Raw genomic sequence first — 164084 nt, forward strand, 5'->3', positions numbered from 1 at the left:
CTGATGCGGACGAGGCGGTGGACGCCGCTCTCGGTCTTGGCATAGCCATAGGCGTTCTCGCCCTTGATGAGAAATGTCGCGGACTTGATGCCCGCCTGGTCGCCCGCCTGGTAATCGACCAGATCGACCTTGTAGCCCCGCCGTTCGGCCCAGCGGCGATACATGCGGGACAGGATTTCGGCCCAGTCCTGGCTTTCGGTGCCGCCCGCGCCGGCATGGATTTCCAGATAGGTATCGCTGGCGTCCGCCTCGCCCGAGAGCAGCGCCCTGATCTTGTCCTCGTCGGCCCGGTCGGCCAGCGCCCTGAGCGCAGCGATCGCCTCGCCGACCATGTCCTCATCGCCTTCAGCTTCAGCCATTTCGATCAGTTCGGCATTGTCGGACTTTTCCGCCTCGATCGCGCGGGTCGCTCCAATGGCGCTGTCGAGCCGGGTGCGTTCGCGCATCACCTCCTGCGCCAGCTTCGCATTGTCCCACAGCGTCGGATCCTCGACGCGGGCGTTCAGCTCGTCAAGCCGCCGCAGCGCGCGATCCCAGTCCAGCGACTGGCGCAGCAGGCTGAGCGCGGCGTCGATTCGATCGATATATTGCAGCGCTTCGGCACGCATGGGGACTCTCCGGGCAGGTGCATGGCGTCGAAACGCATCAAGCGCCCGCCCCTATCCGAGGGCAGCGGTTTTGGGAAGGTTCATTCCAGCGCCACAACCAGCAGCAGATCAGTAAATCCCGCCCTGCCCTTCCAGGAAGTCGCTGTCTGTGCGGGCGCGGGTGGCGCCGGCGGCGCGTTTTTCGGCGACCTTGGCCTGCGCCTCTGCCTCCTCCTTGCGGATCGTGCGGCGCGGTTCGGATTCGGGCTTGAACGCTTCCCAGATCACGGCCGCCTTCGGCTCGTCGGTGGGCCATGCGCCATAGACGCGCTTGCCAGACCGGCGGTCGATCGGGACCATGCGAATGCCCGCTGGCGCGATGAACGGCGTCTTGGGCATGGTTTCCAGGATGGGACCGAGCGCCGCTTTCCAGATCGGCGCGGCGATACGCCCGCCCTGCGCCCAGCCACCCAGACTGCGCGGCTGGTCATAGCCGATATACACCCCGCCCACGAGATCGGGCGTGCCGCCAACGAACCAGACATTGGTCGGGCCATTGGTGGTGCCGGTCTTGCCGAACAGCGGCCGCTTGAGATCCGCCAGCACCGTCGCGGTGCCGCGCTGGATCACGCCCTCGGCGATATGCACGACCTGATAGGCGGTCATGGGGTTCATGACCTGCTTGCCCTCGAACCCGAAGCGCGGCATCGGCTTGCCGTCCCAGTTGGGCATGTTGCAGCCGTCGCACGGCCGCCAACGTTCGGGCCAGATCACCTTCCCGCGCCGGTCCTGCACATAGTCCATCACCTTGGGCGTGAGCTGCTGGCCGTGATTGACCAGCATCGCATAGGCGTTGACCATGCGTTCCACCGTGGTTTCGCCCGCACCGAGCGCGAAGGACAAATAGGGCTGATAATCGCCGATCCCCATCGCCTTGATGGTGCGCACGACCCGCTCCATGCCCGTCTGGCTGGCGGCGCGCACGGTCATGAGGTTGCGCGACTGCTCAACGCCCCAGCGCATCGTCTGCGGCCCGGCGCTACCGCCGGAGAAATTGCGGAAACATTTCTGGCCGAGGCTCGCGGTCTGGTAGACGCACAGTGGCCCGTCGACGATGATCGAGGCGGGCGTCATGCCATAATCCAGCGCTGCGGCGTAGACGAAGGGCTTGATCGTCGACCCCGGCTGGCGCAGCGCCTGCGTGGCCCGGTTATAGGAGGACAGGCCGGAATCGAAGCCGCCCTGCATCGCCCGCACGCGACCCGAATGGGTTTCCTCGACCATCATGCCGCCCGACACTTCCGGCACGTTGCGCAACGCCCAGGTCGCACCGTCGCGGGCGACCAGGATCAGGTCGCCTGTCTTGAGGGCGGAGAAGGCGGGCACGCCCATCTTGCGATAGCCCAGTTGCGCAGCGGCGGCGGGAAGCACGCCGGTCGAACCATCGGAAAAGCCGATCTGCGCCTCCGACGAAGTCCGGCCCAGCACCGCCGCGACCTGCCAGCCGGCATAGTCGACGCCGACATAGCTCGCCGCCAGTTCGCGTTCCCAGCCATTGGCAATGTTGATACGTCCGACCGGACCCGACCAGCCATGCCCCGCGTCGAAGCGCAACAGGCCGTTGCGCAGCGCGGTCGCCGCGCTGTCCTGAATCACCGGATCATAGGGGCTGCGGACCCACAGGCCGCCAGCATAGACGCTGTTGGGACCATCCGCCGCCTTCTCGCCGAACCGTTCGATCAGTCGGCGACGCACATCCTCCATATAATAGCCACCGGCGCGCGCATCGAAGCTGGAGCCATGCGCCGCGACCGTGCCAAGCGGTTCGGCGCGCGCCGCGTCGCGCTGCGCCGCCGTGATCCACCCATTGACGAACATCTCGCCCAGCGCCCAGTTGCGCCGGTCGAGCGCGCGTTCATGGCCGGTGGTGCTTTCCGGCCGGTAATTGGCCGGCCCCTTGGGCAGGATGGCGAGATACGCCATTTCATGCAGTTTGAGGTCGGCGACATCCTTGTCGAAATAGGCGCGCGCCGCCGCCTGCACGCCATAGGCGTTGCGGCCGAGGAATATCTGGTTGAGATAGAGTTCGAGGATCTGCTGCTTCGACAGCACGCCTTCCATGCGGTAGGCGAGGATCATCTCCTTGACCTTGCGCGTGGGCGAATATTCATCGCCGATCAGCAGATTTTTGGCGACCTGCTGCGTGATGGTGGAGCCGCCCCGCGCCCGCTGACCCGAACCCAGCTTGCGCGCATAATCGAACACCGCCCCGAAAAAGCCGGGAATATCGACGCCATGATGTTCGAAGAAGGTCTTGTCCTCCGCCGCCAGATAGGATCGGATCAAGAGCGGCGGATAATCGCTATATTGCAGCTGCACGCGCCGTTCGCGGGCATAGCTGTGCACCGGCTCGCCGTTAATGTCGCGCACGATGGTCGGCAGCGGCGGCTCATATTCCAGCAGGGTGGCAGCATCGGGCAGGCCCCGCGCGAAGATCAGCCAGAACAGCGTGAGCGCAATAAGAAAACCGCCCGCCAGCACCGAAACCCAGCGGAACCAGCGCCTCGTCCATAAGCCGCGCAACTGGTCCATCGCGCCGCCGGCGTCGCGTTGAAGACGGTACGCAAAGGAGCGCGCGGGTTCGGGTCGAGCCTCATCCATATGAGCGCAGGCTCTAGGCAGAAAAACGGATGAACGCCAGCGGGTAATCCGCCCCGTTTCACCGCATCAGCCGCCCGCCTGATCGCCCCGCATCACCAGCTTGCGGGCAAAGTGCACCTCGATGGCGCGGGCCACACCGCGCGCAATCCTGCCCTGTCCCTCGCGGGAAGACAGGAAGGCAGCGTCGTCGCCATTGCTGATATAGCCGGTCTCGAACAGCACGGACGGCGTATCCGGCGCCTTGAGCACCATCAGCGACGCAAAACGGTGATAGGCGTCGCGGAACGGAACATAGGGCGACGCCTCACGCTGAAGCAGGCGCGCGAAACTGGCCGAGATATTCATCGATTCGCGTTGGGTGAGATCGATCAGGATCGAGGACACATCGCCCGACTGCCCGCCCAGATTGACGCCATTGATGATGTCGGCCTTGTTTTCGCGCGCGGCCAGACGGGCCGCTTCCCGGTCGGAGGCTGTTTCGGACAGGGTGTAGACGGTCGCGCCATGGGCCTCGTCATTCTCCGCCGAATCGGCATGGATGGAGATAAAGAGATCGGCATTGAGCTTGCGGGCGATGCCATAGCGTTCCTGAAGCACCAGGAAGCGGTCATCGTCGCGGGTCAGCGCCACGCGCACGCGCCCGGATTTGAGAAGCTGGTCGCGGATCGCATGGGCGATCGCCAGCGTCACATCCTTTTCGCGCTTGCCATTTTCCCGGTTGATGGCGCCCGGATCGTGACCGCCATGGCCGGCATCGATCACTACCAGCGGGCGCGCGCCATCACGTGGCCCTTCGACGGCTGGCAGCGCCAGGCTGCGAGATGCGGCTGGAATCGGCACGGTGATGCTGTGCATGCGCCGGGGGGGGCGCGCCATCATTGCCGTGGGCGCGTCGATGACGGCGCGCCCCTTGCCCAGCGCGGCGCGGAAGCCAGTGTCCGAAACGCCTTGTAGCGAGAAGGTGAGTGACCGGCCGTCCGCCGCGAATTGCGGATTGCTCATGACGGCGGGCGTTACGAGATCGAGCACGACGCGCGCGGTCTCGCCGTTCAATTGCCCCTGCCGTACCGCGGACACTGTGCCGCCGCCCCCGGCAAAGCCGTTGGCGCCGATGCGCGCGCCGGAAATATCGAGCGCCAGCCGATGCGGCTCGTTCAGCAGGAACGCGGACGCGCCCTGAACATCGTCGTCGAAGCGCAGCGTCACCAGGTCTCCGCGCACGTCGACGCCAGCGATCCCGCCCGCACTGCCGGGCGCGGCCATGAAGATCGAACTTGCCAGGGCAAGGCTTTGAAGCATGCGCCGTTTGTGCAACGCAGCGGTGTCGGCCGTCCAGCCAAATGTCATGACGTTCACCCGTCCAGCGCATCCCCACGCTGAATTCGGGATTAAGCATCAGCTCTTGTGGCTCCGTAAAATGAAAGGGTTAACAGCGATTTCAGCACAAATGACCGGCGGACGGGCCTGCATCACAATATGTGACAATATTTCCAGCGCCCGTTGCCCCTCTCGTCTTTGACTGCTACCCATTCCCATCCCCGAAAGGTCCGCCCCTATGCTGGCGAGCCTTCAGGGGGGTTTCACGAATGTATCGGCGGGCAAAACGCTCCGACAATCCGGTGCATGAACAGGTTGACGCTGCATGAGGCATGATTTCCATTCCCCGCTGAACCCGATCCCGGGCGATGCGGCGTGGATGGACCGGTTCGGCACATTGCCCGGCCCTGCCCGCGCAGCAGACGCGAACATCATCCTTCAAACCCGGACGACCCCGCAACACGCGCTTTTAACAGCGCGCACGCGGCCGTCCCTTCACTATCGCGCGACGGCCCGGCTCACAGCCTGCGGCCGCCGACGCCGGAGACTATTATATGACAATGCGTATGCTGATCGATGCGCGCCACCGGGAAGAAACCCGGGTCGCGGTCGTCAAAGGTAACCGGATCGAGGAATTTGATTTCGAATCGGCCGAGCACAAGCAGCTCAAGGGGAATATCTATCTGGCCAAGGTGACGCGGGTCGAACCCTCGTTGCAGGCGGCTTTCGTGGATTATGGTGGCAATCGCCATGGGTTCCTGGCGTTCAGCGAAATCCACCCGGACTATTACCAGATCCCGCGCGAGGACCGCGAAGCGCTGCTGCGCGAAGAGCGCGCACATGCCGAGGAAGAGGCCGCACTGCGCGCCGATTTCGACGATGAGGATGATGAGGATGGCGAAGGCAGCGTCGAAACCGTCGAAGCATCGCATCATCACGATGATGAGGACGAGGCCGGCGATGACGACGCTCGCAGCGACGAGTCCGGCGAGGGCGAGGCTGTAGCCGAAAATGCGGCTGAAGGCGGCGCCGAACAGCGCGGTCGAGGCCGTGGTCGCGGTCGCGGCGGCGATGACGCCGCTGATGAACTGCGCCGCAAGCGCATGGCGCTGCGCCGTCGCTACAAGATTCAGGACGTCATCAAGCGCCGCCAGGTGCTGCTGGTGCAGGTCGTCAAGGAAGAGCGCGGCAACAAGGGCGCGGCGCTGACCAGCTATCTGAGCCTCGCCGGCCGCTACTGCGTGCTGATGCCCAACACGTCGCATGGCGGCGGCATTTCGCGCAAGATCAGCAACGCCGCCGACCGCAAGCGGTTGAAGTCGATCATCGCCGAAATGGCGCTGCCGTCCTCGATGGGCTGCATCGTGCGCACCGCCGGGCTTCAGCGCACCAAGCCCGAAATCAAGCGCGACTTCGACTATCTCGCCCGCCTGTGGGACGAGATTCGCGAAAAGACGCTGAAATCGGCCGCGCCCGCGCTGATCCACAATGACAGCGACCTCATCAAGCGTGCGATCCGCGATATTTATAATAAGGATATCGAGGAAGTCATCGTCGAGGGCGAGGATGGCTATCGCGCCGCCAAGGACTTTATGCGCCTGCTGATGCCGAGCCATGCACGGCGGGTAAAGCAATATGCCGACGCGGTATCGCTGTTCCAGCGCGCCAGTGTCGAGGATCAGCTCGCGGCGATGTATAATCCCGTCGTCCAGCTCAAATCGGGCGGCTATCTCGTCATCAACCCCACCGAGGCGCTGGTGTCGATCGACATCAACTCGGGGCGCTCGACCCGCGAGCATGGCATCGAACAGACCGCCGTCGCCACCAATCTGGAGGCCGCGCGCGAAATCGCCCGCCAGTTGCGGCTGCGCGATATGGCTGGCCTCGTCGTCATCGACTTCATCGACATGGAGGTGAACTCCAACATCCGCAAGGTCGAGAAGGCGATGAAGGAGGCGCTCAAGGACGATCGCGCCCGCATCCAGGTCGGCCGTATTTCCGGCTTCGGCCTCATGGAAATGAGCCGCCAGCGTCTGCGCACCGGCGTGCTGGAAGCTTCCACCCGCCAGTGCCCCCATTGCGAGGGCACCGGCCTCGTCCGCACCGCATCGTCGGCGGGCCTGGGCGCGCTGCGCATGCTGGAGGAAGAGGCGGCGCGCGGTCGCGGCAGTGTCATCACCCTGCGCGCGAGCCAGGAAGCGGCCTTCTACGTGCTCAACAACAAGCGTCGTGAGCTGGACGAGATCGAGCAGCGCTATGGCGTGAGCATCGTCGTGCTGCCCGATGGCGAGATCGAGGGGGCGCGCATGTCCGTCGACGCCAGCGGGCCGCGCCCCGAGCGCGTCGTGACCTATGCGCCGTTGCCGCAGGAGGAAGAGGACGAACTCGACCTCATCGAAGAGGAAGAAGAGGAAGAGGCCGAGGAGGAGACCGAGCCGGCCAAGCGGCAAGAAAGCCGCGAACGCGGGGATCAGGACGATCAGGATGGTGGCCGCCGCCGCCGCCGCCGTCGCCGTCGCCGTGGCGGACAGCGCGAGGATGGACGCGAATGCAGTGAGACTGAGGGCGACGAAACCATCGCCGAGGAAGCCGAGAGCGACAGCGGTGATCAAGATGCCGAGCAAGAGCCACGCGAAGCCAGCGCCGACGGGGAAGACGCCGGTCGTCGTCGCGGACGTCGCGGACGTCGTGGTGGTCGTCGCCGGCGCGAGGGTGGCGAAGCGGGTGTCGAAGGCGATACCGCGAGCGAGACCGTCGATGCGGATACCGCCAGCGAGCCGGTTGTTGAGACCGTCGCAGAAGAATCCGAGCCTGCTGCCGTAGAAACGGCCGCCGCCGAAGACGCGCCCAAAACTCGCCGCCGCCCCCGTGCCCGCAAGGTCAAGGACGCGGAAGCCGTAGCGGCTCCAGAAGCGGTTGAAGCGGCGGAGGCCCCCGTTGCGGAGGTCGCCGAGAAGCCGAAGCGGACCCGCCGCAAGAAAGCGGCTCCGAGCGAGGCCGAAGGCACTGAAGCGCCGGTCGTGGATGTCGATGCGCAGCCTGCTGTCGAAGCGGACGCACCCGCCAAGCCCAAACGGACGCGCCGTAAAAAGCCGGTTGCGAGCGATACCGAGGCGACCGATGTCGCAGCGCAAGTAAGCGAGCCGGTGGTCGTTGCGAAGGCAGCGGAGCGGGCGCAAGACCCCGCATCGGCCACCACGCCGGAAGCCGCAGAGACCATCGTGGCCCCCGTGTCTGACGAGGATGCGTCCGAGGAAGATGACGGTACGCCGCGCCGTGGCTGGTGGCAGCGGACGTTCGGCCAGTAAGCATGACGAAGCGCCGCCGCCCTCCCGGTCCAAACCGGATGGCGGCGGCGCTGCGCTTTTGTGAGGCTCGCCTTCACCGTCCATTCAGGCCAGCAGGGGCATCAGCCCGGCCCTATGGGACGTCCACGAATTTCTCCCCGCGACGCATGACCGGCCGGCTCCTTCGCTCTCTCGCGATCCTGCTGGCCTCGTTCGCGCTGATCGCGCGCCCGGCGGCGGCGCAAAGCGTCCTGCGCGACGCCGAAACCGAATCCTTCATGAAAGACATGTCGGCGCCGCTGGTGAAGGCGGCAGCCATGGAGCCGCGCAATGTCGAGGTGCTGGTCCTCAATGCGCCCGATATCAACGCCTTCGTCGCGGGTGGTCAATATGTCTGGGTGCATAGCGGCCTGATCGCGGCGGCTGACAATGCTAACCAGCTTCAGGGCGTGGTGGCGCATGAACTGGGCCATATCGAGGGCGGGCATGTCATCCGCAACGACGGCGCCAAGGAAGCGACCGGCATCACCCTGCTCAGTCTCGTGCTGGGCGCGGCGGCGATCGCAGCGGGCGGCGCGGAAGCAGGCATGGGCCTGTTGGGCCTGGGCCAGCAGGCGGCGATGAGCAAATATCTCGCTTTCTCCCGCGCACAGGAAAGCTCCGCAGATCTCGCCGGCGCGCGCTATCTCAGCAAGGCCGGGATCACGGGCAAAGGTAGCCTGGACTTCTTCAAGAAGCTGCAAAATCAGGAATATCGCCTCGCCATCCCCCAGAATGACAGTTATGGCCGCACCCATCCGCTGTCGGGCGAGCGCATCAACGTTTTGCGCGAAGTATACACCGTCGATCCGGCCTGGAACAAAGCGCCGGACGCGGCGCTGGAGGCGAGGTTCGAGCGGATCAAGGCGAAGCTGATCGGCTATGTCTCCGAGCCGCAGCAGACGCTGATCAAATATCCCGAAAATGACCAATCGGTCCCGGCCCATTATGCCAGGGCCTATGCGTGGCACAAAAGCGCCTATCCGCAAAAAGCGCTGGACGAAGCGAATGCGCTGCTCGCGGCCGTGCCACACGACCCTTATTTTCTGGAACTCAAAGGCCAGATATTGCTCGAAAGCGGCAAGCCCGCCGAAGCGATTGCCCCCCTGCGCGAAGCGGTGAAGGAAACCAATCAGCCGCTGATCGCCACTTTGCTGGGCCACGCCCTGATTGCGACCGAGGACGACAGGAACTTCGCCGAGGCCGAACAGGTGCTGCGCAACGCCGTCGCGCGCGACCGGGAAAATCCCTTCGCCTGGTATCAATTGGGCGTGGTCTATGAGCGGCGCGGCGACATTCCGCGCGCGGCGCTGGCCACGGCGGAACGCTATGCGATGACCGGCGAGCATCAGATGGCGCTGCGCAGCGCCGACGCGGCGATGCAGGGATTGAAGCCCGGTACGATCGATTATCTGCGCGCGCAGGATATCGCGATGGTGTCGCGCGCCGCCGTCGAACAGAAGCGGAAGAAGAAATGACCGACCTGCCTCCGCCCCGCTTCCGCGCGGCCCTTTCCAACAGGATGATCCAGATGACCCTTGGCGCTTTCGCCGTCCTCGCCGCAGCCGCCGGCACAGCCTTGCTCGCCCAGGGTCCCGCCAGCGTCGGGGGAACCGATCGCGCGGCGATCGAAACGATCGTGCATGATTATATCCTGGCGCATCCCGAAATCATCCCGCAAGCAATCGAGAAATTGCAGGCGAAGCGGACGGCCGGAACGGTCGACGCCAATCGCAGCGCCATCGAGACCCCCTATGCCGGTGCGTGGGAGGGTGCGGCGAAGGGTGACGTCACGGTCGTCGAATTTTTCGACTATGCCTGCGGCTATTGCCGGGCGTCGCTGCCTGATCTTGCGCGGCTGGTGGGCGAGGACAAGGGCGTCAGGATTGTCTACCGCGAACTCCCCATCCTGTCGGACGACAGCACACTGGCGGCGAAAGTGTCGCTGCTGGTGGCCGAAAAGGGCCAGTATATGCCCTATCATCGCGCGCTTTACGCCGCCGGAAAGGTCACGCGCGACTCCATATTGGCCGCCGCCGCGAGCGTCGGAATCGACAGGAAAAGCGCGGAGGCGGCAATGGCGTCAAGTAAATATGACGCCGAGATCCAGTCCAACATCGCGCTGGCCCAGAAACTCGCGGCGAGCGGCACCCCGACCTTCGTCGTCGGCGATCAGGTGCTGAACGGCGCGGTCGGCTATGATGCGTTGAAAGCGGCGGTGGGGGCGGCACGGGCGAAGTAATTCCTGGCCGGACACCCGGCTCGGCCATTGACTTGGAACCCGCCTTTGCCTATCGGACGCCCCCTGACATGCGGTCGCCTTTACCGGCGGCCCTTTTTCGTCACGCCCGATTCACCTATTTTTGCCTTTGAGGAATGAACGATGAAGCGCACTTTTCAGCCGAGCAATCTGGTTCGGAAGCGCCGTCACGGTTTCCGCGCCCGTATGGAGACGCCCGGCGGCCGCAACATCATCCGCGCCCGTCGCGCACGCGGCCGCAAGAGCCTGAGCGCCTGAACCAGCCAGCGACGGAACCCGCGCTCGCCCGCATGGCGAAGCGCGCGGACTTCCTCGCGGCGAATCGCGGGTGGCGTGCACCGATGCCGGGCTTCGTCCTGCTGGTGCGTCCCCGCGGTGATGGAGATCCGGCGATGCGCTATGGCATCACGGTGACAAAGAAGATCGGCGGCGCCGTCATCCGCAATCGGATGAAGCGCCGCTTTCGCGTTCTGGCGCGCGAACTGCTGCCCTTGCACGGCGTTGCCGGGGCGGACCATGTGCTGATCGGCCGCGCGGGCGGGATCGAACGCGATTTCGCGCAGTTGCAGGGCGAGCTGGAAAAGGCGCTGCGCAAACTGGGCAAAGCGCCGTCATGATCGGCCGCATCCTCATCCTGATCGCGCGGGGCTGGCAGATCGGCCCGTCTCGCCTTCTCCCCCCCACCTGCCGCTATGCCCCGTCCTGTTCCGAATATGCGATCCAGGCGGTTCGCAAATATGGTGCGATCAAGGGTAGCTGGCTGGGGTTCAAGCGGCTAATGCGATGCCACCCGTGGGGCGGTTCGGGCTATGACCCGGTTCCCTGACTGATTTTTTCCGATGACGGCGGAGCCGAAGCGTGGACGACAAGAAGAATATCATATTGGCGGTGATCCTGACTGCGGCGATCCTGTTCGGATGGCCGTATATCGCCAATCATTTCTTCCCCGCCGCCAATCCGCCCGCCACGAAGATCGAAGGCGGCAAGACGACGCCCGTCGCCAGCCCGGCCGCTGACCCCGCCGCCGATTCGGTGGTCGCGGTCCGCGATCGCGCCGTCGTGCTGAAGGAAAGCCCGCGCGTGCCGATTCGCACGCCCCGCCTGATCGGCTCGATCAGCCTCAAGGGCGCGCGCATCGACGATATCGTGCTGCCGACCTATGGCGAGACGATCGCCAAGGATTCGCCGGCGATCCGCCTGTTCAGTCCCGGCGGGACGAAGGACGCCTATTTCGCCGGCTTCGGCTGGCAGGGCACCGGGCTGACGGCCCCGACCAAGGATACGCTGTGGACCGCGCAGGGCAGCGCGCTGACGCCGACGACCCCTGTGACGCTCAGCTGGAATAATGGCGCAGGCCAGCTTTTCCAGATTCGCCTGACCGTCGATCAGAATTACCTGATCACCGCCGAACAGAAAGTGTCGAACAGCGGCAAGGGCGTCGTGGGCGTTCAGCCCTATGGCCTTATCAGCCGCGCCGGCCATTCGAAGGACCTGTCCACCTGGACGATCCACACCGGCCCGATGGGCGTGTTCAACGGCGCTGCGAATTACGATATCAATTTCGACAATCTCGACGGCAAGGAGCCGGGCACATTCGCCCGGATATTCGGCACCAAGGCAGTGGCCGGTCCCAATTCCTTCACCTCCAACGGCGGCTGGGTCGGCTTCACCGACAAATATTGGCTCGCCGCGCTGGTGCCCGATCAGAAGGCCCCGATCTCCGGCCAGTTCCGCAAGGGCGCCGGATCGCAATATCAGGCTGACATCGCGCTGAACCCGGTGATGCTCGCGCCGGGCAAGGCGATCACCCAGACGACGCGGCTGTTTGTGGGCGCCAAGGAAGTCAAGACGCTGCAAGCCTATGAGCGGGCGGGCATTCCGCTGTTCGACCGGGCGATCGACTGGGGCTGGTTCTATTGGTTCGAACAGCCGATCTTCGCGCTGCTCCACTGGCTGTTCGAAACGCTCGGCAATTTCGGCGTCGCGATCATCTGCCTGACCTTCGTTGTCCGGGCGCTGATGTATCCGGTCGCGCAGCGCCAGTTCGCCAGCATGGCGGCGATGCGCGCGGTGCAGCCGAAGATGAAGGCGCTGCAAGAAAAGTACAAGGACGACAAGCCGCAGCTGCAACAGAAAATGATGGAGCTGTATAAGCAGGAAAAGGTCAATCCGCTGGCCGGATGCCTGCCGATCTTCATCCAGATTCCGATCTTCTTCGCGCTCTACAAGGTGTTGCAGCTGACGATCGAAATGCGGCATCAGCCGTTCGTGCTGTGGATTAAGGATCTGTCCGCGCCCGATCCGCTGCACATCCTCAATCTGTTCGGCCTGCTGCCGTTCCAGCCACCCGCGTTCCTCGCGATCGGCGTGCTGGCGCTCCTCCTCGGCATCAGCATGTATTTCCAGTTCAAGCTGAATCCCGCGCAGATGGACCCGATGCAGCAGCAGGTATTCTCGATCATGCCGTGGATGATGATGTTCATCATGGCTCCGTTCGCGGCGGGCCTGCTGGTCTACTGGATCACCAACAACTGCCTGTCGATGGCGCAGCAATGGTGGCTGTATCGTAAGCATCCGGTGCTGAGCACGGCGGCCGCAAAGTAGCATCGACGTCGAACCGAACGGATGGAATGTGGACGATATCGATAAAACCGACCTGATCGAGGATGCGCGCAAGCTCTTTTCCGGGCCGATCGCCTTCCTCAAATCGGCACCGACGCTCGAATTTCTGCCTGACATGGCGGTCAACGAGGTTGCCTTCGCGGGCCGCTCCAATGTCGGCAAATCGTCGCTGCTGAACGCGCTGACCAACCGCAACGGCCTTGCCCGTACCTCCAACACGCCGGGGCGGACGCAGGAGCTGAATTTCTTCGATGTGGGCGATCCGCTTCGCTTTCGCCTCGTCGATATGCCGGGCTATGGCTATGCCAAGGCGCCCAAGGATATCGTCCGCAAGTGGAAGTTCCTGGTGAACGACTATCTGCGCGGGCGCGCGGCACTCAAGCGCGCGCTCGTGCTGATCGACAGCCGCCATGGCATCAAGGATGTCGATAACGACATGCTCGACATGCTGGATGGCGCGGCGGTCAGCTATCGCATCGTGCTGACCAAGGCGGACAAGATCAAGGCGGCGGAACTGGCCGCCGTGCATCAGGCGACCGCCGATGCCATCCGCAAGCGCCCTGCGGCGCATCCAGACATCATCGCCACGTCGAGCGAAAAGGGCCTGGGTATCCCCGAGTTGCGCGCGGCGGTGCTGGAAAGCGTGACGCTGGGCTAGGTGGCAATGCGGCCGCCCACCGGGTCCGCGCCCCACTCCCGCGCGCGCAGGATCGCGCGGGGCGTGCTGAGCGCCGCTTACGCGATCGCCGGCGTCGCGCATCTGACCCGGCCCGGCGGGTTCGTCGCGATCACGCCGCACTGGGTGCCGATGCCGGAGACGGTGGTGGCGCTGACCGGCGCCGCCGAACTGGCCGGAGCGGCGGGGTTGCTGGTCCCGCGTTTGCGGGTTCCAGCGGGCATCGGCCTCGCCCTCTATGCGCTGTGCGTATGGCCCGCGAACATCAACCATGCCGTCAACGACATTGCGCTGGGCGGCGCACATCTGGGCTGGTGGTATCATGGCCCCCGGCTGGCCTTGCAGCCGGTCATCATCTGGTGGGCGCTATGGGCGAGCGGCGCGACCGACTGGCCGTGGCGCAAGCGCTGAGGCGCGCGCCCCGGCTTGTCTTTCCGTGCTGGCCGCCTACTGTGCGCGACCTTCGCAAGGCGCATGGCAGGAGAGCGCGATGACCCGGCATATCCCATGGATTCTCATCGGCCTGCTCGGCGTTGCGGCCCTTGCGGTGGTGGCGCTGTCGCGGGGCGAGGCGGTCAATGCGCTGTGGATCGTCGTCGCCGCCATCGCCACCTTCCTCGTCGCCTACCGCTATTATGCGCTGTTCATCGCGCGCAAGGTCATGGCGCTCGATCCGGCGCGGCCTACCCCGGCGATCCGGCGCGCCGACGGGCTGGACTATGTTGCGACCGACCGCACGGTGCTGTTCGGCCATCATTTCGCGGCGATCGCGGGTGCGGGTCCGCTGGTTGGCCCGGTGCTGGCGGCGCAGATGGGCTATCTGCCCGGTACGCTGTGGATCATTCTGGGCGTGGCGCTGGCGGGGGCGGTGCAGGATTTCATGATCCTGTTCATTTCCATGCGCCGCGACGGCAAGTCGCTGGGCGAACTTATCCGCATCGAAATGGGCCAGATCGCCGGCACCATCGCCCTGTTCGGCGCCTTCATGATCATGGTCATCATTCTTGCGGTGCTGGCGCTGATCGTCGTCAAGGCGCTGGCGGAAAGCCCGTGGGGCATGTTCACGGTCGCCGCCACCGTGCCGCTCGCGCTGCTGATGGGCGTTTATACCCGCTGGATCAGGCCGGGGCGGATCGGTGAAGTCTCGCTGCTGGGCCTGATCGGCCTGATCGCGGCCATCGTCTATGGCCAGGCAATCGCCGCCTCGCCGCTGTGGGGACCGGCCTTCACCTTTACGCCGGTGCAGCTTTGCTGGATATTGATCGGCTATGGCGCGGTGGCTTCGGTGCTGCCGGTGTGGCTGCTGCTCGCGCCGCGCGACTATCTGTCGACCTTCCTCAAGATCGGCGCGATCGGCGCGCTGGCAATCGGCATCGTCATCATGGCGCCGCCGCTGAAAATGCACGCCGTCACCCAATTCGCGGGCGGCGGCGGGCCAGCCTGGTCCGGCGGGCTTTTTCCTTTCCTGTTCATTACGATTGCCTGCGGAGCGGTGTCGGGCTTCCATGCGCTGATCGCCAGCGGCACAACACCCAAGCTGATCGCGAGCGAAGCCCACGCGCCGATCATCGGCTATGGCGCGATGCTGATGGAAGCGTTCGTGGCGATCATGGCGCTCGTCGGCGCCTCGATCCTCGATCCCGGCATTTATTTCACGATGAACAGCCCGGCGGCGATCATCGGCACCGACGCGGCCAGCGCGTCGGCGGCGGTGACGGCGATGGGCTTCCCGATCACCCCCGACCTCATTACCCAGACAGCCCGCGATGTCGGCGAACATAGCATCATCAGCCGCGCGGGCGGCGCGCCGACGCTGGCGGTGGCGATGGCGGAAATCTTCTCCCACGTCTTTGGCGGCCCGGCGATGAAGGCGTTCTGGTATCATTTCGCGATCCTGTTCGAAGCGCTGTTCATCCTGACCGCCGTCGATGCGGGGACGCGCGCCGGGCGCTTCATGCTACAGGATCTGATCGCGCTGGCGGTCCCCGCCTTCAAGGATTCGACCAGTCCCCTCCCCGGCATCGGCGCCACGGCGCTGACCGTCGCCGCCTGGGGTTTCTTTCTCTATCAGGGCGTCACCGATCCGCTGGGCGGGGTGAATACGCTGTGGCCGGTGTTCGGCATTTCCAACCAGATGCTCGCCGCGATCGCGCTGATGCTCGCCACCGCCGTCCTGTTCCGCATGAAGCGCGATCGCTATGCCTGGGTCACGATGGTGCCGACCGCCTGGCTGCTGCTGTGCACGATTACCGCCGGGCTGCTCAAGCTGTTCTCGGCGGACGTCAAGGTCGGTTTCCTCGCCCATGCGGCGAAGTTCAGCGCGGCGGCGGATGCGGGGACTGTGCTGGCGCCTGCCAAGTCGATGGCGGAAATGCGCCAGATCATCTTCAACGACCGGATCGATGCGGCGCTGTGCGCGATCTTCCTGTGCGTCGTCCTGGCGGTGCTGTTCTTCACCATCCGCACCTGCCTCGCCGCGCGCCGCAACCCCGCGCCGACAGCGCACGAAATCCCGGGGCAGATGGTCCCGGCGGCATGAGCGGCTTCCTAGCCACCCTGCGCCAGACCGCGCGGCTGATGGTCGGCCTGCCGGATTATGACGCCTATCTGCGGCATATGCGGGATCATCATCCCGGCCAGCCGGCGATGGACCGGACGCAATATTTCCGGGATCGGCAGGAGGCGCGCTACGGCGGGAAGAATGGCGGGCGCTGCTGCTAACCCGACTGGCTGGTCCGCGCCGCGTTGAATCCCGCGACCATGCCCGCCGCGATCGACAGGGCGATTTCCGCCGCGCCCACCGCGCCGATGTGAAGGCCCGCCGGCCCGTCAATGCGCGCGAGATCGTCAGGTCCCCAGCCGAGCGCCGTAAGCCGTTCGAGCCGGGCCGCATGGCTCCTGCGCGATCCTAGCGCCGCGATATAGCCGGTGTGCGCGCGCAGCGCGGCGTCGAGCGCGGGATCGTCGATCTTGATGTCATGGCTGAGCGTGACGACGGCGGTCGATTCGCCCGGCCGCCGCGCCGCCACCGCTTCGTCGGGCCAGCGATCGTCCAGCACCACGCCGGGGAAACGCTCCTGCGTCAGAAAGCGTCCGCGCGGGTCGATCACCACCGGCGTCACGCCGATCGCCAGCGCAAGGGGCGCAAGCGACTGCGCGATCTGCACCGCGCCGATGATAAGCAGTTGTCGGGGTGGATCATAGCGGTTCTGGAACGCGCCCGGCGTCACGCCTTCGCGCGTCAGCCCGCTATCGAGGTCGGTCGAAAGTGTGACCGCCCGCCCCTGCGCGGCCCCCGCCATGACGGCGTCGAACAGCGGAGCGGCGAACCCCGCCTCTCCGACTGGCTGGACGAGCACCGAAATCTCGCCGCCACAGGGCAGCCCTACGGCCCATGCCTCTCCATCGGCCACGCCATAGCTCGCCAGATGAGCGGACCGTCCGGCAATCACCTCCGCCGCACGCTGGAGGATGTCCGATTCGACGCAGCCGCCCGAAATGCTGCCTTCGAACCGGCCATCCTCATGGACGATCATATGGCTGCCACGCGGCCGGGGCGCCGATCCCCAGGTGGAGATCACTGTCGCCAGCGCCAGCCGGGCGCCGCGCCACTCCAGTCCCTTGGCGATCACGCCATCATGATGGTTCACGGGTCTGGAGCCTCCTTCATCCTTCCCAGATAGGGGGACGCGCGCCGTCCACAAGTCAGATCAGCCGCCGCCCCGTCCATACGACGCGACCGACAATGAGGACGAAAGCCGGATCGATATCGGTCCAGTTCGGATAATGTGGATTGTCGCTCAATATGCTGAAGCGATCGCGCCGTGGTCCCATGGCGACCCGCTTCACCATCAGCACGCCGTCGAGCCGCAGCACATAGACGCCGTCGCGCAGCCTTTCCGCGTCATCCTCATGATCGACCATGATTTCGTCGCCGTCGCTGAGCGTGGGCGCCATCGATTCGCCGTCGACCCGGATGATCGACACCCGCTGCGGCTTGACGCCCAGGCCTCGCAGCCATTGCGCATCGAACGCCATCACCCCCGCCGCCCGCTCATCCTCGTCCAGCGAGCCGGGACCGGCGGAAGCCCCCAGCGCCAGCCGGGGCACGGCCACGACCATGGGCGCGCCACGAGCGTGTCGCGGCGACGCGAGGGATGGTGAGGGCGCACCGAGCACCGCTTCCTCCACGCCGAAATAGCGGGCGAGGATGCGCCGGTCGGCCTCATCCAGTTTCCGGGGCGTCCCGCGCTTGATGAACTGCTGGATATAGGCGGGGTTACGCCCGAGCAGGCGCGAGAGGTCGGCATAATTTTCGCCCCGCTCGGCGATCAGCCGCTCCAGCGCGGCACGCGTGTCAAAAGGCTCTTGAACCATAAAGCATCCATAATGATAGGAATTTTCCTAGACAAGTAGGAAATAGGCTTAGAGATAGGAATAAGCCTATCGAATCGCATCGGGCGGATCGACGGAATGAGGAGACAAGGGCGAATGCTGTTGCGAACGATCGAAAAATTTCTGCGTGACACCGGGATCGCGGCGACGCGCTTCGGCCGTGAATGCGTGCGGGACCCGCGCCTGGTCTTCGACCTGCGCCAGGGACGGGAGCCGGGAGAACGCGTGAAAAGGCGTGTAGAACATTTCATGAACACATATCGCAGGAGCGCAGGGCAATGACAAGCATCGATCATCCCCGAACCACCACCAACTTGATCGAAAAGGGAGCAAATGCGGGCGGAACGCGCGACCCCTTGCCGCGCCTGCTGACACAACTGACCGAGCGGGTCGGCGATCCGACCCTGATCCTGCGAGCGACGAGCCGTCCATGGGCCAGCGCCCTGTTCCAGGGCCGCCGTCACATCGTCACGATGCAGATCGGCGGCGATGACGCCCCGGCCCGGCAGGCACGATTCGCCGACGGGCTGGCAGAGGCCCAATGGTCGTTACCGCGCCATTTCGTCGCCGATATCGTGATCGACGACCTCGCGCCCGCGCCCGAAGGCGGGCTTTGGATGGAATTATCCATCCTCACCATCGAGGATTGGTGAATTAGCGCCCGCGCGCCGTCATGGTGCGCAGGGTGCCGAGCGCCGCACGCAGCGCTTCGTCGATATCCACCTCCACCGTGTCCCGCACGGGCACGGCCGACGCAACCGGCAAGTCGGCCAGCACGGCGCCCGCAGGCCTTGCGGCGGCGATCGTCTGGCGGCGCAGGGACAGGCCCCGTTCCAGCCGCGCAGTCAATTCGGCGATGCTAGGCTCCTGCGACGGCTGGGGCGGCACGATATCCGGTTCGGATGAAATCGCCTGTTGCGCCGCCGGTGCGAAGGCAGGCTCGGCAGGAACCACTACCTCCTCGTCATGACCAGGAACCGCACTCGCCATTCCCGAAGCGATGGCGGGGCGCGGCGCGTCGTCCGGCTTGACCGAAATGAGCGACGCAAAGCGCGGGTGCGTTACGACCTCATCGGGCAGCGGCGGGGGAGCGACGGGCATGTCCAGCCCGGCGTCCGGCACGATCGGGTCTCTTTTCGGCTCCGCCTTGACCACCAACGCGCGATGCCCCGGCTCGGTGCGGGCGAATATGTCCAGACCGACAAAATCGCGGCTGGCGTAGATGGGTTCGCGGGCCGGCGCATCGGGATGCGCATCGGCGCGCCGCAGAACGGGCACTTCCCTTAAAACCGGCGATCCCCTGCGACTGCGGGCGAGGGCAGTCAGTCTCGACAGTGCAAAAGCCATTTTCCATGCTCCCTGGACGCCTGTTTTGCGTCCTCTTCCATAATATCCCGGCCGCGCGGCCGGCTGATCGCGGCGCAGCGCCGCGATTGTTCCCATCGTCATCAACGCCGCGAACGCCGCCACCAGCAGCCGCGCCGTCAGCCCGAGCGGCGGCGCCGCGCTCGGCACCACTTCGGTCACACCGCTGGACGCGACCAGCATTTCGACCAGCCCGACCGGCGTGGACAGGATAACCAGCGCCGCGCCGACACCGCCCAGCGCCGCTATGGTCCAGTCCCTGCCCTGTCGCCTCGATCCGCTCACGTCATCGAACTCTTTCAGGCTGCCCGCGCCGCCTGACCATGGTCTAGCAACCGTTGGTAAACAGGTTCGTAACGTAAAATGTTCGATGACCAGTTCCGCTCCCGCTCCACGAAGAGCCGGGCGACGGCGCGGCGGGCGTCCCACCCGCTGCGATCGGCGAACAGGCCGCTTAGGGCAGTCGCGATCGCGGCGGGGTCGTCGGCCTTAAACAGCGTGCCGGTGACGCCGTCCTCGATCAGCTCGCGATGCCCGCCGACGTCGGACGCCGCGACCAGCCGGCCCTGCGCCATCGCCTCCAGCGGCTTGAGCGGCGTCACCAGATCAGTGAGTCGCATCGTCTTGCGCGGATAGGCCAGGATATCGACCTGCGCATAATAATGTTCGACCTGATCGTGCGGCACCCGCCCGACAAAGACGATATGGTCGGCGAAGGGCGAGGCGGTGGCCTGCGCCCGCAGCGCCGTCTCCATCGGCCCGCCGCCCAGCAGCAGCAGCTTGGCCTTGGGTCGCGCCCGCACGAGTCGCGGCATGGCGGCGATCAGGTCGTCCAGCCCCTCATAATCGTAGAAGCTGCCGATGAAGCCGACGACATCCGCCCCTTCAAGGCCCAGCTTCGCCGTCAGGACGGGATCGCGCGGCACCGGCGTGCCGAACTGGTCGAGATCGACGCCGTTGGGCGACACGATGATCTTGCCCGCATCGACGCCGCGCGCGACCAGATCGCCGCGCAGCCCTTCGCAGATGACCGCGACCGCGTCGGCGGCGCGCACCGCATGGGTTTCGAGCTGCCGGGTCAGCCAGTAGCGCGGGCTTCCTTCCGTCCCGGTGCCGTTGCCGACCGCCGCATCCTCCCAGAAGGCGCGAATTTCGTAGATCAGGGGGATGCCATGTCTGCGTGCGACTCGCTGCGCGGCGATCGCGTTGAGCACCGGCGAATGCGCATGGATAATATCGGGTCGCCACTGCCGCACCAGCGCGTCGATCGCATCGGCATGGGCGGCGATGTCGCGCCACTCGCGCAACAAGGCGTTGCCGGTTGCCGGCGCGCCGGGAGTGCGATGGAAATGGAGACCATCGACGACCTCCTCCATCGACCCGGACGCCGAGTGCCTGTGGCCCGTCAGCCCGCGAACATCCCAGCCTCTCGCCAGTTGCGCCCGCAGGATCGCGCGGGTGCGGAAAGTATAGCCGCTGTGCATCGGCAGGCTGTGGTCCAGCACATGAAGAATGCGTGTCATAGCGTCTATCATGTGCCGAAAAAGGTTTAACGGCCCGTCAACTCTGAATGGATAGAAGGGCTTATGGGCACGTCGCCCGTGACATCAAAGCGCCGTGGACCATGATCGACACCTTCACCCTGCTCCTTAGCCATGGCGTTATCCTGCTTGCCGCCTGGCGGCTGCTGCCGCGGGCCGATCTCGACCGGGATATCGAGCCGGAGGCGGAAGTCGCGGAAAGGGCGGCGGGCGATGCGTGACCTGTTCTTCATCGCCTTTCTGGGCCTTTTCTTTCTCATGGGATTCCGGCGGCCGTTCCTGCTGATCGCGGTCTATGCCTATATCGACATCGTGTCGCCCCAGCGGCTGTCCTACTTCCTGCTCAACAGCATCCCAATCTCGCTGATCGCCTTCGTCCTCGCGGTGGGGGCCTGGATCGCGGTGGACGACAAGAAGGACTGCCGATTCTCCGCGCGGCAAGTGCTGCTGCTGCTGCTGCTCGCCTGGTGCGGCTATACGACCGCGACGGCCGATTTCCCCATCAATGCGCTCACCAAATGGGCGTGGGTGTGGAAGGCGATCATCTTCGCCGTGTTCCTGCCGATCACGCTGCGCACCCGTCTGCGAATCGAGGCGCTCACCCTGTTCATGGTGCTGTGCGCCAGTACGATCATCATCAATGGCGGCATGAAGACCGCGCTGTCGGGCGGCGGCTATGGCGTGCTCAACCTGATGGTCGAAAATAACAGCGGGCTTTACGAAGGCAGCATCATTTCCTGCGTCGCCATCTCGCTGATCCCGCTGATCCTGTGGCTCGCCAAATATGGCACGATCTTTCCCCCGGACTGGAAAGTGCGCGGCTTTGCCTATGCGCTCTGCCTCGCATGCCTGCTGATGCCGATCGGCACGGAAGCGCGCACCGGCCTCATCTGCATCGTCATCCTGGCGGGGCTGATGCTGATGCGGTCGAAACGCCGCTTCGTCTATGGTCCGCTGATGGCGTTCGCCGCGCTGGCGTCGATCCCCTTCCTCCCCGCCAGCTTTACCCAGCGCATGTCGACGATCGAGAATCATCAGGGCGACGAAAGCGCGTCGACGCGGGTCGCGGTGTGGATGTGGACGCTGGACTATGTGAAGAAACACCCGGCTGGCGGCGGCTTCGACAATTATCTCCAGAACAGCTTCACCTATTTCGCGCAGAGCGAAGTCACCGACAGCGGCGGCAAGCGGATCGAGCGGCGGACCGTCACCGATCACGGCCGCGCCTATCACAGCGCCTATTTCGAGATGCTTGGCGAGCAGGGCTATGTCGGCTTCTTCATCTGGGCGCTGATCCACGGCATCTGCTTCATCCGCACCGAATCGGTGCGCCGCGCCTATCGCAAGCGCGACGGACCCGGCGAAGCGTGGGTCGCGCCCTTCGCTCTGGCTCTGCAACAGGGGCACATCGTCTATATGATCGGGTCGCTGTTCGTCGGCATCGCCTATCAGCCGTTCATCTTCATGATGCTGTCGCTCCAGATCGGACTGGACACCTATATCAGCCGTCGAGCGAAGCAGGCGGCGGCGCGCCCGATGATTGCGCCGCCTGCCAGCGCCACCAGCCCTACGGCGTGACCATCACGCCGCGACCGGAGCGGCTTCCGTCACCGCCTTGCGGAACGCCGCGACGAAGGCGGGGATGTCGCCGGGCTTGCGGCTGGTGATGAGGTTGCCGTCCACGACCACTTCCTGATCCACCACCTGTGCGCCGGCATTGGTGAGATCGGTGCGCACCGAAGGCCATGCGGTGACGGTGCGGCCCGCGACGACACCCGCCTCGACCAGCAGCCACGGCCCATGGCAGATCGCCGCGACCGGCTTGCCCGACTGCACGAAATCGCGAACGATCTTCACGGCGGTGTCGTTGGTGCGCAAGGTATCTGGATTGGCGACCCCGCCGGGCAGGATCAGCCCGTCATATTCTTCGATCTTTACATCATCGAGCAGGATGTCGGGGGTGATGGTCGCGCCCTTCTCGTCATGGCGCATCCCCTGGATCGGGTTGCGGCCCGGCGAGGCAAGCGTCACCGTCGCGCGCGCGCCGATCAGCTCCGCGCGCGGATCGAGCAGTTCGGATTCCTCGAACCCGTCCGTGGCGATGATGAGGATGCGGGACTTGTCGATGGCGGTCATGAATTATCTCCTTGGACAATGGTCATTGCCGCCATCAACGGCCCGCCCCGCATCGGGTTGCGGAACGAAGCGACGAACGACGGGTTCAAAGGGACAAGAGAAAGCCCGCACCGCCCATGGCCCCATCGACCCTCTATCATTGCGACGACAGCGGCCCCGGCATCCGGCGCAAAGCGCTGAAACGGGGCTGGGCCTATTATGACGATGAGGGCGCGCGGATCACCGACCGCGACGAGATCGACCGTCTGGACGCCATCGGCATGCCGCCTGCCTATGGCGACTGCTGGTTCTGCCCCTCACCCCACGGCCATATTCAGGCGACGGGCTATGACGCGCGCGGGCGCAAGCAATATCGCTATCATACCGGCTTCCGGGCAGCGCGCGAGGACGAGAAATATGCCGGCTGCGCGGCGTTTGGGCGGGCGCTGCCGAAATTGCGCGCCCGGATCGAGGCGGATCTTTCCAGCCGTGGCCTGCGCAAGGAGCGGACGCTCGCCGCCGTCGTCCGCCTGCTCGATCTGGCGAAGGTGCGGGTGGGCAACGAACAATATGCCGCCGCCAACAAGAGCTTCGGCGCAACCACATTGCGCCGCCGTCATGCCGATCTGAAAGGCCAGAAGCTGCGCCTGCGCTACCGCGCCAAGTCGGGCAAGCAGCATGATCTCACCCTGACCGACCGGCATCTGCTGAAATTCGTGCGTGCGGTGCAGGATCTGCCGGGCCAGCATCTGTTCCAATATATCGATGAGGCCGGAGAGGCGCGGCCAATCTCTTCCGGCGACGTCAACGCCTATATCGCGCAGGCGATGGGCGGCCCGTTCACCGCCAAGCATTTTCGCACCTGGGGGGCGTCGGCCATCGCCTTCGAAACACTGGCGGCCGGGCCGGTCTCGCTCAAGGAGATGATCGCTCCGGTCGCGCAGGCGCTGGGCAATACGCCGGCGATCAGCCGGAAAAGCTATATCCACCCCATTCTGATCGACCTGTGCCAGCATGATCAGGACGCATGGCGCGCGGGGCTTCGCTTGCCCCGCCAGACGCGCTATCTGTCACGCGCCGAACGCGGCCTGATCGCCCTGCTGGATGCGCAGGCGGCAGCGCTGCCTCTGGCCGCGTAATTATTGAAGGACCGGCATGGCTGTCAGGCAAGACTCCCTAACGACTCCGCTCGACGCCCCGAATCTGCACCAGATGGCGCAGATGACGTCGGCGTGGCTTTCGCTCCACTGGCTTCAGATCGTGATCGCGGTGGGTGCGGGGGTCCTCATTTATCTCGCGCTCGCCGCGCTGCGTCAGTTCGGCAAGCGATTGCGGGGCAAGCCCGGCGATTCGCTAGGACTGGCGGTCGTTGCGGGCCGCACCTTCGCCCGAACGACGCATTTCTTCATGGTGATGGTCGCCGCCCGGCTGGTGGCCGGCTACGCCAATCCGCCCCCAGCTTTGACCAAAACCATCATATTCCTGTTCACCATCGCCGCCGTGTTCCAGGTGGCGATCTGGCTGCGCGAGATCATCCTGGGCCTGATCGAGCGACGCACGGTCGAGGATGGCCATGGCGAAACGCTGGCGAACGCCATGTCGCTGATCCGCGTGCTGGTGACGGTGGCGCTGTTCGCCATCGCGATCATCGTCGTGCTCGACAATCTGGGCGTCAACGTCACGGGTCTGGTCGCGGGCCTTGGCATCGGCGGTATCGCGATCGGTCTCGCGGCGCAGGGCATTTTCTCCGATCTGTTCGCGGCGCTTTCCATCATTTTCGACAAGCCGTTCCGGCGCGGCGAGATGATTACCTATGACCAGACCACAGCGCGGGTCGAACGCATCGGCCTCAAAAGCACCCGGCTTCGCGCTGCCAGCGGGGAAAAGAAGGTTATTTCCAACGCACAACTGCTACAAAAGGAAATCACCAGCCTCCAGACGCTGACGCAGCGGCGCATCACCTATGCGATCGGCATCATCTACCAGACGCCGGAGGACAAGGCCGACGCCATCCCCACCATGTTGCAGCAGATCGTGGAGGCCGAGGGGCTGATCTTCGTCAATGCGGGCATCGTGCAATTCGGCGCCAGTTCGCTCGACTATCAACTGAATTTCGATGTGCCCGATCCCGACCATCATGATTATTTCGTGATGCGCCACCGGATCGGCATCGCCATCTGGAAGCGGTTCAACGCCGAAGGAATCGAATTCGCCTATCCGACGCAAACCAGCTTTACCGCCGCGCCCGACGGCAAGATGATCCTGCCCTATCCCGATCATCACTGACCGGGGCGACCTGTCGCATTTCCGAGTCCGCCCGTCCCGGCGCGATTGCCAGCGGTGCGATGCCGTCCGAAGCGCTGATCCTCATAGAAAAGGGTCGTGACATGCGGATCGCAAGGTTGTGGATGATCGGATTGGCTTTGGCCGGCAGCGCGAGCGGCGCCGCCCATGCCGAAGGTTTGGGGGCGGAGGCCAATTATGGCCGAGCGGACGGCCACTGGGGTGCCGAGATTGGCGCGGGCTATGCGCTGGGCTTCGGCGGCTTCAGCCTGACGCCGGGCGCGGGCGTTTATCTGCGCGATGGCGGCCAGCGGATTTATGGCCGGGTCGAGGCCAGCTACACCATCCCGCTGTCAGCGACGATCGGCGTGGGCGCGCGCACCAGCGGCGATGCCGTCCGTCCCTATGCGACCCTCGCCATGCCGCTTCTCCCCAAAGTCCGGGCCAAGGCTAATGCCGGACCGCATTATTATACGGTCGGCCTGACGCTCGGCTATTGAGCCGGGGGCCGCCCGGTGCCCCACAGCATTCCGGGGTACAAAAAGCCGCGTTCCATCACCAGTCCCCCCTCCCGGTCGCGCGCCAGCAGCAACGCGCCGTCGAGGTCGATCCAGTCCGCCCCCTGCGCCACGAGCGCGGCGGGCGCGATGCCGAGCGACGTGCCAAGCATGCAGCCGACCATGATGCGAAAGCCCCGTTCGCGCCCCGCACGCGCCAGCGCCAGCGCCTCGGTCAGCCCGCCGGCCTTGTCCAGCTTGATATTGATCGCGTCGAAATCCCCCAGCCTGTCGAGATCAGCCCGCGAATGACAGCTTTCATCGGCGCACAGCGGCAAGGGCGACCGGACCCCTGCCAGCCTTTCCTCGCGCCCATGCAGGATCGGCTGTTCGACCATCTCCACGCCCAGTTTGGCGAGCGCGCACGCTTCGGCCGCGATATCGCGGTCGTGCCAGCTTTCATTGGCATCGACGATCAGGCGCACGTCCGGCGCACCGGCCCGCACCGCCGCGATTCGCGCACCGTCCCCCTCGCCCGTCAGCTTGCATTTGAGCAGGCCGAAGCCTCGCACGGCGGCGGCACGGGCATCCGCCTGCATCCGGTCCGGCTCGCCCAGACTGATCGTGAAGGCGGTGGCGAGCGCCTCGGGCCCTGGCAACCCCGCAAGCTCCCACACCGGCGCGCCCGCCTGCTGCGCCTCCAAATCCCACAGCGCGCAATCGAGCGCATTGCGCGCCGCTCCGCGCGGCATATGCTGCAACAGGGCATCGCGGTCGAGCGGCCCGCCATAGCCGCGGATGGCCGCAGCGCACGCCTCCGCCGTCTCCCCTTCATAATAGATCGCCGTGCCTTCGCCCCGACCGACACGCACGCCATCGCCGACGGTGCAGACGACGACATCCACCTCCGTCTTGGCGCCCCGGCTGATGATGAAGGCTCCAGCGACGGGCCAGCGTTCGACGGTGGCGGAAAGAATGCGGTTCATCGGTTCCCCAGGGGTGCGGACAATTCGGTCTGCTGGTTCGTAGGCGGAAATCCTGCCCCGCGCCTAGCCCTCATTCCGATTGAGCCTTGCCGAGCCGCCTGCTAAGCGCGCCGCCATGGCCAGAGCGGAAATGCCCTCCCCCGCCGATACCGCGCGCGCGCCGATCGGCAGTCTGTCGATGCTGTGGCATTTCGCCCGCCGCTATCCGGCACGCATCGTCGGCGCGCTGCTGGCGCTGATCGTCTCGTCGGCGGCGACGCTCGCAATCCCGAGCGGGTTCAAACTGGTCATCGATCGCGGCTTCACGGGCGGCGGCGATATCAGCCGATGGTTCGAATATCTGTTCCTGATTGTGCTGATATTGGCGATCGCGACGGCGCTACGCTTTTATTTCGTATCCTGGCTGGGCGAGCGGGTCGTCGCCGACATCCGGTCCGCCACCCAGGCCAATCTGCTGCGGCAGGCGCCCGTTTTCTTCGAGGAAAATCGTCCGTCCGAAATCGCGTCGCGCATGACATCCGACACCGCGATCATCGATCAGGTCGTGGGATCGACCGTGTCGGTCGCGCTGCGCAATCTGGTGACGGGGATTGGCGGCCTCCTCTATCTGTTCGCGCTTGCGCCCAAGCTGGCGGGATTGCTGGTGCTCGGCATTCCCGTCATCGTGCTGGCGATGGTGGGGCTGGGGCGGCGTGTGCGCGTCCTGTCGCGCGCCAGTCAGGATCGCCTCGCCGATGTCGGCAGCGTCACCGCCGAAGTGCTCGGCGCGATGAAGATCGTACAGGCGTTCGGCCAGGAATCGCGCGAGGCGGCGCGGTTCGACGCCACCGTCGACCGGGGCTTCGCCACCGCGCGAAAACGCATCCTGCTGCGCTCGGTCATGACGGCGGTGGTCATCGCGCTGGTGTTCGGATCGATCACGGCGGTCATGTGGCAGGGCGCGGTCGACGTCGCGGCCGGACGGCTTTCGGGCGGCAGCATCGCGGCGTTCGTACTGACGGGCGGGCTGGTCGCGGGCGCCTTTGGATCGCTATCGGAAACCTGGGGCGATCTGTTGCGCGGTGCGGGCGCGGCCAGCCGCCTTCACGAATTGATGACCAGCGCACCACAAATCAGCGCGCCCGACCACCCCACGCCCATCCCCGACACCGGCCGCGCCGCCCGGCTCCGCTTCGACGATGTCGTCTTTCACTATCCGACCCGCCCCGATCATGCGGCGCTCAACGGCCTCACGCTGGATGTCGCACCAGGCGAAACCGTCGCGGTGATCGGGCCGTCCGGTGCGGGCAAATCGACGCTGATCCAGCTCGCCCAGCGCTTTTACGATCCGCAAAGCGGCGTCGTCAGCCTGAATGGCGTTCCGTTGCCGCAGGCCGACCCGACCCAGATCCGGGCGCTCATGGCGATGGTGCCGCAGGACAGCGTGATGTTCGCCGCGTCGGCGCGCGACAATCTGCGCTACGGCAAATGGGATGCCAGCGACGAGGAAATTTGGGCGGCGGCAAGAGCGGCCAATGCCGAGGCGTTCCTCCGTGCGCTGCCGCAGGGGCTGGACAGTCCGCTCGGCGAAGGCGGCGCGCGGCTTTCGGGCGGACAGCGCCAGCGCGTGTCGATCGCGCGGGCGCTGCTGCGCGATGCGCCGATCCTGCTGCTGGACGAAGCGACATCGGCGCTCGACGCGGAATCCGAACAACTGGTCAAGGACGCGCTCGACCGGCTGATGGAGGGCCGCACCACGATCGTCATCGCGCATCGGCTGGCCACGATCCGCGCCGCCGACCGCATCGTCGTTCTTGATAATGGACACATCGTCGAGCAGGGCACTCATGCGACCCTGATCGCCAAACAGGGCCTTTATGCCCGGCTCGCCGCGCTTCAGTTTCAGGATACCGTCACAGCCTGACGTACTATGACGATGGTCCAGTGCGAACGGGGTAAGACGCCGTTCGCCGACGCCGCTCTCGTCCTGAGCAGCCGCCGATGCGGGCGGACGGGAGCCGTTGGGCGGGGGCGGCCAGCCTTCGCGAACGCTTCTCCACCCTTGGAAGGACTGCGACCGGCGCAGGATGGCGGCCCATCGTTCGCGGGCGGACGGAATAATCAGTCTTGTCGGGTCACACCGGGTTCGCTGACTCTCACGATATGGTCGAGGATGGCGGGATGCAGCGGCTGTTCGAAAGCACAACCTGACTCATGGGCACGGGTCCACAGCACGCGGGCCCGCCGTCCCTCGAAGCCGGGAAGCATGATCCACAGTTCCGCACCGACTGCCAATTTCAGGAAGCTCTGGAGACGGAAGCCACTGACGGACATGTCCGCGACCCGGCTGGTGAACCAGGTTTCGCCCGGGCGCCGAACCTTGACGCCGATCAGCAAGCTGCGGCGCTCCGCCAGCCTGTTCTGACGATCCAATTTTGTTTGCCGTTCCGAAGTCATGGCCCGATTTCACATCATGTGCCTCCCTCCTGCGCCTGGAAGCGTAAGAAAGGGTTAAGGGGCGATATTTCGGTGAAGGCGCACAAGGGCAAAGGCGCACAAAAAAGGGGCCGCTTGGGCGGCCCCTTCAAAGAACGGAAGTTCCACAAGGTTGACTATCCTGCGCGCGAGCGGCGACCAATCGTCGCAGCCCCCGCCCGGAAGCCGTCAGCCCTCAGAAATTGCCATATTGCTCATTACCGACGAAACCCAGCTTGGTCACGCCAGCACGCTTGATCTCGGCCAACACCTCGTCAACCGTCACATAACGGGTCTGGGCGTTGGGCTGGAACTGCAATTCCGGCTCGACCGGCAGACGCAGCGACTGGGCGAGATACTGACGCAGGGTCAGCAGATCGATCGGCGCTCCGTTCCAGGTGATGATGCCGCCCGCGTCGATCGCAACCTTGTTCTTGATCGGATCGATCGTCGTCGGTGTCGATGGCGCGTTTTGCGGCAGATCGATCTTGACCGCGTGGGTCTGGATCGGGATCGTGATGATGAACATGATGAGAAGAACGAGCATGACGTCGATCAACGGCGTCGTGTTCATCTCCACCATCGGCTCGCCATCTTCTCTTCCGGCACTCATAGCCATGGGCGATACTCCTTAAAAACGCTTACAGGCGCTGGGTGTTCGTGCCCGGTTCGGGCTCGGAAATGAAGCCCACCTTGGGGAAACCGGCGCGCTGCATCGTGTAGATCGTCCCGCCGATGCACCGGTAGGGAACGTTGATGTCGCCGCGAATATGCACTTCGGGCAGATCGTCGATCGTCAGATTGGCGACGCCGCCTGCTTTCTTGATATCCGCTTCGAGCTTCGCGACCGCACGGTCGAGAAGTTCGCTGGAATTCACCTGGGTCAGGTTCCAGTAGACCGCGCAACGACCATCGGCAGCGGTCGTTATCGAGAGGGACACATTTTCCGGCTTCGTCGTGGTCGGCTCGAAGGCGACCTTGGGAAGCTTCAACTGAACCGTCTGGACGACGACCGGAATCGCGATGAGAAAGATGATGAGCAACACCAGCATGACGTCGACGAGCGGCGTCGTATTGATGTCGGACATCGGCTTGTCGTCACCGCCGTCGGAGCCAACACTCATTGCCATTTATAAAATCCTAACATCCGTATCGATGGCGCCTTATGTCGCGACGCCCGCGGCCGGGAAGATAGCGGACGATCACAGCCGTCCGTCCGCCATCTTCTCGGCGTCTGCAATCAGGCCTTGGTCGGAGCGGCGGCCGGCTTGGCTGCCACTGCGGGAGCGGCGGCGACCGAAGGCTTGACCGCACCGTTCGACACCAGGAACGCGAGCAGATCGACGGTGAAGCCGTTAAGCTGTTCGGCGATCGACTTGTTGCGGCGCTGGAGGAAGTTGTAGGCGAGCACCGCAGGAACGGCCACGGCCAGACCCAGGGCGGTCATGATGAGCGCTTCACCGACCGGACCGGCGACCGCGTCGATCGACGCCTGACCGGCAGCGCCGATCTTGATGAGCGCGCGGTAGATACCGATAACCGTACCGAACAGACCAATGAACGGCGAGGTCGAACCAACGGTCGCGAGGAAGGCGAGACCGCCGCCCAGGCTGGAATTGATCGAAGCTTCCGAACGGGCCAGCGAACCATGCAGCCAGTCATGCGCTTCGACCGGATCGGTCAGCTTGCCATGTTCTTCCTGCGCCTTGATACCGTCATCGACGATCTGCTTATAGGCCGAGTTCTTCTCAAGCTTGGCGGTGGCTTCCTTGAGCGAGGCCGAGCGCCAGAAGGTGGCGCGCACCTTCTTGCCCTGGTTGATCACCTTCTGCTGTTCGATCAGCTTGGTGAACAGAATGTAGAAAGTGCCGACCGACATGATCACCAGAATGCCGAAAACGGTCTGCGCGATGAGGCCGCCCTGTTCCAGAGCTTCCTTGAGGCCATAGGGGTTGGCCGCCTTTGGGGCGGCAGCGGCTGCGAGATACATCAACATGTGCAAGACTTCCCTCTAAATAGATCAACAAAAGGGGAAGGCCGCGCGGCGCGCCAGCCTTCCCGTCAAGATTATTCCGGCAGTCGCCATGTGATGCGACCATTATACGTGTCCGACATAGGACCACCACCAGCGGCGGTTGCGGCCTTGAAGCGCGCACGCTTGGGCAGCAGGCGGCAGGTTGCCTCGTCAAGGTCCGGAGACCCGGTAGACGAAGTGACCGTGCAGCTCGTGACCCTGCCATCGGGACCGATTTCCAGACGGAAACCGGCGGTGCCCGAACGCTCTTCACGCTGCGCACGGCTCGGATAGTCCGCATCGCTGAGCCAGCTGCCCGGCGCGCTACGCGGAGCCGCGCGGCTTGCGGGCACAGCCGGAGGCGGCGGAGGAGGCGGTGGCGGCGCCGGCGACGGAATGAAAACCGGCGGCGGCTTGGGCACCGACTGGACCACAGGCGCCTGCACGGCCGTCTGCACGATCGGCGGGGGAGACACGACCGGCGGCGGCTCGACCTGCTTGTCTGGCGGCGGCGGTGGTGGCGGCTCGTCTGGTGGCGGCGGCTCTTCCTTGACGTCGATCACGTTCAGCTGTTCTGCCGCCTTTTTGACATATTTCATGCCAAGGCCGGTCACGAAGGCATAGCCCAGAACAGCGTGAATCAGGGCGACGATGACGATCGAGACGGTACGACTCGATCCTTGCGAGTGGTCAGCATAGGCCATTCGGCAACGACACTCCTTAACTCATCTATCTGTTGTTGTACAAATTTAGCCAAAAATGACCCAAGCTGCCCGGGACATGCCCGACCATCTTTGGCCACTATCCGTCAGTTTCCTACCGGCGAACTCCTATCGCGGCATATCGCGGCACGCAAACGCTTTATCGAACTTTGCATTTGCCATACCTATTTCATGCATGAATGACTTGCCTGTGACATCCTCGCCACGGCTCGTATTAATAGGACGAAAGCGACGATGAAATCCACCATCCTGTTGCCCGCGTTGCGGACGCTATGCCTCATTTCAGCCCTAAATCCTGCGGTTTCCCTAACATTCGCAACGGTCGCGACCGCTGCCACTGCGGCTGCGCCCGCGCCCGCGCCACTCAGCTATGCGGACATAGTCGACCTCGCCGACGCGGCCCCGCTGGTCATTCAGGTGCGCATTTTCAACATGATAGCTTTGCCCCCCGCGCAGGCCGCAAATGTCGCTCCGGGCTATCGGCGCTACTATATCGAGGCGCAGGTAGCGGGACTGATTCGCGGGGATGGTGGCATCAGCCCTACGGTGCGCTATCTGTATGACGCTCCGCTTGACGCGCGCGGCAAGCCCCCCAAGCTCAAAAAGGCGGCGGTCATCCTGTTTGCCCGGCCCGGCGAGAGGCCGGGGGAAATCCAGCTTACCGCGCGCGATGCGCAACTGGCCGCCACGCCGAGCGAAGTGAGCCGGGTCCGGGCGATCCTGTCCGATCTCATGGCGCCGGGCGCCCCGCCCCGCATCCTGGGTCTGGGCGACGCATTCCACGTCGCGGGCACCGTGGCCGGTGAGGGCGAGACCCAGATTTTCCTGCGCACCGAAAATGGCCAGCCCGTGTCGCTGTCGATTATCCGGCGGCCGGGGCAGGATACGCGCTGGGCCGTGGCGCTGGGCGAGATTGTGGACGAAGCGGCGCGCCCGCCGGAACGCGGCAGCCTGCTATGGTATCGCTTGGCCTGCGGACTGCCTGCGGAATTGCCGTCCCGGTCGGTGCGCACCCTGGCGACGCCCGATGCGGAAGCGGCGCGGGCCGATTATCAGATAGTGATCCAGGCGCTGGGCCGTTGTGATCGGACCCGAGCGGCCAGCTAATCGTCGCCATTCATCGGCCGCTTTTGCTTGGACAGCGGCGTATCGGCGGCTATCAGCGCGGCTTCGATCACACCCCAGCCTCTATATTCAAGCCCAAGGACCCGGCACGCTATGACCAATCTGCACCGCCATGCACCGCTGCGCGTCGCGCTCGTCGGCCTGGGGACGGTGGGCGGCGGCGTCATTCGCCTGCTCCAGACCAACGGTGATCTGATTGCGCGACGGGCAGGCTGCCCGATCCAGATCGTCGCCATTTCCGCGCGCGACCGCAACAAGGATCGCGGCGTCGATCTGTCCCCCTTCGAATGGGTCGATGATATGACGACGCTGGCGGCGCGCGACGATATCGATGTGATCGTCGAACTGATCGGCGGGGCGGACGGCCCGGCGCTGACGCTTGCCCGCCAGTGCCTGAGTGCCGGAAAACCGTTCGTCACCGCCAACAAGGCAATGCTCGCGCATCATGGCCTCGATCTCGCCGCGCTGGCGGAGAAGGCGGGCATCGCGCTCAAGTTCGAGGCGGCGGTGGCGGGGGGCATCCCGGTCATCAAGGGCATGCGCGAAGGCGCGGCCGCAAACGAGATCGGTCGCGTCTATGGCATCCTCAACGGCACCTGCAACTACATCCTGACCACGATGGAGAAAGAGGGCCGGGCCTTCGACGACGTGCTGAAGGAAGCGCAGGATCTGGGCTATGCCGAGGCCGATCCAAGCTTCGACATCGATGGCGTCGATGCCGCGCATAAACTCTCGATCCTCGCGTCGCTCGCGTTCGGGACCGAAATCGACTTCGCCCATGTCGCGACCACCGGCATCCGCCATGTGATCGCCGCCGACATCGCCGAAGCGGCGGCGCTCGGCTATCGCATCCGCCTCGTCGGCATGGCCGAAAACGGACCGGACGGGTTGTTCCAGCGTGTCCATCCGATGCTGGTGCCGACCGATCATCCGCTCGCCCATGTCGACGGATCGCTCAACGCGGTCGTCGCGGAGGGCAATTTCGTCGGCCGGCTGTTCTTCCAGGGGCGCGGAGCCGGGGATGGCCCGACAGCATCGGCGGTCGTCGCCGACCTGATCGACGTCGCACGCGACGAATATGGCGACGCGTTCGCCATGCCGGTCGCCGCGCTGCTGCCCCAGCCGCCCGCCGATGCCGGCCACCGCACGGGCCGCGCCTATCTGCGCTTCAAGGTACAGGATCGGCCCGGCGTTCTGGCCGAAATCGCCGCCGCCACCCGCGATGCGGGCGTGTCGATCGAAAGCATGATCCAGCGCGGCGCGAATCAGGCCGATGGCGTGCTGGTGGCGATCGTGACCCATGCGGGCGAGGAACGCTGGGTGCGCGATACGCTGCAACGGCTGGCGGGATCGGACAGCCTGCTCCAGACGCCCATGGTGATGCATATTCTCGATTGAGTCACCCGCCAGCTCGACACTATGGCTCGACAGCGGCGGGACAAAATTCTATCCGCCGGCACGATAAGAATTAAGAATAAAGCAGAGGAATGCACATGGAACAGTCCGGCTCGGTTCTCGATCGCGTGTTGGTTCTCGAAATGGTGCGAGTGACGGAGGCGGCGGCGATCGCGGCGGCGAAACTCGTCGGCCGGGGCGATGAAAAGGCGGCGGACGCCGCAGCCGTCGAAGCCATGCGCCTCGCCTTCAACGATCTGTATATGGACGGCACCGTCGTCATCGGCGAGGGCGAGCGCGATGAAGCGCCGATGCTGTATATCGGCGAAAAGGTCGGCAATGCGATCGGCACCGGCCCGCGCATCGACATTGCGCTCGATCCGCTGGAAGGCACCACGATCACGGCCAAGGCCGGTCCCAATGCGCTGGCGGTACTGGCCATCGCCGAGGAAGGCGGGCTGCTGAACGCGCCCGACGTCTATATGGACAAGATCGCGGTGGGACCAGGCTATCCCGACGGCATTATCGACCTCAATCGATCGGTCTCAGACAATGTCGCCGCCGTCGCCGCCGCCAAGGGGGTGGAGCCCGCCGATCTCATCGTGTGCGTGCTCGACCGGCCGCGCCACGAAAAGCTGATCGCGCAGTTGCGGGCGATCGGCTGCGGCATCATGCTGATCCCCGATGGCGATGTCGCCGGGGTCATCGCGACGACCGATCCCGAAACGACGATCGACATCTATATGGGGTCAGGCGGCGCGCCCGAAGGCGTGCTGGCCTGCGCGGCGCTGCGCTGTGTCGGCGGACAGTTCAAGGGACGCCTGCTGTTTCGCAACGAAGACGAAAAGGGGCGCGCCCGCAAATGGGGCATCACCGACTTCGACAAAATCTATGATTTGAAGGAGCTGGCGAAAGGCGACTGCATCTTCGCCGCGACCGGCGTGACCGATGGATCATTGCTCGCGGGGGTCAAGCGACTGCCGGGCGGTCGGCTGACAACCCAAAGCGTGGTCATGCGCGCCAGCACCGGCACCGTGCGCTGGGTAAAGGGCGAACATCGGGTGGATCACAAGGGACTGTGAGCGCCGGTTTGGCCCGGAGTCCAATTCCTTCACGGTGAAGAAGCGTCAGCGCCCGGCGCGATGATTGAGGTCATGGCCGAGCGCCAGGATGGCGACGCCCAATACGGTATAGACGCTTTCCTGAAAACCATGATCCATGGTGAGCGCTCCCGCCATGATACCCAGCCCCAGCGACCCGATCGCGGCGGGCATCATGAAGCCATGCGCCACCGCACCATGACCCAGCGCCACCGCACCGAGCAGGATCGCGAGCACCAGCCCGGTTTCATGGAATAGCGGGTTTTCAAAGATTCCGCCCGCCGACGCCAGCAGCCCCAGCAGCACCGCCGTCGCGAAACAATGGGCGACGCACAGGCCCGACACCGCCATGGCGATCCGGTCGATCCGGCCGTTAAGGAGGATGTGGCGAAGGCTGAGCGTCATCGTGACGGCTACATAGTCTGGCGCACCGAAAGTTACAATATATCATTCATCGAATTCGACCATTCTTTCGCTCAGGCGGCGAGGCGCAGGCAGTTCCGGCCGCTATGCTTGGCCCGGTACAGGGCCTTGTCAGCGGCTTCGAGCATGGCCGCACCCGTCGATACGCCCTCCAGCGCGACCAGGCCCGCGCTGAATGTCACCGTGACGACTCGGCCGCCGCCAATCTCCACCGGATTGGCAGCGAGCATGGCGCGTAACCGCTCGCAAAGGCGACTTGCGCGATCAATGTCCGCATGACGCAGCAGGATCGCGAATTCTTCGCCTCCCAGCCGACCGATCCTGTCCTTGCCGCGCACACCGGGTCGCAGCCGTTCGACGAAAGCGCGCAACACCTCGTCGCCGGCCGCATGGCCGTAACGATCGTTGATGATCTTGAAATGATCGATGTCGATCAGCAGCAGACAGGATCGTGCGCCACGTCCCACCGCTCGGATTTCCTTGTCAAGCTCACCCAGGAAAGCCCGCCGACTATCCGCCCCGGTCAGCGCGTCGCAATCGGCCACATGCTGCAATTCTTCCTGCAACGCCTTGTGCCGTGAGATATCGCGCACCGTACCGACAACGCCGGCGGGCGTGCCGCGATCATCGAGGATCGCTCGCATCACCATCTCGCACCATTGCCCCCCCGCCTTCGCCGACATCAGCGAGCGAAATTCCACCTTGTGGACATCATGACCATGAGTCAGCGCACGCCGGTGAGTCGCAACGACGACCGCCCGGTCCTGGGGGCTGACAAGGTCGAGCGCCAGCCTGCCGATCAGCTTGCCCGGCGACACGCCGATCTGGTCAGCGACCGACGGCGAAACATAGTGGACCACCCCGTCCGTGCCGAGATTGAAGACGACATCGCCGCTATGTTCGGCGAGAATACGAAACCGCTCCTCGCTTTGGCGCAACATTTGGAACAGCCGTCGGCGTCCGTTGAGTTCGGCGGAAACCGGCACCGACAGCAGGAAGGTGAAAGCGAGATAGAGCTGAAAAAACTGGATATGTTCACCCGGAAGGCCGGGAAGCCAGGAAATTGGGCCGATGCCAGCCATGGTGGCCGATCCGCCGATAAAGGCGAGGATCACGATCGACGCGGCCGATCCCAGATGGCCAATGCGGAAGGCGATGATGACGAGCGGCAGCACCGGCGCGAACAGCAGGGGATAGCGCGCCATATAAAAGACCCACCATGTCATGAGCGCGAACAGGCTAAGCCAGCCGGCCGTCTCGGCCTTGGTCCAGACGGAAGTCTCCCGCATCCATCGACGGCCATCACCCTGCAACAGCATCGTGAGGATCGGAGTGCAGGTAAGCCCCCCCAGGACATGACCGGCATACCATTGCAGCCAGGCACCGGCAAAAGAAACGGGCGTCAGCGAGGAAGCGATGAGGGCGGCAGCCACAGCGCAGATGACATTGGCGACCAGACTAAGCGCGACAATGAATATGACGAGCAGGCGAAGCGACCCCGTGGCGCTAGCGCTCCCCTTTGCGGCGAATCGACGGCAAATCAGGGCGACTATGAGGGCTTCGGCGATGTTGACGAACGTCATGGGAACGGCTGCGACCGGCCCCATGCCGAACAGGGCGGTCGCAGCAGTGCTCGCGATCGCGCAGAACAAGATCGTCCGCGGCCAAGTGGCTGAACGCGAAATCATGAGTTGCGCCATCAGCAGCGCGTTTGCGCCCCAGATGAACGCCAGCCCCCCTTCATAACGGGACACAGAAAGCGCCAGGGCTGCCGCGACAAAATAGAGCAGGCCGATCAGGGCCGGCGCCAGCCAGGGTCGGGAATGACGAAGGGCGGTCCGTTGCATGATCTGCCGGACGATAGGCGCCTATCGTTAAAATATACTCTCGACCCTTTTCGTCATTACTCGGGATGAATAGTGCCCAGCACTTTCCGCCAGCCGATGAGCCGCTGGCTGCGTATGTCGGGCGTCATCGTCGAGTCGAAGGTCGCCGCTGGCGAACGCATGGCGCCGGCCGCGCGCAAGGACGGGAAAAGGCCCGCGCCCACGGCCGAGAGCATCGCCGCGCCCAGCGCCGTGGTCTCCACATCGGCGGGACGTTCGACTTCGATGCCGAGCATGTCGGCCAGATCCTGCGCGATCCAGTCATTGGCGCTCATCCCGCCGTCAATTCGCAGCCTGTCCCATGGCGCGCCGTCGGATGCGAACGCACCGGCGAGATCATGGACCTGATGCGAGATCGACTCGAGCGCCGCGCGCACGATATGGGCGCGGGTCGTGCCTTGGGTCAGGCCCGATATCATGCCGGTGGCGTCCGGACGCCAGTGAGGCGCGCCCAGCCCGGCCAGTGCTGGCAACAGGAATGCCCCACCATTATCGGAAACCGATCGGGCAAGGGCCTCGCTGTCCGATGCCCGGGCGATCAGGCCCAGCCCGTCGCGCAGCCACTGAATCAGGCTGCCGGCGGTAAAGATCGATCCTTCGAGCGCATAGGCACGCTCGTCCCCCAGCCGGTACAGCAAGGTTCCGAGCAACCGATGCGCGGAAACCGGCACGACCGCACCCATATTGGCAAGGATGAAGGCGCCGGTGCCAAGCGTTGCCTTGGCCGATCCGGGATCCAGGCAGGCCTGACCGATCGTCGCCGCCTGCTGGTCGCCCGCCAGACCGCAAATGGAAATCCGCCCGCCGAACAGGTCGGGCAGAGTCGCGCCGAACGTCCCCACATTGTCGATGATTTCCGGCAAGGCGGAGGGGGGCACGCCGAACAGGTCGCACAGGGCCGCATCCCAATCCGCGCCATCGAGCCGCATCAACTGGGTCCGGCTGGCGTTGGTGGCGTCGCTGACATGGCAGCCGCCGGTCAGCTTCCACATCAGCCAGCTTTCGATCGTGCCGAACGCCAGCCGCGCCCCCGCATCGCGGACAGCCGGGACATGATCGATCAGCCAGCGCATCTTGGTGGCCGAAAAATAGGGATCGACGACGAGGCCGGTCGCGCGTTGCAGCATCGGTTCATGCCCCGCCGCGCGCAACTCTGCGCAGCGATCCGCCGTGCGGCGATCCTGCCAGACGATCGCGCGCGCCAGCGGTTCGCCGGTCGCCTTGTCCCAGGCGACGATCGTCTCGCGCTGGTTGGTAATGCCGATGGCGGCGATCCGGTCGGCGCCCCCTGCCCGCGCGACCATCTGGCGCGCGCAGCCGAGCGTCCGCTCCCAGATTTCGGCCGCGTCCTGTTCGACCCAGCCGAGCCGGGGATAATAGCGGGTCAACTCCGCCTGCGCGGTCGCCACCCGTTCGCCGTCCGGCGTATAGAGCATCGCGCGGGTCGAGGTCGTGCCCTCGTCCAGCACGAGCAGATAAGGAAGGCTCATGACCGCGCCTCCAGCCAGCCATCCAGCCGGACCACTTGCGCCCTGTCAAAGCGCAGGCCGAGCTTGGTGCGCCGCCAGAGAATGTCCTCGCTCGTCCGCGCCCACTCTCGCCTCATCAGATAGTCCAGTTCCGCTTCCGTCAGGCCATGGCCGAAATCTTCGCCCAGCTTGGCGAGACTCTCCGCACCGCCGAGCCAGAGTCGCGCGCAGGTGCCATAGGAGCGTGCAATCCGATCGATCGTAAACGGATCGAGAAACGGATAGTCGGCGGAAAGACTGGCGGTAAGGGCAGGCAGGCCGGTCATCGGGAAATCGCCGCCGGGCAGCGGCGCATCCGCCGTCCAGTCCTGTCCCGCGAGGCCGGGCATATGCCGCGTCAGCCGCGCCATCGCATCGGCGGCGAGATGGCGATAGGTGGTGATCTTGCCGCCGAAAATATTGAGCAGCGGCGGCTCTCCCGCCTCCCCGTCCAGTTCGAGCGCATAGCCGCGCGTCGCCGCCTCCGGCCTGGTCGAGCCATCGTCGATCAGCGGCCGCACGCCCGCATGGGACCAGACCACATCGTCCGGCGAGATAGCGCGGTCGAAGAATCGATTCGCATTCTCGCACAGATAGGCGATCTCTTCGGCGCTGGCGGTGACATGATCGAGGCTGCCCTGATGATCACAATCCGTCGTCCCGATCAGCGTGAAATCCCCTTCATAGGGCAGCGCGAAGATGATCCGGTCATCGGGCAGTTGCAACATATAGCCGAAGCCATGGTCGAACAGGCGCGGCACGACGATATGCGCGCCGCGCACCAGCCGCATCGCGCGATCCGGCGGCCGATGCGCGCGTTCGAGCAGCGCGAGGACGGACGGTCCGCTCGCATTCACGACCGCGCGGGCGCGGAAGCGGCTTGTCGCACCGTCCGGAGAGCGGGTTTCGACCGACCAGAAGCCGCCCGTCCGCTCCAGGCCGATCACTTCCGTGCGGGTGCAAATGGTCGCACCCCGGTCCGCCGCGTCGCGTGCGTTGAGGATGACCAGCCGGGCATCGTCCACCCACCCGTCGGAATAAAGATAGGCCGGGCCGAAGCCGGACTGGAGCGGCGCACCTGCGGGGTGGCGCGACAGGTCGATCGACTGCGTCGGCGGCAGCGCGCGACGGCCGCCGATATGATCGTAGATAAACAGCCCCAGACGCAGCAACCATCGCGGGCGCAGTCCGGCGACCCATGGCAGGACGAAGCGCATCGGGTGGATGATGTGCGGCGCGATCAGCCACAGCCGCTCCCGCTCCGACAGCGCCTCGCGCACCAGCCCGAACGCGCGATGCTCCAGATAGCGCAGTCCGCCATGGATGAGCTTGGTCGATGCCGACGAAGTGCCCTGCGCCAGATCGCCACGCTCCAGCAGCAGAACCGAGGCGCCGCGCCCCGCCGCATCGCGCGCGACGCCACAACCATTCACGCCGCCGCCGATCACGGCAATGTCGTAGATATGCTGGTCCGCCGCATCCGTCATCGACGCGATGCTAGAACATCAGGCGGCCGATTGGGAACCCGCGAATGCGACTTGCCGGGGATAGCGGACGGGGTCGAATGGCAGGAGCAATGCGAAAGGCGCGTCTACGCCTTTTCGAGCGTGCATTGGAGGGGATGCTGATTCTGCCGGGCGAAATCCATCACCTGATTGACCTTGGTCTCGGCGACTTCGTAGCTGAAGATACCGCACACGCCCACGCCGCGCTGGTGCACATGCAGCATCACGCGGGTCGCTTCCTCCATGTTCATGCGGAAGAAGGACTGGAGCACATGGACGACGAACTCCATCGGGGTATAGTCGTCGTTGAGCATGAGCACTTTGTAAAGCGACGGCTTTTTCGTGCGTGTGCGGGTCCGCGTGGCGATGCCGACGCCGGGTGCGCCGCCTTCGCCCCGATCGTCCTGATCCTTGTCCGCCATGAGTGCGGGGCGTGCCGATAGTGAGCCGTTACTGTCCATGATGGACGAGAATATGGCGATTTGCCTGCCCGTGGCAAGGGGTGAGAATGGAGCCGCCATCGCGACGGGACGAAAAGAAACCCGCCTTCCGATGTGGAAGGCGGGTTTCCCTTTATCTTCTATGTCGCGTCGCTCAGGCGGCGAGCGACTTGACCTTGTCGGTGACGATGGTCACGCGCGCCGTCAGCGGCTGGGCGATGTCGCCGGCCAGCTTCAGGAAGGCTTCGCTGTTCTTGGCGGCTTCCTTGGTGAAATCGTCGAAGCTGCTCGAAATCAGCTGGCTGTGCAGCTGGAAGAATTCGGTCGGGGTCTTGACCGTCGAATAGCTCTTGAACGAGGCAGTCGCCTTTTCGAAGCTCTTGCGGCTGTAGTCGACCGCATCCTGGCCCAGCGTCTCGACGCCCTTGGCGGCGATCTTGCCGGATTCGACCAGCGCCTCGACATTGCCCTTGGCCAGATCGCTGATTTCCTCGATCGCCTTGGTCGACTTTTCGACGCCGACCTTCGCCTTTTCGTTCAGACCGGCATACACGGTCTCAAGCTTGGCCTTGGCGTCTTCGGCGAATTTCTTGCCGGTTTCGATCACGTCGTTCATCATCGTGGTTCCTTCTGAAATGGGCAGTGGCTCGGACTGGGTGGCTGCGGGTTGCGCGGTCGAGATGATCGGCGCTTCCGGTTCGGGTGCGGCATCCACCGCTGTGGTTGAGGCAATGGCTGCGACCGGCTCGGGTGCAGCGGCAATCGCGGCAACCGGCGTGACAGGCTCGGCCTGAGCCACCGGAGCGGGCTTCGGCGCGGCGGGCTTGGGTGCGACCGGCTTGATCGGCGTCACCTTAAGCGAGGCTGCCTTGACAGGTTGGGCACCAATGGCTGCTTCCGCCGCCTTAAGCGCTTCACTGGCCGACAAGGTCGTGGCGACGGCCTTCGGCTTTGGTCCCGGCTTTGCAGATGTCGTTTTTGGGGGTACCGCCACAACCAAACTCCTTTTGCTGCATTGCACAATATGCCTCTTGCCTGGACTTTGCAAGGATTATTGTGCACTGCAACAAAAGTGTAGCGCGCAACCGGCCGCACCCGTGGCGCGGCTCGTCGCAAAGCACGCTTTTGCGCGCTTTTAGCGGCTTTTCACATAACGGCCCGGCGCGTCCTCGATCGCCTTGAGCGCCCCCCGACCGGGCTTGCGCGCCCCCGTGGCCGATACGGTCGAGTCGCCCAACCCGCGAATCCACTGCGCCCAGTCGGGCCACCAGCTGCCCTTTGTCTCCACCGCATTCTCGATAAATGCATCCAGCGAGGGCTGCTCCGCATCGCAGGTCCAATATTGATATTTACCAGCCGCCGGCGGGTTGATGACCCCGGCAATATGGCCCGAACCGGCCAGCAGGAAGCGCACAGGCCCGGAAAGCTGCTCTGTCAACTTCCATACGCTCGGCAGCGGAGCGATATGATCTTCCCGCCCCGCCTGCACATAAGACGGGGTTTCGATGCGGTGGAGGTCGATCGGCGTCCCGTCCACCGACAGGGCGTCGGGAACCACGAGCTGGTTGTCGCGATACAGCTGGTTCAGATAGTCGCGGTGCCAGCGCGCCGGCAGGTTGGTTGTGTCGCCATTCCAGTGCAGCAGGTCGAAGGGCGGATACTCCTCCCCCAACAGATAATTATTGACGACATAGTTCCAGATGAGGTCGCGCCCGCGCAGCAGATTGAAGGTCGCGGCCATATAGCGGCCGTCGAGATAGCCCCCGGCGGATAACTGCTCCAGCAGCGCCATATGCTCATCGTCGATGAACAGGGTCAGGTCGCCAGCTTCGGTGAAATCCACCTGCGCGGTGAAGAAGGTCGCGCTCGCCACCTTGTCCGCCTCGCCCCGCGCCGCCAGCAGCGCGAGCGCCGCCGCCAGCGTGGTGCCGCCCACGCAATAGCCGATGGTGTGCACGCTCGGCACCCCCAGAAGCGCGCGCACCGTATCGATCGCGTCGATCTGGCCGCGCAGGATATAATCGTCCCACACCAGATCCTTCATCGATGCGTCGGCCGATTTCCACGACACCAGAAACACGCTGATACCCTGATCCACCGCCCATTTGACGAAGCTTTTTTCCGGGCTGAGATCGAGGATATAGAAGCGGTTGATCCACGGCGGGAAAATGACGAGCGGGGTTTCCAGCACCTTGGCCGTCGTCGGCGCATAATGGATCAGCTGATAAAGCGGCGTTTCCCTGATGACCTTGCCCGGCGTCGCGGCAATGTTGCGGCCCAGTTCGAACGCATCGCCATCGGTGTGGGTCAGCTGGCCCTTTTGCAAATCGGCCATCATATGTTTGAGGCCGTTGACGAGATTCTCGCCGCCCGTCTGGATCGTCCGTTCAACGACCTGCGGGTTGGTCAGCGCGAAATTGCTCGGGGAAAGCGCGTCGATCAGGCCGCCGGTCGCGAATCGCAGCTTCGCCTTTTGCTTGGGATCGACGCCGTCGACCGAATCGGCGAGGCGCAGAAGATAGTCGGACAGCAGCAGATAGCTCTGGCGAATCATGTCGTAAAAGGGATTGGCCGTCCATGCCGGGTCGGCAAAGCGCCGGTCGCGCGTCGCTGCCGGGCTGCCGGGTGGAGGCGGTTGCGACTGGTCGCGGAACAGGCCGCCCGAATCAAGGAACCGTTGCCACAGCGCCAGCCCTTCATCGAAAAAGCCGGTCTGAATGCGGGCCACGGCCTCCGGATCGAACGGCAGGACCCGGCCCGAAGCGCCGGCCGCCTGCTCCAGCATCAATTGTTGCGCGCGTCCGATCACGTCGGTCCATTGCTGCATCTGTTCCAGCGTAGGCAGATGCGGTTCGCTCGCCTGCATATTTTCCGTGGCCATTTCCTACTCCCCGGCCTTGCCCCAAAGCGCCGCTTTCGCTGGCGTGGCCACCGCGCCCGGTATATAGCCGGGCAGCGTCGCCGCAAAAGTGCGCCGCTCACTATCCTCCACGGAGCGCCTTCAGGAAAGCCTTATAATGTCCGAAGAATTCTATCGCATCAAACGCCTGCCTCCCTATGTCATCGCCGAAGTCAACGGCATGCGGGCCGCGGCGCGCGCGGCGGGTGAGGACATTATCGATCTGGGCATGGGCAATCCTGATCTGCCGCCGCCGCCGCACGTCATCGCCAAGCTGATCGAAGTCGCATCCAAGCCCGACGCCCATGGCTATTCCCAGTCGAAGGGGATTCCGGGGCTGCGCAAGGCCCAGGCCAATTATTATGGCCGCCGCTTCGGCGTCGACATCGACCCGGAGAATGAAGTGGTCGTGACGATGGGATCGAAGGAGGGGCTTGCGAGTCTCGCCACCGCGATCACCGCGCCGGGCGACGTCGTGCTGGCTCCCAATCCCAGCTATCCGATTCACACGTTCGGCTTCATCATCGCCGGCGCGACCATCCGGTCGGTGCCGACGACGCCCGACGAGCATTATTTCCGCTCGCTGGACCGCGCGATGGCTTTCACCGTGCCACGCCCGTCGATCTTGGTCGTCAACTATCCGTCCAATCCGACCGCCGAAACCGTCGACCTCGCCTTCTACGAACGGCTGGTCGCCTGGGCGAAGGAGAATAGCGTCTGGATCTTGAGCGACCTTGCTTATTCCGAGCTATATTATGACGGCAACCCGACCCCCTCCATCCTGCAGGTGCCGGGCGCGAAGGATGTCGCGGTGGAGTTCACCTCGCTCAGCAAGACCTATTCGATGGCCGGCTGGCGCATCGGTTTCGCGGTCGGCAACCGGAAGCTGATCGCGGCGATGACGCGGGTGAAATCCTATCTCGATTACGGCGCGTTCACGCCGATTCAGGCGGCGGCCTGCGCGGCGCTCAACGGGCCGCAGGATATCGTGCAGAAGAACCGCGAACTCTATCACAAGCGCCGCGACGTAATGGTGGAAAGCTTCGCGCGGGCAGGCTGGGAAATCCCCGCCCCGCGCGCGTCGATGTTCGCCTGGGCGCCGCTGCCGCCTGCGCTCAAGGAAATGGGGAGTCTGGAATTTTCCAAGCAATTGCTGACCCATGCCAAGGTCGCCGTCGCGCCGGGCGTCGGCTATGGCGAGGATGGCGAAGGCTATGTCCGCATCGCCATGGTGGAAAATGAGCAGCGATTGAGACAAGCTGCAAGAAACGTGAAGAAATATCTCCAGTCGATGGGCGTCAACACCCCCGCCAAGGGCGCGGCCTGACGATGGGGTTGCCGGGGCGGGACTGAGGGTCGGGCGATGAACGCCGCCATGAACGCCCTGCCGCAAATGTCGCAGGTCGCGCAGACGATCCAGCTCGCGCTCGCGCCGGTGTTCCTGCTTGCGGGCATCGGCGCGTTCCTCAACGTCTGCACCGGGCGGCTGGCGCGCGTAATCGACCGGGCGCGCAAGGTGGAGGCGCTGGTGCTGTCGACCCGCGGGCGCGAGCATGATCGGCTGGTCAGCGAGATCCGCGTGCTCGACCGGCGGATGAGCGTCGTCAACAGCGCGATCTTCCTGTCGGTGGCGTCCGCCTGCGCCGTTTGCCTCGTCGTCATCCTGCTGTTCGCGGGCAATCTGTTCGGCGCGCATCTCGGCACCCCGGTCGCGATCCTGTTCAGCCTGGCGATGATATTGCAGGCTGGCGCTTTCGGCACCTTCATTCAGGAAATCCGCCTCGCCTCGCGCACGATCCATATTCGCAACGAAGTGCTGTACCACAAGGTCGAGGATGAGGCGGAGGCGCTGCCATGACCAAATTCACCGTCAACGACCGCCCGGTCCATTACCGCATGGACCCGGACACGCCGCTGTTGTGGGCATTGCGCGACGCATCCAACCTGACCGGCACAAAATATGGCTGCGGCACCGGCGATTGCGGCGCATGCACCGTCGATATCGATGGCGAGGCGATCCGGTCCTGCCAGATCAGCATCGGCAAGACCGAAGGGCGATTCGTCACCACGATCGAAGCGCTGTCGCCCGATCGCGGCCATCCGCTGCAACAGGCGTTCATTGCCGACAATGTCTCGCAATGCGGCTATTGCATCCCCGGCATGCTGATGGCCGCGTCTGTCCTGCTGCGCCATAATGTTGATCCGAGCGACGCGGATATCGATGCGGCGATCACCAACATCTGCCGCTGCGGCATCTATCCCCGCCTGCGCGGCGCGATCCGGCGGGCGGGCCGGATCATGCGCGGCGAGGAACAGGTGACGGGCGCGCCGCCCCCCGGAATCACGCCGGAAGATGCCGCCCGCGCCGTCCCGGCCCTGTCCCGCAGCAACGCAAAGCTTTCTGATCGCTGACGGAAGAATTCAGCATCGCGACATCAGTGTGGGCGTAGTAGCAGTTCATCAGGGGCCTCACGCCCCTTAAATGGAAGGCACTACAATGTTGAGGAGCTTCATTCTGGCGGGCCTGATGACGGCCACTGCGGTCGGCAGCGTCGCCCCGGCTTATGCACAATGGCGCGTGGACAACCGTTCGCAGCAGCGCCCCGATCAGGCGCAAGGCGATGGCGGCGCACGGCAGGAAGGCCGCCGTCAATGGCAGGATAATCGCCAGGCCCAGCCGCAGCCGCAGCCGCGCCCCCAGGCGCAGGTTCAGCCGCAGCCCCAGCCTCAGCCCCGTAATGAGGGTGACATGCGTCGCGGTGGTGGCGGCGGCCTCATGTCGCAGGACCGTCGCGAAGGACAGTGGCAGCAGCGCGCCGATCGCCCGGTGGATCAGGACCGCCGCCAGCCTCCGGTCGCTGCGGCCAATGATGACCGCTATCGGCGTGACAGTAGCGGCAACGGGCGGCAGGACTGGCGCAATGATGGTCGCGACAGCGATCGGCGCGACTGGCGCAATGACCCGCGCGCCGACAATCGCCGGTCTGACGATAACCGCCGCTGGAATGACCGGCGCGACTATGATGGGCGCGGCACGGCCTGGACCAAGGACAACCGCCGCTTCGATGATCGTACCCGCTGGGCCGATCAGCGCCGCTGGAACAACAACTGGCGTCAGGACCGGCGCTATGACTGGTCCAGCTATCGCGCGCGCTATGGCGACCGCTTCCGCGTAGGCCGCTATTATGCCCCGCGTGGCTGGAGCTATGGCTATCGCCCGGTCACGGTTGGATTCTTCCTGTCGAGCCTGCTCTATTCGAATAATTACTGGCTGGACGATCCCTACAGCTATCGTTTGCCGCCTGCTTATGGGGCGATGCGCTGGGTCCGCTATTATGACGATGCGCTGCTGGTCGACACGCGCGACGGCTATGTCGTCGATGTGATCCGCGACTTTTTCTGGTGAGCGTTTAACCAGAGTCGATCTTCCTGAACTGGCCTTCAGGAACACTGGACCCGGAACCCGCAAAGGTTCCGGGTTCTTTTCATTTGCACCGGCGGCGGAGACGATGGCAGGGAGGCAGCATGAGCGCGATCATCGATGACGGAGACGTGGCGTCGCCCGCACGCGCGCTGATCGGCGCGGCGGTGCGCCGGAAGCTGGATCGCAATCCGATGGTGAGCCGAATCGATGCGCCGGGGCTGGAAATCTACAGCCGCCAAGACTTCCTCAGCGCGGATGAATGCAGCGGCCTGCGCACCCTGATCGACACCGACGCCCAGCCTTCGAGCTTGTTTTCAGGCAGCGCCAATGCCGACTATCGCACCAGCCATAGTTGTCATCTCGACGCCCGGCATCCGCTGGTGACGGCGGTGAGCGACCGCATCAGCGCGCTGACCGGGCTTCCGCGTGAAAATGGCGAGACGCTCCAGGGCCAGCGTTATCATCCAGGGCAGGAGTATAAGGCACATTGCGACACGTTCCCGGTGACGGCGCATTATTGGCCGGCGATGCTGGCCTCCGGCGGACAGCGTTGCTGGACCGCGATGATCTATCTTTCGTCGGTGTCGGCCGGGGGTGAAACCCATTTCCCTTTGTGCGAATTCATGGTGCCCCCGCGCGAGGGCATGATCCTGATCTGGAACAATCTCGATTCCGATGGCGTGCCCAACGCGCAAAGCCTGCATGCCGCCCGCCCGGTCGAAAGCGGCAGCAAATATGTCGTCACCAAATGGTTTCGCGAACGCCCCTGGGCGGCCTGACCGAAGCACCGCCCTCCCCGGCGACGGTTACACATTGCGACATAAATGACTGGTTCCTGACGATGCCATTCCCGGCGGGTTCAGGGGCGACAGTCCATATCTCTCCTCGTGGCGATGGAACCCTCCTTCCCTGAAATGGGTTTTCAGGAACCCGTTCCAACCACGCATTGTGGGAGAAGAGACATGCGTAAGATCATATTATTCGGCCTGATGGCGGCGGCGGCGATTCCCAATATCGCATCGGCGCAGACGGCGGGCGAGTTGCGGCACGACCGCCGTGATATCCGGCAGGAGCAGCGCGAACTGCGCGATGCGCAGCGCCATGGCGACCAGCGCGACATTCGCGAGCAGCGTCGCGACGTGCGCGAAGCCCGGCAGGAATATCGCGAGGACTGGCGCGATTATCGCCGGAGCCACCGCGACGTCTATCGCGGCGGGAACTGGCGCGCCCCGTTCCGCTATTCGGCCTGGAGCGTCGGATCGCAGCTTCGTCCGCGCTACTACAGCTCGCGCTACTATATCAGCGACCCGGCCCGCTATCGCCTGTCGCGTCCAGCCCACAATCTGCGTTGGGTGAGGCATTATAATGACGTGCTGCTGGTGAATGTGCGCACCGGCCGCGTGCTGGAAGTCAACCGCGGCTTCTTCTGGTAAGAATGCCCCGTATCAAGGAAGCGGCCCCGACGATTCGGGGCCGTTTTCTGTTTATGGGCGTGTCATGTAGCCGCGCCGGCCGTTTCCGGCCAGGCGCGGCCGATGACGAGCGCCAGACCCGTCACCAGTCCGAAAGGGGGGTGGACCGGAGCGGTGAACGTGTACGCGGGGTGAATGTTCCGTTAGGCAAATGTTCAGGCGGCGGCGAGCGCTTCCGCGATCAGCCGACGGGTATTTTCGACGCCATAGAGCGCGATGAAACTGCCCATGCGCGGTCCCTGGTCCGCCCCCAGCAGCGTCTGGTACAGCGTCTTGAACCAGTCGCGCAGTTCGGCAAAGCCAAAGGCTTCATCCTTGCCGATGGCGTAGACGATGTTCTGGATATCCTCTGCCGAAGGGTTGGCGGGGAGCGCGGCGAGTTCCGCATCCAGCTTGCCCAGCGCGGCCGCCTCATGCGGTTCCGGCGCGCGGCGGTGCAGAGTCGGCGCGACGAAATCGCGGTGATAGGCGAGCGCATGGCCGATCAACGCGGCGAGTTCAGGATAGGTCGCGGCGTCCGCATCGGCGACATAGTTACGCAGATAACCCCAGACCTGATCGGGCGTCGCATCGCCCATCACGCCGACAAGGTTGAGCAGCAGGCCGAACGTCACCGGCAGCTTGCCCGTGGGCAGATCGCCGTCATGGATATGATGGACGGGATTGCCGAGCCGCTGCTCGATCGCCTGCCCCGCATAATTGCCGCGAAACTGCCAATATTCGTCCACCGCACGCGGGATCACCCCCATATGCAGTTGCTTGGCCTTTTTCGGCTCGCGAAAGGCGTAGAAAGCGAGGCTTTCCTGTGGCCCATAGGTCAACCACTGGTCGAGACTGAGACCATTGCCCTTGGACTTGGAGATTTTCTCGCCTTTTTCGTCGAGGAACATCTCATAATTGAAACCTTCGGGCGGGCGCGCGCCCAGCGCCCGGCAGATGCGCGAGCTTTGCGTGACCGAATCGATCAGGTCCTTGCCCGCCATCTCATAATCGACGCCGAGCGCGACCCAGCGCATCGCCCAGTCGACCTTCCATTGCAGCTTGGCTCCGCCCGACAGGATCGATTGTTCGACGGTCTCGCCTTCATCCTCGAAGCGGATCAGGCCCGCCTCGGCATCCACCACCGTCACCGGCACCTGAAGCACGATGCCGCTTTTCGGGCTGATCGGCAGCACCGGCGAATAGGTCGCCTGCCGTTCCTTGCGCAACGTCGGCAGCATGATGTCCATAATGTCCTGATAATGGCGCAGGACATTCTTGAGCGCATCGTCAAACGCGCCCGAACGATAACGGTCGGTCGCCGACACGAATTCATAGTCGAAGCCGAAGCGGTCGAGAAAATCGCGCAGCATCGCATTGTTATGATGGGCGAAACTCTCATGCGTTTCGAACGGATCGGGCACCTGCGTCAGCGGCTTGCCCAGATGCGCCGCCAGCATATCCTTGTTGGGGACATTGTCCGGCACCTTGCGCAGCCCGTCCATATCATCGCTGAACGCGATCAGGCGCGTGGGCACATCCGACAGCGCATGATAGGCATTGCGCACCATCGTCGTGCGCAACACTTCGTTGAACGTGCCGATATGCGGCAGGCCAGACGGGCCATAGCCGGTCTCGAACAGCACATAGCCTTTATCCGGTGCACCCGCCGGATAGCGCTTGAGCAGCTTGCGCGCTTCCTCATAGGGCCAGGCCTTGGCGGAAGCGGCGGCGGAACGGAGCATGTCGGAAACAGTCATGGGCAGCCGATAACCCCGACAGCCAAGAAATGAAACGCTCTTTGAGAGCAAATCTACGTTAAGAATCGTTCGCATCTTTAGCATTCATTAACCCTGCGCATCGATAATGGACGATAGTGGAGGGCCTATGCAGATCATTCGCAGCCGCGAACGCATCATCGTCGATATTCCGATTGTGATCACGACCGTGCTTGACAGCATGGAAGGCACCATCGTCGATCTGAGTGAAGGTGGCGCCCAGGTAGTGGGATGCAGCGTGCCGCCCAAGACGCCATGCCAGCTCGATTTCGGCGGTCATGTCGTCTTTGGCACCGTGCGCTGGTCAGAGATTGACCGCATGGGCATTCGCTTTCCCTATGAGTTGCATGACGGCCCGCTGTTCGAGCAACTGGAGATCGCCCGCGCCGCAATGCGCGCTTCGGTCGGTCTCCAGTCGCGAATCGTGCGGCCACTGCCCGGCATCGTGTCCCAGGGAGGCTTCGGGCGGCGTTCCGTCTGAACCGTCGCCCTCGCGGGCAATTTCGGGTTTCCCTTTTGTTCCCGCTGGCTTAAGCCCGCCCGGTGATCGATCCCGCTTATCTGCCCGCCCTGCACGCCAGCCATGGCGGCATCTGGCTGCGCGAAGAGGGCCGCACCCATGCGCTGGCCAAGGGGCAGGCGATCGCGCGCGCCGCCGAGACGCCGACCTTGCTGCTCAATGCCCCGCTGACGGGCCAGCGGCTCGGTTATCCTGATCTGAACGGTCTCGATCTGCTGGAGCTGTGGGCGTTCGTCCACCCGGCCCGCTTCCTCGTGCCCACCCCCAAGGGACTGGCCGAAGCGCTGGACCTCGTCCGCCCGGTCGGCGAGGGCGATATCCCCGCGCTGTTGCAGGCCGCGACGGCGGCGTTGCTGGCGCGCCTCGAATCACCCGACTGGACCGAACGCGAGGGCGGATGGACCGCCGCGCAATCCTTGCATCGCCTGCGCTGGCCGTGGGCGCCGCTGGTCGGTCCGCGAATCGCCCGGCCCCGCGAGGCGGAACGCTGGCTGTTTTCGAAACTGCCCGAATGGGATGAATCAGCGCCCCGCCCCGCCCCGCGATCGATCGCACTGGCGGAGGAGGCTGTCCTCGCCCGGCTCGATGCGCTCACCGGGCAGGGTGCGGAGGCCCGGCCCGGCCAGCGCGCCTATGCCGCCGCCGCGATGGCGCCGTTCCGCCCGCGCGCGCATCGCGATCAGCCCAACATGCTGCTGGCGGAGGCCGGGACCGGGATCGGCAAGACCCTGGGCTATCTCGCGCCTGCCTCGCTCTGGGCGCGTGAGGCACAGGGGACGATATGGGTTTCGACCTATACCAAGGCGCTGCAACGCCAGCTCGACCGGGAATCGCTGCGCCTTTTCCCTGACGCATCGACCGCGGCCAGGCGCGTGGTGGTGCGCAAGGGGCGGGAAAATTATCTCTGCCTGCTCAATCTGGAAGATGCGCTGCAGGGCGGTTTTTCCGGCCGCGCCGCCATATTGGCGCAACTGGTGGCGCGCTGGGCGGCCTTCTCCAAGGATGGCGACATGGTCGGCGGCGACCTGCCCGGCTGGCTGCCCACCCTGTTCCGCCGCAACGGATCGACCGCGCTGACCGACCGGCGTGGCGAGTGTATCTATGCCGGCTGCCCGCATTACCGCAAATGCTTCATCGAACGCTCGGCGCGCGCGTCGGCCGATGCCGACATCGTCATCGCCAATCATGCGCTGGTGATGATCAACGCCGCGCGCGGCCGCGAAACCGGGCAGCGGCCGCAGCGCATCATCTTCGACGAAGGCCATCATCTGTTCGATGCCGCCGATTCGACCTTTTCCATGGCCTTGTCGGGGCAGGAGGCGATCGAGCTGCGCCGCTGGATCATCGGACCCGAAGGCAATGCGCGCGGACGCCGCCGGGGCCTTGCCGCACGCCTGTCCGACCTCGCCAGCTATGACGAGGAGGGCGGCGAGGCGATCCGCGCGGCGGGAGACGCAGCGCAGGCATTGCCGGCGGACGAGTGGCTCAAGCGCGTCGTCGCCGACGAACCCTATGGCCCGATCGAGCGCCTGCTCGGCGCCGTGCGCGGCACCGTCTATGCGCGGGCCGCGGATAGCGGCGAAGCGGATGCGGGCTACGGGCTGGAGACCGAACTGGCGCAGCCCGATGGCGCACTGGTGGAGGCCGCGCAGGAGGCGGCGCAGGCGCTCGATGCGCTGCTACGCCCGCTGGCGCGGCTCGCCAAACGGCTGGAAGCCGTGATCGAGGATGCGCCGGACTGGCTCGACGGCGCGGCGCGCGCACGGATCGAAGGGGCGATCGCCTCGCTCGGCTGGCGGCGCGACCTGATCGCCGCCTGGCTGGCGCTGCTCGCGCGGATTGGCGGGCCTGCCGACCCCGATTTCATCGACTGGATGACGGTCGACCGGGCCGAAGGGCGCGAATATGATATCGGCCTTCATCGTCACTGGCTCGATCCCACCCGCCCGCTCGCCGAAACCGTGCTCAAGCCCGCCCATGGCGTGCTCGTCACCTCCGCGACGCTCAAGGGCGGCGGCGACTGGACCAACGCGGAGGAACGCAGCGGCGCAACCCACCTGCCCCATGGCGCGGAGCGGTTCGAAGCCGCCAGCCCGTTCGATTATGCCGCCAGCGCCGAAGTGCTGATCGTGACCGATATCAAGCGGGGCGATATCGCCGCGCTATCGGGCGCCTATGCGCGGCTGATCGAGGCAGCGGGCGGCGGCACGCTCGGCCTGTTCACCGCCATCCGGCGGCTGCGCGCGGTCCATGCCCGCATCGCCGACCGGCTGGCGCAGGGCGGCCTGCCGCTCTACGCCCAGCATGTCGATCCCATTGACACCGGCACATTGGTCGACATTTTCCGCGACGATCCCCGCGCCTCGCTGATGGGGACGGACGCGCTGCGCGACGGGGTCGATGTGCCCGGCGATTCGCTGCGGCTGGTGGTGATGGAAGGGGTGCCGTGGCCCAAGCCCACCGTGCTGCATGCCGCGCGTCGGCTCGCGGGCGGCGGGGCGGCCTATGACGACCGGCTGATCCGCGCGCGGCTGGCGCAGGCCTTTGGCCGTCTGATCCGCCGCGCCGAGGATCAGGGGCGATTCGTCATTCTGTCGGCGGCGATGCCCAGCCGGCTTCTGTCCGCCTTTCCGCCCGGCACCCCGGTCCGCCGCCTGACCCTCGACAAAGCGATCATCGCCGTCAGCGCGCATTCGCGCATCGACCGTCTTGGCGAAGACATGTCCTTCGTGCATCAGGGATTGCGATCCCCCGCCCCCGATCTGGAGCAATGATGAAAAGGCTGACCCTGTTGCGCCATGCGAAATCGGACTGGGACGATCCGGTGGCGCGTGACTTCGACCGACCGCTCAACCAGCGGGGGGAAAAGGCCGCGCTGCGGATCGGTCAGTTCGCGCGCGCGCAGAAGATGCGCTTCGATTTCGCCGTCGCCTCGCCCGCCGTCCGCGTCGTCCAGACGCTCGATCATTTCTTCGTCGGCTATGGCGAAATTCTCCAGCCCCGCTGGGACCGCCGCATCTATCTTGCGTCCGTACCGACACTGATGGATATCGTCCGCGACCTGCCCGACACCGCCGACCACATCTTCCTCGCCGGGCATAATCCGGGGCTTGAAGAACTGGTACTCAACCTCGTGCCCGATGACGGCCTCAGCCAGTTGCGCGATGATGTGGAGGTCAAATTCCCGACCGCGAGCCTCGCGGTGCTGGACCTCGCGATCGATCGCTGGGCGGACGCGGCCGAAAATTGCGCGGCGCTGATCGGTTTCACCCGGCCCCGGGATCTCGACCCCGCGCTCGGACCGGACACGCACTGATCCCGTGGCGACGCCGACCCCCATTTTGTGGCGGCACGCCGATGAAGAGGATGCCGCCGCGCTCGCGCTGCTGGGCGGCGCCACCTTTCTGGCCAGCTTTGCCCACGATCATCCGGGCGCTGCCCTGCTCGCCCATATCCGCGATGCGCATGGCGAGGATTATTACCGGGCGAAGCTCGCCCACCCCGACTGCACCGTCCTGATTGGGGAAACGCCGCTCGGCGCGCCGGTGGGCTATGCGCTGATTACGCCGCCCGACCTTCCTGTGGCGACGAGCCAGGGCCGTGACCTTGAGCTGAAGCGAATCTATCTGCTGTCCGGCTGGCAGGGCGGTGGCAATGGCGATGCGGTGATGGATCTGGTGATCGCCAACGCGATGGCGCGGCGCGCCGACCGGCTGCTGCTGGCGGTCTATCCGCAAAATGATCGGGCGCGCCGATTCTACGCCCGCCATGGCTTCGATCAGATTGGCGAGATGACATTCATGGTCGGGGATGTGCCGTTCCGCGACCTCATCTACGCCCGCGCGCTTTAATCCCCGATCGCCGCAGCCAGCGCCGCGCGAATGGCCACGAGCCGCGCGAGAACATCCCTTTCCGCCGATGGCTCGGGGTCCGGCCCATCAGAAGTAAAGCCATCGGCCAGCGCCTTTTGCGCGCCGCGAACGGTAAAACCCTCGACATTGAGCAGCCGGTTGATGCGACGCACGAGGGCGACGTCATCGGGCCGATAATAGCGCCGGTTGCCCGCGCGCTGGAGCGGGCGCAGCGCCGGGAAGCGGGTTTCCCAATAGCGCAGGATATGCTGCGGCACGGCGAGTTCGGCGGCCAGCTCGCTGATGGTTAGAAATGCACCCTCTGCCTTTTCCATGACACTGATGTTGCACCCACAGATGCATAAAGGCAACTATGGCAAATCAATGTAAAGGCTGGAAAACAGGTCTCAGTCGCCGGCGACGCGCTCCCGCATCGTCTGGCTGGCGCGGAAGGTCAGGACGCGGCGCGGCTCGATCGGCACCTCGATACCGGTTTTGGGGTTGCGCCCCATGCGCTGCGTCTTGTCGCGCAGGACAAACGTGCCGAAACTGGAGATTTTCACATTCTCGCCCCGCGCCAAGGCGGAGCACATATGGTCCAGAATCGATTCGACCAGCGAAGCAGCCTCCGCCCGCGACAAACCGACATTGCGATTGACGCTTTCGGCCAGATCGGCCCGAGTCAGGGTTCCACCACCGGTCATGAGTCCCCACCTTTTTCGCGGTGCGATCACTGCAATAAGTGATCCGACGATGAATGTGCGGCATCTGCGTCGATTCGGCAAGGATCGTTACAGATGGCGATGCATTATTTTGTTGCAGCGCGACGAAGCGTGGCGGCAACGCGCCGGTTCATACCCGCAGAACACATGCGCCCCAGGTAAAGCCTCCACCCATGGCTTCGAGCACGAGGAGATGGCCCGGTTGCACCCGCCCATCCCGCACCGCAGCATCGAGCGCAAGCGGTACGGACGCGGCGGACGTGTTCGCATGCCGGTCCACGGTCATGACCACCCGGTCGGGCGACAGCTTGAGTTTGCGCGCCGTGGCGTCCAAAATGCGCGCATTGGCCTGATGCGGGATCAACCAGTCGATCTGCGACGGGTCCAGCCCCGCCAGCGCCATCGCTTCGGTCAGGACCGACGCCAGATTGACGACGGCATGGCGGAAAACCTCCTGCCCCTTCATCCGCAGCTTGCCGACGGTGCCGGTAGTCGACGGTCCGCCATCGACATAGAGTAGCTGGTTATGACGGCCATCGGCGTGCAGCTTGGCCGCGAGAATACCCCGCGCGCCATCCTCGCTCTCTTCCGCGCCCAGCACGACCGCACCCGCGCCGTCGCCGAATAGCACGCAGGTCGTGCGATCCTCCCAGTCGAGGATGCGGCTGAACGTCTCCGCGCCGATCACCAGCGCGCGATTCGCCGCGCCCGACCGGATCATGCTGTCGGCGACCGTCATGGCGTAGAGAAAGCCCGAACAGACGGCGGCGACATCGAAGGCGACGCCATCGGTGATGCCCAGCGCCGACTGGACGATGGTGGCGCTGGCGGGAAAGGTCTGGTCCGGGGTGGCGGTGGCCAGAATGATGAGGTCGATGGCGCTCGCCTCCAGCCCCGCCGCATCCAGCGCGGCCCGTGCGGCGCCGGTTGCCAGACTAGCCGTGGTCTCGCCCTCGCCCGCGATGTAGCGATTGCGGATGCCGGTGCGCTCGACGATCCATTCGTCGGTGGTATCGACCGTCAACGCCAGTTCGGCATTGCTGACGGCGCGCGCAGGCAGCGCCGAGCCGGTGCCCAGAAGAACGGAACGGCGGATCACTTGACGGGCATCTCCAGACGCGACGCGGCGACCGGGGACGCCTCGATATTGGCGACGTCGGCGGCGATGCGGCGAGTAATATCTTCTTCCAGCAGGCGCGCAGCGACATGCACGGCGTTGGCCACGCCCTTCGCGTCGGCATTGCCATGGCTTTTCACCACGACGCCGTTGAGGCCCAGAAACACCGCGCCATTATGATTATTGGGGTCGAGATGATGTTTGAGCAGGTGCATGGCCGGCTTGGAGATCAGGAAGCCGATCTTCGATCGCACCGAACTGGTGAACGCCTTGCGCAACAGATCGGTGACGAAGCGGGCCGTCCCCTCCGCCGTCTTGAGCGCGACATTGCCGGAAAAACCGTCGCACACGATCACATCGACATCGCCGCGGCCGATCTTGTCGCCTTCGGTAAAGCCTTCGAACGACAGCGGCAGGCCGGTCGCGGCGCGCAACACGGCGGCGGCGTCGCGGATTTCCTCCGTGCCCTTCATGTCTTCCGTGCCAATATTCATCAGCCGGACGCGCGGCCTTTCGAGGTCGCAGGCGATTCGCGCATAGGCCGCGCCCATCACCGCGAACTGCACCAGATTGCGCGCATCGCATTCGGTGTTCGCGCCCAGATCGAGCATGATGACATCATTGTTGCCCAGTGTAGGCAGCATCGCCGCAAGCGCGGGCCGATCGATACCCGGCATGGTGCGCAGCGCCACCTTGGCCATCGCCATGAGAGCGCCGGTATTGCCGGCGGACACGGCGGCACCCGCCTCCCCCGCTTTTACCGCGGCGATCGCCATGCTCATCGAGCTGGTCTTTTTGCGGATCGCCACGCTGGGTTTGTCGGTGGGTTCGACGACGCTATCGGCGTGGAATACTTCCGACGCCGCGCGCAAATTGGGGTGGCTTTCCAGCGCCGCCCTGATCCGCGCCTCGTCCCCGAACAGCGAAAAACGCAGTCCTTCATGACGGTGACGGGCGAGCGCAACGCCCGCCATCATGACGCGCACGCCTTCATCCCCGCCCATCGCGTCGATTGCGATTCGCGGCTGGCTGGACACGTCAGGTCACCTTTATGACGAGAGGAACGCCTTACGCGCCGACGGCGACGATTTCGCGACCGTTATAATGGCCACAGGCGCCGCACAGATTATGCGGGCGCTTGAGTTCGCCGCAGTTCGAGCATTCGTTGAACGCCTCGACCTTCAGCGAATCATGGCTGCGACGCATGCCACGCTTGGAGGGGGAAGTTTTCCTTTTGGGGACAGCCATGTCGGCACCTGTTTCCGTGAGCTAAATCTGGTTATGCGAACGGCCGGATCCGAATGGAAAGCTGACGGCGCTAGGGCCGCAGACCCATGCGGCCCGGATGATCGCGAAGCCATGCGCCTATAGCGTTTTTTGAGGTCGGTGCAAGTGCTTCCTTGCCGCCCCGCCTGCGGCCCCTATGATGCACGGCACGGGAAGCAGAGTAAAAATGCGAGGGGAAAATCATGCTGTTGCCGATCACACTCACAATGGCCGCCGCGTGCGCACTCATCAACCTGTGGCTGGCGGCTCGCTGCACCCGGTTGCGCATGGCGACCAAGACGCTCCATGGCGATGGCGGCCATTCGCAGCTGGCGCAACGCATGCGCGCGCACGCCAATTTCACCGAATATACGCCGATGATCCTGATCCTGTTCGCGCTGGTCGAAATGGCCAGAGGCGCGTCGATCGGCCTTTGGGCGGCGGCTGCCGTCTATGTCGCGGCGCGGCTCGCACACGGCGCCGGCATGGATCGTGACGAGCCGAATATTCTGCGCGCGACCGGCGTGACGCTGACCTGGCTGATCCTGCTGGGTCTCGCGATCTTCGCGCTCATCATCGCCTATGGCGCGACCCATGCCGTCCCCGCGCCACCGGCGCTGGCCGCGCGGGTATGACCGTCAGCGGAACACCGCATCCCCCACGAAGCTGTTCGTCCGCCGCTCATGGCCGAAATTGCTCATCGGACCATGGCCGGGGACGAAAGCGGTCGCGTCGCCCAGCGGCCAAAGCTTGCTGGTGATCGAATCGACCAGTTGCTGGTGATTGCCGCGCGGAAAATCGGTGCGGCCGATCGACCCTTGAAACAGCACGTCGCCGACGATCGCCAACTGGCTCGGACCATGGTGAAAGACGACATGACCGGGCGTATGGCCGGGGCAATGGATGACGTCGAGCGTCAGATCGCCGACCGTGACCTGATCGCCGTCGACGAGCCAGCGATCCGGCTCGAATGTTTCGCCGACCAGCCCGAAACTGTTGCCCGAAGCGCCCAGCTGCTCGATCCAGAAGCGGTCCCCTTCATGCGGTCCCTCGACCGGCACGCCCAGTTCCCGCGCCAATATGCCCGTCTGGCCGCAATGATCGATATGGCCGTGGGTGACGAGCAGCTTTTCGATGGTGACGCCATGTTGCGCGGCCGCCGCCTTCAAACGCGGCAGGTCTCCGCCCGGATCGACAAACGCCCCCCGGTTGGTGGCGGTGCACCAGAGCAGGGTGCAATTCTGCTCGAACGGGGTGACAGGCACGATAGCGGCTTTGAGCGGGGGCATGGTCATGCAGCGGATGTGGCGAAGCTGTGCGCCGGGCGCAAGGGCCTCCTGCCCTACTCCACCCCTTCCAGCACCAGCGGGTCGGCGAGGCTGATGCCGTCCAGCACCTTCGCCGTTTCGTCGCGGACGCGCAGCATGACGCGGTGGAGGCGGCATTCGCTCTCCGGCAGGCAGTTGGTGCAGGTTTCATGCGCGAAGCGGCTGGCGCAGGGCGTGAGCGCGAGCGATCCGCGCGTCAGCCGCACGATATCGCCATAGCTGATATCGACCGGCGCCAACGCCAGCCAGTAGCCGCCATCGCGCCCGCGCTGGGTCGCCACCAATCCCTCGCGCGCCATTTCGGAGAGGATGACGGTGAGGAATTTGGCCGGGACATTCTGCCGCGTCGCGATCTCGCTCAGGGGCACTGGTCCCTGGCGGTAGCGGTCGGCGAGGTGCTGGAGGGCACGGATGGCGTAACGGGTCTTCTGCGAAAGCATGATCCCGTTATTCGCCGCGCGGACCTGTTTGGCAAGCCGGTGAAATCGTCTCGCGCACCGCTTTATAGGGCGGGCTTCTCCAGCGCAGCCCGCGCCTGCACCGGAAAGTCGCTGAATATCGCGTCCACGCCGGTCGCGGCGATGGCGCGGACATAGGTTGCGAAATCGCCCTGGCCGCGTTCATCGTCGGGGCGCTGATAGGATGCGGGCAGAAAGCTGTTTTCCATCCGCAACGTCCAGACATGGACCACAAGCCCGGCATCATGCGCCTGTCCCACCAGCGCGGTCGCGCCCTCAGGGGCAAGCACCTGCGCCACGGACGGGCCGATCCCGTCGGCATAGGAAGCGATGGCCTTCAGACCCTCGATCGTCAGCATGTCGGCATAGCTGGTTCCGGGCATGTCCGCCGGGCTGCCATCCGGCTCGACTAGCTGGATCAGCCGCAGGCGGGAAACCGCGCGCAACGCTTTCAAATTACCGACCTCGAACGACTGGATGAAAACCGGATCGGCCTCGGTCACATAGCCATATTTGGTCAGCAGATCGAGCAGCGCCGCCTGATGCGGCAGGCCGATGCCCGCGAAATAGCTCGGATGCTTGGTTTCGGGATAGATGCCGATGCGGCGTCCCGCCTCCGCTTCCTTGGCGCGGACGAGCTGCAATATCTCCTCGAAAGTCGGGATCGGATAGAGTCCGTCGAAACGCTTGTTGGCTGGCCGCATATCCGGCAGCCGCTCACGGGCGCGCAGGGTGCGCAGCTCGGCAAGGGTGAAATCCTCGGTGAACCAGCCCGTCACGGGCTTGCCGTCGATCGTCTTGGTCGTCGCGCGATCGGCGAACTCGGGATGGGCGGCGACGTCCGTGGTGCCGCCGATTTCATTTTCATGCCGCGCGACCAGCACGCCGTCCCTGGTCAGGACAAGGTCCGGTTCAATATAATCCGCGCCCTCGTCGATCGCGCGTTCATAGGCGGCGAGCGTATGTTCGGGCCGCTCGCCGCTGGCGCCGCGATGGGCGATGATGAACGGCTCGGCGAGCGCGGGTGTCATGGTCAGCAGACCGAAGAGAAGAAAGCAGAAGCGGAGCAGGCCGCTCACGCCTTCACCCCTTGCAGCGCGGTTTCATAGGTCGTCGCCTTGAACCCGATGATCGTCTCGCGGCCGGTATCGAGAATCGGCCGCTTGATCATCGACGGATTGGTGATCATCAGCAGGATCGCCTTGTCGGCGTCGATATGCGCGCGGTCGCCGGCATCCAGCGCCTTGAAGGTCGTGCCCGATCGGTTGAGGATGGATTCCCAGCCATGTTCCATGACCCAGTCTTCCAGCTTGGCCTTGTCCACGCCCGACACCTTATAGTCGTGGAAATTATAGCTCACCCGCTCATTATCGAGCCAGTTGCGCGCCTTCTTGATCGAATCGCAATTTTTGATGCCGTACATGGTAATCATGGGATTCAACCTCTGAAGGCGGTGACTTCGATCTCGATCTTCATCTCGGGCTTGATGAGGCCCACGACGACGCAACTGGCGGCGGGGCGGAGTTCGCCAAACGTCGCGGCGGTCGCTTCGCCCAGATCGTCCCAATAAGCGGGATCGGTGATATAATAAGTGACGCGCACGACATCGGCAAAGGAAAAGCCGGCATCGGCAAGCGCCTTGCCGATCACCTTGAGCGCGTTGCGCCCCTGCTCCACCACGCTTTCGGGCATGGTCTTGGTGTCGGGATCGGTGCCGGTAGTGCCGGCGACGAAGCACCAGTCGCCCTGAACGACGGCGCGGGAATAGCCGACCTGCGCCTCGAACGGCGAGCCGGAGGAAATAAGCTGGCGGGACATGGAGAATCCTTGTTGCAGTGCGAAAGAGGATCGGGCGCGCTCTTGCGCTCTCGCACCGCGCCTGTCCAGTGGTTTCGGCCGTCTTTGGACAAGGCGGGAACGCCTCCCGCCACCGGCCGTTGAGTCGCCATAGCCCCAGGAGACGCCAGATGGACCGCCCGACCGACCGCCCCTTGCCCGACTTTGACGAAGATAATGCCGAACAGGATGAGCGCGGCAGCCAGGCCCATGACGTCGCCGACGATGCGCGGCTGCGCCGCACCGATCTGTCGGAGGACAGCGAGAAAGGCGGTCGCGCCAATCCCGCGCAGATCATCCCCGACGATGTACCCGATCTGGTCGACAAGATGAACGAAATGAACCGTTCCGGCCGGATTGACAATGGCGCCTTTTCCGGCGAACCGCAGATGGACGATGAGGAGGATGCGCTTGGCGAGACCGAGGATTGAGGGCGCGATCCTTCTCCAACATCGATCCCGCCATCGCGGCTGATCGGCGGATAGGCGACCCGTCCGTTCCGGCGAAGAGTCGGACCGGGTTTAACGGGCTGTTTGCCAGCGGCGCGCTAAGCCGTCCCCCATGGCTCGCCCCTCTCCCTTTCGTCGCCGCCGCTCGCGTAGCCTTACCGGACGCTCTCTTATTTACGCCATCACGCTGGGTCTGATGATCGGCTGGTATGCGCCGCATTGGTATGCCGACCCGCCGTGGAAGCTGGTCGGGTCCTTGCCAGGCCCCGCCGTCGCGCCCGCTTCCCCGGCCGACTCGCTCTCCGCCCGCTTCGGTTTTTGTCATAGCGGCGGCGGCGTCAATTGCGTGGTCGATGGCGACACATTCTGGTTCGGCGGTGAAAAATACCGGATCGCCGATATCGACACGCCCGAAACCCATGGGCCACGCTGCGCCTCTGAAGGTGCGCTCGGCACGCGAGCGACAAGCCGGTTGCAGGACCTGTTGAACGCAGGCCCCTTCACACTGAAAAGCGGCGACCGCGACATCGACCGCTACGGCCGCACACTCCGCGTGGTGACACGCGATGGCGCATCGATTGGCAGCATGCTGGTGGCCGAAGGATTGGCGCGCTCATGGGACGGCGGGCGGCATCCCTGGTGTTAAGGCGGGAGCGAAATACGCACCCGCCTCCCCGATTCACCGGCAGTTGAGGCTGCCGCGGTCGATCTCACGGCCCAGCAGCGCACCCGCGCCGCCGCCGATCAATATGCCCGCCGTGTTGGAACGGCCGCGATCGATCTGGCTGCCGAGCAGTCCGCCCAGTGCAGCGCCGACGATCAGGCCGGTCGTGCCATCGGAACGGCGGCAATAATAGCGGTCGTCATAGCCGCGATAGATGCGGGTCGAACGATCGACGCGGATCGGCGCGTAGCCGTCGCGATAGTAGCGATCGGGCCGGTAATAGCGGCCATAGCGCGGATCGGGCCGGTTATAATCATAACGATAGACGACCGCCCCGGGCCGGCGATACTGGTCCTGGCCGCGCCGGTCGTCGCGCCAGTCGCCCCTGCGGTCATCGCGCCGATCGCTCCAGCGATTGTCGCGCCGATCATCCCTGCGGTCCGCCCGCCGGTCATTGCGGTCGTCGCGGCGATCGTCGCGCTTGTCACGATGGCCATTATGGCGGCCATTATCATGATCGCCCCGCACCTGCCACGCCGGGCCGGGCTGGGCTAAGCCGGGGGTTGCGGCAAGGCCGGTCAGGCTCATCGCGCCCAGTGACAACGCGGTGATCGCGCCCTTGATAGAAAATCGCATCGGTCCTGCTCCTTCTTATGGCAACACTGGACCGTAAAACCCTGTGGCTGAACAAATGTTGCATGAACGCAATAAAACAGACCGTTCATCGCAGAGACGGGGGCGCAGCGCCGCGTCGTCGTTACAGGGCGTTGGCGATATCCTGCCGCTGCTGCGGCGTGAGGTTGTCGGCGGCAGCGGCGTTATCGCCCTGCCCGCTCTTGTCGTCGGCGACACCCACGAACTGAATCGCGGTCAGGCAGACGAGTATTGCCCACAAGATCGCCAGCCAGCGACTGGTGAAGAGCGATCGAAGGCGGACGCCGAACAACATGGATGGGAGGATAATGCGGCGGGGTTAAGGAAGGGTGGCGGTCAGGCCGCCGTCTTGCGCGCCCGGGTCTGATCGCCCCGGCCGGCGAGCAAACCGGCGATGGAAATATCCTCGTCGATTTCATCCCAATGCAGCCCTGACCGGCTGAGTTCGACATGGGCGCGCTGCTCCCCCGTCGCGTGCAGCAGACGCGGAAACCATGCGAGGGGAATGCCCAGCGTGCGACCGTCATCCAGATCGACCCAGAAACTATCGTCATCGAAACGGACGGCGAGGGGTTCAGGAGAAAGACTCATTCCAGGCGCTTTCTATCTCACGGCGTCGCTCTTCATAAAGTGGAAGCTTAGATCATATCAAGGTTAATTTAAGAAACTATTTATAATCACTTCTCCAAAATCCCAGGCATAATTTCCTTTAACTTCGCCCTATTATTTGTCGCCCCTCTGATTGAGCAGGATTTATATGATACATCAATTACTAGAAGAATATCTTTGGAAGATGATATAGAGGATTTATAATATAAACGATGCTCTAGACCATCTAAATTTTCATCAGTTTCTACCAGCGCGAATGAAGTTGTTTCTTCCCATACTTTTTTACAAGCTCGAATTTGACCCATCAAACTAATGTACCGCTCACTCCACGTATCATCCGATTTAAGCGTGAAGCTAATCGCAAACTTTCCCATACCTGTTCTCCTAGTTTAACAGTATGACGGAACAAATTGGAAACGTAAAGGGATCAAATCAAGAAATTACTCCGCAGCGATCCCCGCTGCCTTGAACATGTCGGGGTCCACATCATCGGCATTGGCCGGCTCACTGCGCGTCTTTCTCCGATCGAAGGCGTCCCATACCTCGTTCCACTGACCGCGGGTTGCGCCCTTGCTATATTCGGTTGCGCGGGTTTCGAAGAAATTGGCGTGCTCCACGCCGTTCAGCAGCGGGGCGAGCCAGGGCAGCGGATGCTCGTCGATCATATAGATGGGCTTGAGGCCCAGTTGTCCCAGCCGCCAGTCGGCGATGTAGCGGACATATTTCTTGATGTCCTTGGGCGTCATGCCCGGCACCGGCCCCATTTCGAAGACGAGATCGACGAACGCGTCCTCGATCCGCACCGTCTTGTGGCACATGTCCAGAATGTCGTCCTTGACCGCCGGAGTCAGGCACTGGCGTTCGGCGCAGAAGGCGTGGAACAGCTTGATGATGCCCTCGCAATGCAGCGTCTCGTCGCGCACCGACCAGGTGACGATCTGGCCCATGCCCTTCATCTTGTTGAAGCGCGGGAAGTTCATCAGCATCGCGAAGGAGGCGAACAGCTGCAACCCTTCGGTAAAGCCGCCGAACATCGCGAGCGTGCGCGCGATATCCTCGTCCGTATCGACGCCGAACTGTTGCAGATAGTCGTGCTTGTCGCGCATCTCCTTATATTGGAGGAAGGCGCTATATTCGCTTTCGGGCATGCCGATCGTGTCGAGCAAATGACTGTAGGCGGCGATATGGACCGTTTCCATGTTGCTGAACGCGGTCAGCATCATCTTGACCTCGGTCGGCTTGAACACGCGGCCATATTTTTCATGGTAGCAATCCTGCACCTCGACATCCGCCTGGGTGAAGAAGCGGAAAATCTGCGTCAGCAGGTTGCGCTCATGATCGGACAGCTTCTGCGCCCAGTCGCGGCAATCCTCGCCCAACGGCACTTCCTCGGGCAGCCAGTGCAACTGCTGCTGACGCTTCCAATATTCATAGGCCCAGGGATATTCGAACGGCTTGTAGACCTTGGAGGCTTGGAGAAGGGGCATTTGGGTTACTCCGCGAAACTTGCTCTTTCCCTCTCCTATCGGGAGAGGGAGGGACCCGCGCCGTCAGGCGCGGGAGGGTGAGGGTGGAAGGCGCGCCGCGATGACCGTTACGACACCATCGATAGTATCCATGACTTCATGGTTCCAGAAACGCAGGACATGATAACCCTGCGCTTCGAAATAACGGGTGCGGATAGCGTCCTGCTCGACACTGTCCGCATGGGTGGCGCCATCGATCTCAACAATCAGCTTGGCGCCAAAGCATAGAAAATCCGCAACATAGGTTCCGCGCGACACCTGACGACGCCATTTGATACCAGGCAAGGTCTCGCGCAGGGCACGCCACAAATGCGTTTCAGCATCCGTGGCATTACGACGAAGGGCGCGCGCCTTATCAACCGAGCCTGAGGGAAGGTCGCGATAGTTGCGCATCGACCTCACCCTTCCGCCGCTACACGGCTCCCTCCCTCTCCTGACAGGAGAGGGCGTTATGGTTTCACTGACAGGCCAGACACTCGTCATAGTCGGTGCTCCCGCCAGCCAGTTCGAATTTGGGCGCGTCGATCGTGTTGTCCGCCTCCACGCCACCGGCGAAACCGGCGCGCTGCACGCTCTTCGAGCGCAGATAATAAAGCGACTTGATGCCCAGTTCCCACGCGCGGAAATGGAGCATGAGCAGGTCCCATTTCTCCACATCGGCCGGGATGAACAGGTTGAGCGACTGCGCCTGATCGATGAAGGGCGTGCGGTCGGCGGCCAGTTCGAGCAGCCAGCGCTGGTCGATCTCGAAGCTGGTCTTGAACGTGTCCTTTTCTTCCTGGCTCAGAAAGTCGAGATGCTGGACCGACCCGCCATTTTCGAGGATCGAATTCCATACATTGGTCGAATCCTTCGCCTTTTCGACCAGCAGCTTTTCGAGATAGGGGTTCTTGATCGAAAAACTGCCCGACAGCGTCTTGTGGGTATAGATATTCGCCGGAATCGGCTCGATACAGGCCGATGTGCCGCCGCAGATGATGCTGATCGACGCGGTCGGCGCGATCGCCATCTTGCAGGAAAAGCGCTCCATCACGCCCATGTCGGCGGCGTCGGGGCATGGGCCGCGCTCGACCGCGAGTTGCATCGAGGCTTCGTCGACCTGCGCCTTGATATGTTTGAACATGCGCAGGTTCCACGACTTGGCCATGGCCCCTTCGAACGGGATGCCCCGCGCCTGGAGGAAGCTGTGAAAGCCCATGACGCCCAGCCCGACCGAGCGTTCGCGGCTGGCGGCATATTTGGCGCGCGCCATTTCGGGGGGGGCGCGGTCGATATAATCCTGCAGCACATTGTCGAGGAAGCGCATGATATCCTCGGCGAAAAGCTTGTCGTCTTTCCACTCGTCCCAGGTTTCCAGATTCATGGACGACAGGCAGCAGACCGCCGTGCGATCCTGCCCCAGATGGTCGCGCCCGGTCGGCAGGGTGATTTCCGAACAGAGGTTGGATGTCGATACCTTCAGCCCCAGATCGCGATGATGTTTGGGCATCATGCGATTCACCGTGTCGCTGAACACGATATAGGGTTCGCCGGTGGCGAGCCGCGTTTCAACGAGCTTCTGGAACAGCGCGCGGGCGTCGACCTTGCCGCGCTCCGAACCGTCCTTGGGGCTGCGCAGGATGAATTCCGCGCCGCTGCGCACCGCTTCCATGAACTCGTCGGTCAGCAGCACGCCATGATGCAGATTCAGCGCCTTGCGGTTGAAATCGCCGCTGGGCTTGCGGATTTCGAGGAACTCCTCAATCTCCGGATGCGAAATGTCGAGATAGCAGGCCGCCGATCCGCGCCGCAGCGATCCCTGGCTGATCGCCAGCGTCAAGCTGTCCATCACCCGCACGAACGGGATGATGCCGCTGGTCTTGCCGTTGAGACCAACCGGCTCGCCGATGCCGCGCACGCTGCCCCAATAGGTGCCGATGCCGCCGCCGCGCGACGCCAGCCAGACATTCTCGTTCCAGGTGTTGACGATCCCCTCCAGACTGTCGTCCACGCTGTTGAGATAGCAGCTGATCGGCAGGCCGCGTCCGGTGCCGCCATTGGACAGGACCGGGGTGGCGGGCATGAACCACAGGCGCGAGATATAGTCGTAGACGCGCTGGGCATGGCCAGCGTCGTCGGCATAGGCCGCCGCGACGCGGGCGAACAGATCCTGATAGGATTCGCCGGGCAGCAGATAGCGGTCGTTGAGCGTGTCCTTGCCGAATTCGGTCAGCAAGGCGTCACGCGACGCATCGGTCACGACGGCAAAGCGCCGCTCCTGCACGGCGGATGAGGACAGAACGGGCGAGGACGGCGCAGACGCCACCGGCTTGCCCGTCTTTTCGGCCGGAATCGCTTCCATCAAATCTTCCATCATGGTCGCCACGTCGCCTGCACCCTGTTCGCTGTCTCGAAAATCCATATCCGCCCCCGAATGTTCCTGTTCCGTTCGATTCGGTCAAGTCCGTCCGGGGCGAACCACGGACAATAGCATGATACCCAATGTCACGGCAGGATAATGGGACCAACCGACCAGATCGGCGGGATGAAAATCCCGGCTCGCCTTTCTTGTCAGGCGGCGACCGATCACAAGCTGTTGGGTGACCCCTGTTACCCCGATACAAGGGATAGTGCCACAGCGCCCCACACGATCAAGAGGGTAAATGACAGTTCAGGGACTCGCTTCGCCGCTGATCCGATTCCTTTTGTCGTCGCCGGCTCAGGGTGCAACGCAGCGACGCGCGGAGTTTGTAGGTGCCTGCAAATCGCAAGGCACAAATCGCTTTGGAAAAATAAATTTGCCTTGCCACGCAATTGCGTCGCGATGAAAAATCCGCCGCCTGCCCATGACGGCCAGCGGCGCATATTGACGGGAAAGACCGGACCCATGCTCCTCTATTATCACCCGCTATCATCCTATTGCTGGAAGGTGCTGATCGCACTGTATGAGAATGCGACGCCCTTCACGCCCAGGATGATGGAGCAGCCGGACGTGGCGCAGGAATGGATGGCGCTGTGGCCGATCGGCAAATTCCCGATCCTGATGGATGGCGACCGGCTGGTGGCAGAGGCCAGCATCATCATCGAATATCTCGGGCAGGCCGCGCCCGGCCCGTTCCGGCCGATTCCCGCCGATCCGGCCCTGGCGCTCGAAGCGCGGCTGATGGACCGACTGTTCGACAATTATGTGATGGGACCGATGCAGGCGGCGGTCGCCGACCGGATCAGGCCGGAAGGCGTCGCCCGAGACCCCTATGCCGTGGAGCAGGCGACGGCCCTGCTCGCCAAAGCCTATGACCTGATCGAGCAACAGATCGCGGGGCGCCAATGGGCGGCGGGGGCGGATTTCAGCCTGGCCGATTGCGCGGCGGCACCGGCGCTATTCTATGCCGACCATGTCCTGCCCTTCCGCGACAGCCATCCCAACCTCAACGCCTATATCGCCCGGCTGGAAGCGCGGCCCAGTTTCGCGCGGGTGCTGGAAGAAAAGCAGCCCTGGTTCCATCATTTCCCTTTTGCCGACGCCAGGGGTTCGCCGTAAACCGCCTCAACCGCGCCACGCCCTCATCGCCTTGTCATAGTGGGCGCGGGCGGTGTCGCGGGCACGCTCCAGCTCTTCTTTTTCGGCGTCGATCCTCCGCTCCAGCGCCTGCCGCTCGCGGCGGAGCGCGGCTTCCCGATCGGCGAGCGCGCGACGCTCCGCCTCGTGATCGCGCTCCGCGGCGCTGAGCGCATCCTCGGCGGCATCGAGCGCGGCGCGATCCGGCCGGGGCTTTGGTTTGGGCTTTGGCCCGGCCGCAGCCTGCGGGAGCTTGCGCGCCTTGTCGGCCTTGGGCGACGGCTTATCCTCGGGCAGGGCCGCGATATGATCGGCCATGCTGCCGCGCACCCGCCTGATGACCGAGCCGGGGCTGGCGAGCGGCTCGGTCATCAGCGCTTCGTCGGTGACTTCCTCCGCGACGCCGCGCGCGAACAGGTCGGCGTCCGCGCCCCATGCCGCGAGCGCCGCCTTGCGGCTGGGGGCGGCGACATAGGCGTCGTGAAAGCCGATCGCCGAACGGAACACTTTGAGCTTGCGCGCCATGAGCGACCAACGCCCCGCCGGTGCTTAGGTTCGACGGGCGTTCGGGACTGGACTCAAAGCGTCATTTTCCTATAGCCGGTCGCAAACGCATCCGCAGCAAAGGCGGAGCCAGCCAGCAAGGACCAGGGTCAATGACGCTCATCAAGGAAGCCGATCTCATCGAGAGCGTCGCCGACGCGCTCCAGTTCATCAGCTACTATCATCCGATGGATTATATCCGCGCGCTCGGCGAAGCCTATGAGGCGGAACAGTCGCCCGCCGCCAAGGATGCGATCGCGCAAATCCTGACCAACAGCCGCATGTGCGCGGAGGGGCATCGCCCGATCTGCCAGGATACCGGCATCGTCAACGTGTTCGTCAAATGGGGCATGGACTGCCGGCTCGACGTGACGACCCGCTCGCTCCAGCAGATCGTCGATGAAGGGGTGCGCCGCGCCTATCTGCACCCGGAAAACAAGCTGCGCGCGTCGGTGCTGGCCGATCCCGCCTTCACCCGCCGCAATACGAAGGACAACACGCCTTCGGTCCTGCATGTCGAAATGGTGCCGGGCAACAGGGTGACGGTGGACGTCGCGGCCAAGGGCGGCGGCAGCGAGAATAAGTCCAAGTTCAAGATGATGAACCCCAGCGATTCGATCGTCGACTGGGTGCTCGAAATGATCCCGCAAATGGGCGCGGGCTGGTGCCCGCCCGGTATGCTCGGCATCGGCATCGGCGGCACGGCGGAACATTGCGTTCACCTCGCCAAAAAGGCGCTGATGGAGCCGATCGACATGGGACCGCTGAAAGCACGCGGGCCGCAGAACGATATCGAGGCGCTGCGCATCGAGATTTTCGACAAGGTCAATGCGCTCGGCATCGGCGCGCAGGGGCTGGGCGGACTGTCCACCATCCTCGACGTCAAGATCATGGACGCGCCCTGCCATGCGGCGGGCAAGCCGGTCGCGATGATCCCCAATTGCGCCGCCACCCGCCACGCCCATTTCACGCTGGACGGTTCAGGCCCCGCCTATCTCGAACAGCCCAACCTGGCCGAATGGCCCGACGTCAACTGGACGCCGGACAAGGCGGCGATCCGCGTCGATCTCGATGCGCTGACGCCCGAGGTGGTGCAAAGCTGGAAGCATGGCGACCGGCTGCTGCTCAACGGCAAGATGCTCACCGGCCGCGACGCCGCCCATGCCCGGATCAAGGCGATGCTGGAAGCGGGCGAGGAACTGCCGGTCGAGTTCAGGGGCCGCGTCATCTATTATGTAGGTCCCGTCGATCCGGTCGGCGAGGAAATCGTCGGCCCGGCCGGTCCCACCACGGCGACGCGCATGGACAAGTTCACGCGCATGATGCTGGAACAGGGGCTGCTCGCGATGGTCGGCAAGGCCGAGCGCGGTCCGATGGCGATCGAGGCGATCCGCGATCACAAGAGCGCCTATCTGATGGCGGTTGGCGGCGCGGCCTATCTGGTGGCCAAGGCGATCAAGGGATCGACCATCGTCGGCTTCCATGACCTTGGCATGGAGGCGATCTACGAATTCGAAGTGCAGGACATGCCCGTCACCGTCGCCGTCGACAGCGAAGGGCAGAGCGTCCACCATCTCGCGCCTTTGGTCTGGCAGGAAAAGATCAAGCGCGAAAAGCTGCTCGAAAAGGCCTGACGAGGGAGCGAGGCGGAATGTCCGACAAAATTCTGGTCTTTTACGGCTCCTATCGGGCCGACCGGATGGGCATCCGCCTCGCCCGCTACATCGTCGCGCAGTTGCAGGCGCGCGGGGCTGATGCCGAACTGATCGACGCGCGGGCGGTGGGCCTGCCGATGCTCGACCGCATGTTCAAGGAATATGCGCCGGGCGATGCGCCGCCCGCAATGGCGGAACTGGCGGGCAAGATCCGCGCCGCCGACGCCTTCCTCTTCGTCACCGGCGAATATAATTGGGGCATGCAGCCCGGTCTCAAGAACCTGACCGACCATTTTCTGGAAGAGTGGTTCTGGCGGCCCGCCGCGATCGCCAGCTATTCCGCCGGGCGGCTGGGTGGCGCGCGGGCCAACTCGGCCTGGCATGCGACGCTGGCCGAAATGGGCATGGTCGTGATTTCGAGCACGCTGACGGTCGGGTCGATCGGCCAGAGCCTCGATGCGGACGCGCAGCCGCTGGGCGACGGCGGCAAGGCGCTGGAACGCAGCTTCCCCCGCTTCGCCGATGATCTCGACTGGTGGACGGAGGCGACGAAAGCGCAACGGGCACGCCGCGCGCCGCCCTACTGACAGTCGCGTCATTCGCCCCGGTCTTTCTCCCCAAGCGCAGGAACGGGGGGTGATCTACGCCATGAACAATCATGCTGATCCATGTTGGATCGCGCAACCGGCATACGCGTCAGCGGTTTTCGCACAGACCTGCCGGAGTAGTGCCATGTCGTTTACCCAGCTCGATCCGCCATTGCCTGTCCACGTCGTTGACAAGGGCGATGGCTATGCTTTGGCCGTCATCGACTATGGTCAGGAACATAATCTGATCTGGGTGACAGGCATTTCGGCAACGGGCGAAATCTGGTGTGCCCCCAATCCGCAGGTCCGGTTGCAATCCAACTGGACCATGGGACGGCCACGACACGATATCGGTTCTCGCACCCGGTGTGAACCGCGCGATCACGCGGTCGCCGGGAATCCCGCCACATCCTGACGTGACAGTGGCCAATCGGTCGCTATAGGCCCAGCATGATTACTTCCCCGATCTGGCTGCCCGCCACGCTGATGGCCGGGGCGACGCAGGCGTGGCGCACCGCGCTCCAGCGCCGCGTCAGCCAGAGCCTGTCGCTCAACGCTGCCGGGTTGGTGCGCTATCTCTACGGCCTGCCCTTCGCGCTGCTGCTGCTCGCCGGCTATCAGAGTCTCGTGCCCGGCCCGTTTCCGCCGCTGGGACATCTGTTCCTGCTCTTCTGCGCTGCGGGCGGCATCGCGCAGATCATCGCCACCAACCTGCTCATTCTGGCGTTCAGCCACCGCAATTTCGTCGTCGGCACCGCCTATTCCAAGACCGAAGCGGTGCAGGGCGCGATCCTCTCATTCCTGCTGATGGGCGAGACGTTGAGCGCGCTTAGCTGGACCGGCATCGGCTGCGGTGTGGCGGGCGTCATGCTGCTGTCGACGGGCGGCAAGCGGATGGGGCCGCTCGATTTCCTGCGTGCGCTGGGCCAGCCGGCGGCGCTGACCGGCATTGCCTCGGGCTTTTTCTTCGCGCTGACCGCCATCGGCATCCGCCGCGCGACGCAGCAGGTCGGCGGCGGCGATCCCATCCATGCCGCGCTGATCGTGCTATGCGTCACGGTCGCGCTGCAATCGCTGATGCAGGGCGGCTGGCTCTTGTGGCGCGAGCCGGGCGAGATGCAGCGCGTGTTCACAAGCTGGCGCGTGTCGGGTCAGGTCGGACTGCTGTCCGCCTGCGGATCGGCCTGCTGGTTTACAGGCTTTGCCACCGCGCCGGTCGCGCTGGTGCGGATCGTCGGCCAGATCGAGGTCGCCTTCACCCTCGCCTTCGGGCATTTTTACCTGGGCGAGCGCATGGCGCGCAGCGAGATGACGGGATTGCTGCTGGTGGCGACGGGCGTGGCGCTGGCGCTCGCCGGCGCGCTGTGACGCTTGCCCGCCGCGTCACCGCTTCCTATGGCTGAGCGATGATTCAAGCGATACGATGGTTGAAACGGCTGGGCGCGGCGTTGCTTTGGAGTGTGGTGGCGCTCTGCCTCGCCATCACCATCATCCCGCCCTTCCTCGACCGCATCTATTATGACGGGCCAGCGGGCCGCCATTATGACGGCGCGCATTTCTTCAACCCCGATGGCGAGATCAGTTTCGCCGGGCCGCCGGGGACCAGCCGGCAGAGTTTCGTCACGCGCTGGCTGCTGGGCAGCGACGATCGTCCCGCCTGGCCCGATGCGGTCGCGGTCAAACCGGCGCGCCCCGCCCCCTTCGCCGCGCCGCGCGGCATGGTCGCCACCTGGGTCGGCCATGCGACCGTGCTGGTGCAGGCGGCGGGGATCAACATCCTGACCGATCCGATCTGGTCGGATTATGCCAGCCCCCTGCCCCCGCTTGGTCCCAGGCGCGTCGCGCAACCGGGCATCCGCTTGCAGGATCTGCCGAAGATCGACCTGATCCTCATCAGCCATAATCATTACGACCATCTCGACATCCCCACGCTGAAAAAGCTGTGGGTGCGCGACCGGCCCAAGATCGTCACCAGCCTCGGCAATGACACACTGCTGCGGGCGAACGGCATTCCGGCGACCGCGCTCGACTGGGGCCGGTCGGTGAGCGGGGCGCAGCTCAACGGCCTCGCCCCCGACGCCGTCATCCAGTGCGAAAATTACGAACATTGCCCCGATTATCGCGTCCATGTGACCCGCGCCCATCATTGGGGCAGCCGCTGGGGCACGGACCGGAACCGGGCGCTCTGGTCGAGCTTTTTCGTGCATACGCGGGCGGGCAATATCTTCTTCGCGGGTGACACCGGGGCGGGCGACATGGCCTGGCCGGGGGAAGCGGCGCGGCTGGGACCGATCCGGCTGGCGCTGATCCCGATCGGCGCGTTCCGCTTCTGGCCGGGCCAAATGGAATCGGACTCTCATATCGGACCGGAGCGCGCGGTGCAGGTGTTCGAGCGGCTCGGCGCATCGACCGCGATCCCGATCCACTGGGGCACCTTCCGCCTGTCCTACGAGAAATGGGACACGCCGCCACGCATGCTGGAACAATATCTGCGCTGCGCCGGCATCGAGAGGAAGCGCTTCGCTCCGCTGCGAATCGGCCAGACGATCATGGTGCCGGGCTATTCGGAGGTTCCACGCGGCGAGCGGCGGTGCGATCACCGGGCGATTGATGCGCTGGAATAGGGTGATGGTAGGCTGCTTTGGGTGTATTTCAGACTAGCCGCTTTCGGCAGCAATTGGCATGAAAGCGGCCATTGCAATGAGGAGCGCGGGATGCCCATCGACAAGATCGCGCTGTTTGAAACTACGAAGGCTCTTTGGCCAGAAATCGTAAGGGTATCGGACAACCCGAACGCAACAAATGAGATATATCGAGCCAACGAGAATGCGTTTTCGCAGGACGACAACTAGCGGCAACTCGCCCTTTGGTCCTTTCATCAGGCGCTGGCGGATCGGGAAAAGCAAGCTTTGGCCACAGGCCTGCTGCTTCACCCCCACGAGATCGACTTTAATGAGTTTGATATGTGGATGCGGGCGAACCTAAACGGCCACGACTGCTGGTCGGACGAACGATCAAAATACGAAAGTAGCTGATTGGCCGACGCTCTGCCGCCTCGCTGAACGAACGTACGCAATCGGGAAACACGATGGTGTTCGGGAACGGCTAGCACCGCTCGCCCCCCGCCCTCAACTCACCGGCGCCCTCCGCCTGTAACTCAACGCCTCGGCGATATGCACGCGCCCCACCTCTTCCGCCCCGGCGAGATCGGCAATCGTACGCGCGACCCTTAGCACCCGCGTGTAACCCCGCGCCGACAGCTTCATCGCGGCGGCGGCCTGCGCCAGTAACTGCCGTCCCGCCTCGTCGGGACCGGCGAAGGTCTCCAGCGCCTCGCCATCCACCTCCGCATTGGTGCGAACCCGCGTCCCGGCGTAGCGGCCGGTCTGGACCGCGCGCGCGGCGGCGACGCGGTCGGCGACCTCGGCCGACCCTTCGGGCGGCGGCGGCAGGATGAGGTCGGCGGCGCTGACCGCCTGCACCTCGACATGCAGGTCGATGCGGTCGAGCAGAGGTCCCGATACCTTGGCCTGATAATCGGCGGCGCAGCGCGGCGCGCGCGAGCAGGCCAGCGCGGGATCGCCCAGATGGCCGCAGCGGCACGGATTCATCGCCGCGATCAGCTGCACGCGCGCGGGGAAAGTGACATGCGCATTGGCGCGCGCCACCGTGACCTCGCCGGTCTCCAGCGGCTGGCGCAGCGAATCCAGCACCGCGCGCTGAAATTCGGGCAATTCGTCGAGGAACAGCACGCCCAGATGCGCCATGCTGACCTCGCCCGGCCGCGCCTTGAGGCCGCCGCCGACCAGCGCCGCCATCGACGCGCTGTGATGGGGATTGCGGAACGGCCGCGCGCGGCTGATCCGCCCGCCCTGCAACGTCCCGGCGACGCTCGCCACCATCGAGCTTTCGAGCGCCTCGGTCGGCGTCATCTCCGGCAAAATTCCCGGCAGGCAGCTCGCCATCAGCGATTTGCCCGCGCCCGGCGGCCCGACCATCAGCAGATTATGCCCGCCCGCCGCCGCGATCTCCAGCGCGCGCTTGGCGCTCTCCTGCCCCTTGACCTGTTTCAAATCGGCGGTGCGCACCGCCGCCTCGACAGGTCCCGGTTGCGGCGGGGAGAGCGCGGCCGTGCCCTTGAAATGATTGAGCAGGCTGAGCAGATCGGGCGCGGCGACCACCTCCACCTGCCCCGCCCATGCCGCTTCCGCTCCCTGCGCGGCGGGGCAGACGAGGCCCAGTTCCGCTTCCCCGGCATGGAGCGCGGCCAGCAAGACGCCGGGCGTCGGCGCGGTCCGCCCGTCCAGCCCCAGTTCGCCGACGACGACATAGCCCGCGAGCGTTTCGGCATCGATCACGCCCATCGCGCCCAGCAGCGCGAGCGCGATCGGCAGGTCGAAATGCGACCCTTCCTTGGGCAGATCGGCGGGGGACAGGTTGATCGTGATCCGCTTGGGCGGCAGCGACAGGCCGATCGCGGCGATGGCGTTGCGCACCCAATATGTGGCGGTTGTAGAGAAATTCCTAACACAATCGTGACAGGATGTTGGGATGCCCCAAACAGCAATAATATATGCCCGTTTCTCAACCGCAGAGCAAAGCAAGGGCTACTCGTTAGAACGGCAAGTCGAGTATGGGCGGGAATACGCCCACAAACAAGGCTGGGTCGCAGAAGCCACTATCAAGGATGAAGGTAAGAGCGCCTTCCACGCGAAGAACCGCGCAGAAGGGGCGGCCTTGTTCCAATTCGAGGCAGAAACTCGCCAAGGCGTCCACAAAGGCAAGGTGCTGATTGTCGAAAACATCGACCGCCTTTCCCGTCAGGGCGCGAAGGCTGCTGCTCAGCTTGTTTGGGCGCTCAACGAGAATGGCGTTGATGTAGCCACTTGGCAGGACAATCAGATTTATCGTGCCGATGGAAACGGCGACATGCTGGAATTATTCAGCATCATAATCAAAGCCCAACTGGCCTACCAAGAGAGCAAAAATAAATCGCAAAAGACTGCTGCCAACTGGAAGAAGCGGCATGAGATGATCGCAAACGGCGATTATTCCTTGGCAAAAAGTCGCCCTCCTCTTTGGCTCAATCTCGTAGATAACGAATTTGGAGTGAACCAAGACAGGGCTGATCTCATCAATCGCATGTTTGATATGTTCATTGATGGCTTTGGATATCAGCGCATTGCCAAGCAATTAAATGACGAAGGCGTTCCAGCCTTCAAAACAACCGTCAACAATACAAATGGATGGTACGGCTTAACAGTGGACCGTTTCTTGAGAAACAGGGCCGTTATTGGGGAGTATGTCACCAGCGAAGGTGAAACACTCGCAACGGATTTTTACCCGCTCATTGTGCCTGTGGAAAAATTCAACCGTGCCCAAGCGATTGTAGGTTCGCGCATCAGGCGCAGCACGGGCGGCAGCTTGGAAACACGGTCCCGCAACTTGTTTCGTGGCATTGCCACTTGCCATAAATGCAAAGGCTACATGGGTTTTGAAGGGAAATATGGTGATAAAAAGCATCGTAGAAAGGATGGCGGAATTAGCATCTATAAAATGCTGCCGCAGCAATATCTCAAATGCGACAATGCCCGCCGAAAGCACCTTTGCGATAACACATATCCTTATCGCTACACTGAAATGGAGAAAACGCTTCTCGACCACATTCTGCATTTCACCCTCGATGACGAAGAGCAGCCCAATGAGGCATTAGAAAAACTGAAAGAGACTCATGCCTCATTAGGGCGTCAAGTTGCCGTCGATCAGCAGAAAATGGACAATCTTTTAGAGGCTATTTCCAACGGTGGCGGCGGCGCATTCGTTGCCAAGGTCAACGAATTGGAAGAAAGCATAAAAGCGGCTCAGGAACGTATTGAGCAGATGAAGCACGACATAGCGCAAGAGGAAGCCAAACCGCGCAAAACGGACGATCAGGAGGCATTGCGATTGCTAATGGATCGGCTCAGCAGCGAAAATAAGGACGAGCGCATTTACGCTCGGACGAAAACCAACACTTTGCTCAAACAGATTGTTGATGGCTTGATCCTGATGGAGAACGGCGAATTTTCCTTATGGATTGACAGCGAAATCACATACCATTGGGATAAGGACGGTAACATTATTGGCGGACAGATGCTTTAATTGTCATGCTCATATCGTGCGCTTTCCAGCCCGACGAAGGCAAATTGCCCCTGCCCAGCAGTCTGACAGCAGCGCCCGCGTTCCCTGTACTCAGCAGCTCTGACAGGGCATTCCCACTATTAGTGAGAAAGGACGGGCATTAAAAAGCTATCCGCTCTCAGCATCATTATACCGTGGCCTTCGCTGCCCAAGGCTTGAAGGCGGCACGGTTACGGGCATCACTGAGTTGTGGGTCCAGTTCTCCCGCGTTGATGGCTTGGATTATCGACGCGATTATGTCGGGCAAGCCATTCAGGCCATCGACCTCGATCGCGTTCATGCCCTTGGAAAATTCGAGCGCCTTGGGACCATAGAGGATTTGGAAGAACATTTTGCCGCTGGCGTCGGTGAACCAGCCCTTGCGAATCTTGGTCGAGGTGTCGATGTCCTCGACAGTAACCCTCCTGGTCATATGGAATGGGACACCTGCGATCTCGGCTTCGGCGAGCGTCTTCTGTTCAGCGAGATAGGCCAACACCTTAGCCCGAAATTCAAGTTCGGAGCCGCTGGGATATCCGCGAGCAACGGTGGCAAGTTTCAGGGTCTTGAGGATCGACATGGAAACAACAATTCCTGCTCTTAGCTGCCCAAGGAGAAGCCACCGTTCAGGTCTGCCCGTTAGGATGCCTGCTACACATATTAAAACGTGAACCCTGCTCCTATCCGGGTAGAACCCGGATTGCGCTTTGCATAAGGAGAAACCCTATTAATCGGGGGTGATGATAAACTGGCGCAATCTCTCGAACGGGCAATATGGCAGGACCTTGTTGTGGCTTGCCCTGATGTTCGTGTCCTATGGCATCGCATTTCTCATATTGCATCGGTTTGCCGCCTATTGGGGCAGGAACTCAGCCTTTAGCCTGTGGTTTCCTGCGGCTGGACTGCGCTTTGCCTTCCTGTGGTATTTTCCTCCCCGACTGAGTGGCTGGGTGGTTGCCACCGAATTGGTCGTGCAAATTCTGACGGGTGTGGTTGCTGGGCCGATGGCATGGCTGACGGCGTTGACCAGCATGGGATCGGCTATTGCCTATGTCGTTACGATCCTCATCGTGAAAACCTATTTTTCTCGCGGGAATAGTAGCCTCACCACCTTTCCGATGCCGGTTGGTTTCGCCATGCTGCTGTGCCCGTTGGTTGGTGCCGTACTTGCCTTGCCATGGGCGATATTTGGCCAAGTGAACAATATTATATACCCAGACTGGCAACAGATCATTGTACCGATCGGAACATACTGGATCGGGGATTTGCTTGGCATATTGGTAGTCGCGCCACCTCTGTTGTGGCTTGCTGACACAGACAGACCCCGTTTCCGCCTACCCTCTGGAATATGGGAGGCCGTCCTTGTCATGGCGGCGGGGAGCATGGTTTCCACCCTCGTCTGGCTTTCAACCAACTCGGTTCATATTGAGCCGCTGTTGCTCTGTGCCATTTGGGTCGCCCTGAGATTGGGCCGAATGGCTGCATGGACGATCAGCGCGATCGTCACCCTGATGGTGCTGCTGTTGATCGATGCCCCCATGTCGCTGGAACAACGCGCCAATCTGCATCTGCTTGCGGCGTCATTGGCCATCGCCAGCTATTTGGTTGGCAGTTATTCCGACGCGGAAACGCAAATGCGCCATGCCCTGCTCCGCAAGGATAGGTTGCTGTTGCGCGCCGACCGCCTCAAGACATTGCGCGCCATGTCCGTGGCGGTTATTCATGACATCAGCCAACCACTATCGACCCTGAGCATCGAAGCTCGACATATGGCGCAATTGGCTGTGGCCGACAGCCCTGATCGCAACGAGTTGACGGCGACAAGCGCATTGATCGACCGCAAGGTCACTCATCTTGCCGACATGGTCCGCCATATGCGCCAATTCGGTAGCGACAGGGCCGATCTACCGGTCCCCATTGCCGTGCCGCTATTGCTGGCCGATGTCGTTATGCTGATGAAGGCGGAGGCAAAGGCTGCACAGGTCGGTTTATCCGTTGCAGACGTTTCAGCATTTCCGATATCTGGGCGCGAAGTGGAATTGCAACAGGCACTGGTCAATCTGGTTCGTAACGCCATAGCGGCGACGCCGGGCGGGACGGTCACGCTCGATGCGCAGCAGAGGGACGATGTGCTGCATCTCAATGTCTGCGATGATGGGAAAGCGATAACGCAGGAAAGAGGCATGGGGCTGGGTCTGATTATTGCCCGCACTATCGCGGAAGCGCATGGCGGCTGGATAAACAGCGAAAACCTTGATCGAGCGGGGTCATGCTACACGCTCGTCCTGCCTCTGCTGGACGCACGTGATGCGTAGAGATGATGGAGTCGTCTGCATCGTGGACGACGACGCCGATCTTGGCGCCTCACTGGCCCGCCTGTTGCAACGACATGGATATAGCGCGCGGTCTTTCACCGACCCCGCAATATTTCTTTCGATGCATGGAAACAGCGAGCCATCCTGTATCATCACCGACATCATGATGGGGGCGATCGGCGGTTTCGATCTCGCGCGTCAACTACGCACAAACCATAGTGCCGCCGCAATCATCTTCATGACCGCTTGGCCAAAAACCAGCGATGCGGTGGATGCCATACGCGACTTAGGCGGACTGGATTATCTGGAAAAACCGCTGGATACGGAGCGTTTGCTTCACGCCGTCAGTGAAGGTCTGACGTGGAGCAGGAGCCGCCATTCTGCCTTGGCTCGCATCGGCCATCTTTCGCCGCGTGAAAGGCAAGTGTTCGACTTGATGGTACGCGGGAAAAGCAACAAGATGATCGCAATGGCATTGAGTGTGTCGGTTAAAACCGTCGAAGATCATCGCGCGGCTGTCTTGAAAAAGACAGGTGCAGGTACGATTGCCGACGTTATTGATATCGCTGGGAATATTGAGGGCGCGACGAAAAGGCACGTTCATCCATCTTCCAATGACCGCTGAGATAGGCAGTTCAAAGAAGACAGGTGTCCGACGAAGGCAATTTACCCCTGCCCAGCAGCCGAACAGTAGCGCGTACTTTCCCCCGCGCTTAGAAGCTCTGACAGCACTTTCCCACTAATTGACATACGGCGGCGGTAGCGCTTGATCGCATGGCCTCAAACGGAGGCATCAATGCGGCAAAATTTGCGGGATTGTTCGGGGAAACTGCTGGGATGGCGGCAGAAGGTGGGGCGACAGATCAGGGGCTATGCTGTTGATGGATCGCCAGCGGGTTGGTTCGATCCCGCGATAAATGCCACCTATGATCGCAACGGCTGCCGTGTTGGCATCGGCGATATGCTTGCCTCACTAATAGTGGGAAGCCATTAGTTCCGGTTGAGGCCAATCCCTCGGCTCTGGAGCTTCCGCTTCCATAGTTGTTCAGTCTGGACGATTTCATCGGTGCTGGCAGCCGACCCTGACACCTCAAGAATCGTAACTTGATAATCGCTGGGCTCGGCGCTCTTGAGGCCAATGTTCCCACCATGCCCATCAGAAGCGTAATTCTGCCAACGAGATATGAAGCCGCCGACGCGGCTGGTTGCAGACCCAACATACCACTCCCGCGTCCGCTCAGACGTTAGCAAATATATCCCGCGCGCAGCGGCAAGGGCTTCGATCCAACCACGGGGCAAAGTGGGCACATCCGAAATGTTGGCGATGAAATGGGTGAAGCCCGGAAATGCTTCTTCCCGAAACTCGCGCGTCAATTCGACAACGGGTTTTGCTTGCTTGTCTGGACGCTGAATCCAGCTACGCGCCCCAGCACCCCATTCGATCCAAAGGCGACCGACATACTCCTCCAAAATCGGAAGTAGCTGGATTTCGTAGCGGTCAAGCTGCTGATCGATCAATTCGATGCCAGGCCGATCATAAAGCGGGTCAATCCATTCATTAGCTGAGGGGCCAGCGAGTTCTGCTGAATAAACTCCCGTGAAAAGTGTACCCCCGCTCGGCGGCACGACGAATGAAGCCCAATAGGGGCTGCGAAGCTTCGCGCCGTTGGGTTGAGTCTGGACGGATTGATATTCATCAAAGGCACTCCGTCTATCGCGCCAAAGCAGATAGGGAGTCCGCCCGTTTGGAGCTTTGGTCTGATGGCGCAACAATCGGATTTCGGAAAGTTCAAACCCGGCTTTTGCAAGAAGGTCGTTGAACGTCAGCATATCTGCCCTTCTGCCTCTACAATCGCCATCCCTAAAAGCACAAACGGCGGCGGACCGAAAGGTCATGCCGCCAGCTTGGACGTGGAGTCACTAATAGTGGACGGCAACTAGGGCGGATGCGCGATCCGCCCTATGCAATCAAGTGCATCAGGCCGCAGCCTGCTTGGCCTTACGCTGGACCTTGCGGTCGGCGTTTGCGGCTTTCGCCTGCACGTCGAGTTCGCCAGCATTGATGGCCTCAATGATCCACACGATGAGGCTGGGCAGTTCCGCAAGGTTCTCGACTTCCACGGCATTCATGCCCTTCGTCAATTCCAACGGCTTGCTGCCATAGCGAATCTGGAAGAACATCTTGCCATGAGCATCAGTGAACCAGCCCTTGCGGACATGGCGCGGCGCATCAACGCGGATATTCTCGCCCTCAGCGTTCTTGCGCGTAACTTTCTTGGTCGCGACAAAGGACGTTCCAGTGATTTCCGCTTCCGCGAGCGCCTTCTGTTCATTGAGATAGCTGACCAGCTTGCCGCGCAGCATCTGCTCAGGCGTCAAGGGCGCATTGCGGGTGGCGGCGGTCAGCTTGAGGGTCTTGAGGATCGACATTTTCCATTGCTCCTTGGCCGTTATGGTCAAGGTCAGTCGATGGCATCGGCATTCAGACGGTCGATCAGAAAGAGGCAGAATTCTGCTAAAATGTGAATCGAGGATGGAACGCGTGTTTCGCTCTACCGCGATAAAATCGTTGCGATACCCGAACGTGATGCCTACATATTTTTCAATGGGGAAGGCATCGCGCATATTCTACGCCGTTTTGGGGCTCGTGTTCACGGCCGCTATATGTATTATAGCTTATTTTTCTATATATAGCCTTTTGACTGCGGCCCCCTCTAAGGGTCAAGTTGCAGTTGACTTTAATTCCATCCTTACGGTTCTCCTTACAACGGTCAGCGTTATATTCACCGTCTGCGCTATCGTTTTGGCCGTTTTAGGAATATTTGGTTTTCAGAATCTTAAGCGGGATGCGGGGCGATTCGCTGAAACTCAAGCGCTGGCTGAAATAGCGAAGGCATTTGGCCCTGCGGGCAGCGGAACAATTTGCATTGAGCAAGCCATGCAGGACGAGAACGGCCATCATCGTCAATATATAGAGAAAAGAATTCGATCTGAAGTAATATCGCTGCTTCCTTTGATAGCTGATCGGATAAATTCCGATGCCCTCCGATTGTCTATTGATGATCCCACGGATGAAGGCGATGTAGACTGATGGATCTGAAAATATCATCCAGCGATCCAGCCGTTAGCTTATGGCTTCGTGCCGACGAAGCCGATTTGAAGAAAATATGGGATCTATTTGAGATGAATCCCGTGCCAGTTGGTCAAGTGGCTGATCGGCTCGGCATAGAGGTTCTAAGTGTAACGTTGCCCACTGAAATTTCTGGCCTAATACGTCGAAACGAGCATGGGGTTTTCGAAATCCATGTGAACAACACGGATGCAGCCGTTCGGCAGAGATTCACCGTTTGCCATGAGATCGCCCATTATCTTCTCCATCGACCATTGATCGATGGCGAAGGAATCACTGACAACATTCTATATAGATCGAAGCTTTCAAATAAGCAGGAAGCCGAAGCTAATAAATTGGGCGCTGCCATATTGCTTCCGTGGCAAAAAATATTGCAGTGGCACGAAGAGAAATATGGAACTCCTCCGGATAAGGGAAATATTGAGGAAATTGCTTCGCAGTTTCGTGCGTCGAGTCTTGCCGTCGGTTTTAGGCTAGGCATTTAAAATGACCGAATTCACAAAGCGCTATTATCCGACCATTTGCATCCGACGCGCAGAGATGAAGGCAATGGAAAAATTGCCTGAAACTGAAAAAGCGAAAATGCTTCCGGTTGTCTTGCTTGCTCCATGGCTTAATTCGATTGAATTTGAAAACACTTTTCGAATTATCGAAAAGAGTGTTGGCAATGGCCCAATCATTGTCGATTTGGATAGGAGTTTTGCCAGCGAATCAACTTTGCCATCGCGTAAATATTTTCGTGAGTTGTTAGACCCCGCTACCGGACCCGGCCAGTGGATTAAATTAATCGAGAGCCATAAAAACTATATACCATGTATACAGTTCACGGGAGTTGACCAAGATTTGATTCTTAAGCAGATTGATTTTGCTAATGGATTAAATCGAGGTTTTGCGATTAGGATTGAATTGCAGAAATCACAAAACATAGACGATTTGGTATCCATTGCTTCGAACAATGTCGATCAAGACTTCTTGATAATTCTTGACTATGGATATGTTAAGATAAATGATGTTACGGAATTTAATGTTTCTAATATAATTGATAAATTTTTGTCAGTGTCTAATAATTTTAAATTTGTCGTCACTGGAGCGAGTTTTCCAAACTCATTTTCAGAGTACGATGATTTCTCTGAAAGTCCGTCAATATATTCTAGGCTGATATATAATAATCTTGCTCGTAAATATGGCAACTATAATTTCTTTTACGGTGATTGGGCTAGCACGAAGCCAAGAACTTATGATGGGGGAGGTAGTAAACCTCTTCCTAGAATCGATTTTCCTACATCGAGTAGATGGATAATTGCTCGTTCTAAAGAAAATGAGTGGGATTTTCAGACAGCCTCGGAGAAAATCACAAGACTTCCTGAATGGCGTAGTAGGCCTATGGTGTGGGGAACGGGGATGATCGAGAAATCCGCAAAAGGATTGCCAGGTGGTATTTCCACGGGACCGCAGGCAATCGCCGCGAGAATTAATATCCATCTTTATCTTCAGAATAACTTTGGAAACCCAACGCCCGCCACGGGGCCTGTTGGAAAATGGATTGATCCCATTTAAGGCTGCTAGGATCGAGGTTGTTGAGGAGTTGGCACTATTTCTATCGCATAACTCCTCCTAATTTTGTGTAGTCATCAGTCGGTAGACGGATTGCCTATGGCATCCAAGCGCGCCAGCAATCGCGCCGACGGACATGCCCTGAGCGGCCATTTCCTTGACTCGCTGAGCATCAATGCCAGCCCTGCGCCCCTTATAGACGCCGTTGGCTTTCGCCTTTGCGATTCCCGCCCGCTGCCGCTCCCTCCTGATGTCATTTTCGAATTCCGCAACCGCGCCCAAGATTGCCAGCGTGAGCTTCCCCGTGCTGCTGCTGGTGTCGATGCTTTGGTGGACGCACTGGAATGCAACGCCCTTGCGGCTGAGTTCGTCCAGTAGCTGGAACAGGTCAGTCAGCGAACGGGCGAAACGGTCGAGCCTGCTGACCACGATGGTATCGCCCTCGCGGACGAACTGGAGCATTTCCATAAGTCCAGCACGTGCTCTGCTGGTGCCGCTGGCCTGATCCTGAAATATGCGGTCGCAACCGTGAGCGCCCAATTCGTCCATTTGGACATCGAGGCTCTGGTCCGTGGTGCTGACACGCGCATAACCGACGATCATGTTTGCTCCTGTCACTTTTGGGTTTGGAGCCTGACCATCTGATGTCATTTTTGTTGGAAATCGACCTGAATGTGACAGGCGCCGCGCGGAATGCGACTGTCACGACAGGGACTACCTGAATGCGGCATCATGCGGCACTCACTAGTAGTGAGTTTGCCGCCGCCTTTTTGGCCGCGCGATGTTTCCTGACCCGTTCAGCGTTGGTCATCGCCCGCACAGCTTTGGGGCGACCAACTTTGCCAGCCACCCAATCCAGTCCCGTGTTGAGTTTGCTGACTGCTGCCCCAGCGAACTTGCCCCCAATCCATTCCGCGCTGGCCTTGCTGGGCACGATGATGGTGACGGGCGCGATGGCATTGGGATCGCGTAGTGAGCAACGCATGATGGCCTGATATTCTGACTGGTAACAGATCACCGTGCGGATTTGCTGGTCAGTCAGACCAAGCATTCCCAGAAACTTCGCGCTGGCATGGTTGTGGACGAGCGCGATGGTGCTGGCAGCGGCGTGGCAGTTGATGAAATGTGGTTCGTTGAGGCCGTGGCTGACGGCGGGCAGACGGTCATTACGATCGAACATCAGCATGTCTGCAGACTTGTTCGCGACCCATAAGAAGCGTTGCCCAACGAAGAAGCGCTGGATGTAGTCGCCTACCTCTTCAAGCAGGATCATGCCTGTATCTTCATTCTCGGTCTGCGAACGCCAAATCGACCATTCTCGCTCGAACAGATAATGGACAGTCAGGCGGTCGCCGTTCTGATGTTCGTGGTAGCGCAGCCCCTTGCTCAGCAACGGATGCGGCAAAAAGTCGATGTCGCTGCGGATGCCCCACAGCGCGAATAATTCCGTTTCCAGCGCGTTGGCACCCATCAGGGTGACAGAATTGAAGTCCGCCACAAACTCAGGCCCAAGGATCGAGAAGAAATTGATTTCCCCTTCGCGCTTGGTTCTATCCAGCAAGGCCTGATAGCAGGCCGTTTCCACCATGACAGTGCGGCTGGCGTCGAGCAGATGGTTGGAGATGGGGGTGAAGCGTTCCAGCAGTTCATCCTTGCTCTCATTGCGAAACAGGGTTTCCATTGCGCCGCGATGGCCTGCTGCGACCTTCACTGCGCTGATGCCACGGCCAAGGTCTTCCAGTTCGATATGGTCGGTTAGATGCGCGTGAGTCTTGACGATCTTGAGAGCCAGACACTCGAACACAGACGGAATTTCGTCGACGAATACGTCCCAATGCGCGCGGTGCGCTGGTGGCAGGCGTTTGAGGGCTTCGTGGCTGATAAGCAGCACCTGCCCCTTGCCCTTGTCCGCACTGGCCATATGCGCCTCGATCCTTGGGGTCACGGCATCGCCGTTGCGGCTGGAACAGATGGATTTGACCGACAAGAGCGGATTGGCGCGGCGCAAATTTGCGGCGGTCTGGCGGATTAAATGTTTGGTTGGCTGCGCGATCAGGATTTTGCGATTCTCGCTGGCCACCAATTTAGCGGCAAGCTGTTCGAGTTGGTATGTTTTGCCCGATCCCGCAGGCGCAGAAACGTAGTGAATTCGCGTTTTCATTCGATAGTGTTCTCCTTTTCCCAAATTAAGTATGCCTTTGTCCAAGCATAATTCCCGCTATTGGTCCGTTTTTCGTGTTAAAATGAGCGACGGCGAGAACACGATTTGGACAAATGCGGGATGCCGCCGCTCATATCTATTTATCTATGGGATTTATTAAATTGCGAAACATCGATGTAACGCGGCGCCAGATTCCATGTAACTTTTATTATCTTAGAGATAGCTTTCGTTACAACAAAGTATTGAGAAGAAACCCAAAAACGACGCGAAGCGGCGTATCCAACACATGCGAGCGAAGCGATGCAGGTTGGATAGGCCAGCGGCGTCAGTTTTTATGGCGTTGCGATGGGCGCAGCCAGAGCAAGGCCATTTTCATCATGGACATATCCCCCACCAAGCCCTGCGGCCTTGGCGTGGGATAGCAATTGGCCGCACGGCCCGCATTTGACAGCTTCGCCGCCAAATCCATGCCTGCTGCGGCCATTGCGGCTTTCTTGATCTGGCTGAAGGGATCTCAATCGAAGGCCGCAGCGCGGCGGGAAGATTGGCGCAGCCTTCCCATGCTGGTGCCGTGTTACAAGGGCAGGCCGCACATCACCCCACTAGTAGTGGCCGATTATGGGGATTTCTAAGCTCTATGGATCGGGCCAAAGCGCTTACGATATATGAAGGGGTAATCGACAGGCCGTGCGTGTTCGCATTTGGCGTAGCTGGGGAAGATGCCCCTTGCTGCGTTTTCCGCGATCATATGGCCACGACTCAAGGCACGGCTGGTTAGCTCTTTGAGCGCAGTCCGACCTTCGGCGTTTTCAGCACTTGGCGTTGCTGACGGGTCCAATGAGCGATGCTGCACGCTCAGCCCTGCCGTGGCCCCAACTTGCCACAAGGTCATTTTGGGATTTGCCGACTTCACGTGCAGGCACTTTAGGTATCGCAACACGCTGGCATAATGCAGCTTTGTCGATCTCGACAGCTTGAACGGCGCATCGCCTGTCATTGTGTCCGCTCCGCTTTCAGCCTCGCGTTTACTAAGGTCGTCGATCATCGCAGAAACCTGCGTCATGATCTGCGCCTTGGGCAAACCAATGGGAATGGACGCGATGATTGACGTTGGCTGAATTTGATCCAGCCACTCCTCATTCAAAAAATCCCTGACGCTGCTCCGTATGCGCGCAAGACGATCATCCTCGTCATAATGCCTGATGGCCCCCAGGCGCGTTACTCTCGGCCTATCTGCTGATACGCCGAATTGCGGGATCGCCACGGATCGCCACCAACGGGTGATGGACATGAACCTCACGTCCCCAAAGGCGTCATATACCTTCAGCACATCGTCGAAATCGGCGGGCAGATCGCCACCGCCAAACGATACCCCAGTCCTGAAATAGCGCGCCCGCTCGTAGCTTGGACTTGCCCTGAGATACCAACCCCATAGCTGATACCACTTTGCCTCCTCGCTGAGGATTGACAGGTGTTTTTCTGACATATTTTGTTGGCTTATTTGTCCAAAATGATCCTGACATTCACCTATCAGGACAACCCTGACGTATCAACTCCTCACGACGCCGCATTGTGCCGCGTCGATGAAGGAGAACACCGAATGTCTGATATTAGTGAGTTGCTACTCGTGAAGCGCTTTGATGCTGATCGCGGGTGGTTCGATTTTGAAGTTGAGAAGCAGGACGATGGCTCTGAGGTCCACTATGCTGCCAAGCGTTTTGGGCTTCTCCGTGATGACGTTTCCACTGGCATGAGTCAGTTGCCCGCCGAGCGCATTCTGGAACTAATTGCTGCCTTCAAGCAGAAGTCCCTTGTCGCCGATAACGAGGCGCAGACGAAGCTCAGAGTCGCTGGTCGCCAAATCCTCTACCAGCAGCTTGCGGAAGCCTATGCCTTTGGCCTTGCCTGCTTTTCGTCGATCTACAATCGCGAACATTTGACGACCGTTTTGTCGCAGCACGATCTGGGCAAGCAGGCGAAGGCTCTCACATCGACCGGCAGTTATAACAAATGGAATGCCATCACGGCGCTGCTCTACGGGCGTTGGGTCAATACCGACACTAACGCCCCCATCGCCGATGGCCAGCATGAAAGCATTGCCAATCGCGCATACCGGCGTGATCGTTCTGCCGAGAAATATGGCTGCGTCCTTGCCGTTCTGGAAGGCAGTAAGGTTAGAGTGCCTGACGTGGTTGATTTCATTACCACGGCAAAATTCAAATCCAAAGAGGACGGCAAGGTTTATGGCGGGATTCTGGCGCTAGAAATGCACTACAGGCAATGGGCCGCCAAGCAGGCGGCGCAGCGAGCCAAAAAGCCTACGCCACGACAAATTGCACGGCGTCAACAGGATCGCGCCAATGCTGTCACCAAGGCGGAAAACCCCGCCAACGACGATGTGTTTGAATTTGCCAAGCCCGCCCAACTGCCAGAAGCTGTTGAGTTCGGTCGCATCACCTTCAAGGTGGTTGGCGAAAAGCTGTTCGTTGTCGGTGTGGATGGCTGGGAACAGGCCAAATACGATGAGTTTGTCGTTGCGAAGGGCAGGAAAATTCTAGCCCGCGAAGCTGAAATTCAGGCTGGAATCGATGCCAAGCGGGAAGAAGTGAAGGAGAGCGCAGGCGCAGTGTTGGTCAATCTGCGCTATGATGAGGAGTTCTCCGATTTGCTGGCAGATGGGGCCGATGTTGAGGAGGTGACCGCCGCCTTCAAAGCGACCGTGGCTGACATGAAGGCAAAGCGACTGCAAAAGCAAACTGAGCATCTTGAGCAGTTTGCCGATCCAATCCCCGACTAACTACTGAACGCAACCTGCCACCGCGCCAGTGTGGCAGCACATATAGCCCATGGAGACGCATATGCGTTCCAGCGACGGCCTTTGAAACGCTCTCACGGCTCGCCGTGGGGGCGTTTTCGTTTGCCCGCTCACTATTAGTGAACCGCCCCATCATCTGGAATTGTCTACATAGTAAATTTCTGTGCTTACACGGCATCGACCATCGTACTGGATGGATATACGTGGGTAGAATGGGAGTCTGCCTTACAGGCGGTCGCCTCAGTTGCAGGCAGATGAAACCGATTCTCAATGATTTTCATCGACGTAGGCATTCTCGCATGGAGATGCCTAGATGTCCGCTCAATCAGAATGCCTATCACCGTATGAATTTGGGACGGCGATCCTGACGGTTGCCCAGAACAGCTTGGATGGGCGCGCCAGCTATACCGATCTTTGGGTTCATCTGCACGGGGAAGCGCCAACCTACGCATCGTTCTTCCGTAAGTTTTCCCGTCCATTCAGCCAACTTGGCCGGGTCTGTGTGGAACTCAAGCTGCCATATATTGGCGCACTGATTGTCGCCAAGCGTTCACGTAAGCCATCAAAGGCTGCGGTCGACAATATGGCTGACTTCATCAAAGCCCATGGCATCGCCACAGGGCGTAACGCGCGCGAATATCTGGACGAGCAGGCGAAATTGGCGGCAGCGCTTACCATCGAAGATTTGACCAAGGCATTCAGGCAGGCCGCTCTCTGACGGCCCCTCAGGAATTTATTCCTTACGATCTGGCAGCGGCGCGATGTACGAAGTTTGGCGAGTGCGCTCCGCCTCCTTCCGGCGCTTCTGGTGATCTTTCACGGATTGAAGCGCCTGCTTCGCTAACTCGACCTGACGCTTTTTCGCGGCCACTATGGATTGTGCAGGCGTCAAGGGTTTCTTGGGCTTGCGCGGCTTCTTTGGTTTGGTCGTTGCAAATTCGTAGAATCTCATGCCGTATTTATGCACGGCCACATTATGGATGAGGCGCGGGGGAGATCATGGGGCGGCGATCACAACAGGGCTTTTTAATAGAGCTTGCCATCGTAGGGGCGCTTGGCGCAGGCATCTGGATGGAGAAACACACCAGCTTTTCTGGCCTGTTCATCATCGTTCCAGCTTTGGCCGTTTTGGTGCCGCTGTTCTTTTGGAACTATATGCGTCCCTATGGGCGTCGTAAAAAATGGCGGCCGCGCTCGAACGGTTGGCCTCCTAAGAAAGAACGCACTTTCCCAGCATGGCAGATCTACAGCTTTGCCGCATTGCTGACCGTGGCTACCTTTTGTGTGGTGTTTTTCTGGCCCACCAGTCAGCCCAGCGAGGCGGCGGCTCTTTCATCTACTGGCCGCTTTACCTGTAACGTTAGCAGCATCACCGACGGCGATACCTTGCGATGCGTTGACGGCACGAGGATCAGGCTTCACGCGGTTGCTGCTCGTGAAAGCGATGAAACCTGTAAGGTTGGTCATCCTTGCCCGTCAGCATCGGGCGCTTCCGCTACGTCCAAACTGACTGAGCTTGCCTCTGGCCAAATCCTACAATGTGAGCAGACGGGCACCAGCTATAACCGCGTGACTGCCGTTTGCTGGAACAAGGCAAACACGGAAATCAACTGTGCGATGGTTCAAAGCGGCACCACTGTCATATGGCCCAAGTTCAACCAGCAACGGGCGATCTGCGAATGAAGATGATGAGACGCCTCCTGTTTTGGACTGAGGTTATCGTCGTTGCGGGGCTAACGCTTTTGGGCTCCGTCCAAATGCTACTGTCGCTTGGCCGCTTGCTTTGGAATGCTCTTTGAAACCGCAGATTTCTGCGGATTTTTATGCTATACAACTACCACACCTTGCACCCGTTCACGGCTTTCGGCCACCGCCTTGTCCGGCAGCCCTACGAGGATGAAATTGGGCAGGCCCGGCACCAGCTGGCACTGGACCTCGACGCGGCGCGCCTCCAGCCCGAGATAGGCCACCGTCGATACCGTCGAAACCAAACGCCCCGTCCTTCCCCCTGAAACCTCGCCGCCGTCAGTCGTCCTGGTCCGCCCGCTCCTTGTCGGTGGGCAATCCCTTGAACCCCTGCGCGACGACATACCATTCGACGCTGCCCTTGCGGCTGGCGGGGGGCTTGGCATGTTTGATCGTGGTGAAATGCTTTTTGAGCACGGTCAGCAATTCGCCATCGGTGCCGCCCGCGAACACTTTGGCGACGAAGGTGCCGCCCTTGCTCAGATTTTCCACCGCGAACCACACCGCCGCCTCGACCAGCCCCATGGTGCGCAGATGGTCGGTCGCGGCATGCCCCACCGTATTGGCCGCCATGTCGGAAATGATGAGGTCCGGCGCCATACCCAGCGCCTCGCGCAGCCGGTCGGGCGCGGCGTCGTCCATGAAGTCCATCTCGAACAGGGTGACGCCGGGGATCGGATCGGTCGGCAGCAGGTCGATGCCCACGACCGCCGCCTTGGGCGCGAGTTTGCGCACCACCTGCGCCCAGCCGCCCGGCGCGACGCCCAGATCGATCACGGCGCGGCTGCCCTTTACGAAATGGAACTTCTCGTCCAGCTCGATGAGCTTGAACGCGGCGCGGCTGCGCCACCCTTCGGCCTTGGCCTTGCGCACATAGGGATCGTTCAATTGCCGTTCGAGCCAACGGGTCGATTGCGCGGTGCGCCCCTTCGCCGTCTTGACCCGAACCTTGCCGACGCCCGCACCCCTCATGACTTGCCCCCGTCGCGGTCCATCAGGCCGCGCAATATGCCTTCTCTGATGCCCCGATCGGCGACGCCCAGCCGCTCGGCGGGCCAGATATCCATGATCGATTCCAGGATCGCGCAGCCCGCCACCACCAGATCGGCGCGTTCGGTGCCGATGCAGGGCAGCTTCTGCCGCTCGGCCAGCGTCATGCCCGCCAACCGGGTCGAGATCGATCGCATGGAGGCGGACGGCACGATCAGCCCGTCGATCGCCTGCCGGTCATAGCGCGGCAATTCCAGATGCAGGCTGGCGAGCGTCGTCACCGTGCCCGATGTGCCGAGCAGCCGCCGCCCCTCCGCTTCACGCGGCAACCGCCGGGCGAGCGGGGCGAAGGCGTCGGCCACGCGCGCGCGCATCCGGCCATAGGCGGCGGCCCGCTCGTCCGCGTCGCCATGATCGAACAATTCGCTTTCGGTCAGCGAGACCACGCCCCAGGGCGCGCTGACCCAATCGACGATGCGCGGCGCGGCGTCACCGCTCGCATCGACCAGCACCAGTTCGGTCGATCCCCCGCCAATGTCGAAGATCAGCGCGGGGCCGTCGCCCGGCTCCAGCAGCGCATGACAGCCCAGCACCGCCAGCCGTGCCTCTTCCTGCGCCGAGATGATGTCGAGCGCGATGCCCGTCTCTCGATAGACCCGGTCAATGAAATCCGCGCCATTGGACGCGCGGCGGCAGGCTTCGGTCGCCACCGAGCGCGCGAGCGTCACATGGCGGCGCTTGAGCTTGTCGGCGCACACGGCGAGCGCGGCGATGGCGCGATCGATCGCCGCGTCGCTGATCCGCCCCGTCGCCGCCAGCCCTTCGCCCAGCCGCACGATGCGCGAAAAGGCGTCGACGACGATAAAGCCGTCAACCGATGGCTTGGCGATCAGCAAGCGGCAATTATTGGTGCCAAGGTCGATGGCCGCATAGGCGCGCCGGCCGCGCTGATGGGACGGAAGACCCCGCGCTATTGGCGGGGGAGGAATGGCCGCAGCCTTGCTCCCATTGCCGGGGCCGGTCGGGGCACGCTTCCCCGAAAAACCCCCGGCGGGACCGGAACCCTGCGGCGATGGGCGGCTATAGTGCGCCAAGGCCGAATCTCGCTTCATGCTCGCCGGGCCGAAAGGCGCCGGAACTTGAGAGAGAGAGTAGGCGGCTGCGTGGCAAAGCGCAAGGCGGGTGGGGGAAAGGGCTGGTGCCGATGCGCGCGAGGCGCATCCAGAAAAATCTACAGCGGCAGCAGCGCCGCGACGATCCAGCGTTCTTCGGCCCGCAACACGCCCCAGGCGCGCGCGGCGGCGCGGCTGTCCATCGCCTCGACGCCAAAGCCGCGTGCTTCCAGGTCGCGCACGAAAGCCCGCGGCGGCTGTTGCAGGCCAGCGCCCGTGCCGAGCAACAGAAATTCCGGAACCGGATCGCCCTCCAGCAGGTCGCCCAGCGCATCCGCCGTCAGTGCGGCGATTGCTGGCGCATCATCCCACGCCAGCGCGCGCGTCGGGCTGAGCAGCAGGCCCGCCGGAAACACATCGTCCTTCACCCGGAAGCCGCGCCCGGCAAAGCCGGTGACGATCGGTCCTTGCCCGCTCTCGTCGCGGCGCAGCTCGATGCCGGCGCGGCGCGGTTCGGGCGGCCTATCGCTCAGGGTTGCGCTCCGTCGCGCGGCCCCATCCGCTCGGCCTGCGCCGCGATCCCCTTGGGGGCTTTACGTTCGGCCATGCCGGGCTTGAGGCCCAGCGAGATCAGCAGCGAGGACGAGACATAGACCGACGAATAGGTGCCGACGACGATGCCCAGCATCATCGCCGCGGTGAAGCCGCGCAGCACATGGCCGCCGAACAGCAGCAGCGCGCCCAGCGCCAGCATGATCGTGACCGAGGTCATCACCGTGCGCGGCAGCGTTTCATTGACCGACAGGTCGATCAGCGCCTTCATGTCCATCTTGCGATATTTGCGCATATTTTCGCGGATGCGGTCGTCGATCACCATCTTGTCGTTGATCGAATAGCCCACGATCGTCAGGACGGCAGCGACGATATTGAGGTCGAATTCCAGTTGCGTGATAGCGAAGAAACCGAGCGTCATCAGGACGTCATGCATGATCGCGACGAAGGTCGAGACGCCGAACTGCCATTCGTAGCGGAACCAGGAAAAGACCGCGATGCCGATCACCGCCAGCATCACCGCCAGCACGCCGTTGCGGATCAGCTCGCCCGAAACCTTGCCCGACACCGTGTCGTAGCGGGAAAAGACGACGCCGGGGAAGCGCGCGGTCATCGCCTTGCGGGTTTTTTCCACCACCGCATTGGCCGCGCCCGCGCCGCCCTGTTCGGGCAGCGGCAGGCGGATCTGCACGGTCTGGGGATCGCCGAACTGCTGGAGCGAGCTTTCGCCGACACGCAGGCTGGCGATCGTGTCGCGCACCTTGTCGGTTTCCACCGCCTGCGGGAATTTCGCCTCGATCATCAGGCCGCCGACGAAATCGACGCCCAGATTAAGCCCGCGATAGGCGGTCGCGCCGACCGCGAGCACGGTCAGCAGCGCCGTCAGCGCGAACGCCCAGTGGCGGATCGCGACGAAGCCGATATTGGTATTGTCGGGGACGAGTTTTAAGAGTTTCATGGGTCTGTCCTCCCGCCCCTATTAAATGGTGATGTCCGTCGGCCGGGTGCGGCGCACCCAGTTCGCGACGACCATGCGGGTGAAGGTGACGGCGGTGAACACGCTGGTCGCGATGCCAATCAGCAGCACGATGGCAAAGCCCTTGACCGGGCCGGAGCCGAGCGCGAGCATGATGCCGCCGGCGATGGCGTGGGTCACGTTCGCCTCGAAAATGGTGCGGCTTGCTTCCTTATAGCCGAACTCGATCGCCTGCACGACATTCCGCCCGCGCCGCCGCTCCTCGCGGATGCGTTCGTAGATCAGCACGTTGGCGTCGACCGCCGTGCCGATGGTCAGTACGAAACCGGCGATGCCCGGCAGCGTCAGCGTCGCGCCCAAAATGCCCATCACGCCCAGGATGACAGCCACGTTGATGGCGACCGCCATGTTCGCATACATGCCGAAACGGCCATAGCTCATGAACATGAACAGGGCGACGGCGGCGACCGCGATGATCGACGCGATCAGACCCGCCCGGATCGAGTCCGCGCCCAGCCCCGGCCCGACGGTCCGCTCCTCCACCACGGTCAGCGCGACCGGCAGATTGCCCGATCGCAGTGCGATGGCGAGCTGGTTGGCGGTTTCGACGGTGAAATTACCGGAGATCGTCGCGGAGCCGCCCAGAATCGGTTCGTTGATATTGGGCGCGGACAGGACTTCATTGTCGAGGATGATCGCGAACGGCCGGTTGACGTTCTGCGACGTCACCTCGCCGAATTTGCGCCCGCCGGCGCCGCTGAAGCGGATCGTGATATTGGGCTGGTTGGTCTGATGGTCATAGGTCTGCTGCGCGTCGGTCAGGTCCTCGCCCGACACCATCACCTGCCGCCGGACCGCGATCTTGGGCACGCCGGACGGATTGCCGGGATACGACAGCACTTCGCTGCCCACCGGCGCGCGGCCCTGCGCCACTTCGGCCGGATTTGCGGTATAATCGACCAGCTTGAATTCGAGCTTGGCGGTCTTGCCGAGCAGGTCTTTCAGCGCCTTGGGGTCCTGCAACCCCGGCACCTGCACGACGATGCGATTGTCGCCCTGCTGCTGGATATTGGGTTCGCGCGTGCCCAGTTCATCGGTGCGCTTGCGGATGACTTCGGTCGCGACCTTCATCGCGCTCTTGATCGCATTGTCGATGCCGGCAGGCGTCGGCGTGATGACGATTGTGGAGCTGTTGACCACCTCCACATTGAAGTCGCGCTGCCCGGTCAGCCCCGCGCCCTGCGTCAGCGGGCGGATGCGTTCCACCGCCGCGTCGACCTGCGCCGGGTTGCGGACCATGAAGCTCAATTTGCCGTCGCGGCTGGAGATGTCGCCGATTGCGATGCGCGGGTCGCCCCGGCGCAATTCGGTGCGGACCTGCTCCTCCATATTGGCGAGGCGCTGCCTGGCGACATCCTGCGTGCTGGCTTCGAGCAGCAAATGGCTGCCGCCCGACAGGTCAAGGCCCAGATTGACGCGGGTCTGCATGAAGCCGGGCAACTGGCTCACCACCCGGTCGGGCAGGAAACTCGGCACCGCGCACAATATGCCGATCACCAGCGGCAGCAGGATCGCAAAGACCGCCGAGCGCGAAAAGTTCAGCATCGATGCGCTCAGTCGTTCGCGGGCTTGGCGGCCATCGGGTCGATGACGTCGGACAGGGTCGATTTGACCGCTTTCACCTTCATGCCGGGCGCCAGCTCGATATCGACATAGGTCTCGTCGACCCGCGCGACCTTGCCGACCAGCCCGCCGCCGGTGACGACGTTGTCGCCTTTCTTCACCGCGTCGATCTTCGCCTTGTGCGCCTTCATCCGCTTCTGCTGGGGACGCAGGAGCAGCAGGTAAAACACCGCGAAGATCAGCACCAGCGGCAGCATCTGCATCACGACGGAAGCGCCGGACGCCTGCCCGCCTGCGGTCTGGGCAAAGGCTGGGGTAATGAACATGGCTGGGACTTTCATTTGACTACTGGCATTTGACTACTGGCATCGGGCTGTCTGGTCCGCCGCAGGCCATCGGGAACGGCTGCGGATCAAGGGCGCGCGGCTAACACAGATGAGGGCGCGGGGGCAACATGATTAAGGACGGGCGGCCTTCGCAGCGGACCTGAGCAAAAGCCGCGCCTAATGGCTTGCAACTTGAAACACAGCGCTCTAAGAGCCGCCGCTCGGTCGGGACGTAGCGCAGCCTGGTAGCGCATCACACTGGGGGTGTGGGGGTCGGAGGTTCGAATCCTCTCGTCCCGACCAAAAAAGTTATTATTTACAGTAGCTTACCCGCCCCCTGCGGGCATCTTGCAAGCCATTCAGCAGCGCCATCTAACATATATCTAACAGCGCCGCTGAATCGTCATGGCGGTGGGTTACGAAACCCGCTCATAGCCCGTCGCAGCCAGCACTTCGCCGGGATCAGGCTCGCCTTCGAGCGCGACATAGACGTAGTGCTTGCCATCCTCATTCGAAGTAGAAACCTCCGGCGTGCCGAGCTTGTCGATACCGGGCAGCATGAAGAACCCTTTTGCGGTCTCTTGTGCCTCATGCTCGTGAGCGAAGGCTTTGCGATATAGATGCTTCAAGACGTGACTCCATATTGCGGCAGGTGAGTCTCTCATATCATAGCAGCACCCCACACCGCGAGGTGCAGGGTGCTGGCAGCGTCAGGCGGTGGCAAAGGGAAACCTGCCCCGCTGCTGGCCCCGATGTTGTGAAGGGCGAGGGGTCGGTGGCCTTAACCCTCATCGCAGGCGTCAAATTGGAACCGCCTGCAACCTCGTCATCTGAATCTGTCTTCGTCTCCCCTGCATCCCTGAGCGCCGCTGCACAGGCGCAGGCGAAGCACATCCTCTGAGAAGAATGGACGACGGCACTTGAGACAGCGGTGCCAGCCTACCTTCCTGACCACGCGGTATGGATAGTCCGCGTCCTTCACCGGCTCCCGGCGCAAGCATCCGTCGAAAGGCCAAGGCTCCGGCTCGATGATGCCGATGGCGAATGCTTGCCCGCGCATACGGAGCGGCACATGGGGGCCGGGTGGAGGCGGCGGTATTGGTGGCTTGGGTGCTGGGGGCGGTGCGGGCTGAGTCTGCTGGTGCCGCCACGCTACCAGCCACGCGGGATCACCGTCAGCGAGCATATGCCAGCATCCATACGCCACCGGCTTCCCACGAGCGCAGATCATCGAGCACATGGAGGAATTGCCGGTCCAGCTTGCCCCCCACGACTTCCGCATACGCCGCGTCGGCGAACGCCTCGAACGAACCGCACATGATGACGATAGGAGAAGGGAGCGGTTTGCGTCCCTTCTCTATCTTCGCCACGCGGCGCTGGAGGGCGCGGAGCGACATTGTGGTCAGCCCTTGCTGTCGAGCACGTTCAGGACACCTCGCAAGTCGATCACGCTGCCGTGTTCGTGCGGCCTCGCGATCAGCGCCTTGCTCATTTCAATGTCGCTGGCGACCTGCCCCGCCTCAAGCGAAAGCTGGTCGTCCGTCACGCCGAAATGGCGTTGGACGATGCGGTCGGCATACTGGGCGGGCATCCCATACTTCTCTGCCCGCTTGAGCTGCGAGGCAGGAACATCGGCCTTGCCCTCGGGAACAGTATTGTCAGTCATGATTGAATCACCTTCAGTTGAGTGAGAATGTCGTGGGCGTCGGCGCGGACATGCCATTCGTCGCAGTCCCGCATGACCTCACACATGCTGCTGACCACAATGGAGCGCAGTTCGCCCCGCTGCTGATCGTTCATGGCGGCGATGAAATCGCGGTATGGCGTCCACCGCTGGGAGCTGCGCAGAATGTCGTTATGGTTGAGCGGGACGACATAGATGCGGTGCGCCATCTGGTCCGCGATGCCGACCGCCCAATCCACCATTGCCTGATAGTGGGTGATGGGCAGAAGGCGCAGGCTGCGACCCTGCACTGTTCCGGGCGTGTCGCCCTCGCCGAACAAGATCACCTGCACCATGATGTCATCGGGTTCCGGTGCCTCGGTGATGACGCGGTTTCTGGCTGTGGTTATCGTCGTCATAGGGTGCCCCCATGTGTCAATCGTCGGGGTCCGGTCGGTCGCATCGCCGACCCTCGCAACCGAAATACAAATAATTCCAATTTAGCGAGGGGCATCGGCGGCGGCCTCCAAGGCTTCGATCCGGGCCTCAAGGGTCTCCTGCATCCGCACGTCGCCGAGGCGGGCGATGCTGTCACAGATGAGGCGTCCGACATCGGCCGCCAGTTTTCCTTCACTGACGGCTTGCAGCACGGCAGCGACTTGGACGCTGATGGGCGCGGACGCATCGAAATCGAAAGCCACTTTCTCGGCCTGGCTCTTCACGCTCGGAAGCACCTTCGCCAGAACGATGCTCGCAGCGTTCACATCCCCTTCGAGGGCGCGACCCACCAGCATTTGCACGATGCCCTTTATCTCATCCAATGCCGCTTGTGTGGCGAGCAGCCGTTTGTCAGGCACGCCTGCGGGTCGTCCGGCAGGATTCGGACTAGGTCCGCCAGCGATCCAGTTCGGATTGCCGGGGCCGCGAGGCTCAGTTGCGGGGAGCGGAGGCGCGGGCTTCCAATCCGTGTTGCCCCAAGGGGGCGTGACAGCGTTCATCGAACTACCTTGATTTGATTAGAACAAGCGCCTCAGACGGGGACGGCGAAGCGTTCTTTTGACGCTTTTACGCGAGCGCGTATCTCGGCGGCCCTCCACGTCCGAACCAGAACACGGCGACCCTGCCGGTCCTCCTGATACTCCTGATGGACACCGACCGCGTTCTGGACTTCGGTCCTGAGGATGGCGTAGTTGCGGTTCAGCATGTCAGCCGCCGCCTTCATGGCGCGCACCTTCTTGGCTTCGATGGGGTTCTGGGAATTTTGCCAGTCCCTCAAAAATTCCGCGTGCAATTCGGGGTCCAGCCCGGACAGGTAGCTGGGCGCCCCCAGAATACTCGATGCCGTGAGTTCGTCGCCCGCCTCAATTGCCTTGCGCAGCGCGTTCATCTTTGGACCCATTTCCATACCCGCGAAGTGCTGGCGGATCTCCGTCGCCATGTTCCGAGACGCTTTGCTCTCGACAGGGGCGTAAAGCTCCCGCTCCATCGTGGTCACATTGTTGTTCAAGGCGTCAATCGCCCGTCCCCAAATGCCGTCCACCCGGTTCATCACCTTGATGGCGTGGTCGTCCACGGCGACGAGTTGCTCAAAGTCATTGAGCGTCGGGTTCAGCTTCGCGCCTTCCTTGGCATTGTGGATGGACTGCAACGCCTTGAAGGCTTCGCTCACAGCCGTCTCGGCCTGTCCAAGCAAAGGGCGCGTCTCGTCATCGTAATCAGGGATGACACCGGCGATGCCGGGATGAAGAGTTGGCGAAATACGGGTATCAGTTTCATCGGCCATTTTATCGAACTCCCATGCCGGATACGGCTAGACATTGGCTACAGGCTAGGGAGGCCAGTGAAAGTCATGCAAGCGAAAAATATGCTATAACAATTACTTAGTTCAGTTCAGGCGTAACTGACCGTGACATGACGTATGTGTGGGTCGGCAATGTGCGTATGCGGGCGGGCCGCTGTAAGCCGCGCACAGCGCAGGCCGGGGTTGCCTTCACCCTAGCGAGGGCAGGCGTGCTTTCGTGCCCCAGCGCGGCGGCTGGCGGCCCTGCATGTGGTGACCACGCAAGCAACCTGTGCCACAATCGAGCGATGATACAACTTCAGCCAATCATTGACCGCATACGGACCTTAGTTGAGCAGGACACCGACGCGAGTGTAACCTATGCTGCTCTTGAAGCCCGATTGGCCTTGGAGAAGGTCTGCTACGATCGGCTCCGGCAGCGCCATGACTATATCTCGCACGCCGACCTTAAAGCGTGGACACCGCGCCATGTGGTTAAGAGGGTCATGGAAGAGGTAGACGAGAACCTCGGTCTGACGATGACCCTCTCGATGAGCCGAACCCCCGCTAGAGATGACGTGAAGCCAGAGGATGAAGATTACGTCGAGATTGGAACCGAGATTGGATTCAAACCTCAGCGTATTGCAGGGTTGTGGCAGGCTCTTTCAAATCTGGCGTTGCACGTTCGCGTGCCCGAACACAAAAATGACCACATACCCGACTATGGAGATAAAGCTCAAACACGGGCAAAAGTTGATGCTGTGGTTGCAGAATTGGAGCGCCTAGCCAAAGGCACGATGACCTTTTCCGGTCTGGGCGAAGAGGTATTCTTTAACTGCGCTTGTGGTCAAAAGAATAAGCGGCGCGCCGGGTTGCTGAAGCACGGGCAATCGGTGTCATGCTACAGCGAAAATTGCAGTCGCGGTTATAAGGTGGCGATTGAGGATGACGGCAGCTTCACGTTCGAACTAGATTCGGTAGAAATTCCATGTGCCGCGTGCGGCAAATCAACGCTCGCTCCTCGGAACGAATTGTTGAAAATGAACTACGAGCAGCCAAAGATCGTGAAGTGCATAAAGTGCGGGCACGAAAACCGCATTCAATGGATACTCGCCCGCGCAGACCTTCCGTCAACAACACCATCAGCGACGAAGTTGGAACCATAACCACAGGCAGGCACGCGCGAGCGCGCATGTAGGGAAACCCCGCAAGGTGGGGAATGTGGTGAAGTGGGGGCAGTGGTGCAAAGTGAGGAGTTGCTAGCACTTTCCCCAGTTTCCCCACCTTACTGCACTGCCCCCACTTTCCCCACCCTACTCACTCTTTGGCAGCGGCAACCACCTTCGGTCGGCACATCCAAGTGCCTTTGACGTTCTCCCTCTCCATGTGGTCACCGCTATGCTTGTCCCACCAGCTTGCCGAGACGACCTTCTCCTGCAAGGCGACCTGTTTCACCGTGCTGACGGGTAGCCAGTCGTGGTTAGGATACATCAGGTAGAACGCTTGGAACCACATGGCGAACTGAGGCTCATATTGGCTCTTTGGTCCGCGTGACTTGCCAACCGTGCTATTCGGGGTGAGCGCCGCGTCTAGCTGGTCCCATGCCGGTTTCGTGGCATAGATCGGCTTGCCGTTCCTGTGGTCATTGCCAACCTCGACCCGCTCCGTATGGAAGCGCCATGCCCCACCGGGGTGTTCGGGCAAGTTCACCTTCACCTGCATGAACACCTTGGCGTGCGGGTCTGGCTCCTCGTCCTCAGTGCGCGGCTGCTCAATCACGGCGCACAGGGAGCGACAGGTCTGGGCGAACGCGGCAGACCCGAGGACACGGTGCAGCATCGCGCGGTTCGTGTCCTTGGCAAAGTGCGTGACACAGACAATGGCGATGTTGTGCGTCTGGGCGAGGATCAGCCACGGTTCCAATACCGTGCGAAGCTGACCCGCGTCATTGAGGTCCACTTTGCGCAGCTTCTGTCCCGGCAAATAGCTGGTGACGGGGTCGATAACGAGCATGGCGAACGGGTCGCCCATGTCGCGCGCCTCAGCCAACCCCTTGCTCACCGCCTCCAAGTCGTCCTGCATAGAGAAGGTATTGCGCTTACCCTCCTGCATAACGCCCTGAATCTCGACAACATTGGCAAGGTTGGCACCACATGCGACGAGCCTCGGCACCGTCATTTCCTCAATGCTGTCCTCGCTACCCAGCCACAGCACCCGTTCAGGCTTCCGCCATGCGTTGGGGCAGTCGTATTCACCCGGCCACGGCGCACCTGTGGTCACACGCGCAGTAACGTCCGCGAACACGGTGGACTTGCCCGCGCCCGTTTCGCCCGCCAACAGAGTTATATATCCCTTCGGAATCCACCCGGTCCACAGCCACTCGATAGCGTGCATCTGCACTGCGCCCAGCGAGCGAAAGACGAGGTGGCGAGGAGCGTCGGACCCGTCAGGGGGAAGCCCGCGCCGCATTCGCTCACGCTTTGTCTTCGCCTCTTCAGCACGCGCATGTTGCTCCATCAATTTCACACGGCTCTGTTCAAAGTCCGCCTTCTCTTTCCAGTTGAGATGGAAACCAAGCTCAGGGTCATGGCCCTGCCCGTTCTCCGCACGCGCACGCGCCGCTTCCCAGTGGCCTTGGGCCGCTTTCACGTCAGGGGGCACCTCAGCAAGGAAATCTGCGCTGTAGCTAATACCATCGACGGTCTTATCAGACATGGCGCGCCTCCATCGTCGGGGTAGTAGTCAATCTGCGCCCATCGCCATCCGCATCCGGCGAATTTTTACGCGGCGCGCAATTTGCCCGCAAATGTTCGGGGCATGTCGATGTTTGCGACCTCTCGTGGAGATCGGGTATGTTGGTGCTGTTCACGATGATACTCCGGGGGCAGGGCCACCACCCTGCCCCTGTTTATGAGGAGGGTCAGGCGGCCTGCTCGCTGGTGCTGTATCGGGCGCCAGCAGCCAGCCATGCGAGGACGTCGCGCTCGGCGTAACGTATGATGCGGGAACCGGGCGGGCTGAAATGGCGCAGGGGGACGCCGCGCGTGCGGTAGCCCTCCAGCGTGTCCACCGACAGCGCCAGCACCTCGGCCGTCTCTTTGGGATCAAGGGGACGCCCCTTGGGGACGTAATTGAACAATTCGCAGAGCTGTTCAAAGGTCATTTGGCTCATGGTTCGACTCCATGCGCTGCAACCTAGCGCCGGGGTGAACACTCCACTGTGGAGCCGATAAGGATTAATGAGGTAGTTACACTAAGCTGCTCGCAGTTAGTCTTGCAAGCACTTATTTTCGCTGACTAAACACATGCTGCGCTCGGTGTGTCATCGAGATACAATCGTCAAAATTTTTTTCTTCTCAAGAGCAACAGGGCGATATTGGCTCATCACCCCGTCTTGACCGATTTTGCCCGAATAGTTCGATTTGACCGACCGCCCCCGGCCTCTCGGCTAGGGGGCGGCTGGGGCACGAAGCCGGGGTGCCACCCTCCCTACCCCGGCGGCGCTGCGCGAAAGGGGCTGTGCGCGGCGGCACGCGGCCCCAGCGGTGCGTCACGCGCGGAGGCTCACCACATTTGCGCCGCTCGCCTTCGCTGCCTGCTGTTCAATCCAGTCGGATATTTGCTGGGTAAATGGCAGCAGATACTGAAGCTTCTGGGTGCGGGCATAGTGTTTCAGCGTGACCGACTGCGGCACATGGTTAGTGAGTAATTCCAGCTTGTAGAGGTCGATGTCCAGCGTTGCCGCGCCTGTCGATACGAACGTGCGCCGCAAATCATGCGCCGAGATAGGCTGGTCGATCAGCTTGGCAATTCGTTCCAGCGGGGCGCGCGTGTCGGTGACGAAACCTCCCTTGGCACGCGACGGGAAGCAATAGGGGCTGGCGTCCTTGTCGTCGTCCTTGGGCTTCCGTGCCCGGAGCAGGTCAACCGCCAACGACGACAACGGGAGCCAAACCGGATTGCCGTTCTTTGTATTGGGCAGGTGGAACCATGCTTCATCGAGATTGACGTTGGACCACTCAAGGCTTGCGCCCTCTGACCTGCGGCATCCGGTGAGCATCAAAAAGCGCACAAGGTCTATACCAGCAAGGGCGTCCTGATTCTTCGGATGCGCCCGCATTTCCGTGAGCAGGTTCCAAGCTGCGCCGATATGCTTCTCGTCAATGTCGCGGGTGCGCGCCTTGAAGCCGGGCCAGTCACCTTTCATCGCGGCGACGGGGTTGTGGGTGATGAGCGGCGTCCCATCTGCACGCTTATAGCGGCGCATGGCGAAGTTAATGAGGATGGACAGCGTGGTCATAGCGATCTGAGCCTGACCGGGGGCGGGCTTACCCCGCAGACCTTTCGTCGCCAACTCGGTATAGCGTTTCCGAATGTCCGCCTCGGTGATGCTGGCGATGGGCTTGTCCTTCCACGCTGCAAACACCTGCTCAACGTGGCGGTCCTTCTCCACAATGGTCGTGTCCCGCAACATGCCGGGGCGACCATGCAGATACTCGGTCGCCACCTCACGCAATGTTACCTTGGCAGCGGCGTCCTCCTTCTGGGCATCGCGGGGGTCAATCCCCTCGCGCATCTGCTGTAATACCTTCTGCGCCTTCTTCCGCGCGGTGTCCTCGGTATAGGTGCCGTAGTTACCGATGGTGAACTGGACCTGTTTCCCCTTCACGCGCCCCATGACCATGAACACCCGCTTGCCCGTCGAGGTGACGCGCATCCCGTAGCCAGCGACCGCATCATCCCAGTGCATCTCATAGGCAGCGACAGGCGGCTTCACCTTGTCTATGAACGCCTTCGTTAGCTTCACCATGACAAACTCCGTCTAACAAATTTCTAACACGCAAATACGTGCTACGACGTCCTGCCACGAGCGCACAAGTAGTTCTATTTTTCTGCTTAATGAGCATTTACAGGCATCTACGTGCAACTACCGGCAACTAAGGAATTACCTGTCCCATACTGGGGGTGTGGGGGTCGGAGGTTCGAATCCTCTCGTCCCGACCAAGTTTTTCGGAAAAAGCGGCCGTCCGGGGGACGGATGCCCGAAAAACTCCTAAGCGCGAGCGCGGGAGGCGACATTCAACAGCGATGATTTGATAGGCGGCGAAGGCTGTCCGTTTGTGTATGCGTGCCCGGCATGGGCAGACCGTAAGCTGCGACGTTGAATCGCCCCACTCACTGCAGCAACCAACGCCCGACGGCACAGGGTGCTGGCGGCGTCAGGGCGCAGAATCCAGCGGAGAATTTGCTGGCAGAATCGACGGGTCCGCAAGCGATGCCACATCAATCGGGTATGTGGCCCATGCTTCCTGATCGCGCTCGGGCGGCTTCCAAAAATACACGACCCATCGATCTCCAACCTTAGGCAAGGGTTGCCCGTCATCACAAGCCGCCGATCCCCATCCGCGAACGAATTTCACGGTTCTGGCAGAGTATGCACCTTTTATGACTCGACCAATTTTTGCTGTTGCAGACCAAGGATGGGAATCGCTCAATGCGGGACTTGTATATTCCGCGCTCTCAATAGTCACAAAAGCAACGGCCGAAATTGCTCCTTTCCGGTAGCCGTCCGCAATACGTTGCTCGGGAGGTCTATATACGCGACACGCATAGGCAGGCGCCGCAAATATCAACGCGGCCAGAACCGCCACCAAATTCCATTTGGCGATACGCATTTGTCATGAATACGCACCGCTATTGTAGTGCGCAACAGATCCTTGACCGGGATTGCCGACGGTCGCGTTTGCGCCGTGCTGCCAGCCGCGCGTGCCCCCTGTCAGCGAGGCATGCAGCGCCTCTCAACCGCGGGGGCTGCGAAAACCTCCGTCATGCCTTACAGGTTCCAGCGCCCTGCTCTCCGCCCCAGCCGCTCGCCCGCTCAATCCCCAAGCTAAAGAGTCATGCCAAGCGCGATAGGCAAGGACCTCGGTTTCTTCGCGTCTTTGCAAGGCGCCTCTTTGTCATTTCCCGCTGTCCTACAACAAACCATATAGGATAACTGATTCGCCTTCGACGCATAGAGGAGGCAATCATGGATATCGCGATACTGATCGATGAGGTTATCGCGCGGGAGGGGGGCTATAGCCGCCATCCGGCCGACCGGGGCGGGGCGACCAATTGGGGGATCACCGAAGCCGTGGCGCGAGCCAATGGCTATGCGGGCGACATGCGCGACTTGCCGCGCGCCACCGCCGTCGCGATCTATCAGCGGCTTTATTGGGGCCAGCCGGGCTATGCCTTCGTCGCGGAAACATGCCCGAAGATCGCGGCGGATCTGTTCGATACGGCGGTCAATATGGGCGCGGGCACGGCCACCGGCTTCCTGCAGCGCGCGCTCAATGCACTCAACCGCAACCAGCAGGATTATCCCGATATCAAGGTCGATCGCAGCATCGGCGCCAGGACACTGGCCGCGCTCACGGCCTTCATCGCGCTGCGCGGCAAGGGCGGCGAGAAGGTGCTGCTGACCGCGATCGAATCGCTGCAAGGCGAACGCTATATCGCCCTCGCCGAAAGCCGACCAGCCAATGAGGCGTTTCTCTATGGCTGGCTGGCGAACCGGATCGGTTAGGAGAGGCAGGCATGGCCACATCGCCCGACATCGGTGAAGCCCCGCCGGACGCCTGGAGCGCCCGCGCCCGGCCCGCCTTTCTCTACCTCATGTACGCGCTGCTGCTCTGGTCGGTGCCGATGGGCCTGATCGCGGGGGTGCGCCCGGACGTCGCGGCGGCGATCACGGCGGGCATGCGCGCTTATCTCAACGCCCTGCCCGAACCGCTCTACGCCCTGTTCGGCACCGGCTACCTCGGCTACACCGCCGCCCATGCCTGGGGAAAAGCCAAAGGCGTGGAGCGATAGGATGCCTTTCCGGAGGTTTTCAGAACCTCCGGTCGGCATGGCTGAAAAAGGACGGCTGGAACTGGGTGGAAAATTCGGACGGTCTGGAACCGACCACAATGGGCGCTCCGCCAGATCATCCTCATTCTTGAAACCGGCCATTCTTTCGGGCGGCACGTCGGACGCCGAATGATGAAATCTGATGGTAAGCGGACGGGCAGCTTTGCCTAGCTCCGAAGATCGTCGTGCGATACATCTATGCGAACTGGGAGGGCATGATGGGTCTTTTGCGGCGCTGGTTCGGTAAAAAGTATATTCCTTCGTCGGAAAGACCCGATGACACAGGGGCGCAGCTTCCGTTAACCTGCAGCCAGAATTCGGCATTTACACCACCACCAGCACCATAGTCGTTTATGATTTAGGAGCGCTGAAGCACCGGCTTGATGACGATGTGGATTGGTGGGCCGATCCGGCGGAAGAGTTAGTCGAAATAAGCCGTCGAAACCTGATGATCGTAGGCCTCGGAGGTGACGGATTTTATGATCTGGACATCGTCAATGAGGACGGTTTTCCTCGACGGTATTCGCTGTCTTTTCCCAGTGGTCGCGTATTCATAGGGCCGGGAGAAATGCTGACGGGCGGAGGAGATGAACCAGCCCCCCAATATGGCGGCATGTTTTTCGACTTCGAGCCCGGCGATTATACCGTCGGCATAGAACGGATAGATGAGCGCCTGCGGATCAGCATCACCCGCGCCATCGCGTTCGAGAATATGGTGATGGAGCCAATCCGCATCTGATGTCCGCTTGTCGGCGATTGTTGCCGAATGATTTTTAACGCGCAGCGTCAGCTATTGCCGGTTATCTCTCCAAAAGATGACAGTCCGCTTTCCACCCAAAGCCGCCCCACTGCGTAACCTATCCCCCGCTCACAACCCACAAACATGAGAGGGGCCGCCGGGCATGACGCCCGACGGCCCATCATGTGCATGGTCAGCGGCCGGAAGTGCCGCCCAGGGGAAACGTTACTCGCGCTATCTGCCGAACAGGGCAGGCCGTCCGCGAAAGGCGGAAAAGACGGCTGATCACCCATATTCGGAAAATCGACGCATCAAGGCGTCGCTCAGCGGCGCGTTCCCCGATTGGACTTGACCGACCCCATTGCTGAACCATGAGACATCGGATCACCTCCTTTCGCTATGTTGAAGCCCGTATGGCCGGCTTCGGGTGCGTCCTCTGACGGCCACGAGATGGAATGTGAATCAGACGAGCAGCATCTTCAAGCCTTGTATTATTCTTTTTTCGAATCATACTACTGCCTCCGCGATCGGGTGCGTCGCACGCTCCCGTCGCTCCTAGCCGCGGCAATCCTCGATCACCCGAGACACCTCGCCCCAGGCGGGCAGGTACAGCGGCTCCAGCCCGGCGACCTCCACCATGAACCGGCCCCGGCTATAGGCGATCTGGTCGAGCATCGCGTCGTTCGTTGCACGAATGGCGACCGTCGCTGCCCCCGTAGCCGGCGAGACCGGCCAGCTCACCGCGCCGGTGCTGGTGCGCACGGTCATCGCCCCCTGCCCGACGCCTGCCCGCTCGAACCGCATCCGCCCAGCGGCCCGGTCGCAGCGGATCGAAAAGCGGGTATCGCCCGCTGTCGGGCCAAACAGCGCGACCGATCCCGCGCCGTCCGCCCGATAGGTCCAGTTGCCCGGCGTCGCCGGTCGATACTGCCATTCGGTCGCGACCGGCGCCGGCGAAGGCGCGGCAACCGCTGGCGCAGGGCGATGCGGCGCGGGCCGGGACGCGGATGGCGATGAAGGCGCAGGCCGGGAAGGCCGCGGGGTCGGCCCGACGCAGGAGGTCAGCGACACCAGCAAGGGCGCGGCGAGCATCATCGGCAGGGCAAGGGACGAAAAACGCATATCGCTCCATGCCCGAGCCGGGAGCGGCGCTCAATCGGAAAAGCCACGCGCCCTGCCCGCGCGTCGCCCAGCCGGGGCGCGCCAGCGTCAGGCTCCTCACCCCCATGTTGCAGAAATATGAATGCGCCGTCATAAGGCTCCATGACCAAGCCACTCGAACGCCACGTCAATCCTTTGTCCCGGATCCAGCAGAATGTGCTGGCCCGTTCCGAACGGCGGCTGCTGAACTGGCTCTGCGCGCGCATGCCGCAATGGGTGACGCCCGATCTGCTCACCTCACTCGGCATGGTCGGCGCGGTCGCCATTTTCGCCGGCTATGCCGCGAGCGTCTTTTCGGTGGGCTGGCTGCTGCTTGCACTCGCGGGCTATGCGATCCAGTGGTTCGGCGATTCGATGGATGGCAGCCTGGCGCGCTATCGCCAGATCGAACGCCCCTCCTACGGTTATTTCATCGACCATAGTTGCGACGGCCTCGCCACGCTGCTGATCCTGGCGGGCATGGGGATCAGCCCGTTCGTGCGCATGGACGTCGCGCTGATCGCGCTCGCGGGCTATCTGCTGCTGTCGGTGCACGCCTTTCTGTCGGCTCGCGTGCTGGGCGAGCTTAAACTCTCCTATCTCGCCGCCGGGCCGACCGAGTTGCGCCTGATGCTGATCGGACTGACCATCATGATGATGGCGCTCGGCTCCTCGCCCGGCCTGTTCGGCAGGATATCGGGCTTCGACGTGTTCGTGGGCACGGTGGGCGGCGTGCTGATCCTGCTGTTCATCATGCAGACGGCGGTGACGGGGCGGCGGCTGGCCCTGCGCGGCGGCTAAAGCGCTGAACTTGCGCGCTGGACTTGCGCGCCCGACTGACCTAGCGGCTGGAGGCAGTCCCAACCCGGCCGCGGCGTAACATCCACGGCCCCGTCGCGAGTAGGCAGTCCATGGCGCGCACCACCCTCACCCGTTTCCTGATCGAACAGCAGCGCCTGGCGAACGCGCTGCCCGCCGAATTGCGGCTGCTGATCGAAACGGTCGCCCGCGCGTGCAAGACGATCAGCCATTCGGTCAGCAAGGGTGCGCTCGGCGAAGTGCTGGGCAGCCTCGACAGCGAGAATGTGCAGGGCGAAGTCCAGAAGAAGCTGGACGTGATCGCCAATGAACTGCTGCTCGAAGCCAATGAATGGGGCGGCCATCTCGCGGCGATGGCGTCGGAGGAGATGGACACGCTCTATCGCATCCCCAACCGCTATCCCAAGGGCGAATATCTGCTGCTGTTCGATCCGATCGACGGGTCGAGCAATATCGACGTCGATCTCTCGGTCGGCACCATCTTCTCGGTGCTGCGCGCGCCCGAAGCGGTGTCCGGGCGCGACGTGACCGAGGAGGATTTCCTCCAGTCGGGCCGGCATCAGGTGGCGGCAGGCTATGCGATCTACGGGCCGCAAAGCCTGCTGGTGCTGACCGTGGGCACCGGCGTTTATGAATTCACGCTCGACCGCGAAGTCGGCTCCTGGGTGCTGACCGACAGCGATATGAAGATGCCGCAGGGCAAGTGCGAATTCGCGATCAACATGTCGAACCGCCGCCAATGGTCGCCCGGCGTCACTCGCTATATCGACGAGCGGGTCGAGGGCGCGACGGGACCATGCGGCAAGGATTTCAACATGCGCTGGACCGCGTCGATGGTGGCGGACGTGCACCGCATCCTCAAGCGCGGCGGCATCTTCATGTATCCCGCCGATCATCGCGAGGCGAACAAGGCCAAGCTGCGCCTGATGTATGAGGCCAATCCGATGAGCTTCCTGATCGAGCAGGCGGGCGGCGCGGCGACCGACGGATTCGGCCCGATCATGGACATCGCGCCTACCGGCCTGCACCAGCGCGTCGGCGTGGTGCTGGGCGACTGCGCCGAAGTGGCGATGGTGACCGCTTATGGGCTGGAGACGGCAGCGCAACCGGCGTGAGAGCCAGTCCGGAGATGCGGAAAAGTGCGGGTCAGAAATAAAAGTGGGGGAGAGCGCCGCCCTTGGCGCGCTCATCCCCCGCTTGCTTCGTCCGGCCATGCCGGTCTTACCGGCGGCCCCCTCTCCCAAGGATTATTCTATATGGCGCCGGACGGCAGCAGGCATTCCGTAGCGGAAGCCGGGGATAAAAAAAAGGGCCGATCCGTAGACCAGCCCTGAAAAGTTTAGGAGAGGATGCCTGAAAGGCACCGCCCTTCTGTCCGAGACAGCCCCTTGCTGCAAATGCGAAGGGCGGAATGGCGATTGCAGGAATCGCAATCGTCGCGGACCGCGCCGGATCGGGCGCCGTTCGCGACGGTCGCGATTGACAGTTTCGGGCCGAATCGCTAATGGCCGGTCCTCCCGACACGCTGGCAAGCGGCAGTGCCTTCGCACTGGCCGTCTTTTTTGCGTCCGGGACCATATGAAATCGGTCGCTCTGGTCCATCGGACTGGCGGCCCTGACGCTTTGAGATGGGGCGGCGCCAACCGCCCTGTGGAGCAGGAGAACATTACCCATGGCACGTATTGCGGGTGTTAACATCCCGACCAACAAGCGCGTAATCATTGCGCTCACCTACATTCACGGCATCGGCCGCAAGACCGCCGTCGGCATCGCCGACAAGCTGGGCATCGACCACAGCCGCCGCGTTCAGGACCTGTCGGACGCCGAAGTCCTGCAAATCCGCGAGACGATCGACGCCGGCCTCACCGTCGAGGGTGATCTTCGCCGCGAAACCGCGATGAACATCAAGCGCCTGATGGATCTGGCCTGCTATCGCGGCCTGCGCCATCGCAAAGGGCTGCCGGTTCGCGGTCAGCGCACGCACACCAATGCGCGCACCCGCAAGGGCAAAGCCAAGGCGATCGCCGGCAAGAAGAAATAAGTAAGGCGTCCGGGAAACAGTCCGGGGGACTGTTTTCAGCCTTACTCCGCCGGAGGCAGCCCTCCTTGGGCACAGCCTAGGCTTAGCAGATTTTGTAGGAAGAGCAGAAAAATGGCACGCGAACCCCAGCGCATTAAACGGCGCGAGCGCAAGAACATTTCGGCCGGCGTGGCCCATGTCAACGCCAGCTTCAACAACACCATGATCACCATCACCGATGCCCAGGGCAATGCGATCAGCTGGTCCTCGGCCGGCATGATGGGCTTCAAGGGCAGCCGCAAGTCGACCCCTTACGCCGCGCAGGTCTGTGCGGAAGACGCCGGTCGCAAGGCCGCCGAACATGGCGTGCGCACGCTGGAAGTCGAAGTCAAAGGCCCCGGTTCGGGTCGTGAATCGGCTCTCCGCGCGCTTCAGGCTGTGGGCTTCCACATCACCTCGATCCGCGACGTGACGCCGATCCCGCATAACGGCGTCCGTCCGTCCAAGCGCCGCCGCGTCTAAAAACCGGCTGGCACTGTCGGCAGGCGGCGGACGCGCCGCCTGTCACCCATCTGCATCGGCCGTAACGTCCTGTTGGGTCCAGGGCATAAGCGTTCGGCCACATCCCCAGGGGAATTACATGACTGTCAACTTGAAGAACTGGCAGGAACTGAAGAAGCCGGGCGTGCTCGACATCAAGTCGACCGGCGATGGCAAGCGCAAGGCGACGTTCGTCGCCGAACCGCTCGAGCGCGGCTTCGGCCTGACGCTCGGCAATGCGTTGCGCCGGGTTCTTCTGTCCTCGCTCCAGGGCGCGGCGGTCACCTCGATCAAGATCGAGAATGTGCTGCACGAATTTTCGTCGCTGGCCGGCGTCCGTGAGGATGTGACCGACATCGTCCTCAACATCAAGCAGGTCGCGCTGCGGATGGAAGGCGATGGTCCCAAGCGGCTCCAGCTTTCCGCCACCGGCCCCGCCGAAGTCAAGGCGGGCGACATCGCCGTCGTCGGTGACATCGAAGTGATGAACCCCGATCTGGTGATCTGTCACCTCGATCAGGGCGCGACGCTGAACATGGAACTGACCGCCGATGTCGGCAAGGGCTATGTCCCCGCTGTCGCCAACCGTCCGGCCGATGCACCGATCGGCCTGATCCCGATCGACGCGCTCTATTCGCCGGTCCGTCAGGTCGCCTACAAGGTCGACAATACCCGCGTCGGCCAGGAACTGGACTATGACAAGCTGTCGCTGACCGTCGAGACCGACGGCACCGTGACGCCCGAGGACGCCGTCGCTTATGCCGCGCGCATCCTTCAGGACCAGCTCCAGCTGTTCGTGCACTTCGAAGACGCGCTGCCCAGCGCCGCGCCCTCGTCGGCCGGTCATGCGGTCGCCCCGTCGTCGGAAGGCGAAAGCGACACCAACACGATCAACCGCTACCTGCTCAAGAAGGTGGACGAGCTGGAACTGTCGGTCCGCAGCGCCAACTGCCTCAAGAACGACAACATCATCTATATCGGCGATCTGGTCCAGAAGACCGAAGCCGAGATGCTGCGCACCCCCAATTTCGGCCGCAAGTCGCTGAACGAAATCAAGGAAGTGCTGTCGTCCATGGGTCTGCGCCTTGGCATGGACATCCCCGGCTGGCCGCCGGAAAATATCGAGGAAATGGCCAAGAAGCTCGAACAGGAGCTGCTGGGCTGATCCCGCTTTCCCTCGCCGGGCCAACCGGCGGGGGAGCAGGATCGCCTCCGCTGGATTTTTTCCCAGCGACGGTGTGAACTTCGCCTGTTTTTTGGGCAAGGGCCAGTTTTTTGGCCAAAGGGTTGGGCGGCGGCCCTGATCGCCGCCGGGTCTGGGCTACCTCATACGGGTCCTTAACGAACGAAGGAATGGAACATGCGTCATAAAGTCGGACATCGTAAGCTTCAGCGCTCCAGCGGTCATCGTACCGCCCTGCTGCGCAATCTCGCCGCCTCGCTCATCAAGCATGAGCAGATCCTCACCGGCACGGCGAAGGCGAAGGAACTGCGTCCCTATGTCGAAAAGCTGATAACGCTCGCGAAGAAGGGTGGCCTGTCCAACCGTCGCCTGGCGCACAGCCGCTTGCAGGACGACACGCAGCTGACCAAGCTGTTCGAAGTGCTGGCCGAGCGCTACAAGGGCCGTGAAGGCGGCTATACCCGCGTCATCAAGGCCGGTTTCCGCGCCTCCGACGCCGCACCGATCGCGATCATCGAACTGGTCGACCGTGACGTTTCGGCCAAGGGTCAGGACAGCGGCCCGCTCCAGAATGCCGACGAGGACGAATTCGAAGCGGCATAAGATCGCGGGCTTCGGGGCCACTCGCCCCGAAGCGGAGACTTTACCGACAGGCCGCGGCTTTCTATGAGCCGCGGCCTGTCGTCGTTTTATAAAGCGAGTTGCCTCAAGAGGATGCCGGCCCTTCGCCGCCTTGCCCTGCCGCTGTCCCTGCTGATGGCGCAGCCCGCCCTCGCCGCACCGCCGCCCGCTACGGCAGCGCCAGCACCGCTGCACTATCCCGCCGCCGGGCGACTGGACATCGTCGAGGATCATTTCGGCGTGAAGGTCGCCGATCCCTATCGCTGGCTCGAAAACGACCTGCGCACCGATCCGGCGGTCAGCGAATGGGTCGCCCGCGAAAACGCCCTCACCCGCAAGTATATCGACGCCCTGCCCGGCCGCGACGCGCTCAAGGCACGGATGCGGGCGCTGTTCGCCCACGGCCGCTTCACCCTGCCGCGCAAGGCGGGCAACCGCTATTTCTACGGCTATAATAGCGGCCTACAAAACCAGACGCCGCTCTATCTGCGCGAGGGGCTGAACGGCCCGCAGCGCCTGCTGATCGACCCCAATGGCTGGGACAGGCAAGGCGCGGCGGCGTTGGCGGAATGGGCGCCCTCCCCCGATGGCCGCTTCCTGCTCTACGCGGTGCAGGAGGCGGGCAGCGACTGGCGCTCGCTGCGCATCCTCGACGTCGACAGCGGCAGGACGCTGGACGATCGCATCGACTGGGTGAAATTCTCGAACCTTACCTGGCACGGTCGGGGCGAAGGCTTCTTCTATTCGCGGTTCCCCGAGCCTCCGTCGGGCGAAGCCTTCCGGTCGGCAAGCCAGAATCAGAGCCTGTGGTATCACCGGCTCGGCACGGCGCAGGCGCAGGATCAGCTCGTCTATGCGACGCCCGACCGCCCCACGCTCGGCCATAACGCCGAAGTGACCCGCGATGGCCGCTGGCTGGTCGTGAGTTCGGGCGAGGGCACCGACCCGCGCCGGGAATTGCATATCGCCGCACTCGACGGCGGCCCGATCAAGCTGCGGCCTCTGGTCCGGGGCCTCGACAATGACTGGCGGCTGATCGGCAGCGTCGGTTCGACGCTCTATTTCATCACCGACAAGGACGCCCCCCGAATGCGCGTCGTCGCGCTGGACGCCGCGCGCGCCCGCCGAGGCAAGCGCCAGATCGTCGCCGAGAGCGCCGACCCGCTCGCCGGCGGATCGCTGGTGGGCAATCGCCTGATCCTAGCCTATGCCGGCGACGCCGCGACCGTCGCGGAACTGACCGAACTGGATGGTCGCAAGGTCGGCGATGTGCCGCTGCCCGGTCTTGGCACGGCGGCGGGTTTCGGCGGCCGTGCCGGCGACGCGGAGACATTTTTCAGCTTCTCGGGCTTCACCATGCCGCCCACCATCTATCGTTTCGATACGGCGACCCTGCAAACCGCAATCTTCGCGCAACCCGACATGCCGTTCGATCCCGAGGATTTCGGCGTCGAGCAACTGAGCTATCCGTCGAAGGACGGCACGCTCATCCCGATGACGATCATCCGCAAGAAAGCACTCGCGCAGAGCGGCAAGCCAGCCCCCACCATCCTCTACGGCTATGGCGGGTTCAATATCTCGCTGACGCCGGGCTATTCCGCGCCCCGGCTCGCATGGCTGGAACAGGGCGGCGTCTATGCGATCGCCAATCTGCGCGGCGGCGGCGAGTTCGGCAAGGCGTGGCACGATGCCGGGCGGCGCGCCAACAAGCAGAATGTGTTCGACGATTTCATCGCGGCGGGCGAATATCTCAAGGCCAGGGGCTATACCACGCCCGATGGCCTCGCGATCGAGGGGCGCTCCAATGGCGGGCTGCTGGTCGGTGCGGTGGTGAACCAGCGGCCCGACCTGTTCGCCGCCGCGCTGCCGGCGGTCGGCGTCATGGACATGCTGCGCTTCGATCGGTTCACGGCGGGCCGTTACTGGCTGGATGATTATGGATCGCCGGGCAACCCGCAGGACTTCCCCCTGCTCTACGGCTACTCCCCCTATCACAATATCCTGTCCGGCCGCGACTATCCCGCGATCCTCGTCACGACCGGCGATACCGATGATCGGGTGGTGCCCGCGCACAGCTTCAAATATGCCGCCGCGCTCCAGGCAGCCGCGATAGGCGGCAAGCCGCATTTGCTGCGCGTGGAAACGCAGGTCGGTCATGGATCGGGCAAGCCGGTCGACAAGCTGATCGACGAATATGCCGACAGCTATGCGTTCCTGGCTTACTTCACGGGCCTTAAACTCGACGCGCGGCCGCGATAGCGTTCAGCATCTCGAAAGTCGGAAGCCTGTATTGCTCCCCAATCACAGGAGGAACTGGCATGAAGATGGCGCGCCGGATGACAGGATCGATGCTTGCCCTGACGCTGCTGACGGGCGGCATCGCCCCGGCGCAGGCCCGGCCCTACCCCCATGGCCCCGACCGCTGGCGTCATCATCATGACGGGTTCGGCTTTGGCGACGCGGTAGGCGTGGCGGCGCTCGTTGGCGCGGTGGCGATCGTCGCGTCGTCCATGTCAAAGGACAAGCGGGCGGCGCAGCCATCGATCTATGACGACGCGCGCCCCGATGATGGCCCGGACATCGCCCCGGATGACGGCGCACCCAACGCCTCCGACGACCGGATAAGCGACGCCTGCGCGGTCGCCGCGCGGGAAGAGGCCGAAGCACAGGCCGCCGGCTATGCCGAAATCCGGCGGATGGACGCGCCGCGCGCGACCGATGCGGGCTATGACATCGACGGTGAGGTCGAAACCCGCGCCAGCTTTCGCGACACCGGCGGATCAACGCGCCGCTTCACCTGCTCGATGCGGGATGGCCGCGTGGCGCAGGTTTATCTGAGCCGCGATGTCGTGATGCGCTGAACGGGCGTACTTGCGCCGGCAGGCCACGGACCCTACGCCGCATCCATGCCCACCGCTCTTGCCCGCCCCAGGGCTGCGATCCTCTTCATCCTGATAACGGCGATGCTCGACGTCATGTCTATGGGCATCACCATTCCGGTGCTGCCCCGCCTGATCGAAACCTTGTCTGGCTCCAGCAGCGCGGCGGGGCTGTGGAACGGGCTGTTCGTCGCGCTGTGGGCGGGCATGCAGTTTCTCTGCTCGCCGGTCATCGGATCTTTGTCCGACCGATTCGGACGGCGCCCCGTGATCCTGATCTCGGTCGCGGGACTGGCGCTCGATTTCGTGCTGATGGCGCTCGCGCCCAATCTGTGGTGGCTGGCGGTGGGGCGGCTGCTGGCGGGGCTGACATCGTCCAGCTTCACATCGACCTTCGCCTATATGGCCGACATCACCGCGCCCGAAGATCGCGCACGCGGCTATGGCCTGATCGGCGCGGCGTTCAGCGGCGGGTTCGTCGCCGGACCGCTGATCGGCGGGCTGCTGGGGGAAATATCGCCGCGCGCGCCGTTCTGGGCAGCGGCGGCCCTGTCGGGTCTCGCCTTTCTGTACGGCCTGATCGTGCTGCCCGAATCGCTCGCAGCGGACAAGCGGATGGCGTTCAGCTGGTCGCGCGCCAACCCGTTTGGCGCATTGCGGCTGTTGCGGTCACACCCGGAGCTTTCCAGCCTCGCGCTGGTGAACTTCCTCCTTTATTTCGCGCATCATCTCTTCTCGGCCGTGTTCGTTCTGTATGCTGGCGATCGCTATGGCTGGGGCGCCTGGCAGGTCGGCGCCCTGCTGGCGTTGGTCGGACTGCTCGACATGGGTGTCCAGGGCCTGCTGACCGGGCGAGCGGTTAAGCGGTTCGGCGATCGCAAAACGATGGTGACGGGCCTTTGTGCGGGCGCGGTCGGCATTCTCGCCATGGGGCTGGCGTCGACGGGCTGGCTGTTCGTCGCGGCGATGCTGCCCAACGCGCTCTGGGGCCTCGCCATGCCCACCATCCAGTCGCTGATGACCCGGCGGGTTTCGGAATCGGAGCAGGGCCAGCTTCAGGGGGCGAACAACAGCGTCGGAGCGATCGCCGGGATCGTCTCGCCGCTCTTCTTCGGCGCGGTCTATTCATTATCGGCGGGCACGAACCCGGCCCTCCCCTTCATCGGCTCCGCGTTCGTGATCGCGGCGGCGGTGCTGGCCGTGGCGGCTTGGCTGGGCTGGCTGGCGGGGCGCGGTCAGGCCGAATGACCGAAACTGCGGAATAGCCAGTCAGGCCAGCCGGCCTTCGGCTCGCCGGCCCTTTCGGCGGCGACGAACAGATATTGTCCCAGCGTGTCGGCGCGCCGCCGGGAGATCAGCCGGAACAAGAACCGCGCCATCGCGTACGCAAAGCGCGAACCGGCGCGCGAATCCTTTACGTTCGCGGTAAAGCCCCGCGTCACGGCAAAGCCGCAATGCCCCAGCAACCCGGCCACCTCATCCAGCGTATATTCCCGGTTATGTCGGCCATAGGGGCCGTAGCCTGAATAGCGGTCATGCACATTGTCCCCGCGGAACAGCCGCAGCAGATTGCGCGCGGATGCGACATTAGGCGTCGTGAGTACAAGCCCCCCCCCCGGCTTGAGCACGCGATGAATCTCCCGCAAGGCCGGCAGCGGATCATGGGTCAGATGCTCCAGCACCTCGCAGAAAAGCACCAGATCGAAATGGCCATCCGGATAGGGAAAGCGACCATCCTCGACATTGAAATGATCGTAGGACAGGGTGTGGCCGCCATCGTCCACGCCCCGCCGGCTATCATAGCGAATATGATCTTCGCCCTGCGCCTGGGGCACCCCGAAATAATTGGTGAGAGTGAGCGACAGGTCGGTGAACTCGCGCAGCAGCACGGTGGTGAAATAGGGACCAGCACCGATCTCCAGGCAACGGCCCTTCACATCCTGACATAGCTGGAGCGTATAGACGAAACGCCGCCAGTCCCGCGCCAGATACCCCTCTAACTCGGCGCCTTCCTGCCCCTCCTGCCGTACCGACCGCATCAGCGCGAGCAGGCTGTCTGGTGTTTCCCCCGGCGGTACACTCAAAGTCGGACAGGCTATGGCCATCCTGCTGAAATCAGTGTGGCCTGTGATAACGGCAGGCACGGTGTGGCGCGTCACGATACTCCCCTCTCACTCCCCTTTTAGGTGACAAAAGGAAGGTCAGGCCAGCGCAAATGCGCGCCGCTCCAACTGGACATACGCCGGTCAGGCGACTAACCGGACGCGAATCCCTGTCCCTGCCACGAAAAGGCGATTCCCCATGACGCTGCCCCTTCAGGATTCCATCCTTATCGTGGATTTCGGCAGTCAGGTGACGCAACTCATCGCCCGGCGGGTGCGCGAGGCGGGCGTCTATTCCGAAATCGCGCCGTTCAACAGCGCCGCCGAAGCCTTCGACCGGCTCAAGCCCAAGGGCATCATCCTGTCGGGCGGGCCTTCGTCGGTCATGTGGGAAGACAGCCCCCGCGCGCCCAAGGCTTTCTTCGACGCGGGCATTCCGATCCTGGGCATCTGTTATGGTCAGCAGACGATGATGCAGCAACTGGGCGGCAACGTGGAAGGCGGAGAGACGGGCGAATTCGGCCGCGCCTTCGTCGAGGTCAAAAAGGCCTGCGCCCTGTTCGATGGCCTCTGGTCGGAAGGCGAGCGCCATCAGGTCTGGATGAGCCATGGCGACAAGGTGACCAGCCTCGCGCCCGGCTTCGAAGTCGTCGCAACCAGCGAGGGCGCCCCCTTCGCGATCACCGCTAACGAGGAAAAGCGCTTCTACGCCACCCAATTCCATCCCGAGGTCGTGCACACGCCCGACGGCGGCAAGCTGCTCGCCAATTTCGTGCGCCATGTCTGCGGCCTTGCCGGTGACTGGACGATGGCGGAGTTTCGCGCGACCAAGATCGCCGACATCCGCGCGCAGGTGGGGGAAGGCCGGGTCATTTGCGGCCTGTCCGGCGGCGTCGACAGCGCGGTCGCGGCGGTCCTCATCCATGAGGCGATCGGCGACCAGTTGACCTGCGTTTTCGTCGATCACGGCCTGATGCGGCTGGGCGAAGCCGAACAGGTCGTGAGCCTGTTCCGTGAACATTATGGCATCAAGCTGGTCCATGTGAATGCCGAAGAACGCTTTCTGGGCGGGCTTTCGGGTCTCACCGACCCGGAAAAGAAGCGCAAGTTCATCGGCGGCGAGTTCATCGCCGTGTTCGAGGAGGAAGCCGCGAAGATCGGCGGCGCGGATTTCCTGGCGCAGGGCACGCTCTACCCCGACGTGATCGAAAGCGTGAGCTTCACCGGCGGCCCTTCGGTGACGATCAAGTCGCACCATAATGTCGGCGGCCTGCCCGACCGTATGAATATGAAGCTGGTCGAACCGCTGCGCGAACTGTTCAAGGACGAGGTGCGCGTGCTGGGCCGTGAACTGGGCCTGCCCGACATCTTCGTCGGCCGCCACCCCTTCCCCGGCCCCGGCCTCGCCATCCGCATCCCCGGCGAGGTGACCAAGGAGCGTTGCGATATCCTGCGCAAGGCCGACGCGGTCTATCTGGAGGAAATCCGCAGCGCCGGCCTATATGACGCGATCTGGCAGGCGTTCGCGGTGCTGCTCCCGGTGCGCACCGTGGGCGTGATGGGCGATCTGCGCACCTATGACAGCGTCTGCGCGCTGCGCGCCGTCACCTCGACCGACGGCATGACCGCCGACATCTACCCCTTCGACGCCGCCTTCCTCAGCCGCGTCGCAACCCGCATCATCAACGAGGTCAAGGGCATCAACCGCGTGGTCTACGACTATACGTCGAAGCCCCCCGGCACGATCGAATGGGAATAAAGCAAAACAGGCCAGCGCATACTCGATAGGGCGGCGGTGGGACCGATCACGGCGGCGAACGGACGAACCGCTCCGCTACTCTGCCAAAAAGCGTGATTGCTTGCGATTTCCGGCTTTGCGCGCGTCGGCCATGATGGTTAAAAGACGCCGCATGGCCGTTTCAGACCAGCTCCCCCTTCCGGCGACCGGATGCTTTGTCGCCGCCGTCCATCATTTCCCGCTGCGTATCTATTTCGAGGATACGGACGCGGGCGGGATCGTCTATCACGCCAATTATCTGCGCTATATGGAACGGGCGCGGTCGGACATGTTGCGGATCGCCGGGATCGGCCAGCGCGCCACGCTCGAAAGCGGCGAAGGTGTTTATGCGGTGATCGACCTCAAGATCGCCTATCGTCGTCCCGCGCGGCTCGATGATGACCTGATGGTTGTCAGCCGCATAACCGATGTGACCGCCGCAACCTGTTCCATTCATCAGGCGGTCATGCGCGGGGAAGAATATCTCACCGTCGGCGATGTTTCCGTCGCCTATCTCTCGCCTCAGGGCCGGCCCAAGCGCCAGCCGCGTCCCTGGATCGACATATTCACTCGCCTGTCCAGAGGGGAAGATTTCCACCCATGAGCCTGTCCATGCCCGACGTGACCGCCGCCGCAGGCGCAGCGGCCAGCGCCGCCACCATCTCGCCGCTCGCCTTGTTTCTTCAGGCCGACATCGTCGTGAAGATCGTGATGGTCGGCCTGCTGCTGGCCAGCATCTGGACCTGGGCGATCATCCTGGGCTTCAGCTTCACCCTGCGCCGCGCCGCCAAGCACAGCCAGTCGTTCGAGCAGGATTTCTGGAAGGCCGAAGATATCGACCGCTTCTACGAAAGCCGGGGCAAGACCGAATTTCCGAGCGCCAAGGTGATGGCTGCGGGCGTTACCGAATGGCGGCGGTCGACCGCGCAGAAGGTGATCGATCGGGACGGCACGCGCGACCGGCTGTCGACCGCCTTGTCGAGCGCGATCGCGGCGGAGGTGGACCGCCTGTCCGATCGCCTCAACATATTGGCAACGGTCGGATCGGTCGCCCCCTTCGTCGGGCTGTTCGGCACGGTATGGGGCATCATGCGCGCCTTCACCGCCATCGCCGCGCAGCAGAATAGCAGCCTCGCGGTGGTCGCGCCCGGCATTGCCGAGGCTTTGTTCGCGACCGCGATCGGGCTTTTCGCTGCGATCCCGGCGGTCATCGCCTACAACCGCTTCAGCCATGGCATCAACCGGCTCGAATCGCGGCTGACGCGCTTTGCCGACGGCTTCTACGCCACGCTGAGCCGCGAACTGGAGGGTCAGCGGTGATCCCGCCGCTTACCGATGCGCGAGGAGCGCGCTGATGGCGATGGCAGGGCCTCCCTCCAGCCGGCGCGGGCGCGGCCGCGCGCCCATGGCCGACATCAATGTGACGCCGCTGGTCGATGTCATGCTGGTGCTGCTGATCATCTTCATGGTCACGGCCCCGCTGCTGGTGACGGGCGTGCCGGTCAACCTGCCCGAAACGCGGGCCAAGGGGCTGGACGCCGATCAAAAGCCGATCGTGGTGTCGATCGACCGCGACGGCGGTACCTATATCGACGAGGCGGCGGTCAGCGATGCAGACCTGCCCGACCGCCTGGCCGAAATCGCGTCGGCCAATGCGGGCAAGTCCGAACCGCAGCAGATATTCCTGCGCGCCGACACCGCGCTGGATTATGGCCGGGTCATGCGCGTCATGGGCGAACTCAACCGCGCCGGCCTAAACAAGGTGGCGCTGGTGAGCACTGGCGCGCAGGATAGCGTCAGCGGCAGTTCAGAATAGGGTTTTTAGGTCGTTGGGCATGGATCGCGCGGAAAAGATCGGCCTGGGGGTCGCGACGGCAGGGCATGTCCTGCTGTTCGGCCTGCTGTCGGCCGGGTTCCTGGCGACGTCCAAGCCGCTGAAGCTCAATTCCCCGCCGATGGACGTCAGCCTGGTCGATGAGGTCGCGCTGAAATCCGCTGCCCCGCTGGTGTCGAACGAACCTCCACCGCCGAGTATCGCGCCGGAAAAGGGGCCGACGCAAGACGCGAAGCCCGAGCCGGAACCTGAACCCGCGCCGACGCCCGTGCCGCCCAAGCCCGTTCCACCAAAGCCCAAGCCGTTGCCGCCGGAAAAGCCCGCGACCAGGCCAGCGCCGCAGCCCAAACCCGCGCCGCCGAAGAAGGACGTGCCCAAAGCCGCGCCCAAGCCGAAGGCCGCGCCCGCGAAAGCCAAGCCCGCAGCGGAGAAACCGAAGGCGGCCGCCGTGCCCGCTGCGGCAAGCAAGACGCCCGCCAAATCCAAAACCAATGCGCCCGCGCGCGCATCCGGCGCCGGCAAGGCGGACAAGCCCAAAGGCTCGCTGCTGGGCAAGGATTTTCTCAAGGGCATCGACACCAACAGCGACGCCCCCCGCAAGCCCGCACCACCCCCGGCCGCCGAAATGGGACCGCAGCAGAAGGCGGCGCTGGACGCGGAAATACGCCGGCAGCTCAAGCCCCATTGGAAAGCCCCCACTGGCGCGGACGCGGATTCCCTGCGCACCATATTGCGGGTCCAGCTCGATCGAAACGGAGAGCTAGTCGGTTCGCCTCAGGTGATCGACCAGACAGGTATCACGCCCAGCAACAAATCCCAGGCCAGCCTGCACGCCGAACAGGCGATCAGGGCAGTCAAGCTGGCATCGCCCTTCAAACTGCCACCGCAATTTTATGAGCAGTGGAAAGATCTCAAACTCGGTTTTGACAGAAGGCTCTCGCAATGAACGTCATGAAGAGAATGTCCCTGCTGATCGCGGGCGCGCTGCTCGGCATCGTCCAGCCGGCGATCGCACAGCTCGCCGTGGATGTGACCGACGACAGCGCGAGCGACAAGCTCAAGATCGCGGTGCCGCCCCTGCCCGCTCAACAGGATGTGGACACGCCCGCCGGCTCTGCGAACGAGCTTGGCCGCAAGATCGCCGAGGTTATTTCCTCTGATCTCAAAGGTTCCGGCCTGTTCGAACCATCGGGACCCGGCGGCCTGCCTGCGATCGGTTTCAGCGAAGTCACCTTCCCCCAGTTCGACAAATGGGGCGCGTATCAGGCGCTGGTGCAGGGCTTCGTGCGCACCACAGGCGGCGAGGCGGATATTACCGTCGGCTGCTATCTCTATGACGTTGCGCTCAAGCAGGAACTGACGCGGCAGGGCTATGTCGTCGCCCCGCGCGACTGGCGGCGCGCCGCGCATAAATGCGCCGACGCCATCTATGCCCGCCTCTCGGGGGAAAGCCCCTTCTTCGACAGCCGCATCGCCTATATCGCCGAAAGCGGTCCCAAGGGCGCCCGCGTCAAGCGACTGGCGATCATGGATTCGGACGGCGCGAACCACCGCTTCATTACCAATGGCCAGTCGATCGCGCTGACGCCGCGCTTCTCGCCCGATTACAAATCGATCGTCTATGTGAGCTACCTCGCCAACCGGGTGCGCATCTTCGTCTACGACATCGGCACCGGCAAGCAGCGGCTCGTCACCGAAAGCAGCAACGCGACCTTCGCGCCGCGCTGGTCTCCGGACGGACGCAACATCCTGTTTTCGATGGCGATCGCAGGCAATACCGACATTTATCGCGTGTCAGCACAAGGCGGTTCGCCGGTGCGGCTGACCACCTCGCCCGGCATCGATGTCGGCGGCAGCTATTCGCCGGACGGCTCCAAAATCGTGTTCGAAAGCGATCGGTCGGGCGGCCAGCAGCTTTATGTGATGAACGCGGACGGCTCCAGCCAGCAGCGGATCAGTCATGGCGGCGGGCGCTATGCGACGCCGGAATGGAGTCCGCGCGGCGACCTCATTGCCTTCACCAAGATTTCGGGCGATTTCAAGATCGCGGTCATGACGCCAGGCGGCGATAATGAGCGCATCCTGACCAATGGCTGGCAGGATGAGCAGCCCAGCTGGTCGCCCAATGGCCGCGTGCTGCAATTCTTCCGCACCTCGCCGGGCCGCGAAGGCAACAGCCAGGTGTGGCAGGTCGACCTGACCGGGGTGAACGAACGCCGCATTCCCACCCCGTTGAGCGGGTCTGACCCGGCATGGGGACCGTTGCTGCCCTGATATTTCGTGCAGAAACGTGGAACCCAATCGTCTTGACAGCGTAACGAACTTCACGAACCATGGCTTGTCGTTCGGGGGAGAGGCAGCACGAACATCCAAGGAGACGTCGATGAAAATTTCCCGCACCATCATGATGGCCACCGCCATCATCGCGCTGGCCGCCTGTGCCAAGAAGCCGCCCGCCGAACTGCCGCCGGCTCCGGGCGACACGAGCGCCGGATCATCCACATCGACTGGTCCGGGCGGCCCGGTGAAGGGCAGCCAGGAGGATTTCGTCGCGTCCGTGTCTTCCGACCGGATTTTCTTCGATACCGATCAATATGATGTCGATGCGCAGGACCAGGCGACCTTGCAAAGCCAGGCTGGCTGGCTGCGGCAGAACCCGGCGGTGCGCGTCACGATAGAGGGTCACGCGGACGAACGCGGCACGCGCGACTATAATATCGCGCTGGGCGAGCGGCGTGCGAATGCGGCCAAAAATTATCTCGCCTCGGTCGGCATCGATCCAAGCCGCATTTCGACCGTCAGCTATGGCAAGGAGCGTCCCGCCGCGCTGGGTTCCGACCCGGCGGCATGGGCGCAAAATCGTCGGGCGGTGACCGTTACCGTCCAATATTGATGATGGGGTGAGTGGACTGCCGCAGTTTCGGCAGTCCGCGCCGGAGGCCGTTGTCCATCAAGGTGGACGGCGGCCTTTTCCATTCCTATATACCGATCGGTATGGAACAAATCGCCCCCCCTGCATCGCGCGGCCGCCCGCGGGAATTCGACCCTGACGAGGCGCTTTCGGCAGCGCTCCAGATCTTCTGGCGGCGCGGCTATGAAGGCGCGTCGATGGCGGAACTGACCGAGGCGATGGGTATCACCAAACCCAGCCTCTATGCCTGTTTCGGCAATAAGGAAGCGCTGTTTCGCAAGGCGCTCGATCTTTATGAGCGCGAGAAGCTTTGTTATATCGGCAAGGCGCTGGAGGCGCCGACCGCGCGTGCGGTGGTCGAACGGCTGCTGCGCGGCGCGCTCGCGATCCAGACCGGCGACAGCCAGCCTCTCGGTTGCATGGGCGTCATTTCCACTGTCGCTTGCGGTGGCGAGAATGATTCGATCCGCCAGCATGTGATTGCGCGACGCGCTTCGTCCGACGCCGCCATCGTCGCCCGCTTCGTGCGCGCGCGGGACGAAGGCGATCTGCCTGCCCATGTCGATCCCGCCGCGGCGGCGTCCTACCTCTCGGCGATCGTGCAGGGCATGGCCGTGCAGGCCAGTGCAGGCGTGCCCCGCGACGCGCTCGAACGGCTGATCGAGACCACCCTTGCCATGTGGCCCAGCGCATGAAATGCGATAAATATACCGCCCGGTAATTAAATCGGTTGACCGGGCACCTCAGTCATTTATATACCATCCGGTATTGATTGAAGATCGACGCCAGCGGCTCCCGCCACGGCGTTTGCCGAAGGGGATGGATATGGCTTTTCTCGATTTCGCCCAGCCTGCCGCCGGACCGCAGCTATCGGTCGGCTGCGCGGCGCAGTCCGCCCGCGCGCCGATTGACGCCATCGGCTTTGATACAGTCGAATGGAAAGTCATCGGTCTCGCCCGGCATGACGGCATGCGGTCGCTGCGGGAAGCGGGACGCTGGCACAGACTAAGCACATGGATCTTCGGCCATCGCCCGGACCCCCGCCTCGCCAGCCCCCGTCTGGAAGCGCTCCGCCGGCTGGCGGTCGAAGCCTGGCACAAGGGCTATGCCGTGTCCCTCCTTGGCCTGGCGGAATTCCGCAAGGCGGGCTTTTCGAAGGCGCAGCTTGAACTCCTGCTCGCCACGATCAGCGCGGGCCGCCACCGGCTCGCCAAAGGCCATCTGCGTTAAATATCGGGGTCAGACCGCCCTTCCTGCCCGCTCAACCGTCCCGAAAATCGCCATGGCGCGTGTAAATTATCCGCGCCAACGCTGAATGAAGCGCCTATGGGCGGGGCGGGGATATCGCCGACGGGCGGACAGAGGGACGGCGTAGCATGAGTGCGCAGGCGGGCGTTGTAGCGGGTCATGGGCATGGCCCGCAGGAAAAGCTGCCGATGCTGGCGCTGGGTGCGCTTGGCGTCGTGTTCGGCGATATCGGCACGTCGCCCCTGTATGCGCTCAAGGAAAGCTTCGTCGGCCATCACCCACTGACCGTCGATCAGGCGCATATTTACGGCGTGCTGTCCCTGATCTTCTGGACCATGACGCTGATCGTCACGGTCAAATATGTGTTCATAATCCTGCGCGCGGACAATGACGGCGAAGGCGGCAGCATGGCGCTGCTGGCGCTGATTTCCCGCAGGCTTGGCGAGACTCGCTGGACGCCGGTGGTGGCAATGCTGGGCGTGCTCGCAACCGCGCTCTTCTATGGCGACGCGATCATCACCCCCGCCATTTCCGTGCTGTCGGCGGTCGAGGGGCTGACCATCGTCAATCCGGGCATGGCCGACTGGGTGCTGCCCATCGTCATCGCGATCCTGATCGGCCTGTTCCTCATTCAGAAATTCGGCACGGCGAAGGTCGGCGCGCTGTTCGGGCCGGTCATGGTCGTCTACTTCATCGTGCTCGCGGTGCTGGGCATCGCCAATATCCTGCCCCATCCCGAAATCGTCATGGTCATCAATCCGTGGTGGGCGGTGAACTTCTTCCTGCTCGACCCGAAACTGGCGTTTCTGGCGCTCGGATCGGTGGTGCTGGCCGTCACCGGCGCCGAAGCGCTCTACGCCGATATGGGCCATTTCGGGCGCAAGGCAATCAGCATCGCCTGGATCTACGCGGCTTTCCCCTGCCTGATGCTCAACTATATGGGCCAGGCCGCACTGCTGCTCGACCAGCCCGGCGCGGCGGAAAACCCCTTCTTCCTGCTCGCCCCGGACTGGGCGCGGCTGCCGCTGGTGATCCTTGCCACGCTGGCGACGATCATCGCGAGTCAGGCGGTCATTTCGGGCGCCTTTTCGGTGACGCAGCAGGCGGTGCAGCTCGGCTTTCTTCCCCGGCTGCGGATCTTGCACACCAGCGCATCGGCTGCCGGGCAAATCTATGTCCCGGTCGTCAACTGGGCGCTGCTCGTCTTCGTCATCATGCTCGTGCTGGGCTTTGGCAATAGCAGCAATCTGGCCGCCGCCTATGGCATCGCGGTGACGGGGACGATGGTCATCACCGCCTGCATGCTCGGGATCCTGGCGTTCAGCGTCTGGCGCTGGAACCCGTTGCTCGCGGGTCTCGCCACCGGCGCCTTCATTCTCATCGACGGTGTATACTTCGCCTCCAACGTCACCAAAATTCCCGATGGCGGCTGGTTTCCCCTGCTGGTCGCGGCCATCGTTTTCGTGGCGCTGACGACCTGGTCCACCGGACGCAGGCTGGTGCGCCGCCATTTGCAGGAAGGCGCGATCGCCCTCGATCTGTTCATCGCATCGACCGCCCATTCGATCAAGCGCGTGCCGGGCACCGCGATCTTCCTGTCATCCACGACCGACGGGGTCCCACCGGCGCTGCTGCATAATGTGAAGCACAACAAGATCCTGCACGAACGCAATATCATCCTGACCGTACGGACCGAACGCGTGCCGCTATTGCCGCTCGACGGGCGGATCGAACATAGCGAACATGAGCACGGCTTTCACCGGCTGACCTTGCGGCACGGCTTCATGGAGGAGGTCGACATCCCCGCCGCGCTCAAGACGGTGCGCGAATGCGGCGGGCCGATCACTGTTGTGGAGACGAGCTATTTCCTCAGCCGCCAGACCCTGATCCCCTCATCACGTCCGGGGATGGCGATCTGGCGTGAAAAGTTGTTCGCCTGGATGGTGCGCAATGCGGAAAGTCCGATGGACTTCTTCAAGCTGCCTACCAACCGCGTGGTGGAGCTGGGATCGCAGCTCGAAATATAGGCGCGCTGGCGGATGGCAGGATGTTAATGTGACGGTCATGCCCCGGACGGCGCGGCCGCGATAGACGTCGACCATGCGCAAGAGAAGCAAGATCATCCTGTCCATCCTGCTGCCCGTGGCGGCGCTGGTGGGTTTCGCCGCTTACCTCGGCTATTTCGGCGGCCCTGTCTTTGTCGACATGCCCGCCACGGCGCGTCCGACGAAAGCCAGAGCCGGGCTGGCGGCGGTCGTCCTGTCGGGCGACATGGGCATTCGCATGGGCATGGGGCCACGCGTGGCGGCAAGGCTGACGGCGGATGGCATTCCCGTCGTCGGCGTCAATTCCCTCACCTATTTCCGGCAGCAGCGCTCCCCGGCGGACGTGATCGCGCTGGTCAGTGCGGCGGCCCGTCGCGCGCTCGCCTTCGGCCATGCCCGCCGCGTCGTCCTGATCGGGCAATCGTTCGGCGCGGACATGCTGCATGTCGGACTGACCGGCATGCCCGCCGATTTGCGCGCACGCGTGGCCATGGTGGCGCTGGTGGTGCCGACCGACACCATCCTCTATCGAACCTCGCCTTCGGAACTGCTCGACTTGGCGAAACCCGACGCCGCCGCCCTTGTTACGGGGCGAAAGCTGACCTGGGTGCCCGTCACCTGCATCCAGGGGGTGGAAGAGACCAACAGCCTGTGCCCGATGCTGACCCAGCCCAATGTCCGTCGCGTGGCGCTGCCCGGCGGCCATCCGATGCATGGCGATACCGACGCCGTCCATGCCGCGATCGCCAGAGCCATCGACGCGGCGAACATTACAGGACGTTAGGAAAGCGCCCATCTGCGCGTCATCCGTAAAGGCGCAGTCGGGCACGCGGCGATAAGCGGCAGGAGGGATGGAGCATGGCAGGCAGGGAAGCGATCAGGGCATGGATGCTGCTATTGCCTGCTCTGACGATGATGGCGGGAGCCGCATGCGCCGGGGACGTCCAGCAGGGCGATGACGCACCGACCGGCCATTGGATCAATCCGCGCCGCACGGTGCAGGTCGCGACCGGCAATTGCCGTGGCAATCTGTGCGGATGGGTGATCTGGGCCAGTCCCGAAGCGATCGCCGATGCGCAGGATGCCGGCGTCAAAGACCTGCTCGGCACGGAATTGCTGCGCAGCTATCACAGCACCGGCAAGGGACGCTGGCAGGGGGAAGTTTATGTTCCCGACATGGGGCGGACATTTTCTTCCACCATGGTGCAACTGGATGCGAACCGGCTGAAGATCAGCGGCTGCATATTGGGCGGCTGGCTGTGCAAGTCACAAATCTGGCAACGCAGCTGATCCCGGCGGATCGGTGACGAGGCGTGTCAGACCGATACGCCATGAGATAAGGGAGGATTTTTCACTGTGCGGGATTTTTTGGGCGCGTATCGGACGCCATTGTCCGTCGCGCTGGTCGCGGCGCTGGCGGCGCTCGGCCTTGTTGCGCTCTATCACCTGTTGCATGCCGTCCGCCCGCACGAAATCACCGCGGCGCTCGCCGCCCTGCCCTCGTCCCGCATCGCGCTCGCCATCCTCTTCACGGCGGGCAGCTATGTCACGCTCACCTTTTACGACGTTCTCGCCCTGCGCGCGATCGGCCGCCCCCTGCCCTATCGCACCGCCGCGCTCGCCTCCTTCACCAGCTATACGCTCAGCCATAATCTGGGCCTGTCACTCCTGACCGGCGGATCGGCCCGTTATCGGGTCTACAGCGCGGCGGGTCTCTCCATGGGTGACATCGCCCGTGTGGTGGCGATCGCCAGCTTCACCTTCTGGGGCGGCGTGCTGACGCTTGCGGGTCTGATGCTCGCCCTACGGCCGCAGCGGGTCGCCATTGACGGTCTTGGCCTTGGCGCGAGTGCGATGCAAGCGATCGGCATCGTCCTGCTGATCGCCATCGCCGGGCTGCTGCTCTGGTCCGGGCGGCGGGGGCGAACGCTTGCTCTGGGCCGCTGGGCCTTGCCATTGCCGGGCATCGGTCTCGCACTGGCGCAGATCGCCGTGGCTGCGACCGATCTCGCCTTTGCAAGCGCGGCGCTGTTCATCCTCGTGCCCGGTGTGGACGGGGCATTATGGCCGTTCTTCTTCATCGGCTACACGATCGCCATCATCGCCGTCCTGATCTCGCATGTGCCAGGCGGCATCGGCGTGTTCGAAGCGGTCATCCTCGCGGCGCTGCCCACCGCCAGCAGCCCGGCGCTGGTCGCCGCCCTGCTCGTCTATCGCCTGCTCTATTATATCGCGCCTCTGTTGCTGGCGATAGCCATAGTCGCGGTTCAGGAAGGACGGCGGTGGCGCAAGCCGGTGCATGGCGCCGTGCGCAATCTTCAGCTCGTCGCCGCCAGCCTTGCCCCGGTGATGCTGTCGGCGCTGGTGTTCGTGGGCGGATGCATCCTGCTGGTGTCGGGGTCGTTGCCCGCCGAACCGCAGCGGACCGCCACCCTCATCGACCTGTTGCCGCTCCCGTTCATCGAAGCGTCGCATATGGCGGCCAGCCTTTCGGGCGCGGCCCTGCTGATCCTGTCATCTGGCCTGTATCGCAGGCTCGACGGCGCTTTCTGGCTGACGCGGCTGCTCCTGCTGGCGGGGGCGGGCTTTTCGCTGCTCAAGGGCCTGGATTATGAAGAGGCGGTGGCCATGCTCGCGATAGCGGGCCTGTTGCAATGGACGCGCCCGGCCTTTTACCGCCGGACCCAGCTGACCGCCGAAGCGCTGAGCGCGGGATGGCTGGCGACCGTGGCGGTTGCGGTATGCCTGTCGGTGTGGATCGGTTTCTTCGCCTACAAGCATGTCGATTATCAGGATGATCTGTGGTGGCGCTTCGCCGTGCGGGGCGACGCCTCCCGCTTCCTGCGCGCCAGTTTCGGCGTCGCGGTGTTCTTCGTCGGCCTCGCGGCGTTTCGGATGCTGCGCCCCGCCCGCATTCGTCCCCCGGTCGGCAGCGCCGGCACCCTGCCCGATCCCCGCGCGCTGGCGCTGTCGAGCCGCACGGAAGCGAATCTCGCCTTCACCGGCGACAAGCGGTTTTTGACCTCGGCGTCCGGCCGATGTTTCGTCATGTACCAGATTCAGGGCCATAGCTGGATCGTCATGGGCGATCCGGTCGGCGCGCAGGAGGAATGGAGCGACCTGCTGTGGCAATTGCGCGAGCAGGCCGATGCGGCGCAGGGCCGCCTGCTGCTCTACCAGATCAGCGCCGATGCCCTTCCGCTCGCGATCGAGCTTGGGTTGCAGATCGTGAAATATGGCGAAGAGGCGCTGGTCGATCTCAACGGCTTCTGCATCGAAGGACCAGCGGCCAGGGCGCTGCGCTATGCAGAGCGGCGGGCCGCGCGGGAAGGCGCAACATTCGAGATCGTGCCAGCCGCGCGGATGCCGGAGATGATCGATACGCTCGGCGGTATTTCGGACCGCTGGCTCCAAAACAAGGGCCATCGCGAAAAGGGTTTCAGCGTCGGCCGGTTCGACCCCGACTATGTCGCCCGATTTGATTGCGCGATCGTCCGGCAGGGGGAGCGCGTCGTAGCCTTCGCCAATATCTGGACGACAGCCGACAGGCAAGAACTGTCGGTCGACCTGATGCGGCATGACGACGACATGCCCTATGGCACCATGGATTTCCTGTTCATCAACCTGATGCTCTGGGGCCGGGCGCAGGGCTATGCCCGGTTCAGCCTGGGATTAGCCCCTTTGTCGGGACTGGAGGCGCGCCGACTGGCGCCGCTATGGGCGAAGCTTGGCGCGCTGCTCTATCGCCATGGCGAGGCGCTGTACGGCTTTGAAGGACTGCGCGCCTATAAGGATAAATATGCCCCGGTCTGGGAGCCGCGCTTCGTCGCCGGGCCGCAGGGCCTGTCGCTGGGGCGCGCGCTGATCGATCTTCAGGCGCTGATCGCGGCACGAAAATCATGATGAGCACCCTTGTCAGAAAGGTTTTGCTACTCGTGGCGTCGCTGACGCCGGCCCTGCTTACGGGCAGCGCCCCGGCGCAGAATCGGGGCTTCGCGGCGGGCGAACGCACGGCCTCCTATCGCTTCGCGCCGCTGGGCGAGATCGCTGTCTATCGGCCCGTGGGCGAGCCGCGCGGGGTCGTCCTTCTGCTGTCCGATCATGACGGGTGGACCCGGCCGATGGTACGGATGGGGGAAGAGCTGGCTCGCCACGACCTGCTCGTCGCGGGCGTCTCCACCCCCGCCTTGCAGCGCGCGATGGAGCAGGCGAAGCGGCGCTGCGCCAATCCGGACTATCCGCTGAGCGACCTCAGCCGCGACCTTCAGCATGCCATGCGCGTCACTCGCTATACCAAGCCGCTGCTGATGGGCGTTGGCGCCGGCGCGGCGCTTGCCTATGCCGGGATCGCGCAATGGCCCAATGGCGGGCTTCAGGCGGCGCTTTCGATCAATCCGGTCGCTTCGCTGGACAGCGCCAAGCCGTGGTGCGCGGCGTCCGGCTTCACCGCCTGGCGCATATCACCCCACAGCCACCGTCCGGCATGGAAATTCGGTCCCAGCCGCCGCGTGACCGTTCCGTGGGTCGTGATTCAGCAAGAGCCGGCAGCGACGATCGACAGCGGCGCGCTGTTGCGGTTCGTATCCCTCGTGCCGCACGCAAGCCTGATCCGCCTGCCGGACAGTGGGGCGACGGAGGGAGGCGCCGCCCATCTGCGCGCGCGCGCCGTTGCCGCGATAACGGCGTTGCTACCACCGCGCTTGCCACATGAAGCATCGGGCGGGATGGCCATTCCGGACATGCCGTTGACCATCGTCCCCGCCGCCGGGACCGCGCGATCCGGCCATGAAGCGAACCGCATGGCCATTCTCTATTCGGGCGATGGCGGCTGGGTAGGGATCGACCGCGATCTCACGGCCCAGATCGCCGCTGCCGGCATTCCTGTCGTCGGCGTCGACAGTCTCTCCTATTTCTGGACCGCCCGTTCACCAAAGGGCGCGGGCCGCGATCTTGCGCAGCTGATCCGTGCATTCGGCCAACGCTGGAACAAGCCCAGGATAATATTGATAGGCTATAGTTTCGGCGCCGATGCCCTGCCGCATATGATCGCCGCGCTCGACCCGGAAACCCGGTCGCGCATCGACAGCGTCTCACTGCTGGGTCTTGGCGCCAGAGCGCAATTCCAGTTCCATATGGCCTCATGGCTGGATTTCGATTCGTCCGACTCGCTGCCGACGCTCCCCGCCATTGCCCGGCTGCGCGGACTGACGCTCCGTTGCGTGCGGGGCGATCTGGAGAAGGACAGCGCCTGCCCGTCGATCCCGCCCTGGTTGGCGCAACAATATGTCGTGCCGGGCGGCCATCATTTCGGACGTAATGCGCCTCTCTTGGCGCACATCGTGCTGGGTGAGCGACGTCCGGGCCGAGTGGCTCGTTAGTGCCGGGCGACCGCATCCGGCGCGCAGACCAGCAATTTTCCCTTGCCCCGCCAGCGTTCCCATGCACAAAGCTTGCCAATTGCCGTCCGCGTGACCGGACGGGTGGAACTTCAACCGCGCCGGCGCGCGCGGCCGTAAGGACGGACGGATGGACGATCTGACACTTCAGGACAGGCCCACGGCAAGGCCGCTTACCCCGCATGAAGTGGGCGAGGGGCTGTCGGTCATCTCGATCGCGAAAAGCTATGACAAGCGCGCGGTGCTGACCGATGTGTCGCTGACCGTGGGCAAGGGCGAGGTCGTCGGGCTGCTCGGTCCCAATGGCGCGGGCAAGACGACCTGCTTCTATTCGGTCATGGGCCTGGTTCGTCCTGATCATGGCCGAATCATTCTCGACGGGCAGGATATTACCGGCCTGCCCATGTATCGTCGCGCCATTTTGGGCCTTGGCTATCTGCCGCAGGAAACCTCGATCTTCCGGGGCTTGACGGTATCGCAGAATATCAGCGCGGTGCTGGAACTGGCGGAGCCGGACAAGGACGCACGCGAGGCCCGGCTCGAACAGTTGCTGGACGAGTTCGGCCTTGCCCGGCTGCGCGATTCGGCGGCGATGGCGCTGTCGGGCGGCGAGCGGCGGCGGTGCGAAATTGCCCGCGCGCTGGCGGCGAACCCGTCGATCGTGCTGCTGGACGAGCCGTTCGCAGGCATCGACCCGCTGTCGATCGCCGATATCCGCGACCTTGTGAAGCAGCTCAAGACGCGCGGCATCGGCGTGCTCATCACCGATCATAATGTGCGCGAGACGCTTGAAATCGTCGACCGCGCCTGCATCATCTATAGCGGCCAGGTGCTGTTCGCGGGCAGCCCCACCGAACTGGTCGCCAATGCCGACGTCCGGCGGCTGTATCTGGGCGAGAATTTCTCGCTGTGATATGAGTCCAGGCGATCTTTGATGGCGCTCGGTCCCCGCCTCGATCTGCGGCAGAGCCAGTCGCTCGTCATGACGCCGCAATTGCAGCAGGCGATCCGCCTGCTCGCGCTCAGCAACCTGGAGATCGAAAGCTTCGTAGCGGGCGAACTGGAAAAAAACCCGCTGCTGGATTCCGCAGGCCCGGCTGACGACAGACTTCAAGCTGGCACTAGCGAAAACGACATGGATCGCCCCGCTTTGTCGGCCGAGACGGCGGACACGGCCTCCCTGATGGCGCAGGGGCTGGGCGAAAAAGATGCGCCGCTCGACGTCGATCATGCCACCGAAACCTTTATCGACGATGGTCCCGCCGACCGCGCATCGGGCGGCGGAGCAGGATCGCTGGACGCGCTGGCGGGTGGTGGCGAAGCGCCCGATTTCGACAGTTTCGCCAATCCCGAACCCGGCCTGCACGAACATTTGATGGATCAGGCGCGGGCGCAGTTGCGCGGCATGCCGCTGGTGATAGCGGGGCAGTTGATCGGCCAGATTGACGCGGCGGGCTATCTGGAGGCCAATCTGCTGGAGACAGCACACGGGCTTGGCGTGGCTCTGAGCGAAGTCGAGCGGGTGTTGAGCGTCGTCCAGAGCTTCGATCCCACCGGCGTCGGCGCGCGATCGCTGGCCGAATGCCTCGCCTTGCAGGCGATCGAGGCGGATCGCCACGATCCCTGCATCCAGCGGCTGCTCGCCAATCTCGATCTTCTCGCGAAGGGCGCGCTCCCTCAGTTGCGGCGCATTTGCGGTGTCGATGAAGAGGATCTGACCGACATGATCCGCGAGTTGCGCAGCTACGATCCCAAGCCCGGCCTGCGCTATTCCGACGACCGCATAGCCCCGGTCACGCCAGATCTGTTCGTCACGCCGACCCGCGACGGCTGGGCGATAGAGGTCAATAATGCGACCCTGCCCCGGCTGCTCGTCAATCGCGACTATTATGTCGAACTGGCGGGCGGCGCGCATGACCGCAATGCCAAGCTATGGCTTGCTGAATGCCTCGCCAGCGCGAACTGGCTGGTGAAGGCGCTCGACCAGCGGCAGAAGACGATCATCAAGGTCGCGAGCGAGATCGTGCGATGCCAGGAGGATTTCTTCCGCAAGGGCGTCGCGCATCTCAAGCCGCTGACGCTCAAGACGGTGGCCGACGCGATCGAAATGCATGAATCCACGGTGAGCCGGGTCACGTCCAACAAATATCTGTCCTGTCCGCGCGGCCTGTTCGAACTCAAATATTTCTTCACCAGCGGCATCGCGGCGGCGGACGGGGAAGGCTCGGTCTCGGCCGAGGCGGTCAAAAGCCATATCAAGGCATTGATCGCGGCGGAGGAGCCACAGGCTATCCTCTCCGACGACGCGCTGGTCGATCTGCTGCGCGGCAAGGGCATGGACCTCGCCCGGCGCACGGTCGCCAAATATCGCGAAGCGCTGGGGATCGGATCGTCGGTGCAGCGGCGACGGCAAAAGGCGCTGCGCGGCAAAGCAGCCTGACGATGCCGAACATTCGGCACTCCGCGAATAATGGCGTGCTATTATCGGACATGCGCGCAGTGATCGAAGGCAAGAGAACAACATAGACGAATTTACAACGGCCATGAAACATTGCATGAGTAGGCCACGCCCTAATATAAAGGTCCCCTTTCATGGCAGATAACGAACAGCCTGACGTCGCGACGCTTACCGTTCAGCTCCTGAGCGCCTATCTCGCCAATAACACGGTCGCGCATACCGATATCGCCGATCTTGTTCGCACTACCAAAGCCGCGCTGATAGAAGAAAAGGCCAGCGTACCTGCGCAGGCCGAAGCTCCTGTCCATACACCGGCGGTGTCGGCGCGCAAAAGCCTTGCCGCGTCCGGCCACATCTTGAGTCTGATCGATGGCAAAGCTTATAAGACGCTCAAGCGCCATCTTTCGAAACATGGCCTGACGCCCGACAGCTATCGCGAGCGCTATAATCTGCCCGCCACCTATCCCATGGTTGCGCCCGATTTCGCCGCCGAACGCCGCGCCATCGCCAAGAAAATCGGTCTCGGGCGGCGACCGGCGGCCGCAGTTACTGCAAGCGACGCGCCGGCCAAGCCCGCCAGCAAGACTTCCGCGAAAAAGGCCAAGGCCGCTCCGGCGAGTCCTCGTCCCGCCGCTGAAGCCAAGGCCGGCACCGGGGACCGGAAAAGCGCCGAAACGCTCAAGCTGTTCCCAGCGAATACACCGACGGCCAAACCCGTAAAGGCGAAAGCCGCCCCCCGAAAGTCGCCGGGCAAGGTGGCGAAGCCATCCGCTACCCCTGCTGCAAACACGGTCGATACCGCGACCAAAGCCTGATGCAGGGAATGGGTGACAGGCGCTAAAGGAAGAAGCGCCCTTCGATGATGGTGCGACAGCCGCCGGTCAGCACCACCCGGTCGCCGGCGAGCGTACAGCCAATTCGGCCGCCCCGCGACGAAGCCTGAACCGCGCTGATCGCGCTCTTGCCCAGCCGCTCCGCCCAAAAGGGCGCGAGCAGGCCATGGGCAGAGCCGGTCACCGGATCTTCATCGATGCCGCCGCCCGGCACGAACACGCGGGAGAGGATATCGCTATCCTCTCCAGGCGCGGTCGCGATCAGCATCAGATCGCCATGCGCCCTGAGCGCCACAAAGTCGGGGGTCAAGGCGCGCACCGCCGCCGCGTCGGGATAACAGAACAAGCTATAGCCACCATCGCGCCAGAAAGATGCGGTCGGATGGCCGCCCAGCGCCTGCGCCAATTCGGGCAGGTCGCGCGGCGTCATCGTCCAGGCGGGCAACGAGAGGGCGTAGCCTGCCCCGGCCCGTTCGACGGTCAATATTCCAGCATGCCTCGTGCGGAAACGGATCCTGTCGCCGGTGAGCAATATATGGCCGCTGGCGAGGGTCGCGTGGCCGCACAGCTTGACCTCCACGGCGGGCGTGAACCAGCGCAGCGCATAATCGGCATCCGGGTCATCGGGCGTCGCGACGAGGAAGGCCGTTTCGGGCAGGTTGTTTTCCGCCGCGATCGCTTGCAGCGTGACATCGTCCAGCCAGGCGGTCAACGGCATCACCGCCGCCGGATTGCCGGTGAACGGCGCGTCGGCGAAGGCGTCGACCTGATGAAAGGGCAGGCTGGACATGATCGCGGCTTTCCTCTGCTGTGGAAGGCCCGGTTAAGGGGTCAGCGCAGCGCCGGACAGGTCCGCTGGGTTCATAGTGGCGCTCGCCACGCGGGCGCTGACATGGAAAGGGCCGGCCATGTCGCCATGGTCGGCCCGGATCGCGGCGTTGGAGGACGTTTTGACCGCCAGCCTATCCTCATGAGGATGATGGCGCTCCCCTGCTTTCGCTCTGCCGCATAGCCCTTCGTGAGGACATGAGGAGATGCTAATCCTGTTTCCCGTCCCTGTCGTGCGGCATTTACGTCACCGGGCGGAAATGCGGCGCGGTTCGCCGCATCCCATTATCCCCGATCGCCACATTGCGCGCGATGGAGCAGTTTCTGGTCGGCCAGGACGAGCGCCACCATGGCCTCGACCACGGGCACGCCGCGAATGCCGACGCAGGGGTCGTGACGCCCCTTGGTGATAATCTCCGTCGCTTCCCCGTCGCGTGTGACCGTCTCGACCGGGATCAGGATCGAACTGGTCGGCTTGAAGGCGACGCGCACCACCACCGGCTGCCCTGTCGAGATGCCGCCCGCGATGCCGCCGGCATGGTTGGCTAGAAAGACCGGACCGTCATTGCCACCGTCACCGCGCGGCCGCATCGGATCGGCATTCTGCTCGCCACGCAGCGCGGCGGCGGCGAAACCGTCGCCGATCTCGACGCCCTTCACCGCATTGATGCTCATGCAGGCCGCCGCCAGCTCGCTGTCCAGCTTGGCATAGAGTGGCGCGCCCCAGCCTGCAGGTACGCCGGTAGCGACGCATTCGACCACCGCGCCGAGCGAGGAACCGTCGCGCCGCGCATCATCGACCAGCTTTTCCCAGCGTTTCGCCGCCTCCGGGTCGGGGCAGAAAAAGGGATTGCGGCCGATCTCCGCCGCGTCGAACCGCGCCGGGTCGATCGCGTCGCCGCCGATGGCGCTGACCCAGGCGAGAATTTCGACTTCGGGGATCACGGCCCGCGCCACCACTCCGGCGGCGACCCGGCTCGCGGTCTCGCGCGCGGAGGACCGGCCGCCGCCGCGATAGTCGCGAAAGCCGTATTTGGCGTCATAGGCATAATCGGCATGGCCGGGGCGGTAAGCCTTGGCGACGTCCGAATAATCCTTCGATCGCTGGTCGGTATTTTCGATCATCAGGCTGATCGGCGTGCCGGTCGTCCGTCCCTCGAACACGCCTGACAGGATGCGCACCTCATCCGCTTCGCGCCGCTGGGTCGTGAATTTGGATGTGCCGGGCTTGCGCTTGTCGAGCAGCGGCTGGATGTCGGCCTCGCTCAGCGCCAGTCCGGGCGGGCAGCCATCCACCACCGCGCCGATGGCCGGCCCATGGCTTTCGCCCCAGGTGGTGAAGCGAAAGACGCGGCCAAATGTGTTGAAGCTCATTTTTCGAGCGCGATGTCGGGTGCGTCCTCGGCCTTCATGCCGATGACATTATAGCCCGCGTCGACATGATGGACTTCGCCCGTCACGCCCGACGACAGGCCGGACAACAGGTAGAGGGCAGCGCCGCCGACATCCTCGATCGTGACGTTGCGCCGCAGCGGCGAATTCAGCTCGTTCCATTTGAGGATATAGCGGAAATCGCCGATGCCGCTGGCCGCGAGCGTCTTGATCGGTCCGGCGGAGATGGCGTTGACGCGGATATTTTCCGGTCCCAGGTCCATCGCCAGATATTTGACCGATGTTTCCAGCGCCGCCTTGGCCACGCCCATGACGTTATAATGGGGAATGACCTTTTCCGCGCCATAATAGCTCAGCGTCAGGATGCTGCCGCCATCGGGCATCAGCGCGCGCGCGCGCTTCGTTACCGCGACGAAGCTGAATGCCGAAATATTCATCGTCATCAGGAAATTTTCGAGACTGGTGTCGACATATTTGCCGCGCAGCTCATTCTTGTCGGAAAAGCCGATCGCATGAACCACGAAGTCGAGCCTGCCCCAGCGCGCCTCGATCTCGGCGAAGGCCGCGTCCAGCTTGTCCATGTCCGACACGTCGCAATCGATCAGGAAATCGGAACCGACCTGCTCTGCCAGCGGCCGCACGCGCTTGGCCAGCGCCTCGCCCTGATACGAAAAGGCAAGTTCGGCTCCCTGCGCATGCAGCGCCTTGGAAATACCCCATGCCAGCGACTTGTCATTGGCGAGGCCCATGATGAGCCCGCGCTTTCCTGCCATCAAGCCGTTCATTCCCTGGTTCCATTCCCTTTGTCCAGCGTCGCTTCTGCCTGTTCCTCTTCGGGAAATTCCGCCAGCGCCGCATTGAGTTCCGCGCCAATTACCACGCCAAGCCCCACGAGAAAGAAAAAAATCAGCGTAATCATGACACCGGCCAGACTGCCATAGGTCCGGTCATAGCCACCAAGCAGCGAAAGCGTGACGGGCAGCAGCAAGGTGACGCCATACCACCACAGGGCAGTCGCGATCGCGCCGGGCCATTTGTTGAAGCGCGGATCGCGATAGGCGCTGGGCGTCAGCGAGGCGAACAGCGAGTAAAGGGCGACGCACAGGATCGCCATCGGCACCATCTTCGTCAGCGTCACGATGCGGATCGCGTCATCCGCGAAAGGGAACAGGCTGTGGACGAGCTGATCGATGCCCGTCAGCATCACCTGCATCGAAAAGGCGAACATGACCGCGAGCACGCTGACCAGCGTGATGCCGATCGCGGTCAGGCGGTAGTGCCAGAAAGGGCGGGTGCTTTTCGTCCCGTAGGCGCGGCGTAATATGTCGCGGATCGTTTCAATGAGGCTACCCACGGTCCACAGGCCGACGAGGCCGCCGAACCACAACAACGGCCCGGTGCGGGCGTGCAGCACATCCTCGATCGGCTGGCGCACCACATCCGCCACGCCACGCGGCACGGTGGCGAGGAAGGCGCCGACCGCCGCCAGCCCATCCTCCGACCGGCCGAAGATGCTGGCCACGGCGGCGGCGACGATGAAGAAGGGGAACAGCGTCATCAGCGACAGATAGGCGAGGTTCCCGGCGTGGATGAACCCGTCATTATAGGTGCCCACGGCGACCCGTTTCATGATCTCGAAAGCGTAAGAACCGGGACGAATGCGGTCCATCTGGCGGTTGAACTTGTAGCGCGCTTCTCCGGTCAGTCGCTGGCGTCGCGATTCGGGGGATTGGGGCGAAGGTCGTGGCATCCGCCCCTAACGCCCTATACGCCCAGATGGGCGCGCACGGCGCGGCTGTCGCTCCACCCCGCCACCAGCGCCTGAATCGCCGGATCGTCGGCGGCGACATCGACCAGCAGGGTGACGAGCTGGTCGCCGCGCTCCCCATCCTTGCCGGTAAAGCCGCGCCCGCGCAGACGCAGCGTCTTACCCGGACCCGCGCCGGCCGGCACGCCCAGCATGACCGGGCCATCGACGGTCGGCACCTTGACCTTGCCTCCCTTCACCGCCTCATCCAGCGTGATCGGCAGATCGAGCAGGACATTGTCGCCATCGCGCCGGAAAAAGGCGTGCGGCTTGACGTCGATCGTCACGATCGCATCGCCTGCGCCACCCGGCCCCGCCTGCCCCTTGCCCGACAGGCGCATCTGCGTCCCCGTCTCGACCCCGGCGGGCAGCTTCAGGTCGATCGTCTTGCCGTCCTGCAAGGTGATGCGCTGGGGCGCGAGCGTCGCCGCGTCCACGAACTGCACCGCCAGCCGATAGGCGACGTTCGCGCCCTTGGGCGGTGGCGCGCCGCGCCCGAAACCGCCGCCGGGCGCGCGCCGGCCACCGCCGAACAGCCCTTCGAAAATATCGCCGAAGTCGCCGCCTTCGTTGAATTCGAACCCGCCGGGCTGACCGCCGCCACCGGGCCGTCCCCGGAAACCGCCGCCCGGACCGCCACCGCCAAAGCCGAACGGCGCGGCCGGATTGCCGTCGCCGTCGATCTCGCCCCGGTCGAACCGGGCGCGCTTGTCCTTGTCGGACAGCAGGTCATAGGCGTTCGTCACCAGCGAAAAGCGTTCGGACGCCTTGGGATTATCCTTGTTGCGATCGGGGTGCAGTTCCTTGGCGAGCTTGCGATAGGCCGATTTGATCTCGGCCTCGCTCGCGCCGCGCGCGACGCCCAATGTGGAATAGGGATCAGCCATCGGCCGGGATTCATCCTTGGTGACAGGGTTGTTGCGAAACTGCGCCCTATGTGGCGAAAAGGCCGCGATGCTTCAAGCGGAACAGTCGCTTATCGACACGCGCTACCCCCGCGCCTAAGCCTTTGCCATGACCGATCCCATCGCCCTTTTCGAAGAATGGTACGCGCAGGCGCGCGAGACCGAGATCAACGACAGCAACGCCATGGCGCTGGCCACCGCCGACGCGCGCGGTCATCCTTCGGTGCGCATGGTGCTGTTGAAGGGCCATGGGCCGGACGGCTTTATATTCTACACCAATTTCGAGGGACGCAAAGCGAACGAACTGCTTGAAAATCCGCATGCGGCGCTGCTGTTTCACTGGAAGTCGCTGCGCCGTCAGATCCGCATCGAAGGGGCGGTGGAACCTGTGGATGATGCCGCCGCCGACGCCTATTTCGCGACCCGTAGCCGGGACAGCCAGCTCGGCGCATGGGCATCGGACCAGTCGCGGCCGCTGGCTTCGCGGGAGGTGTTCCTGACCCGTTTCGAACAGGCCGAAGCCCAATTCGCGGGCGCCCCCGTGCCCCGCCCGCCCTATTGGTCCGGCTTTCGCGTGACGCCCGAGCGCATCGAATTTTGGCAGGATCGCGAGCACCGGCTGCATGAACGGCGGCTGTTCGAACGGGCCGGGCCGGACTGGCGCGAGGGGCTGCTATACCCCTGACGCACATGCTTTCCTGATCGGCGCGGCGCGGACTGGCCCCGCTCGTTCGTCTAGGCTCATGAGAAGCGGCGCATCCGATTGCGGGTGGGTCGGGCGCCTGTTAGGGTTCGACGCCTGACGGGACGGCATTGGGGCGCGCGCATCGGCGCGCCGGGTGAAGGGGCGTGCATGCGTAACAGACTGACGGCCTATATCCTGACCGGCATGGTCCTGGGCGTGCTGGTAGGATTTGCGGCGAATGTCTGGATCGGCGGCGATGCGGCCACGGCCAAGACCGTCGCCGGATATTTCCATCTGCTCGCCGACATCTTCCTGCACCTCATCAAGATGATTATCGCGCCGCTCGTCTTTTCCACGCTGGTGGCAGGCATCGCCCATATGGGGGATAGCGCCGCGCTTGGGCGGATCGGCGGGCGGGCGCTCGCCTGGTTCATCATCGCCAGCCTGATTTCGTTGACCCTGGGCCTCATCTTCGTCAATTTCTTCGCACCCGGCGAAGGGCTGAACCTCGTGCGCAGCGGCGCGGAGTCCGGGGTCAATACCGAAGCACTCAATTTCAGCGACTTCATCCTCCACGTCTTTCCGACCTCGATGGTCGGCGCGATGGCGGAAAATTCCATCCTCCAGATCGTCGTTTTCTCGCTGTTCGTCGGCGTCGCGCTGACCGCGATCGGCGACAAGGGCAAGCCGATCGTCGCCGTGATCGAGGCGATGGTCGAGCTGATGCTGCAAGTCACCGGCTATGTCATGCGCGTCGCGCCCTTCGCGGTGTTCGGCGCGCTGGCTTCGGTGGTCACGACCGAAGGGCTTGGCGTGCTCAAGACCTTCGGCGAGCTGGTCGGCGAATTTTATATCGCCCTGTTCGCCTTGTGGCTGCTGCTGGTGGCCGCAGGATCGATCTTCCTTGGCAAACGGATGGTCAAGCTGCTCAAATATGTGCGCGAACCGATCCTGATCGCCTTCTCCACCGCCTCTTCGGAAGCCGCCTATCCCAAGATGCTGGAGCAGCTCGACCGCTTCGGCGTGCCGCGCCGCATCTACAGCTTCGTGCTGCCGCTGGGCTACAGCTTCAATCTCGACGGGTCGATGATGTATTCGACCTTCGCGACGATCTTCATCGCGCAGGCCTATAATATCCATCTGCCGATCGCGACCCAGATCACCATCCTGCTGGTCCTGATGGTGACGAGCAAGGGCATCGCCGCAGTCCCGCGTGCCTCGCTGGTGGTAGTCGCCGCTACGCTCGGCCAGTTCGACCTGCCGGTCGAGGGGGTCGCCTTCATCCTCGCGGTCGATCATTTCATGGACATGGGCCGCACCGCCACCAATGTGCTGGGCAACGCCATCGCGACATCGGTCATCACCAAATGGGAAGGCATGCTGGAGGTCGAAGAGCCAGCCGACACCCCCCATCCCAAGGCCCCGGCGCATACGGCGGCGGGCGGCCGCGCGGGGCTGGAACTGGCATCGGACATGGTGGACGGCGACCGGAAGGGTTGAAGGCCGGGGCCGGAGCCGGAAACGGCGGATTTTCGCGGAAGTTCACACTCTGGCGGGTACGCGCGGGCGCACGCACGGGCGCGCGAGGCTGGTGGGTCCGGTTATTTGCGGGTTCAAAAACCGGGGCAGATTAGCCGGACGGGATCGCAATAGGACAGGATGAAGCGAGGACCGGAGGCGCAATAGGATGTTTTCCGGCGGGGCTGTAGTCGCAGGGCCACGCCTTGGGGCGCAGCTGGACTGGGAAGCGGACGGATAGCTATGATCATTTGTTGCCATTGGAGGCGACGATCCTACGTGCTGATAGCGGACATTGCGAAATCATAGGAGCTATGTAGCTTGGACACATGAAATCGCGAAATAGTCTGGCAAAGCGTGATGCCCTTTGGATGCGGTATTGGTCCATTAAGGATGAGCATGGGTGTGGCTTATACGAACCCATTTTATGGCACTTGGCATTAGGCAAAGATTTCTCTGCTATGGTCACTTTGGCCGATACCTTCCGCAAGGAAGGACGAATATCTGATCCGTTCAGCCGAGCGGGCCTCTACTATCGAGCGCATAAGGGCGGCTATGAATATGCCGCTCAACATCTCGCCATGGATGCATTCAATCGAGGCAACCTTGCATCCTATAGATATTGGCTGCGACGAGCAGCCCCATTTGATCCTGACCATCTAAAGGAACTCAAACGGTTTGAAACTCGGCTTCCTCATCAAACCGCTCGTGAACGAGGGCGGGGCCGCCCTTACCGGAAATATGATTGAGCGGTTCCCGAAAGCCGCCAGTCCGCTTTCGGCCTTAGCCGCCCATAGTCCCAGCTATCGCAGCTTCGCGATCGACAGCCCGTCCGCCTTCGCCCGCAGCTTCACCGACTCCTCGCTGCGGGTCAGGGCCTTGGCAATGGCTTTGAGGGCCATGCCTTTTTTCGACAGCGTATGCAGCTTCTGGACCTCATCCTGGGTCCAGGGCTGTTTGTGCCGTTCGAAGCGATCGCCCGCCATTGCCCCAAGCCTCCCGATCAGTCCGCGAAGGGATCGCGCACCAGGATCGTGTCCTCGCGCTCGGGGCTGGTGGATACGAGCGTCACCGGGCAGCCGATCAGCTCCTCGATCCGGCGAATATATTTGATCGCCTGCGCGGGAAGTTCGGCCCAGCTACGCGCACCCGCCGTCGTGTCCTGCCAGCCTTCGATATCCTCGTAGATCGGCTCCGCCTTCGCCTGATCCTGCGCATGGGCGGGGAGATAGTCGAACGTCTGTTCGCCGATCCGGTAGCCAACGCAGATCTTCAGCGTCTCGAACCCGTCCAGAACATCGAGCTTGGTCAGCGCGATGCCGGTGACGCCCGATACCGCGATCGACTGGCGCACCAGCACGGCGTCGAACCAGCCGCAGCGGCGCTTGCGCCCGGTGACGGTGCCGAACTCATGGCCACGCTCGCCCAGCCGCTGGCCGGTTTCGTCCTCCAGTTCGGTGGGGAAGGGACCGGAGCCGACGCGGGTGGTGTAGGCCTTGACGATGGCGAGCACGAAGCCCGCGCCCGAGGGGCCAAGCCCGGTGCCGCTCGCCGCCGTGCCCGCCACGGTGTTGGACGAGGTCACGAAGGGATAGGTGCCATGGTCGATGTCGAGCAGCGTGCCCTGCGCGCCTTCGAACAGGATGCGCTTGCCGTCCGCCTTGGCGCGGTTGAGCGTCAGCCAGACCGGCTTGACGAAGGGCAGGATAAAGTCGGCGATCGCGGTCAGTTCCGCCATCAGCGCGTCGCGATCGATCGGCGGCTCATTGAACCCGGCACGAAGAGCGTCGTGATGCGCGGTCAGCCGGTCGAGCTGCGGTCCCAAATCATCGAGATGCGCGAGGTCGCACACCCGGATCGCGCGACGGCCGACCTTGTCCTCATAAGCCGGGCCGATGCCGCGCCGGGTCGTGCCGATCTTGCCCGCACCCGACGCATCTTCGCGCAGTCCGTCGAGGTCGCGGTGGAACGGCAGGATCAGCGGGCAGGTTTCGGCGATCTGGAGATTGTCCGGGGTGATCGTCACGCCCTGCCCGGTCAGCTTGGCGACCTCTTCCCTGAAATGCCAGGGGTCGAGCACCACGCCATTGCCGATGACAGACAGCGTGCCGCGCACGATGCCCGACGGCAGCAGCGACAGCTTATAGACCTTTTCGCCGACGACCAGCGTGTGCCCGGCATTATGGCCGCCCTGAAAGCGGGCGACGACATCGGCGCGCTCCGACAGCCAGTCGACGATCTTGCCCTTGCCCTCATCGCCCCACTGGGCGCCGATTACGGTGACATTTGCCATGGATATACGACTCCGCCCTGCCAGAGCGAGTCCTGGCCGCCCTTCGACAGGACTCGGCGACCGGACTTGAATCGGGTGGATGCCCCTTGGGCCATCCTGTGCGGGGCGCGCGTTAACCCCGCACGGGCGGCCAGTCAAGGCGCATGAGTCACCGCCCGGCCTTTCCACGCGACCGCGCGGACGCTACGAAAATACATGGCCAAGGCAGAACAGATCGACATTGCTTTGCGGATCATCATCGAACAGCCGGTGGCGGGGGTGATGCACAGCCTTCAGGCGAAAGACGAAGGACCGCTTGATCCCAAAATCTCACAGGCTGGCGAGCCGCTGACGTTCGATGTGCCGATCCGCGTTGCGCCCGGCCCCAAATTCTTCGGCGACCAGATCCGCCGCGAGGGTCCGGTGCGACGCTTCATCTATATCCGGGTTGGCCAGCTTGCGGGCGATCCGGCGTCCCCCTGGTCCCGGCGGATGAAGATCGACATTCACGATATGGACACCGGCCTGTTGGCGCAGGCCACGACCCAGCAGCGCGCGATCGAAATCATCGTGAATGGCACGGGGAAGGACGGAACGCCCGTCTGCGCCACGATACCGCCTGTCCGTCGCCAGCTGGCGAGGGATCAATAGGCGCGCGGTTCCACGCCATCGAGCCAGTGCGAGCAGCGCAGCGACGCGCCGTCCTCGTCAGCCCCGAGCGCCGCGACCGTGTGCCAGCCTTCCGCGCGCAACGCGGCGGCGCGCGCCGGGTCGGCCCCGACGGGCAGGAACAGGCGGCGGGGCGAATCGCTGCCGAAGCCCGCGTCGATCAGCGGATCGGGATAGAGCGAGAAGCCGACCGCAGGCTCGTCGGCGCCTTGGCCATGCGCGATCGCATAGCTGCCGCCCCGGCCGATCTCCCCGATGAAGCCTTCCGCGAAGATCGAGAAGCCGAACCAGTTCTGATATTCGAACCCATGGCGCTCGGTCGGATCGAGCGTCAGGTTGATGTCCCAGCCGATCGGTTTGGCGATCGCGCGCAAACCGGCGATGCGGCTGTCGATCGCGCCGCCGAGCGACCTGTTCAGCGCCTCCAGCCGCTCCATCGCGGCATGAAACGGGCCGGTCGCCTCGATCAGCGGCAGATAGGCGGCAGCCGCCGGTGAAATCGCCACCAGCGCGCCGGCATCCTTGGCGTCCAGTTCACCGCGGACCGCCTCGATTTCATCGACATCCAGCGGCAGCGGCCCGGCGGCCAGCGCGTCGATCAGGTCGGGCAGGGTGAAGTCGATGGTGATGCCGGTGACGCCCGCCGCCTGCAACGCCTCGATCGCGACATTGACGATCTCGACTGCGGCGGCGACCCCGTCCGATCCGATCAGTTCCGCGCCAAGCTGGAGCTTCTCGCGCTCAGGGCGCAACTGGTTCGCCTTCAGGCGGATCACCGGCCCTGCGTAGGAGAGGCGCAACGGACGCGCCACGCCGGACAGCCGCGTCGCGGCGATGCGGCCGACCTGCGCGGTCATGTCCGGCCGCAGCGCGAGGCTGCGCTGCGATACGGGATCGACGACGCGCAGCAAATCCTGCGCGCGCGCAGATTTGAGGCGGCCGACCAGCGTCTCCTCAAACTCCGCGAGCGGCGGCATGACCCGTTCATAGCCATGCGCCGCCACGGTATCGAGCACGCGCCGCGTCAGCCGCGCGGAGGCTTCGGCCTGCGGCGGCAGGCGGTCGGAAAGCCCTTCGGGCAGGAGGCCGGGGGGGAAGCTGGTCATGGCTGGCCCTTTAACGAGTTTGGCGGATTAGGCCAGCCCCCGGCTCCCCGTGGTTTCAGGCGAAGCGCAGCAGCTTGACCTGCTTCACGCCGGTCAGTTCGCAGATTTTCAGCCGCAGTTCCTCCGTCACCGCGCCGTCGACCGACAGCAGCAGCACCGCCTCGCCGCCCTGATTGCGGCGGCCAAGGTGGAAGGTGCCGATATTGACGCCCGCCTCGCCCAGCGTGGTGCCGACGCGACCGATGAAGCCGGGCGCGTCCTGGTTGACGATATAGAGCATCGTACCGGCGAGATCGGCCTCGACCTTGATGCCGAACAGTTCGACGAGGCGTGGGGACGCATGGCCGAACAGCGTTCCCGCGACCGACTTGTCGCCATTTTCGGTGGTGACGGTAACGCGCACCAGCGTCTGGTAATCGCCTTCCCGATCATGGCGCACTTCGCGCACGTCGAGACCGCGCTCCTTCGCGAGGAAGGGCGCATTGACCATGTTCACCGTGTCCGAATAGACGCGCATCAGCCCGGCGAGAACGGCTGCGGTGATCGGCTTCTGGTTGAGTTCGGCGGCATGGCCCTCGACCTCGACCGCGATGCCGGTGATCTGGTCGCCCTCAAGCTGGCCCACCAGCGAACCCAGCCGTTCGGCGAGCGCCATATAGGGTTTGAGCTTGGGTGCTTCCTCGGCGGAAAGCGACGGCACGTTCAGCGCATTGGTGATGCCGCCGTCGAGCAGGTAGTCGGAAAGCTGGTCAGCCACCTGAAGCGCGACATTGACCTGCGCCTCATCGGTCGAAGCGCCCAGATGCGGCGTGCAGATGAAGTTCGGCGTGCCGAACAGCGGCGATTCCTTCGCCGGTTCCTTGACGAACACATCGAGCGCCGCGCCCGCGACCTGGCCCGAATCGAGCGCCTCCTTGAGCGCCACTTCGTCGATCAGGCCGCCGCGCGCACAGTTGACGATGCGCACGCCCTTCTTGGTCTTGGCGAGGTTTTCGCGGCTCAATATGTTGCGGGTCTGGTCGGTCAACGGCGTGTGCAGGGTGATGAAGTCGGCCTTTGCCAGCAGCGTGTCGAGATCGGCCTTCTCCACGCCCATTTCCACGGCGCGCTCGGGCGTCAGGAACGGATCGAAGGCGACCACCTTCATCTTCAGGCCCAGCGCGCGGCTGGCGACGATCGAACCGATATTGCCCGCGCCGATCAGGCCCAGCGTCTTGCCGGTGACTTCCACGCCCATGAAGCGGTTCTTTTCCCACTTGCCAAGCTGGGTCGAGGCGTCGGCCTCCGGCAACTGGCGGGCAAGCGCGAACATCAGGGCGATGGCATGTTCGGCGGTGGTGATCGAGTTGCCGAACGGGGTGTTCATCACGATCACGCCTTTGGCGGAGGCATAGGGGATGTCGACATTGTCGACGCCGATGCCCGCGCGGCCGATGACCTTGAGGTTGGTCGCGGCGTCGAGAATCTCCTTCGTCACCTTGGTCGAGGAGCGGATGGCGAGGCCGTCATACTGGCCGATGATCGCTTTCAGCTCTTCAGGCGTCTTGCCGGTGATTTCGTCGACCTCGACGCCCCGCTCGCGGAAGATCGCGGCGGCGCGGGGGTCCATCTGGTCGCTGATAAGTACCTTGGGCATTGTCGATTCCTTGATTGGCTCGTCATCCGCGAAGGCGGGGATCCATCTTCCGACGTCACAAAGCAGAACGGGGCCGGAGATGGATTCCCGCTTTGGCGGGAATGACGGGGATTATGAGAGTTAGGCAGCCTTCACGGTCGCATAGGCCCAGTCGAGCCACGGTCCCAGCGCCTCGATATCGGCGGTGTCGACGGTCGCGCCACACCAGATACGCAGGCCAGCGGGGGCATCGCGATAGCCGGCGATGTCGAGCGCCGCACCCTCTTTCTCCAGCAGGGCAGCGAAGCTCTTGATAAACGTTTCGTCGGCGCCCGCGACCGTCAGGCAGACGCTCGTTTTCGAGCGCGAGGCCGCATCGGTGGCGAGATGGCCAAGCCAGTCGCGCTCCGCCACGATCTTATCGAGCGCGGCCGCATTGGCGTCGCTGCGCGCGATCAGGCCCGCCGCGCCGCCGATCGACTTGCCCCATTCGAGCGCGAAGATCGCATCCTCGACCGCCAGCATCGACGGGGTATTGATCGTCTCGCCCTTGAACACGCCCTCGGCGAGTTTGCCCTTCGACACGAGGCGGAACACCTTGGGCAGCGGCCAGGCGGGGGTGTAGCTTTCCAGCCGCTCGACCGCGCGCGGGCCGAGGATCAGCACGCCGTGGCCGCCCTCACCGCCCAGCACCTTCTGCCAGGAGAAGGTGGCGACGTCGATCTTTGCCCAGTCGATCGGATAGGCGAACACCGCGCTGGTCGCGTCGGCAAAGGTCAGGCCCGCGCGGTCCGCCGGAATCCAGTCGGCGTTGGGCACGCGCACGCCGCTGGTGGTGCCGTTCCAGGTGAACAGAACGTCCGTCGAAAAATCGACGGTCGAAAGGTCGGGCAACTGGCCATAATCGGCCTTGATGACGGTGGGGTCGAGCTTGAGCTGCTTGGCGGCGTCCGTCACCCAGCCTTCGCCGAAGCTTTCCCAGGCGATCGTGGTGACCGGGCGCGCGCCCAGCATCGTCCACATCGCCATTTCGAACGCGCCGGTATCCGAACCGGGCACAATGCCGATGCGGTGGGTGTCGGGCAGGTTCAGCAACTCGCGCATCAGGTCGATGCTGTAGGCAAGACGAGTCTTGCCGATCTTGGAACGATGCGAGCGGCCAAGCGAATCGGTGGCGAGCGCGGCGGCGCTCCAGCCGGGGGGCTTGGCGCAGGGACCGGAAGAAAAGAAGGGGCGCGCCGGCAGGGTTGCGGGCTTGGACGCAGGCGCAATGGTGGCGCCGGCTTGGGTAATATCAGTCATGTACTGCTTCTCCTTACAGAGAGCTGCGCGGCGTTGGGACCGCGTGGCCCGCTCGCCGCCCTAAAGATTTCGCTTTATCTGTCAAGTGCGGCCCGGAATGCGACGAGCCGAACAGGCTGTTAACCTTCCGCCAAAGGATGCGGCGCTAATCTGGCGCACATGGCGGAACGGGCGGTTAACAGACCGAATTGGCGCGACATCGCGCGACGAGCCACGCTGGCGGCAACGATCGCGCTGGCGGCGTGCAGCGGCGATCTGGTGCCGCGCGGCCGGGTCGCGACGCCGACCCGAACCACGCCCGCGCGGCCGCAACCTTCCGCGCAGCAGGCGTTCGATCTCAATCAATGTCATGCCCGGCTGGCCAGCGTGGCAGTGGCCTTCACCCCCCTGCCCGATCGCAATTTCGGCAATGGGTGCAGCGCCTATGGCGCGGTCAAATTGCTCGATATCGGCGTGCCCGCGACCAATTTAGGGGCAATGACCTGTAGCCTTGCCGCCAATTTCGCCGCCTGGGCGCGCTATGGCGCGGAGCCGGCTGCGCGCGCGATATTGGGGGCTGAAATCGTGCGGATCGAAACCTTCGGCACCTATAATTGTCGGCCGATCGCGGGCAGCGCGAAACTGTCCGAACATGCGCATAGCAACGCAGTCGATGTGTCCGCTTTCGTGCTGGACGACGGACGGCGAATCACCGTCGAACAGGGATGGAATGGCGACAGCCGCACCCGCCAGTTCCTGACGGTGGTGCGCGCCAGCGCCTGCAAGCGGTTCAATACCGTGCTCAGCCCCGACTATAATGCGGCGCATCGCGACCATCTGCATTTCGACATGGGCGGCCGCGGCGGCTTTTGCCGCTGAGCGTCCGTTTGAAAATGCGCGAAAGATCGCATTTCCCAAACACCCTCTATTGGCTTCTGCCGCTGATCGGGCTTGGTTTTGTCGCGGGCACGCCTTAGGTCGCCCCCATGACTCGCAAGGAAATCGAAGAGCGCAAGTTCCGCCCCGCCCGGCAGGAAGCCCGCGACGCGCAAAATGCCGTCGCCACGCCGCAGACCAGCAGCGGGGCCTATCGCCTCGCCTTTCAGGATACCGAGTTCCTGCTGCGCGAGGATCTGCGCCCGGTCCGTTTCCAGCTCGAATTATTGAAACCTCAGTTGCTGATGGACGAAGCCGGGATCGAATCGACCTTCGTTTTCTATGGCTCAGCCCGAATTCCCCAACCCGAACAGGTGCAGGCGCTGCTGGATGCCGCGACGACCCCGGAGCAACGGCGCGTCGCGGACAATCTGGCGGCCAAGGCGCGCTATTATGACGAGGCGCGCGCGCTCGCCCGGATCGCGGCGCAATATCCGGTGACACAGGAAGGATGCCGGCATTTCGTCGTCTGTTCGGGGGGCGGTCCCTCGATCATGGAAGCGGCCAACCGCGGCGCGGCGGATGTCGGGGCGCAGACCATCGGCATGAACATCGTCTTGCCGCACGAGCAGGCGCCCAACGCTTTCGTGACGCCGGAACTGTCGTTCCAGTTTCACTATTTCGCGCTGCGCAAGATGCACTTTCTGCTGCGGGCACGGGCGCTTGCCGTGTTTCCCGGCGGCTTCGGCACGTTCGACGAGATGTTCGAGTTGCTGACGCTGATCCAGACCGGCAAGATGAAGCCGATCCCCGTGCTGCTGTTCGGCCGCGATTTCTGGAACCGGGTGGTGGATTTCGAGGCGCTGGCGGACGAAGGCGTGATTTCGCCGTCCGATCTCAACCTGCTGACCTGGGTCGAAACCGCGCAGGAAGCATGGGACGCGGTGCAGACCTTCTACGCCGATAGCGCCGCGCCGGGCTGCTAAGGCGGGAGCAGCCGTTCCGAAGGGGCCTTGCCCGTCACCCCGCAGCGCATTAGGGCCGCGCCATGCTGCCCGCGCTTGCCCATGTCGATTGCTGGATCTTCGATCTGGACAACACGCTTTATCCGGCGAAGGCGGATCTGTTCGCGCTAATCGATGTGAAGATGGGCGAGTTCATCCAGGGGCTGCTCGGCTGTGATCCGGAAATCGCGCGGGCGACGCAGAAGCGCTATTTCATGGAGCATGGCACGACGCTGGCGGGCCTGATGCGGCATCACGCCATCGAGCCGCGCGCTTTCCTCGACTATGTCCATGATATTTCGATGGACCGGCTGGCGGTGGACGCGGTGCTGAATGCCGCCATCGCCGCGCTGCCCGGTCGTCGCCTGATCTTCACCAATGGCGATGCGGATTATGCGGCAAGGGTGCTGGACCGGCTGGGGCTGGGCCAAGCGTTCGAGCTGATCCACGACATTCACGCCTGCCAATATGTGCCCAAGCCCGATCCGTCGGGCTATGCCGCGCTATGCGAGACGCATGGCGTCGATCCGGCCCGCGCCGCTTTTTTCGAGGATATGGCCCGAAACCTCAAGCCCGCCAAGGCGATCGGCATGAGCACCATCTGGGTCAATAACGGATCGGAGGCCGGCAATCACGGCCATCATCCCGATTATATCGATTTCGAAACCGACCATCTGACGCCATTTCTGACCGACATATTGGGGATAAAAGCATGAGCCACGACCTGATCGCCACCATCGACGCCGCGTGGGAGGACCGCGCCACCATCGGCCTGTCCACCCAGGGTCCGGTGCGCGAGGCCGTGAACCGGGCGCTTGGCCTGCTCGACAAGGGCGAACTGCGCGTCGCCGAGCCGATTACGGACGGATGGCAGGTCAATCAATGGGCCAAGAAGGCGGTGCTGCTGTCCTTTCGCCTCAACGATAACGCCCTGATCGAAAATGGCCCCGGCGGCGGCCAGTGGTGGGACAAGGTGCCGAGCAAGTTCGCGGGCTGGGACGAAGCGGCGTTCCGCGCCGCCGGTTTCCGCGCGGTGCCCGGCAGCCTCGCCCGCGCCGGCGCGCATATCGCCAAGAATGTCATCCTGATGCCGAGCTTCGTCAATATCGGCGCGTTCGTCGATGAAGGCACGATGGTCGATGCCTGGGTGACGGTCGGCAGCTGCGCCCAGATCGGCAAGAATGTCCACCTGTCGGGCGGCGTCGGCATCGGCGGCGTGCTGGAACCGTTGCAGGCTGACCCGGTCATCATCGAGGATGACTGCTTCATCGGCGCACGCTCCGAAGTGGTCGAAGGCGTGCGGATCGGCCAGGGTTCGGTCCTGTCGATGGGCGTGTTCATCGGTCAGTCGACCAAGATCATCGATCGCGCTACCGGCGAAATCTTCATGGGCGAAGTGCCGCCCTATTCGGTGGTGGTGCCCGGCAATCTGCCCGGCAAGCCACTGCCCGACGGCACGCCCGGCCCCGGCCTCTATTGCGCGGTCATCGTCAAGCGCGTCGACGCGCAGACCCGGTCCAAGACGGGAATCAATGAGTTGTTGCGGGATTGACGACCCGGCCCCTCCCACAGGGGAGGGGCTTACAAGGCGCGCATGAACCGCCTACATGGCGTCCATGCCTCCATCGACGCCCGACGACACGCCGATCCCGCCCGCTTGGGCGACGCTGCGGCGCTTTCTGCCGTATCTCTGGCCAGCCGATGCCCCGGCGTTGCGCCGCCGGGTGGCGATCGCGCTGGTGCTGGTGGCGCTGGCCAAGGCCATCACGCTCATCATGCCCTTCGCCTATAAGGGTGCGATCGACCGGATGGCGCCGGGCCTCGAACCCGCCGCTGGGCTCGCCATCGCGCTGATCCTTGCTTATGCGGGCGCGCGCTTTGGCGGGGTATTGTTCGACAATCTGCGCAACGCGATTTTCGAAAAGGTCGGGCAGGAAGCGGGTCGCCGCCTGTCCGACGATGTCTTCGTGCATCTCCACCGCCTGTCGCTGCGCTTCCATCTCGACCGGCGAACGGGCGCGGTCACGAAGATCGTCGAGCGCGGCACGAAAAGCATCGACACGATGCTTTACTTCCTGCTGTTCAACATCGCCCCCACCGTGCTGGAACTGGGCGCGGTCTGCGTCATCTTTTTCGTGAAGTTCGGCTGGGGTATCGTCGCCGCCACGCTGGTGATGGTGGCGCTTTATATCTGGTATACCCGGCTCATCACCGAGTGGCGGAACCAGCTGCGCCGTGACATGGTGGACATGGACACCAACGCCGTCGCCCATGGCGTCGACAGCCTGCTGAATTTCGAAACGGTCAAATATTTCGGCGCTGAACGGCGCGAGGCGGTGCGCTACAGTCGGGCGATGCGGAATTATGCGCGGGCGGCGGTGAAGAGCGAAAACAGCCTCGCCTGGCTCAATATCGGCCAGTCGTTCATCACCAACCTGATGATGGCGGGAGCCATGGCTTATACCGTCTGGGGATGGAGCAAGGGGACGTTCACGACCGGCGACGTGGTGCTGGTGAACACGCTGCTGGCCCAGCTTTTCCGGCCGCTCGATCTGCTCGGCATGGTGTATCGCACGATCCGGCAGGGCCTGATCGACATGGAGGGCATGTACAAGCTGATCGATACGGATGCGGAGATCGCCGATGCGCAAGGCGCGCCGCTGCTGTCGGTTCCGGCAGGCGAAGTGCGGTTCGATCATGTCCGCTTCGGCTATGATCCGCAGCGCGAGATATTGCACGACGTCAGCTTCACCGTGCCCGCCGGGCGGACGCTGGCGATCGTCGGCCCATCTGGCGCGGGTAAATCCACGATCGCGCGCATCCTGTTCCGCTTCTACGATATCCAGTCGGGCCGCGTGACCATCGACGGGCAGGACATCAGGGGCGTGACGCAGGAATCGCTGCGTGGCGCGATCGGCATCGTGCCGCAGGATATGGTGCTGTTCAACGATACGGTCGGCTATAATATCGGCTATGGCAGGGAAGGCGCGAGCCAGCAGGAGATCGAGGCGGCGGCGAAGGCGGCGGCGATCCATGATTTCATCCTCAGCCTGCCGCTTGGCTACGACACGCGCGTGGGCGAACGCGGCCTCAAGCTATCGGGCGGGGAAAAGCAGCGGGTGGCGATCGCCCGCACGCTGCTCAAGGACCCGCCGGTGCTGGTGCTGGATGAGGCAACGAGCGCGCTGGACAGCAGGACCGAGACCGAAATTCAGGATGTGCTGCGCAGCATTTCACGCAAACGGACCACCATCGTCGTGGCGCACAGGCTGTCGACCGTGGTCGATGCCGACGAGATCATTGTACTGGATCAGGGGCGAATCGTGGAACGCGGGCGGCACGGCGATCTGGTCCGCGCCGATGGTCTCTATGCGATCATGTGGGCGCGGCAGGCGAGCGAGCGGGACGATATGGACGCAGAGCCGACGATCGATGACGAGGTCGCGGCGATCCGTTAATCGCGCTCAGTCGGCGTCCAGCGCAGCATCGAGCCGCTCGCGCAATGCCTGCGCCCCGCCCGGATCACGCTTCCGCAACGCCTTGGCGGCGGTGACGATATCGTCCGCGCTCACCCGCCCACGAAATTCGTCGACCGCCTGATTAGCCGTGTCGCGCAGCGCGTCGAACGCCTTGAGCGTCTCCAGGTCCGCGCCTTCGAGACCCTCAGCCGGCAGCAGGCGGCGCTGGAGCAGGTCGATCATGTCGATCAATGTGCTAATCTGGCTGCCATAGCTGCCGACCCGCGACAGAACATGCGCTTCGACCGGCTCGTCCTGCGGGTTATAGTTGAACACCAGTTGCGGGTTGAAGAAACGCTGCCAGCTCGTGATCGGCTCATTCACGAATTTGCCGAAGGTCTGGGAAAAGGGCGAAAATAGCGACCAGGGCGAATCGGGCATGCGGATGCTCCTTGACGTGGCACCGCATAAATTACGCCGCCCGCCGAGCCATAGCCATACCGCTTTCGCGCTTGCAGCATAAAAGGGCGGCCGAGGACCGGCCGCCCTTGCCAGGATTATTGATGCGTGACGGTCGTGGTCGTCTTTTCCGTCACGGCGGCGCGTGCTGGCGCCGTGGTCTTGCGCACGACCTTGCGCTTGCGGACCGGCGCCTTTGCCGTTGTCACCGGGGCGGTCTTGACCGTTTCGGTCGTGACCGTCGTGGTGGCGGGCGTCGCTACCGCAGCGGCGGCCGCGTTGCGTGCCACCTGCGCATCGGCGGCAGCGGAGGCTGCGGCCTGTTCAGCGACGCTGGCCCGTGCATTGGCGGCAGCGGAGGCTGCGGCCTGTTCAGCGACGCTGGCCCGTGCATTGGCGGCGGCGGCATCCTGCTGAGCGTTGGCGACCGTCGATGCCTGCACCTGCGCATCGACATCGGCACGCTGCTTGCTCTCGCCAATGGCGGTGTCGGCAAATTGCTGCGCAGCAATGGCGTCCTGTATCGCTCTCTGCTCCTTGCCGCTCTTCAGCTCTTCCTGCGCCAGTCGCAGCGAAGCTTTCGCCTTGGCCAGCAATTCGGGGGAAGCGGTGCCGGTCTTGAGCTGCGCCGCCGCATCGATCTTGCCCTGCGCCTGGGCGATCGCGGCGAGCGCCCTCTCCTCATCCCCGGCCAGTGCCGGCGATGCGACCAGAAAAAGCGCCGAAGCTGCAAACATGCCGCGCATGGCGGACCCGATCCTAGGCATAATCACTCCTCTCATGATGATGGAGCCAAACGTCTCGTCGTGAACCGGGTTCCGGTTTTACCGATCAGACTTCCGCGTAACCCTTTGTCTCCGCAGCGATCAGGATGTCGGCGAGCATCCAATATGCTTCGCCCCACGCCGCCAGCACGGCATCCGTGGCGATCTCTGCACCCACCACATCGCGGATCGCGGGCAGCAGGGCATTGGCGACATAGGGGTAATGTTCGGCCCGCACGCCGGTCTCGACATGCCGCCGCACCATGCGTTCGACCGCTGACCCAAGATTGTCGAGCTTGTCGATATTGCGGGCATAGGCGAGGATCGCCGCCGCCAGCCGCCGGGGCTGTTCCCCGCTTTCCTGCGCCGCCGCATCGAACATGGCGGCGATCTCCGCATTTTCGAACAATCGCGCATACATGGCCGTCGTGATGGCCAGCCCTTCCTTTTCGATGAGCGGCGCGGTGGATTTGACGATCGCGATGGCCTCTGGAGAAACGATGCGCATGATGAACGGCTCCTATATGTGGTATTAAATATACCAGTATTATAAATGCCTGTTTCATGCAATGGTTTTTGCGGACCATGATATGCAACTGACCCAGCATACCGATTTCGGATTGCGCCTGCTGATCGTGCTCGCGAGGGGCGACGGCGGGCCGGTGTCGCTGACCGGCTTCGCGACCGCGCACAGATTATCCTATCATCATGTCGCCAAGGTCGCGCAGGCGCTGGGCCATGCCGGTTTCATCACCAGCCAGCGCGGACGCAGCGGCGGCGTGTCGCTGGCGCGGCCGGCCGGCGACATCAGCATCGGCGAAGTGGTGCGCGCGCTGGAGCCGAACCTGCGCCTTGCCGATTGCGCCAACTGCGTGCTGCGCGCGGACTGCGCGACGAGCGGGATTTTGGGCAGGGCGATGGCGGCGTTTCTGGCCGTGCTGGACGAAACCACGCTGTCAGACGCGGCGGACACCGGCAGCCCGGCCTTTCCCGCATGGTCGGTGCCACGCGGCGCTGGCGGCTGAGGGTTCCATCTACGCGTCGAGGAAAGGCGCGGCGACCTCCGCAGGCACGCGCAAGATGCGCCCCGATAGCTTGTCGATGATCGCCCAGGTGGAGCGGGCCGCGACCTTCACATTGCCGTCCGGCCCGGTAAATTCGATCAGCCGATCGAACCGCGCCCCGCGCGGCGGCTCCGCGATCCAGGTGCGCGCGGTCACGGTTTCGCCCGCATGGACATTGCCGCGATAGTCGATTTCATGCCGCGTCACGACCCAGACATAGGCGTCGACATGGGCAGGGTCGGCATCGCGGGTCCAGTGCTGCGTCGCGACATGCTCCATCCACTGCACCCACACCGCATTGTTAACGTGACCCAATATGTCGATATGCTCGGGCAGCGCGGTGATGGTCGTTGTGAAGGAGGCTGCCATCACTCTTCGACGCCGAGCTGCCACAGGATGAAGGCGAACTCCTCCGCCGTCTCGTGCAGGCTTTCGAACCGTCCCGATTTGCCGCCATGGCCCGCGCCCATATTGGTCTTGAGCAGCAGCGCGTTGCCATCCGTCTTGGTCGCGCGCAGCTTCGCCACCCATTTGGCCGGTTCCCAATAGGTCACGCGCGGGTCGTTCAGCCCCGCCGTCACCAGCAGCGGCGGATAGTTTTGCGCGCGCACATTGCTGTAGGGATCATAGGCCAGGATCGTCTCGAACGCCGCCTTGTCCTCGATCGGATTGCCCCATTCGGGCCATTCGCCCGGAGTCAGCGGCAGCGTCTCGTCCAGCATGGTGTTGAGCACATCAACGAACGGCACATGCGCCACCACCGCGCCCCACAGGTCGGGATCGCTGTTGATGACCGCGCCCATCAGCTCGCCACCGGCCGATCCGCCCGAAATGCTGATCCGGCCCCTGCTGGTATAGCCGTGTTCGATCAGCCCCTTCGCGACGTCCACGAAATCGTTGAAGGTGTTGGTCCGCTTGTCGAGCTTGCCGTCCAGATACCATTGCTGCCCCAGATCGTCGCCGCCGCGAATATGGGCGATGGCGAAGGCGAAGCCGCGATCGAGCAGCGACAGGCGCGCGGTCGAAAAACCCGGCTCCATCGCCAGACCATAGGCGCCATAGCCATAGAGGTGGAGCGGCGCGCTGCCGTCGCGGGGGAAGTCTTTCGGGTAGACGATCGACACGGGCACCGGCGTGCCGTCGCGCGCGGGAATCATCAGCCGTTCGGTGGTGTAGCGCTCCGCGTCATAGCCGCTCGGTATCTCCTGCACCTTGAGCAGTTCGAAACGCCCGTCATCCAGATGATAATCATAGATGGTGTCGGGCGTAACCATCGATTCATAGCCGATGCGCAATGTCGCCACATCATATTCGGGATTATCGTCGAGCGATGCGGAATAGCTGGCCTCCGGGAAAGACAGCCGTTTCGCCGCGTGGGTCGCATAGTCGCGCAGTTCGATCTGATCCAGTCCGTCCTGCCGCCCTTCGGTCACGTAGAAGCGCTTGAACAGGGTGAAGTCGGTCAGATAGAAATGATCGTCGGGCGCGATCACCTCCTCCCACGCGGCGGGTGCGTCGAGCGACGCTTTCACCAGACGGAAATTGGGATGGGCGTCGTTGGTGCGGATATAGAGCGTGCCCTCATGCTCATCGACATCATATTCCCGGCCCGGCTGCCGCGCGGCGACCAGCAGCGGCGTGGCGGTGGGATCGTCGGCGGGGACCAGCCACGCCTCGGTCGTCACATGGTCGCCGGTGGCGATGACGATCCATTTTTCCGACGAGGTGAGGCCCACCGAAACGCGGAATCCCTCGTCATCCTCATGAAACAGCTCGATATCGCTCTCCACCGGCGCGCCCAGCCGATGCAGCCGCGCATTGTCGGTACGCCAATTCTCGTTGGCGAGTCCGTAGATCAGGCCCCGGCTGTCGCTGGTCCATACGAGGGCCGATAATGTGTCAGGAATTACCTCCGGCAATATCTCGCCGGTGAACAGGTCCTTGATCCGCGCCTCGAACCGTTCTGACCCGTCATCGTCGATGGCATAGGCGAGATAGCGCCCGTCCGGGCTGACCGACATCGCGCCGAGGCGGAAATAGTCATGCCCCTGCGCCAGCGCCGGCTCGTCGAGGATCAACTGGTCCTCGCCCCCTGCAACCGGCTTGCGGTACCATTTGCGATATTGCGCGCCGGTCTCGAACGCCCGCCAGTAGATATAGTCGCCATCCTTTTGCGGGACCGAGCTGTCATCTTCCTTGATGCGCCCCTTCATCTCCGCGAACAGCCGGTCCATCAGCGGCTTGTGCGGCGCCATCGCGCTTTCGAACCAGTCATTCTCCGCCGCCAGATAGTCCAGCACCTGCCTGTCCTGCACATCGGGATAGCCCGGATCGCGCAGCCACGCCCAGTCATCCTGTACGGTCAGCCCGTGATGGCTGAAGCTGTGCGTGCGGCGGGGCGCGATGGGAGCGGCGGAGGCAGGCGTCTGGGTCATTCAGGTTCCATGTGTTGGCATAAGCGGCCGGGCCTGCTTATGTTGTCCTCATGACCGCCCGCGCAAGGGGGCTGACGCATTCGAGGAAATTTCGATGTCGACTTATGAGGACCGGCTCAAGGCATTGCGCGAGCAACTGGTGCGCGATTCGCTGGACGGCTTCGTGGTGCCGCTGACCGACGAGCATATGAGCGAATATGTCGGCGCCTATGCCCGGCGGCTCGCCTGGCTGACCGGATTTCAGGGGTCGGCGGGCAGCGCGGTCGTGCTGCCGCTGGAGGCCGCGATCTTCGTCGACGGGCGCTACACGCTTCAGGTGCGCGAGCAGGTCGACGGCGGGCAATGGCAATTTGAAAGCGTGCCGCAGACATCGATCGCGGACTGGCTGAAGGATCATGCGGGGGGCGGCGCGCGGATCGGCTATGATCCCTGGCTGCACACGCGCGCCTGGGTGAAACAGGCGAGCGCGGCGCTCGGCGGGAAGGGCGCGCGGCTGGTCGCGGTCGATAGCAATCCGATCGACGCGATCTGGCCCGATCGGCCCGCTCCCAGCGCCGCGCGACTGGTGCGCCATGAGGATCGCCATGCCGGTCAGGGTGCCGCGGACAAGCGGCAGGCCATGGCGCAATGGCTGGCGACGAACTCAGCCGATGCGGTCATCCTGTCGGCGCTTGATTCGATCGCCTGGACCTTCAACATTCGCGGGCAGGATGTGGAGCGCACGCCGGTCGCGCTCGCCTATGCCATCGTCCATGCCGATGCGACGGCGGATCTGTTCGTCGCGCCTGAGAAGATCGACGCGACGGTGATCGCGCATCTGGGCGACGCCGTGCGGGTGCATGACCGCGTTGCCTTCGCCCCTGCGCTGGTGGCCTTGTCGGGCAAGACGGTGGCCGCCGATCCCGAACGAGCCGTGGCGGCGATTTTCGACGCGTTGGATGCGGGCGGCGCTACGGTGCTGCCGCTGCGCGACCCCGCCGTGCTGCCCAAGGCTATCAAAAACGCGACCGAGATCGCCGGGCACAAGGCGGCGCAGGCACGCGACGGCGCCGCCTTGTGCCGCTTCCTGCACTGGTTGTCGGTCGAAGCGCCCGGCGAAACGCTGGACGAACTGGGCGCGGCGGCGCGGCTGGAGGCCTTTCGTCGCGACACCGGCGAGCTGATGGACCTGTCGTTCGACACGATCAGCGGCGCGGGACCCAATGGCGCGATCGTCCATTATCGCGCCGAACCGAAGACCAACCGGCTGCTTGAGAGCGGCTCGCTCTATCTGGTCGATTCCGGCGGGCAATATCGCGACGGCACGACCGACGTGACCCGCACCATCGCCATCGGCGCGGCGACGGCGGAAATGAAGCGGCATTTCACGCTTGTTCTGAAAGGCCATATCGCGCTCGCCACCGCCGTGTTTCCCAAGGGCACGCGGGGCAGCCAGCTCGATGTGCTGGCGCGGCAATATCTGTGGGCGCAAGGTCTCGATTACGCGCATGGCACGGGCCATGGCGTTGGCAGTTTCCTGTCGGT

169 protein-coding genes, 1 tRNA gene and 2 pseudogenes (1 of these 172 only partly in view) are annotated in these 164084 nt (G+C 63.2%); 91 read left to right on the top strand and 81 right to left on the bottom strand.

From position 1 onward, the window contains the following. The 3 genes from prfB to ACODSN_RS02130 form a co-directional block, all read right to left on the bottom strand. Window positions 1-608: the 5' portion of a peptide chain release factor 2 gene (prfB, locus tag ACODSN_RS02120; RefSeq protein WP_489052784.1), read on the bottom strand. It extends 520 nt beyond the left edge of the window; only the first 608 of its 1128 coding nucleotides appear in the window; the start codon lies at window positions 606-608; the stop codon falls past the left edge of the window. A gap of 108 nt (window positions 609-716) precedes the next feature. Beyond that, on the bottom strand, window positions 717-3248 hold the full coding sequence (locus ACODSN_RS02125; protein WP_489052785.1) for a penicillin-binding protein 1A: 2532 nt from the start codon (window positions 3246-3248) through the stop codon (window positions 717-719). A gap of 66 nt (window positions 3249-3314) precedes the next feature. Further along, on the bottom strand, window positions 3315-4595 hold the full coding sequence (locus tag ACODSN_RS02130) for an N-acetylmuramoyl-L-alanine amidase (RefSeq protein ID WP_489052786.1): 1281 nt from the start codon (window positions 4593-4595) through the stop codon (window positions 3315-3317). 524 nt (window positions 4596-5119) lie between these two features. Here ACODSN_RS02130 and ACODSN_RS02135 point away from each other — a divergent pair. The 11 genes and pseudogenes from ACODSN_RS02135 to ACODSN_RS02185 all read left to right on the top strand — a co-directional run bounded on the left by ACODSN_RS02135 (window position 5120) and on the right by ACODSN_RS02185 (window position 16170). Continuing rightward, entirely contained in the window at window positions 5120-7873 is a 2754-nt protein-coding gene (locus tag ACODSN_RS02135; RefSeq protein ID WP_489052787.1) for an Rne/Rng family ribonuclease, read from the top strand. Window positions 7874-8019: 146 nt separating this feature from the next. After that, on the top strand, window positions 8020-9369 hold the full coding sequence (locus ACODSN_RS02140; protein ID WP_489052788.1) for a M48 family metalloprotease: 1350 nt from the start codon (window positions 8020-8022) through the stop codon (window positions 9367-9369). Then, window positions 9366-10133 carry a DsbA family protein gene (locus tag ACODSN_RS02145; RefSeq protein WP_489052790.1) on the top strand — a complete coding sequence of 256 codons (768 nt, stop codon included), beginning with the start codon at window positions 9366-9368 and terminating at the stop codon, window positions 10131-10133. The genes ACODSN_RS02140 and ACODSN_RS02145 overlap by 4 nt, the downstream gene beginning before the upstream one ends. 141 nt (window positions 10134-10274) lie before the next feature. Beyond that, the gene (rpmH, locus tag ACODSN_RS02150) at window positions 10275-10409 is read left to right on the top strand and encodes a 50S ribosomal protein L34 (protein WP_340230882.1); all 135 of its coding nucleotides are present in this window, start codon (window positions 10275-10277) and stop codon (window positions 10407-10409) included. 32 nt (window positions 10410-10441) lie between these two features. Further along, window positions 10442-10762: pseudogene (gene rnpA, locus ACODSN_RS02155) on the top strand (ribonuclease P protein component); the annotation flags it as partial. 2 nt (window positions 10763-10764) lie between these two features. Further along, window positions 10765-10977, top strand: a complete 213-nt coding sequence (gene yidD, locus ACODSN_RS02160; RefSeq protein ID WP_489052792.1) for a membrane protein insertion efficiency factor YidD — start codon at window positions 10765-10767, stop codon at window positions 10975-10977. Window positions 10978-11009: 32 nt separating this feature from the next. Beyond that, complete coding sequence (gene yidC / locus ACODSN_RS02165; protein ID WP_489052793.1) at window positions 11010-12755, top strand: membrane protein insertase YidC; 1746 nt, start codon at window positions 11010-11012, stop codon at window positions 12753-12755. Between the two features lie 37 nt (window positions 12756-12792). Then, a complete protein-coding gene (gene yihA, locus ACODSN_RS02170; protein ID WP_489053031.1) occupies window positions 12793-13431 on the top strand; it encodes a ribosome biogenesis GTP-binding protein YihA/YsxC in 639 nt (212 codons plus the stop codon). Between the two features lie 6 nt (window positions 13432-13437). Then, on the top strand, window positions 13438-13860 hold the full coding sequence (locus ACODSN_RS02175; protein ID WP_489052794.1) for a DoxX family protein: 423 nt from the start codon (window positions 13438-13440) through the stop codon (window positions 13858-13860). A gap of 79 nt (window positions 13861-13939) precedes the next feature. Beyond that, window positions 13940-15988, top strand: coding sequence for a carbon starvation CstA family protein (locus ACODSN_RS02180; protein WP_489052795.1), 2049 nt, complete (start codon window positions 13940-13942; stop codon window positions 15986-15988). Next, window positions 15985-16170, top strand: coding sequence for a YbdD/YjiX family protein (locus ACODSN_RS02185; RefSeq protein ID WP_489052797.1), 186 nt, complete (start codon window positions 15985-15987; stop codon window positions 16168-16170). Before ACODSN_RS02180 ends, ACODSN_RS02185 begins: the two co-directional genes overlap by 4 nt. Here the strand turns inward: ACODSN_RS02185 and ACODSN_RS02190 are convergent. Further along, the gene (locus ACODSN_RS02190) at window positions 16167-17099 is read right to left on the bottom strand and encodes an XdhC family protein (protein ID WP_489052799.1); all 933 of its coding nucleotides are present in this window, start codon (window positions 17097-17099) and stop codon (window positions 16167-16169) included. The genes ACODSN_RS02185 and ACODSN_RS02190 overlap by 4 nt on opposite strands. Window positions 17100-17154: 55 nt before the next feature. Next, the gene (locus ACODSN_RS02195; RefSeq protein ID WP_489052801.1) at window positions 17155-17826 is read right to left on the bottom strand and encodes a S24 family peptidase; all 672 of its coding nucleotides are present in this window, start codon (window positions 17824-17826) and stop codon (window positions 17155-17157) included. 114 nt (window positions 17827-17940) lie between these two features. On the opposite strand from ACODSN_RS02195, the gene ACODSN_RS02200 reads away from it, so the two are divergent. Together ACODSN_RS02200 and ACODSN_RS02205 are read left to right on the top strand one after the other, a co-directional pair. After that, entirely contained in the window at window positions 17941-18126 is a 186-nt protein-coding gene (locus tag ACODSN_RS02200; protein WP_489052803.1) for a hypothetical protein, read from the top strand. Next, complete coding sequence (locus tag ACODSN_RS02205; RefSeq protein WP_489052804.1) at window positions 18123-18497, top strand: hypothetical protein; 375 nt, start codon at window positions 18123-18125, stop codon at window positions 18495-18497. The genes ACODSN_RS02200 and ACODSN_RS02205 overlap by 4 nt, the downstream gene beginning before the upstream one ends. A 1-nt stretch (window position 18498) precedes the next feature. Here the strand turns inward: ACODSN_RS02205 and ACODSN_RS02210 are convergent, their stop codons facing one another. Both ACODSN_RS02210 and ACODSN_RS02215 read right to left on the bottom strand, forming a co-directional pair. Beyond that, entirely contained in the window at window positions 18499-19494 is a 996-nt protein-coding gene (locus ACODSN_RS02210) for a hypothetical protein (RefSeq protein ID WP_489052806.1), read from the bottom strand. A gap of 14 nt (window positions 19495-19508) precedes the next feature. Then, on the bottom strand, window positions 19509-20732 hold the full coding sequence (locus ACODSN_RS02215; protein ID WP_489052808.1) for a TIGR04063 family PEP-CTERM/XrtA system glycosyltransferase: 1224 nt from the start codon (window positions 20730-20732) through the stop codon (window positions 19509-19511). A gap of 101 nt (window positions 20733-20833) precedes the next feature. Here ACODSN_RS02215 and ACODSN_RS02220 point away from each other — a divergent pair, with 101 nt between their 5' ends. Both ACODSN_RS02220 and ACODSN_RS02225 read left to right on the top strand, forming a co-directional pair. Further along, complete coding sequence (locus tag ACODSN_RS02220) at window positions 20834-20971, top strand: hypothetical protein (protein ID WP_489052810.1); 138 nt, start codon at window positions 20834-20836, stop codon at window positions 20969-20971. Beyond that, complete coding sequence (locus ACODSN_RS02225) at window positions 20964-22328, top strand: putative O-glycosylation ligase, exosortase A system-associated (RefSeq protein WP_489052812.1); 1365 nt, start codon at window positions 20964-20966, stop codon at window positions 22326-22328. The genes ACODSN_RS02220 and ACODSN_RS02225 overlap by 8 nt, the downstream gene beginning before the upstream one ends. Before the next feature lie 3 nt (window positions 22329-22331). Here the strand turns inward: ACODSN_RS02225 and ACODSN_RS02230 are convergent, their stop codons facing one another. Next, window positions 22332-22886, bottom strand: a complete 555-nt coding sequence (locus tag ACODSN_RS02230; protein ID WP_489052813.1) for a type 1 glutamine amidotransferase domain-containing protein — start codon at window positions 22884-22886, stop codon at window positions 22332-22334. Window positions 22887-23002: 116 nt separating this feature from the next. Here ACODSN_RS02230 and ACODSN_RS02235 point away from each other — a divergent pair, with 116 nt between their 5' ends. The 3 genes from ACODSN_RS02235 (at window position 23003) to ACODSN_RS02245 (ending at window position 25648) form a co-directional block, all read left to right on the top strand. Continuing rightward, window positions 23003-24004 carry a DNA topoisomerase IB gene (locus ACODSN_RS02235; protein WP_489052814.1) on the top strand — a complete coding sequence of 334 codons (1002 nt, stop codon included), beginning with the start codon at window positions 23003-23005 and terminating at the stop codon, window positions 24002-24004. A 16-nt stretch (window positions 24005-24020) separates the two neighbouring features. Continuing rightward, window positions 24021-25151 (top strand): mechanosensitive ion channel family protein, encoded by a 1131-nt coding sequence (locus ACODSN_RS02240; protein ID WP_489052816.1) that lies wholly within the window; start codon window positions 24021-24023, stop codon window positions 25149-25151. 101 nt (window positions 25152-25252) lie between these two features. After that, window positions 25253-25648, top strand: a complete 396-nt coding sequence (locus ACODSN_RS02245; RefSeq protein ID WP_489052818.1) for a hypothetical protein — start codon at window positions 25253-25255, stop codon at window positions 25646-25648. Here ACODSN_RS02245 and dgcA read toward each other — a convergent pair. Continuing rightward, window positions 25642-26631: an N-acetyl-D-Glu racemase DgcA gene (dgcA, locus tag ACODSN_RS02250; RefSeq protein ID WP_489052820.1), complete on the bottom strand. Its 990-nt coding sequence runs from the start codon at window positions 26629-26631 to the stop codon at window positions 25642-25644. The two genes, ACODSN_RS02245 and dgcA, sit on opposite strands and share 7 nt — an antisense overlap. Window positions 26632-26746: 115 nt before the next feature. On the opposite strand from dgcA, the gene ACODSN_RS02255 reads away from it, so the two are divergent. Further along, entirely contained in the window at window positions 26747-28534 is a 1788-nt protein-coding gene (locus ACODSN_RS02255; RefSeq protein ID WP_489052821.1) for an ABC transporter transmembrane domain-containing protein, read from the top strand. Between the two features lie 197 nt (window positions 28535-28731). Here the strand turns inward: ACODSN_RS02255 and ACODSN_RS02260 are convergent, their stop codons facing one another. The 5 genes from ACODSN_RS02260 to ACODSN_RS02280 form a co-directional block, all read right to left on the bottom strand. Next, window positions 28732-29067, bottom strand: a complete 336-nt coding sequence (locus ACODSN_RS02260; protein WP_489052822.1) for a PilZ domain-containing protein — start codon at window positions 29065-29067, stop codon at window positions 28732-28734. 214 nt (window positions 29068-29281) lie between these two features. Next, window positions 29282-29704: an ExbD/TolR family protein gene (locus ACODSN_RS02265; RefSeq protein ID WP_489052824.1), complete on the bottom strand. Its 423-nt coding sequence runs from the start codon at window positions 29702-29704 to the stop codon at window positions 29282-29284. A gap of 22 nt (window positions 29705-29726) precedes the next feature. Next, window positions 29727-30215 (bottom strand): ExbD/TolR family protein, encoded by a 489-nt coding sequence (locus tag ACODSN_RS02270; RefSeq protein WP_489052826.1) that lies wholly within the window; start codon window positions 30213-30215, stop codon window positions 29727-29729. A gap of 110 nt (window positions 30216-30325) precedes the next feature. After that, the gene (locus ACODSN_RS02275) at window positions 30326-31081 is read right to left on the bottom strand and encodes a MotA/TolQ/ExbB proton channel family protein (RefSeq protein WP_489052827.1); all 756 of its coding nucleotides are present in this window, start codon (window positions 31079-31081) and stop codon (window positions 30326-30328) included. 71 nt (window positions 31082-31152) lie between these two features. Further along, window positions 31153-31803, bottom strand: a complete 651-nt coding sequence (locus ACODSN_RS02280) for an energy transducer TonB (RefSeq protein WP_489052829.1) — start codon at window positions 31801-31803, stop codon at window positions 31153-31155. Between the two features lie 252 nt (window positions 31804-32055). Between ACODSN_RS02280 and ACODSN_RS02285 the strand changes: the two genes are divergently transcribed. The 3 genes from ACODSN_RS02285 (at window position 32056) to glpX (ending at window position 35423) form a co-directional block, all read left to right on the top strand. Beyond that, window positions 32056-32928: a hypothetical protein gene (locus ACODSN_RS02285; RefSeq protein WP_489052831.1), complete on the top strand. Its 873-nt coding sequence runs from the start codon at window positions 32056-32058 to the stop codon at window positions 32926-32928. 111 nt (window positions 32929-33039) lie between these two features. After that, window positions 33040-34344: a homoserine dehydrogenase gene (locus ACODSN_RS02290; RefSeq protein WP_489052832.1), complete on the top strand. Its 1305-nt coding sequence runs from the start codon at window positions 33040-33042 to the stop codon at window positions 34342-34344. Between the two features lie 95 nt (window positions 34345-34439). Further along, window positions 34440-35423 (top strand): class II fructose-bisphosphatase, encoded by a 984-nt coding sequence (gene glpX, locus ACODSN_RS02295; RefSeq protein WP_489052834.1) that lies wholly within the window; start codon window positions 34440-34442, stop codon window positions 35421-35423. A gap of 45 nt (window positions 35424-35468) precedes the next feature. Here the strand turns inward: glpX and ACODSN_RS02300 are convergent, their stop codons facing one another. The 7 genes from ACODSN_RS02300 to ACODSN_RS02330 all read right to left on the bottom strand — a co-directional run bounded on the left by ACODSN_RS02300 (window position 35469) and on the right by ACODSN_RS02330 (window position 44084). Further along, window positions 35469-35846 (bottom strand): MerC domain-containing protein, encoded by a 378-nt coding sequence (locus ACODSN_RS02300; RefSeq protein ID WP_489052835.1) that lies wholly within the window; start codon window positions 35844-35846, stop codon window positions 35469-35471. A 71-nt stretch (window positions 35847-35917) separates the two neighbouring features. Further along, complete coding sequence (locus tag ACODSN_RS02305; protein ID WP_489052836.1) at window positions 35918-37711, bottom strand: sensor domain-containing diguanylate cyclase; 1794 nt, start codon at window positions 37709-37711, stop codon at window positions 35918-35920. 56 nt (window positions 37712-37767) lie between these two features. After that, window positions 37768-39240 carry a glycerol kinase gene (locus ACODSN_RS02310; protein ID WP_489052837.1) on the bottom strand — a complete coding sequence of 491 codons (1473 nt, stop codon included), beginning with the start codon at window positions 39238-39240 and terminating at the stop codon, window positions 37768-37770. After that, entirely contained in the window at window positions 39237-40745 is a 1509-nt protein-coding gene (locus tag ACODSN_RS02315) for a glycerol-3-phosphate dehydrogenase (protein ID WP_489052839.1), read from the bottom strand. The genes ACODSN_RS02310 and ACODSN_RS02315 overlap by 4 nt, the downstream gene beginning before the upstream one ends. Before the next feature lie 104 nt (window positions 40746-40849). Further along, window positions 40850-41224: an ATP-dependent Clp protease adapter ClpS gene (gene clpS, locus ACODSN_RS02320; RefSeq protein ID WP_489052840.1), complete on the bottom strand. Its 375-nt coding sequence runs from the start codon at window positions 41222-41224 to the stop codon at window positions 40850-40852. Between the two features lie 133 nt (window positions 41225-41357). Further along, complete coding sequence (locus tag ACODSN_RS02325; RefSeq protein WP_489052841.1) at window positions 41358-42197, bottom strand: phasin family protein; 840 nt, start codon at window positions 42195-42197, stop codon at window positions 41358-41360. Window positions 42198-42338: 141 nt separating this feature from the next. Further along, complete coding sequence (locus ACODSN_RS02330) at window positions 42339-44084, bottom strand: PHA/PHB synthase family protein (RefSeq protein WP_489052842.1); 1746 nt, start codon at window positions 44082-44084, stop codon at window positions 42339-42341. A gap of 136 nt (window positions 44085-44220) precedes the next feature. Here ACODSN_RS02330 and ACODSN_RS02335 point away from each other — a divergent pair, with 136 nt between their 5' ends. The 6 genes from ACODSN_RS02335 to ACODSN_RS02360 all read left to right on the top strand — a co-directional run bounded on the left by ACODSN_RS02335 (window position 44221) and on the right by ACODSN_RS02360 (window position 48959). After that, window positions 44221-45429, top strand: a complete 1209-nt coding sequence (locus ACODSN_RS02335; protein WP_489052843.1) for an LL-diaminopimelate aminotransferase — start codon at window positions 44221-44223, stop codon at window positions 45427-45429. Between the two features lie 48 nt (window positions 45430-45477). Continuing rightward, the gene (locus tag ACODSN_RS02340) at window positions 45478-45960 is read left to right on the top strand and encodes a DUF2721 domain-containing protein (RefSeq protein ID WP_489053032.1); all 483 of its coding nucleotides are present in this window, start codon (window positions 45478-45480) and stop codon (window positions 45958-45960) included. Further along, window positions 45957-46514, top strand: a complete 558-nt coding sequence (locus tag ACODSN_RS02345; RefSeq protein ID WP_489052845.1) for a (2Fe-2S)-binding protein — start codon at window positions 45957-45959, stop codon at window positions 46512-46514. Before ACODSN_RS02340 ends, ACODSN_RS02345 begins: the two co-directional genes overlap by 4 nt. Window positions 46515-46599: 85 nt before the next feature. Then, on the top strand, window positions 46600-47508 hold the full coding sequence (locus tag ACODSN_RS02350; RefSeq protein ID WP_489052846.1) for an RcnB family protein: 909 nt from the start codon (window positions 46600-46602) through the stop codon (window positions 47506-47508). 119 nt (window positions 47509-47627) lie between these two features. Then, entirely contained in the window at window positions 47628-48305 is a 678-nt protein-coding gene (locus tag ACODSN_RS02355) for a 2OG-Fe(II) oxygenase (RefSeq protein ID WP_489052848.1), read from the top strand. A 183-nt stretch (window positions 48306-48488) separates the two neighbouring features. After that, on the top strand, window positions 48489-48959 hold the full coding sequence (locus tag ACODSN_RS02360; RefSeq protein ID WP_489052850.1) for an RcnB family protein: 471 nt from the start codon (window positions 48489-48491) through the stop codon (window positions 48957-48959). Between the two features lie 194 nt (window positions 48960-49153). On the opposite strand, the gene ACODSN_RS02365 is transcribed toward ACODSN_RS02360, so the two are convergent. Then, a complete protein-coding gene (locus ACODSN_RS02365; RefSeq protein WP_489052851.1) occupies window positions 49154-50737 on the bottom strand; it encodes a lysine--tRNA ligase in 1584 nt (527 codons plus the stop codon). Between the two features lie 127 nt (window positions 50738-50864). On the opposite strand from ACODSN_RS02365, the gene ACODSN_RS02370 reads away from it, so the two are divergent. From ACODSN_RS02370 to ACODSN_RS02385, 4 genes are all read left to right on the top strand, one after another. Then, window positions 50865-51236, top strand: a complete 372-nt coding sequence (locus ACODSN_RS02370) for a PilZ domain-containing protein (RefSeq protein ID WP_489052852.1) — start codon at window positions 50865-50867, stop codon at window positions 51234-51236. A 62-nt stretch (window positions 51237-51298) separates the two neighbouring features. After that, the gene (locus ACODSN_RS02375; RefSeq protein WP_489052853.1) at window positions 51299-54049 is read left to right on the top strand and encodes an ATP-dependent DNA helicase; all 2751 of its coding nucleotides are present in this window, start codon (window positions 51299-51301) and stop codon (window positions 54047-54049) included. Further along, window positions 54049-54591, top strand: a complete 543-nt coding sequence (locus ACODSN_RS02380) for a SixA phosphatase family protein (RefSeq protein WP_489052854.1) — start codon at window positions 54049-54051, stop codon at window positions 54589-54591. Before ACODSN_RS02375 ends, ACODSN_RS02380 begins: the two co-directional genes overlap by 1 nt. Before the next feature lie 4 nt (window positions 54592-54595). Further along, complete coding sequence (locus tag ACODSN_RS02385; protein ID WP_489052856.1) at window positions 54596-55126, top strand: GNAT family N-acetyltransferase; 531 nt, start codon at window positions 54596-54598, stop codon at window positions 55124-55126. Here the strand turns inward: ACODSN_RS02385 and ACODSN_RS02390 are convergent. From ACODSN_RS02390 to rpmF, 5 genes are all read right to left on the bottom strand, one after another. Beyond that, window positions 55123-55461 (bottom strand): MerR family transcriptional regulator, encoded by a 339-nt coding sequence (locus tag ACODSN_RS02390; RefSeq protein WP_489052858.1) that lies wholly within the window; start codon window positions 55459-55461, stop codon window positions 55123-55125. The genes ACODSN_RS02385 and ACODSN_RS02390 overlap by 4 nt on opposite strands. A gap of 72 nt (window positions 55462-55533) precedes the next feature. After that, window positions 55534-55830: an integration host factor subunit alpha gene (locus ACODSN_RS02395; protein ID WP_489052860.1), complete on the bottom strand. Its 297-nt coding sequence runs from the start codon at window positions 55828-55830 to the stop codon at window positions 55534-55536. Between the two features lie 148 nt (window positions 55831-55978). Further along, window positions 55979-56947 carry a beta-ketoacyl-ACP synthase III gene (locus ACODSN_RS02400; RefSeq protein WP_489052862.1) on the bottom strand — a complete coding sequence of 323 codons (969 nt, stop codon included), beginning with the start codon at window positions 56945-56947 and terminating at the stop codon, window positions 55979-55981. Next, window positions 56944-57969 carry a phosphate acyltransferase PlsX gene (plsX, locus tag ACODSN_RS02405; RefSeq protein ID WP_489053033.1) on the bottom strand — a complete coding sequence of 342 codons (1026 nt, stop codon included), beginning with the start codon at window positions 57967-57969 and terminating at the stop codon, window positions 56944-56946. Before plsX ends, ACODSN_RS02400 begins: the two co-directional genes overlap by 4 nt. 64 nt (window positions 57970-58033) lie before the next feature. Then, a complete protein-coding gene (gene rpmF, locus ACODSN_RS02410) occupies window positions 58034-58213 on the bottom strand; it encodes a 50S ribosomal protein L32 (protein ID WP_489052864.1) in 180 nt (59 codons plus the stop codon). Window positions 58214-58434: 221 nt separating this feature from the next. Between rpmF and ACODSN_RS02415 the strand changes: the two genes are divergently transcribed. Next, window positions 58435-58866 (top strand): MAPEG family protein, encoded by a 432-nt coding sequence (locus tag ACODSN_RS02415; RefSeq protein WP_489052866.1) that lies wholly within the window; start codon window positions 58435-58437, stop codon window positions 58864-58866. A 3-nt stretch (window positions 58867-58869) separates the two neighbouring features. Here ACODSN_RS02415 and ACODSN_RS02420 read toward each other — a convergent pair whose 3' ends face one another. The 5 genes from ACODSN_RS02420 to ACODSN_RS02440 form a co-directional block, all read right to left on the bottom strand. Further along, window positions 58870-59526: an MBL fold metallo-hydrolase gene (locus ACODSN_RS02420; RefSeq protein ID WP_489052868.1), complete on the bottom strand. Its 657-nt coding sequence runs from the start codon at window positions 59524-59526 to the stop codon at window positions 58870-58872. A 47-nt stretch (window positions 59527-59573) separates the two neighbouring features. After that, window positions 59574-59999: an RrF2 family transcriptional regulator gene (locus ACODSN_RS02425; RefSeq protein WP_489052869.1), complete on the bottom strand. Its 426-nt coding sequence runs from the start codon at window positions 59997-59999 to the stop codon at window positions 59574-59576. 62 nt (window positions 60000-60061) lie between these two features. Beyond that, a complete protein-coding gene (locus ACODSN_RS02430) occupies window positions 60062-61048 on the bottom strand; it encodes a glycerophosphodiester phosphodiesterase (RefSeq protein ID WP_489053035.1) in 987 nt (328 codons plus the stop codon). A 44-nt stretch (window positions 61049-61092) separates the two neighbouring features. After that, on the bottom strand, window positions 61093-61449 hold the full coding sequence (locus ACODSN_RS02435; RefSeq protein WP_489052871.1) for an ArsC family reductase: 357 nt from the start codon (window positions 61447-61449) through the stop codon (window positions 61093-61095). A 5-nt stretch (window positions 61450-61454) separates the two neighbouring features. After that, window positions 61455-61835, bottom strand: coding sequence for a RidA family protein (locus ACODSN_RS02440; RefSeq protein ID WP_489052873.1), 381 nt, complete (start codon window positions 61833-61835; stop codon window positions 61455-61457). A 149-nt stretch (window positions 61836-61984) separates the two neighbouring features. Between ACODSN_RS02440 and ACODSN_RS02445 the strand changes: the two genes are divergently transcribed. Beyond that, a complete protein-coding gene (locus ACODSN_RS02445; RefSeq protein ID WP_489052874.1) occupies window positions 61985-62284 on the top strand; it encodes a hypothetical protein in 300 nt (99 codons plus the stop codon). Between the two features lie 130 nt (window positions 62285-62414). Then, on the top strand, window positions 62415-62948 hold the full coding sequence (locus ACODSN_RS02450) for a thermonuclease family protein (RefSeq protein ID WP_489052876.1): 534 nt from the start codon (window positions 62415-62417) through the stop codon (window positions 62946-62948). 33 nt (window positions 62949-62981) lie between these two features. Here the strand turns inward: ACODSN_RS02450 and ACODSN_RS02455 are convergent, their stop codons facing one another. The 7 genes from ACODSN_RS02455 to ACODSN_RS02485 all read right to left on the bottom strand — a co-directional run bounded on the left by ACODSN_RS02455 (window position 62982) and on the right by ACODSN_RS02485 (window position 68108). Continuing rightward, window positions 62982-63602: a glycine zipper 2TM domain-containing protein gene (locus ACODSN_RS02455; RefSeq protein ID WP_489052877.1), complete on the bottom strand. Its 621-nt coding sequence runs from the start codon at window positions 63600-63602 to the stop codon at window positions 62982-62984. Window positions 63603-63723: 121 nt separating this feature from the next. After that, window positions 63724-63915, bottom strand: coding sequence for a hypothetical protein (locus ACODSN_RS02460; RefSeq protein ID WP_489052879.1), 192 nt, complete (start codon window positions 63913-63915; stop codon window positions 63724-63726). 41 nt (window positions 63916-63956) lie between these two features. Further along, window positions 63957-64211, bottom strand: coding sequence for a DUF2442 domain-containing protein (locus tag ACODSN_RS02465; protein WP_489052880.1), 255 nt, complete (start codon window positions 64209-64211; stop codon window positions 63957-63959). An 86-nt stretch (window positions 64212-64297) separates the two neighbouring features. Beyond that, window positions 64298-64603, bottom strand: a complete 306-nt coding sequence (locus ACODSN_RS02470) for a hypothetical protein (protein ID WP_489052882.1) — start codon at window positions 64601-64603, stop codon at window positions 64298-64300. A 66-nt stretch (window positions 64604-64669) separates the two neighbouring features. Then, window positions 64670-65716 carry a ribonucleotide-diphosphate reductase subunit beta gene (locus ACODSN_RS02475; protein WP_489052884.1) on the bottom strand — a complete coding sequence of 349 codons (1047 nt, stop codon included), beginning with the start codon at window positions 65714-65716 and terminating at the stop codon, window positions 64670-64672. Between the two features lie 63 nt (window positions 65717-65779). Then, window positions 65780-66148 (bottom strand): endonuclease domain-containing protein, encoded by a 369-nt coding sequence (locus tag ACODSN_RS02480; RefSeq protein ID WP_489052886.1) that lies wholly within the window; start codon window positions 66146-66148, stop codon window positions 65780-65782. A 64-nt stretch (window positions 66149-66212) separates the two neighbouring features. Continuing rightward, complete coding sequence (locus tag ACODSN_RS02485) at window positions 66213-68108, bottom strand: ribonucleoside-diphosphate reductase subunit alpha (RefSeq protein ID WP_489053036.1); 1896 nt, start codon at window positions 68106-68108, stop codon at window positions 66213-66215. A gap of 513 nt (window positions 68109-68621) precedes the next feature. Here ACODSN_RS02485 and ACODSN_RS02490 point away from each other — a divergent pair. Beyond that, entirely contained in the window at window positions 68622-69275 is a 654-nt protein-coding gene (locus ACODSN_RS02490; RefSeq protein ID WP_489053038.1) for a glutathione S-transferase family protein, read from the top strand. Between the two features lie 6 nt (window positions 69276-69281). On the opposite strand, the gene ACODSN_RS02495 is transcribed toward ACODSN_RS02490, so the two are convergent. Beyond that, window positions 69282-69818 (bottom strand): hypothetical protein, encoded by a 537-nt coding sequence (locus ACODSN_RS02495; RefSeq protein ID WP_489052887.1) that lies wholly within the window; start codon window positions 69816-69818, stop codon window positions 69282-69284. Window positions 69819-69949: 131 nt separating this feature from the next. Between ACODSN_RS02495 and ACODSN_RS02500 the strand changes: the two genes are divergently transcribed. The 5 genes from ACODSN_RS02500 to ACODSN_RS02520 all read left to right on the top strand — a co-directional run bounded on the left by ACODSN_RS02500 (window position 69950) and on the right by ACODSN_RS02520 (window position 74702). After that, on the top strand, window positions 69950-71470 hold the full coding sequence (locus ACODSN_RS02500) for a fumarate hydratase (RefSeq protein WP_489052888.1): 1521 nt from the start codon (window positions 69950-69952) through the stop codon (window positions 71468-71470). A 17-nt stretch (window positions 71471-71487) separates the two neighbouring features. Continuing rightward, the gene (locus ACODSN_RS02505) at window positions 71488-72078 is read left to right on the top strand and encodes an NADPH-dependent FMN reductase (protein WP_489052890.1); all 591 of its coding nucleotides are present in this window, start codon (window positions 71488-71490) and stop codon (window positions 72076-72078) included. Between the two features lie 145 nt (window positions 72079-72223). Next, window positions 72224-72493 carry a hypothetical protein gene (locus ACODSN_RS02510; RefSeq protein WP_489052892.1) on the top strand — a complete coding sequence of 90 codons (270 nt, stop codon included), beginning with the start codon at window positions 72224-72226 and terminating at the stop codon, window positions 72491-72493. Window positions 72494-72528: 35 nt separating this feature from the next. Continuing rightward, complete coding sequence (locus ACODSN_RS02515) at window positions 72529-73446, top strand: EamA family transporter (protein WP_489052894.1); 918 nt, start codon at window positions 72529-72531, stop codon at window positions 73444-73446. Window positions 73447-73484: 38 nt separating this feature from the next. Next, entirely contained in the window at window positions 73485-74702 is a 1218-nt protein-coding gene (locus ACODSN_RS02520; RefSeq protein ID WP_489052896.1) for an MBL fold metallo-hydrolase, read from the top strand. Between the two features lie 504 nt (window positions 74703-75206). On the opposite strand, the pseudogene ACODSN_RS02525 reads toward ACODSN_RS02520, so the two are convergent. Further along, a pseudogene (locus ACODSN_RS02525) lies at window positions 75207-76574 on the bottom strand (YifB family Mg chelatase-like AAA ATPase); the annotation flags it as partial. A 55-nt stretch (window positions 76575-76629) separates the two neighbouring features. Between ACODSN_RS02525 and ACODSN_RS02530 the strand changes: the two are divergent. After that, a complete protein-coding gene (locus tag ACODSN_RS02530) occupies window positions 76630-78219 on the top strand; it encodes a recombinase family protein (protein ID WP_489052897.1) in 1590 nt (529 codons plus the stop codon). Between the two features lie 166 nt (window positions 78220-78385). On the opposite strand, the gene ACODSN_RS02535 is transcribed toward ACODSN_RS02530, so the two are convergent. Beyond that, window positions 78386-78817, bottom strand: a complete 432-nt coding sequence (locus ACODSN_RS02535) for a hypothetical protein (RefSeq protein WP_489052899.1) — start codon at window positions 78815-78817, stop codon at window positions 78386-78388. A gap of 160 nt (window positions 78818-78977) precedes the next feature. On the opposite strand from ACODSN_RS02535, the gene ACODSN_RS02540 reads away from it, so the two are divergent. Further along, window positions 78978-80552 carry an ATP-binding protein gene (locus tag ACODSN_RS02540; RefSeq protein WP_489052901.1) on the top strand — a complete coding sequence of 525 codons (1575 nt, stop codon included), beginning with the start codon at window positions 78978-78980 and terminating at the stop codon, window positions 80550-80552. Between the two features lie 22 nt (window positions 80553-80574). Continuing rightward, a complete protein-coding gene (locus ACODSN_RS02545; RefSeq protein WP_489052902.1) occupies window positions 80575-81177 on the top strand; it encodes a response regulator transcription factor in 603 nt (200 codons plus the stop codon). Between the two features lie 365 nt (window positions 81178-81542). On the opposite strand, the gene ACODSN_RS02550 is transcribed toward ACODSN_RS02545, so the two are convergent. Then, window positions 81543-82382 (bottom strand): GIY-YIG nuclease family protein, encoded by an 840-nt coding sequence (locus ACODSN_RS02550; protein WP_489052903.1) that lies wholly within the window; start codon window positions 82380-82382, stop codon window positions 81543-81545. A 147-nt stretch (window positions 82383-82529) separates the two neighbouring features. Beyond that, complete coding sequence (locus tag ACODSN_RS02555; protein WP_489052905.1) at window positions 82530-83177, bottom strand: DUF6641 family protein; 648 nt, start codon at window positions 83175-83177, stop codon at window positions 82530-82532. Between the two features lie 22 nt (window positions 83178-83199). Here ACODSN_RS02555 and ACODSN_RS02560 point away from each other — a divergent pair, with 22 nt between their 5' ends. From ACODSN_RS02560 to ACODSN_RS02570, 3 genes are read left to right on the top strand one after another with little or no spacing between them, the layout of a single operon-like run. Then, entirely contained in the window at window positions 83200-83643 is a 444-nt protein-coding gene (locus tag ACODSN_RS02560; RefSeq protein ID WP_489052906.1) for a hypothetical protein, read from the top strand. Then, window positions 83643-84167 (top strand): ImmA/IrrE family metallo-endopeptidase, encoded by a 525-nt coding sequence (locus ACODSN_RS02565; protein ID WP_489052908.1) that lies wholly within the window; start codon window positions 83643-83645, stop codon window positions 84165-84167. The genes ACODSN_RS02560 and ACODSN_RS02565 overlap by 1 nt, the downstream gene beginning before the upstream one ends. A 1-nt stretch (window position 84168) precedes the next feature. Continuing rightward, complete coding sequence (locus ACODSN_RS02570; RefSeq protein WP_489052909.1) at window positions 84169-85239, top strand: beta family protein; 1071 nt, start codon at window positions 84169-84171, stop codon at window positions 85237-85239. Window positions 85240-85296: 57 nt separating this feature from the next. Here the strand turns inward: ACODSN_RS02570 and ACODSN_RS02575 are convergent, their stop codons facing one another. The 3 genes from ACODSN_RS02575 to ACODSN_RS02585 all read right to left on the bottom strand — a co-directional run bounded on the left by ACODSN_RS02575 (window position 85297) and on the right by ACODSN_RS02585 (window position 88883). Further along, window positions 85297-85839, bottom strand: a complete 543-nt coding sequence (locus ACODSN_RS02575; RefSeq protein WP_489052911.1) for a recombinase family protein — start codon at window positions 85837-85839, stop codon at window positions 85297-85299. Between the two features lie 127 nt (window positions 85840-85966). Beyond that, window positions 85967-87397 (bottom strand): DEAD/DEAH box helicase family protein, encoded by a 1431-nt coding sequence (locus tag ACODSN_RS02580; protein WP_489052913.1) that lies wholly within the window; start codon window positions 87395-87397, stop codon window positions 85967-85969. A gap of 628 nt (window positions 87398-88025) precedes the next feature. Continuing rightward, window positions 88026-88883, bottom strand: a complete 858-nt coding sequence (locus ACODSN_RS02585) for a hypothetical protein (protein WP_489052915.1) — start codon at window positions 88881-88883, stop codon at window positions 88026-88028. 24 nt (window positions 88884-88907) lie between these two features. Here ACODSN_RS02585 and ACODSN_RS02590 point away from each other — a divergent pair, with 24 nt between their 5' ends. The 3 genes from ACODSN_RS02590 (at window position 88908) to ACODSN_RS02600 (ending at window position 91895) form a co-directional block, all read left to right on the top strand. Then, window positions 88908-90194, top strand: coding sequence for a hypothetical protein (locus ACODSN_RS02590; RefSeq protein WP_489052917.1), 1287 nt, complete (start codon window positions 88908-88910; stop codon window positions 90192-90194). 331 nt (window positions 90195-90525) lie between these two features. Next, window positions 90526-90930 (top strand): hypothetical protein, encoded by a 405-nt coding sequence (locus ACODSN_RS02595; RefSeq protein ID WP_489052918.1) that lies wholly within the window; start codon window positions 90526-90528, stop codon window positions 90928-90930. 353 nt (window positions 90931-91283) lie between these two features. After that, window positions 91284-91895 (top strand): thermonuclease family protein, encoded by a 612-nt coding sequence (locus tag ACODSN_RS02600; RefSeq protein ID WP_489052920.1) that lies wholly within the window; start codon window positions 91284-91286, stop codon window positions 91893-91895. A 143-nt stretch (window positions 91896-92038) separates the two neighbouring features. Here the strand turns inward: ACODSN_RS02600 and ACODSN_RS02605 are convergent, their stop codons facing one another. From ACODSN_RS02605 to yajC, 7 genes are all read right to left on the bottom strand, one after another. Next, window positions 92039-92203 (bottom strand): hypothetical protein, encoded by a 165-nt coding sequence (locus ACODSN_RS02605; protein ID WP_489053045.1) that lies wholly within the window; start codon window positions 92201-92203, stop codon window positions 92039-92041. A 34-nt stretch (window positions 92204-92237) separates the two neighbouring features. Then, window positions 92238-92930, bottom strand: a complete 693-nt coding sequence (locus ACODSN_RS02610) for an RlmE family RNA methyltransferase (protein ID WP_489052921.1) — start codon at window positions 92928-92930, stop codon at window positions 92238-92240. Next, on the bottom strand, window positions 92927-94042 hold the full coding sequence (locus ACODSN_RS02615) for a Ppx/GppA phosphatase family protein (protein WP_489053039.1): 1116 nt from the start codon (window positions 94040-94042) through the stop codon (window positions 92927-92929). Before ACODSN_RS02615 ends, ACODSN_RS02610 begins: the two co-directional genes overlap by 4 nt. A gap of 137 nt (window positions 94043-94179) precedes the next feature. Next, entirely contained in the window at window positions 94180-94521 is a 342-nt protein-coding gene (locus tag ACODSN_RS02620) for an Mth938-like domain-containing protein (RefSeq protein WP_489053040.1), read from the bottom strand. A gap of 68 nt (window positions 94522-94589) precedes the next feature. After that, window positions 94590-95570 (bottom strand): protein translocase subunit SecF, encoded by a 981-nt coding sequence (gene secF, locus ACODSN_RS02625; RefSeq protein ID WP_489052922.1) that lies wholly within the window; start codon window positions 95568-95570, stop codon window positions 94590-94592. A gap of 21 nt (window positions 95571-95591) precedes the next feature. Further along, window positions 95592-97193, bottom strand: coding sequence for a protein translocase subunit SecD (secD, locus tag ACODSN_RS02630; RefSeq protein ID WP_489052924.1), 1602 nt, complete (start codon window positions 97191-97193; stop codon window positions 95592-95594). An 8-nt stretch (window positions 97194-97201) separates the two neighbouring features. Beyond that, entirely contained in the window at window positions 97202-97537 is a 336-nt protein-coding gene (yajC, locus tag ACODSN_RS02635; protein WP_489052926.1) for a preprotein translocase subunit YajC, read from the bottom strand. Window positions 97538-97763: 226 nt separating this feature from the next. Between yajC and ACODSN_RS02640 the strand changes: the two genes are divergently transcribed. Beyond that, window positions 97764-97840 (top strand) — tRNA-Pro (locus ACODSN_RS02640). 113 nt (window positions 97841-97953) lie between these two features. Here the strand turns inward: ACODSN_RS02640 and ACODSN_RS02645 are convergent. The 6 genes from ACODSN_RS02645 to ACODSN_RS02670 all read right to left on the bottom strand — a co-directional run bounded on the left by ACODSN_RS02645 (window position 97954) and on the right by ACODSN_RS02670 (window position 100983). Beyond that, window positions 97954-98166, bottom strand: coding sequence for a hypothetical protein (locus tag ACODSN_RS02645; RefSeq protein ID WP_489052928.1), 213 nt, complete (start codon window positions 98164-98166; stop codon window positions 97954-97956). Between the two features lie 546 nt (window positions 98167-98712). Beyond that, entirely contained in the window at window positions 98713-98934 is a 222-nt protein-coding gene (locus ACODSN_RS02650; RefSeq protein ID WP_489052929.1) for a hypothetical protein, read from the bottom strand. Between the two features lie 5 nt (window positions 98935-98939). Next, window positions 98940-99203, bottom strand: a complete 264-nt coding sequence (locus ACODSN_RS02655) for a hypothetical protein (protein WP_489052931.1) — start codon at window positions 99201-99203, stop codon at window positions 98940-98942. Next, window positions 99200-99619, bottom strand: a complete 420-nt coding sequence (locus ACODSN_RS02660) for a hypothetical protein (RefSeq protein ID WP_489052933.1) — start codon at window positions 99617-99619, stop codon at window positions 99200-99202. The genes ACODSN_RS02655 and ACODSN_RS02660 overlap by 4 nt, the downstream gene beginning before the upstream one ends. Window positions 99620-99700: 81 nt before the next feature. After that, the gene (locus tag ACODSN_RS02665; protein WP_489052934.1) at window positions 99701-100057 is read right to left on the bottom strand and encodes a hypothetical protein; all 357 of its coding nucleotides are present in this window, start codon (window positions 100055-100057) and stop codon (window positions 99701-99703) included. A gap of 173 nt (window positions 100058-100230) precedes the next feature. Then, window positions 100231-100983 carry a hypothetical protein gene (locus tag ACODSN_RS02670; RefSeq protein WP_489052935.1) on the bottom strand — a complete coding sequence of 251 codons (753 nt, stop codon included), beginning with the start codon at window positions 100981-100983 and terminating at the stop codon, window positions 100231-100233. A gap of 128 nt (window positions 100984-101111) precedes the next feature. Between ACODSN_RS02670 and ACODSN_RS02675 the strand changes: the two genes are divergently transcribed. Next, a complete protein-coding gene (locus tag ACODSN_RS02675; RefSeq protein ID WP_489052936.1) occupies window positions 101112-102146 on the top strand; it encodes a hypothetical protein in 1035 nt (344 codons plus the stop codon). Between the two features lie 151 nt (window positions 102147-102297). Here the strand turns inward: ACODSN_RS02675 and ACODSN_RS02680 are convergent, their stop codons facing one another. The 4 genes from ACODSN_RS02680 to ACODSN_RS02695 form a co-directional block, all read right to left on the bottom strand. Beyond that, window positions 102298-103695 (bottom strand): AAA family ATPase, encoded by a 1398-nt coding sequence (locus ACODSN_RS02680; RefSeq protein ID WP_489052938.1) that lies wholly within the window; start codon window positions 103693-103695, stop codon window positions 102298-102300. A 205-nt stretch (window positions 103696-103900) separates the two neighbouring features. Next, on the bottom strand, window positions 103901-104152 hold the full coding sequence (locus tag ACODSN_RS02685) for a helix-turn-helix transcriptional regulator (RefSeq protein ID WP_489052939.1): 252 nt from the start codon (window positions 104150-104152) through the stop codon (window positions 103901-103903). A 378-nt stretch (window positions 104153-104530) separates the two neighbouring features. Beyond that, a complete protein-coding gene (locus ACODSN_RS02690; protein ID WP_489052940.1) occupies window positions 104531-105790 on the bottom strand; it encodes a tyrosine-type recombinase/integrase in 1260 nt (419 codons plus the stop codon). Between the two features lie 409 nt (window positions 105791-106199). Then, entirely contained in the window at window positions 106200-106655 is a 456-nt protein-coding gene (locus tag ACODSN_RS02695) for a hypothetical protein (RefSeq protein ID WP_489052942.1), read from the bottom strand. Between the two features lie 356 nt (window positions 106656-107011). On the opposite strand from ACODSN_RS02695, the gene ACODSN_RS02700 reads away from it, so the two are divergent. The 3 genes from ACODSN_RS02700 (at window position 107012) to ACODSN_RS02710 (ending at window position 108616) form a co-directional block, all read left to right on the top strand. After that, a complete protein-coding gene (locus ACODSN_RS02700; protein ID WP_489052943.1) occupies window positions 107012-107551 on the top strand; it encodes a glycoside hydrolase family 108 protein in 540 nt (179 codons plus the stop codon). A gap of 11 nt (window positions 107552-107562) precedes the next feature. After that, a complete protein-coding gene (locus tag ACODSN_RS02705; RefSeq protein WP_489052944.1) occupies window positions 107563-107838 on the top strand; it encodes a 3TM-type holin in 276 nt (91 codons plus the stop codon). Window positions 107839-108199: 361 nt separating this feature from the next. Next, a complete protein-coding gene (locus ACODSN_RS02710; protein ID WP_489053042.1) occupies window positions 108200-108616 on the top strand; it encodes a DUF6386 family protein in 417 nt (138 codons plus the stop codon). 555 nt (window positions 108617-109171) lie between these two features. Here the strand turns inward: ACODSN_RS02710 and ACODSN_RS02715 are convergent. After that, window positions 109172-109738 (bottom strand): hypothetical protein, encoded by a 567-nt coding sequence (locus ACODSN_RS02715; RefSeq protein ID WP_489052946.1) that lies wholly within the window; start codon window positions 109736-109738, stop codon window positions 109172-109174. Window positions 109739-109879: 141 nt separating this feature from the next. Between ACODSN_RS02715 and ACODSN_RS02720 the strand changes: the two genes are divergently transcribed. The 9 genes from ACODSN_RS02720 (at window position 109880) to ACODSN_RS02760 (ending at window position 119066) form a co-directional block, all read left to right on the top strand. Beyond that, on the top strand, window positions 109880-110557 hold the full coding sequence (locus ACODSN_RS02720; protein WP_489052947.1) for a CDP-alcohol phosphatidyltransferase family protein: 678 nt from the start codon (window positions 109880-109882) through the stop codon (window positions 110555-110557). A gap of 110 nt (window positions 110558-110667) precedes the next feature. Then, window positions 110668-111690 carry a class 1 fructose-bisphosphatase gene (locus ACODSN_RS02725; protein WP_489052948.1) on the top strand — a complete coding sequence of 341 codons (1023 nt, stop codon included), beginning with the start codon at window positions 110668-110670 and terminating at the stop codon, window positions 111688-111690. A 557-nt stretch (window positions 111691-112247) separates the two neighbouring features. After that, the gene (gene rpsM / locus ACODSN_RS02730) at window positions 112248-112616 is read left to right on the top strand and encodes a 30S ribosomal protein S13 (RefSeq protein WP_489052949.1); all 369 of its coding nucleotides are present in this window, start codon (window positions 112248-112250) and stop codon (window positions 112614-112616) included. Window positions 112617-112727: 111 nt separating this feature from the next. Continuing rightward, a complete protein-coding gene (gene rpsK, locus ACODSN_RS02735) occupies window positions 112728-113117 on the top strand; it encodes a 30S ribosomal protein S11 (protein ID WP_092952865.1) in 390 nt (129 codons plus the stop codon). A gap of 118 nt (window positions 113118-113235) precedes the next feature. Beyond that, on the top strand, window positions 113236-114300 hold the full coding sequence (locus ACODSN_RS02740; RefSeq protein WP_489052951.1) for a DNA-directed RNA polymerase subunit alpha: 1065 nt from the start codon (window positions 113236-113238) through the stop codon (window positions 114298-114300). Window positions 114301-114495: 195 nt separating this feature from the next. Further along, window positions 114496-114921 (top strand): 50S ribosomal protein L17, encoded by a 426-nt coding sequence (gene rplQ / locus ACODSN_RS02745; protein WP_489052952.1) that lies wholly within the window; start codon window positions 114496-114498, stop codon window positions 114919-114921. A 111-nt stretch (window positions 114922-115032) separates the two neighbouring features. After that, on the top strand, window positions 115033-117198 hold the full coding sequence (locus ACODSN_RS02750; protein ID WP_489052953.1) for a prolyl oligopeptidase family serine peptidase: 2166 nt from the start codon (window positions 115033-115035) through the stop codon (window positions 117196-117198). A 59-nt stretch (window positions 117199-117257) separates the two neighbouring features. Beyond that, on the top strand, window positions 117258-117800 hold the full coding sequence (locus ACODSN_RS02755; RefSeq protein ID WP_489052954.1) for a hypothetical protein: 543 nt from the start codon (window positions 117258-117260) through the stop codon (window positions 117798-117800). 45 nt (window positions 117801-117845) lie between these two features. Next, complete coding sequence (locus ACODSN_RS02760; RefSeq protein WP_489052955.1) at window positions 117846-119066, top strand: TCR/Tet family MFS transporter; 1221 nt, start codon at window positions 117846-117848, stop codon at window positions 119064-119066. Here the strand turns inward: ACODSN_RS02760 and ACODSN_RS02765 are convergent. Further along, window positions 119054-119902 carry a class I SAM-dependent methyltransferase gene (locus ACODSN_RS02765; RefSeq protein WP_489052957.1) on the bottom strand — a complete coding sequence of 283 codons (849 nt, stop codon included), beginning with the start codon at window positions 119900-119902 and terminating at the stop codon, window positions 119054-119056. The two genes, ACODSN_RS02760 and ACODSN_RS02765, sit on opposite strands and share 13 nt — an antisense overlap. 217 nt (window positions 119903-120119) lie before the next feature. On the opposite strand from ACODSN_RS02765, the gene guaA reads away from it, so the two are divergent. The 17 genes from guaA (at window position 120120) to ACODSN_RS02850 (ending at window position 138404) form a co-directional block, all read left to right on the top strand. Continuing rightward, window positions 120120-121679: a glutamine-hydrolyzing GMP synthase gene (gene guaA, locus ACODSN_RS02770; protein ID WP_489052958.1), complete on the top strand. Its 1560-nt coding sequence runs from the start codon at window positions 120120-120122 to the stop codon at window positions 121677-121679. 151 nt (window positions 121680-121830) lie between these two features. Then, window positions 121831-122301 (top strand): YbgC/FadM family acyl-CoA thioesterase, encoded by a 471-nt coding sequence (locus ACODSN_RS02775; protein WP_489052959.1) that lies wholly within the window; start codon window positions 121831-121833, stop codon window positions 122299-122301. Next, a complete protein-coding gene (gene tolQ / locus ACODSN_RS02780; protein ID WP_489052960.1) occupies window positions 122298-123017 on the top strand; it encodes a protein TolQ in 720 nt (239 codons plus the stop codon). Before ACODSN_RS02775 ends, tolQ begins: the two co-directional genes overlap by 4 nt. A 34-nt stretch (window positions 123018-123051) precedes the next feature. Beyond that, a complete protein-coding gene (gene tolR, locus ACODSN_RS02785) occupies window positions 123052-123513 on the top strand; it encodes a protein TolR (protein ID WP_489052962.1) in 462 nt (153 codons plus the stop codon). 19 nt (window positions 123514-123532) lie between these two features. Beyond that, on the top strand, window positions 123533-124477 hold the full coding sequence (locus tag ACODSN_RS02790; RefSeq protein ID WP_489052964.1) for a cell envelope biogenesis protein TolA: 945 nt from the start codon (window positions 123533-123535) through the stop codon (window positions 124475-124477). 5 nt (window positions 124478-124482) lie between these two features. Continuing rightward, window positions 124483-125805 carry a Tol-Pal system beta propeller repeat protein TolB gene (tolB, locus tag ACODSN_RS02795; RefSeq protein WP_489052966.1) on the top strand — a complete coding sequence of 441 codons (1323 nt, stop codon included), beginning with the start codon at window positions 124483-124485 and terminating at the stop codon, window positions 125803-125805. 109 nt (window positions 125806-125914) lie between these two features. After that, window positions 125915-126424, top strand: a complete 510-nt coding sequence (gene pal / locus ACODSN_RS02800; RefSeq protein ID WP_489052968.1) for a peptidoglycan-associated lipoprotein Pal — start codon at window positions 125915-125917, stop codon at window positions 126422-126424. 101 nt (window positions 126425-126525) lie between these two features. Beyond that, on the top strand, window positions 126526-127137 hold the full coding sequence (locus tag ACODSN_RS02805; RefSeq protein ID WP_489052970.1) for a TetR/AcrR family transcriptional regulator: 612 nt from the start codon (window positions 126526-126528) through the stop codon (window positions 127135-127137). Between the two features lie 130 nt (window positions 127138-127267). After that, complete coding sequence (locus tag ACODSN_RS02810) at window positions 127268-127672, top strand: hypothetical protein (RefSeq protein WP_489052971.1); 405 nt, start codon at window positions 127268-127270, stop codon at window positions 127670-127672. Between the two features lie 146 nt (window positions 127673-127818). Further along, on the top strand, window positions 127819-129717 hold the full coding sequence (locus ACODSN_RS02815; protein ID WP_489052973.1) for a potassium transporter Kup: 1899 nt from the start codon (window positions 127819-127821) through the stop codon (window positions 129715-129717). A gap of 73 nt (window positions 129718-129790) precedes the next feature. Beyond that, a complete protein-coding gene (locus ACODSN_RS02820; protein WP_489052974.1) occupies window positions 129791-130519 on the top strand; it encodes an AcvB/VirJ family lysyl-phosphatidylglycerol hydrolase in 729 nt (242 codons plus the stop codon). 74 nt (window positions 130520-130593) lie between these two features. Then, window positions 130594-131025, top strand: a complete 432-nt coding sequence (locus ACODSN_RS02825; RefSeq protein WP_489052976.1) for a DUF2147 domain-containing protein — start codon at window positions 130594-130596, stop codon at window positions 131023-131025. A gap of 66 nt (window positions 131026-131091) precedes the next feature. Further along, window positions 131092-133638, top strand: coding sequence for a bifunctional lysylphosphatidylglycerol flippase/synthetase MprF (mprF, locus tag ACODSN_RS02830; protein ID WP_489052978.1), 2547 nt, complete (start codon window positions 131092-131094; stop codon window positions 133636-133638). Next, entirely contained in the window at window positions 133635-135113 is a 1479-nt protein-coding gene (locus tag ACODSN_RS02835) for an AcvB/VirJ family lysyl-phosphatidylglycerol hydrolase (RefSeq protein WP_489052980.1), read from the top strand. Before mprF ends, ACODSN_RS02835 begins: the two co-directional genes overlap by 4 nt. A 148-nt stretch (window positions 135114-135261) precedes the next feature. After that, window positions 135262-136044, top strand: coding sequence for an LPS export ABC transporter ATP-binding protein (lptB, locus tag ACODSN_RS02840; protein ID WP_489052982.1), 783 nt, complete (start codon window positions 135262-135264; stop codon window positions 136042-136044). A 21-nt stretch (window positions 136045-136065) separates the two neighbouring features. After that, on the top strand, window positions 136066-137571 hold the full coding sequence (gene rpoN / locus ACODSN_RS02845; RefSeq protein WP_489052984.1) for an RNA polymerase factor sigma-54: 1506 nt from the start codon (window positions 136066-136068) through the stop codon (window positions 137569-137571). Between the two features lie 152 nt (window positions 137572-137723). After that, window positions 137724-138404, top strand: a complete 681-nt coding sequence (locus ACODSN_RS02850) for a Ros/MucR family transcriptional regulator (RefSeq protein ID WP_489052986.1) — start codon at window positions 137724-137726, stop codon at window positions 138402-138404. Between the two features lie 22 nt (window positions 138405-138426). On the opposite strand, the gene ACODSN_RS02855 is transcribed toward ACODSN_RS02850, so the two are convergent. The 5 genes from ACODSN_RS02855 to ACODSN_RS02875 form a co-directional block, all read right to left on the bottom strand. After that, on the bottom strand, window positions 138427-139212 hold the full coding sequence (locus ACODSN_RS02855; RefSeq protein WP_489052988.1) for a PhzF family phenazine biosynthesis protein: 786 nt from the start codon (window positions 139210-139212) through the stop codon (window positions 138427-138429). A gap of 323 nt (window positions 139213-139535) precedes the next feature. Then, window positions 139536-140624: a chorismate synthase gene (gene aroC / locus ACODSN_RS02860; protein ID WP_489052989.1), complete on the bottom strand. Its 1089-nt coding sequence runs from the start codon at window positions 140622-140624 to the stop codon at window positions 139536-139538. Continuing rightward, entirely contained in the window at window positions 140621-141427 is an 807-nt protein-coding gene (fabI, locus tag ACODSN_RS02865; RefSeq protein WP_489052991.1) for an enoyl-ACP reductase FabI, read from the bottom strand. The genes aroC and fabI overlap by 4 nt, the downstream gene beginning before the upstream one ends. Beyond that, window positions 141424-142392, bottom strand: coding sequence for a YihY/virulence factor BrkB family protein (locus tag ACODSN_RS02870; RefSeq protein WP_489052993.1), 969 nt, complete (start codon window positions 142390-142392; stop codon window positions 141424-141426). The genes fabI and ACODSN_RS02870 overlap by 4 nt, the downstream gene beginning before the upstream one ends. A 14-nt stretch (window positions 142393-142406) precedes the next feature. After that, the gene (locus ACODSN_RS02875) at window positions 142407-143336 is read right to left on the bottom strand and encodes a DnaJ C-terminal domain-containing protein (RefSeq protein WP_489052994.1); all 930 of its coding nucleotides are present in this window, start codon (window positions 143334-143336) and stop codon (window positions 142407-142409) included. Between the two features lie 127 nt (window positions 143337-143463). Here ACODSN_RS02875 and pdxH point away from each other — a divergent pair, with 127 nt between their 5' ends. Continuing rightward, the gene (gene pdxH / locus ACODSN_RS02880; protein ID WP_489052996.1) at window positions 143464-144039 is read left to right on the top strand and encodes a pyridoxamine 5'-phosphate oxidase; all 576 of its coding nucleotides are present in this window, start codon (window positions 143464-143466) and stop codon (window positions 144037-144039) included. Window positions 144040-144207: 168 nt separating this feature from the next. After that, the gene (locus ACODSN_RS02885) at window positions 144208-145539 is read left to right on the top strand and encodes a dicarboxylate/amino acid:cation symporter (RefSeq protein ID WP_489052997.1); all 1332 of its coding nucleotides are present in this window, start codon (window positions 144208-144210) and stop codon (window positions 145537-145539) included. A gap of 821 nt (window positions 145540-146360) precedes the next feature. Here ACODSN_RS02885 and ACODSN_RS02890 read toward each other — a convergent pair. Then, window positions 146361-146543 (bottom strand): hypothetical protein, encoded by a 183-nt coding sequence (locus ACODSN_RS02890; protein WP_489052999.1) that lies wholly within the window; start codon window positions 146541-146543, stop codon window positions 146361-146363. A gap of 17 nt (window positions 146544-146560) precedes the next feature. Beyond that, window positions 146561-147850 (bottom strand): adenylosuccinate synthase, encoded by a 1290-nt coding sequence (locus tag ACODSN_RS02895; RefSeq protein ID WP_489053000.1) that lies wholly within the window; start codon window positions 147848-147850, stop codon window positions 146561-146563. A gap of 195 nt (window positions 147851-148045) precedes the next feature. Here ACODSN_RS02895 and ACODSN_RS02900 point away from each other — a divergent pair, with 195 nt between their 5' ends. Continuing rightward, window positions 148046-148480: a DUF5990 family protein gene (locus tag ACODSN_RS02900; RefSeq protein WP_489053001.1), complete on the top strand. Its 435-nt coding sequence runs from the start codon at window positions 148046-148048 to the stop codon at window positions 148478-148480. Here ACODSN_RS02900 and ACODSN_RS02905 read toward each other — a convergent pair. The 3 genes from ACODSN_RS02905 to ACODSN_RS02915 form a co-directional block, all read right to left on the bottom strand. Then, on the bottom strand, window positions 148474-149604 hold the full coding sequence (locus tag ACODSN_RS02905) for an ATP phosphoribosyltransferase regulatory subunit (RefSeq protein WP_489053002.1): 1131 nt from the start codon (window positions 149602-149604) through the stop codon (window positions 148474-148476). The two genes, ACODSN_RS02900 and ACODSN_RS02905, sit on opposite strands and share 7 nt — an antisense overlap. A gap of 55 nt (window positions 149605-149659) precedes the next feature. After that, window positions 149660-151240, bottom strand: coding sequence for a phosphoglycerate dehydrogenase (gene serA / locus ACODSN_RS02910; protein ID WP_489053003.1), 1581 nt, complete (start codon window positions 151238-151240; stop codon window positions 149660-149662). Window positions 151241-151360: 120 nt separating this feature from the next. Continuing rightward, on the bottom strand, window positions 151361-152521 hold the full coding sequence (locus ACODSN_RS02915) for a phosphoserine transaminase (protein ID WP_489053005.1): 1161 nt from the start codon (window positions 152519-152521) through the stop codon (window positions 151361-151363). A gap of 159 nt (window positions 152522-152680) precedes the next feature. Here ACODSN_RS02915 and ACODSN_RS02920 point away from each other — a divergent pair, with 159 nt between their 5' ends. The 5 genes from ACODSN_RS02920 to ACODSN_RS02940 all read left to right on the top strand — a co-directional run bounded on the left by ACODSN_RS02920 (window position 152681) and on the right by ACODSN_RS02940 (window position 157838). Continuing rightward, complete coding sequence (locus ACODSN_RS02920; protein ID WP_489053006.1) at window positions 152681-153379, top strand: extensin family protein; 699 nt, start codon at window positions 152681-152683, stop codon at window positions 153377-153379. 107 nt (window positions 153380-153486) lie between these two features. Next, window positions 153487-154362: an LOG family protein gene (locus tag ACODSN_RS02925; RefSeq protein ID WP_489053008.1), complete on the top strand. Its 876-nt coding sequence runs from the start codon at window positions 153487-153489 to the stop codon at window positions 154360-154362. 62 nt (window positions 154363-154424) lie between these two features. Further along, a complete protein-coding gene (locus tag ACODSN_RS02930) occupies window positions 154425-155096 on the top strand; it encodes a pyrimidine 5'-nucleotidase (protein WP_489053010.1) in 672 nt (223 codons plus the stop codon). Further along, window positions 155093-155932 carry a 2,3,4,5-tetrahydropyridine-2,6-dicarboxylate N-succinyltransferase gene (dapD, locus tag ACODSN_RS02935; protein ID WP_489053011.1) on the top strand — a complete coding sequence of 280 codons (840 nt, stop codon included), beginning with the start codon at window positions 155093-155095 and terminating at the stop codon, window positions 155930-155932. Before ACODSN_RS02930 ends, dapD begins: the two co-directional genes overlap by 4 nt. 64 nt (window positions 155933-155996) lie before the next feature. Continuing rightward, entirely contained in the window at window positions 155997-157838 is a 1842-nt protein-coding gene (locus tag ACODSN_RS02940; protein ID WP_489053043.1) for an ABCB family ABC transporter ATP-binding protein/permease, read from the top strand. Window positions 157839-157844: 6 nt separating this feature from the next. Here the strand turns inward: ACODSN_RS02940 and ACODSN_RS02945 are convergent, their stop codons facing one another. The 3 genes from ACODSN_RS02945 to ACODSN_RS02955 all read right to left on the bottom strand — a co-directional run bounded on the left by ACODSN_RS02945 (window position 157845) and on the right by ACODSN_RS02955 (window position 159569). Continuing rightward, window positions 157845-158279, bottom strand: coding sequence for a hypothetical protein (locus ACODSN_RS02945; RefSeq protein ID WP_489053012.1), 435 nt, complete (start codon window positions 158277-158279; stop codon window positions 157845-157847). Between the two features lie 116 nt (window positions 158280-158395). Beyond that, window positions 158396-159043, bottom strand: a complete 648-nt coding sequence (locus ACODSN_RS02950) for a hypothetical protein (RefSeq protein WP_489053014.1) — start codon at window positions 159041-159043, stop codon at window positions 158396-158398. A gap of 85 nt (window positions 159044-159128) precedes the next feature. Next, window positions 159129-159569 (bottom strand): globin domain-containing protein, encoded by a 441-nt coding sequence (locus ACODSN_RS02955; protein WP_489053016.1) that lies wholly within the window; start codon window positions 159567-159569, stop codon window positions 159129-159131. Between the two features lie 82 nt (window positions 159570-159651). Between ACODSN_RS02955 and ACODSN_RS02960 the strand changes: the two genes are divergently transcribed. Further along, on the top strand, window positions 159652-160086 hold the full coding sequence (locus tag ACODSN_RS02960) for an RrF2 family transcriptional regulator (protein ID WP_489053017.1): 435 nt from the start codon (window positions 159652-159654) through the stop codon (window positions 160084-160086). Between the two features lie 9 nt (window positions 160087-160095). On the opposite strand, the gene ACODSN_RS02965 is transcribed toward ACODSN_RS02960, so the two are convergent. Both ACODSN_RS02965 and ACODSN_RS02970 read right to left on the bottom strand, forming a co-directional pair. Then, window positions 160096-160494: an acyl-CoA thioesterase gene (locus ACODSN_RS02965; protein WP_489053018.1), complete on the bottom strand. Its 399-nt coding sequence runs from the start codon at window positions 160492-160494 to the stop codon at window positions 160096-160098. After that, complete coding sequence (locus ACODSN_RS02970; protein WP_489053020.1) at window positions 160494-162560, bottom strand: S9 family peptidase; 2067 nt, start codon at window positions 162558-162560, stop codon at window positions 160494-160496. Before ACODSN_RS02970 ends, ACODSN_RS02965 begins: the two co-directional genes overlap by 1 nt. A gap of 94 nt (window positions 162561-162654) precedes the next feature. Between ACODSN_RS02970 and ACODSN_RS02975 the strand changes: the two genes are divergently transcribed. Continuing rightward, a partial coding sequence (locus ACODSN_RS02975) for a M24B family metallopeptidase (protein WP_489053022.1) occupies window positions 162655-164084 on the top strand: 1430 nt, incomplete at its 3' end.

It is taken from the genome of Sphingobium sp. FG11 (genome assembly GCF_057809915.1).

Coding starts and splice junctions, on each gene's coding strand:
- ACODSN_RS02125 (WP_489052785.1), bottom strand. CDS start 3,248: ATGGATGAGGCTCGACCCGAACCCGCGCGCTCCTTTGCGTACCGTCTT.
- ACODSN_RS02130 (WP_489052786.1), bottom strand. CDS start 4,595: ATGACATTTGGCTGGACGGCCGACACCGCTGCGTTGCACAAACGGCGC.
- ACODSN_RS02135 (WP_489052787.1), top strand. CDS start 5,120: ATGACAATGCGTATGCTGATCGATGCGCGCCACCGGGAAGAAACCCGG.
- ACODSN_RS02140 (WP_489052788.1), top strand. CDS start 8,020: ATGACCGGCCGGCTCCTTCGCTCTCTCGCGATCCTGCTGGCCTCGTTC.
- ACODSN_RS02145 (WP_489052790.1), top strand. CDS start 9,366: ATGACCGACCTGCCTCCGCCCCGCTTCCGCGCGGCCCTTTCCAACAGG.
- rpmH (WP_340230882.1), top strand. CDS start 10,275: ATGAAGCGCACTTTTCAGCCGAGCAATCTGGTTCGGAAGCGCCGTCAC.
- yidD (WP_489052792.1), top strand. CDS start 10,765: ATGATCGGCCGCATCCTCATCCTGATCGCGCGGGGCTGGCAGATCGGC.
- ACODSN_RS02175 (WP_489052794.1), top strand. CDS start 13,438: ATGCGGCCGCCCACCGGGTCCGCGCCCCACTCCCGCGCGCGCAGGATC.
- ACODSN_RS02180 (WP_489052795.1), top strand. CDS start 13,940: ATGACCCGGCATATCCCATGGATTCTCATCGGCCTGCTCGGCGTTGCG.
- ACODSN_RS02185 (WP_489052797.1), top strand. CDS start 15,985: ATGAGCGGCTTCCTAGCCACCCTGCGCCAGACCGCGCGGCTGATGGTC.
- ACODSN_RS02195 (WP_489052801.1), bottom strand. CDS start 17,826: ATGGTTCAAGAGCCTTTTGACACGCGTGCCGCGCTGGAGCGGCTGATC.
- ACODSN_RS02200 (WP_489052803.1), top strand. CDS start 17,941: ATGCTGTTGCGAACGATCGAAAAATTTCTGCGTGACACCGGGATCGCG.
- ACODSN_RS02205 (WP_489052804.1), top strand. CDS start 18,123: ATGACAAGCATCGATCATCCCCGAACCACCACCAACTTGATCGAAAAG.
- ACODSN_RS02215 (WP_489052808.1), bottom strand. CDS start 20,732: ATGACACGCATTCTTCATGTGCTGGACCACAGCCTGCCGATGCACAGC.
- ACODSN_RS02220 (WP_489052810.1), top strand. CDS start 20,834: ATGATCGACACCTTCACCCTGCTCCTTAGCCATGGCGTTATCCTGCTT.
- ACODSN_RS02225 (WP_489052812.1), top strand. CDS start 20,964: ATGCGTGACCTGTTCTTCATCGCCTTTCTGGGCCTTTTCTTTCTCATG.
- ACODSN_RS02230 (WP_489052813.1), bottom strand. CDS start 22,886: ATGACCGCCATCGACAAGTCCCGCATCCTCATCATCGCCACGGACGGG.
- ACODSN_RS02235 (WP_489052814.1), top strand. CDS start 23,003: ATGGCCCCATCGACCCTCTATCATTGCGACGACAGCGGCCCCGGCATC.
- ACODSN_RS02240 (WP_489052816.1), top strand. CDS start 24,021: ATGGCTGTCAGGCAAGACTCCCTAACGACTCCGCTCGACGCCCCGAAT.
- ACODSN_RS02245 (WP_489052818.1), top strand. CDS start 25,253: ATGCGGATCGCAAGGTTGTGGATGATCGGATTGGCTTTGGCCGGCAGC.
- dgcA (WP_489052820.1), bottom strand. CDS start 26,631: ATGAACCGCATTCTTTCCGCCACCGTCGAACGCTGGCCCGTCGCTGGA.
- ACODSN_RS02255 (WP_489052821.1), top strand. CDS start 26,747: ATGGCCAGAGCGGAAATGCCCTCCCCCGCCGATACCGCGCGCGCGCCG.
- ACODSN_RS02260 (WP_489052822.1), bottom strand. CDS start 29,067: ATGACTTCGGAACGGCAAACAAAATTGGATCGTCAGAACAGGCTGGCG.
- ACODSN_RS02265 (WP_489052824.1), bottom strand. CDS start 29,704: ATGGCTATGAGTGCCGGAAGAGAAGATGGCGAGCCGATGGTGGAGATG.
- ACODSN_RS02270 (WP_489052826.1), bottom strand. CDS start 30,215: ATGGCAATGAGTGTTGGCTCCGACGGCGGTGACGACAAGCCGATGTCC.
- ACODSN_RS02275 (WP_489052827.1), bottom strand. CDS start 31,081: ATGTTGATGTATCTCGCAGCCGCTGCCGCCCCAAAGGCGGCCAACCCC.
- ACODSN_RS02280 (WP_489052829.1), bottom strand. CDS start 31,803: ATGGCCTATGCTGACCACTCGCAAGGATCGAGTCGTACCGTCTCGATC.
- ACODSN_RS02285 (WP_489052831.1), top strand. CDS start 32,056: ATGAAATCCACCATCCTGTTGCCCGCGTTGCGGACGCTATGCCTCATT.
- ACODSN_RS02290 (WP_489052832.1), top strand. CDS start 33,040: ATGACCAATCTGCACCGCCATGCACCGCTGCGCGTCGCGCTCGTCGGC.
- glpX (WP_489052834.1), top strand. CDS start 34,440: ATGGAACAGTCCGGCTCGGTTCTCGATCGCGTGTTGGTTCTCGAAATG.
- ACODSN_RS02300 (WP_489052835.1), bottom strand. CDS start 35,846: ATGACGCTCAGCCTTCGCCACATCCTCCTTAACGGCCGGATCGACCGG.
- ACODSN_RS02305 (WP_489052836.1), bottom strand. CDS start 37,711: ATGCAACGGACCGCCCTTCGTCATTCCCGACCCTGGCTGGCGCCGGCC.
- ACODSN_RS02310 (WP_489052837.1), bottom strand. CDS start 39,240: ATGAGCCTTCCTTATCTGCTCGTGCTGGACGAGGGCACGACCTCGACC.
- ACODSN_RS02315 (WP_489052839.1), bottom strand. CDS start 40,745: ATGACGGATGCGGCGGACCAGCATATCTACGACATTGCCGTGATCGGC.
- clpS (WP_489052840.1), bottom strand. CDS start 41,224: ATGGACAGTAACGGCTCACTATCGGCACGCCCCGCACTCATGGCGGAC.
- ACODSN_RS02330 (WP_489052842.1), bottom strand. CDS start 44,084: ATGGCCACGGAAAATATGCAGGCGAGCGAACCGCATCTGCCTACGCTG.
- ACODSN_RS02335 (WP_489052843.1), top strand. CDS start 44,221: ATGTCCGAAGAATTCTATCGCATCAAACGCCTGCCTCCCTATGTCATC.
- ACODSN_RS02340 (WP_489053032.1), top strand. CDS start 45,478: ATGAACGCCCTGCCGCAAATGTCGCAGGTCGCGCAGACGATCCAGCTC.
- ACODSN_RS02345 (WP_489052845.1), top strand. CDS start 45,957: ATGACCAAATTCACCGTCAACGACCGCCCGGTCCATTACCGCATGGAC.
- ACODSN_RS02350 (WP_489052846.1), top strand. CDS start 46,600: ATGTTGAGGAGCTTCATTCTGGCGGGCCTGATGACGGCCACTGCGGTC.
- ACODSN_RS02355 (WP_489052848.1), top strand. CDS start 47,628: ATGAGCGCGATCATCGATGACGGAGACGTGGCGTCGCCCGCACGCGCG.
- ACODSN_RS02360 (WP_489052850.1), top strand. CDS start 48,489: ATGCGTAAGATCATATTATTCGGCCTGATGGCGGCGGCGGCGATTCCC.
- ACODSN_RS02365 (WP_489052851.1), bottom strand. CDS start 50,737: ATGACTGTTTCCGACATGCTCCGTTCCGCCGCCGCTTCCGCCAAGGCC.
- ACODSN_RS02370 (WP_489052852.1), top strand. CDS start 50,865: ATGCAGATCATTCGCAGCCGCGAACGCATCATCGTCGATATTCCGATT.
- ACODSN_RS02380 (WP_489052854.1), top strand. CDS start 54,049: ATGAAAAGGCTGACCCTGTTGCGCCATGCGAAATCGGACTGGGACGAT.
- ACODSN_RS02390 (WP_489052858.1), bottom strand. CDS start 55,461: ATGGAAAAGGCAGAGGGTGCATTTCTAACCATCAGCGAGCTGGCCGCC.
- ACODSN_RS02395 (WP_489052860.1), bottom strand. CDS start 55,830: ATGACCGGTGGTGGAACCCTGACTCGGGCCGATCTGGCCGAAAGCGTC.
- plsX (WP_489053033.1), bottom strand. CDS start 57,969: ATGGGCGGGGATGAAGGCGTGCGCGTCATGATGGCGGGCGTTGCGCTC.
- rpmF (WP_489052864.1), bottom strand. CDS start 58,213: ATGGCTGTCCCCAAAAGGAAAACTTCCCCCTCCAAGCGTGGCATGCGT.
- ACODSN_RS02415 (WP_489052866.1), top strand. CDS start 58,435: ATGCTGTTGCCGATCACACTCACAATGGCCGCCGCGTGCGCACTCATC.
- ACODSN_RS02420 (WP_489052868.1), bottom strand. CDS start 59,526: ATGACCATGCCCCCGCTCAAAGCCGCTATCGTGCCTGTCACCCCGTTC.
- ACODSN_RS02425 (WP_489052869.1), bottom strand. CDS start 59,999: ATGCTTTCGCAGAAGACCCGTTACGCCATCCGTGCCCTCCAGCACCTC.
- ACODSN_RS02430 (WP_489053035.1), bottom strand. CDS start 61,048: ATGACACCCGCGCTCGCCGAGCCGTTCATCATCGCCCATCGCGGCGCC.
- ACODSN_RS02435 (WP_489052871.1), bottom strand. CDS start 61,449: ATGATTACCATGTACGGCATCAAAAATTGCGATTCGATCAAGAAGGCG.
- ACODSN_RS02440 (WP_489052873.1), bottom strand. CDS start 61,835: ATGTCCCGCCAGCTTATTTCCTCCGGCTCGCCGTTCGAGGCGCAGGTC.
- ACODSN_RS02445 (WP_489052874.1), top strand. CDS start 61,985: ATGGACCGCCCGACCGACCGCCCCTTGCCCGACTTTGACGAAGATAAT.
- ACODSN_RS02450 (WP_489052876.1), top strand. CDS start 62,415: ATGGCTCGCCCCTCTCCCTTTCGTCGCCGCCGCTCGCGTAGCCTTACC.
- ACODSN_RS02455 (WP_489052877.1), bottom strand. CDS start 63,602: ATGCGATTTTCTATCAAGGGCGCGATCACCGCGTTGTCACTGGGCGCG.
- ACODSN_RS02460 (WP_489052879.1), bottom strand. CDS start 63,915: ATGTTGTTCGGCGTCCGCCTTCGATCGCTCTTCACCAGTCGCTGGCTG.
- ACODSN_RS02465 (WP_489052880.1), bottom strand. CDS start 64,211: ATGAGTCTTTCTCCTGAACCCCTCGCCGTCCGTTTCGATGACGATAGT.
- ACODSN_RS02470 (WP_489052882.1), bottom strand. CDS start 64,603: ATGGGAAAGTTTGCGATTAGCTTCACGCTTAAATCGGATGATACGTGG.
- ACODSN_RS02475 (WP_489052884.1), bottom strand. CDS start 65,716: ATGCCCCTTCTCCAAGCCTCCAAGGTCTACAAGCCGTTCGAATATCCC.
- ACODSN_RS02480 (WP_489052886.1), bottom strand. CDS start 66,148: ATGCGCAACTATCGCGACCTTCCCTCAGGCTCGGTTGATAAGGCGCGC.
- ACODSN_RS02485 (WP_489053036.1), bottom strand. CDS start 68,108: ATGGAAGATTTGATGGAAGCGATTCCGGCCGAAAAGACGGGCAAGCCG.
- ACODSN_RS02490 (WP_489053038.1), top strand. CDS start 68,622: ATGCTCCTCTATTATCACCCGCTATCATCCTATTGCTGGAAGGTGCTG.
- ACODSN_RS02495 (WP_489052887.1), bottom strand. CDS start 69,818: ATGGCGCGCAAGCTCAAAGTGTTCCGTTCGGCGATCGGCTTTCACGAC.
- ACODSN_RS02500 (WP_489052888.1), top strand. CDS start 69,950: ATGACGCTCATCAAGGAAGCCGATCTCATCGAGAGCGTCGCCGACGCG.
- ACODSN_RS02505 (WP_489052890.1), top strand. CDS start 71,488: ATGTCCGACAAAATTCTGGTCTTTTACGGCTCCTATCGGGCCGACCGG.
- ACODSN_RS02510 (WP_489052892.1), top strand. CDS start 72,224: ATGTCGTTTACCCAGCTCGATCCGCCATTGCCTGTCCACGTCGTTGAC.
- ACODSN_RS02515 (WP_489052894.1), top strand. CDS start 72,529: ATGATTACTTCCCCGATCTGGCTGCCCGCCACGCTGATGGCCGGGGCG.
- ACODSN_RS02520 (WP_489052896.1), top strand. CDS start 73,485: ATGATTCAAGCGATACGATGGTTGAAACGGCTGGGCGCGGCGTTGCTT.
- ACODSN_RS02530 (WP_489052897.1), top strand. CDS start 76,630: ATGCCCCAAACAGCAATAATATATGCCCGTTTCTCAACCGCAGAGCAA.
- ACODSN_RS02535 (WP_489052899.1), bottom strand. CDS start 78,817: ATGTCGATCCTCAAGACCCTGAAACTTGCCACCGTTGCTCGCGGATAT.
- ACODSN_RS02540 (WP_489052901.1), top strand. CDS start 78,978: ATGATAAACTGGCGCAATCTCTCGAACGGGCAATATGGCAGGACCTTG.
- ACODSN_RS02550 (WP_489052903.1), bottom strand. CDS start 82,382: ATGCTGACGTTCAACGACCTTCTTGCAAAAGCCGGGTTTGAACTTTCC.
- ACODSN_RS02555 (WP_489052905.1), bottom strand. CDS start 83,177: ATGCGCGATGCCTTCCCCATTGAAAAATATGTAGGCATCACGTTCGGG.
- ACODSN_RS02565 (WP_489052908.1), top strand. CDS start 83,643: ATGGATCTGAAAATATCATCCAGCGATCCAGCCGTTAGCTTATGGCTT.
- ACODSN_RS02570 (WP_489052909.1), top strand. CDS start 84,169: ATGACCGAATTCACAAAGCGCTATTATCCGACCATTTGCATCCGACGC.
- ACODSN_RS02575 (WP_489052911.1), bottom strand. CDS start 85,839: ATGATCGTCGGTTATGCGCGTGTCAGCACCACGGACCAGAGCCTCGAT.
- ACODSN_RS02580 (WP_489052913.1), bottom strand. CDS start 87,397: ATGAAAACGCGAATTCACTACGTTTCTGCGCCTGCGGGATCGGGCAAA.
- ACODSN_RS02585 (WP_489052915.1), bottom strand. CDS start 88,883: ATGTCAGAAAAACACCTGTCAATCCTCAGCGAGGAGGCAAAGTGGTAT.
- ACODSN_RS02590 (WP_489052917.1), top strand. CDS start 88,908: ATGATCCTGACATTCACCTATCAGGACAACCCTGACGTATCAACTCCT.
- ACODSN_RS02595 (WP_489052918.1), top strand. CDS start 90,526: ATGTCCGCTCAATCAGAATGCCTATCACCGTATGAATTTGGGACGGCG.
- ACODSN_RS02600 (WP_489052920.1), top strand. CDS start 91,284: ATGGAGAAACACACCAGCTTTTCTGGCCTGTTCATCATCGTTCCAGCT.
- ACODSN_RS02610 (WP_489052921.1), bottom strand. CDS start 92,930: ATGAGGGGTGCGGGCGTCGGCAAGGTTCGGGTCAAGACGGCGAAGGGG.
- secF (WP_489052922.1), bottom strand. CDS start 95,570: ATGAAACTCTTAAAACTCGTCCCCGACAATACCAATATCGGCTTCGTC.
- secD (WP_489052924.1), bottom strand. CDS start 97,193: ATGCTGAACTTTTCGCGCTCGGCGGTCTTTGCGATCCTGCTGCCGCTG.
- yajC (WP_489052926.1), bottom strand. CDS start 97,537: ATGTTCATTACCCCAGCCTTTGCCCAGACCGCAGGCGGGCAGGCGTCC.
- ACODSN_RS02650 (WP_489052929.1), bottom strand. CDS start 98,934: ATGTCGCTCCGCGCCCTCCAGCGCCGCGTGGCGAAGATAGAGAAGGGA.
- ACODSN_RS02655 (WP_489052931.1), bottom strand. CDS start 99,203: ATGACTGACAATACTGTTCCCGAGGGCAAGGCCGATGTTCCTGCCTCG.
- ACODSN_RS02660 (WP_489052933.1), bottom strand. CDS start 99,619: ATGACGACGATAACCACAGCCAGAAACCGCGTCATCACCGAGGCACCG.
- ACODSN_RS02670 (WP_489052935.1), bottom strand. CDS start 100,983: ATGGCCGATGAAACTGATACCCGTATTTCGCCAACTCTTCATCCCGGC.
- ACODSN_RS02675 (WP_489052936.1), top strand. CDS start 101,112: ATGACGTATGTGTGGGTCGGCAATGTGCGTATGCGGGCGGGCCGCTGT.
- ACODSN_RS02680 (WP_489052938.1), bottom strand. CDS start 103,695: ATGTCTGATAAGACCGTCGATGGTATTAGCTACAGCGCAGATTTCCTT.
- ACODSN_RS02685 (WP_489052939.1), bottom strand. CDS start 104,152: ATGAGCCAAATGACCTTTGAACAGCTCTGCGAATTGTTCAATTACGTC.
- ACODSN_RS02690 (WP_489052940.1), bottom strand. CDS start 105,790: ATGGTGAAGCTAACGAAGGCGTTCATAGACAAGGTGAAGCCGCCTGTC.
- ACODSN_RS02695 (WP_489052942.1), bottom strand. CDS start 106,655: ATGCGTATCGCCAAATGGAATTTGGTGGCGGTTCTGGCCGCGTTGATA.
- ACODSN_RS02700 (WP_489052943.1), top strand. CDS start 107,012: ATGGATATCGCGATACTGATCGATGAGGTTATCGCGCGGGAGGGGGGC.
- ACODSN_RS02705 (WP_489052944.1), top strand. CDS start 107,563: ATGGCCACATCGCCCGACATCGGTGAAGCCCCGCCGGACGCCTGGAGC.
- ACODSN_RS02715 (WP_489052946.1), bottom strand. CDS start 109,738: ATGCGTTTTTCGTCCCTTGCCCTGCCGATGATGCTCGCCGCGCCCTTG.
- ACODSN_RS02720 (WP_489052947.1), top strand. CDS start 109,880: ATGACCAAGCCACTCGAACGCCACGTCAATCCTTTGTCCCGGATCCAG.
- ACODSN_RS02725 (WP_489052948.1), top strand. CDS start 110,668: ATGGCGCGCACCACCCTCACCCGTTTCCTGATCGAACAGCAGCGCCTG.
- rpsM (WP_489052949.1), top strand. CDS start 112,248: ATGGCACGTATTGCGGGTGTTAACATCCCGACCAACAAGCGCGTAATC.
- rpsK (WP_092952865.1), top strand. CDS start 112,728: ATGGCACGCGAACCCCAGCGCATTAAACGGCGCGAGCGCAAGAACATT.
- ACODSN_RS02740 (WP_489052951.1), top strand. CDS start 113,236: ATGACTGTCAACTTGAAGAACTGGCAGGAACTGAAGAAGCCGGGCGTG.
- rplQ (WP_489052952.1), top strand. CDS start 114,496: ATGCGTCATAAAGTCGGACATCGTAAGCTTCAGCGCTCCAGCGGTCAT.
- ACODSN_RS02750 (WP_489052953.1), top strand. CDS start 115,033: ATGCCGGCCCTTCGCCGCCTTGCCCTGCCGCTGTCCCTGCTGATGGCG.
- ACODSN_RS02755 (WP_489052954.1), top strand. CDS start 117,258: ATGAAGATGGCGCGCCGGATGACAGGATCGATGCTTGCCCTGACGCTG.
- ACODSN_RS02760 (WP_489052955.1), top strand. CDS start 117,846: ATGCCCACCGCTCTTGCCCGCCCCAGGGCTGCGATCCTCTTCATCCTG.
- guaA (WP_489052958.1), top strand. CDS start 120,120: ATGACGCTGCCCCTTCAGGATTCCATCCTTATCGTGGATTTCGGCAGT.
- ACODSN_RS02775 (WP_489052959.1), top strand. CDS start 121,831: ATGGCCGTTTCAGACCAGCTCCCCCTTCCGGCGACCGGATGCTTTGTC.
- tolQ (WP_489052960.1), top strand. CDS start 122,298: ATGAGCCTGTCCATGCCCGACGTGACCGCCGCCGCAGGCGCAGCGGCC.
- tolR (WP_489052962.1), top strand. CDS start 123,052: ATGGCGATGGCAGGGCCTCCCTCCAGCCGGCGCGGGCGCGGCCGCGCG.
- ACODSN_RS02790 (WP_489052964.1), top strand. CDS start 123,533: ATGGATCGCGCGGAAAAGATCGGCCTGGGGGTCGCGACGGCAGGGCAT.
- tolB (WP_489052966.1), top strand. CDS start 124,483: ATGAAGAGAATGTCCCTGCTGATCGCGGGCGCGCTGCTCGGCATCGTC.
- pal (WP_489052968.1), top strand. CDS start 125,915: ATGAAAATTTCCCGCACCATCATGATGGCCACCGCCATCATCGCGCTG.
- ACODSN_RS02805 (WP_489052970.1), top strand. CDS start 126,526: ATGGAACAAATCGCCCCCCCTGCATCGCGCGGCCGCCCGCGGGAATTC.
- ACODSN_RS02810 (WP_489052971.1), top strand. CDS start 127,268: ATGGCTTTTCTCGATTTCGCCCAGCCTGCCGCCGGACCGCAGCTATCG.
- ACODSN_RS02815 (WP_489052973.1), top strand. CDS start 127,819: ATGAGTGCGCAGGCGGGCGTTGTAGCGGGTCATGGGCATGGCCCGCAG.
- ACODSN_RS02820 (WP_489052974.1), top strand. CDS start 129,791: ATGCGCAAGAGAAGCAAGATCATCCTGTCCATCCTGCTGCCCGTGGCG.
- ACODSN_RS02825 (WP_489052976.1), top strand. CDS start 130,594: ATGGCAGGCAGGGAAGCGATCAGGGCATGGATGCTGCTATTGCCTGCT.
- ACODSN_RS02835 (WP_489052980.1), top strand. CDS start 133,635: ATGATGAGCACCCTTGTCAGAAAGGTTTTGCTACTCGTGGCGTCGCTG.
- lptB (WP_489052982.1), top strand. CDS start 135,262: ATGGACGATCTGACACTTCAGGACAGGCCCACGGCAAGGCCGCTTACC.
- rpoN (WP_489052984.1), top strand. CDS start 136,066: ATGGCGCTCGGTCCCCGCCTCGATCTGCGGCAGAGCCAGTCGCTCGTC.
- ACODSN_RS02850 (WP_489052986.1), top strand. CDS start 137,724: ATGGCAGATAACGAACAGCCTGACGTCGCGACGCTTACCGTTCAGCTC.
- ACODSN_RS02855 (WP_489052988.1), bottom strand. CDS start 139,212: ATGTCCAGCCTGCCCTTTCATCAGGTCGACGCCTTCGCCGACGCGCCG.
- aroC (WP_489052989.1), bottom strand. CDS start 140,624: ATGAGCTTCAACACATTTGGCCGCGTCTTTCGCTTCACCACCTGGGGC.
- fabI (WP_489052991.1), bottom strand. CDS start 141,427: ATGAACGGCTTGATGGCAGGAAAGCGCGGGCTCATCATGGGCCTCGCC.
- ACODSN_RS02870 (WP_489052993.1), bottom strand. CDS start 142,392: ATGCCACGACCTTCGCCCCAATCCCCCGAATCGCGACGCCAGCGACTG.
- ACODSN_RS02875 (WP_489052994.1), bottom strand. CDS start 143,336: ATGGCTGATCCCTATTCCACATTGGGCGTCGCGCGCGGCGCGAGCGAG.
- pdxH (WP_489052996.1), top strand. CDS start 143,464: ATGACCGATCCCATCGCCCTTTTCGAAGAATGGTACGCGCAGGCGCGC.
- ACODSN_RS02885 (WP_489052997.1), top strand. CDS start 144,208: ATGCGTAACAGACTGACGGCCTATATCCTGACCGGCATGGTCCTGGGC.
- ACODSN_RS02890 (WP_489052999.1), bottom strand. CDS start 146,543: ATGGCGGGCGATCGCTTCGAACGGCACAAACAGCCCTGGACCCAGGAT.
- ACODSN_RS02895 (WP_489053000.1), bottom strand. CDS start 147,850: ATGGCAAATGTCACCGTAATCGGCGCCCAGTGGGGCGATGAGGGCAAG.
- ACODSN_RS02900 (WP_489053001.1), top strand. CDS start 148,046: ATGGCCAAGGCAGAACAGATCGACATTGCTTTGCGGATCATCATCGAA.
- ACODSN_RS02905 (WP_489053002.1), bottom strand. CDS start 149,604: ATGACCAGCTTCCCCCCCGGCCTCCTGCCCGAAGGGCTTTCCGACCGC.
- serA (WP_489053003.1), bottom strand. CDS start 151,240: ATGCCCAAGGTACTTATCAGCGACCAGATGGACCCCCGCGCCGCCGCG.
- ACODSN_RS02915 (WP_489053005.1), bottom strand. CDS start 152,521: ATGACTGATATTACCCAAGCCGGCGCCACCATTGCGCCTGCGTCCAAG.
- ACODSN_RS02920 (WP_489053006.1), top strand. CDS start 152,681: ATGGCGGAACGGGCGGTTAACAGACCGAATTGGCGCGACATCGCGCGA.
- ACODSN_RS02925 (WP_489053008.1), top strand. CDS start 153,487: ATGACTCGCAAGGAAATCGAAGAGCGCAAGTTCCGCCCCGCCCGGCAG.
- ACODSN_RS02930 (WP_489053010.1), top strand. CDS start 154,425: ATGCTGCCCGCGCTTGCCCATGTCGATTGCTGGATCTTCGATCTGGAC.
- dapD (WP_489053011.1), top strand. CDS start 155,093: ATGAGCCACGACCTGATCGCCACCATCGACGCCGCGTGGGAGGACCGC.
- ACODSN_RS02940 (WP_489053043.1), top strand. CDS start 155,997: ATGCCTCCATCGACGCCCGACGACACGCCGATCCCGCCCGCTTGGGCG.
- ACODSN_RS02945 (WP_489053012.1), bottom strand. CDS start 158,279: ATGCCCGATTCGCCCTGGTCGCTATTTTCGCCCTTTTCCCAGACCTTC.
- ACODSN_RS02950 (WP_489053014.1), bottom strand. CDS start 159,043: ATGCGCGGCATGTTTGCAGCTTCGGCGCTTTTTCTGGTCGCATCGCCG.
- ACODSN_RS02955 (WP_489053016.1), bottom strand. CDS start 159,569: ATGCGCATCGTTTCTCCAGAGGCCATCGCGATCGTCAAATCCACCGCG.
- ACODSN_RS02960 (WP_489053017.1), top strand. CDS start 159,652: ATGCAACTGACCCAGCATACCGATTTCGGATTGCGCCTGCTGATCGTG.
- ACODSN_RS02965 (WP_489053018.1), bottom strand. CDS start 160,494: ATGGCAGCCTCCTTCACAACGACCATCACCGCGCTGCCCGAGCATATC.
- ACODSN_RS02970 (WP_489053020.1), bottom strand. CDS start 162,560: ATGACCCAGACGCCTGCCTCCGCCGCTCCCATCGCGCCCCGCCGCACG.